Annotated in this window: 199 protein-coding genes, 5 tRNA genes, 3 other RNA genes and 1 pseudogene (1 of these 208 cut by a window edge); 65 read left to right on the plus strand and 143 right to left on the minus strand. The window is 57.1% G+C overall.

Features of this window, described 5'->3' with window-relative positions; genetic code table 11:
* Positions 1-304 precede the first annotated feature (304 nt).
* The 4 genes from hemG to pepQ are packed head-to-tail and all read right to left on the minus strand — an operon-like array spanning position 305 to position 4,288.
* Complete coding sequence (gene hemG / locus AABB92_RS18470) at positions 305-838, minus strand: menaquinone-dependent protoporphyrinogen IX dehydrogenase (protein WP_031375005.1); 534 nt, start codon at positions 836-838, stop codon at positions 305-307.
* Between the two features lie 17 nt (positions 839-855).
* Entirely contained in the window at positions 856-2,307 is a 1,452-nt protein-coding gene (trkH, locus tag AABB92_RS18475) for a Trk system potassium transporter TrkH (RefSeq protein WP_031375006.1), read from the minus strand.
* A 32-nt stretch (positions 2,308-2,339) separates the two neighbouring features.
* A complete protein-coding gene (locus tag AABB92_RS18480; RefSeq protein WP_031375007.1) occupies positions 2,340-2,957 on the minus strand; it encodes an IMPACT family protein in 618 nt (205 codons plus the stop codon).
* The gene (gene pepQ, locus AABB92_RS18485; RefSeq protein WP_031375008.1) at positions 2,957-4,288 is read right to left on the minus strand and encodes a Xaa-Pro dipeptidase; all 1,332 of its coding nucleotides are present in this window, start codon (positions 4,286-4,288) and stop codon (positions 2,957-2,959) included. Before pepQ ends, AABB92_RS18480 begins: the two co-directional genes overlap by 1 nt.
* A 187-nt stretch (positions 4,289-4,475) precedes the next feature.
* Between pepQ and fadB the strand changes: the two genes are divergently transcribed.
* Both fadB and fadA read left to right on the plus strand, forming a co-directional pair.
* Positions 4,476-6,659 carry a fatty acid oxidation complex subunit alpha FadB gene (fadB, locus tag AABB92_RS18490; RefSeq protein ID WP_031375009.1) on the plus strand — a complete coding sequence of 728 codons (2,184 nt, stop codon included), beginning with the start codon at positions 4,476-4,478 and terminating at the stop codon, positions 6,657-6,659.
* Between the two features lie 10 nt (positions 6,660-6,669).
* On the plus strand, positions 6,670-7,833 hold the full coding sequence (fadA, locus tag AABB92_RS18495) for an acetyl-CoA C-acyltransferase FadA (RefSeq protein WP_031375010.1): 1,164 nt from the start codon (positions 6,670-6,672) through the stop codon (positions 7,831-7,833).
* Between the two features lie 72 nt (positions 7,834-7,905).
* Here fadA and fre read toward each other — a convergent pair whose 3' ends face one another.
* The 3 genes from fre to pepE form a co-directional block, all read right to left on the minus strand.
* Positions 7,906-8,607, minus strand: coding sequence for an NAD(P)H-flavin reductase (gene fre, locus AABB92_RS18500; RefSeq protein WP_031375011.1), 702 nt, complete (start codon positions 8,605-8,607; stop codon positions 7,906-7,908).
* Between the two features lie 41 nt (positions 8,608-8,648).
* The gene (gene ubiD / locus AABB92_RS18505; RefSeq protein ID WP_046289563.1) at positions 8,649-10,133 is read right to left on the minus strand and encodes a 4-hydroxy-3-polyprenylbenzoate decarboxylase; all 1,485 of its coding nucleotides are present in this window, start codon (positions 10,131-10,133) and stop codon (positions 8,649-8,651) included.
* A gap of 80 nt (positions 10,134-10,213) precedes the next feature.
* The gene (pepE, locus tag AABB92_RS18510) at positions 10,214-10,939 is read right to left on the minus strand and encodes a dipeptidase PepE (RefSeq protein WP_031375012.1); all 726 of its coding nucleotides are present in this window, start codon (positions 10,937-10,939) and stop codon (positions 10,214-10,216) included.
* 209 nt (positions 10,940-11,148) lie between these two features.
* Between pepE and rfaH the strand changes: the two genes are divergently transcribed.
* Positions 11,149-11,637, plus strand: a complete 489-nt coding sequence (gene rfaH, locus AABB92_RS18515) for a transcription/translation regulatory transformer protein RfaH (RefSeq protein ID WP_031375013.1) — start codon at positions 11,149-11,151, stop codon at positions 11,635-11,637.
* Here rfaH and tatD read toward each other — a convergent pair.
* The 10 genes from tatD to udp all read right to left on the minus strand — a co-directional run bounded on the left by tatD (position 11,634) and on the right by udp (position 21,124).
* The gene (gene tatD, locus AABB92_RS18520) at positions 11,634-12,416 is read right to left on the minus strand and encodes a 3'-5' ssDNA/RNA exonuclease TatD (RefSeq protein ID WP_031375014.1); all 783 of its coding nucleotides are present in this window, start codon (positions 12,414-12,416) and stop codon (positions 11,634-11,636) included. The two genes, rfaH and tatD, sit on opposite strands and share 4 nt — an antisense overlap.
* Positions 12,417-12,506: 90 nt before the next feature.
* Positions 12,507-13,265, minus strand: coding sequence for a Sec-independent protein translocase subunit TatC (tatC, locus tag AABB92_RS18525; RefSeq protein WP_031375015.1), 759 nt, complete (start codon positions 13,263-13,265; stop codon positions 12,507-12,509).
* Positions 13,265-13,957 (minus strand): Sec-independent protein translocase protein TatB, encoded by a 693-nt coding sequence (gene tatB, locus AABB92_RS18530; protein ID WP_046289562.1) that lies wholly within the window; start codon positions 13,955-13,957, stop codon positions 13,265-13,267. Before tatB ends, tatC begins: the two co-directional genes overlap by 1 nt.
* 3 nt (positions 13,958-13,960) lie before the next feature.
* Positions 13,961-14,215: a twin-arginine translocase TatA/TatE family subunit gene (gene tatA, locus AABB92_RS18535; RefSeq protein WP_031375016.1), complete on the minus strand. Its 255-nt coding sequence runs from the start codon at positions 14,213-14,215 to the stop codon at positions 13,961-13,963.
* Between the two features lie 111 nt (positions 14,216-14,326).
* On the minus strand, positions 14,327-15,964 hold the full coding sequence (gene ubiB, locus AABB92_RS18540) for a ubiquinone biosynthesis regulatory protein kinase UbiB (protein ID WP_031375017.1): 1,638 nt from the start codon (positions 15,962-15,964) through the stop codon (positions 14,327-14,329).
* Positions 15,961-16,566 carry a ubiquinone biosynthesis protein UbiJ gene (gene ubiJ, locus AABB92_RS18545; protein ID WP_031375018.1) on the minus strand — a complete coding sequence of 202 codons (606 nt, stop codon included), beginning with the start codon at positions 16,564-16,566 and terminating at the stop codon, positions 15,961-15,963. The genes ubiB and ubiJ overlap by 4 nt, the downstream gene beginning before the upstream one ends.
* Positions 16,567-16,577: 11 nt before the next feature.
* Positions 16,578-17,336, minus strand: coding sequence for a bifunctional demethylmenaquinone methyltransferase/2-methoxy-6-polyprenyl-1,4-benzoquinol methylase UbiE (gene ubiE / locus AABB92_RS18550; protein ID WP_031375019.1), 759 nt, complete (start codon positions 17,334-17,336; stop codon positions 16,578-16,580).
* Between the two features lie 75 nt (positions 17,337-17,411).
* Positions 17,412-18,911 carry a DNA recombination protein RmuC gene (gene rmuC / locus AABB92_RS18555; protein ID WP_031375020.1) on the minus strand — a complete coding sequence of 500 codons (1,500 nt, stop codon included), beginning with the start codon at positions 18,909-18,911 and terminating at the stop codon, positions 17,412-17,414.
* An 85-nt stretch (positions 18,912-18,996) separates the two neighbouring features.
* Positions 18,997-20,265: a tetratricopeptide repeat protein gene (locus tag AABB92_RS18560; RefSeq protein ID WP_031375021.1), complete on the minus strand. Its 1,269-nt coding sequence runs from the start codon at positions 20,263-20,265 to the stop codon at positions 18,997-18,999.
* A gap of 97 nt (positions 20,266-20,362) precedes the next feature.
* On the minus strand, positions 20,363-21,124 hold the full coding sequence (gene udp / locus AABB92_RS18565) for a uridine phosphorylase (RefSeq protein ID WP_031375022.1): 762 nt from the start codon (positions 21,122-21,124) through the stop codon (positions 20,363-20,365).
* Positions 21,125-21,426: 302 nt separating this feature from the next.
* Here udp and AABB92_RS18570 point away from each other — a divergent pair, with 302 nt between their 5' ends.
* Entirely contained in the window at positions 21,427-22,260 is an 834-nt protein-coding gene (locus AABB92_RS18570; RefSeq protein WP_031375023.1) for a dienelactone hydrolase family protein, read from the plus strand.
* A gap of 58 nt (positions 22,261-22,318) precedes the next feature.
* Here the strand turns inward: AABB92_RS18570 and metE are convergent, their stop codons facing one another.
* Positions 22,319-24,589, minus strand: coding sequence for a 5-methyltetrahydropteroyltriglutamate--homocysteine S-methyltransferase (gene metE, locus AABB92_RS18575; RefSeq protein ID WP_031375024.1), 2,271 nt, complete (start codon positions 24,587-24,589; stop codon positions 22,319-22,321).
* Between the two features lie 138 nt (positions 24,590-24,727).
* On the opposite strand from metE, the gene metR reads away from it, so the two are divergent.
* Together metR and AABB92_RS18585 are read left to right on the plus strand one after the other, a co-directional pair.
* Positions 24,728-25,654, plus strand: a complete 927-nt coding sequence (gene metR, locus AABB92_RS18580; RefSeq protein WP_031375025.1) for an HTH-type transcriptional regulator MetR — start codon at positions 24,728-24,730, stop codon at positions 25,652-25,654.
* Positions 25,655-25,737: 83 nt separating this feature from the next.
* Complete coding sequence (locus AABB92_RS18585) at positions 25,738-26,217, plus strand: YehS family protein (RefSeq protein WP_031375026.1); 480 nt, start codon at positions 25,738-25,740, stop codon at positions 26,215-26,217.
* A gap of 182 nt (positions 26,218-26,399) precedes the next feature.
* Here AABB92_RS18585 and AABB92_RS18590 read toward each other — a convergent pair whose 3' ends face one another.
* Complete coding sequence (locus AABB92_RS18590) at positions 26,400-27,263, minus strand: carboxylate/amino acid/amine transporter (RefSeq protein WP_031375027.1); 864 nt, start codon at positions 27,261-27,263, stop codon at positions 26,400-26,402.
* A gap of 376 nt (positions 27,264-27,639) precedes the next feature.
* Between AABB92_RS18590 and glpT the strand changes: the two genes are divergently transcribed.
* Positions 27,640-28,980 carry a glycerol-3-phosphate transporter gene (gene glpT / locus AABB92_RS18595; RefSeq protein WP_031375028.1) on the plus strand — a complete coding sequence of 447 codons (1,341 nt, stop codon included), beginning with the start codon at positions 27,640-27,642 and terminating at the stop codon, positions 28,978-28,980.
* A 48-nt stretch (positions 28,981-29,028) separates the two neighbouring features.
* On the opposite strand, the gene yigL is transcribed toward glpT, so the two are convergent.
* Positions 29,029-29,829 (minus strand): sugar/pyridoxal phosphate phosphatase YigL, encoded by an 801-nt coding sequence (gene yigL / locus AABB92_RS18600; protein ID WP_031375029.1) that lies wholly within the window; start codon positions 29,827-29,829, stop codon positions 29,029-29,031.
* Positions 29,830-29,881: 52 nt separating this feature from the next.
* The gene (gene pldB, locus AABB92_RS18605; RefSeq protein ID WP_031375030.1) at positions 29,882-30,874 is read right to left on the minus strand and encodes a lysophospholipase L2; all 993 of its coding nucleotides are present in this window, start codon (positions 30,872-30,874) and stop codon (positions 29,882-29,884) included.
* Positions 30,875-30,987: 113 nt separating this feature from the next.
* On the opposite strand from pldB, the gene rhtB reads away from it, so the two are divergent.
* The gene (gene rhtB, locus AABB92_RS18610; RefSeq protein ID WP_031375031.1) at positions 30,988-31,611 is read left to right on the plus strand and encodes a homoserine/homoserine lactone efflux protein; all 624 of its coding nucleotides are present in this window, start codon (positions 30,988-30,990) and stop codon (positions 31,609-31,611) included.
* A gap of 90 nt (positions 31,612-31,701) precedes the next feature.
* On the opposite strand, the gene rhtC is transcribed toward rhtB, so the two are convergent.
* The 3 genes from rhtC to pldA are packed head-to-tail and all read right to left on the minus strand — an operon-like array spanning position 31,702 to position 35,070.
* On the minus strand, positions 31,702-32,325 hold the full coding sequence (gene rhtC / locus AABB92_RS18615) for a threonine export protein RhtC (RefSeq protein WP_031375032.1): 624 nt from the start codon (positions 32,323-32,325) through the stop codon (positions 31,702-31,704).
* A gap of 12 nt (positions 32,326-32,337) precedes the next feature.
* Positions 32,338-34,167, minus strand: coding sequence for an ATP-dependent DNA helicase RecQ (recQ, locus tag AABB92_RS18620; protein WP_031375033.1), 1,830 nt, complete (start codon positions 34,165-34,167; stop codon positions 32,338-32,340).
* A 24-nt stretch (positions 34,168-34,191) separates the two neighbouring features.
* Positions 34,192-35,070 carry a phospholipase A gene (gene pldA, locus AABB92_RS18625; RefSeq protein WP_031375034.1) on the minus strand — a complete coding sequence of 293 codons (879 nt, stop codon included), beginning with the start codon at positions 35,068-35,070 and terminating at the stop codon, positions 34,192-34,194.
* 194 nt (positions 35,071-35,264) lie between these two features.
* Between pldA and AABB92_RS18630 the strand changes: the two genes are divergently transcribed.
* Positions 35,265-35,735, plus strand: coding sequence for a thioesterase family protein (locus AABB92_RS18630; protein ID WP_031375035.1), 471 nt, complete (start codon positions 35,265-35,267; stop codon positions 35,733-35,735).
* A 23-nt stretch (positions 35,736-35,758) separates the two neighbouring features.
* Positions 35,759-36,658, plus strand: coding sequence for an EamA family transporter RarD (gene rarD / locus AABB92_RS18635; protein WP_031375036.1), 900 nt, complete (start codon positions 35,759-35,761; stop codon positions 36,656-36,658).
* On the opposite strand, the gene AABB92_RS18640 is transcribed toward rarD, so the two are convergent.
* From AABB92_RS18640 to AABB92_RS18680, 10 genes are all read right to left on the minus strand, one after another.
* On the minus strand, positions 36,629-37,681 hold the full coding sequence (locus tag AABB92_RS18640; protein ID WP_046289561.1) for an AbrB family transcriptional regulator: 1,053 nt from the start codon (positions 37,679-37,681) through the stop codon (positions 36,629-36,631). The two genes, rarD and AABB92_RS18640, sit on opposite strands and share 30 nt — an antisense overlap.
* A gap of 97 nt (positions 37,682-37,778) precedes the next feature.
* Entirely contained in the window at positions 37,779-38,732 is a 954-nt protein-coding gene (gene corA, locus AABB92_RS18645; RefSeq protein ID WP_031375037.1) for a magnesium/cobalt transporter CorA, read from the minus strand.
* Between the two features lie 178 nt (positions 38,733-38,910).
* Positions 38,911-38,967: a YsgD/CorL family protein gene (gene ysgD / locus AABB92_RS23490; RefSeq protein ID WP_353846917.1), complete on the minus strand. Its 57-nt coding sequence runs from the start codon at positions 38,965-38,967 to the stop codon at positions 38,911-38,913.
* 67 nt (positions 38,968-39,034) lie between these two features.
* Complete coding sequence (gene uvrD / locus AABB92_RS18650) at positions 39,035-41,197, minus strand: DNA helicase II (RefSeq protein WP_031375038.1); 2,163 nt, start codon at positions 41,195-41,197, stop codon at positions 39,035-39,037.
* Positions 41,198-41,354: 157 nt separating this feature from the next.
* Positions 41,355-42,071, minus strand: a complete 717-nt coding sequence (gene yigB, locus AABB92_RS18655; protein WP_031375039.1) for a 5-amino-6-(5-phospho-D-ribitylamino)uracil phosphatase YigB — start codon at positions 42,069-42,071, stop codon at positions 41,355-41,357.
* Positions 42,068-42,973 (minus strand): tyrosine recombinase XerC, encoded by a 906-nt coding sequence (gene xerC / locus AABB92_RS18660; protein ID WP_046289560.1) that lies wholly within the window; start codon positions 42,971-42,973, stop codon positions 42,068-42,070. Before xerC ends, yigB begins: the two co-directional genes overlap by 4 nt.
* Positions 42,970-43,674: a DUF484 domain-containing protein gene (locus AABB92_RS18665; protein WP_031375040.1), complete on the minus strand. Its 705-nt coding sequence runs from the start codon at positions 43,672-43,674 to the stop codon at positions 42,970-42,972. Before AABB92_RS18665 ends, xerC begins: the two co-directional genes overlap by 4 nt.
* Positions 43,671-44,495: a diaminopimelate epimerase gene (gene dapF / locus AABB92_RS18670; protein WP_031375041.1), complete on the minus strand. Its 825-nt coding sequence runs from the start codon at positions 44,493-44,495 to the stop codon at positions 43,671-43,673. The genes AABB92_RS18665 and dapF overlap by 4 nt, the downstream gene beginning before the upstream one ends.
* A 28-nt stretch (positions 44,496-44,523) precedes the next feature.
* Positions 44,524-44,724 (minus strand): LPS translocon maturation chaperone LptM, encoded by a 201-nt coding sequence (lptM, locus tag AABB92_RS18675; RefSeq protein ID WP_031375042.1) that lies wholly within the window; start codon positions 44,722-44,724, stop codon positions 44,524-44,526.
* 146 nt (positions 44,725-44,870) lie between these two features.
* Positions 44,871-47,429 (minus strand): class I adenylate cyclase, encoded by a 2,559-nt coding sequence (locus AABB92_RS18680; RefSeq protein ID WP_031375043.1) that lies wholly within the window; start codon positions 47,427-47,429, stop codon positions 44,871-44,873.
* Positions 47,430-47,742: 313 nt separating this feature from the next.
* Here AABB92_RS18680 and hemC point away from each other — a divergent pair, with 313 nt between their 5' ends.
* Genes hemC through hemY form a run of 4 tightly spaced genes read left to right on the plus strand, consistent with a single transcriptional unit; the run spans position 47,743 to position 51,767 of the window.
* A complete protein-coding gene (gene hemC / locus AABB92_RS18685) occupies positions 47,743-48,684 on the plus strand; it encodes a hydroxymethylbilane synthase (RefSeq protein ID WP_046289559.1) in 942 nt (313 codons plus the stop codon).
* Entirely contained in the window at positions 48,681-49,409 is a 729-nt protein-coding gene (gene hemD, locus AABB92_RS18690) for a uroporphyrinogen-III synthase (RefSeq protein WP_031375045.1), read from the plus strand. The genes hemC and hemD overlap by 4 nt, the downstream gene beginning before the upstream one ends.
* A 25-nt stretch (positions 49,410-49,434) precedes the next feature.
* On the plus strand, positions 49,435-50,568 hold the full coding sequence (gene hemX / locus AABB92_RS18695; RefSeq protein WP_031375046.1) for a uroporphyrinogen-III C-methyltransferase: 1,134 nt from the start codon (positions 49,435-49,437) through the stop codon (positions 50,566-50,568).
* Positions 50,569-50,570: 2 nt separating this feature from the next.
* Complete coding sequence (hemY, locus tag AABB92_RS18700) at positions 50,571-51,767, plus strand: protoheme IX biogenesis protein HemY (protein WP_031375047.1); 1,197 nt, start codon at positions 50,571-50,573, stop codon at positions 51,765-51,767.
* Between the two features lie 570 nt (positions 51,768-52,337).
* Here the strand turns inward: hemY and AABB92_RS18705 are convergent.
* The 20 genes from AABB92_RS18705 to trxA form a co-directional block, all read right to left on the minus strand.
* Positions 52,338-52,466, minus strand: a non-coding RNA gene (locus tag AABB92_RS18705) — RtT sRNA.
* Between the two features lie 32 nt (positions 52,467-52,498).
* A non-coding RNA gene (locus AABB92_RS18710) (RtT sRNA) lies at positions 52,499-52,627 on the minus strand.
* 32 nt (positions 52,628-52,659) lie between these two features.
* A tRNA-Pro gene (locus tag AABB92_RS18715) sits at positions 52,660-52,736 on the minus strand.
* 20 nt (positions 52,737-52,756) lie between these two features.
* Positions 52,757-52,843, minus strand: a tRNA-Leu gene (locus AABB92_RS18720).
* A 16-nt stretch (positions 52,844-52,859) separates the two neighbouring features.
* Positions 52,860-52,935, minus strand: a tRNA-His gene (locus AABB92_RS18725).
* Positions 52,936-53,037: 102 nt separating this feature from the next.
* Positions 53,038-53,114: transfer RNA gene (locus tag AABB92_RS18730), tRNA-Arg, on the minus strand.
* A gap of 158 nt (positions 53,115-53,272) precedes the next feature.
* Positions 53,273-54,013, minus strand: a complete 741-nt coding sequence (gene wecG, locus AABB92_RS18735) for a lipopolysaccharide N-acetylmannosaminouronosyltransferase (protein ID WP_031375048.1) — start codon at positions 54,011-54,013, stop codon at positions 53,273-53,275.
* A 25-nt stretch (positions 54,014-54,038) separates the two neighbouring features.
* Entirely contained in the window at positions 54,039-55,382 is a 1,344-nt protein-coding gene (wzyE, locus tag AABB92_RS18740) for an ECA oligosaccharide polymerase (protein WP_031375049.1), read from the minus strand.
* Positions 55,379-56,446 (minus strand): TDP-N-acetylfucosamine:lipid II N-acetylfucosaminyltransferase, encoded by a 1,068-nt coding sequence (wecF, locus tag AABB92_RS18745; RefSeq protein WP_031375050.1) that lies wholly within the window; start codon positions 56,444-56,446, stop codon positions 55,379-55,381. Before wecF ends, wzyE begins: the two co-directional genes overlap by 4 nt.
* Entirely contained in the window at positions 56,443-57,693 is a 1,251-nt protein-coding gene (gene wzxE, locus AABB92_RS18750) for a lipid III flippase WzxE (protein WP_031375051.1), read from the minus strand. Before wzxE ends, wecF begins: the two co-directional genes overlap by 4 nt.
* The gene (rffA, locus tag AABB92_RS18755; RefSeq protein ID WP_031375052.1) at positions 57,693-58,823 is read right to left on the minus strand and encodes a dTDP-4-amino-4,6-dideoxygalactose transaminase; all 1,131 of its coding nucleotides are present in this window, start codon (positions 58,821-58,823) and stop codon (positions 57,693-57,695) included. Before rffA ends, wzxE begins: the two co-directional genes overlap by 1 nt.
* Positions 58,810-59,517 (minus strand): dTDP-4-amino-4,6-dideoxy-D-galactose acyltransferase, encoded by a 708-nt coding sequence (gene rffC, locus AABB92_RS18760; RefSeq protein ID WP_031375053.1) that lies wholly within the window; start codon positions 59,515-59,517, stop codon positions 58,810-58,812. The genes rffA and rffC overlap by 14 nt, the downstream gene beginning before the upstream one ends.
* Positions 59,495-60,376, minus strand: coding sequence for a glucose-1-phosphate thymidylyltransferase RfbA (rfbA, locus tag AABB92_RS18765; protein ID WP_031375054.1), 882 nt, complete (start codon positions 60,374-60,376; stop codon positions 59,495-59,497). Before rfbA ends, rffC begins: the two co-directional genes overlap by 23 nt.
* Before the next feature lie 18 nt (positions 60,377-60,394).
* Positions 60,395-61,465 (minus strand): dTDP-glucose 4,6-dehydratase, encoded by a 1,071-nt coding sequence (gene rffG / locus AABB92_RS18770; protein WP_031375055.1) that lies wholly within the window; start codon positions 61,463-61,465, stop codon positions 60,395-60,397.
* Positions 61,462-62,721, minus strand: a complete 1,260-nt coding sequence (gene wecC / locus AABB92_RS18775) for a UDP-N-acetyl-D-mannosamine dehydrogenase (protein ID WP_031375056.1) — start codon at positions 62,719-62,721, stop codon at positions 61,462-61,464. Before wecC ends, rffG begins: the two co-directional genes overlap by 4 nt.
* Complete coding sequence (gene wecB / locus AABB92_RS18780) at positions 62,718-63,848, minus strand: non-hydrolyzing UDP-N-acetylglucosamine 2-epimerase (RefSeq protein ID WP_031375057.1); 1,131 nt, start codon at positions 63,846-63,848, stop codon at positions 62,718-62,720. Before wecB ends, wecC begins: the two co-directional genes overlap by 4 nt.
* Positions 63,849-63,858: 10 nt before the next feature.
* The gene (gene wzzE, locus AABB92_RS18785; protein ID WP_031375058.1) at positions 63,859-64,908 is read right to left on the minus strand and encodes an ECA polysaccharide chain length modulation protein; all 1,050 of its coding nucleotides are present in this window, start codon (positions 64,906-64,908) and stop codon (positions 63,859-63,861) included.
* A 24-nt stretch (positions 64,909-64,932) separates the two neighbouring features.
* Entirely contained in the window at positions 64,933-66,021 is a 1,089-nt protein-coding gene (gene wecA / locus AABB92_RS18790; protein WP_031375059.1) for a UDP-N-acetylglucosamine--undecaprenyl-phosphate N-acetylglucosaminephosphotransferase, read from the minus strand.
* A 280-nt stretch (positions 66,022-66,301) separates the two neighbouring features.
* A complete protein-coding gene (gene rho / locus AABB92_RS18795) occupies positions 66,302-67,561 on the minus strand; it encodes a transcription termination factor Rho (RefSeq protein ID WP_031375060.1) in 1,260 nt (419 codons plus the stop codon).
* Between the two features lie 351 nt (positions 67,562-67,912).
* Positions 67,913-68,245, minus strand: coding sequence for a thioredoxin TrxA (gene trxA / locus AABB92_RS18800; RefSeq protein WP_003851963.1), 333 nt, complete (start codon positions 68,243-68,245; stop codon positions 67,913-67,915).
* Positions 68,246-68,362: 117 nt separating this feature from the next.
* On the opposite strand from trxA, the gene rhlB reads away from it, so the two are divergent.
* Together rhlB and gppA are read left to right on the plus strand one after the other, a co-directional pair.
* Entirely contained in the window at positions 68,363-69,655 is a 1,293-nt protein-coding gene (gene rhlB, locus AABB92_RS18805) for an ATP-dependent RNA helicase RhlB (RefSeq protein ID WP_031375061.1), read from the plus strand.
* Positions 69,656-69,662: 7 nt separating this feature from the next.
* The gene (gene gppA, locus AABB92_RS18810; RefSeq protein WP_031375062.1) at positions 69,663-71,147 is read left to right on the plus strand and encodes a guanosine-5'-triphosphate,3'-diphosphate diphosphatase; all 1,485 of its coding nucleotides are present in this window, start codon (positions 69,663-69,665) and stop codon (positions 71,145-71,147) included.
* Positions 71,148-71,194: 47 nt separating this feature from the next.
* Here gppA and rep read toward each other — a convergent pair whose 3' ends face one another.
* Positions 71,195-73,216, minus strand: a complete 2,022-nt coding sequence (rep, locus tag AABB92_RS18815) for a DNA helicase Rep (protein WP_031375063.1) — start codon at positions 73,214-73,216, stop codon at positions 71,195-71,197.
* Positions 73,217-73,291: 75 nt separating this feature from the next.
* Here rep and ppiC point away from each other — a divergent pair, with 75 nt between their 5' ends.
* Positions 73,292-73,573 carry a peptidylprolyl isomerase PpiC gene (gene ppiC, locus AABB92_RS18820; RefSeq protein WP_031375064.1) on the plus strand — a complete coding sequence of 94 codons (282 nt, stop codon included), beginning with the start codon at positions 73,292-73,294 and terminating at the stop codon, positions 73,571-73,573.
* On the opposite strand, the gene AABB92_RS18825 is transcribed toward ppiC, so the two are convergent.
* Together AABB92_RS18825 and pdeH are read right to left on the minus strand one after the other, a co-directional pair.
* Entirely contained in the window at positions 73,574-75,634 is a 2,061-nt protein-coding gene (locus tag AABB92_RS18825; RefSeq protein ID WP_031375065.1) for an AsmA family protein, read from the minus strand.
* A gap of 63 nt (positions 75,635-75,697) precedes the next feature.
* Entirely contained in the window at positions 75,698-76,471 is a 774-nt protein-coding gene (pdeH, locus tag AABB92_RS18830; protein ID WP_031375066.1) for a cyclic-guanylate-specific phosphodiesterase, read from the minus strand.
* A 283-nt stretch (positions 76,472-76,754) separates the two neighbouring features.
* Between pdeH and kdgK the strand changes: the two genes are divergently transcribed.
* Together kdgK and AABB92_RS18840 are read left to right on the plus strand one after the other, a co-directional pair.
* Entirely contained in the window at positions 76,755-77,687 is a 933-nt protein-coding gene (gene kdgK, locus AABB92_RS18835) for a 2-dehydro-3-deoxygluconokinase (protein WP_031375067.1), read from the plus strand.
* 381 nt (positions 77,688-78,068) lie between these two features.
* Positions 78,069-78,941, plus strand: a complete 873-nt coding sequence (locus AABB92_RS18840) for an alpha/beta hydrolase (RefSeq protein WP_031375068.1) — start codon at positions 78,069-78,071, stop codon at positions 78,939-78,941.
* 4 nt (positions 78,942-78,945) lie between these two features.
* On the opposite strand, the gene AABB92_RS18845 is transcribed toward AABB92_RS18840, so the two are convergent.
* The 20 genes and pseudogenes from AABB92_RS18845 to AABB92_RS18940 form a co-directional block, all read right to left on the minus strand.
* Positions 78,946-80,442: a M16 family metallopeptidase gene (locus tag AABB92_RS18845; protein WP_031375069.1), complete on the minus strand. Its 1,497-nt coding sequence runs from the start codon at positions 80,440-80,442 to the stop codon at positions 78,946-78,948.
* A 246-nt stretch (positions 80,443-80,688) separates the two neighbouring features.
* The gene (locus AABB92_RS18850) at positions 80,689-81,978 is read right to left on the minus strand and encodes a dicarboxylate/amino acid:cation symporter (protein WP_031375070.1); all 1,290 of its coding nucleotides are present in this window, start codon (positions 81,976-81,978) and stop codon (positions 80,689-80,691) included.
* 225 nt (positions 81,979-82,203) lie between these two features.
* Positions 82,204-84,210, minus strand: coding sequence for a biofilm formation regulator HmsP (gene hmsP / locus AABB92_RS18855; protein WP_031375071.1), 2,007 nt, complete (start codon positions 84,208-84,210; stop codon positions 82,204-82,206).
* A 173-nt stretch (positions 84,211-84,383) separates the two neighbouring features.
* A complete protein-coding gene (locus AABB92_RS18860; protein WP_046289557.1) occupies positions 84,384-85,391 on the minus strand; it encodes a family 8 glycosyl hydrolase in 1,008 nt (335 codons plus the stop codon).
* 9 nt (positions 85,392-85,400) lie between these two features.
* A complete protein-coding gene (gene bcsD, locus AABB92_RS18865) occupies positions 85,401-85,844 on the minus strand; it encodes a cellulose biosynthesis protein BcsD (RefSeq protein ID WP_031375073.1) in 444 nt (147 codons plus the stop codon).
* The gene (locus AABB92_RS18870) at positions 85,844-89,647 is read right to left on the minus strand and encodes a cellulose biosynthesis protein BcsC (protein ID WP_031375074.1); all 3,804 of its coding nucleotides are present in this window, start codon (positions 89,645-89,647) and stop codon (positions 85,844-85,846) included. Before AABB92_RS18870 ends, bcsD begins: the two co-directional genes overlap by 1 nt.
* 11 nt (positions 89,648-89,658) lie before the next feature.
* Positions 89,659-92,265, minus strand: coding sequence for a cellulose biosynthesis cyclic di-GMP-binding regulatory protein BcsB (gene bcsB / locus AABB92_RS18875; protein WP_046289556.1), 2,607 nt, complete (start codon positions 92,263-92,265; stop codon positions 89,659-89,661).
* Positions 92,262-94,374 (minus strand): annotated as a pseudogene (gene bcsA, locus AABB92_RS18880) (UDP-forming cellulose synthase catalytic subunit). The gene bcsB and the pseudogene bcsA overlap by 4 nt, the downstream one beginning before the upstream one ends.
* 53 nt (positions 94,375-94,427) lie before the next feature.
* On the minus strand, positions 94,428-95,231 hold the full coding sequence (gene bcsQ / locus AABB92_RS18885) for a cellulose biosynthesis protein BcsQ (RefSeq protein ID WP_031377812.1): 804 nt from the start codon (positions 95,229-95,231) through the stop codon (positions 94,428-94,430).
* Positions 95,222-95,812 carry a cellulose biosynthesis protein BcsO gene (bcsO, locus tag AABB92_RS18890; protein ID WP_031377813.1) on the minus strand — a complete coding sequence of 197 codons (591 nt, stop codon included), beginning with the start codon at positions 95,810-95,812 and terminating at the stop codon, positions 95,222-95,224. The genes bcsQ and bcsO overlap by 10 nt, the downstream gene beginning before the upstream one ends.
* A gap of 504 nt (positions 95,813-96,316) precedes the next feature.
* Positions 96,317-97,339: a dipeptide ABC transporter ATP-binding subunit DppF gene (gene dppF, locus AABB92_RS18895; protein ID WP_031377814.1), complete on the minus strand. Its 1,023-nt coding sequence runs from the start codon at positions 97,337-97,339 to the stop codon at positions 96,317-96,319.
* Positions 97,329-98,315 (minus strand): dipeptide ABC transporter ATP-binding protein, encoded by a 987-nt coding sequence (dppD, locus tag AABB92_RS18900; RefSeq protein WP_031377815.1) that lies wholly within the window; start codon positions 98,313-98,315, stop codon positions 97,329-97,331. Before dppD ends, dppF begins: the two co-directional genes overlap by 11 nt.
* 12 nt (positions 98,316-98,327) lie before the next feature.
* Positions 98,328-99,230, minus strand: coding sequence for a dipeptide ABC transporter permease DppC (gene dppC, locus AABB92_RS18905; RefSeq protein ID WP_031377816.1), 903 nt, complete (start codon positions 99,228-99,230; stop codon positions 98,328-98,330).
* 9 nt (positions 99,231-99,239) lie between these two features.
* Complete coding sequence (gene dppB / locus AABB92_RS18910) at positions 99,240-100,259, minus strand: dipeptide ABC transporter permease DppB (protein ID WP_031377817.1); 1,020 nt, start codon at positions 100,257-100,259, stop codon at positions 99,240-99,242.
* 171 nt (positions 100,260-100,430) lie between these two features.
* Positions 100,431-102,041: a dipeptide ABC transporter periplasmic-binding protein DppA gene (dppA, locus tag AABB92_RS18915; RefSeq protein WP_031377818.1), complete on the minus strand. Its 1,611-nt coding sequence runs from the start codon at positions 102,039-102,041 to the stop codon at positions 100,431-100,433.
* A gap of 1,315 nt (positions 102,042-103,356) precedes the next feature.
* A non-coding RNA gene (locus AABB92_RS18920) (RtT sRNA) lies at positions 103,357-103,485 on the minus strand.
* A gap of 34 nt (positions 103,486-103,519) precedes the next feature.
* A tRNA-Pro gene (locus AABB92_RS18925) sits at positions 103,520-103,596 on the minus strand.
* Positions 103,597-103,722: 126 nt separating this feature from the next.
* Positions 103,723-105,414 carry a kdo(2)-lipid A phosphoethanolamine 7''-transferase gene (gene eptB / locus AABB92_RS18930; RefSeq protein WP_031375562.1) on the minus strand — a complete coding sequence of 564 codons (1,692 nt, stop codon included), beginning with the start codon at positions 105,412-105,414 and terminating at the stop codon, positions 103,723-103,725.
* 326 nt (positions 105,415-105,740) lie between these two features.
* A complete protein-coding gene (locus AABB92_RS18935) occupies positions 105,741-106,169 on the minus strand; it encodes an organic hydroperoxide resistance protein (protein ID WP_031375563.1) in 429 nt (142 codons plus the stop codon).
* A 95-nt stretch (positions 106,170-106,264) separates the two neighbouring features.
* On the minus strand, positions 106,265-106,729 hold the full coding sequence (locus tag AABB92_RS18940) for a MarR family winged helix-turn-helix transcriptional regulator (protein ID WP_031375564.1): 465 nt from the start codon (positions 106,727-106,729) through the stop codon (positions 106,265-106,267).
* A 63-nt stretch (positions 106,730-106,792) separates the two neighbouring features.
* Between AABB92_RS18940 and AABB92_RS18945 the strand changes: the two genes are divergently transcribed.
* A complete protein-coding gene (locus AABB92_RS18945; protein WP_031375565.1) occupies positions 106,793-107,386 on the plus strand; it encodes an HD domain-containing protein in 594 nt (197 codons plus the stop codon).
* Positions 107,387-107,427: 41 nt separating this feature from the next.
* On the opposite strand, the gene AABB92_RS18950 is transcribed toward AABB92_RS18945, so the two are convergent.
* Positions 107,428-107,721: an HTH-type transcriptional regulator gene (locus AABB92_RS18950; protein ID WP_031375566.1), complete on the minus strand. Its 294-nt coding sequence runs from the start codon at positions 107,719-107,721 to the stop codon at positions 107,428-107,430.
* A 728-nt stretch (positions 107,722-108,449) separates the two neighbouring features.
* On the opposite strand from AABB92_RS18950, the gene AABB92_RS18955 reads away from it, so the two are divergent.
* The 6 genes from AABB92_RS18955 (at position 108,450) to AABB92_RS18980 (ending at position 115,711) form a co-directional block, all read left to right on the plus strand.
* Positions 108,450-110,048, plus strand: coding sequence for a gamma-glutamyltransferase family protein (locus AABB92_RS18955; protein ID WP_031375567.1), 1,599 nt, complete (start codon positions 108,450-108,452; stop codon positions 110,046-110,048).
* Between the two features lie 248 nt (positions 110,049-110,296).
* The gene (locus tag AABB92_RS18960; RefSeq protein ID WP_031375568.1) at positions 110,297-111,013 is read left to right on the plus strand and encodes a DUF3053 domain-containing protein; all 717 of its coding nucleotides are present in this window, start codon (positions 110,297-110,299) and stop codon (positions 111,011-111,013) included.
* Between the two features lie 442 nt (positions 111,014-111,455).
* Entirely contained in the window at positions 111,456-113,390 is a 1,935-nt protein-coding gene (locus tag AABB92_RS18965) for a PTS mannitol transporter subunit IICBA (RefSeq protein ID WP_031375569.1), read from the plus strand.
* 95 nt (positions 113,391-113,485) lie between these two features.
* The gene (gene mtlD, locus AABB92_RS18970; protein WP_031375570.1) at positions 113,486-114,634 is read left to right on the plus strand and encodes a mannitol-1-phosphate 5-dehydrogenase; all 1,149 of its coding nucleotides are present in this window, start codon (positions 113,486-113,488) and stop codon (positions 114,632-114,634) included.
* A 64-nt stretch (positions 114,635-114,698) separates the two neighbouring features.
* Positions 114,699-115,244 carry a mannitol operon repressor MtlR gene (gene mtlR, locus AABB92_RS18975; RefSeq protein WP_176035878.1) on the plus strand — a complete coding sequence of 182 codons (546 nt, stop codon included), beginning with the start codon at positions 114,699-114,701 and terminating at the stop codon, positions 115,242-115,244.
* 104 nt (positions 115,245-115,348) lie between these two features.
* Complete coding sequence (locus AABB92_RS18980; protein ID WP_031375572.1) at positions 115,349-115,711, plus strand: YibL family ribosome-associated protein; 363 nt, start codon at positions 115,349-115,351, stop codon at positions 115,709-115,711.
* A gap of 8 nt (positions 115,712-115,719) precedes the next feature.
* Here the strand turns inward: AABB92_RS18980 and AABB92_RS18985 are convergent, their stop codons facing one another.
* The 3 genes from AABB92_RS18985 to AABB92_RS18995 form a co-directional block, all read right to left on the minus strand.
* Complete coding sequence (locus AABB92_RS18985; protein WP_046289490.1) at positions 115,720-116,682, minus strand: VirK/YbjX family protein; 963 nt, start codon at positions 116,680-116,682, stop codon at positions 115,720-115,722.
* A gap of 212 nt (positions 116,683-116,894) precedes the next feature.
* Positions 116,895-117,512: a superoxide dismutase [Mn] gene (sodA, locus tag AABB92_RS18990; protein ID WP_031375573.1), complete on the minus strand. Its 618-nt coding sequence runs from the start codon at positions 117,510-117,512 to the stop codon at positions 116,895-116,897.
* A 257-nt stretch (positions 117,513-117,769) separates the two neighbouring features.
* The gene (locus AABB92_RS18995) at positions 117,770-119,110 is read right to left on the minus strand and encodes an aspartate aminotransferase family protein (RefSeq protein WP_031375574.1); all 1,341 of its coding nucleotides are present in this window, start codon (positions 119,108-119,110) and stop codon (positions 117,770-117,772) included.
* Positions 119,111-119,287: 177 nt separating this feature from the next.
* Between AABB92_RS18995 and AABB92_RS19000 the strand changes: the two genes are divergently transcribed.
* Positions 119,288-120,064, plus strand: coding sequence for a DeoR/GlpR family DNA-binding transcription regulator (locus AABB92_RS19000; RefSeq protein ID WP_046289491.1), 777 nt, complete (start codon positions 119,288-119,290; stop codon positions 120,062-120,064).
* Here the strand turns inward: AABB92_RS19000 and fdhD are convergent.
* A complete protein-coding gene (fdhD, locus tag AABB92_RS19005; protein WP_425343573.1) occupies positions 120,061-120,885 on the minus strand; it encodes a formate dehydrogenase accessory sulfurtransferase FdhD in 825 nt (274 codons plus the stop codon). The genes AABB92_RS19000 and fdhD overlap by 4 nt on opposite strands.
* A 404-nt stretch (positions 120,886-121,289) precedes the next feature.
* Between fdhD and fdnG the strand changes: the two genes are divergently transcribed.
* Genes fdnG through AABB92_RS19030 form a run of 5 tightly spaced genes read left to right on the plus strand, consistent with a single transcriptional unit; the run spans position 121,290 to position 127,452 of the window.
* A complete protein-coding gene (gene fdnG, locus AABB92_RS19010) occupies positions 121,290-124,340 on the plus strand; it encodes a formate dehydrogenase-N subunit alpha (protein WP_072051037.1) in 3,051 nt (1,016 codons plus the stop codon).
* Between the two features lie 12 nt (positions 124,341-124,352).
* Positions 124,353-125,258: a formate dehydrogenase subunit beta gene (fdxH, locus tag AABB92_RS19015; protein WP_031375576.1), complete on the plus strand. Its 906-nt coding sequence runs from the start codon at positions 124,353-124,355 to the stop codon at positions 125,256-125,258.
* Positions 125,255-125,896 (plus strand): formate dehydrogenase cytochrome b556 subunit, encoded by a 642-nt coding sequence (gene fdoI / locus AABB92_RS19020; RefSeq protein WP_031375577.1) that lies wholly within the window; start codon positions 125,255-125,257, stop codon positions 125,894-125,896. Before fdxH ends, fdoI begins: the two co-directional genes overlap by 4 nt.
* Entirely contained in the window at positions 125,896-126,822 is a 927-nt protein-coding gene (fdhE, locus tag AABB92_RS19025; protein WP_031375578.1) for a formate dehydrogenase accessory protein FdhE, read from the plus strand. Before fdoI ends, fdhE begins: the two co-directional genes overlap by 1 nt.
* A gap of 18 nt (positions 126,823-126,840) precedes the next feature.
* Entirely contained in the window at positions 126,841-127,452 is a 612-nt protein-coding gene (locus AABB92_RS19030; protein ID WP_031375579.1) for a glutathione S-transferase, read from the plus strand.
* A gap of 76 nt (positions 127,453-127,528) precedes the next feature.
* Here AABB92_RS19030 and glyS read toward each other — a convergent pair whose 3' ends face one another.
* The gene (gene glyS / locus AABB92_RS19035) at positions 127,529-129,598 is read right to left on the minus strand and encodes a glycine--tRNA ligase subunit beta (RefSeq protein WP_031375580.1); all 2,070 of its coding nucleotides are present in this window, start codon (positions 129,596-129,598) and stop codon (positions 127,529-127,531) included.
* A 9-nt stretch (positions 129,599-129,607) separates the two neighbouring features.
* Positions 129,608-130,519: a glycine--tRNA ligase subunit alpha gene (glyQ, locus tag AABB92_RS19040; protein ID WP_031375581.1), complete on the minus strand. Its 912-nt coding sequence runs from the start codon at positions 130,517-130,519 to the stop codon at positions 129,608-129,610.
* Between the two features lie 220 nt (positions 130,520-130,739).
* Here glyQ and AABB92_RS19045 point away from each other — a divergent pair, with 220 nt between their 5' ends.
* Positions 130,740-131,735, plus strand: a complete 996-nt coding sequence (locus AABB92_RS19045) for an acyltransferase (protein WP_031375582.1) — start codon at positions 130,740-130,742, stop codon at positions 131,733-131,735.
* On the opposite strand, the gene AABB92_RS19050 is transcribed toward AABB92_RS19045, so the two are convergent.
* Positions 131,720-132,652 carry a GlxA family transcriptional regulator gene (locus AABB92_RS19050; protein ID WP_031375583.1) on the minus strand — a complete coding sequence of 311 codons (933 nt, stop codon included), beginning with the start codon at positions 132,650-132,652 and terminating at the stop codon, positions 131,720-131,722. The two genes, AABB92_RS19045 and AABB92_RS19050, sit on opposite strands and share 16 nt — an antisense overlap.
* 13 nt (positions 132,653-132,665) lie before the next feature.
* A complete protein-coding gene (gene yieH / locus AABB92_RS19055) occupies positions 132,666-133,325 on the minus strand; it encodes a 6-phosphogluconate phosphatase (protein WP_031375584.1) in 660 nt (219 codons plus the stop codon).
* Between the two features lie 151 nt (positions 133,326-133,476).
* Between yieH and AABB92_RS19060 the strand changes: the two genes are divergently transcribed.
* Positions 133,477-134,790: an NCS2 family permease gene (locus tag AABB92_RS19060; RefSeq protein ID WP_031375585.1), complete on the plus strand. Its 1,314-nt coding sequence runs from the start codon at positions 133,477-133,479 to the stop codon at positions 134,788-134,790.
* A gap of 49 nt (positions 134,791-134,839) precedes the next feature.
* Here the strand turns inward: AABB92_RS19060 and AABB92_RS19065 are convergent, their stop codons facing one another.
* Positions 134,840-135,616: a hydroxypyruvate isomerase family protein gene (locus AABB92_RS19065; protein WP_031375586.1), complete on the minus strand. Its 777-nt coding sequence runs from the start codon at positions 135,614-135,616 to the stop codon at positions 134,840-134,842.
* A 51-nt stretch (positions 135,617-135,667) separates the two neighbouring features.
* Positions 135,668-136,987, minus strand: coding sequence for an MFS transporter (locus AABB92_RS19070; protein ID WP_046289492.1), 1,320 nt, complete (start codon positions 136,985-136,987; stop codon positions 135,668-135,670).
* A gap of 335 nt (positions 136,988-137,322) precedes the next feature.
* Here AABB92_RS19070 and AABB92_RS19075 point away from each other — a divergent pair, with 335 nt between their 5' ends.
* The gene (locus AABB92_RS19075; RefSeq protein WP_031375186.1) at positions 137,323-138,234 is read left to right on the plus strand and encodes a sugar phosphate isomerase/epimerase family protein; all 912 of its coding nucleotides are present in this window, start codon (positions 137,323-137,325) and stop codon (positions 138,232-138,234) included.
* Positions 138,235-138,277: 43 nt separating this feature from the next.
* Here AABB92_RS19075 and AABB92_RS19080 read toward each other — a convergent pair whose 3' ends face one another.
* The 8 genes from AABB92_RS19080 to rpmH all read right to left on the minus strand — a co-directional run bounded on the left by AABB92_RS19080 (position 138,278) and on the right by rpmH (position 145,122).
* The gene (locus tag AABB92_RS19080) at positions 138,278-139,138 is read right to left on the minus strand and encodes a sugar phosphate isomerase/epimerase family protein (RefSeq protein WP_031375185.1); all 861 of its coding nucleotides are present in this window, start codon (positions 139,136-139,138) and stop codon (positions 138,278-138,280) included.
* Between the two features lie 319 nt (positions 139,139-139,457).
* Entirely contained in the window at positions 139,458-140,207 is a 750-nt protein-coding gene (locus AABB92_RS19085; RefSeq protein WP_031375184.1) for a 4'-phosphopantetheinyl transferase family protein, read from the minus strand.
* Between the two features lie 189 nt (positions 140,208-140,396).
* Positions 140,397-140,987 carry a malonic semialdehyde reductase gene (locus AABB92_RS19090; protein WP_031375183.1) on the minus strand — a complete coding sequence of 197 codons (591 nt, stop codon included), beginning with the start codon at positions 140,985-140,987 and terminating at the stop codon, positions 140,397-140,399.
* 294 nt (positions 140,988-141,281) lie between these two features.
* On the minus strand, positions 141,282-142,646 hold the full coding sequence (gene mnmE, locus AABB92_RS19095; RefSeq protein WP_046289493.1) for a tRNA uridine-5-carboxymethylaminomethyl(34) synthesis GTPase MnmE: 1,365 nt from the start codon (positions 142,644-142,646) through the stop codon (positions 141,282-141,284).
* A gap of 91 nt (positions 142,647-142,737) precedes the next feature.
* The gene (gene yidC / locus AABB92_RS19100; RefSeq protein ID WP_031375182.1) at positions 142,738-144,384 is read right to left on the minus strand and encodes a membrane protein insertase YidC; all 1,647 of its coding nucleotides are present in this window, start codon (positions 144,382-144,384) and stop codon (positions 142,738-142,740) included.
* A 2-nt stretch (positions 144,385-144,386) separates the two neighbouring features.
* Positions 144,387-144,644, minus strand: coding sequence for a membrane protein insertion efficiency factor YidD (gene yidD, locus AABB92_RS19105; RefSeq protein WP_072051038.1), 258 nt, complete (start codon positions 144,642-144,644; stop codon positions 144,387-144,389).
* Positions 144,608-144,967: a ribonuclease P protein component gene (gene rnpA, locus AABB92_RS19110; protein ID WP_008926396.1), complete on the minus strand. Its 360-nt coding sequence runs from the start codon at positions 144,965-144,967 to the stop codon at positions 144,608-144,610. The genes yidD and rnpA overlap by 37 nt, the downstream gene beginning before the upstream one ends.
* Positions 144,968-144,981: 14 nt before the next feature.
* Positions 144,982-145,122 carry a 50S ribosomal protein L34 gene (gene rpmH, locus AABB92_RS19115; protein WP_003849659.1) on the minus strand — a complete coding sequence of 47 codons (141 nt, stop codon included), beginning with the start codon at positions 145,120-145,122 and terminating at the stop codon, positions 144,982-144,984.
* A gap of 596 nt (positions 145,123-145,718) precedes the next feature.
* Here rpmH and dnaA point away from each other — a divergent pair.
* The 12 genes from dnaA (at position 145,719) to AABB92_RS19175 (ending at position 159,745) form a co-directional block, all read left to right on the plus strand.
* A complete protein-coding gene (dnaA, locus tag AABB92_RS19120; RefSeq protein ID WP_031375181.1) occupies positions 145,719-147,131 on the plus strand; it encodes a chromosomal replication initiator protein DnaA in 1,413 nt (470 codons plus the stop codon).
* A gap of 4 nt (positions 147,132-147,135) precedes the next feature.
* A complete protein-coding gene (dnaN, locus tag AABB92_RS19125; RefSeq protein ID WP_031375180.1) occupies positions 147,136-148,236 on the plus strand; it encodes a DNA polymerase III subunit beta in 1,101 nt (366 codons plus the stop codon).
* A 215-nt stretch (positions 148,237-148,451) separates the two neighbouring features.
* The gene (recF, locus tag AABB92_RS19130) at positions 148,452-149,537 is read left to right on the plus strand and encodes a DNA replication/repair protein RecF (RefSeq protein ID WP_046289494.1); all 1,086 of its coding nucleotides are present in this window, start codon (positions 148,452-148,454) and stop codon (positions 149,535-149,537) included.
* Between the two features lie 18 nt (positions 149,538-149,555).
* Positions 149,556-151,964, plus strand: a complete 2,409-nt coding sequence (gene gyrB / locus AABB92_RS19135; protein ID WP_031375178.1) for a DNA topoisomerase (ATP-hydrolyzing) subunit B — start codon at positions 149,556-149,558, stop codon at positions 151,962-151,964.
* 198 nt (positions 151,965-152,162) lie between these two features.
* Positions 152,163-152,642, plus strand: coding sequence for a NanQ anomerase/TabA/YiaL family protein (locus tag AABB92_RS19140; protein ID WP_031375177.1), 480 nt, complete (start codon positions 152,163-152,165; stop codon positions 152,640-152,642).
* Positions 152,643-152,742: 100 nt separating this feature from the next.
* Positions 152,743-153,552, plus strand: coding sequence for a sugar-phosphatase (gene yidA / locus AABB92_RS19145; RefSeq protein ID WP_046289495.1), 810 nt, complete (start codon positions 152,743-152,745; stop codon positions 153,550-153,552).
* Positions 153,553-153,682: 130 nt separating this feature from the next.
* Positions 153,683-154,381: a FadR/GntR family transcriptional regulator gene (locus AABB92_RS19150; protein WP_031375176.1), complete on the plus strand. Its 699-nt coding sequence runs from the start codon at positions 153,683-153,685 to the stop codon at positions 154,379-154,381.
* Entirely contained in the window at positions 154,378-155,253 is an 876-nt protein-coding gene (locus tag AABB92_RS19155) for a 2-dehydro-3-deoxygalactonokinase (RefSeq protein ID WP_031375175.1), read from the plus strand. Before AABB92_RS19150 ends, AABB92_RS19155 begins: the two co-directional genes overlap by 4 nt.
* Positions 155,237-155,854 (plus strand): 2-dehydro-3-deoxy-6-phosphogalactonate aldolase, encoded by a 618-nt coding sequence (locus tag AABB92_RS19160; protein ID WP_031375174.1) that lies wholly within the window; start codon positions 155,237-155,239, stop codon positions 155,852-155,854. Before AABB92_RS19155 ends, AABB92_RS19160 begins: the two co-directional genes overlap by 17 nt.
* Positions 155,851-156,999 carry a galactonate dehydratase gene (gene dgoD, locus AABB92_RS19165; RefSeq protein ID WP_031375173.1) on the plus strand — a complete coding sequence of 383 codons (1,149 nt, stop codon included), beginning with the start codon at positions 155,851-155,853 and terminating at the stop codon, positions 156,997-156,999. Before AABB92_RS19160 ends, dgoD begins: the two co-directional genes overlap by 4 nt.
* 113 nt (positions 157,000-157,112) lie before the next feature.
* Positions 157,113-158,435, plus strand: coding sequence for an MFS transporter (locus AABB92_RS19170; protein WP_046289496.1), 1,323 nt, complete (start codon positions 157,113-157,115; stop codon positions 158,433-158,435).
* 47 nt (positions 158,436-158,482) lie between these two features.
* Positions 158,483-159,745 carry a YidR family protein gene (locus tag AABB92_RS19175; RefSeq protein ID WP_046289497.1) on the plus strand — a complete coding sequence of 421 codons (1,263 nt, stop codon included), beginning with the start codon at positions 158,483-158,485 and terminating at the stop codon, positions 159,743-159,745.
* Here the strand turns inward: AABB92_RS19175 and AABB92_RS19180 are convergent.
* Positions 159,717-160,088 (minus strand): YceK/YidQ family lipoprotein, encoded by a 372-nt coding sequence (locus AABB92_RS19180; RefSeq protein WP_031378056.1) that lies wholly within the window; start codon positions 160,086-160,088, stop codon positions 159,717-159,719. The two genes, AABB92_RS19175 and AABB92_RS19180, sit on opposite strands and share 29 nt — an antisense overlap.
* Before the next feature lie 290 nt (positions 160,089-160,378).
* Here AABB92_RS19180 and ibpA point away from each other — a divergent pair, with 290 nt between their 5' ends.
* A complete protein-coding gene (gene ibpA, locus AABB92_RS19185; RefSeq protein WP_046289498.1) occupies positions 160,379-160,795 on the plus strand; it encodes a small heat shock chaperone IbpA in 417 nt (138 codons plus the stop codon).
* A gap of 229 nt (positions 160,796-161,024) precedes the next feature.
* Here the strand turns inward: ibpA and AABB92_RS19190 are convergent, their stop codons facing one another.
* From AABB92_RS19190 to AABB92_RS19215, 6 genes are read right to left on the minus strand one after another with little or no spacing between them, the layout of a single operon-like run.
* Entirely contained in the window at positions 161,025-161,936 is a 912-nt protein-coding gene (locus AABB92_RS19190) for an EamA family transporter (RefSeq protein WP_031376130.1), read from the minus strand.
* Positions 161,937-161,956: 20 nt separating this feature from the next.
* Positions 161,957-162,457 (minus strand): YbaK/EbsC family protein, encoded by a 501-nt coding sequence (locus AABB92_RS19195; RefSeq protein WP_031376131.1) that lies wholly within the window; start codon positions 162,455-162,457, stop codon positions 161,957-161,959.
* A 30-nt stretch (positions 162,458-162,487) separates the two neighbouring features.
* The gene (locus tag AABB92_RS19200; RefSeq protein WP_031376132.1) at positions 162,488-163,288 is read right to left on the minus strand and encodes a 2OG-Fe(II)-dependent halogenase WelO5 family protein; all 801 of its coding nucleotides are present in this window, start codon (positions 163,286-163,288) and stop codon (positions 162,488-162,490) included.
* A 5-nt stretch (positions 163,289-163,293) separates the two neighbouring features.
* Complete coding sequence (locus AABB92_RS19205) at positions 163,294-164,001, minus strand: class II glutamine amidotransferase (RefSeq protein ID WP_031376133.1); 708 nt, start codon at positions 163,999-164,001, stop codon at positions 163,294-163,296.
* Positions 163,989-165,263, minus strand: a complete 1,275-nt coding sequence (locus tag AABB92_RS19210) for an ATP-grasp domain-containing protein (protein ID WP_031376134.1) — start codon at positions 165,261-165,263, stop codon at positions 163,989-163,991. The genes AABB92_RS19205 and AABB92_RS19210 overlap by 13 nt, the downstream gene beginning before the upstream one ends.
* Before the next feature lie 17 nt (positions 165,264-165,280).
* Positions 165,281-166,747, minus strand: a complete 1,467-nt coding sequence (locus AABB92_RS19215) for a hypothetical protein (RefSeq protein WP_031376135.1) — start codon at positions 166,745-166,747, stop codon at positions 165,281-165,283.
* A gap of 227 nt (positions 166,748-166,974) precedes the next feature.
* Between AABB92_RS19215 and AABB92_RS19220 the strand changes: the two genes are divergently transcribed.
* Positions 166,975-168,426: an aminotransferase-like domain-containing protein gene (locus tag AABB92_RS19220; RefSeq protein ID WP_031376136.1), complete on the plus strand. Its 1,452-nt coding sequence runs from the start codon at positions 166,975-166,977 to the stop codon at positions 168,424-168,426.
* On the opposite strand, the gene AABB92_RS19225 is transcribed toward AABB92_RS19220, so the two are convergent.
* The 9 genes from AABB92_RS19225 to AABB92_RS19265 all read right to left on the minus strand — a co-directional run bounded on the left by AABB92_RS19225 (position 168,423) and on the right by AABB92_RS19265 (position 177,543).
* A complete protein-coding gene (locus AABB92_RS19225) occupies positions 168,423-169,673 on the minus strand; it encodes a valine--pyruvate transaminase (RefSeq protein ID WP_031376137.1) in 1,251 nt (416 codons plus the stop codon). The genes AABB92_RS19220 and AABB92_RS19225 overlap by 4 nt on opposite strands.
* Before the next feature lie 81 nt (positions 169,674-169,754).
* A complete protein-coding gene (gene ghrB / locus AABB92_RS19230; protein ID WP_031376138.1) occupies positions 169,755-170,729 on the minus strand; it encodes a glyoxylate/hydroxypyruvate reductase GhrB in 975 nt (324 codons plus the stop codon).
* 83 nt (positions 170,730-170,812) lie between these two features.
* Positions 170,813-172,096 (minus strand): MFS transporter, encoded by a 1,284-nt coding sequence (locus tag AABB92_RS19235; protein WP_031376139.1) that lies wholly within the window; start codon positions 172,094-172,096, stop codon positions 170,813-170,815.
* A 33-nt stretch (positions 172,097-172,129) separates the two neighbouring features.
* A complete protein-coding gene (locus AABB92_RS19240; RefSeq protein WP_031376140.1) occupies positions 172,130-173,083 on the minus strand; it encodes a sugar kinase in 954 nt (317 codons plus the stop codon).
* 9 nt (positions 173,084-173,092) lie between these two features.
* Entirely contained in the window at positions 173,093-173,839 is a 747-nt protein-coding gene (locus AABB92_RS19245; RefSeq protein ID WP_031376141.1) for a hypothetical protein, read from the minus strand.
* 138 nt (positions 173,840-173,977) lie between these two features.
* Positions 173,978-175,003 carry a LacI family DNA-binding transcriptional regulator gene (locus AABB92_RS19250; RefSeq protein ID WP_031376142.1) on the minus strand — a complete coding sequence of 342 codons (1,026 nt, stop codon included), beginning with the start codon at positions 175,001-175,003 and terminating at the stop codon, positions 173,978-173,980.
* A gap of 71 nt (positions 175,004-175,074) precedes the next feature.
* The gene (locus AABB92_RS19255; protein WP_031376143.1) at positions 175,075-176,055 is read right to left on the minus strand and encodes a LacI family DNA-binding transcriptional regulator; all 981 of its coding nucleotides are present in this window, start codon (positions 176,053-176,055) and stop codon (positions 175,075-175,077) included.
* A 148-nt stretch (positions 176,056-176,203) separates the two neighbouring features.
* Positions 176,204-176,866 (minus strand): OmpA family lipoprotein, encoded by a 663-nt coding sequence (locus AABB92_RS19260; RefSeq protein WP_031376144.1) that lies wholly within the window; start codon positions 176,864-176,866, stop codon positions 176,204-176,206.
* Positions 176,867-176,982: 116 nt separating this feature from the next.
* Entirely contained in the window at positions 176,983-177,543 is a 561-nt protein-coding gene (locus AABB92_RS19265) for a DNA-3-methyladenine glycosylase I (protein ID WP_031376145.1), read from the minus strand.
* Positions 177,544-177,725: 182 nt separating this feature from the next.
* On the opposite strand from AABB92_RS19265, the gene AABB92_RS19270 reads away from it, so the two are divergent.
* The 6 genes from AABB92_RS19270 to AABB92_RS19295 all read left to right on the plus strand — a co-directional run bounded on the left by AABB92_RS19270 (position 177,726) and on the right by AABB92_RS19295 (position 183,528).
* On the plus strand, positions 177,726-178,427 hold the full coding sequence (locus AABB92_RS19270) for an autotransporter (protein WP_031376146.1): 702 nt from the start codon (positions 177,726-177,728) through the stop codon (positions 178,425-178,427).
* Positions 178,428-178,502: 75 nt separating this feature from the next.
* Positions 178,503-179,180, plus strand: a complete 678-nt coding sequence (locus AABB92_RS19275) for a hypothetical protein (RefSeq protein WP_031376147.1) — start codon at positions 178,503-178,505, stop codon at positions 179,178-179,180.
* A gap of 107 nt (positions 179,181-179,287) precedes the next feature.
* On the plus strand, positions 179,288-179,824 hold the full coding sequence (dnaT, locus tag AABB92_RS19280) for a primosomal protein DnaT (protein ID WP_031376148.1): 537 nt from the start codon (positions 179,288-179,290) through the stop codon (positions 179,822-179,824).
* Positions 179,824-180,564 (plus strand): replicative helicase loader DnaC, encoded by a 741-nt coding sequence (gene dnaC / locus AABB92_RS19285; RefSeq protein WP_031376149.1) that lies wholly within the window; start codon positions 179,824-179,826, stop codon positions 180,562-180,564. The genes dnaT and dnaC overlap by 1 nt, the downstream gene beginning before the upstream one ends.
* 190 nt (positions 180,565-180,754) lie before the next feature.
* Complete coding sequence (locus AABB92_RS19290) at positions 180,755-182,266, plus strand: sodium:solute symporter family protein (protein WP_031376150.1); 1,512 nt, start codon at positions 180,755-180,757, stop codon at positions 182,264-182,266.
* Positions 182,267-182,394: 128 nt separating this feature from the next.
* A complete protein-coding gene (locus tag AABB92_RS19295; RefSeq protein ID WP_031376151.1) occupies positions 182,395-183,528 on the plus strand; it encodes an ROK family protein in 1,134 nt (377 codons plus the stop codon).
* 31 nt (positions 183,529-183,559) lie between these two features.
* On the opposite strand, the gene AABB92_RS19300 is transcribed toward AABB92_RS19295, so the two are convergent.
* The 5 genes from AABB92_RS19300 to xylF all read right to left on the minus strand — a co-directional run bounded on the left by AABB92_RS19300 (position 183,560) and on the right by xylF (position 190,554).
* Positions 183,560-185,011 (minus strand): sugar porter family MFS transporter, encoded by a 1,452-nt coding sequence (locus AABB92_RS19300; protein WP_031376152.1) that lies wholly within the window; start codon positions 185,009-185,011, stop codon positions 183,560-183,562.
* 553 nt (positions 185,012-185,564) lie between these two features.
* Positions 185,565-186,743, minus strand: a complete 1,179-nt coding sequence (xylR, locus tag AABB92_RS19305; RefSeq protein ID WP_031376153.1) for a D-xylose utilization transcriptional activator XylR — start codon at positions 186,741-186,743, stop codon at positions 185,565-185,567.
* 92 nt (positions 186,744-186,835) lie between these two features.
* Positions 186,836-188,020: a xylose ABC transporter permease XylH gene (gene xylH / locus AABB92_RS19310; protein ID WP_031376154.1), complete on the minus strand. Its 1,185-nt coding sequence runs from the start codon at positions 188,018-188,020 to the stop codon at positions 186,836-186,838.
* Positions 188,013-189,533, minus strand: a complete 1,521-nt coding sequence (locus tag AABB92_RS19315; RefSeq protein ID WP_046289499.1) for a xylose ABC transporter ATP-binding protein — start codon at positions 189,531-189,533, stop codon at positions 188,013-188,015. The genes xylH and AABB92_RS19315 overlap by 8 nt, the downstream gene beginning before the upstream one ends.
* Positions 189,534-189,561: 28 nt before the next feature.
* Positions 189,562-190,554, minus strand: coding sequence for a D-xylose ABC transporter substrate-binding protein (gene xylF / locus AABB92_RS19320; RefSeq protein WP_031376155.1), 993 nt, complete (start codon positions 190,552-190,554; stop codon positions 189,562-189,564).
* Between the two features lie 346 nt (positions 190,555-190,900).
* On the opposite strand from xylF, the gene xylA reads away from it, so the two are divergent.
* Both xylA and xylB read left to right on the plus strand, forming a co-directional pair.
* Positions 190,901-192,223, plus strand: a complete 1,323-nt coding sequence (gene xylA, locus AABB92_RS19325; RefSeq protein ID WP_031376156.1) for a xylose isomerase — start codon at positions 190,901-190,903, stop codon at positions 192,221-192,223.
* Between the two features lie 17 nt (positions 192,224-192,240).
* Entirely contained in the window at positions 192,241-193,683 is a 1,443-nt protein-coding gene (gene xylB, locus AABB92_RS19330; protein WP_031376157.1) for a xylulokinase, read from the plus strand.
* Positions 193,684-193,809: 126 nt separating this feature from the next.
* Here xylB and AABB92_RS19335 read toward each other — a convergent pair whose 3' ends face one another.
* The 24 genes from AABB92_RS19335 to ravA form a co-directional block, all read right to left on the minus strand.
* Complete coding sequence (locus AABB92_RS19335) at positions 193,810-195,048, minus strand: MFS transporter (protein WP_031376158.1); 1,239 nt, start codon at positions 195,046-195,048, stop codon at positions 193,810-193,812.
* 107 nt (positions 195,049-195,155) lie between these two features.
* The gene (phoU, locus tag AABB92_RS19340) at positions 195,156-195,890 is read right to left on the minus strand and encodes a phosphate signaling complex protein PhoU (protein ID WP_031376159.1); all 735 of its coding nucleotides are present in this window, start codon (positions 195,888-195,890) and stop codon (positions 195,156-195,158) included.
* A gap of 17 nt (positions 195,891-195,907) precedes the next feature.
* Positions 195,908-196,681, minus strand: coding sequence for a phosphate ABC transporter ATP-binding protein PstB (gene pstB, locus AABB92_RS19345; protein WP_031376160.1), 774 nt, complete (start codon positions 196,679-196,681; stop codon positions 195,908-195,910).
* A gap of 44 nt (positions 196,682-196,725) precedes the next feature.
* The gene (pstA, locus tag AABB92_RS19350; protein ID WP_031376161.1) at positions 196,726-197,616 is read right to left on the minus strand and encodes a phosphate ABC transporter permease PstA; all 891 of its coding nucleotides are present in this window, start codon (positions 197,614-197,616) and stop codon (positions 196,726-196,728) included.
* Complete coding sequence (gene pstC, locus AABB92_RS19355; RefSeq protein ID WP_031376162.1) at positions 197,613-198,575, minus strand: phosphate ABC transporter permease PstC; 963 nt, start codon at positions 198,573-198,575, stop codon at positions 197,613-197,615. The genes pstA and pstC overlap by 4 nt, the downstream gene beginning before the upstream one ends.
* A gap of 87 nt (positions 198,576-198,662) precedes the next feature.
* The gene (gene pstS, locus AABB92_RS19360) at positions 198,663-199,706 is read right to left on the minus strand and encodes a phosphate ABC transporter substrate-binding protein PstS (protein WP_031376163.1); all 1,044 of its coding nucleotides are present in this window, start codon (positions 199,704-199,706) and stop codon (positions 198,663-198,665) included.
* A 165-nt stretch (positions 199,707-199,871) separates the two neighbouring features.
* Positions 199,872-201,701, minus strand: a complete 1,830-nt coding sequence (gene glmS, locus AABB92_RS19365) for a glutamine--fructose-6-phosphate transaminase (isomerizing) (protein WP_031376164.1) — start codon at positions 201,699-201,701, stop codon at positions 199,872-199,874.
* Between the two features lie 146 nt (positions 201,702-201,847).
* Complete coding sequence (glmU, locus tag AABB92_RS19370) at positions 201,848-203,218, minus strand: bifunctional UDP-N-acetylglucosamine diphosphorylase/glucosamine-1-phosphate N-acetyltransferase GlmU (protein WP_046289501.1); 1,371 nt, start codon at positions 203,216-203,218, stop codon at positions 201,848-201,850.
* A gap of 160 nt (positions 203,219-203,378) precedes the next feature.
* Positions 203,379-203,798 (minus strand): F0F1 ATP synthase subunit epsilon, encoded by a 420-nt coding sequence (locus tag AABB92_RS19375; protein ID WP_031376165.1) that lies wholly within the window; start codon positions 203,796-203,798, stop codon positions 203,379-203,381.
* A 24-nt stretch (positions 203,799-203,822) separates the two neighbouring features.
* Positions 203,823-205,220 carry a F0F1 ATP synthase subunit beta gene (gene atpD / locus AABB92_RS19380; RefSeq protein ID WP_010258870.1) on the minus strand — a complete coding sequence of 466 codons (1,398 nt, stop codon included), beginning with the start codon at positions 205,218-205,220 and terminating at the stop codon, positions 203,823-203,825.
* Between the two features lie 30 nt (positions 205,221-205,250).
* On the minus strand, positions 205,251-206,117 hold the full coding sequence (gene atpG / locus AABB92_RS19385; protein WP_031376166.1) for a F0F1 ATP synthase subunit gamma: 867 nt from the start codon (positions 206,115-206,117) through the stop codon (positions 205,251-205,253).
* Between the two features lie 52 nt (positions 206,118-206,169).
* Positions 206,170-207,711, minus strand: a complete 1,542-nt coding sequence (gene atpA / locus AABB92_RS19390; RefSeq protein WP_031376167.1) for a F0F1 ATP synthase subunit alpha — start codon at positions 207,709-207,711, stop codon at positions 206,170-206,172.
* A 14-nt stretch (positions 207,712-207,725) separates the two neighbouring features.
* Positions 207,726-208,259, minus strand: a complete 534-nt coding sequence (gene atpH, locus AABB92_RS19395; RefSeq protein ID WP_031376168.1) for a F0F1 ATP synthase subunit delta — start codon at positions 208,257-208,259, stop codon at positions 207,726-207,728.
* A gap of 14 nt (positions 208,260-208,273) precedes the next feature.
* Positions 208,274-208,744 (minus strand): F0F1 ATP synthase subunit B, encoded by a 471-nt coding sequence (gene atpF / locus AABB92_RS19400; RefSeq protein WP_031376169.1) that lies wholly within the window; start codon positions 208,742-208,744, stop codon positions 208,274-208,276.
* A 105-nt stretch (positions 208,745-208,849) separates the two neighbouring features.
* Positions 208,850-209,089 (minus strand): F0F1 ATP synthase subunit C, encoded by a 240-nt coding sequence (gene atpE, locus AABB92_RS19405; protein ID WP_003849523.1) that lies wholly within the window; start codon positions 209,087-209,089, stop codon positions 208,850-208,852.
* A gap of 104 nt (positions 209,090-209,193) precedes the next feature.
* Positions 209,194-210,012, minus strand: a complete 819-nt coding sequence (gene atpB, locus AABB92_RS19410; RefSeq protein WP_031376170.1) for a F0F1 ATP synthase subunit A — start codon at positions 210,010-210,012, stop codon at positions 209,194-209,196.
* Positions 210,013-210,020: 8 nt separating this feature from the next.
* Entirely contained in the window at positions 210,021-210,401 is a 381-nt protein-coding gene (gene atpI / locus AABB92_RS19415; protein WP_031376171.1) for a F0F1 ATP synthase subunit I, read from the minus strand.
* A 713-nt stretch (positions 210,402-211,114) separates the two neighbouring features.
* Positions 211,115-211,732 (minus strand): 16S rRNA (guanine(527)-N(7))-methyltransferase RsmG, encoded by a 618-nt coding sequence (rsmG, locus tag AABB92_RS19420; RefSeq protein WP_031376172.1) that lies wholly within the window; start codon positions 211,730-211,732, stop codon positions 211,115-211,117.
* Positions 211,733-211,779: 47 nt separating this feature from the next.
* Positions 211,780-213,669: a tRNA uridine-5-carboxymethylaminomethyl(34) synthesis enzyme MnmG gene (gene mnmG / locus AABB92_RS19425; RefSeq protein ID WP_031376173.1), complete on the minus strand. Its 1,890-nt coding sequence runs from the start codon at positions 213,667-213,669 to the stop codon at positions 211,780-211,782.
* A gap of 432 nt (positions 213,670-214,101) precedes the next feature.
* The gene (mioC, locus tag AABB92_RS19430) at positions 214,102-214,542 is read right to left on the minus strand and encodes an FMN-binding protein MioC (protein WP_031376174.1); all 441 of its coding nucleotides are present in this window, start codon (positions 214,540-214,542) and stop codon (positions 214,102-214,104) included.
* Positions 214,543-214,696: 154 nt separating this feature from the next.
* Positions 214,697-215,158: a transcriptional regulator AsnC gene (gene asnC / locus AABB92_RS19435; RefSeq protein WP_003849496.1), complete on the minus strand. Its 462-nt coding sequence runs from the start codon at positions 215,156-215,158 to the stop codon at positions 214,697-214,699.
* Positions 215,159-215,260: 102 nt separating this feature from the next.
* On the minus strand, positions 215,261-217,399 hold the full coding sequence (gene ovoA, locus AABB92_RS19440; protein WP_046289502.1) for a 5-histidylcysteine sulfoxide synthase: 2,139 nt from the start codon (positions 217,397-217,399) through the stop codon (positions 215,261-215,263).
* 73 nt (positions 217,400-217,472) lie between these two features.
* The gene (viaA, locus tag AABB92_RS19445; RefSeq protein WP_031376175.1) at positions 217,473-218,933 is read right to left on the minus strand and encodes an ATPase RavA stimulator ViaA; all 1,461 of its coding nucleotides are present in this window, start codon (positions 218,931-218,933) and stop codon (positions 217,473-217,475) included.
* Complete coding sequence (gene ravA, locus AABB92_RS19450; protein WP_031376176.1) at positions 218,930-220,426, minus strand: ATPase RavA; 1,497 nt, start codon at positions 220,424-220,426, stop codon at positions 218,930-218,932. The genes viaA and ravA overlap by 4 nt, the downstream gene beginning before the upstream one ends.
* 292 nt (positions 220,427-220,718) lie before the next feature.
* On the opposite strand from ravA, the gene kup reads away from it, so the two are divergent.
* Positions 220,719-222,587 carry a low affinity potassium transporter Kup gene (kup, locus tag AABB92_RS19455; RefSeq protein WP_046289503.1) on the plus strand — a complete coding sequence of 623 codons (1,869 nt, stop codon included), beginning with the start codon at positions 220,719-220,721 and terminating at the stop codon, positions 222,585-222,587.
* A gap of 33 nt (positions 222,588-222,620) precedes the next feature.
* Here the strand turns inward: kup and qseC are convergent, their stop codons facing one another.
* Entirely contained in the window at positions 222,621-223,961 is a 1,341-nt protein-coding gene (gene qseC / locus AABB92_RS19460; protein ID WP_031376177.1) for a quorum sensing histidine kinase QseC, read from the minus strand.
* Complete coding sequence (qseB, locus tag AABB92_RS19465) at positions 223,949-224,620, minus strand: quorum sensing response regulator transcription factor QseB (RefSeq protein ID WP_031376178.1); 672 nt, start codon at positions 224,618-224,620, stop codon at positions 223,949-223,951. The genes qseC and qseB overlap by 13 nt, the downstream gene beginning before the upstream one ends.
* A 162-nt stretch (positions 224,621-224,782) precedes the next feature.
* Here qseB and AABB92_RS19470 point away from each other — a divergent pair, with 162 nt between their 5' ends.
* From AABB92_RS19470 to rbsR, 7 genes are all read left to right on the plus strand, one after another.
* Positions 224,783-225,184, plus strand: coding sequence for a YgiW/YdeI family stress tolerance OB fold protein (locus tag AABB92_RS19470; RefSeq protein ID WP_031376179.1), 402 nt, complete (start codon positions 224,783-224,785; stop codon positions 225,182-225,184).
* A gap of 182 nt (positions 225,185-225,366) precedes the next feature.
* Positions 225,367-225,786, plus strand: coding sequence for a D-ribose pyranase (rbsD, locus tag AABB92_RS19475; protein WP_046289504.1), 420 nt, complete (start codon positions 225,367-225,369; stop codon positions 225,784-225,786).
* Between the two features lie 7 nt (positions 225,787-225,793).
* Positions 225,794-227,302 (plus strand): ribose ABC transporter ATP-binding protein RbsA, encoded by a 1,509-nt coding sequence (rbsA, locus tag AABB92_RS19480; RefSeq protein ID WP_046289505.1) that lies wholly within the window; start codon positions 225,794-225,796, stop codon positions 227,300-227,302.
* On the plus strand, positions 227,299-228,270 hold the full coding sequence (gene rbsC, locus AABB92_RS19485) for a ribose ABC transporter permease (protein ID WP_031376180.1): 972 nt from the start codon (positions 227,299-227,301) through the stop codon (positions 228,268-228,270). Before rbsA ends, rbsC begins: the two co-directional genes overlap by 4 nt.
* Before the next feature lie 26 nt (positions 228,271-228,296).
* Complete coding sequence (gene rbsB, locus AABB92_RS19490; protein ID WP_031376181.1) at positions 228,297-229,172, plus strand: ribose ABC transporter substrate-binding protein RbsB; 876 nt, start codon at positions 228,297-228,299, stop codon at positions 229,170-229,172.
* A 62-nt stretch (positions 229,173-229,234) separates the two neighbouring features.
* The gene (gene rbsK, locus AABB92_RS19495) at positions 229,235-230,164 is read left to right on the plus strand and encodes a ribokinase (RefSeq protein WP_031376182.1); all 930 of its coding nucleotides are present in this window, start codon (positions 229,235-229,237) and stop codon (positions 230,162-230,164) included.
* A 13-nt stretch (positions 230,165-230,177) separates the two neighbouring features.
* Positions 230,178-230,686 carry the 5' portion of a ribose operon transcriptional repressor RbsR gene (gene rbsR, locus AABB92_RS19500; protein WP_031376183.1) on the plus strand. Its footprint extends 475 nt past the window's final position, so 509 of the gene's 984 nt are visible here — the first part of the coding sequence; its start codon is at positions 230,178-230,180; its stop codon lies off the right edge, out of view.

Raw genomic sequence — 230,686 nt, forward strand, 5'->3', positions numbered from 1 at the left:
ACGCTGATATCAATCCTGCGAGTGCCCACACAGATTGTCTGATAAATTGTTAAAGAGCAGTGCGAGCAGCGGGTTAACCGTCTGTCGCGAGGTGGCGTATATTACGCTTTCCTCCCTCAGAGTCAACCTCTTTTCAGAAGTTTTTCTCCGGCGGCGCAGTCTCCTGTGCCTCTCAACCCGGCGGCCGGTAAGCCGTTGTTCCGTGTCGATGGAGGCGCATTATAGGGAGTTCGCGCGGGCTGACAAGCGTTTATTGCAAAAAGATTACCGTTCGAAGTAATTTTCATCAAATCGCGTTATTTCGCTACGATTTGCCTGGTAACTGTGCAAAATCATTGGCAAAACGGCTGACCTGTTGCCAATCGGTGTACTCCACTTCTTTAGTAGAATCGGTCTCGCCACCGGTCATTCGCATAATCAGCTGAATCATGATGCGATCAAACCAGCGATAACGCGGGTAATAGAGCGCACCAGCAAACACCGCACAGCAATCTGGCCGCCACGGCGACTGTGATAAGAACTTCTGGGTATAGGCATTGGTTTCCGGGGAGCGCTTCTCGGGTTTACGCGCCGTCAGGTTCACCGAGAAGAAACCACTGGTACGCTGCTGCAATTGGTGCAAATGCTGCTTAACAAATGCATCGACCACCGGCTGGAAATGGCCGTAACGAATCGAGGCGCCAATCAGCACCCGATCATACTGTGCCCAGTCAGGCGAAGTGGCATGCTGGATATTCATCACATCACAGTTTTGCTGCTGACCGATCTGCTCAGCTATATAAGAGGCGATTTTTTGCGTTTGTCCGTCACGGGTCGAGTAGAGAATCAGCGCTTTCATTTCAGCATCCTTATTAATTACTCACGCCAGAACGTCGGCGTGAACAGCACCAGCAAGGTAAAGACCTCGAGACGCCCGAATAGCATGGTGGAGATCAATATCCACTTCGCCACATCATTCATTGAGGTGAAGTTATCCGCGACCACCCCCAGACCGGGTCCGAGGTTGTTCAGCGTGGCGGCGACGGCAGCAAAGGCCGAGAAGTCATCTACCCCGGTGGCGATGATTGCCAGCATGCTGATCAGGAACACCAGCGCATAGGCCGAGAAGAATCCCCAGACCGCTTCGAGGATACGCTCCGGCAGCGCCCGGTTGCCCAGCTTGATAGTGTAAACCGCATTCGGGTGGACCAGCCGTTTAAGCTCCCGGTTACCCTGCTTGCACAACAGCAGGATGCGGATCACCTTCAGGCCACCGCCGGTTGAACCGGCGCAGCCACCAATAAAGGCGGAGCACAGCAGCAGAACCGGCAGGAACAGCGGCCAGCGCGCGATGCTGTCGGTAGTAAAACCGGCAGTAGTCGCCATGGAGACGACCTGGAAGAACGCCTGGTTCAGGGTCTGCCAGCCACCGGCGTAGACATTGTGGAACCAGAGCACCAGCGTGCAGATCAACACCAGCGTCAGCTGGACGCCGATAAACATCCGTAACTCCGGGTCACGCCAGTAGACGCGCAGATTACGGCCACTCAGCATGGCAAAGTGCAGACCGTAGTTACAGCCGGAGATCAGCAGAAACACCGCCACGATGGTATTGATGGTGCCGCTATTAAAATAGCCGATACTGGCATCATGGGTGGAAAATCCGCCGATGGCGATGGTCGAGAAGCTGTGGCCAATCGCATCAAAGGCCGGCATCCCCGCCAGCCACAAGGCCAGCGCACAGGCCACCGTCAGCAGCACATAGATCAACCACAGAGTCTTGGCTGTTTCAGCAATGCGCGGCCGCATTTTGTTATCTTTCAGCGGGCCAGGCATCTCAGCGCGATAGAGCTGCATCCCCCCCACGCCCAGTATCGGTAATATCGCCACCGCTAAGACGATGATCCCCATACCGCCGAGCCATTGCAGCATTTGCCGATAGAATAGAATCGCCTTTGGCAGTGAATCCAGTCCGACCAGGGTAGTGGCACCGGTGGTCGTCAGGCCAGAGAACGATTCGAAGAACGCGTCGGTAACCGACAGGTGCGGCTGTTCGGCAAAGATAAACGGCATTGCCCCCACGCTGCCCAGCACCGTCCAGAACAGCACCACAATCAAAAACCCTTCGCGTGGCTTGAGCTCTGTCTTCTGTTTGCGGTTTGGCCACCACAGCAGCGAGCCGATCACCAGCGCCATCATAAACGTCTGGCTAAAGGCCCGACCGGCACCGTCGCGATAAATTAATGCGACCAGGCCGGGCAAAATCATCGTCACTGAAAAGAGGATCACCAGCAGACCGACTATGCGGGTAATGGCGCGAAAGTGCATTCAGCCGTTCCTTTAAATAAAAGAGAAGAACATCAAGGTATGAGCGGGATAAGCGCTAACGCGCCCCGACTAAAGTCTGACAGATTTTGCTGGAATCCGTCGATTTGTCCATAAGGCACGGCCAGCGTCAGTGCAATGCGGTCCTGATACTGGCTGTCGGTGACCTTGCCTTCAAAGCGCTGCACCAGCCGTTCGATATCGCTGAGCTGCGCGTAGTCGCATTGCAAAGTGAACAGTTTCATCGGCACTTTACGCTGGCGCGCCAGTTGCTTAAGCCCCTGCTGCACCCCGCCGCCATACGCTTTCACTAAGCCGCCCGTGCCCAGCATGATGCCACCGTAATAGCGCACCACAACCGCGGTGATTTCACCGATACCGGCGCCCATCAGCTGCGCCAGCATCGGTTTACCGGCGGTGCCGGACGGCTCACCATCGTCAGAGAAACCCAGCTGTTGTGAATCATCTGGCGCGCCAGCCACCCAGGCCCAGCAGTGGTGACGCGCAGCAGGATGTTCATGCCTGACCTGTTGAACAAACGCCCGTGCCGCTTCCGTGCCGTCGGTGTGAGCCAACAGCGTGATAAAGCGGCTCTTTTTGATGGTCTCCTCGCTGACGCTTAACGCCACCGCGGGAATATCAAAGGCGTCCATCAGGCCAGGTGCAGATCGCGGGTCATATTTTCAACGCGATGCGCATGGATCACCACGTTATCCTCAATGCGAATACCGCCGTAAGGCCTGAGCGCATCAATGGCCTGCCAGTTAAAATGCTGGCTGAACCGGCCTTCACGCAGTGGCGTCAGCAGCGAGTCAATAATATAGAAGCCAGGCTCGATGGTTAATACCATGCCGGGTTGCAGCACGCGAGTGCAGCGCAGATAAGGATACTGCGCTGGCGCCGCAAGATGGGTGCCCTGCTCATCCTGCATAAACCCGGCGACGTCATGTACCTGCAGGCCGAGCGGATGCCCTAATCCATGCGGCATGAACGGACCGGTCAGATCTTCCGCCACCAGCGCCTCTTCACTGATGCCCTGCACCAGCTCGAACTTCAGCAGCAATCTGGCGATACGCTGATGCATCTGCAGATGATAATCGGTGTAACGCACGCCTGGCTTCAGGGTCGCGATCAGCGCCAGCTCTTCTGCATTCATCGCCTCGACCATCCGGGCATACAGCGAGCTGCTCTGCGCCGCGTAGCTGCGGGTTAAATCAGCGGCATAGCCAAGATATTCGGCACCCGCGTCAATTAAAAAGCTGTGGCGCTTTGCCGGTGGCTGATGATCCAGACGGGTGTAATGCAGCACCGCCGCGTGTTCATTCAGCGCAATGATGTTGCCGTAAGGTACGTCGGTATCGCGATGACCGGTGGCTGTCAGATAAGCCTGATTGATGTCGAACTCACTTAACCCGGCAGAAAAAGCCTCTTTGGCGGCGCGATGTCCGGCCACGGCCAGCTTCTGCGCCTGGCGCATACAGGCCAGCTCATACTCGGTTTTGATGCTGCGATGGTAATGCAGGAAATCGATCACCGCTTTGGGATTGATATTGCCAGAACTGATACCGAGCTGCGCTGCCCGCGCATTTACCGGGCCAATATAGGCGACATTCTCACGTTGAGCCGGCAACAGCTGCGCAATCTCATCCGCATTTTTCAGGCCGATGACCTCAATCTCAGCGGTCCAGAAGCTGTCCGGCAGCGGCTCAACGTTATGCCAGTAGTCAACCGGAGAGTAAAACCACAACTTTGGTTTACTGACCCCATCAACCCACAGCCAGCAGTTCGGCACCTGCGTTACCGGCACCCAGGCTTTAAACTGTGGATTCACCTTGAACGGATAGGTGTGGTCATCCAGAAACACCGTCAACAACTCACCGGAATGGATCAGCATCGCATCCAGTTTATTGTGTGCCAGCACCTGCTGCGCCCGTTGCTGCAACGTGGCGATATGCGCGTGATACAAGGTCTTCAGGGAATCCATTGACGTCTCTCCAGTGTCGCGAAATGGCCGCAGTTTAGCATACCCCTTAAGCGGATGCCGTGTTGAGAGCGGCTGTGATCTTGTTAGCAAATAAGCAAAGACCCGTTTGCAAAAAATTAACATCACTCCCACACTCTCGATCATCTGGTATGACCAGATCACTTTTCCGCGGTTTCAGGAGACGCACATGCTCTACCAAGGCGCTAACCTTTCTCTTCACTGGCTGGACGATGGCATCGCCGAGCTGGTTTTTGATGCCCCTGGCTCGGTCAATAAGCTTGATACGCAAACCGTCGCCAGCCTGGGCGAAGCCATTGCAGTGCTGGAGCAGCAGTCTGACCTGCGCGGCGTGCTGCTCAGCTCGGCTAAACCGGCCTTCATTGTCGGTGCTGACATCACCGAATTCCTCTCACTGTTTGATGCACCGACCGAAAAACTGAGTCAGTGGCTGAGCTACGCCAACAGCATTTTTAACCGGCTGGAAGATTTACCGGTACCGACGCTGGCCGCCATCGATGGCTATGCGCTGGGTGGTGGATGTGAATGCGTACTGGCAACCGACCTGCGCGTTGCCACTGCCGATGCCCGCATTGGCCTGCCGGAAACGAAACTCGGGATCATGCCAGGCTTCGGCGGCAGCGTCCGTCTGCCGCGTCTGTTAGGAGCCGATAGCGCAATGGAGATCATTGCCGCTGGTAAAGACGTCGACGGAAACGCGGCACTTAAACTCGGTCTGGTCGATGCGGTGGTGGAACGCGATAAACTGCGCGAGGCGGGCATCACCATGCTTAAAGCTGTGGCGCTCGATGGTAGCTGGCGTGCGCGCCGGGCACCGAAACTGGCACCGCTGAAACTGAGCCCGATTGAAGCGGCGATGAGCTTCACCCTTGCCAAAAGTATGGTGATGCAGACCGCAGGCAAACATTACCCAGCGCCACTGATGGCGGTGAAAACCATTGAAGCGGCTGCCGGTCTTGGCCGTGAAGATGCGCTGAAACTGGAAAATGCCGCTTTTGTTCCGCTGGCGCAGTCTGACGAAGCGCGGGCGCTGGTCGGCATCTTCCTCAACGATCAATACGTTAAAGGGCTGGCTAAAAAACGCGGCAGCGAAAGCGGCGCGCCAACGCAGGCGGCCGTACTGGGTGCCGGTATTATGGGTGGCGGCATCAGCTACCAGTCAGCCTGGAAAGGCGTGCCGGTCAAAATGAAAGACATCAATCCACAGGCCCTGACGCTCGGGATGAACGAAGCCAGCAAGTTGCTTAATAAGCTGCTGGAGCGCGGCAAAATTGACGGCAATAAGCTGGCCAGCGTGATTGCGACCATTCAGCCAACGCTGGATTACGCCGGTTTTGAACACGCCGACGTGGTGGTCGAAGCGGTGGTCGAGAATCCCCTGATTAAAGCTAAAGTGCTGGCCGAAACCGAGCAGCACCTGCGGGACGACGCCATCCTGGCCTCCAATACCTCCACCATTCCCATCAGTCAGCTGGCACAGGCGCTGCAACGTCCGGAAAATTTCTGCGGCATGCACTTCTTCAATCCGGTGCCGCGTATGCCGCTGGTAGAAGTGGTGCGTGGCGAGAAAACCAGTGAAGCGACCCTGAGCAAAGTAGTGGCCTGGGCCAGCAAAATGGGTAAAACCCCGATTGTGGTCAATGATTGCCCCGGCTTCTTCGTCAACCGGGTGCTGTTCCCCTACTTCGCCGCCTTCAGCCTGCTGCTGCGCGACGGTGCTGACTTCCGTCAGATTGATAAAGTAATGGAAAAACAGTTTGGCTGGCCAATGGGACCATCGTGGTTGCTGGATGTAGTCGGCATCGATACCGCGCATCATGCGCAAAGCGTAATGGCGGAAGGTTTTCCACAACGCATGAAACACGATTATCGCGATGCGATCGATCTGCTGTTTGAGGCCGGTCGTTTTGGTCAGAAAAATGGCAAAGGCTTCTGGCGCTGGGAAACCGACAAAAAGGGCAAACAGAAAAAAGTGGCAGACAGCGAGGTCGATACGCTGTTGCAACAGGTTTGCCAGCCTAAGCGTGTCTTCAGCGACGAAGAGATCCTTAATCGCATGATGCTGCCAATGCTGAATGAAGTGGTGCGCTGCTTGGAGGAGAAAATCATCGCCTCGCCGGCCGAAGCAGATATGGCGCTGGTATACGGTCTCGGCTTCCCGCCTTTCCGCGGCGGCGCCTTCCGCTACCTCGATACCCTGGGCAACAGCAATGTGGTCGATCAGGCCCGGCGCTACAGCGCACTCGGTGGCCTGTATGAATTGCCTGAACTGCTGGTGCAAAAAGCGCATCAGCATCAAAGCTGGTATCCCGCCGCCAAACCAATTGACGAAGCCGCGCTGAAAAGCGCCTGAGGGCAAAAATATGGAAAATGTGGTGATTATCGATGCGGTACGTACGCCGATGGGTCGTTCAAAAGGCGGTGCTTTTCGTCATGTACGTGCCGAGGATCTTTCCGCCCACCTGATGCGTGAGCTGCTGAGCCGCAACCCGGCGGTCAATCCTGCCACGCTGGATGACATTGTCTGGGGCTGCGTGCAGCAGACGCTGGAACAGGGGTTTAACATTGCGCGTAACGCCGCCCTGCTGGCTGAAATACCGCACTCGGTACCGGCAACTACCGTCAACCGCCTGTGCGGCTCATCGATGCAGGCACTGCATGATGCCGCCCGTGCCATTATGGTCGGCGATGCGCACAGCTGCCTGATTGGCGGAGTGGAACATATGGGACACGTGCCGATGAATCACGGCGTCGACTTTCATCCGGGCCTCGGCCGCACCGTGGCCAAAGCGGCGGGGATAATGGGCCTGACCGCTGAAATGCTGGCACGTATGCATCATATCAGCCGCGAGCAGCAGGATGCGTTTGCCCTGCGTTCGCACCAGCGCGCCTGGCAGGCAACTCAGCGCGGTGATTTCAAAGCGGAGATCGTCGCCACTGCCGGTCACGACAGCGACGGCATTCTCAAACGCTACGATTACGATGAGGTCATCCGTGAAGAGACCAGCGCCGAAGGTCTGGCGGCACTGCGGCCGGCGTTTGATCCGGTCAATGGCACGGTAACGGCGGGCACCTCGTCAGCGCTGTCTGATGGCGCGGCCGCGATGCTGGTGATGAGCGAATCCCGCGCCCGTGAACTGGGGCTGACCCCGCGTGCCCGCATCAGAAGTATGGCGGTGGTCGGCTGCGATCCGTCAATCATGGGCTACGGCCCGGTGCCGGCCAGCAGGCTGGCGCTGAAACGTGCCGGTCTGAGCGTCAATGATATTGACGTGTTTGAACTCAATGAGGCGTTTGCAGCACAAACCCTGCCATGCATAAAGGATTTGGGTTTGCTGGATCGGCTGGATGAAAAGGTCAATCTGAATGGTGGTGCGATTGCGCTGGGTCACCCGCTGGGCTGTTCCGGGGCACGTATCAGTACCACATTGCTTAACATCATGGCGCGACGCGATGCGCAGTTTGGTCTGGCGACCATGTGCATCGGTTTAGGTCAGGGCATCGCCACCGTATTCGAGCGTCTGTAATACGTTGGGTCACTTCTTTGTCCGATTTACCCGCCCGTGATGGGCGGGTTTTTTCTTTTGGCTTGTCGTCGATCAGATGAAGGCGAAAGCATCACCATACATCTGCGATTCCAGCGCACCGCGTTCGGCGCAGAAGCGATCGCGTGCGATCTTGGCCATCTCGAAACGGCCAGCAATATAGATCTCATGCTCGCTCAGCGTGCTGAAATCCTGCATTACCGCGGTTAATACCGTACCCGAACGTCCCTGCCAGCCCGCTTCCGGCTGCTCGACCACCGGGATCACCTTCAGGTTGGGGTGTTTCACCGCCAGCGCATCCAGCTCATCCAGATCGTACAGATGCTTCAGCTCACGTCCGCCCCAGTAAATGGCGATATCACGATCCGGCTGCTGCGCTAACGCGGTCAGCAGAATGGAACGGGCATAGGAGAAGCCGGTACCGCCAGCGATCAGGATCAACGGTTTGCTGCTCTCTTCGCGCAGCCAGGCATCACCGTGCGGCATGTCGACGGTGATCTGGCGATCGTCACGAATACGATCCATCACCGCCATGGCGTACAGGTTGAGATCGGACGCACCGATGTGCAGCTCAATGATATCCTTTTCCATTGGCGTTGAGGCCAGTGAAAACGGGCGCTTATCACGCTCATCCATCACCACCATCAGATACTGTCCCGCGCGAAAACTGAAATCCGCTTCCGGAATCAGGCGAACGCGATACACCGTGTCGGTAATCGCTTCAACTGAAGTTACTTTACAGCTTAACGTTGTCATGCGTTCCCTCTGTCGGGTCGTCTTTATGGTTGTGCTCGCCATCAACGCTGTGGCGGCTGATCAAAAATACCTAACTCATCCCAGATAGCATCAATGCGCGCGGTAATCGCAGGATCTTTCACGATAGGTGTGCCCCATTCGCGCTGCGTTTCGCCCGGCCATTTGTTGGTCGCATCCATCCCCATCTTCGACCCCAGCCCGGAAACCGGTGAGGCGAAATCGAGATAGTCGATCGGCGTATTTTCCACTAATACCGTGTCACGCGCCGGATCCATGCGGGTGGTAATCGCCCAGATCACATCATTCCAGTCACGCGCATTAACATCATCGTCACACACAATAACAAATTTGGTGTACATGAACTGCCGCAGAAATGACCAGACGCCAAACATTACCCGTTTGGCATGCCCGGCATACTGCTTTTTGATGGTTACCACCGCCAGCCGGTAGGAACATCCTTCCGGCGGCAGATAGAAATCGACAATTTCCGGGAACTGCTTGATCAGAATCGGCACCAGCACTTCATTCAACGCCACACCCAGTACGGCGGGCTCATCCGGCGGACGGCCGGTATAGGTCGAGTGATAAATTGCCTGATGCCGCTGGGTAATGTGCGTCACGGTAAAAACCGGGAAGCTATCTACTTCATTGTAGTAGCCGGTGTGGTCGCCGTAAGGCCCTTCAGGTGCCATGTCGCCTGCCTCGATGTAACCCTCCAGCACGATCTCCGCGCTGGCTGGCACTTCCAGATCGTTCGACAGGCATTTCACCACTTCGGTTTTATTGCCGCGCAGCAGACCAGCAAACGCATATTCTGACAGCGTATCCGGCACCGGCGTTACCGCACCGAGAATAGTCGCAGGGTCAGCACCGAGCGCCACCGAGACCGGAAAACGCTCGCCCGGATGCGCTTTGCTCCACTCCTGAAAATCGAGCGCGCCGCCACGGTGCGACAGCCAGCGCATAATCAGCCGGTTTTTGCCGATCACCTGTTGGCGGTAAATGCCGAGATTCTGTCGCTCTTTATGCGGACCGCGGGTGACGGTCAGACCCCAGGTAATCAGCGGCGCGGCATCGCCCGGCCAGCATTTCATCACCGGAATGCGCGACAGATCGACCTCATCACCGCTGAACACCACTTCCTGGCAGGGCGCATTGCGCAGGCGTTTAGTCGGCATGTTGAGCACCTGCTTAAACTGCGGCATCTTATCGAACAGATCGCGAAAGCCTTTTGGTGGCTCCGGCTCTTTCAGAAATGCCAGCAGTTTGCCTACTTCCCGCAGTGCACTCACCTCTTCCTGACCCATCCCCATGGCGACGCGCTTTGGCGTGCCAAACAGGTTACACAGCACTGGCATGTCATACCCTTTCGGGTTTTCAAACAGCAGCGCGGGCCCGCCGGCACGCAGCGTGCGGTCGGCGATTTCGGTCATTTCCAGGACGGGATCAATCGATTGCTTAATTCTTTTTAACTCACCGCGCTGTTCGAGCAGCGCGAGAAAGTCGCGTAAATCGTGATATTTCATGCGGCTTTAGCTTTCCGGCCAGAGTGAATCGGCCATTATAGGGCTGATTATGCGGTTGTGTTGAGGTTTATGCGGCAACCTTAATCACAGCGAAAAGGCACCAGCGGCTGAAGCGCGCGGGTATCGTGATAAGCCTGAATCGGCTCGCCGTGGCGGAACACCTTAAAGTCTTCGTTGCGCACACTGTGATAGCGTAGCCGATCGTCATGCAGATGCAGAAAGCTGCCTTCACGCAGCGCAATCACCGACTCGGACGGATTGACGGCACAGAATTCAGCCAGCCGCTCGTCACGTGTTTCGCCCATATGACCGCTGACGCTGGCATCCAGGTAGTGAGGATTGATCTGCACCGGGAACAGCCCCAGCGCAGGCAGCACCACGCTACTACGCACCGGCATATCATTGGTGGTGCGAATCGACGGCGTCGCCACATTACAACCAGCACTCCAGCCGACATACGGCACCTGCCGTTCACGCACCGCGCGCTGTATCGCCACGATTAAGCCCTGCTCATGCAGCATCTGGTTCAGCAACCAGGTATTACCGCCGCTGACTAAAATCAGCTCCGCCTGGGCGATTGCCTCAGCCGGTGAGGAAAAAGCGTCAACGGTGCGCACCGCAATGCCCAGTGACGCACTGAGATCGGCGGCGCGCTGCGCATGATCGCCCCGGATAATGGCGTAAGGAATCAGCACCGCTGAACGGATAGCACGTCTGGCAATCATGGCGTGTAACTGCGGCTGAGCATAACCCAGTAACGGCGCATCATCCGCCAGCTTGCCGTTGCTTAACAAAAAGAGTTCCATCAGATGATCCTTTTCGCCGGTATGATGGCCACCGAGTCTGATACAGAGCAGGGTGAAACGTCAATTTCCAATCGCCTTTTCTGTCACTATCCGGCATCTTAAGAAAAGTCTCAGTTTATTTTCTGCGCGCTGCGCTTTTCCCCTGCCCGATGCGCTATAACTCTGGCAGCAGGTTTGCTATTCTTAGCGTCCATTCGATGGGAGCGGTTATGGAATCCTGGTATTTACTCTATTGCAAACGTGGTCAGCTATTGCGCGCGAAGGAGCATCTGGAGCGGCAAGAAGTGAATTGCCTCAGCCCGATGATCGCTCTGGAAAAGATCGTGCGCGGTAAACGCACCACGGTGAGTGAGCCGCTGTTTCCTAACTATCTGTTCATCGAATTCGATCCGGAAGCGATTCATACCACCACCATCAGCAGCACGCGCGGCGTCAGCCACTTTGTGCGCTTTGGCACTACGCCCGCTACGGTGCCGCCTGCGGTGATTGAAGCGCTGGAAACCGATGTCCCGCAAATTCTGCTCGATCCTGAAACGCCACAAATCGGCGATGAAGTTGTCATCACCGAAGGGACGTTTGAAGGGCTACGCGCCATCTTTGCCGAGCCGGATGGCGAAACCCGTTCGATTCTGTTGCTCAACCTGCTGAATAAACAGGTGATGCGCAGCGTGGATAACAAACAGTTCCGTAAGATCTAAACCAGACGGAACAGCGTCCGCGCATTGTTATCAACGCAGGCCGCCAGCGCCTCGCTGCTCTCGCCACGCCATATCGCCACCTGTTGCACAATATGCGGTAAGAAGCAGGGTTCGTTACGACGTGAAGTCGGACGCGGTCGCATATCGCGCGGCAATAAATAGGGCGAGTCGGTTTCCAGCAGCAACTTATCGGCCGGGATCAGCGGCAGCATTTCACGCAGTTCAAGCCCGCGACGTTCATCACACACCCAGCCAGTAATTCCTATCGATAATCCTAGCGCCAGGCACGCTTCCAGTTCATCGCGCGTGCCGGTAAAGCAGTGAATTACCGCACCCGGCAGTTTTGGCAGCCAGGGCGCCACGATGGCTGCAAAGCGCGCATGGGCTTCGCGGCAGTGCAGAAACACCGGCATATTCAGTTCGGCTGCCAGCGCCAGCTGTGCTTCAAACGCATACTCCTGCTGCTCATGGGCTGACAGGTTGCGGTTAAAATCGAGCCCGCATTCGCCGATAGCCACCACTTCCGGTTTCTCCGCCAGCCGACGCAGCGTGCTGGCGATCTCCGTTGACCATTCGCTGGCGTGGTGCGGATGCACGCCCGCGGTAGACCAGCAAAAGCCCGGCTGATTCTCAGCCAGTTTCTGCGCCTGCTGGCTCTCCAGCGCATTGGTGCCGGTAATCAGCATGCCGGTGACGCCCGCTTCACGCGCGCGTTTTACCACCTTTGGCCGGTCGGAGGCGAATTGCGTGCTGGTCAGGTTTACACCGATATCAAACATAATTTTTCCCACAGTTTTACTAAACAAAAACCGCCCCGGAGGGCGGTTCGGATTGATCTCTGCCCGCCAGAGCGGGACCTGAAGATCGCGTCAGGATTCGGTGTTATGTTCCTCATCCTGTGCCCGGCGGCCTTTGCCCACATAGTATCGGGAAAAGAATACGCCGACTTCAAACAGGCAGTACATCGGAATAGCGAGCAAAGTTTGGGAAAAAACGTCCGGCGGCGTCAGTAACATGCCGACCACGAAGGCCCCGACCAGAATATAGGGACGTTTCTTTTTCAGATCGTCCGGGCTGGTGATACCAGTCCAGCACAACAGTACAATCGCTACCGGCACTTCAAACGCCACGCCAAACGCCATAAACAACGTCATGACAAAATCGAGGTATTTGGTAATGTCGGTCGCCATGGTGACGCCAATCGGCGCGGTTTTGGTAAAGAAACCAAACGCCAGCGGGAAGACGACAAAGTAGGCAAATGCCACACCGATATAGAACAGAAAGGTGCTGGAAAACAGCAGCGGCATTACCAGTCTGCGTTCATGGCGATAGAGCGCAGGCGCAATGAACGCCCAGACCTGATAGAGGATCACCGGCACCGCCAGAAATACCGACACAATAATCGTCAGTTTAATCGGGGTGAAAAACGGCGAAGCCACATCGGTGGCGATCATGCTGGAGCCGATTGGCATCTGACTGATGAGCGGTGCCGCCACCAGTTGATAGATATCATTGGCAAAATAAACCAGCGCCAGGAATATCACTAAAACGGCGATGATGCAGTTCAGCAGTCGCTTACGCAGCTCAATCAGATGACTGATGAGCGGTTGGGTATCTTCAACGGCCATTATCGTTCATCACTTGCAGAAGAGGGGGAAGCGGAAGTGCGCGTAGTGGCGGCGTCAGGTTTGCTGGCTGATGCCGTGTCAGCACGGGCTGGTGCCTGAACTGGCGCGCTGGCTACAGTCGCTGCCGGCTGCCCGGCTGATGCCGTTTCCACAGACGGTGCCTGAGCGGGCGCGCTGGCTACAGCCGCTGCTGGCTGCCCGGCTGATGCCGTTTCCACAGACGGTGTCTGAACTGGCGCGCTGGCCTGATGATCAGCCGCCGCAGGCGTGCCTGACGGCGACGCAGTACCGGCCGCTGCCGGATGCACTTCCGGCTGGTCCGCCAGAGGCGGCGCCGATCGGTGCTGTGGCGAGTGAATAGTGTTGGCTTCGTCTTCCTCTTTTTCAATGTCGATGCTCTGGCTGACCGAGCGCTTCATTGAATCCGCAGTCTTACGCAGCTCTTCCATTGACTCTTTCAGCTCCGGCGACAGTGTCCCGCGGCCCGCTTCTTCCACCTTTTTCAGGCTGTCCTGCAACTCCTGCAGTTTCAGCTCCTGCGCCAGTTCGTTTTGCACATTGGCTGCCAGCGAACGAATCGCCCTGATCCAGCCGACCACGGTTTTCACCGCAACCGGTAAACGTTGTGGGCCGAGTACAATCAGCCCGATAACGAACACCAATACCAGTTCACTAAAACCAATGTCGAACACGGTTTACACCTGCTTGTCGTTCTTAACTTCTTCTTTAGTAGCCGAAGTTTGCTGTTTGTCCGCCAGCGTTTTGGCGCTGAAGTCAGCGTCCTGCTCTTTCGGTTGATCCTTTTTGTCGTCCTCATCGCCCATGGCTTTTTTGAAGCCACGAATCGAGGAACCCAAATCCGAACCCAGATTACGTAATTTATTGGTACCGAACAGAAGTACAACAATCACGGCAATAATTAACAATTGCCAAATACTGATACCGCCCATGAGATAGCCTCTAATATTCTGTGAAAAACGATGGGGTAATGCACCACAGAGCGCCCTTATCAACCCGGGCCTGAGCCAGCGACATTACCGTGTTTTTGGCTGAAGTGACAATCAGTTTGTCTTACGCCAGCCGATTAACCATGAGACGATGCCCGCTGCCATTAATACCGCCGGAAACAGGTCCCAGTCCGGTCGCGAAAGCAGCACTGCCGTGCCGCTGAGCAGCAGGGTTGCGCCAACGCCAAACAGATAGCGTGCCTGGTGATGCCGGGTACGCTGCGCATTGAGATCGCCCACTAATTTGTCAACGCTATGCCGCAAAAGTTTATGCTGGCGCATGCTGTCATAAAACAGTTCCGGCAGTTCCGGTAACTTCTCGGCCCAGAACGGTGCTTTCTCTTTAACCGCGCGAATGATGGCGGGCAGACCGACCTGATCCTTGATCCACTCTTCGAGGAACGGCTTGGCGGTCTTCCACAGGTCAAGCTGCGGATAGAGCTGACGACCAATACCTTCCACATACAGCAGAGTCTTTTGCAGCAGCACCAGCTGCGGCTGGACTTCCATATTAAACCGACGCGCGGTATTGAACAGATTCAGCAGCACGTGACCGAAGGAAATTTCAGCCAGCGGCTTTTCAAAAATCGGCTCACAGACGGTGCGAATCGCAAATTCAAAATCTTCGACGTTGGTATCGGGCGGCACCCAGCCAGAGTCAACGTGCAGCTCCGCCACCTTGCGGTAGTCGCGGTTAAAAAAGGCGATAAAGTTTTCAGCCAGATAGCGCTTATCTTCTTTGTTGAGCGACCCGACAATACCGCAGTCGATGCCGATGTATTGCGGATCTTCCGGATGCTCATAGCTGACAAAAATATTGCCGGGATGCATATCAGCATGGAAGAAACTGTCGCGGAATACCTGGGTGAAGAACACCTGCACACCACGCTCTGCCAGCAGCTTCATGTTGACCCCGTGTCGCTCCAGCGTGGCGACGTCCGAAATCGGAATGCCGTAAATACGTTCCATCACCATCATGGTTTCGCTGCAGTAGTCGGAATAGACTTCCGGTACATAAAGCATCCGGCTGTCTTCAAAATTGCGGCGTAACTGAATGGCGTTCGCGGCTTCGCGTAACAGGTTCAGCTCATCAAGCAGGGTTTTTTCGTAGTCGCGCACCACTTCAACCGGACGCAGACGACGGCCATCAGGCAGTAAACGCGGCACCCAGCGCGCCAGGCGATAGATCAGCTTCATGTCAGCTTTGATCACCGGCAAAATATCCGGACGAATGACTTTGATCACCACTTTCTTGCCGGTCGACTTCAGCGTTGCCGTGTGAACCTGGGCAATCGACGCTGATGCCAGCGGCTTAATGTCAAAATCATCAAACCAGGTTTCGATCGGTGCGCCCATTGAGGCTTCGATCTGCGCTTTCGCTTTAACGCCATCAAACGGTGCAACCCGGTCCTGCAGAATGGCCAGCTGATCGGCGATCATCGGCGGGAACAGGTCACGGCGGGTCGACAGCATCTGACCAAACTTAATCCATACCGGCCCCAGCTGCTCCATCGCCATGCGCATGCGGGCGCCGGTCGGTTCATTCTGATGCAGATTGGGTAACCAGAAAATACAGCGACGCCACAGGCGAAGCGGAAGGGTAAGGCGCGTGTTGGGAATCAGTTCATCAAGGCCGTAAGTCAAAAATACCTTCATGATCAAATATAAGCGGCGGATCTCTCCAAAACTCATTTTGCCTCCAGCTGCGCCAGACGCGCATTAAGCGCCTCAAGCGAACGTTCCATCGCGTCGACCTCCTCGGAAAACCAGGCTAATTCGAGCGAGCCTGGCGCGACACGCCACTCTTCGGTCAGTGCCTGACCGAGGTAATCCTGCCGACGCCCGACTTCGCCTTTTATCCGGCGAAAGACCCGTTGTGCGCCCTGACTGATGCCCTGTGCCGCAATATCGCCGACCCACGGCGCCAGGTATTCCGCCGGATCCAGCTCGGCCAGATCCATCAGCGCGGAAAACTGCTGCACTACCTGCAAATCACCTTCTACCTGCAACTCACCGCTGCGAATCAGCGGCGTCAGCTGCTGGCGATCGCGCAACTTCGGCAAGGTTTTCAGTGAAGTAATCACCGTGCAGTCGCTGGTATCCTGCCAGTCAGCCACCACATCCAGCTGCTGCTCACTGAATACCAGCACCAGCGGATGGGAAAACTCGCTCAGACGCAGCGTCAGGACCTTACCGGTCAGACGCTGCCGTGCCGCCTTCAGGCCGCGATCGCGATACAACATGCGGTTCAGCGCTGTTTCCAGGCCCGCGGTAATCAAGGGCGTTAGGTTCATCACCATCTCACTCAGAACTTAAATCCACGGTGTAAGGCCACAATGCCGCCGGTCATATTGGAGTAAGTGGTATTTTCAAAACCGACGTCGTTCATCATCGCTTTCAGCGTTTCCTGATCGGGATGCATGCGGATCGATTCGGCCAGATAGCGATAGCTCTCGGCGTCCTGCGCCACCAGTTGCCCGATACGCGGCAGAATATGGAACGAGTAAGCGTCATAGGCTTTGCTCAGCGGATCAATCACCGGTTTGGAGAACTCCAGTACCAGTAACCGTCCGCCCGGCTTCAGCACACGGAACATAGAGGCCAGCGCCTTCTCTTTTTCCGTTACGTTGCGTAAGCCGAAGGAGATGGTGATGCAATCGAAGTAGTTATCCGGGAACGGCAGAGCTTCTGCGTTGGCCTGCACGTAGCTCACGTTGCCGACCACGCCGAGATTGCGCAGCTTTTCACGGCCCATCTTCAGCATCGAACTGTTGATATCGGCCAGCACTACCTGACCCGTTTCGCCCACCAGGCGAGAAAATTTAGCCGTCAGATCGCCGGTTCCGCCGGCCAGATCTAACACGCGTTGACCGCGACGTACGCCGCTGCTGTCAATGGTAAAACGCTTCCAGACACGATGGACGCCAAAGGACATCAAATCGTTCATCAGGTCATATTTTGCCGCTACGGAGTGAAACACATCCGCAACTTTGTCGGCTTTTTCGCTTTTGGCGACCGTCTGAAAGCCAAAATGGGTGGTTTCCTGCTGTGATTCATCTGCCATCGGTTTTACCTGCTCCACAAACAATACTTCCCGAAGTGTATCAGAGTCACGGAAGTCAGGCACGCTGCGCCCATACTATTCGTGGAGGCGTCTCACACACATGGCTCTGTCATCCGCATCATCATCGTCGTCCTGCTCTTCATCAGCCGGATTTTCCGGCATCGCCCGCTCCACCAGCTGAGGATTAATCGACCGTTTCACTTCAACCCCCAGCGCACGGAAACCTTCCGTCTGCGCAATCAGGTTGCCGCGTCCTTCGGCCAGTTTTTTCATCGCCTCGCGGTAGCTGATTTGCGCCTTATCCAGGCTGTGACCAATACCACTCATGTCATCAACGAACAGCCGCATTTTGTCATACAGCCGGGTGGCGCGGTCAGCAATACGCTGCGCATTGCGGCTTTGGTGCTCGTAACGCCACAGGTTATTGATGGTACGCAGCGCTACCAGCAGCGTGGTGGGACTGACCAGCATGATATTCTGCTGCAGCGCCTCGCCAATCAGCTCTGGCTGGCGATCGATCGCCAGCAAAAACGCCGGTTCGACCGGAATAAACATCAACACATAATCAAGCGAGCGTAAACCGGGCAATTGTTGATAATCTTTACGTCCCAGCAGACGAATATGGCTGCGCATCGCGCTGACATGTTCCTGAATCGCCTGTTCACGCTCAACCTCATCTTCCGCATTGAAGTAACGCTCATAGGCGACCAGCGTCATTTTGGCGTCCACCACCACATCTTTGCCCTGCGGCAGACGCACAATGACATCCGGCTGCATCCTGCCCTGCTGCTCCGACTGAATGCTGACCTGGGTTTCATACTCATAGCCTTCACGCAGCCCGGACGCTTCCAGCACCCGGCTGAGCACCACTTCGCCCCAGTTGCCCTGGATTTTATTGTCGCCTTTCAGCGCTTTGGTAAGGTTGAGCGCTTCCTGCGCCATTTGCGCATTAAGCTGCTGTAACTGACGGATTTCGTGGGTCAGGGTGTGCCGCTCACGCGCTTCCGCGCCAAAGCTCTCATGCACCTGACGACGGAAACCATCCAGCTGTTCACGCAACGGGCCGATCAGGCTGTCGAGGCTCTGGCGATTCTGTTCATCGACGCGGCGGCCGCTATTTTCGAAAATACGGTTGGCGAGGTTTTCAAACTGGGCGCTGAGGCGTTGCTCGCTGTTGGTCAGCAGACGCTGCTTCTCTTCGGCGGCGAAGCGGGTCTCTTCAAGACGGATGGTTACCTCACGCAGCTCCGCTTCCTGGGCGCTGTTGACCTCCAGCTGGTTGCGCAGTTCCCGGTTAAGCTGTTCGCTCTCATTGCGCCAGTAATCGAGCTGTTGCAGACGTTCATTGGCACCACTCAGCGCACCATGAAGCTGGCGCAGTTCCTGCTCACGCTGCTGCGCCTGCTGCTGAAGCTGTTCAATCTGCTGCTGCTGGCGCTGTTGTGCCTCTTCCAGCAGACGGCGCTCGGTTAAGAAACTGGCGGCCTGATGCCCGACACGTAACTGTGCCAGCATCCAGCCAATTCCTGCGCCGGCGAGTGCCAGACAGATGCTGATAATGATGTGCTGATCCATGATTTCCCCGCGACTCAAGCTGCTGAGGGAAAAGGTAGAGTCGCACTGTATGAATGTCCAGATATATTTACCTGCACTCAATCACTTACCGCACGGTCACCGTCAGCTTTCCGGCCTGCCAGTCTTCAATCAGGAAGAACGGCATCGGCAGCAGCCATTGGCCATTTTTCACCTGGGCCGGATATTGCCAGCTTTTGCCGTCCGCGCTGATGTCCACCGCCTGCCGGGTGCCGTCGGCGGCGGCGGACTGTCCGGTCAGGCTGGCAAAGCCCACGTTGCTGCCAACGTGAAATCGGGGCATCTGCCAGCGTACCGGCGGATGCGCTGGCCACGGCTGAGCCTGATGGAAATGAAACAACTCATCATGATTGAGAATGCTTTCACGCACCGTTGGCCACAGCGCCGTCTTGAGGAAGTACTGATCGGTAAAGCGTTCGCTGCCACGGTACTGCGCAATAAACTCGCGCATCGTTTGTTCAACCTGCTGGAAAACGCCATGGCAGCCGCCCCACATGCCGGCCAGCAGTAACTCGGTGTGGGAAAAATAGTCACGCATGTGGTGGAACCAGTACGGCGATGCCAGCCAGGCGTTGACCGCCGCCGCTTCGCGCTCGGAAAGCAGCGAGTCGGCATCACGCACAATAAAGCGTTTAACGCTGGGATCGTCCATCACCAGAAAGCGCCACAGCGTCGGGAACAGCGTTTTTTCCTGCGACATATCAACCCGCTCAACGTGGGGCTGATCGAGCCGTTGCCAGACATGCTGCGGCACGCTGTCATCCAGATAGATGCGGCAGATCCAGCCGGGAAAGAGCTGCGGTGCCACCTCAACGTTTTTAATCAGGGTTTCACAGTAGCGCGGCTGGTCGCCATACAGGCTGAACGCGATCACGTTCTGCCGCGGCTGGCTGAGATCGATTGGCTCAGGCTGCGCAGCGGGAAAGGCGACCCGCGGCCCCTGACGAAAGCGGGCGTCTGACTGCATCAGCGATTCCAGGCCGTAACGCGCCACCTCATCCTGCTTATCCAGCCAGCCACACACTTCGGTCAGGCCATCCAGCCAGGTTTCTGACGCGGTGGCGCGCACGGCCGGCGGCGACTGGTAAATTTTCTGGTAGGTTTTGTACGCTTTGTGATGCTGACCGAGACGCATCAGGCAGAGCGCATAGTCACTCAGTACCTGCATCTGGTGAGGCTGATAACGCAACACCTCTTCGCAAGAGCGGACGGCCTGCGCATAATCGCCCTGCTGCATGGCGGCGCGGAACCGGGCAGCACTGCTCTCCAGACGGGCATTGAGCGCGGCGGAATTCGGGTTAACGACGGGACGACGAACGGGAATAGTTTTGCGCATCGGGCACTCTCAGAGTCCGTTGAAAGGCTGCGCCGGGGTTATCCGGCAGCAGGCAGGCCTCATAGCGGCCCGTTAACCTGCTGCCTGGCTGTGAGGGTTATAACAAGCGGCGTGCCGCTTCAACCACAATTTTTACCGCATCGCTTTCGGTCTGTTTCATCGTCACCGCATCCGGGATCTCTTTCTGGGTACGGTTAACGATCACACCAGCCACCATGCCGGCGCGCAGGCCCTGGCTGGCACACATGGTTAACAGTGTAGCGGATTCCATCTCATAGTTGAGTACGCCCATCTCCTGCCACTCTTTCATCGATCCCTGGAAGCGATTCACCACCCGACCAGAGAAGGTATCGTAGCGTTCCTGTCCCGGATAGAAGGTATCAGAAGAGGCAGTAATGCCGATATGGGTCTTCGCGCCACAGGCTTCTGCCGCAGCCACCAGCGCCGTGGTACAGGCAAAATCGGCCACTGCCGGAAACTCCATCGGTGCGAAATGCAGGCTGGCACCGTCGAGCCGCACGGAACCGGTAGTCACCAGCACATCGCCAACGTTGATGTGCGGCTGGATAGCGCCGGTGGTGCCAACGCGCAGAAAAGTGCGTACGCCAAGCTGTGCCAGTTCCTCAACCGCAATGGAGGTAGAAGGACCGCCGATACCGGTTGAACAGACCACCACCGGCTTACCGTCGAGTTTTGCCAGCCAGCTGGTGAATTCACGGTGTGAGGCCAGATGCGTGGCATCCTCCATCAGTCCGGCAATTTTCTTCACGCGCTCCGGATCGCCGGGCACAATCGCCAGGGTAGCGCCCTGCAGATCGGCTTTAGTCAGGCCAAGATGGAAAACGTCAGACTGTGTCATTTCAGACTCCTGTTAAGGGAAGGTAGCGCGTCACTCTACGTCAGCACGCCCGATAAATATGTGACAACATTCACTTAAGAAAATGAAAGTTACATTTTTCACTAAAAACAATGTGATGATTATCACAATATCACATCGGGTTCGCCGTCATTGCGATCGGCGGGGCTGTGTCGGGGTCATCGCAGTGTTAAAGAGTTGGGTGATATTGTCCGCTGCTGACTCTGTTACCCGACGTCTGGCTCGCACCGTTTCCGGCCAGGCTATAGTTACGTGATTGCGCAATTGCTCGCACGGAGAGAATAATGAAAACCAGTGATAATATGACACAAAAAGCCGCGGCAGGGACCTTTGCGCCTGCCGTTCAGCCGACCGCTTCCACCACCATTATTACCGACAGCCCGGCGATTCAGTCGGGTGAGACCTCAGTGCCAAGCCAGGGCGAAAATATGCCCGCGTTTTTTGCCCGACCAAAATCCGCAGAGGGTCCGCTGCCAGTGGTGCTGGTGGTACAGGAAATTTTCGGGGTGCATGAGCACATCCGTGATATCTGCCGCCGGCTGGCGCTGGAAGGCTATCTGGCCATCGCCCCGGAACTCTACTTCCGTGAAGGCGATCCCAACGATTACCAGGATATTCCGACGCTATTCAGCGAGCTGGTGAGTAAGGTGCCCGACAGCCAGGTGCTGTCCGACCTTGATCATGCCGCCAACTGGGCAGCGCGTAACGGCGGTGATATCCGGCGGATGGGCATTACCGGTTTCTGCTGGGGCGGCCGCATTAGCTGGCTCTATGCGGCGCACAATCCACAGCTGCGTGCCGCCGTCGCCTGGTATGGACGGCTGACCGGCGATCGGACCATGAAGCAGCAAAAGCACCCTATTGATGTCGCCGTCGATCTCAGCGCCCCGGTATTAGGCTTATACGGCGGTCAGGATGACGGAATTCCGCTGGAGAGCGTTGAGCAGATGCGTCAGGCGCTGCACGCCGCCAATGCCACCGCGGAAATCATCGTCTATCCCGAAGCCGGACATGCGTTTAATGCTGACTACCGTCCGAGCTATCATGCCGAATCGGCCAGCGATGGCTGGGCGCGGATGCTGGCCTGGTTCAGGCAGTATGGCGTAGCTTCACAGTAAGCGAAAAAAGGGGCGCCTGCGCGCCCCGATTATTTCTCATTCCCTGCCGGACGCCCGTTTACGCCGTTTTAGCCCGCAGGTTTTTTGCCGCAGTGACCATGTTAGCCAGCGCCTGCCGCGTTTCGGTCCAGCCACGCGTTTTCAGCCCGCAGTCCGGATTTACCCACAGCCGTTGCGGCGGAATACGCTTCGCCGCTTTCAGCAACAGCGCTTCAATCCATTCGACGTCCGGTACATTAGGCGAGTGAATGTCGTAGACGCCTGGGCCAATCTCATTCGGATAGTCAAAGTGTTCAAACGACGCCAGCAACTCCATGTCAGAGCGCGAGGTTTCGATGGTAATCACATCGGCATCCAGCGCAGCGATGGAATCCATGATGTCGTTAAACTCGCAGTAACACATATGGGTGTGGATCTGGGTGTCATCCTGCGCCACAGCGGCATTCAGGCGGAAAGCATCGACCGCCCAGTTCAGATAGGCAGCCCAGTCGGACTGATGCAGCGGCAGCCCTTCGCGCAGCGCGGGTTCATCAATCTGGATAATGCCAATACCGGCTTTTTCCAGATCGGCCACTTCATCACGCAGCGCCAGCGCAATCTGTTTTGCGATGGTTTCACGTGACACATCTTCACGCGGGAATGACCAGCAGAGAATGGTCACCGGACCGGTCAGCATCCCTTTCACCGGTTTGTCCGTTAGCGACTGGGCATACTTCGCCCACTCAACGGTGATCGCTTCCGGCCGGCTGATGTCGCCGATAATCACCGGTGGTTTCACGCAGCGTGAGCCATAGCTCTGTACCCAGCCGTTCTGGGTGAAGACGAATCCATCCAGATGCTCGCCGAAATATTCAACCATGTCGTTACGTTCCGCTTCGCCGTGCACCAGCACATCCAGCCCCAGCCGCTCCTGCTCAGTAATCGCCTGTTTGATATGTTCAGCGATGCCGGTACGGTAATGATTGCTGTCGAGGCGACCCTGTTTGAAATCGAGGCGCAGACCGCGAATTTCCGGGGTTTGTGGGAAAGAGCCAATCGTGGTGGTCGGCCAGGCGGGCAGATTAAAGCGCTGACGCTGTGCCTTAGCCCGCTCGCTGTAGCGGCTGTGTCGTTCGCTGTCCTGCGGCGTGATAGCCAGCAGGCGCTGAGCGACCGCGGCGTTATGTACGCGGCTGGAGTGAGCACGGGCGCGAACCGGCGCGCTCCAGGCCGCCAGTGACGCGGCATCGTTGTGGTTGAGCGCCTCGGTCAGCAGCGAAAGTTCGGTGCATTTCTGCAGCGCGAAGGCGAACCAGCTTTTCACTTCCTCATCCAGCCGGGTCTCAACGCTCAGATCGATAGGGCTGTGCAGCAGCGAGCAGGAGGAGCCGATCCACAGCTGCGCGCGCTGAGCGACCAGCGGCTGCAGGCGCTCAAACCAGCGGCTCAGATCGGCGCGCCAGACGTTACGCCCGTTGATCACCCCCAGCGACAGCAGCCAGCTGGCGGGCAATTGCTGATTCAGTTGCTGAATATCATCCCGGCCATGCACCAGATCGACATGCAGCCCCTGCACCGGCAGCTGGCGAATCACCTCAATGTTCTGACCGATACTGTCGAAATAGGTGGTGAGCAGCAGTTTACTTTGTCCCTGCAACGCATCGTAGGCGGGCTTAAACGCCTCACGCCACGCCTGCGGCAGCTCCAGCGCCAGCGCAGGTTCATCAATCTGCACCCATTCGATATCGCGTTTTGCCAGCTCGGCCAGCACCTGCTGGTAAACCGGCAGGATCGCTTTCAGCAGCGACAGACGATCAAACGCTTCCCCTTTGACCTTACCCAGCCACAGATAAGTCACCGGCCCCAGCAGCACCGGCTTGATGTTGTGGCCCAGTGCCAGCGCCTCGTCGACTTCATCCAGCAACTGAGTCCAGGCCAGCCGGAAGGTCTGGCCCGGCGTAAATTCTGGCACTATGTAGTGATAGTTGGTGTTAAACCACTTGGTCATTTCCGCCGCCGCCGCAGGTTCGCCGGTCGGCGCGCGGCCTCGGCCCAGACGGAACAGCGTATCCAGATCAACCGAACCCTCTTTATTCTGATGACGTGCCGGCACGTTGCCCAGCATCAGGCTGGTGGTCAGCACATGATCGTACCAGGCAAAGTCACCCACCGGCAGCAGATCGACCCCGGCCTCTTTTTGTTGTTGCCAGTGACGTGCACGCAACTCACGGCCCACCGCCAGTAATTCCTGCTGGCTGCAGTCACCGGCCCAGTAGCTCTCCTGGGCTTTTTTCAGTTCACGGCGCAGGCCGACACGCGGAAAACCAAGGGTATGGTTAAGGATTGTCATTCGCTGTTCTCCAGATAATCTTTCACTTTGGCTGACAGCCAAAGATGTTTAGCCGTCCAGATGTTTACACCGCTATAATCTGCGGGTACTGTATGTTCCTCAAGCGCAATATGTTCACTTTCGATGTGAAGGACTCTCATGATCGAACTCAAGCACCTGCGGACGCTTCAGGCTCTGCGTAATACGGGTTCGCTGGCGGCGGCGGCATCCCAGCTTCATCAGACGCAATCGGCGTTGTCCCACCAGTTCAGCGATCTGGAACAGCGGCTGGGATTCCGCCTGTTCGTGCGTAAAAGTCAGCCGCTGCGCTTCACGCCACAGGGCGACATCCTGCTGCAGTTGGCCGAACAGGTGCTGCCGCAGATCCAGCAAGCGTTGCAGGCCTGTCATGAGCCGCAGCAGACCACTCTCAGGGTGGCGATTGAGTGCCACAGCTGCATCCAGTGGCTGACGCCGGCACTGGATAATTTCCGTCAGAGCTGGCCGCAGGTGGTGATGGATTTCAAATCAGGCGTCACCTTTGATCCTCAGCCTGCGCTGCAGCAGGGCGAGCTGGATGTGGTGCTGACCTCCGACATCCTGGCGCGCTCCGGGCTGTTCTATTCGCCGATGTTTGATTTTGAAGTGCGACTGGTGCTGGCACCGGATCATCCGCTGGCGCAGGTTGAACATATTGCCCCTGAGGATCTGGCCGACGAGGTGCTGATGATCTATCCGGTGCAGCGTCAGCGCCTTGATATCTGGCGTCACTTTCTGCAACCGGCCGGCGTCAGCCCGGCGCTGAAAAACGTAGATAACACCCTGCTGATGATCCAGATGGTCTCGGCCCGCATGGGAATTGCCGCGCTGCCGCACTGGGTGGTAGAGAGTTTTGAGAAGCAGGGACTGGTGGTAACCAAAACGCTGGGTGACGGGCTGTGGAGCCGTCTTTATGCCGCGGTGCGCGATGGCGAGCAGCGTCAGCCGGTGCTGGAAGCCTTTATCCGCTTTGCCCGCCAGCATGCCTGTGAACATCTGCCTTTTGTCCGCGATGCGCTACAGCCCGGTGCGATATTGCAGCGTTAAGTCGGAGGGTACAAACCTGCGCGGAGGTGGGCAAAATCCCCTATAATGCGCAGCCTGTCGACTGACCATGAGAAGATCTCACCATGACTAACAACGATATTCTGCGCAGCGTGCGCTACATGCTCGATCTGAGCGATGCCAAAATGGTGGAAATTTTTGCGCTGGCGCAGTGTGAAGTCCCACAGACGGATATTCAGGCGTGGCTGAAAAAAGATGAAGATGCGGCGTTCCGTCCCTGCCCCGATGTGCTGATGGGCTACTTCCTCAACGGCCTGATTTTTTACCGTCGCGGAAAAAGCGAAGAGATGCCCGCCCCGTCCATTGAGCGCAAGATGAATAACAACATCTTTATGAAGAAGTTGCGCATCGCCTTTGATCTGAAAACCACCGATATTCCTGAGGTACTGAAACGCGTGAACTTTACCGTTTCGCAGGCTGAGATTGGTGCGATTTTCCGCAAGCCTGACCATAAGAACTATCGCGAATGCGGTGATCAGATTCTGCGCAACTTCCTGAAGGGGCTGGCGATGATTCAGCGTCCTAAGAGTGAAAAACCTGCTTAACTTCTGTTGCCGATCGCGTCGGGTACCTGCGTGGTCAGAAGTGGCGCACCTGATCGCAAAGAAAGCCTGCATCCATGCAGCACGGCCTCGCCATCCCTGGCCCGGACGATCCACAGGGATGTGAGATTCCTTCGCGATCGGACGCGCCAGCCCGGGAGGCCGCACCCATGCAACAGCCCTGTTTATGATCGGTCACCGCGCCCCACCACCCAGCGCTTATGCACCCACAGCGAGGCGAGGATCACCAGCGCTCCGGCAATGAAGCTCGGCCAGTGCGGTTTCTCCTGCCAGATAGCCAGATTAACCAGCAGACCGGCAGGCACGTGCATGTTGTTCATGATGCCAAGCGTGCCGGCATCAACCTGGGTCGCGCCATAGTTCCACATAAAGTAGCCCAGCCCTGAAGCGGCCACGCCCAGCCACACCAGAATGCCCCACTGCAGTGAGGTGGTGGGTAATTTCTGCGGATTGCCCCAGGCAAACCAGGCGATTACCGCGATCACCACCGCCCCCAGATAGAACCAGGAGAAGGCGGTGTGCTGCGGCATCGGACGGGTTTCCTGCAGGCGCTTATAGCCCACCATACCGGCAGCAAAGCAGATGTTTGCCAGCTGCACCAGCAACAGGCCGGTCCAGAAGTTATCGCTGACTTTGTCGTAGCGAATGATGGCCGCACCCGCTACCGCCAGCAAGGCGCTGAAGATATAGCCGACCCGCAGCGGACGGCGGCTGATCAGATCATAAATCAGGGTGACATAGAGCGGCGTCATCACGGTAAACAGCAGGAACTCTGACACGCTGAGATAGAGGTAGGCTTCGAAACTCAGCAGGTACATCACCCCTAATTGCAACATCCCCACCAGCATATAGAGCAGCAGCGTTGAGGGACGATAGCCGCGCCAGCGCAGGAACGGCAAAAAGACTAGCGCGGCCAGCGCCAGTCGCATCAGCACGGAAAACCAGCTGTCCACCTGACCGGCAAGATATTCGCCAATCAGGCTAAACGAAAAAGCCCACAGAATGGTGGTAATAATCAATAAGAACACAGTAACGGCCCCGAAATTAACAGAGCGACAGTGTAAACAATGTGCTGTCAGGCGGCTGCACTATCTGGTTTACATCTGGTTATTTACCAGGCAAACAAATACAACCGGCAAGAGCTTTGTTACGGCTGGTTAGCATCACCTTCTCTTTTCACGCCTGCCTGCGGCGCAAAATGCGCGAAATAAACCATCTGATGATCACTTTCGCTCTTAAGTGTAATAAAACTGTAACAAATGTGTCACACATCACAGTAACGCCGCGTCACTAATTTTATTCTTTGCGCGAAATGGAACATCACGCCGCCATTTTCCCTTTGTTTTTTTTTGACCCAACCACTGGGAATGTAAAAACCATAAAGTGCCCTGGAGGGCCTCACTGATGCTGAGTATTTTTAAACCTGCACCACGTCAGCCGCAGGTGGCAGCGGATCGCGTTGATCCGCTCTACCGTCGCCTGCGCTGGCAAATTTTCATCGGGATCTTTTTCGGCTACGCCGCCTACTACCTGGTCAGAAAAAACTTTGCGCTCGCCATGCCGTATCTGGTGGAGCAAGGCTTTTCACGTGGCGACCTCGGTTTCGCCCTGTCAGGCATTTCCATCGCCTACGGCTTCTCCAAATTCATCATGGGCTCGGTGTCCGATCGCTCAAATCCGCGCGTCTTTTTACCGGCCGGGCTGATCCTGGCTGCTGCGGTGATGCTGTTTATGGGATTTGTGCCGTGGGCCACTTCCAGCATCATGGTGATGTTCGTCCTGCTGTTTATCTGTGGCTGGTTCCAGGGAATGGGCTGGCCACCGTGCGGACGGACCATGGTGCACTGGTGGTCACAGAAGGAGCGCGGCAGCATTGTCTCAGTGTGGAACTGCGCCCATAACGTTGGCGGCGGCCTGCCGCCACTGCTGTTTCTGCTCGGTATGGCGTGGTTCAACGACTGGAAAGCGGCGCTCTACATGCCCGCTTTTGGTGCCATCCTGGTGGCGTTCATCGCCTTTGCCCTGATGCGCGACACGCCGCAGTCCTGTGGTCTGCCGCCGATTGAAGAGTACAAAAACGACTATCCGCCGGATTACGATGCCAGCCATGAAGAAGAGCTGACGGCTAAGCAGATCTTCATGAAATATGTACTGCCCAATAAACTGCTGTGGTACATCGCCCTGGCAAACGTGTTTGTCTACCTGCTGCGCTACGGCATTCTGGACTGGTCACCGACCTACCTGAAAGAGGTGAAGCACTTCACGCTGGATAAGTCCTCCTGGGCCTACTTCCTGTATGAGTATGCCGGCATTCCGGGAACGCTGTTGTGTGGCTGGATGTCGGACAAAGTGTTCCGGGGTAATCGGGGTGCGACCGGGGTGTTCTTTATGACGCTGGTCACCATCGCCACCGTGATTTACTGGCTGAACCCGGCGGGCAACCCCGGCGTTGATATGGCCTGTATGATCGTGATTGGCTTCCTGATTTACGGGCCGGTGATGCTGATTGGTCTGCACGCGCTGGAACTGGCACCGAAGAAGGCCGCCGGCACCGCTGCGGGCTTTACCGGTCTGTTTGGTTATCTGGGCGGTTCCGTCGCGGCCAGCGCCATTGTCGGCTACACCGTCGACTACTTTGGCTGGGACGGCGGCTTCCTGGTGATGATTGCTGGCTGTGTACTGGCGGTGATCCTGTTGTTACTCACCATGGTTAGCGAGCATAAACACAAGCAAAAACTGGCCTGACGGCAATAAAAAAGGGCCGGTTAATCGGCCCTTTTTTGCGCTGTTCTGTCAGGAAAGATAGAGGTCACGCAGCGTCTGCGGCACCGCATCGTCGGCGTTGGACCCGATCACTTCCAGTTCAGGCAACCGGTCTTTCAACCGCTGGTGCGCGTTGTGCATGATGAATCCTTTACCCGCCATGCTCAGCATCTCGACATCATTCATGCCGTCGCCAAAGGCGATGCAATTATGCAGCGTATGACCCAGTTGCTTCGCCACGGCTTCGAGCGCATGCCCCTTCGATACGCCGCCCGCCATCACTTCGAGGCAGGTAGGCAGTGAAAAACTGACGTTGACCCGATCGCCCCAGCGCGCTTCAATCGCCTGCTCCATCGGAATCAGATGCTCGGGATCTTCGCAGGTAAAAAAGACCTTACTGATGTTATCCGTCGGCAACAGACCCGGTTCATAAACCTGATAGTTGAATACCGATTCACGGAAATAGTCCTGCTCAGCGGGACGTGAACGGCTGACAAACCACTCATCATCACGGTAAACGTGGGTCAGAATATCGCTGTGATGATACTGCAGGCCAAACAGGTCGTTAGCGATATCCTCATCCAGATTATGGCTGAACACCAGCTCGCCCTGGGCGTTATGTACCCGCGCGCCGTTTGAGGTGATCATATACGCCGGGATAGCCAAGCTGTCACGCATCTGTCCGACATCGATATGATGGCGACCGGTGGCGAAAACAAAGTGGATATCCTTTGCCACCAGTTGTTGCAGCGTTTCACGTGCAAAAGGCGTCAGGCGATGTTCGGGAGAAAGCAGCGTGCCATCCAGATCGGATGCAACGATGTGGTACATGAAAACCTCGGGTATCTGATTCTGCTGACCGTGGCCAGCCGGATAATGAACGTCAGTGATGCGATGAAAAAAAGTCGATCACTGCATTAAGCGCTTCGGCGCGCATGTCATCTTTTTCGAACAGGATCTCATGACGCGCACCGTTGATCACCCGCGGTTTGTTGCCTTCGCACGGATGACCCGCCGCCGCCATGGCAGCACAAAAAAGATCCTGCGAACGATTATCCACCACCTGATCGTCGCTGGCCTGCAGCAGCAGCAGCGGGGTGGTGATTTTATCGGCCTGACTGATAATGTTGCGGCCGGCATGAATGCCTTCGCGCACCCAATGATAAGTCGGGCCACCGACGCGAATCGCCGGATCGTCGGCATAAAAACGCAGGCTGCGCCGATAACGCTCAGCACTGTGCGTCAGCCGGTTAATGCCAAACGGATGCGCCCGCCAGCGCCCGGTACCCAGCGCGTAACCGTCGCGCAGCGCCGGGCGTTTCTCGGCCCAGTCGAGGATCCGGTGCGCCAGAAATGAGGGCAACGGCAGCGCGATACCAAACATCGGTGCCACCAGCGCAACCGCATGAAAAGCCTGCGGCTGTCGCGCCAGAAACAGCGTTAAAATGGCCCCGCCCATGGAGTGGGCCAGCGCATAACGCTGCTGATAGTGGCCGCTGACAATTTCTTTCAGGTAGAGCGTCTCCAGATCGTCGACGTAATGCGCGAATTCTGCCACGTGGCCGCGGTGTGAATCTTCCAGCAGACGATCGGAGCGGCCCTGACCACGATGATCGAGGATCACCACGTCAAAACCGCAATGGAACAGATCGTACGCCAGCTCAGGATATTTTATATAGCTCTCGATGCGGCCGGGCACAATCAGCACCACACGCTTATGTTGTGGTGAGGTGAAGCGTACGTAACGCAGAGTGAGATTACCGACGCCGGTAAATTCACGCTCCTCACGCCGGTGCCAGAAATCGAGCAGTGGCCCGGTAGCGAAGGCAGCAAAGGCTTTTTCTCGTCGCAGCCAACTGGCTTTGTGTTGATTCATTCGCCCCCCCGATGACCGGAAAAAAGTGTCCTTAACGCTGTGTGTCGGCCATAGCGCCGCGCTTATTTCTGGCGTATTGTGTCACATTTCCGCCGCTAAAGAGAGCGCATCCCATGACCATTGAATGGTGGCTGACCTACCTGCTTACCACCACAATTCTTAGCCTGTCGCCCGGTTCGGGCGCTATTAATACCATGAGTACCGGCATCAGCCATGGTTATCGCGGCACGGTTGCCTCGATCTCCGGTTTGCAGGTCGGGCTGGCCGTGCATATTGTGCTGGTCGGGATCGGTCTGGGTGCGCTGTTCTCCCAGTCGCTGCTGGCGTTTGAAATTCTCAAATGGGCCGGCGCTGCCTATCTGGTGTGGCTTGGCATTCAGCAATGGCGATCGGCTGGCGGCATCGATCTTGATGCGGTTGCCAAAGCGATGCCGCGTCGTCGTCTGTTCAAACGCGCCGTTCTGGTTAACCTGACCAACCCGAAAAGTATCGTTTTCCTGGCCGCGCTGTTTCCGCAGTTCATCCAGCCGCATCAGCCGCTATTGATGCAGTACGTGGTGCTGGGCGTGACCACCGTGGTGGTCGATATTATCGTGATGATTGGCTACGCCACCTTAGCGACGCGCATTGCGGGCTGGATTAAAGGGCCAAAGCAGATGAAGCTGATGAACCGTATTTTTGGCGGGCTGTTTATGGCGGTGGGTGCGCTGCTGGCCAGCGCGCGGCGCATTGCCTGAGAGCTACCAGCCGGTGAAAAAGACGCAATCGCCCTGCCCTCTGGCGATTGTGGCGCGGCCTGGCGATGAACCGGCCGCGCGCGTTCCGCCTTAGCGGGAAATGATCAGATGAATACCAAAGCCGGCAAACAACACGCCAGCCATGCCATCGACCCACTTCGCCAGGCGCTGATACCTGTTACGCATCCACGGCATTGCGAAGATAGCGGCAACCAGCGCAAACCAGGCAAACGTCTCGCCGATAATCAGTAAGAACAGACCCCAGCGCTCGGCTGCACCGACGTCATCGCCGACAAACAGGGAAAATACGCTGCCGAAGTAGATGATCGCTTTAGGGTTGGACAGGTTGGTCAGCAGACCCTTGATGAAACTCATGCCACGTTTCGGCAGCTCAACCACCGGCTCATCCTGCTGCGGCTGTTTATGACGCTGACGCGCTGAACACATCAGCTGCCAGCCCATCCACAGCAGATAAAGACCGCCGCCCACCATAATGATCTGATGCAGCCAGGCCATTTTCTCCAGAATCAGATGCAGCCCCATCAGCGCCACCCCGGCCCAGACCACGATGCCGAGTGTAATGCCCAGCACGCCCATCATCGCCTCTTTGCGTGAACGGCTGGCGGCGGTTTGCGAAACGAAAAAGAAATCGGGGCCGGGGCTCATCAGTGCGACCAGATGAACCAGTGCCACGGTGGCGAATAACATCAGCATTATTAGTATCCTTTACTCTTCATCATCAAGATGCTCTTTGATCATCACCAGGAAAGGTTTGCCAAAGCGCTCCAGTTTGCGGTGACCGACGCCATTGACGCTGAGCATCTCTGACGCGCTGACCGGCATCTGTTCTGCCATCTCAATCAGCGTGGCGTCATTGAACACCACGTAAGGCGGAATATTCTCTTCATCAGCGATCGCTTTACGCAGCTTGCGCAACTTGGCAAACAGTTTGCGATCGTAGTTGCCGCCATAAAATTTCGCCGAACTGTTGCTCTTCGGCTTCGCGGTAATCAGGCGCGGCACTGCCAGCATCAGCGGCACTTCGCCGCGCAGCACCGGCCGTGCCGCTTCGGTCAGCTGCAGCGCTGAATGCATCGCGATGTTTTGCGTCACCAGACCGAGGTGAATCAGCTGACGTAACACGCTGACCCAATGCTCATGGCTCTGGTCTTTGCCCAGCCCATAAATCGGCAGTTTGTCGTGACCGTGCTCGCGGATCCGCTGGTTATTGGCGCCGCGCAGCACTTCGACAATATAGCCCATACCGAAACGCTGGCCGACGCGATAGATACCGGACAGCGCTTTCTGCGCCTCGACCAGTCCGTCGTAACGCTTGGGCGGATCGAGACAGATATCGCAGTTGCCGCACGGCTGCTGTCGCCCCTCACCAAAATAGTTGAGCAGCACCAGACGGCGACAGGTCTGCGCTTCAGCAAAGGCGCCCATCGCGTTGAGCTTATGACGCTCAATGTCCTGCAACGGGCCTGGCGCTTTCTCTTCGAGACATTTTCGCAGCCACGCCATATCCGCCGGATCGTAGAGCATCATCGCCTCGGCAGGCAGGCCATCACGCCCCGCTCGCCCGGTTTCCTGATAGTAGGATTCGATGTTGCGCGGGATATCGAAATGCACCACGAAGCGGACGTTGGGCTTATTGATGCCCATCCCGAACGCCACCGTGGCAACCACGATTTGCAGATCGTCACGCTGGAATGCTTCCTGAACCCGGGCGCGCTGCTCGCTGTCAATGCCGGCATGGTAGGCCCCGACGCTCAGTCCCCGACTTTGCAGGCGCGCGGCGGTATCTTCGACCTTCGCCCGGCTATTGCAGTAGATAATGCCGCACTTACCGCGCTGATCCTGCACGTAACGCAGCAGCTGCTCGGTAGGTTTAAATTTTTCGACCAGCGTGTAGCGAATATTGGGACGGTCAAAGCTGCTGATCTGGATCAGCGGATCCTGCATATGCAGCAGGTTAACGATATCGTTACGGGTGGTTTCGTCGGCGGTGGCGGTCAGCGCCATCACCGGCAAATCCGGAAAACGCTGACGCATCTGCCCCAGCGCGCCATATTCCGGACGGAAATCGTGACCCCATTGAGAAATACAGTGCGCTTCGTCGACCGCCAGCATGGCCGGCTGCCAGTACGCCAGATTCTCCAGGAAATTATCCATCATCAGGCGTTCTGGCGCGATATAAAGCAGCTTAACCCGACCGGTACGGCAATCTGCCATCACCGCCTGCTGTTGCTCACGCGTCATGGTCGAATTGAGATACGCCGCCGCAACACCGTTGGCCAGCAGTTGATCGACCTGATCTTTCATCAGCGAGATCAGCGGCGAGACCACCAGCGTCAGCCCCTCGCGCACCAGCGCCGGGATCTGATAGCACAGTGATTTACCGCCGCCGGTCGGCATCACGACCAGACAATCACGCCCGCTCAGCGCCTGGTTGATGATCGTCTGTTGACCGGGACGAAACTGCTGGTAGCCGAAGGTATCCTGCAATACCTGCTGCGCCAGCGCTTCCTGATTTAGGACTGCCGAGGTTGCCACTCTATTCCTGTCTTACGTAATTGATTAGAACAAGTCGTTAAGCGTTACGCCTACACCCAGACGGGTCTGACGATGGTCGTAATCGATCAGCGATTCGCCATAGCCGCTAAACACCTGGGTATAGAAGCGAACATGCTCCGAGATCGGATAGCTCCAGGCCATGGTCGCGCCGCCATAACCGCTGTTCCAGTTATAGTTGCCTTCGACGCTAAAGATGCTGTCGCCGAGCTTATAGCCAACTTTGGCGCGGTAGTAACCCATATATTTGGTGATATCGGGATTATCATCGCTGCTTTCGCCTTCCGGAATCCGGTACCAGGGTTTGATTTCCGCCAGGAAATTCCCGTTCTCCGCCATCAGGCGGGTATAGACGCGGTTCCAGCTACGTGAGGTCGGGTCGCTTCGGCCATTGGATTCATGGTTCAGGCCCACTTCCACGTCACGCAGCGTCCAGCCAGCAAAAGAATAATCGGTTGCCCAGCCGAGGAAAATCTGAGGCTCATAGTTGGTTTCGCGGAATGGTGATGACTCACCGCGATTCGACAACTGCCACCAGGAACGCTGCGTATATGAGGCAGCCAGCACCGAGTTATCGCCCAGGATACCGCGCCACAGCGGGAATGCCAGACTGAGCTGGAATTTTACCTCATCCTTACGGGCGTTTTCTGCCCAGTTGTAGGAGGAGATCGCCTCTTTATTGAGATCGCTGGTGTAAGTGTAGAGAAGATAGTTGTTCTCGTAAGGATAGAGGACGAACGGATTATCATGCTTCTCCAGCAGGTTAGCGATGATGCTGCCACGAACCTGCGGCGCGTCATGCACTTCTTTAACCTGAGCTTCGTCCGCCTGCGCCAGTGCAGGAAGTAATAACATAGCCGCCAGCAAGGCGCGATGCTTACGCATAAAATTCTCCGGTGAGCGCTGCGTAGTAAAAATTTCTGAAAGGGTGTCGTAAAAAGCAGGCCATTCTACACGCAAATGGCAGTGAAGATGAGAGCTGATTTCTTAAACTGGAAACCCCCTCGCGAGCGGCATAGAATACACATCTCATTAACATTACGCGCCCCTCTGGCCCGAATTTTTCAGGACACTTCATCATGTCATCACTTGTGCTGACGCAGCAGGATGCCCGCCGTCTGGTTGGCGAGATTTTCGTCTACCACATGCCGTTTAATCAGGCGCTAGGTCTGGAGCTGACGCGGCTGGATGCCGACTATGCCGAAATCAGTTTCGCCAATCAAACCATGCTGGTCGGCAACACTGCCCAGCAGATTCTGCACGGCGGCGTGATCGCTTCCGTGCTGGACGTCGCGGCGGGCATGGTGTGCGTCAGCAATGCCCTGACGCGCCAGGAGAGCATCAGCGAAGAGGAGCTGCGTCAGCGCCTCTCCCGCATGGGCACCATCGATATGCGCGTTGACTATTTGCGTCCGGGACGCGGCGAACGCTTTACCGCCACCAGCAGTCTGCTGCGCGCCGGTAACAAAGTCGCGGTGGCCCGCGTCGAATTGCACAACCAGCAGGGTGATTATATCGCTACCGCAACCGCCACTTATCTGATCGGCTAATTTCGCCTTACAACAGGACAGACATGGATACGCAACAAACTCGCCAGGGCGTTGGCTTTGCACTGGGCGCTTACTTTATCTGGGGCATCGCCCCGGCTTATTTCAAGCTGGTAAAAAATGTTCCGGCAACCGAAATCATGACGCACCGGGTAATCTGGTCAGCCCTGTTTATGCTGATCCTGATCTCCCTGACGCGCAGCTGGCCAGGCGTTCACAGCGTCCTGCGCCAGCCGAAAAAAGTGCTGCTGCTGGCGCTTACCGCGCTCACTATTGGCGGCAACTGGCTGCTGTTTATCTGGGCGGTGAATAACCAGCATATGCTGGAGGCCAGTCTCGGCTACTTTATTAACCCGCTGATCAACGTAGTATTTGGCATGCTGTTTTTGCGCGAGCGTTTTCGCCGCTTACAGTGGCTGGCAGTGGTGCTGGCTACCTTCGGTGTGCTGGTACAGCTCTGGCAGTTCGGTTCGCTGCCGATTATCGCGCTGGGTCTGGCGCTGAGCTTTGCTTTTTATGGGCTGTTACGCAAAAAGATTCAGGTGGATGCGCAGAGCGGAATGCTGATTGAAACCCTGTGGCTGTTTCCGCTGGCGGCCATCTACCTGTTTGCTTTTGCCGACAGCGCCACCAGCCATCTATCGGCCAACCCGCTGAGCCTGAACCTGAAGCTGGTGGCGGCAGGTATTGTCACCACCATTCCGCTGATGCTGTTCGCTGCCGCCTGTAGCCGCCTGCGTCTCTCTACCGTCGGCTTCTTTCAGTATCTTGGCCCGACGCTGATGTTCGTGCTGGCGGTGGTGTTCTACGGCGAAACCATCACGCCAGACAAAATGGTGACTTTTGGCTTTATCTGGCTGGCACTGCTGGTGTTTGTCTGTGATGCGGTGGCATTTTCATTCCGTGGCCGGCCGCGCATAGCGTGAGATAAAGCGCGCCATTGCCGGACCGGTCAGCAGGATGGTAAACAGCCGCAGCGTCTGTAATGCCATCACAAAGGCCATATTGACCTGGGTTCCGGCAGCAATAATCGCCACCGTGTCCAGTCCGCCTGGGCTGGTGGCGAGATAAGCCGTCATCAGATCGATGTGCAGTACGCGCGTCAGCATCCACGCCAGTCCGCCACACAGCAGCATCAATCCAAAGATCGACGCCAGCATCTGCGGCAGCGTGCGCAGAGCCAGCAAAAATACCGGCCGGGTGAAGCGCAGGCCGACGCTCCAGCCAATCAGCGCGTAAGCCAGTGCCAGCAGCCATTCCGGCACCTGCAAAATTGCCATCCCGCTGGTGTTCAACGCCGCACCCGCCAGGGCAGGCAGCAATAAGGCACCGGAAGGAATGCGCAACCGGGTCCCGAGCCATGCTCCAGTCAGCATCACCGCCAGCGTTACCGCAAAACCACGATTCAGCGGCGGGAACCACAGCAGCGAAACGCTATGGGCCGCATCGCCCAGTCCGATCCGGGCCACCAGCGCCGCCGCAGTGGCGACAAACAGCACCCGCAGATATTGCATGAATGCCACCAGCCGCACGTCAGCACCGAAATCGCCAGCCATTGCGACCATTGCCGATGCACCGCCCGGTGACGATCCCCATGCGCCGGTCGGGCCGGGCAGATGACTGAAGCGGACCAGCAGAAAGCCTGACAGGCCGCTGGCCGCCAGCGTCAGCAGCAGCACCGCCAGCACCACCGGCCAGTCCTGAATCAGCGGAGTCAGAATAGAGGGCGAAAGGCTCTGCGCAATCATGCAGCCCAGTACCGCCTGCGCCAGCAGAAACAGCCGTTTATCAATGCGCATTGTCGCGCCTGACAGCCCCATCACCACACCGACAATCATCGGTCCCAGCAACAGCGCGGCGGGCAGATGAAAAAATTGCAGCACGCCGCCCAACAGCACCGAGCTGAATAACAGCAGTGTCCACTGCGCGCGCAACGAGAGTGCATCCATAAGAAGTTAATTATTTGTAAAAAGAGGGGGTAAGATTACGCAGAAATTCAGACGGGGACCAGCAAAACGGGCCGTCTCAGACGACCCGTTGCCTGCTTTATAACCAGTTCTTACGTTTAAAGTAGAGATAAGGCGCCAGTCCGGCCAGAATCATCAGGCCAATCGCGGCGGGATAACCAAAGCTCCACTTCAGCTCTGGCATAAACTCAAAGTTCATTCCGTAGCTTGAGGCGACCAGCGTCGGCGGCAGGAACACCACCGAAACCACCGAGAAGATCTTGATAATGCGGTTCTGCTCGATGTTGATGAAGCCCATCGCCGCCTGCATCAGGAAGTTCACCTTCTGGAACAGCGATTCGTTATGCGGCAGCAGCGACTCGATATCGCGCAGGATTTCACGCGCCTGCTCCAGCTGATTGCCCGGCAAACGCGCTTTACGCACCAGGAAGTTGAGCGCGCGCTGGGTATCCATCAGGCACAAACGCACCTTCCAGCCGATATCTTCCAGTTCGGCTAAACGCGACAGCGCCAGATCGTACTCTTCGCCCTGCTGACCTTCCATGATCACCCGGCTCAGTTTTTCCAGGGCGCTATAGATGTTCTCAATCTCATCCGCCAGCTGTTCGATTTTGGTTTCAAACAGGTCGAGCAGCAGCTCAAACGCATTGCCGTCGATCAGCGTCTGATTACGGGCGCGCATGCGATAGAGCCGAAAGGCCGGCAGTTCGCGTTCACGCAGCGTATAGAGACGGCCTTCACGGATGGTGAACGCCACGGTGGAGTTACCGGCGTGATCTTCAGCATCTTCATAGAAGAAGAAGGAGTGAATATGCAGGCCATCTTCATCTTCGAAGAAGCGCGCCGAGGCCTCAATATCCTCCAGCTCTGGCCGGGTTGCCAGGCTCTGACCGAGTTCGGATTGCACCCGGTCACGCTCGCCCTCTTCCGGTTCGATCAGATCGACCCAGACGGAGGTGGTCAGTTTGTCGTTTTCGTCTTCCAGCTCCAGACGCGTCAGGCGGCTGTGATCCAGTTTAAATGCGCTCAGCATAGCAATACTCCCCATTGCAGACTAAATGGGACAAGGCAGTCCGCCGTTCACCAAGCGGAACGGGCAACCTGAACACGGAAACACAGTTTCAAGGGTAAATCAGTGCTGACTCGTGCGACGGGATTAGAAAAGGGAGGTCGCTGATAACCGCTAAGGCTACCCGCGTAGAGAGGTAGCCTTAGATGTTATTCCTGTTATCCAGGTTAGTGAGCCAGCATCGACTGGGCGTGTCCAAGGCATTGTCCTCTCATGATAATAGTGGGCGCATGTTACGCTGAGACGAAAATGTCGTCAACCGCAGGCTACAGGGTTTCCAGTTTGGCGTAAGCCGCCACTAACCACTTGATTCCCTGCCCCTGGAAAGCCACCTGCAGGCGGCTATGCTCACCGCTGCCTTCCAGATTAATGATGGTGCCTTCACCAAATTTCGCGTGATGCACCCGCTGGCCCAGCGCGAAACCGCTGTCGTTTTTGCTTATCGGCGCACCCATCCGCTGATGATTCACCGGACGGCTGACGCTGGCGCGTAAGCGCACTTCTTCAATGCACTCTTCCGGCAGCTCGCCGATAAAACGTGACGGACGGTGATACACTTCTTTACCATACAGTCGGCGGGTTTCGGCGTAGGTTAGCGTCAGCTTGATCATCGCGCGGGTCACACCAACGTAAGCCAGTCGACGTTCCTCTTCCAGCCTGCCGCCTTCGTCCAGCGACATCTGGCTCGGGAACATCCCCTCTTCCATGCCGACGATAAACACCTGGCTGAACTCCAGCCCTTTCGCCGAGTGCAGCGTCATCAGCTGCACCGCATCCTGCCATTTGTCGGCCTGGCCTTCGCCTGCCTCCAGCGCCGCGTGCGATAAAAAGGCCTGCAGCGGCATTAAGTCTTCATCTTCATCCTGATAGCTGAACTGGCGTGTGGCGGTTACCAGTTCCTCAAGGTTTTCGATTCGCGCCTGACCTTTTTCACCTTTCTCCTGCTCATACATCAGCCACAGACCGGAGTCTTTGATCACCCGGTCAGTCTGGACGTGCAGCGGCAGCTCTGCGGTTTCCGTCGCCAGCGAATCGACCAGTTCACAGAAACGTTGCAGCGCCGACGCGGCCCGGCCAGCCAGCGCGCGGGTTTGCAGCAGTTCGCGCGTTGCCTGCCACAGCGTCATCTGTCGTTCACGCGCGGTCTGGCGCACCACGTCGAGCGTACGATCGCCCACGCCACGCGTCGGGGTGTTAACCACGCGCTCAAATGCTGCGTCATCATTGCGGTTGGCCATCAGGCGCAGATAGGAGAGCGCATCTTTGATCTCCTGACGTTCGAAGAAGCGCATACCGCCATAAATACGGTACGGCATACTGCTTTGCAGCAGCGCCTCTTCCAGCACGCGTGACTGGGCGTTGCTGCGATAGAGAATGGCGCAATCATTCAGCGCGTTGCCGTTTTCCATCCACGTCTTGATGCGGTTTACCACGAAGCGCGCTTCATCCAGCTCATTGAAGGCGCAATAGATGGAGATGGGTTCGCCGTCGCTGCCGTCGGTCCACAGCTCTTTACCCAGACGGCCGTTGTTGTTGGCGATCAGGGCGTTGGCGGACTTCAGAATGTTGTTGGTTGAGCGATAGTTTTGCTCAAGGCGGATGGTTTCCGCGCCGGGGAAATCCTGCAGGAAGCGCTGGATGTTCTCGACCTGCGCCCCACGCCAGCCATAGATAGACTGATCGTCATCGCCGACGATGATCACCCGGCTGCTGTCCCCCGCCAGCATGCGGATCCACGCATACTGAATGTTGTTGGTATCCTGGAATTCGTCCACCAGCACGTTGGTGAAGCGTTCGCGGTAGTGATTCAGAATGTGTGGCTTATTGAGCCACAGCTCATGGGCGCGCAGCAGCAGTTCAGCAAAGTCGACTAAACCGGCACGGTCACAGGCTTCCTGGTAGGCCTGATAGATACGCAGCCAGGTCTGCTCAACCGGATTGCCATAACTTTCAATGTGCTTTGGCCGCAGACCTTCATCTTTTTTGCCGTTGATGTACCACATGCCCTGGCGAGCCGGCCACTGCTTCTCATCCAGATTCATCGATTTGATCAGGCGTTTTAGCAGCCGCAGCTGATCTTCACTGTCGAGGATCTGAAAGTCCTGTGGCAGATTGGCATCCAGATGGTGGGCACGCAGCAAGCGGTGCGCCAGGCCGTGGAAGGTACCGATCCACATGCCGCCCTGGCTGGTGCCGATCAGCTGCTCGATACGGTGACGCATCTCGGCCGCCGCTTTGTTGGTAAAGGTCACCGCCATAATCGAGTAAGGCGAACAGTTTTCGACCGACAGCAGCCAGGCGATGCGATGGACCAGCACCCGCGTTTTTCCACTGCCCGCGCCTGCCAGCACCAGCAGGTTACTGCGCGGTGCCGCTACGGCCTCGCGCTGTTTGTCATTCAAACCGTCGAGCAGTTCAGAAACGTCCATAAGCCCCGTTTACCAAAGAAAAAAGGTCGTCACCCGGTCTGTTACGCCTGACGCCAGGCGACGGCTGCCGGTGTCCGGCCTGCGGCGGGAACAAACCCGGCTGCCGCCACGGCCGCAGCGCGAAAGTAAGGGAGACGACTGGATAAATTTACAGCCATTATAGCAGTGAGGTGAGTGATGCCAACTGCGAAATTTCGACATGCGGCAACAGGCGCGCATCGGCGATCTGCATCAGGTTGCCCTGACGCAGGTTAATCCAGCAGGCCTGCATACCGCAACGCAACGAGCCAGCCACATCGGTGGTGAGGTCGTCGCCGACGTGCAGAATGTGCTGAGGGGCGATGTTAAGCCGCTGTGCCGCCAGCTGATACATATCCTGCCACGGCTTCGCACGTCCATCCGGCCCCGCCCGCAGCGTGAACCGGAAGTAATCGGCAATGCCCATTTTTTCCGGGCAGGCATTGCCGTTGGTGACCGCCACCAGCGGGACTTTCTCCGCCAGGATTTTCAGCGTCTGATGGGTCTCATCCGGCATCTCAACCTGACTACGCCATTGATGAAACACCGCCATGACCTGCTCCGCTCCGGCCGTCGCATCAGCCGCAGACAAGCCGATATTGAGCATCGCCAGCTCAACCGAACGCCGCCGCCACTCCGACACATCGTGGTAGATCTCCGGTTCACGCAGCAGCAACTCATCGCGCAGCGCCTGATAAGCCTGCGGCGTAAAATCGCGCAGCGCCGGATGAAAAGCCTGTAACGCCGCGTGGGACTCAGCGGTGGTCCGGCGGATCACCGGATGGTTATCATACAGCGTGTCATCAAGGTCGAAGGTAATCGCTTTGATGGCAGCCAGCGGACGATAAAACTTCATTCGTTCTTTCCTCGTTTGGCCCGGGGATGCGCAGCATCATAGACCGAAGCCAGATGCTGAAAGTCGAGATGGGTATAAATCTGGGTGGTCGAGAGATTGGCATGGCCCAGCAGCTCCTGCACCGCGCGCAAATCACCGCTCGATTCCAGCAGGTGAGTCGCAAAGGAGTGCCGCAGTTTATGCGGATGAATATGGCTGGTCACGCCCTGCTTAATGCCCCATTCGGCGAAACGCTTTTGCACGTTGCGCGCCGATATCCGGTTGCCGCGCGTAGAGAGAAACAGCGCGTCATCCTGGCCGCCAAAGCTGGTGCGCAGCGGCAGCCACTGCTGGATCCAGCTGACCGCGGTACGGCCAATCGGCACACGACGCTCTTTGCTGCCTTTACCCACAACCCACACTTCGCCGGAATCGAGATCGACATGACGGCAATCCAGATTCACCAGTTCAGAGAGACGCAGACCACCGCCGTACATCACTTCCAGCATGGTGCGGTCGCGCACCGCCAGCGGATCGCTGGGATCGATCTCCAGCAGCTGGTTTACGTCATCGACATCAATATTTTTCGGCAGATGGCGCGCCTTACGCGGCGTCATCACCCCTTTCGCCGGGTTCGCGCTGAGCAAACCCTGGCTGACCTGCCAGTCGAGAAAGCTGCGCAGCGCGGAGAGGCGTAATGCAAGACTGCTGGCGGCCAGACCGGCGCGACGACTGCGTGCCGCCATGCTGCGCACCTGCGCCGGTTCAAGCTGCGTCCAGGCGCTGAGCTTCATCTCATCGGCAATCGCGACCAGCGCCGCCAGCTGGCGGGCATAGCTGCTCTGGGTCAGCGGACTGAGCTGGCGCTCCACCTTGAGGTAGCGCAGAAATCCGTCGACGGCCTCCTGCAGCGCGCTGCTCATGCGCGTTCGATCCAGCGAGTCAGCAAATCAGGCATCATCTGCGACAGGTGCTGCAGCAGCAAGGTACCCATGCCAGATTGATAATGCTGGCTGTCGCGGCTGCTGAAGATCAGCACGCCCAGATCGCCGGCTTCGCCCATCAGCGACATCGCGACCGAACCGATCGCTTTCGCCTGCGGTAGCAGCAGCAGTAATTCCGGGCCATTGATATTGCCCAGATAGTGATGCTGATTACCGAAGCGCTGGATGCGCAGCGGCTCAAAGGCCTGACGCGACAGGCTAAGCTGGAAGAAATCCGAAGGCGCGCCGAGCTGCCATTTATCGCTGAAGAGCCGCACGTTGGCCCCGGCCAGGCCGAGTTCACGCGCCCAGCGGTGCAGACGGTTCAGCATCTCCTGCAGCGAATCCGCTGCCGCCAGATGGCTTTGCAGCGCCAGCAAGCGATCAAACAATTCGTGATTGGCGGTTGCCTGTTCCATCAGCAGGGTAATCTCTTCTTCCAGCTGCTGGATATGGTTACGCTGCCGCGCCATGTGCCACTCAACCAGTGACACGCTGCCGCGTACCGGATGCGGCACCGCCATCTGTTCAATCTGGCGGGCGTTGCGGATGAAGAAATCGGGATTTTGCCGCAGATAATCACTGACGGCCTGATCGTCCAGCAGGACCGTACTGTCCGCCTGCTCTTCGATATTTTTCATAGATGAATAAACCCATCGTAGACATGTGTGGCGGGACCGGTCATGTAGAGTGGCTGACCCGCCCCCTTCCAGGCGATATGCAGCGTTCCGCCGGGCAAATCAACGCGCACTTTCGGCGCCAGAATACCCTGCTGAATGCCGCACGCAACGGCAGCACAGGCTCCGCTGCCGCACGCCTGCGTTTCCCCTGCGCCGCGTTCATACACGCGCAGACGAATGTGTTCCGGATTGATGATTTCCATAAAGCCGACGTTAACGCGATCCGGGAAGCGCTCATGGCTTTCCAGAATCGGCCCCAGCAGTTCAACCTGCGCGGTTTTCACGCTTTCGACCTGAATAACGCAGTGGGGATTGCCCATGGAAACTGCCCCCAGCATCACCGTCTGCTCGGCCACGCGCAGCAGATAGAGATTCTCGGCTTTATTGGCGCGAAACGGCACCTGCTGCGGCTCAAAGTTGGGCTCGCCCATGTTGACGCGCACCTGATCGTCCGGCGTCACGCTCAACACCATACGGCCATTCTGGGTACTGACGCGAATATCACTTTTGTTGGTCAGCCCTTTCAGCTGAACGAAGCGGGCAAAGCAGCGCGCGCCGTTGCCGCACTGCGCGACTTCGCTGCCATCGGCATTGAAAATGCGATAGTGGAAATCGAGATCGGGATCGTAAGGCGGTTCAACAATCAGCAATTGATCAAAACCGATCCCCAAATGACGATCGGCCAGCCGGCGGATCAACTCCGGCGAGAAAAAGACGTTTTGTGTCACCGCATCGACCACCATAAAGTCGTTGCCGAGACCGTGCATTTTGGAGAACTGCATTTTTAGCTCCGCCGGATAAGCCATTATATTAGTTCGCTTGCGCGCTCGAATCGCCGGTCACCAGACCGTTGACATCCGCTTTAGAGGCGTCTGCTTTCTGGCGTTCAGTCGGGGCTTGTTGCTTCTTCGGCTGGTCCTTCGGCGGGAAGTAAAGCGGCCCTTTCAGACCACAACCGGCAAGGCTGGTCACGGCCAGCGCCATCGCCAACAGGCTTATCACTTTCTTCATTCTTTATGCTCTTCATGTCCTTTACCTGGATGCTTATCATCGCAGTTGAAGTTGGAAAAGCAACAGGAAATCCCCGCAAATAGCGTGAGCAGAGTGTCAGGCCGGAAAGATGACGGCCACCTGAGCAGGCAGGCGGCCGATCGGGTTCAATGCACCTGATAGCGCGGTTGATAGTCGCCGTTGTCGTTATCAGGCGGCGAGGCGCACAGCTGCGTCAGCGTCTGGCTGCGGAACGGAATCACCTGGAAACGTTCACCGGTATTCACGATCTGATAGAACTGCGGCAGGTTGAAGTTGATAAAACTTGAGCCGTAGGTAAAGCGATCGTGCGACGAGGAGTAGAAACGGCTGACGTCTCGCACCAGCTCCTCTTTGCTGCCTTCGCAGTGATGGTAAACCTCAACCCGGTTAGTCTCATCAAGAATGTAGATGTTGAAACCGCGCTCATCGGTGGTGTTTTCAAAGAAGAACTGGATGATGCCTTCGCTGGCATAGCCGTTAACCACCGGCGGCAGCGGCGTCTGGTTGGTTTCCACCTTGATCGACAGGCCGTGCAGCTTGTTATTGGAAATCGCGCCGTAAAATTCGACGGCGTTTTCCAGCTTCTGTACCGAAACGCTCATGCGTTCAAAGAACAGACCCCAGGTCTGGCCGGCCATACGCAGCGCTTTGAAGCGACCCGGCTCCTGTCGCGTACTGGAAAGCCGTAGCTCAATGCATTCCGACACCAGTTGCTGCACGCGGGTCCGAATCAGCCCGCGCAGATGCTGGCTGTAGCAGAACACTTCCACCGTATCCGGCGGCGCGGCATCCTGATGCATCTTGCCAAGAATGGTTTTCAGCCCTTCGATCATCGCCTGTTCGCCGCTGAAGTGCAGCGTACGCACTTCATTCCACGAGTTACGATAGAGCAGGTCGATACTGCCAATCAGGCACTGCTGCTGCTGGCCGAAGCTGAACACGTCCAGCTTACGGAAGTCGAAGTGCACCACCTGATTACGGAACGCCGAGGTTGGATCGTGCTCGAGGTTGACGATAATCGCGAGGTGACGAATTTCACACGGGCTGTAGAGCGCTTTTGGCGTCGGGGCTGGCAGGCGAAGCGGGAAATGACTGGAGACGTCATTGACCAGCTCCTGCAGACGCGCCAGATCGCAGATCTCATTGCCTTTAATGTGCAGCCGGGTTTTGCGGGTCAGCAGACCGTTAAACCACGCCCACGCCACCAGCTTATTCAGATAGCGGTTATATTCCAGCGGCTGATGGCTGATGATCGAATCCATGTCCGGTGCCTGATTATACAGGTACCAGCCAGCGCGGTTGGCCCGGCCAGGCGGCACATGAATAAAGGTCAGGTTCGGCTCAGAAAGATCGGGCGAAATCTGCGGGTTGACCAGGGTAACCTTGCCTGGCAGTGCTTCAAACGCGGCGTACAGTTTACGGGTCAACACGCCGATGTCCTGCGGACTCGCGCTGACGCTTAAATTGTTGCGGCGGGCAAACCGGATCAGGTTGCGATAACTCTGCATCATCGCATCCAGCAGTTCATTGTGCGCTTCACGCACCCGCTCGATTTTCCACTCTGCGCGGTTATCCAGGATGGCTATTTTCTCGTCATCCCAGCCCCACTCTTTCACCAGCTGCGACAGAATTTCACGCCGCCATCCGGTGCGATGCTGATGTTCTTCGGTGCTGAGTTTCTCGCACACTTTGAGGTAGAAACAGCGGCGCACCAGATCGAGACGTGGCTGATCGTCCACGCTGGTCAGATAATGCGTAACGCGTTCCAGCATCATGCAATAGGGATCAAGCCCGAAGCAGATGATTTCGCCGTCGTGCAGGCGCTGTTTGATGTCCATCGCCAGCAGTTGTGTATTCGGGTATTCCCAGCTGTAGGCTTCCAGCAGCAGGGTTTTCAGCACCGCTTTATACGGCGAGTCGATACTTTTATACAGCTGCCACAGGCTGGCACCGAAGTACTCTTCCGCCGACAGCGTGCCAAGGCCGCCCAGATCGAGCCATTCGTTTGGCGTCAACACACCCTTGGCATAGAGCGACATCACATAGTCGTCATAATGGTGCTCTTCTTCACCGGGCACCATGTTCCACAGGATACGTTTACCCGCCATGCGCACCGCCGTGCGGTAAAACTCGTCCAGCAGCAGAATATGTTGGGTCGAACCGCAATCTTCACCGCCCAGATTACCGCTTTCGTTATGCCGGAAACGGTTCTCATCGATCAGGAAGAAGCTCACTTCCACGCCCATTGAGACGCACCATTTCTGCAGCATGGTACATTTACGCTGCAGATTGAGGCGCTCTTCATTGTCCAGCCAGGATTGATGACAGACCCAGATGTCGAGATCCGACACGCTGTTCTGACCGACCGACGAGGTGCTGCCCATCGAATAGATCGCGGTGATCGGCATTTCGCCTTTTGGCGCATCGGCAAGGCGCAGATCGCTGTCGCCGGTCAAATCGGCCAGTAGCTGACGCTGATTTTCATCAGGCGTGAAGAAGCTGATGCCATGTGGAACGTTACCTTCAAGGTAACCCGGCATCTGCGGATGTTGATAATGTAATAAGGTTGGCAGCAGACTGTAGACGCGCTGAAAAGCGGGTCCCATGGCAGCCAGTGCACGATCGACGCGCAGCTGGTTGATTGCATCCAGTCTCTGTTTCAGTGTCTCAATGTAGAGGTACAAGACGTTTCGCCTGATTGTCCCAGTGTTTAAGCACCCTGTTTCCACCATCTGCCGCTTATAAAGTGAAAAAGTGGGCAGATTATTGCTGGAAACGTGATCAATCTAACACTCGGCAGATTGACCGTAAAGAAAGTTGCGCTACTTAACAGTTTAGCACGTTCTTACTGGCTTCCCGCCTTTTCAGCATCGGTATCAAATGAGCCTTGATAAATCGGGCCTAATCCGTGAGCAGGCCGTTTTCAATCCGTTGAAACTGACAGCATTCCCTCATAGATGATAGGATATTCAGTGAACGATCAAAATGGTTAACAGCATGTTAGACAAAATTTTCAGAATTGCTACAAGACAAAGCCCGCTGGCATTATGGCAGGCACATTATGTACAGCAACGCTTGATGAGCGCCCATCCTGGCCTGCAGGTTGAGCTGGTGCCGATGGTCACCAAAGGTGACATTATCCTTGATACGCCGCTGGCTAAAGTGGGCGGCAAGGGGCTGTTTGTCAAAGAGCTCGAACAGGCGATGCTGGATGGCCGGGCCGACATGGCGGTGCACTCAATGAAAGATGTGCCGGTCGATTTCCCTGCCGGTCTGGGTCTGGTCACCATTTGCGAGCGCGATGATCCGCGCGATGCGTTCGTTTCTCATCACTATGACTCCATTGATGCCCTGCCGCATGGCGCGGTCGTTGGCACTTCCAGCCTGCGCCGTCAGTGTCAGATCAGCGCCCGTCGTCCGGATCTGGTGATCCGCTCGCTGCGTGGCAACGTCGGTACCCGACTGGGTAAACTCGATGCTGGCGACTATGACGCCATTATTCTGGCCGTCGCCGGACTGAAGCGCCTCGGACTGCAGGATCGGATCCGTCAGGCGCTGCCGGCAGATGTTTCCCTGCCCGCGGTCGGTCAGGGCGCGGTCGGCATTGAGTGCCGTCTCAACGACAGCCACTTAATCAGCCTGTTGCAGGCGTTAAACCACGATGATACCGCCGTCTGCGTCAAAGCAGAACGCGCCATGAATACCCGCTTAGAAGGCGGTTGTCAGGTGCCCATCGGCAGCTTTGCGGTGCTGGAAGGCGATGAGCTCTGGCTACGTGGCATGGTCGGCGCGCCGGATGGCAGCGTGATGGTCAGCGGCGAGCGCCGCGGGCCGCGCGATCAGGCAGAACAGATGGGCATTTCACTTGCCGATGAGCTGCTTAACGGCGGCGCGCGTGAAATCCTGCGTGAAGTTTACCAGGGGCAGCCGCCGGCATGACCATTCTGGTGACGCGTCCGGAACCCGCAGCAGCAGAGCTGGTATCACGCCTGCATGCGCTGGGTAAGCAAGCATGGAGCCTGCCGCTGATTGAATTCGCGCCGGGCGTCGACCTGCCTCATCTGCCGCAAAAGTTAGCCGATCTGCAACCTGGCGATCTGGTTTTTATCCTGTCGCAGCAGGTTATCCACTACGCTCAACACGCTGTCACAGCGTGGCCCGCCGGGCTGGACTATTATGCAATTGGTCGATCCACTGCGCTGGCGTTCCATACCGTCAGTGGTCAGCAGGTGACCTGGCCGCATGCACATGAAACCAGTGAAGAGTTAATTCAGTTAAATACGCTGCAGCAGGTTGCCCATAAGCGTGCGCTGATTTTGCGCGGTAACCCCGGCCGGGAGCTACTGGCGGAGACCTTAACGCAACGCGGCGCAGAGGTGTCGTTTGCCGCCTGCTACCAGCGCTGTCAGAAACACTATAACGGTGCGACAGAAGGCCGGCGATGGCGCGATCGCGGCGTCTCGGTGCTGGTGGTGACCAGTGGAGAAATGTTACAACAGCTTTTTTCGCTGTTCCCCGCGATCGATCGCGAGGAATGGTTGCTCAACTGCCGACTGATTGTCGTCAGTGAACGTTTGGCTACCCTGGCCGCAGGATTGGGTTGGCAGGATATTCAGGTAGCCGATGGTGCCGATAACGATGCGCTATTGCGCGCGTTACGCTGAACTTTAACAATGGGATGTGCCACATATGACGGAACAAAAAGACTCCTCCGCCATGGTTGAAGAAACCACCCCAGCAGTCGACCGCTCTGCTGCCAGCAACGCCACACCACCCCGTAAAGCAAAAAACGGTGGCATGGTGCTGGGTGCGGTTGCGATCGTCATTGCGCTGGCGATTGGTGCAGGTTTATACCTTAATGGGAAACATCAGGCTGATTTACAGGCACAAACCAACCAGCGTCTGAGCGAACAGCTTAGCGCGCTTCAGCAGCAGGCCAGCAACGACAAACAGCAGCTAACGCAGCAGCTGAGTAGCACCGAAACCGCGCTGCAGAAGGCGGAAGCCCAACAGGGCGCCTCTGCCAAAGAGCTGGAAACGCTGCGTGAGAAAGTGGCTGTGATTTCAGGCAACGACGTGCGCAGCTGGTTGCTGGCGCAGGCGGATTACCTGGTGAAACTGGCGGGTCGCAAACTGTGGAGCGATCAGGATGTCACCACCGCCGCCGCGTTGCTGAAAAGCGCCGATGCCAGCCTGGCTGACATGAACGACCCGAGCGTGATGAATGTCCGTCGCGCGTTAACCCAGGATATCAGCACCCTCTCATCGGTCAGCCAGGTCGACTATGATGGCGTGATCCTGAAGCTGAATCAGCTGTCGAACAATGTCGACAATCTGCGTCTGGCCGATAACGACAGCGATGATGCGCCGATGGACAGCGACGGTGGTGAGCTGTCAGGTTCAGTGCGCGAATGGCGACAGAATCTGGTGAAAAGCTGGCACAACTTTATGGATGACTTTATTACCATCCGTCGCCGTGATAACACCGCACAACCGCTGCTGGCACCTAATCAGGATGTTTATCTGCGTGAGAACATTCGTTCCCGTCTGCTGATTGCCGCTCAGGCGGTTCCGCGTCATCAGGATGAGATCTACAAACAGTCGATCGACACCGTCTCCGCCTGGGTTCGCGCCTGGTACGATACCAATGATGCCGCCACCAAAGCGTTTCTCGCCCAGCTGGATGAGCTGAGCCAGCAGAGCATCAATATGGATCTGCCGGACAACCTCGAAAGCCAGCCGTTACTTGAGCAGCTGATGCAAACCCGCGTGCGGAACCTGTTAGCGCAACCCTCTGCCGCTGCTAATCAGCAGGGAGGCTAAGCATGCTTAAGGTATTTATCCTCTTTATCCTGCTGATTGCTGGCGTGGTGCTGGGACCGATGATCGCGGGTCATCAGGGCTACGTGCTGATTCAGACCGATAACTGGAATATCGAGACCAGCGTGACCGGGCTGGTGATTATCCTGATCATCAGCCTGCTGGTGATTCTGGCCGTGGAATGGCTGCTGCGTCGCGTGCTGCATACCGGTGCCCGTACCCGCGGCTGGTTTACCGGTCGTAAACGTCGTCGCGCCCAGCGTCATACCCAGTCCGCGCTGATGAAGCTGGCGGAAGGCGACCATCGTCAGGTTGAAAAACTGCTGTCTAAAGATGCCGATCATGCCGATGTGCCGGTCGCCAACTACCTGCTGGCGGCGGAAGCAGCTCAACAGCGTGGCGATGAAGTCCGCGCCAATCAGCATCTGGAGCGGGCGGCTGAACTGTCAGACAGCAACACCATTCCGGTGGAAATTGCCCGTGCGCGTATTCAGCTGGCGCGTAATGAAGATCACGCCGCGCGTCACAGCATCGATCGTTTACTGGAAGTTGCGCCGCGCCATCCTGAAGTGCTGCGCCTGGCCGAGCAGGCTTATATCCGTACCGGCGCCTGGAGCGCCCTGCTGGATATTCTGCCAGCGATGCAGAAAGCACAGGTTGGCGATGACGATCACCGCGCTGCCCTGCAGCAACAGGCCTGGCTGGGCCTGATGAGTCAGGCGATGGCCGATCAGGGTAGCGACGGACTGAAGCGCTGGTGGGGCAATCTGAGCCGCAAAACCCGTCAGGAAACCACGCTGCAGGTCGCGATGGCTGACCACCTGATTGAGTGTGACGATCACGATACCGCGCAGTCAATCGTCCTGGAGGGGCTGAAACGCCACTATGACGATCGGCTGGTGCTGCTGATGCCACGCATCAAGAGCGGGAATCCGGAAGCGCTGGAGAAAGCGTTACGCCAGCAGATTAAACAGCATGGTGCTACGCCGCTGCTGCACAGTACGCTGGGTCAGCTATTGATGCGTCATGGTGAATGGCAACAGGCGGCCGAAGCGCTGCAGCAGGCGCTGGCACAGCGTCCTGATGCGTTCGACTATGCCTGGCTGGCGGATGTATACGATCGCCTGCGTCGCCCGGAAGAAGCGGCAAAGATGCGTCGTGAAGGCTTATTGCTGACGCTGAAGAACAATCCCGGCGCCTGATTGGCCGGAGAGAAAGATAAAAGCCGGGCTTGCCCGGCTTTTTTGTGCCCGACATTTACCGCCAGCCGGCAGTAAACCGCAGATAAAAAAACACCTGCCATAGGCAGGTGCAAGATCAGGTCGGTAAGACAACCGGGAGGTACCTGACTCAACGTGGTGTCTGTTAACCCTGTAAGACTTTCGCGATACAGGCAGGCAGACAACAGGTACCTAAAAATTGGCTCTGCATCATTCCCAGGTTTATGTTGCATCAGCAAACATAAGAGGTGGAATGAGCATCTACAGGTTTATTATTGCATAATTCATGCCAGCTTAGATTTTATTTTCAAAGTCTTTTTAAATCAGCTACTTAATAAAAATACGGAATAAGGTGACGTAAACAGCCTGCCGCGAGTGTCGGTATTCAGCGACACCGGTCCGCTTCGCTGTCTCTCTCTGGAGACAGCCACGAGAAACTGTCGGACATCCTTATAAAATCAACAGGTTAACTGTCGCAGAATAGCGACGCGGCCGGTCTTTCGCTAACCGACAGACGAAAAAAAACCTGTCTTTTCAGACAGGTTTCTAAAATGGTCGGCGAGAGAGGATTACCTGGCTCTGCGAGCCTGCCCTGCGGGCCGTTGCTGAAGCAACGTTGTCTCGCTGCGCTCGGCTCAAACCTCCTTCGGAGGTCCTCATCCTCTTTTGCTACAGACGAAAAAAAACCTGTCTTTTCAGACAGGTTTCTAAAATGGTCGGCGAGAGAGGATTACCCGGCTCTGCGAGCCTGCCCTGCGGGACGTTGCTGAAGCAACGTTGTCTCGCTGCGCTCGGCTCAAACCTCCTTCGGAGGTTCTCATCCTCTTTTGCTACAGACGAAAAAAAACCTGTCTTTTCAGACAGGTTTCTAAAATGGTCGGCGAGAGAGGATTCGAACCTCCGACCCACTGGTCCCAAACCAGTTGCGCTACCAAGCTGCGCTACTCGCCGATTTTTTTAACTGTTTTGCCTGGTGCGAAGAGAGGGACTTGAACCCTCACGTCCGTTAAGACACTAACACCTGAAGCTAGCGCGTCTACCAATTCCGCCACCTTCGCGTATCCCAGCAAAATCTGGGGTGGCTAATGGGACTCGAACCCACGACAACTGGAATCACAATCCAGGGCTCTACCAACTGAGCTATAGCCACCACTGTACCGAATGTTACAAGTTTAAAACCTGCAGCATCTAAATCTTTACTGCCAACTAACGCGGTAAATCAAACCACCGAAGCTCATGCGCACAAACGATATGGCGCGCCCGACAGGATTCGAACCTGAGACCTCTGCCTCCGGAGGGCAGCGCTCTATCCAGCTGAGCTACGGGCGCGTAGCGCCGTTGCGGATGTGCATACTAGAGATAAGCGCCCATCGTGTCTAGTGCTTTTTCAATAAAAAAACGCGTTTGATTACGCTTTGTGCATTTCGTCGACAAATAGTGCACTTCTCCCCACCTTCCGGGTAAAAATGCGGCATTAATCAGCAATATCAGAGATCGCCACGCCAGTGGTAGCGCAAATATTTCAGCAGTTTTAATTGCCTGCGCCAGCGGCCTGGCTGCCTGATCAACCGATAAAGCCATTCCAGTCCGAGTCGCTGCCAGATTTTAGGTGCGCGCTTCACATGACCGGTGAAAACATCATAGGTGCCACCGACACCCATATAGAGCGCATCAGGCCAGTGGGCGCGGCACGCCAGCATTAACAGCTCCTGGCGAGGTGAACCCAGTGCAACCGTCACCAGCTTCGCACCGCTGGCGGCCACGCGGGCAAACAGCGCATCCTGATCGGCTGGCGCAAAATAACCATCCTGCGCCCCGACAATGTTTACATTCCACTGACGACGCAGCTTGTCGCAGGTTTCATCCAGCACCGCCTGACGCCCACCGATCAGGAACACCGGGGTGCCCTCACGTCCGGCCCGCTCCATCAGGGCTTCCCATAAGTCTGCGCCAGCAATGCGCTGTACCGACGCCTGCGGGTATTTTTTACGGATTGAACGGACGATACTGATGCCGTCCGGATAGGCGAACTCGGCCTGCGTTAACAGGTTACGTAATCCCTCATCCCGTTCGGCAGTCAGAATCTTTTCTGCATTGATGGCGACTAAGATGCCGCTCCGCACGCCCTGCGGCGGCATTAAAAAATCCACCGCCGACGGCATGCTGTCGAAGCCATACAGCGCGACGCCGCGAATCCGGTACTGCGGCGAGTCAGGTAACTTTGTCATATCTTCCGTCAATCCCAGAGGTTAATCAGGAGGGGCTATGCAGCACCCGCTCGCTGCAGTCGCGAATTAAACCGGCGCGATCCAATAACCAAAATAGTAATTTAGCCACGCCCAGACAGGCGGCAAAAATAATAGCGAAAAACACCACGCGTGAGCCAAACGCATCCAGACCTTCACGCGCCAGCACGATCATGTTGAACACCGCGCCAAAACAGAAACTTTGCAGAATAGCCCCGCTGTAGCGATTGGTTTCCTGGCAGCCTCGCGCATAGAGTGCATCGAAGACTTTGATAATCATCCCCACCGCCACCGCACCGATCGGGATTGCCCAGACGCCGCCCATCACCACCAGCGAACCGATCAGCGTTGGCGAGATCGCCAGTCCCGAATGGTTATTCAGCACTTCCCAGGTGAAGTAGTTAGCGCTGTTCAGCACCGCCAGCGGACGATCCGGCCACAACCAGCTGGGAATAAACACATAAAAGTCACGCCAGAGCGGCGCCAGTCCCTGAAATTCAATGCGGGCATAGTTATCCAGCAGTAACGCCAGGTTCTCCCACGGCGAGAAGGTATCACGCGTCAGGTAGAGAAAGGTATAAAAGGCTTCATCGCCCATCACGTCGAGGTTATAACGCCGCAGCGCCAGCCAGAACATGCCGGCAATCGCCATGACGCCCGCAGTTGCCAGCATCCACAGCGTAATCCAGCCGCGGGTAATGCCGATAAACAGAAACAGGGCAAACGCGATAATGATATTGGCACGGGTACCGCCGACCAGCGCGTAGGTCAGCAGACCAAAAGCGACGGTTACTACCAGAAACAGCAGCCAGTTGCGTCGTGTCGGACGCAAAAAATAGGGGATCAACATCGCCGGAATAAAGAAATAGAAGAAGCGCTTAAGCGCCACGCCAGAGACTTCACTGGAGAAAATCTGGTTATAGGCGGTCAGACGGAACAGCAGAAAACCGTTATGGATGAAAAACACCGTCACGGTGCCCAGCGCCACCAGCGCCAGGATCACGCAGGTCAGGTGGGTTTCGACCCGGTTCATCTGCAGCCAGGGTTTGGCCGGCGGGGCGTTCGCGGGCCGCAGTCGGACCTTATAGCTGACGTAATAGATGGCATAAAATCCGGTGGCCGACAGCAGCGCCTGCAGCAGAGACGCTACCGGCACCACTTCAACATTAAAACGGAACACCAGCACGCTGGTCAGCGGAAAGCCGAAGTAAAAAGTCAGTAAGAACAGCAGCGTGAAGAACAGATGGAAGTTAAAACGCACGCGCTTAAACTCCCGCCAGGTCAGGGTCAGAATAAAACCCAGCGACAGCAGGTAGACCGCCAGCAGACCGCTAAACTGCACAAGGCTCATGACAACTCCCCTTCGCTGAGGCGTAATGCTGAACGCCATCCGGCCAGATAGCCGGGCGCGAAAAAGGCGATCGCCTGTTTGTCGCAACCCGCCAGCTGACGACGCGCCTCGGTAATCACTGCAGGCGAGAGCGCATCTTCGCTAAACAGCACCGGTAACTGCTGCTCCGCCACATCACGCCAGAACGGGTTTTTACGGCTCAGGACAAAAGGTACGTTGGCCTGGATTAACAGACACAAGGTCCCGATCCCTTGCTGACGTTCAAACATAAAATACCCGACGTGGCAGCGCGCCAGCAGCGCTAAATAGTCATCAAACGCCATTTGTTCACTAATCAGGTTCACCTGCCCCTGCGGATACAGCGCCTCAGCCGCGGCCCGCACCTGACTGATATAGGCCTGATTATTCGGCGGATATCCCAGCGGCACCTCGATACGCACCTGGTCGCCAAACTGCGCGCGGATCGCCTTGAGTCCGTCGATATGCCGGTTACTCGGATCGCCTGAATTTCCCAGCAGCAGGGTAAACCTCGAATCGGGCGCAGAGTGGACCGCGGCCTCCGGCATGCGGGTCGGGAAATAGAGTAACGAACCGGGTACCCGGTGATGGCGTTGCTGGTAATGATGCAGATCGCCGCGGGTGGCAAAAACGTGCGCTACCCGCCCCTGCGCCAGCCGGCGTAGAAAATAGAACAGGCGAAACTTCAGGCTGCGAGAATCTTCATACAGGTCAGCGCCCCACACGTGCCAGAACAGCTGGGAACGATGCAGCTTGCCGCTGAGTAACGCCAGCCAGAGCCAGGGATTGAACTGGCCGTGGCAGAAAAAGCGTTGCTGACGCTGCCTGGCGCGCTGCAATACCGCCTGCGCCAGCGCTTTTTTACTGGCAAAGCACTCAATCTGTAAGGCGCTGAACGGCGAAAAGCTCTCAGGCTGTTGCGTCACCACCATAAAATGGCGTGGCGTGGCCGTGGGCTGTTCAACGCTCAGTATGTCGTTGAAGAAACGCAGCACCGTGAGGTTGTGGTGGGGAATATCCGATCCCAAAACGTGAATTAAAGTCATTTTTTCCGGCAATAAACCATAAAAGCGCCACAACACAGGGCAAAGTAAGCCATATAGGTAAACATGTAGGCCTGCGCCGCACCCGTCGCGCCCTGTAACGGGATTAGCCAGCGTGAGAACAGCGTCAGCAATACAAACTGGCTAATCTCAGTCAGAACATAAAAGCGCAGCGAGGCCTTGGCGATCACCAGATATCCGAAAACATAGGCTCCCACTTTAAAAACATCACCGCACAGTTGCCAGACAAACAGATCGCGCATGCCACGGAACGCGTCGGAAAACAGCAGGCTGATGGCAACATCCCGCAGGATCCAGACCGCGAAACTGGCCACCGCTACCGCCGGCAGCACAAAGCGCAGAGCCCGGCCAATTTCCTGGGCAATATCGCGTTTGTTATCCAGTCGCGCCAGCGTCGGCAGCAGCCAGACGCTGAAGGTGGCGGTGATAAATTGCAGATAGGCATCGGAGATGCTGGTTACGCCCTGCCACAGTCCGACCTGCGCCCAGCCCTGCTGCTGCGCCAGCAGGTTACGCATCATTACCCAGGCTACCGGCAGCGTCACGGTGGTAATTAACGCCATCAGGGTATATTTAGCCAGATTACGCGCCAGCTCGGGCTGCCATTGCGGACGCAGCCAGCTGAGCGGCAAGGGTACGCGGCGTTTCAGCAACACCACTGCCGGCACCAGCAACAGTGCCGGCACCAGCGCCAGACCGATCAGTGCGCCCTGATAACCACCAAACCACCAGCACAACAGATAACCGGCGACGCCAATCAGGCTGCCGAGAATCAGCGCCAGCGCATTGCCGCGCGCATCACGATACCCTTTCAGCAGCGCCAGACTAAAGTTCGCCCAGGCGATACCGAGCTGAAGAAACGCCACCACGCGGATCACGTTCTGATAGCGATCGTGACCAAACAGCGCGCTGCTGATCGGGCCTGCCGCCAGCAGGAACAGCAGCGCCAGCACGCCGGAAAAGCCCAGCACCAGGGTTGAGGCGGTACCGACCAGCGCCCGTAACCGTTCGGGCTGCTGCTGATACTGCGCCACATAGCTGGTCACGCCGTTGAAAATTCCGGCCCCCGCCAGCACGCCCAGCACGGTAATCAGCTGACGAAAGTTACCCGCCTGACCGACGCCCTCCGGCCCGAAGCTGACCGCCAGCAGTTTGACCACCAGCAGTCCGGCAACGATTTTTACCAGCGTGGACGATGCGGTCCATACTGAAGCTCTGGCCAGTGACATCAGGAAAAGAAGCTCAGCAGCGAGCTGATAACCGTGCTCTGGTTGTTATCCGACAGGTTATAGAACAATGGCAGGCGCAGCAGGCGTTCACTCTCAACGGTGGTGAAGCGGTCGTCGCCGAAAAACTGCGAGAAACGCTGGCCAGCCGGCGAACTGTGTAGCGGAATGTAGTGGAATACTGTCAGTATCTCGGCTTCTTTCATCCAGTTAATCAACGCCTGACGGTCGTCCTGATCGCGCAGTTTGATGTAAAACATATGCGCGTTGTGCTCACAGTTAGCGGGGATCGCCGGCAGCGCGATTCGCCCCTGCTCCGCCAGCGGCTGTAACGCATCATGATAACGCTGCCAGATGCGCAACCGCTGCTGGTTGATGCGTTCAGCCGCTTCCAGCTGCGCCCAGAGATAGGCTGCCTGCAAATCGGCCATCAGGTAGCTTGATCCCATATCGCGCCAGGTATATTTATCCACCTGACCGCGGAAAAACTGGCTGCGGTTAGTGCCTTTTTCGCGAATGATTTCGGCGCGTTCAACCAGGCTGGCATCGTTAATTAACGTCGCCCCGCCTTCACCACCAGCGGTGTAGTTCTTGGTTTCATGGAAGCTGAAACAACCGATGTGACCTATAGTGCCCAGCGCACGGCCTTTGTAGCGTGACATCACGCCCTGCGCCGCATCTTCAATGACAAACAGCTTATGCTTCGCCGCCAGCGCCATTATGGTGTCCATTTCACAGGCGACGCCGGCGTAGTGCACCGGCACGATAGCGCGGGTTCTTTCGGTGATGGCGGCTTCAATCAGCGTCTCGTCGATATTCATGGTGTCGGGACGCACATCGACAAACACGATGCGGGCGCCGCGCAGCACAAAGGCGTTGGCGGTAGAGACGAAGGTGTAGCTCGGCATGATCACTTCATCGCCCGGCTGCAGATCGATCAACAGCGCGGCCATCTCCAGCGACGCGGTGCAGGAGGGGGTCAGCAGCACTTTTTTACTGCCAAAGCGCTGCTCCATCCACTGCTGGCAGCGACGGGTAAAACCGCCGTCTCCGCACAGCTTGCCGCTGTTCATCGCCGACTGCATGTACTCAATTTCGGTGCCCACAACCGGGGGTGCATTAAATGGAATCATGACCTTTCCTGTAGAACCAGTAGGCGGTGCTGTCGATGCGGGCACCGCTGCGTAAATAGAGGCGCATCGCCGTGAGATTGCTGAGCTGAGTGGCGACCCGAAGCTGCACCAGTCGCCGCACCCGCGCCCAGTCCGCTGCCGCCAGCATCAGCCGTTGGCCCAGTCCCTGGCCCTGCGCGTCAGGCAGCACCGCCAGCAAACCGATACGAGCGTCGCCGTCCACTTCACGCAACGAGACGAAGCCCTGTAGCTGGCCTGCCGCATCCGCAGCCACCAGGCATTGATGATCAAAGGTGCCACGCACCGCGTTTTCAATCCACTGGGCGTAGAAACGCCCGCTGGCATCGGGCGCATACCACGGCGCACGAAAGCGACTCTGACTGAACAGCTGTGAGGCCGCCTCGCGCAGGGCCGGAATTTGCGCCTCGCGTGCAATGCGAATGCCGACCTGTCGTTCGGTCTGGTTAATCGGCAGCGTCAGATCCGCTTCGCCTTCCACCAGCTGGAACCGGTGCTGCTGCAGCGTATCAATCAGCGCGGTCTGGCTGGCGGGCACTTTGACCTGCAGCAGCGCGCAGGGATGTTGCAGCGCTGCATCCAGGGCGGTGTCACCGTTAAGATCCAGCCGCACGGTCTCAACACCGAAGAACTGACTCTCCCAGCGAAGGGGATTAATATTGACGTGGACGGGCATGTAACAGATCCAGCAGATATTGGCCGTAGCCGGTTTTGGTCAGCGCTTCGCCTGCCGCACGTAGCTGGTCATCACTCAGCCAGCTGTTACGCCAGGCGATCTCTTCCAGACAGGCAATCTTGAAGCCCTGACGTTTTTCAACCGTCTGCACAAACATGCTCGCTTCCACCAGGCTGTCATGGGTACCGGTATCCAGCCATGCGAATCCGCGTCCCAGCAGTTCGACAGTCAGCTCACCGCGCTCAAGATACATCTGATTAATGGCGGTGATTTCCAGTTCACCGCGTGGCGAAGGCTTAACCTGTCTGGCGAAGTCGACCACCTGATTATCATAGAAATAGAGGCCGGTTACCGCCCAGCGAGACTTCGGCTGCTTTGGCTTCTCTTCAATAGAAATCGCTTTAAAGTCATCATCAAACTCCACCACACCGAAGCGTTCGGGATCCATCACCTGATAACCGAACACGGTCGCGCCACGGTTCTGCTCTACCACTTTTCGTAGCTTCGGACTGAATCCCTGGCCGAAGTAGAGATTGTCGCCCAGAACCAGGCAGCAATTATCGTCGCCAATGAAAGATTCACCGATGATAAACGCCTGCGCCAGACCGTCCGGACGGGGCTGGACCGCATAACTGAGCCGCAGACCAAATTCCGCTCCGTCGCCCAGCAGACGCTCAAATTGCGCCCGATCTTCCGGCGTGGTAATCAGCAGAATATCGCGGATACCCGCCAGCATCAGAACTGACAGCGGGTAGTAGATCATTGGTTTGTCATAGACCGGCAGCAGTTGTTTAGAAACTGCACGGGTGATGGGATGTAGCCGCGTTCCCGATCCTCCGGCTAAAATGATGCCTTTCATCGCTGCTCCTTTCGCTGATTATTGCGATAAGCCGAGGCGCTCACCACGGTAGCGCCCGTCGAGAATGGCCTGCCACCAGCCGGGATTCGCCAGATACCAGGCAACCGTTTTACGCATGCCGCTTTCAAACGTTTCCTGCGGCAGCCAGCCCAGTTCTCGCGCGATTTTGCTGGCATCAATGGCGTACCGCTGGTCATGGCCGGGACGGTCGGTTACGTAGGTGATCAGGTCACGATAATGGGCCAGCCCCTGCGGTTTTTGATCTGCAGCCAGCTCTTCCAGCAGGCTGCATACGGTTTCCACCACCTCAATATTGCGCCGCTCATTATGGCCGCCAATATTGTACGTCTCGCCAGGCTTGCCATGACTGACTACCTGGTACAGCGCGCGGGCATGATCTTCGACATAGAGCCAGTCACGGATCTGTTGTCCGTTGCCGTACACCGGCAACGCTTTGCCCGCCAGGGCGTTGATGATGGTCAGTGGGATCAGTTTTTCCGGGAAGTGGCACGGACCGTAATTGTTTGAACAGTTGGTGACCAGCGTAGGTAAACCGTAGGTTCGCAGCCAGGCCCGGACTAAATGGTCGCTGCTGGCTTTACTGGCAGAGTAAGGGCTGCTCGGCGCGTAAGGGGTAGTTTCGGTAAAGTATTCCTGACTGCTATGCAGATCGCCGAACACCTCATCGGTGGAGATGTGGTGAAAGATAAAGGCGGCTTTGCGCGCGACATCCAGCGCCTGCCAGTAAAAACGCGCCGCTTCCAGCAGCTGGTAAGTCCCGACAATGTTGGTTTCGATAAAGGCCATCGGTCCGTCAATAGAGCGATCTACATGACTTTCCGCAGCAAGATGCATCACGCAGTCGGGTTGATGACGGGCGAAAATCTGATCGAGCGCCGGCCGGTCGCAAATATCAGCCTGCTCAAAGATAAAGCGTGGCGAATCGGCGACGCTGCTCAGCGAAGCAAGATTGCCGGCATAGCTGAGTTTGTCGACCACCACCACCTGGTGGTCCGTTTCGGCAATCAGAAAACGAACCAGCGCCGATCCGATAAAGCCAGCACCGCCAGTGATCAGAAAACGTTTCATCGCCAGACGCCTTTGGTATCGACCACCCACTGCTGGCGCACCCCGGCGGCATCCACTGCGCGGAAGACGCGATGATCCACCAGCATCACCAGGATATCGGCCTGCGCCAGCGCCTGCTCACTGGAGACCAGCGTGGCTTTATCCCTGAGGGCCGCAGGAATCTGGTCGATGTGCGGTTCAACCACCCAGGTGCTGCCGCTGTGCCAGTCAGCAATCAGTCGGGCGACACCCATCGCCGGGCTTTCGCGCAGATCATCAATGTCCGGCTTGAAGGCCAGTCCAAAGCAGGCAATGGTCAACTCAGTAGCACGCTTACCGGTCTGCGTCAGGCTGTCCGCTACTGCCGTTTTGACCTGATCCAGTACCCATTGCGGCTTAGCGTCATTAACCTCACGCGCCGTGCGGATCAGGCGCGCCAGCTCAGGATTCTGCGCCACGATGAACCACGGATCGACAGCGATGCAGTGACCGCCGACGCCCGGTCCGGGCTGCAGGATGTTGACGCGCGGATGGCGATTCGCCAGCGCAATCAGTTCCCAGACGTTAATCCCCTGATCGGCGCAAATCAGCGACAGCTCATTCGCAAAGGCGATATTAACGTCACGGAAGCTGTTTTCGGTCAGCTTACACATCTCAGCGGTGCGGGCGTTGGTTTCCACGCATTCACCTTTTAAAAACAGCCGATAGAGTTCACTGGCGCGGGCCGAGCAGGCTGGCGTCATGCCGCCAATTACCCGATCGTTATTAATCAGTTCCACCATCACCTTGCCTGGCAGCACCCGCTCCGGACAGTAGGCGATATAAATATCGGGCGTTTCACTGTGCTGCGGGAAACGCAAATCGGGACGCGCTGCGGCCAGCCAGTCAGCCATCTGCTCGGTGGTGCCAACCGGCGAGGTTGATTCAAGAATCACTAAATCGCCCGGCTTCAGCACCGGTGCGATCGACTCCGCTGCAGCCTGCACGAAGCGCAGATCGGGCTGATGCTCTGCCTGAAAAGGCGTCGGCACGGCGATAAGAAACGCATCGGCGGCTTCCGGCTGGGTTGTCGCCCGCAGATCGCCGCGCGTGACGGCGGCATGCACCACCTGGTCTAAATCGGGTTCCACGATATGAATCGCACCGCGATTGATGGTTTCAACCGCCCGGGCGTTGATATCCACACCCACTACTTTTTTTCCCTTTGAGGCAAAAACGGCTGCCGTTGGCAGCCCAATGTATCCCAGTCCAATCACGGAAATGGTTTCAAAACTCATAAGTCGGCTCGGTTATCTTTTAAGGCTTGCAAAATACGGCCACAGGCTTTGCCATCGCCATACGGGTTATGGGCATGGCTCATCGCCTGCCAGGCATTGTCATCCGTCAGCAAGGTGCTGACCTCCGCGACGATTCTGTCGATATCCGTCCCTACCAGTTTAACCGTACCCGCATCGACCGCTTCGGGCCGTTCTGTGGTATCGCGCATTACCAGCACCGGTTTGCCCAGCGACGGCGCTTCCTCCTGAATGCCACCCGAATCGGTGAGAATCAGCCAGGCACGGTTCATCAGCCAGACAAAAGGCAGATACTCCTGGGGCTCGATCAGAATGATATTTTCAACGCCGCTGAGTATGCGGTTAACCGGCTCGCTGACGTTGGGATTAAGGTGCACCGGATAGACGATTTGCGCCTCCGGATGCTGACGCGCAATCTGCGCCAGCGCGCTACAGATCCGCTCGAAACCGTCACCGAAGCTTTCACGCCGATGGCCGGTCACCAACACCAGTTTCTTGCTGGCGTCGAGAAACGGATAGCGCGCCGCCAGCTGGGCATTCAGATTGCAGTCATCCAGCACCCGATCGCGCACCCACAGCAGCGCATCAATCACCGTATTGCCGGTCACCACGATGCGCGCATCCGGCAGATTTTCCTGCAACAGGTTCTGGCGCGAGCGCGAGGTGGGGGTGAAATGGAGACGGGCGAGATGACCGGTGAGTTTGCGGTTCCCCTCTTCCGGCCACGGTGACGCGAGATCACCGGTGCGCAGTCCGGCTTCAACATGGCCGACCGGGATTTGCTGATAAAACGCCGCCAGGCTGGCCGCTAAGGTGGTGGTGGTGTCGCCATGAACCAGCACGATGTCTGGTCTGAAGTCGAGCAACACGGTTTTCATGCCCTCTAAAATGCGGCAGGTGATCTCGGTCAGCCCCTGCTCAGGACGCATAATATTAAGGTCATAGTCCGGCTGCAGCTGAAACAGGCGCAGCACCTGATCGAGCATTTCACGATGCTGTGCCGTGACGCACAGACGCGATTCAAACGCCGGATCCTGCGCCAGGGCCTGCACCAGGGGCGCCATCTTAATCGCTTCGGGACGGGTACCAAATACTGTCAGAACTTTCACACTGTTTCTCTCAATGACGCTGGTCTGACATCAGACGCGGACGACGTGCCAGCGCCACACCAGCCCCAACCAATGCCCCTACGGCACCCCACATAATCATCATGAACAGGCGGCGTGGACTATCACGCGACACCGGTTCTTCGGGGGTACGCAGGTAGCGGTAAGTCTGGAATTTACTGTTCAGCGTCGGGCCGGCGACCAGCGTGGTCAGCATGGCTCTGTTCTGATCATAGCTTATATCGAAGTTCGGGCCGGTAGCGCGCAGGGTCTCGAGCTGCCCTTGTAAAACTGGCTTGCCCAGCAGAAACAGGTCGCTGTCCGCCAGGTTTTCGCCAGCTTCGCGCGCCTGCTTTTCATTAATACCCTGCTGGCTGGCAATCTTCAGTGCCTGCTCCAGCCGGTGTTGCTGACGCTGAAACACCGCGTTGGCCACATCTTCCTGCCGCTTAACCTGCGCCTGAAGCTGTGCCGTGCGCGCCTGCCAGGCCCCTTTGAATTCTTCGTTCAGATGACGGGCTGCACGCTCGCTGGCGTAGGCAATGTACTGACGCAGCAGATTATTCGCATCGCCGGCGGTTTCCGCTTTAAGCCGCACGTTATCCGGCAGGTTGTGCGCCGCATCAGCAGGCGTAAACAGAATATTGCTGATCATATCGTCAAGCAGCGCAGCGTCGTTGTGCGCATTACCGGTTTTTCGGCTTTTGTAATAATCAGTTTGTTGCCAGAACTCGCGGCGTGTATCCCATGAGGCAAGCTGCATGGTGAATTCCTGATAGACCTCATCCATCACCGTGGGTGACGGGGCGGCCAGGGTCAGGGCATTGTTGCGCACATCCAGATTGGCGAGGAACTGCTGCTGCGCATAGTAAGATCCGAGCATGTTCACCGTCGGGCGATCGGTGACCGCCGTGGTGCTCCAGACCTGTTTCATCAGCAGCGTCGCCAGCCAGGCGACCAGCGCAAACAGCAACGCCAGCCCGACAATCCAGCGCTTGCCACGCCATAAACGGCAACATAAGCCGCGAATATCCAGTTCGTTGTCCACAATGTCAGCAGGCATGGCAGCGTTATCCTTTATCAGCGCTTAGCGGGGTAAGTTTTTTTTGGCGTCGCGGTAATGGCTCAGACGGCGTTTGATCCGCCGGACACGTCGCGCCACGCGCCACGCATGCTTCAGGCAGTAGCCGTAAACCATAAAGGCCACCAGGAACAGCAGCAGCATCACCCATTCGGGGATGAACGCCAGGTATTCGCCTAAAACGCCGATACCGGCGAGGATCGCGGCAGCAACGGTAATCAGGACAAAGGCCTGACGCGAGCTAAAACCGGCGCGCATGATCAGATGATGGATATGCTGGCGGTCGGCAGAGAACGGGCTCATGCCTTTGCGCAGACGGCGATACATAATCGCCACCATGTCCATTAATGGAATGGCAATCAGCCACAGCGCGGTCACCGGCGTAATCGGATGGCTCAGGCCCTGCGTGGTTTCCAGCAGAATCCAGATGATGGTGAAGCCGATCATCGTGCTGCCCGCATCGCCCATAAAGACTTTGAAGCGACGTCCGAGGAAGCCGAGGTTAAGCAGAATGTAGGGCAGCGTGGCGGCGATCATCGCAAAGCACCACATGGCGAGGCTGGTCTGGCCATCAAAGTAGAGGATGATGCCCATCGCCGCGAAGGTCACTGAGGAGAGTCCGCCCAGCAGGCCGTCAATCCCGTCGACCATATTAAAGGCGTTAATCGCCGCCCAGACGGCAAACAGCGTCAGCACGTAGCCAAACGGCCCGACGATCAGTTCAAACGGGCCGACAATAAAGCCGAGGCTGAGCAGATAAAGTTTGGCACCGACCATCATCACAACGGCGACGAGCGCCTGTACCACGGCACGGATTTTCACGCTGATATCGAAACGATCGTCCAGCGCGCCAACCAGCACCAGTACCCCGGCACACCCCAGATAGAGCAGCGCATGCGGCAGATAATAATTGGTTATTGCGAAGGTGAAGCAGATACCTGCGAACACAGAAATGCCGCCCACCAACGGAATCGCGCCATGATGGCGTTTACGTGAGTTAGGCTTATCAACTAAACCAATTTTTTTAGCTGCTTTTCGAGCAAAAAAGAGGAAAGCCAGGGAAAAGAGAAAAATTAAACCAAGCTCAGTACTCATAGTGAGTAAATTCACGTTAAACGCTCTCAGCTAACATCCCGGGCAACAATACGCGAAAAAGTGCGTTTATCGCTGCGTCGGATTCCGAATTCTGCATAAAGAGATGCACGAACGGTCATTAATTCGTCACCACTACCACAGTCATTATAAATGCTCCTGTCAGTGTTCAATCCTATAGCTCACAAATGAAAAACGCCACGTTGAGACGTGGCGTAAGGTCGATTTTCTGCGCATTTAAGCTAAAAAAGCCGAATCTGTGGTTCGGCTTTACAGTATCGGATTAGGAACGCTTCATCATATCGAAGAATTCGTCGTTGGTTTTGGTCATCGCCAACTTGTTGATGAGGAACTCCATCGCGTCGATCTCGCCCATTGGGTGAATAATCTTACGCAGGATCCACATCTTCTGCAGCTCTTCCTGAGAAGTGAGCAGCTCTTCTTTACGGGTACCAGAACGATTGTAATCAATCGCCGGGAAGACGCGTTTTTCTGCGATTTTACGTGAGAGATGCAGTTCCATGTTACCGGTACCTTTAAACTCTTCGTAAATCACCTCATCCATCTTCGAACCGGTGTCTACCAGCGCGGTCGCGATGATGGTCAGGCTGCCGCCCTCTTCCACGTTACGTGCCGCACCGAAGAAACGCTTCGGACGGTGCAGGGCGTTGGCATCAACACCACCGGTCAGGACTTTACCTGATGCCGGAACCACGGTGTTGTAAGCACGCGCCAGACGGGTGATGGAGTCGAGCAGGATGATCACGTCTTTTTTGTGTTCAACCAGACGCTTGGCCTTTTCGATCACCATTTCAGCGACCTGAACGTGGCGCGAAGCGGGCTCATCGAAGGTAGAAGCGATAACTTCACCTTTGACCAGACGCTGCATCTCGGTGACTTCTTCCGGACGTTCGTCGATCAGCAGCACCATCAGGGTGCAATCCGGGTAGTTATACGCCAGGCTCTGCGCAATGTTCTGCAGCAGCATGGTTTTACCGGCTTTCGGCGGTGCTACGATCAGACCACGCTGACCACGACCGATCGGTGAAGCCAGATCCAGTACGCGCGCCGTCAAATCTTCCGTTGAGCCATTACCCCGCTCCATACGCAGACGTTTATTCGCGTGCAGCGGCGTGAGGTTTTCGAACAGAATCTTATTACGCGCGTTTTCCGGCTTGTCGTAGTTAACTTCATTAACTTTCAGCAGCGCAAAATAACGTTCACCCTCTTTTGGGGGACGAATTTTGCCAGAGATGGTGTCACCTGTGCGGAGGTTGAAGCGGCGGATTTGGCTAGGGGAAACGTAGATATCATCAGGACCGGCGAGGTAGGAGCTGTCTCCGGAACGGAGGAATCCAAATCCATCCTGCAGTATCTCCAGCACGCCATCACCGAAGATGTCTTCGCCGCTTTTCGCGTGCTGCTTCAGGATGGAGAAGATGATGTCCTGCTTGCGCATGCGAGCCTGATTTTCCAGCCCCATATTTTCGCCGAGAGTAATCAGCTCAGCAACCGGCGTATTCTTTAATTCGGTAAGATTCATAGTGATGGGTTCTTAAACTCGGGGTAATACTCGAAATGTTTGTCGTGAATGGTATGGCAATTAATCCATGCCGTTAATGGCTCTTTTCGACTCTTCTCGACGATCATCGTCTGGGTTGGCGACCTGGAAGCGAGGAGACGGTCGATTGCGATGCCAGAGTTGGAGCTAACCGTCAGATTGCTAAACCGTTCTATCTTTATAAGGTACAGTGCGACAGGGTTTAACAAGGGAAAACTTTAGATGCTAACTACAAGGTAAGTTCGTAATGCAGTATTGGTAACTTAGCACGCCTAAAAGCGAACGTCCAGCAGCAGGAGATAAATTCACCACTGCCGAACGTTCAGCCCTGAATTACGCCAGGTTGGCGTTCAGGAACTCTTTCAGCTGGCCTTTAGACAGCGCGCCCACTTTGGTCGCGGCGACTTCACCATTTTTAAACAGCAGCAGCGTCGGGATACCACGAATGCCGTATTTCGGTGCCGTGCCTGGGTTATCATCAATATTCAGCTTAGCGATGGTCAGTTTGCCATCATACTCTTCTGCAACTTCATCAAGGATTGGGGCGATCATTTTGCAAGGACCACACCATTCAGCCCAGAAATCTACCAGTGTAACGCCGTCGGCCTTCAGCACGTCGGTGTCGAAACTGTCATCAGTCAGATGAACGATTTTATCGCTGCTCATGTTTTACTCCACAAGATTATGCCTGGCGAATTGGCGTAATATAAACCAATGTAGGTTGACTTTATTTCATCGGATACGCTTTCGTAAAGCGATAGTAAGCTGATATTCTACCACACTATGAGCAAAACACACTTAACTGAACAGAAGTTTTCCGACTTCGCCCTGCACCCAAAAGTGGTTGAAGCCCTTGATAGTAAAGGCTTTCAATACTGCACGCCGATTCAGGCGTTAGCTCTGCCCTTTACGCTTTCCGGGCGTGATGTTGCAGGCCAGGCGCAAACCGGTACCGGCAAAACGATGGCGTTTCTGACGTCAACGTTTCATCATCTTCTCTCTCATCCTGCGGCTGAAGGTCGTCAGGTTAACCAGCCGCGGGCATTAATTCTCGCGCCAACGCGTGAACTTGCGGTGCAAATTCATGCCGATGCAGAACCGCTTACCGCCTCAACGGGCCTGAAGCTGGGTCTCGCTTACGGCGGTGATGGCTACGATAAACAGCTGAAAGTGCTGGAGCAAGGCGTCGACATTCTGGTCGGGACGACCGGCCGTCTGATTGATTACGCGAAGCAAAACCACGTTAACCTCGGTGCCATTCAGGTGATGGTGCTGGACGAAGCCGACCGCATGTTCGATCTCGGCTTTATTAAAGACATTCGCTGGTTGTTCCGCCGGATGCCTGCGGCAACCCAGCGACTCAGCATGCTGTTCTCCGCCACCCTCTCTTATCGGGTGCGTGAACTGGCGTTTGAGCATATGAACAGTGCTGAATATGTCGAAGTGGAACCGGAACAGAAAACCGGCCACCGCATTCAGGAAGAGCTTTTCTATCCGTCTAACGAAGAGAAAATGCGCCTGCTGCAAACCCTGCTGGAAGAAGAATGGCCGGATCGTGCCATTGTGTTCGCCAACACCAAGCACCGTTGCGAAGATATCTGGGGCCATCTGGCTGCGGATGGTCACCGTGTCGGCCTGCTGACCGGCGATGTCGCTCAGAAGAAGCGCCTGCGCATTCTTGACGACTTCACCAAAGGGGATGTGGATATTCTGGTTGCGACTGACGTTGCCGCCCGTGGTCTGCATATTCCTGCCGTTACCCACGTGTTTAACTACGATCTGCCGGACGATTGCGAAGATTACGTTCACCGTATCGGTCGTACGGGTCGCGCAGGTGCCAGCGGACATTCTATCAGCCTGGCCTGTGAAGAGTACGCACTGAACCTGCCTGCGATTGAAGAGTACATTGGTCACAGCATTCCGGTCAGCAAGTACAACAGTGATGCATTACTGACCGATCTGCCGCCGCCTAAACGCCTGGCGCGTAGCCGCACCGGTAACGGTCCGCGTCGCGGAGGAAATAACGCCAATCGTCGCGGTGCACCACGCAACAACAACCGTAAACGTTCGGGTTAAGCTCACCATGCTAAGCGCATCGTCACTTTATGCTGCGATTGATTTAGGTTCTAACAGCTTTCATATGTTGGTGGTGCGCGAGGTGTCTGGCAGTATTCAGACCATCGCGAAAATTAAGCGCAAGGTACGCCTTGCGGCCGGTCTGGATAAAAGCAACCATTTGTCAGCTGAGGCGATGTCGCGCGGCTGGCAATGCCTCAAACTGTTCTCTGAACAACTGCAGGACATCCCTCTCGATCAGATCCGCGTGGTGGCGACCGCCACGCTGCGTCTGGCAGCGAATGCGCAGGAATTTCTCGATACGGCGCAACAGATTCTCGGCTGTACCATCAACGTGATCAGCGGTGAAGAAGAGGCGCGCCTGATTTATCAGGGCGTGGCGCACACCACCGGCGGTTCCGATCAGCGTCTGGTGGTCGATATCGGCGGCGGCAGCACTGAACTGGCGACCGGTGATGGCTCGCACGCCACGGTGTTGTTCAGCCTGTCGATGGGTTGCGTCACCTGGCTGGAACGCTTTTTCAGCGATCGGCATCTGGCGAAGGAAAACTTTGACCAGGCTGAACAGGCGGCACGTGAAATGATCCACCCGATTGCCGCGCAACTGCGTCAACAGGGCTGGCAAGCCTGCGTCGGCGCCTCGGGCACAGTACAGGCGCTGCAGGAGATCATGGTGGCGCAGGGCATGGATGAGCGCATCACCCTGAATAAACTGCAGCAGCTGAAGCAACGTGCCATTCAGTGCGGCAAGCTGGAAGAGCTGGAAATTGAAGGGCTGACGCTGGAACGGGCGCTGGTGTTTCCCAGCGGCCTGTCGATTCTGATCGCCATCTTCCAGGAACTGAGTATTGATAGCATGACGCTGGCGGGCGGCGCGCTGCGTGAAGGACTGGTCTACGGCATGCTGCATCTGCCGATCGATCGCGATATCCGCACCCGCACGCTACAGAACGTGCAGCGTCGTTTTAGCATTGATGTTGAGCAAGCCGATCGGGTCCGTCAGCTGGCAGAAAGCTTTTTCCGTCAGGTCTGTACGTTGTGGAAACTGGATCAGCGCTGTCGTGAGCTGCTGCTCAGCGCCTGCGCTATTCATGAAATTGGCCTGAGCGTCGACTTCCGTCATGCGCCGCAGCACGCGGCTTACCTGGTTCGTCACCTCGATCTGCCCGGCTTTACTCCGGCGCAGAAAAAGTTGCTGGCCTGTCTGCTGCAAAACCAGAGCGGCAGTATCGACCTGGCGCTGCTGACGCAGCAAAATGCCTTACCGCCGCGGCTGGCGGAACGGATGTGTCGTCTGCTGCGTCTGGCAATCATCTTCTCCAGTCGCCGGCGCGACGATACCCTGCCCGCAGTCCGGCTGCAGGCCGACGATGATGCGCTGCATCTGACCTTGCCGGCCGGCTGGCTGGAGGCGCATCCGCTGCGCACCGAGCTGCTGGAGCAGGAGAGCCATTATCAGTCCTATGTGCACTGGTTATTGACCCTGTCGTAATCGACGGGCGTGAAGTCAGCGTGAGGCGAACCGCCGTCGCCTCGAGTTTAGGCTTTCTTCGCCTTATCCAGCATCGCTCTCAGGCCCGCCACGCGGCTCTGCCCGGTTTTCATCCGCTCTTCAGCACTGACCACTTTGCGCTCCGTTTCCCACTGCAGATCGTCCTGCGGCAGCTCCAGCAGAAAACGACTCGGTTCCGGCCGCACTAACTCGCCATATTGCCGACGTTCGCGACATAAGGTAAAGGTCAGCTCCTTCTGTGCCCGCGTTATGCCGACGTAGGCGAGACGACGCTCCTCTTCGATGTTGTTCTCATCAATGCTGCTCTGATGCGGCAACAGTCCCTCCTCCATTCCCACCAGAAACACATAAGGAAACTCCAGTCCTTTAGAGGCGTGTAGCGTCATCAGCTGCACCTGATCAAGCTCTTCGTCGCTTTCCCCACGCTCCATCATGTCACGCAGGGTAAAGCGCGTTACCACCTGCGCCAGAGTCATCGGCTCATCCAGATCGCTGCCTTCCAGCATCTCCGTCATCCACTGAAACAGCGTATTGACGTTCTTCATCCGCATTTCTGCCGCTTTCGGACTGCCCGAGGTTTCAAACAGCCAGCTTTCGTAATCGATGCCGCGAATCAGGTCGCGCACGGCATTGACCGGCTCGCGTTCGGTCAGCTGGATAATCTCATGCAGCCAGTGGGTGAAGCGTTGCAGATGTTCCAGCCCGCGCCCGCCCAGCGTCTGCCCCAGCCCGACATCAAAGCTGGCATTAAACAGACTCTTATTGCGCAGGTTGGCCCATTCGCCCAGTTTTTGCAGCGTCGCCGGGCCAATCTCGCGGCGCGGCGTATTCACGATGCGCAAAAAGGCGCTGTCATCGTCGGGATTGGTCAGAACGCGCAGATAAGCCAGCAGGTCCTTGATTTCCGGGCGGGAAAAGAACGAGGTGCCGCCAGAGATGCGATAAGGAATACGGTTCTGCATCAGAAACTTTTCAAACACCCGTGACTGATGGTTGCCGCGGTAGAGAATCGCGTAGTCTTTGTACTGCGTCTTGTTGATAAAGTGATGGGCAATCAGTTCACCCGTGACCCGCTCCGCTTCGTGCTCTTCACTGTTGGCAGTCACCACTTTCAACTCGCTGCCCTGGCCCAGTTCTGAGAATAAGCGCTTCTCGAACACGTGTGGATTATTGGCGATCAGGATATTCGCGGCTTTCAGGATGCGCTGGGAGGAGCGGTAATTCTGCTCCAGTTTCACCACTTCCAGCGCGGGGAAATCCTCTTTCAGCAGCACCAGATTTTGGGGTCGCGCCCCGCGCCACGAGTAGATCGACTGATCGTCATCGCCCACCACGGTAAAGCGCGCCCGCGCGCCAACCAGCAGCTTAACCAGCTCATACTGGCTGGTGTTGGTGTCCTGATACTCATCCACCAGCAGATAGCGGATGCGCTGTTGCCAGCGTTCACGCACCTCCTGATTACGCTGCAACAGCAGCGTCGGCAGCAGGATCAGATCGTCAAAATCCAGCACGTTACAGGCTTTAAGATGCTGGTCATAAAGCGCATAGCAGTGCGCGAAGATTTTATCGCGCTCCGATTGTGCCAGTGCAGCCGCCCGGGGAGGATCGACCAGATCGTTTTTCCAGTTTGAAACGGTAGAGATCAGCTGTTGCAGCAGGGTCTTATCCTCTTCCAGCCACTCTTTGGTCAGCTCTTTCAGCAGGCCAAGCTGATCCTGGTCGTCAAACAGCGAAAAGTTGGACTTCATGCCCAGCGCCGCGGTTTCACGCTTGATAATCTCCAGCCCCAGCGTATGGAAGGTCGAGATCATCAGGCCGCGCGCCTCTTTGCGACCCAGCGTCTGCGCTACGCGCTCTTTCATCTCTCGCGACGCTTTATTGGTGAAGGTGACCGCCGCGATATGGCGTGCCTGGTAGCCGCACTCGCGAATCAGATGGGCGATTTTATTGGTGATTACGCGGGTTTTGCCCGATCCCGCGCCCGCCAGCACCAGACAGGGACCGGTAACAAATTCGACGGCGCGTTGTTGGCTGGGGTTTAAACGCATAGGAAAAATCGCTCAGTTGAATCAAAAGAAAGGGGTTTATACTGGGCGGCAATTATACACAACCGAGATAGCAACATGGCGAAAACCGCGGCAGCTTTACACATCCTGGTGAAAGAGGAAGCGCTGGCAAAAGAGATTCTGGCGAAACTGGCTAAGGGTGGCAATTTTCAGCAGCTGGCAAAGAAGCACTCAACCTGTCCTTCCGGCCGCAATGGCGGTGATTTGGGGGAATTTCGTCAGGGGCAGATGGTGCCAGCCTTTGATAAAGCGGTCTTTACCTGCCCGCTGTTAACACCTTACGGGCCGGTAAAGACCGGCTTTGGTTATCACATTATCAAAGTGCTCTATCGCAGCTGATTACTTCTGCTGCTTCATCTGCTGCAATACGGTGCTGCACTGGTTATCGTCGTTATCACTCGGCGAAATCAGTGCCAGCAATGCCGCAGCCGGGCCGACAACGGTGCCCAGCGCCACCGCTGCTGCGCCACGGGCCAGCAGCGGACCGGCTTTCACGCCGGCATCCGGATTTTTAAAGGTGCCGCGCACATAGAGCGGTGAACGCAGCGTGATGATACGCACCCCTTTACTCTCCGGATTGACCGAAAGATCCATCCGCTCAGTGGCAAAATTGGCGTTACCGGTGACGTTAATCACCGCATTTTCGGTATCAAACACAAACAGGTTTGGCGTCGCCAGACCGTTTTGCAGTTTGATATCGGTAGCGGCGCAGTTAATCCGTACCTGATCGTCGCCAAATAGCTTGCCCACCACGTAGTTGCCGACGTTCAGTCCGGCAATCTCCATCAGGCTACGGCTGATCACGCCGTCGTTCATCAGCAGCTTCAGCTGACCGTTACTGGTCGCCAGCAGTTCGGCTACCGAGTTACCGGTGCCGGTGAAGCTGGCATCGCCGTTTAGCTGGCCGAGACTGTTTTGCATCGCCTGAACATTCGGGAACAGCTGACGCAGGCGCAGTTTACGCGCATGAATGTCAGCCCGGCCGCGCATCGGCGTGCGATCGCCTTCCAGCCGGATAGTGCTGTTGAGGGTGCCGCCCGCCATACCAAAACGCAGGGGATCAAGCAGCAGATCGCCATCCTTCAGCTGCAGATGGGTATAAAGATCGCTCAGCGGCAGCGAATTGCTGTGTTCAATGCGTTTCCCGCTGAACTTAACGTCGGCATCCATCACGTCCCAGTTTTTAGTGTCGAACCGATCGTGTGGCAATACCCGATCGGCTGGCTGGCTCGATTTCTCACCCCGCCGCGATTTTGCCTGTGCGGTTTTGTCGCTGCCTTTACCGGAATCGACCCCAATCAGCGGCCCCAGATCGGCCATCCGCAGTTGGTCTGAGGTCAGCTCACCGCTCAGCCGGGGGCGCGGTTTGCCCTGGCTGTAGGTCAGCGAACCATGAATATCGCTGTCGCCAATATGGCCGTTAAATTTCTGATAGTGGTAGATCGCGCCCTTATCGTCGCTGAATTTCGCGATCAGGTGGCCATCGGTTTCGTACGGCGGCGTGTCAGGCAACAGCACGCCGGTCAGCCCATACAGATTCGCCAGCGTGTCGCCAGAGAAGCGCAGACGCACATCCAGCCCGCCGAGATTCATTGGGTCTTTCACCCCGCCGGTCACCTGCACTCGCGTGGTGCCGTTGCGGATATCAGCCTGCACCGGGAACGGCGTCGTCTGGCTGCGCAGCGACAGCATTCCGCCAATCTTGCCTTCACCGTTCAGTTTCTCGTCGTTATAGGTTCCGCGCGCCTGCCAGCCGAAGACAAAGTCGCCTGCGCCCTGCTGCTTATCGTCACCGCCAGCGATCTGACCATACGGCACCGGTTTACCCAACGGATTAACCTGTACCGTTACATCGGCGTGGTTAATCGCGTCGCGATAGCGAATCTGGCCCTGATCAAACAGGATGTTATCGAGGCGGAATGACCAGGCCGAAGGTGCCGCCTGCTGATCGTTGCTGTCGCTGCTGGCGAGATTGAAGGTCCAGTTATTTTTCTTATCCGCGGTCTGAACCAGCCGCGCATCGGGCCGCTGCAATTTAATCCACGGGATGAACAGCTCTTTATGCAGTAACGCCAGCGGAGCCAGCGTGGCATCGATCCGCTGCAGATGCACCATGGTCAGGTCAGGAATATCGGGCGGATTGCCCAGCATGATATCTTCCGCATGCACCTGCGGCCATGGCACCCAGCGCCGCCAGCCTTGCTCTTGCGGATTGCGCGCCCAGTCGACGCCCAGATCGCCGCGTATCGCAAACGGACGATTGAGTTCGGTCGTGACTTTCTTATTGATGGTGGGTTTCAGTCGGTTCCAGTCAAAGGTGGCGATCACCACGATGATGATCACGATTAACAACAACAGAATTCCTGCAACCCAACTGACTATTTTCCCGGTACGCGACATTGCGCTTTCTCCTTGCACTTTCACGGTCTCCGTTAAAGATAGTCGAGACCGTGGGCAACGGGATCAGGGAAGCTGGATAGTGAGATGATTCAACTCAGAAAATGGGAGCGGACGCGAAAAGAAATAGCCCTGCGCGGCAATAGCGGGCGAACTTCTGACCTGCTGCCACTCATCGTCGGTTTCTACTCCTTCGACGATCACCCCGTTACAGTAGCGGTTGATCAGCGCCAGCAGCATCGAAAACAGGCTGCGTCCTTCATCGGAATTGCGCAGCAGGATAAACAGCTCGCGCGACAGTTTGATGTAGTCATATCTCAGTTCGGTCAGCGCCGAAAAATTGGCCATGCCAGAGCCAAAGTCATCCAGCCACAGCGGCCCGAGCTCCGGCATCTGAGCGATCATCTCTTCCTGTGGCAGGACATGGTGTTCTGTCAGTTCAAAGCGAACCCAGGGCAGGCGAACAATCAAGCTGCGGATCGCCGGATGATGCTGAATAGATAACAGCGACGGCCCATCAATGTTGACCGAGGCGACCACCGCATTCTGCTCAAAGAAAGCAGCCCACTGCGTTAATAGTTCGAGTTGTTCCTGTACCACATGCAGTCGCTGCGCAATCTCAAGCCCGGCAAAATAGGCTTCCGGCGACAGGGTTTCTTCCGGTGCAGACGGATGGCTAATGGCCGTCAGCAACTCGATTGCCAGCAACCGCCCCGTCACCTGATAAATCGGCTGGAAGCGATAAAATCGTTGGCATTGGTGCCAGAAATGCGGCGTTTCCGGTTGGGAGTTGAGGTCAGTTGAAAAAGGTAGCCATTGACTAATACTCTCCATCACCATGATGTTTTCCTGGTTGGTAATGAGCGCTCAAAATTGGCGACTCAGCGGCGATTATCGACCATGCCTGTGATCGCTTGATGAAATGTCCGGCCACATCAAAGCGGGGAGTTTAACAACCTTTAGCGGGACACTATCGCCAAAACAAGCCGAAAATAGCCCTCTTTATCAGCGCGATCGCCGCTATTCGTCACCTTAAGTTAAATTAAAACACCGTTTTAAAAGCATTGACGTCTGCCATACCAGACGCGAGACTAAGGCGATATTTCACTACAGGTCTAAAACCATGACGCAGAAAAAAATTGCCATTATTGGTGAATGCATGATTGAGCTGTCCGAAAAGGGTGAGAACATTAAACGCGGCTTTGGCGGCGATACGCTGAATACTGCGGTCTACCTCGCTCGCCAGGTGAATCAGGATCAGCTTCGGGTCGATTACGTTACTGCACTCGGCGTCGACTCCTTCAGCGATCAGATGATCGCCGCCTGGCAGCAGGAGAAGGTCAATACCGATCTGATCCAGCGCCTCGACAACAAGATGCCCGGCCTGTATGTGATTGAAACCGATGCTGAAGGCGAGCGCACCTTCTGGTACTGGCGCAGCGATGCCGCAGCCCGTTACTGGCTCGACAGCCCTCAGTCAGAGGCGATCTGTCAGCAGCTGGCGCACTACGACTATCTCTACCTGAGCGGCATCAGCCTGGCGATTCTGGCCCCGGCCAGCCGCGATAAGCTGATGCAGTTGCTGGACCGCTGTCGGGCCAATGGCGGTAAGGTGATTTTTGATAATAACTATCGTCCGCGCTTATGGGCGGATCAGGCCAGTGCGCAGGCGGCTTACCGCGCCATGCTTAACCGCACCGATATCGCTTTTCTGACGCTGGATGATGAGCATCTGCTGTGGGGCGAACAGCCGCTGGAGGCGGTGATTGCCCGCACTCGCCAGGCGGGAGCCAGTGAAATTGTGATTAAACGCGGCGCAGAATCGTGCCTGGTCGCCGTGGGTGATGCCCCCCTGACGGATGTCCCGGCGGTGCGTCTGGCGAAGGAGAAGGTGATTGATACCACGGCCGCCGGCGACTCGTTCAGTGCCGGTTATCTGGCCCGCCGCCTGACCGGCGCTTCAGCCGAAGCCGCTGCGCAGCGGGGCCATCTCACCGCCAGCACCGTGATTCAGCATCGTGGCGCAATTATTCCCGCTGAGGCGATGCCCGACTAAACGGCTCCGGCGAGGGCGTATCAGTACCGCCCGTAGCCTGCCCGACCCATTATTGCCCCTTAACAGCCCGCAGCGAAATATCCGGTAAATTCCGGCTAACAAAGCGGGCTATACCGGACATTTACCTTAAGCGGATAAATCGTCATTAATCGCCTATCCTGCCGCCTTAACGCCTCCAGAACGACTTATAAATTCTTGTTTAAAATTAGCCGCTTACTGAAAAAAAATCGCCACCAGGCATAGTCCGAATCTGGTCATTTTTACCGTTTTCGGATGGACGTCCGGCTGAAAAAAGACCATCTTTTAATCAACAACAGCAGGACGCTGTGCTCTCCGGCCGCGAACAAAACAATTAAAACATCCCTCGCATCAGGACATGTTATGCACACAGAAATTATTAATATCTGGCCGCACGGTGATGCGCCAGGCGCCAGCGATTCGCGCGCGCAGCCGCAAATTATCGATATGGCCAAACAGTATGAGCCTTACGATCGCGCCGCCACCGGCGTACGTTGCCCGGAAATGGCGATCTGGCATCCGGTGGAGTCGAACGGTATTACCCTGCTGGTCGCGCCGGGCGGTGGCTATCATCGCGTGATGATCGATCGTGAAGGGAGCGCGCTCGCCACTTTCTTTACCTCGATGGGCTACACCCTGGCGGTAATGACCTATAGGCTGCCTTATGATGGACATCATGAGGGGCCGGATGCGCCGCTGGCCGATGCGCAGCGGGCAGTACGGGTGTTGCGTGAACGTGCGCAGCGCGGCCTGAACGGCAAATACATCGTGATGATGGGCTTTTCAGCCGGCGGACACGTCGCCGCCAGCCTGGGTACCCGCTTTGCCGAAAAGCTCTATCCGGTACAGGATGGCGCAGAAAACTTCTCGCCGCGTCCCGATGCGATGGTGCTGGTCTATCCAGTGATCAGCATGCGTGACGGCATTGCCCATGAAGGTTCACGTACCCGATTGCTCGGCGCATGGCCCGATCAAAAAACGATTGAGGCCTATTCACTGGAAACCCGGGTTCACCCGCTGGTGCCGCCAACCCTGCTGATTCACGCCGCCGACGACGAATCGGTGTCGGTGAACCACAGCATGGCGTTTTTCGGCGCATTACGGGAGCACAACGTCCCGGCAGAGGTGCATTTCTATCAGAAGGGTGGCCACGGATTCGGTATCCGTGGCGTGGCAGATTTGCCCCTTGCCAGCTGGCCGATGCTGGTGACCGAGTGGCTCAGGGCAAAAACCTGAGGGATTACGCGGCGGGCGGCTGAATGTCGCTGACGCTGTTATCCGGCTGGCTGGCATCGTTGCCGGCCGCCGGTGCCGCAGGCGGCGCCATCACCTTCTCCCAGCTGCTCTGCAGGCTTTTCACGTTGGTTTCGGCTTCCCCTTCCGGCTGAATCAGCACCATCATCAGTTCCTGGCTAAGCTGCTGACGCAGTTCCTGATTCAGCTGCTCGCGGGTCAGACCGGCGAGAAACGCCTGCCGCAGTTTCTGATACTGTTCCGGGGCGATATCCACCACCGAGTTCTGCTGTGAACGCAGACGCTGGCTCATCAGCACATCGGTATCGGTGCGGGCGTAGGTGGTGAACAGCTTGTTCAGCTCCAGCAGTTTCTGCGCCATCAGCGCATCAAACTCCTCCTGCGGTAAGCCTTTATCACGCACCGTCGCCAGTTCGCGCGCCACCAGCGTCATGTTCTGCGCCAGCGATTCATTGCGCGCATCCAGGTTGATGGAGCATTGCGCACGCTGATAGAGCACACGACAGTCAAAACCAACCTGTACGCCCTGCGCTTTGCTGTCGCTTAGCGCACGCTGGACGTGCCAGAACAGCGCTTCACGCGCCAGATCGCCTTGCCAGTAACGTTGCAGGTTCTGGGAATCACGGATCGGTTGCCACGGCGTATCCCACACCAGCGACAGACGATCCTGAGTCATTTTGCCGTTGACCAGATTCACCGGCTCATGCGGCAGCGGTGATAAAGTCGGCAGCGGCGCAGGCGTTTCACGTTTGCCGGTTAACGGCGAAAACGCTTTATTGATCTGCTCGGAGAGGCTACGGCTATCAACATTACCCACCACATACAGCGTCATCGCGTCAGGCGTATACCACTGACGGTAAAAATCATTCAGCTGGGTTAAATCGACCGGCGCGCGCGGTTGTGCCGCGGGATCGTGCGCCAGCAGGGCCGAGCCTTTCAGCCGATAACGCCACCAGACATCCTGGGTATCTTTCGGCCAGGTCGCAACCGGATCGGACGCGGTCAGCGCGGTATTCACCACCTGCTCGGTAATCGCCATATTGCCGGCGGTGGCCGCCAGCCAGCTCAGCGCTTCTTTCAGCAGTTCAGGGCGATTGTTCGGCAGGCTGAGGTTGTATTGGGTGAAATCATAAGAGGCGATGACAGGTGGCAGCGGGTGCTGGGGATCCATGGCCTGTTGCCACAAAGCGCGCTGCTGGTTGGTGTCGAGCGCGGTGTTATGCACCATCGCCAGACGTGGCAGCAAATGGCTGAAGCCCGCCTGTTGCGCACTTTCGACCAGCGAGCCAGTATTCACCACCATGCGCAGTTCGATGCGGTCACTGGGACGTTGCGGTGTGGCCAGTAACTGCCAGTTAAATCCGTTATCCAGCTTGCCTTCCTGCCAGGCCGGATCCGGTTGCAGCGTTTCTGCCTGGAGACCATAGCTGGTCGCTGCCAGCACTAATCCACCAACCAAAAGCCGAATTCTGGTGCCCTGCATGTGAACCCCTACTCAAATAATTCAAATATCGTTATCGCTGGCACGTTTTGCCGCTGTTATTAGCGAATCGGCTGGCGCCGAATCGCGCTGTTATCCAATAACAGAGTGTTTGACCACAGGAAGCTCAGGATGTCGCGCAACGAAGTGAAAAACGTCAAAAAAAACAAGTAGGGTTTATTATCCAAATGCCCGCTGTCAGGGCAAGTGACAGCGGGCATTTGTCGGGATTTAAGTGCAAATCAATGATTAAAGTGTGGGATCAGCTGCTTTTTTCGCCTTATTCCCACCGGCCAGCGTCTCTTTAAGCTGTTTTTGATCCAGCTGGTCGACCCACTTCGCCACCACCACGGTCGCCACGCCGTTACCCACCAGGTTGGTGAGCGCACGGGCTTCGGACATAAAGCGGTCGATACCCAGGATCAGCGCCAGACCGGCTACCGGCAGATGGCCGACCGCTGAAAGTGTCGCCGCCAGTACGATGAATCCGCTACCGGTCACCCCGGCGGCCCCTTTCGACGAGAGCAACAGCACCACCAGCAGCGTGATCTGATGGAAGATGTCCATGTGCGCGTTAGTGGCCTGGGCGATAAACACCGCCGCCATGGTCAGGTAGATCGACGTGCCATCCAGGTTGAAGGAGTAGCCGGTCGGTATCACCAGGCCCACCACCGATTTCTTGCAGCCCAGTCGCTCCATCTTATCCAGCATACGCGGCAGCGCCGACTCCGAAGAGGAGGTCCCCAGCACGATTAACAGCTCTTCTTTGATGTAAGCAATAAATTTGAAGATGCTGAAACCGGCAAACAGCCGCGCAATCAGTCCCAGCACCACCACCACGAACAGGATACAGGTGATATAGAAGCAGATAATCAGCTGGCCGAGCTGCACCAGCGAGCCAACGCCATACTTACCGATGGTGAACGCCATCGCGCCGAATGCGCCGATCGGAGCCAGACGCATGATCATGTTGATAATCCCGAAGATCACGTTCGAGAAGCTCTCAATCACGTTGAAAATCAACGTGCCGGTATTACCGAGGCGATGCAGCGCGAAACCAAACAGAATGGCGAACAGCAGTACCTGCAGAATGTTGCCGCTGGCGAAGGCGCCGATGACGCTGTTAGGGATCACATCCAGCAGGAACGCAACGACTCCCTGCTGCTCCGCCTGCTGCGCGTAAACCGCCACCGCTTTGGCATCCAGCGTGGCCGGGTCGACGTTCATTCCGGCTCCCGGCTGCACCACATTGACCACCACCAGACCGATGATCAGCGCAATAGTACTGACAATTTCAAAATAGAGCAGCGCCACCGCGCCGGTGCGGCCAACCGCCTTCATGCTCTCCATACCGGCAATGCCGGTCACCACGGTACAGAAAATAACCGGGGCGATAATCATCTTGATCAACTTAACGAAGCCATCTCCCAACGGCTTCATCTGGGTCCCTAATTCCGGATAAAAATGGCCTATCAAAACGCCGATGCCAATCGCCATCAGCACCTGGAAATAAAGGCTTTTAAAAAGTGAGGTTTTCATAAACAGGTGTCCACTAACGCCGTGAGGTGATGTTGTCGGATTCGTTATTGTGACTGACGGGCAACACGGGCGGCGCCTGACAGTAACCCGAAAATAACACTCTGTTTACGTGATTAATACAGGCTTACAAAGCAGGGGGAAATGATACAGACGTAATTCTGAACTGAAACGCTTCAGCATAGGGTTTTGTAACTAAAATTCTCGCAAAATCAATGAATCAGGTAATTATTCCGGCAGTGAGCGGTTTTCAATCCATGCCTGATTGAAGCGCGCCAGCGGCAAGGCTTCAGCATAAAGATACCCTTGCCCGATATGGATGCCGCGCGCCAGCAGCCAGTCGCGCTGCTCGGCGGTTTCGACGCCTTCAGCAATCACATCCAGATGGATGATCTCGGCTATTGCCGCCACGATGCGCACCATGGTGTCATCATCCGGCAGCGCCGCGACGAAGCTGCGATCCATCTTCAGCTTATTGACCGGCAACGCTTTGAGCTGATGCAGAGAGTTCAGGTTGGAGTAGCCCATGCCGAAGTCATCCAGCGCGACCGCCACACCGGTCTGCTGCAAGGTCCGCAGCAGCGAGATGGCCTGGCCGGTATCCCCGATATGGGCTGTTTCTGTCACTTCCAGCACGAAGGTGCCTGGCGCAATCTGATGGCGCTTCAGCAGCGCCTGCAGATGGCTCACCATCGCGCTATCACGCAGCTGGACCGCAGAGATATTCACGCTCAGCGGCAGCATAATGCCCTGTCGCTGCCAGCCGGCCAGAATGCGGCACGCCTCTTCAAACACCCAGCGGCCAATCGCGCTAATTACCCCAATCTCTTCAGCGCTGGCGATAAACTCCTCGGTCAGACCGAAACTGCCGTCCGGCTGACGCATTCGCAGTAGCGCTTCCGCCCCAGCCAGTTCGCCGGTGCGCATATCAATCTGTGGTTGCAGGTAGAGGGCAAACTGATCGTCATGCAGCCCCTGCAAAATGTCGTGCTCCTGGGTCAGGCGTTTTTGCGCCCGCTCGGTTAAGGCCGCATCGAAGAACAGAATCTGGTTCTTACCCTGATGGCGTGCCGACATCATGGCGGAAGTGGCGCGATCCAGCAGCTCATTGGCACTCAGCGGCCGATCGTCGCGCAGCGCCAGGCCGATGCTGGCGTTCGGTCGCAGCTGCAGCTGATGCAGATTAACCGGCTGGTTGAGGCGAATCATCAGATTACGCGCCAGCCGCAGCGCGCGGAATGGATTACTGGCGCGCTTCATCAACAGCACGAAGTCGCTGGGACCGGTTTGCGCCAGCAGGGTGTGGTCATCCAGGGTACTGCGGATTTTCTCGACCAGCGTCAGCATCAGGGTGTCGCGCTGCTCATCACTCAACACGCCATTGGCTTCCTGCAGGGTTTCAATGCGGATCACCATCAGGCCGAGTGGCTGGTCAGGATTGCACATGTACTGCTCGACCAGCGCCAGGAACAGCGCCCGGTTGGGCAGATCGGTGACGTCAAAATGGGTGGTCAGCCGGCTCATCTCATCATGCACTGACTCGAGCACCTGCTGATTACGATTGTAACTGCGGATCAGCATGCCGATCTCATCGTCACGGTGGCTCGGCGGCAGCGTCAGTTTGTGGGTCAGAATCGACTGCGGCGGCAGCTCCTGCAGTTCACGCGAGATATTACGCAGCGGATGGACCACCAGCCGGTTAATGCACCAGCTGATCGCCACCGACAGAATCAGCGCCAGCAGCAGATAGGTGGTGATCATGGTCGACAGCGTACTGAGGATAAACTGGTAGACCCGCGTCGAGTTGGCCTGCAGCACCAGATAGGCCAGCGGTTTAGGCAGCCCGGTGTTTTCAACCGAGTAGAGCGGCAGGGTAATCTGCACCGGCAACTCAAACAGGCGTGCCACCAGACGCGGCACCGGCTTCTCGTTTTCGAAGTCAGCATGCAGCGCCTGGAACGCGTTGGGCAGCACCACGTCGGCACGCGATAAAATCCCGGCGGGTTTCAGCGAGTGGAGAATGCGTTCGGCCTGCGGAATGTCCGCTCTCAGCACCGCTTCTGACAGCGGCTGCCGGACGGTATGCGCGATATTTTCCATCTGCTGGGCGTAGTCAATCCTGCGCTGCTGCACAAAATGAAACAGTTGGATGACGATAAAGATACTGATGGTGATAACCGCAACCAGCGAAACCGTCGCCATCTGCTTTATCGTAAGTGACCGGCTTACCCGCAAAAATTCTCTCCCGACTATAAAAAAGCTCAGATATCAGACAGGAAAATGTCCGGCAAGTATATCCCAACGTTGGTTTTTTTTGTTGGCAATAGCGCCACAGCGGAGAGATTCGGATTCTCTACCCGATAAGGGCGATTTTTTCCGCACTTATCGGGCAGGCAATAGCAGTCGCGTTACCGTTTTTCCTGAAACGCCATCCAGGTCAGCAGTTGCAGGCTGGCCGAAAAATAGTTCTGATCCGCTGCCAGCCGGTCGCTCAGATAGCCGGTCTCATTCAGCGTCAGGTCGCGCACCGCCAGCAGACCGCCTTCAAGATGGTAGGGCGCGGGAGTATTGGCCAGGACATCAAACCAGGCCGGCGTCATCATCCGGCTATAGCCCTGCCAGACCTGCTGGAACGGCACCAGCGCCAGGCTGTGCGGATCGTACCACCAGATATTGAGCGGCACGCGAATCGCATCGTAGCTGAAGCGGCTGGAATAGCCGATGGCCGGGGCAACCGAACCGTCGGCATTCAGCGCCACCCAATCCAGCGGCAGACCACTGTTACCGAAATGCAGCTTAGCGAGCAAATCAAGACCGCTCTCAATCAGCTGATTCCACACCTGCAGATGGCTGTGTTCACCGAACTCCCGCCACGCCTGAAACAGGAAGTAAGAGGGGTTCAGCACCACGTAGCTGCTTTTATTGAAGCCCTGTGCGCCAGGCAACAGCACGGTATGCCCACCAAAGGTCACCACATCCAGCTTAATAATCGCCCGCTGAATACGATCAGACGCCTGCTGATAACTCTCCACCTGCCATTTCTGCGCGGCGCGCTGTAACGCCCAGGCCAGCAGCACATCGCCATCAGCGGCGTTATTTTTATCCGCAACCGGGTTTGCCGTGCCTGGCGTATAGCGCCAGTAAAACAGATCGGTCTGTGGATTCCCTAACTGGCTGCGCGTCCACTGCCATAGCCGATCAAAGGTGACGCGATCGTCATTCGCCACCGCCAGCAGCATGCCGTAGCCCTGCCCTTCGGTATGGCTGACATTGTTATTCGCGGTGTCGATGACCCGCCCTTCTGACGTGACAAAGCGACTTTTAAAACTGTCCCAGCCGCTGGCTGCGGCTTGCGCGCTGCCGAGTAACAGCCAGATACAGCAGATCCATCCCAGCCACTGTGGCTTAACGTTCATTCACCCGTCCTATTGATATCGATAATACAGCGTACTGCCATCATTCAGTTCAGGCGTTACCGGCACCGCACTGCTGCCGCCCTGGGCCTGCAGCCAGCCCGAGAACAGCCCCGCCGCGACTGCGCCAAACGCCGCCTGCCAGTCAGCAGCCGTATGGATATTATCACCTGCCGGTAAGGCGTGATGGCTGATCAACAGCGCCTTCTCTTCTGGCTGCAGCTGCACAAATCCCCAGTTAAAACGCGCCAGTTGCAGATTCATTTCCCGCTCCAGATCCTGCACCGTGCGTGCTTCAGACAACGGATAGCGGGTCGCCAGCGATTCGCCCATGTTGTAGAGGAACGCTTCAGCCTGCTGCTGGCCGCCGTTGGCGACCATGCCCTCAATCAGTACGCTGACCAGATCAAACCAGCCGGGTGGATGCGGATGCGACACGCCAGAATGTTCATTCATTATTTATCTCCAAACAGATAACGGACATAAAGCTGCGCGCTGCTTTCGTTGTAATCACCAAAGGTGTCGTAACCCAGCTGACCGCCAATCGTCACCTCTTTATTGAGTTTGTAATCGGCCCCCGCGTGCAGGTTATAACCGATACCGTTTTTACTGCCGCCCGAGTAGTACGCGCTTTTCACGCTACCGTCGGCAGCCAGCGCTTCCAGCTGTGACTGCAGGCTGGCGTCGTCCGGGAAGTAAGCACTCTTGTCCTGACTGTAGGACTGATAGCCGACCGAGCCGCCCAGCTTCACCTTCAGATCGTCATACTGACGTGAGAAGTCGACCGGGAATGACACGGAAGCGTAGTTTTGCGGACTGAAGTAGCCGCCCTGGCCATAACTGAAATAGCTGAGGTTTTTCGAGAAGTCCATCCACGACAGGCTCATCCCCAGTTTCAGCTCCCGGTCGTCGGCATGGTAAGGACGCACATAAGCGCCGGCGGTCGCCTGCAGATTGTTGTTACTGGCGACATTCTCGCCGAGGTAGCTGTAAGCGCCCGCGCCCGCGTAGAAACCGGCATCGCCATTGTCATAACTCAGTAAGGCATTGCCGCCGTTTTTGGTGACGCGACCCCACCGCTTGCCGCTGGTCTTGTCCTCTGCGCCAACATATGACAGCAGACTGTCGGTGATGGCGCGACGTTCGCCAGTCAGGATCAGCGTCAGGAAGTCGGTAAGCTTCGGCGACCACTGCACCCCACCCACCAGCGTACTGAGATCCTGACCCAGCGGCGTACTGCCAAGATCGACTTTGTAACTGTCGCCCTTCAGCGCCAGATTCAGCTCCACGCCCGAGGCGGTTTGTGAATCGGTTGTGGCGTTCGGCACGTCATTCAGGGTTGCCCCGCCTGCGGCGACCACCTGGCCCTGGGTTAAGGCGTTGGTGCCAAAACGTCGCCATGCATCGCCCGCGGCGCTGCCGGCCGTCAGCGACACCGGCGTCATGGTGAAGTCAAAGCGCGACTCACCAAACGGTACGGTAGAGAAGGTCAGCGGCGCTTTGGCTTCGGTCAGCTTGCTCAGTCCCGATTCGCCATCACGACCGCGCACCTGCACCATTCCCTGACTCCAGCTGGCCGTTTTTTCCTGCAGCGAATCCATCATGGTGTCAATCTGACGCAGGGTCTGCGATGAGGCAGATACCGTCGCATCGCCTTCTGGCTGCTCAGAGCGGACAGACGTGGTGGCAGGCGCAACCTGCCATGGCAGCACGGTGCCGTAGCGGGAAGCTGAACGCCCGACCGGCGACGTGTTGCGATTGATGAACGGATTATCCGCCAGCGCCAGCCCGCCCACGGTCGGCATACTGCCCGGCTGCGCGCCCTGCAGGCCAATCAGCTGTCCGCGTGCCGAACGCAGATAGCGCATCGCTTCGCTATGCTCGCCATTCGCTTCCGCCACCCGCGCCAGCAGCAGCAGGCGATCCGGCGTCTGGGTGGCGGTGTTCAGGCCGCGCGTCAGCGTGTTGGCGCGCTGCACATTGTTCTGCGCCAGCGCGACGTTAATCGCCCCGACGCGCGCATCCTGAGTCGGCGTGTCCTGCGTCATCAGGTAGTCATATACCACGCCCGCATCCCGGTTCATCTTACCGTCCTGATAGAGACGCGCCATGGCGAACATCAAATCGCGATTCTGTGGATCCTGCTGTAACGCACCGATCAACTTATCGTAGGCCGCTGCGTACTGCCGCTGCTGCCGCAGGCGGTCAACTTCATTAATCAGATACCCGTTACGTATCGCCGCCAGCTGCGTCGGCGTGCTGCGCGCCTGCAGTTCCGGGCTGCTGAGGAAGCGCTGCGCTTCGGCGCTCAGCCCGGCCTGGTTCAGGACCGCCATCTGCGCTGCGTAATCACCGGCATTACCCTGTACACCGCGCTGCATATTGGTGCGCACCACCGAAACGGCGGTGGTGAGATCGCCAGCCTGCGCCAGCTTCTGCGCCAGATTACCGGCATCAGCCGGGTTGGCGGGCGGATTCACCGCTAACGCTTTCAGGGTGTTAGCGGCGGCGGCATTGGCACCCTGAGACAGATACTGGTCAGCGGTGCTCATCTGCAGATTAAAATTGACCCGCTGCGCCAGAGCGCGCATCTCTCGCGTTTGGGCTGACGGCGGAATGCGCGATAGCAGCACGCTGGCCTGCTGCCAGCCACCGCTTTCGCTGGCGTTGAGTGCGCCAGCATAAAGTTCACTGTTGCTGGCACCGCTGCGCATCACCGGCTGCATTACATTAGCGGCCTGTAAAGGTTCACCCTGCTGTCGGTAGAGACGGGCCAGATCAAGCCGCAGCCAGCCATCGGCTGGATAACGCTGGACTCCCTGCTGCAACGTCGCGATGGCCGCTGCGTTGTTGCCGGCGGCCAGCTGACGCTTCGCCTGCTGACGCAGCGTATCGGCACCGTTTGCCTGCGGCGTCACGCTCTGACGAACGCTGGCTGGCAGCGAGCCCAGCAGGGTATTGGCTTCAGCACTGCGATTCTGCTGACGCAGCACGTAGAACAGCCCCTCTTTGGCGCTGCGGTTATTGGCATCGCTCTGCAGAACAGATCGGTAGGTCTGCTCCGCCTGATCGAGCTGGTTACTGCGCCGCTGCACGTCAGCGCGGAACAGGCGGGCAGCAATGCCTTTCTCGCCTTCGGCCTGCGCCAGCGGTTCGCTTAATGCCAGCGCCTGTGCACTGTTGCCGCTTTTCAGCGCCTGCTGCGCATTGGCCAGCTGCGCATAAAAACGGGCATCGTCGGCCTGCTGCTGACGGGCCGATCCCTGATCGCCTCCCAGCTGCGCGGCGCGTTGCAGATAGTCTGCGGCTTCCTGATAACGACCGGCGCGCTGAGCGACATAGCCCATACCCGCCAGCGCATCGGCGTCCTGCGGATTGGCGCTCAGCACTTTTTCGAAGCTGGTCTGCGCACCGCCCACATCACCGCTGTTGAGCGCACTGAAACCGGCGCCTTTCTCAGCGCCCCCGACGTTTTTACGGTAATAGTCGATTACAGCGGCATCCTGTGGATGACGCTGTTGCCAGGTCTGATACAACGCGGCATCGGTGGGCTGCGGACCGAGCCACAGCAGCGCCTGCCGCAGCGAGCGGTCGGCCTCCTGATTCCCACTCGCCAGCGCGGACAGCACCTCAATCCCTTCGCGACGGGTCGACTCCTGATACGTCAGCGCTTTACCCAGCGCCAGCTGTGCGCCGGTATCCTGCGGGTGCTGCGCGGCAAACTGCCGCAACGCCTCTACCGCCTGTGGCAGCAGAGTACGGTCACCGGCCATCGTCAGATAATATTCAGCAGCAACGCTGGCTGGCGGCTCATTGCCGCTAAAGGTATTACGCCAGGTCTGCAGAGCGGCAGCAATGTTGCCGCTGCGCGCCTGCTGACGCGCCAGTGACAGCTGCGCCTGCGGAATCGTCTGTAGCTGACGGGCATTGTCCAGCTCGCTCAGGTGCGGATCGTTGGGTGATAGTTTGCTCAGACGCTGGCGATACTGCGCTGCGGCGGCATTATCACCGCCCTGCTGCGCATAAAGCGCCAGTAAATAGAGCGCCTGCGGGTTGTTGGGCTCCACCATCAACACCTTCTGCAGCGAGGATATCGCCAGATCGTCATGCGCTTTCTGATGCCAGTAAGCCGCCTGATCGAACAGCGCCTGCAACGCCGGATTGGCGCTTTCAGCCGCCAGCAGCGACGGTGAAAACGCCAGCAGGCCGCCCAGCAATAACGCATGATGAACACCGGCACTTATCAGATTTTTTTTCATTCTTGTTATCCTTACTTCTTGCCGGAATGACTATCCTGCTTCGGATTCAGACGCCGCCACGCATGACGCTTCAGCATCACCCAGACCGCACTGCCCACCAGCGCAGAAAGCAGCAACGCCGCCAGCGCAAGGAATACCGAATGCTGATTGGCGTACCACACCACCATCATGTACCAGGGCATTTCCCCGACCGGGAACTGCGCGCCAACACGGAAACTGCGAATGCCATTTTCATCGGTGATGATTGCGGTATCGCCACGAATCGCGGCATTGATACGTGCCGAACTGAGATCGTTGTGGAGCCGCAACAGCTGATCGTCACTGGTCGCCACCGTGACCACCACCAGCCGATCGCGATTCCACGGCGAGCGATAGCTCAGGAAGCCGCGCCACGCTTCGTTAGAAGAGAAGTACCGATCGGCATCCAGCTGTTGACGACTCCAGTCACCGCTCAGCCAGCCGCGCAGTTTCTCCAGCGTATCGGACTCTTTCACACCGAAGGTGCTGCTGCTGGCGTCATAAGGTGAAGAGGCCAGTAACGCCCGATTGAAATCGCTGTTGCCGGTGGTGCTGACCGCCAGCAGATCGTTCTGCTGCAGCCGTGCCAGATTAGTGCCGCCCTGCGGCAGACCAAACAGCACCTGATTCTGCGTCAGAGCTACACCGGTAGCGTTACCGGCACGCGCCGCCAGATCCAGCAGCGTCGACAGTTCGGCATTGCTGGGTTTTTCCGGCAGCAGCAGCGTAGTCTGGCCAAAATCCGCCAGGCGAGAGAACGGGAACGAGGCACCGACAAAATAAGAGAGGTTCGGCAGCATGCTGAAGTGGCGGGTGTGGCTGAGATCGATCCACGAATCCTCTTCAATCCGGCTCTTGATGTTGTTATTCAGCAGCACGCCACAGGGCGCATCCGCCCGCGGTTTGATGTTGAAGTAGAGCGCCAGCTGGTTATCGCCATAAATCAGATAGGGTTCGAGGTTGAGCTGATATTGTTCCTGTCGCGCATCGCCCCCTAAACGGTGCCAGACATTTTCCAGCAGTCCGACCTTATTCACGGTCAGGTTGCGCAGGAAGGTCCCGTTCAGCATCACGTTAAGAAACGAATTCTCTTCATCGATCCAGCTTTCAGACGGGAAGCGATAGTGCAGATTGACCGGCACGGTATCGCCATCCCACAGGAACAGATCGGGCGCGGCACGGAAGTTAACGCGCAGCGCATCGTGCCAGATACCGCTGCTGGTCAGGCTCTGGTCTTTACGCAGCAGCTCACTGAGACGCACCGGGCGATCGGTATTGATCCAGCGCGGCGCATCATAGGGTTTGCGATTGCCGAGCGTTTGCGGTTTTACCAGCAGCTGGCTGTCGTCAGTGGTCAGCGGCTGCGTGGTCAGACGGTTTGCCGCCTGACGCAGCTCGGCATCGTCATTACCGCTCACCAGCAGCAATTTATACACCGGGTTATTCGGGTTATCGACTACCTGCAGCATCGGCCCGTTGCTGGCTGGAAAGGTCAGCGTACCGATGCGATCGCCGGGGTGACCAAACAGAATGCCGTTGTGCTCCGGCAATTCACCCCGCATCACCGGGAAGCGAATACCGCGATAATCGCTCTGAATGCCGAGCCAGGACGCCACCAGCGTCGCCGCGCTCACGGCATCCGGTGCGACATTACTGGCGAATCCGAAGGTGACAGTGGCGGCGGTCATACGTTGTGGATCGAGGAACGGCCGCGGGAAGTTGCGCAGGCTGGTGCCGATGTTCAGCTGCTGGCCCTCAAGGCTCAGCGTGGTTGTCGGCATGATGGTGACCTGATACTGCTCGGCGCTTGCACGCTCGCACAGTAACTTGTCGGCATCATTAATTTTGAAGCTGAGGTTATTGCTGGAGACCACCATCGCCGCCGGAATATCCAGCTGATAATCGCTGGTATCACTGTCGCTGGCGCCGAGCGGCAGCGTGCCGAGCGGCTGGCCGTTCAGCATCAGCTGCAGCGAAGTGTTGCGCGCCGCCAGCGCCTGCGAGACGCGCAGCGTCAGGTTGAGACGCGCATTAGTCACCACCTCATCCGAGGGCAGCGTAAAAGTAATGCCAGACTGCAACTGGCCGCCGGTCAGCGTGATGCCGCGCGCCTGGCCCATCTGCGCCACAGAAATAGTGCTGCTGATCGGCTGGTTAATGGCGGCGCTGATGACCGGCTGTGGTTCCACTACCGGGGGGGCGGCCACCGGCGTTACGGCCTGACCTGGCGCGTAGGGCAGCGCACTGGCGGCCGCTTCCAGCGCCGGATCGCCATTGTTCAGCCCTTGCGGCAGTGGCACGGTGGAGAGCGCACCGCTGTCCTGCGTCACCGCGTCCCCAGTCGGCGCGGACGCGGCAGAGGTAGCCGCCGGCGCACTCTGTGCCGGTGCTGACTCAGGCTGGACGCCCGATGACGCCTCGCCAGCCGCAGGCTGGGCTGATGGCGTCGCTTGCGCAGTGGGCTGCACGGTCGGTGCCGCGCTGTTGACCGGCGCGGGGTTGCTGGTGTCATCAGCAGATGGCGTTTCGGCCCAGGCTGGCGTCAGCCACAGCGCCGCGGTCAGTGAACTGACCAGCAGCGTTTGGGTCAGGGTTTTCATACTGCGCCATCCTCTTTCGCCGCCGCGGCAACCGGGTCGACATTTTTACGTTTATCGTGGCGTCCTTTCCAGGTCAGCCAGAACAGCTCAAAGACGGTACGGATAATGGTTCCCAGCGAGATCAGCGGGTTATCCTGCTTATACTCCGGCTGAATCCAGGCATCGGCGCGTGCCAGCACCACCCGCACCAGCTCACGGCGGCGCGCCAGAGGCATCGCCTCAAAACGCAGACGGATGGTTTCCGCATCGCCAGAAATCTTACTGACCGGAATGGTGATCGCGCCCGATTTAAGCAGCAGATCGATCTCTTCAATCTCATCGAATTCATGACGGTTATCTGGCGCATCCAGCTGCGCGCCGCCCATAGAGAGATCGCTGGTCAGGGTGCGTGACGAGATACCGCTGGCGTAGTGAATGATCGCCGGAATCTGCACCTCAATACGGATGGTTTTACGCACCTGTTTGGTTTCGCGCGCCACGGCAATCGCCGCCATCAGAATGATCAGGCTGAAGATGGCCCAGCCGACGTTCAGCGCAATAACGTAAGGATCGACGCCAAAGTAATCGTGCATCACCGCTCGCACCACGCCCGCCACAATGCCGATACCCAGCAGCAGCGCCACAATGACGTGCGGACGCACGATATGGAAATCGAAGAAGCCCTGATCCAGCACCCCGCCTTTATCGGTCACGTTGAATTTGCCGTGCTTCGGCGACAGCAGCGTCAGGATGGTCGGGATCACCAGGTGGAAACACATCACCGTCTCATAAATCTCACCCCAGAAGGTGTAGCGGAAACGGCCATTCATCCGCGAGTTGACGTACAGCGACATCACCAGATGCGGCAGCACGTACGCAAAGATCAGCGACGCGGAGGAGTGAATAATATTCAGATTAAACAGCAGGTAAGCCAGCGGCGCGGTGAGAAAGGCTACGCGCGGCAGACCAAACTGGAAGTGCAGCATGGCGTTGAGATAACACAGGCGCTGCTGCCACTTCAGGCCGCGACCCAACAGCGGATTATCCACCCGGAAAATCTGCGTCATACCGCGCGCCCAGCGGGTACGCTGAATGATGTGCAGACCGAGACGCTCGGTCGCCAGACCGGCCGCCAGCGGAATGGACAGAAACGCCGATCCCCAGCCAAGGCGCTGCATTTTCAGCGCGGTATGCGCATCTTCGGTCACGGTTTCTACCGCAAAACCGCCAATCTGCTCCAGCGCTGAACGGCGGATCACCGCACAGGAGCCGCAGAAGAAAGTGGCATTCCAGTTGTCATTGCCCTGCTGTACCGGGCCGTAAAACAGTGAACCTTCATTGGGAATGCTGCGCGCGGCGCGCAGGTTACGCTCAAACGGATCGGGTGAGTAGAAGTAGTGTGGCGTTTGCAGCAGCGCCAGCTTCGGATCTTTCAGGAACGGGCCTACCGTCGCCTGCAGGAAGGTACGCGTCGCGACGTGGTCGCAGTCAAAAATGCAAATCAGCTCACCTTTGGTGATCTTCATTGCATGATTGAGGTTGCCGGCTTTCGCGTGATTGTTATCGTCACGGGTGATGTAGCCTACGCCCACATCGGCGGCGAAGCGGGCGAACTCACTGCGCTTGCCGTCATCCAGCAAATAGACTTTCAGTTTGTCACGCGGATAGTCGATACACTGCGCAGCCAGCACGGTATCGCGCACCACATCGAGGCTCTCATTATAAGAAGGCACGTAAATATCAACCGTCGGCCACAGATCGGTATCATCCGGTAACGGTTCGATGGTGCGCTTTAATGGCCAGGTGGTTTGCAGAAAGCCGAGAATTAAGATCAGCCAGACATAAAGTTCAGCCAGATATAAGCCAATCCCTAAAATCGCTTCGACTTCGGAATTAAAATGCAGGGTTTCTGTCGTGCGCCACCAGATATAACGGGTGGACATCAACGCCGACAGAATCACCATCATCACGGTTATTTTGCGGCTTTTGCTGAAACCCAATAAAAAACATCAAACCGATGCTGATCAGGCCAAAAATATACTGTTTCTGGCTGTCCATTGGCGTAATGATGATCACCGCGGCAACGGGCGCAAGCACCAGCAGCAGCAGGTAAAACCCGATTTTACTCATGATTCACCCTGAGAAGAGCTGTGTAAATTCAATCACCTGTTCACATCAGGTGATTAATATTGGTTAGTACGGATGGGAGCCTGAACTTCGCCGTTGCCGACGGTGATATTCAGAATGCTGCTGACACGTTTGGCAATCAGTTCAATATCAAAGGCCGCCGCAGACGCGGGACTAAAATCATACACAGACTGCTGGGAAGCATTTGCTTCACCCACACTTTCGTCGCGGTGAACCACGCCGAGTAAATTATCGCCCAGCCGCTGTTGCATAAATGCCGTCACGTCACGGTTAATATTGCGGCGGTTGTCGCACTGGTTCAGGACGAAATAGTGACCCTGTTTATTGTTGAGAGGTTTACCGGTCATCCGGTTCTCCTCAATCTGCGGTAATAAAGAGACCGAGGCGGTATCCGCTAACATCACCACTAAATGCATATCGGCCAGCGCCGTCATTGCTTTAAGGGCCGGACCCGGACCCGGCGGAAAATCAGCCACAATGACCAGGCCGGGATAATTAAGCACCGTGTCGAGTCCGCGCTGAATAAAGTGCGGATCTTTCATCAGCTGTTCTTCAAAGCGCTCACGCTGGGGCTCGGTCACGTCGCCATAGGGCAGCACGAAGATATTGCCGCCGGTGGTCAGAATCGACTGACTCCAGTCCGCCTGCTCTTCCGAACGGGCCACAAATCCGCGCCCGTCATGAAGCGGAACGCCAAAATGCAGACGCAGAGCATTCTGCACATCAAAATCAATTGCCAGAACTTTGCTACCGGAACGCGCCAGACTCCAGGCCAGGTTCGCCGCCAACGTGGTTTTCCCTACTCCCCCTTTCGGCGAGCACACACAAACTAACGGCATAGCGCAATCTTCTCCAGTAACGGTTTCAATAAGGTCTCTTTTGGCAGGTTAACCGGTTCGCTGTCGCGTGAGCGGAACAATGCACCAAAACGTCCCGGTTCGGCGCGGTTCGCCGACGCAGGCGGGGTGAGGTCCGTCGGTGGGTTTGCCACCGCAGCGGGCTGAACAGCAGCAGGACGCTGCGTTGCCACCGGCTCTGCCGGTTTTAGCGAAGGCGGCGGGAACAGCGATGAAGATCCAGCTTCAGCGGTCAGTTTCGCTGCGGCAGCACTGCCCGCCAGACTGTCCAGTATCGAGCCGCGAGCTGCCGCTGCCGGTTGTGCACTGAGCGTCGGCTGGCGCGGCTGAGAGGCCGGAGCCGGCGCGTTGAATTCATCGCCGCGCAGCGGCTGAGGTTGGGGCAAATCGATACGCTGACCGCCGCCAAGGGCATTCTGCTGGGCATCGCTCGCCAGCTGACGAATCAATGACCATTTACTGTGTTCCGCCGCTTCCTGCGTCTGGCCAGACATATCTTTAAAGGCGATGTCGAGCGTTTGCGTCTTCTCTTTAAAACGCTGCAAATCGTCGTAATTCTTCATTGACTATGGCCTGCAACAAGGGGGGAATTTTCCTGGAATATAGCACATCCGCTTAAACTCAGTGAGAAAAATCTGATTACAAAAACAGCGAATTCAATAAAATAGTTTAATCAGAAAGATTCGATAAGCGCCGAAAAAGGGTGACAGCGACTGCTTTTTCCCTGAAATTAATAAGTAGTTGTTAAGTTAAATTGATTAGCAGGGTTTCAACATTCAGCGACTGAGGTGTACTCATGGAACGGCTGGCCCAGCCAGCCGGGATAAGATGAGATTAATCCCTGGCACTGACTAAATTTGCCCGATGGCTTTGCGCGCATCTGCCTGGATTTAATCCCCGGCAGAGATTGAGGATATTTACCGGTTTTTTGCTGCAAATATCCGCGGCTGAACCCATTGATTAATCAGGATAATGAAAAAAGACAGCAGAGGAGGGTAAGCGACACCCGGATGTGGGCTGAGCGGGACGCGTCAGTAAAAAAGGCCCCCGCAGGAGCCTTCTTATCTTTAACCGACTTTTTCTGCCGCGCCGACCGGCTGATTTTCATCCTGGTCGACGGCGAAGCAGGCGATCTGCTGACCACCGTAGCTTTTCAGCTTCGGTTGCAGCTGAACGCAGGTGCCAAAGCGCCGACGGCAGCGTGCGTTGAAGGCGCAACCCGGTGGCGGACTGAGCGGACTCGGCAGCTCGCCGGTCAGCTTAATCCGCTCACGGCGGTCGTCCGGATTCAGACGCGGCGTGGCCGACAGCAGAGCCTGGGTATACGGATGGCGCGGATTAGCAAAAATCGCCTCTTTGCTGCCCTTCTCAACGCAGCGTCCGAGGTACATCACCATCACTTCATCCGCAATGTGCTCTACCACCGACAAATCGTGCGAGATAAAGACGTAGGAAAGTCCCATATCCTGCTGCAGATCCATCATCAGGTTCAGCACCTGGGCGCGCACCGAGACGTCGAGCGCCGAAACCGGCTCATCGGCAATCAGCACGTCCGGCTCGAGCATCAGGCCGCGGGCAATCGCAATACGCTGGCGCTGTCCCCCGGAGAACATGTGGGGATAGCGGTCGTAATGCTCGGTCTTCAGGCCCACTTTGGCCATCATCTCCAGCGTTTTCTCGCGGCGCTCGGCTTTGGTCAGCGTGGTATTGATGACCAGCGGCTCTTCCAGAATCTGACTCACTTTCTTACGCGGATTCAGAGAGCCGTAGGGGTTCTGAAAGACGATCTGGATTTTCTGACGACGCAGTTTCTGCGCCTGCGGATCGTGCTTCAGCAGATCCTGTCCATGCCAGTAAAGCTGGCCTTCGGTCGGGGTTTCAATCATCGTCAGCAGGCGGCCAAGGGTGGATTTTCCACATCCTGACTCGCCGACTACCGCCAGCGTTTTGCCGCGCTCCAGATTAAACGACACGCCATCCAGCGCTTTCACCAGACGTTCCTGACCAAACAACCCTTTCTTCACCGGGTAGTGCTTTTTCAGATCGATCGCCTGTAACAAATACTCATGCTTGGTTGTTTCATGACTCATAAGTCGGTCTCCCGGCATCGTCCAGCGGATAGTGACACTTGGACTGGCGGCCTGGAATGGTGCGCAGTTCCGGTTCTTCCTTACGACAATGGTCAGTGGCATAAGGACAGCGTGGGTTGAGCAGGCAGCCAACCGGGCGATCGTATTTGCCCGGTACCACGCCCGGCAGCGAGGCCAGACGGGCTTTATCGGCAGCGAACTCCGGCAGGGCACGCAGCAGCGCCTGGGTGTAAGGATGACGCGGTGCCTTAAAGATATCGGTCGCTTTGCCGCTCTCCACCACCTGACCGGCATACATCACAATAATGTGGTGCGCCGCTTCGGCCACCAGCGCCAGATCGTGGGTAATCAGGATCAGCGCCATGTTCTCCTGCTGCTGTAACTCCAGCAGCAGTTCGATGATCTGCGCCTGGATAGTCACGTCGAGCGCGGTGGTTGGCTCATCGGCAATCAGCAGCTTCGGACGGCAGGCTATCGCCATGGCGATCATGACACGCTGGCTCATCCCGCCCGACAGCTGGTGCGGATAAACATCCAGTCGCGACGCCGGATCGGGAATGCCCACCTGATTCAGCAGGTCGATTGCCCGCTGACGCCGGGTACGTTTGTTGCCGCCCTGATGCACTTTGATCGCTTCCATGATCTGGAAACCCACGGTGTAACAAGGGTTGAGGCTGGTCATCGGGTCCTGGAAAATCATCGCCACTTCCGCGCCCACCAGCTGGCGGCGCTCTCTTTCGGAGATGCGTTTCAGGTCGCGCTGGTTAAACTCCAGCTTTTCCGCCATCACTTTGCCAGGGAAATCGATCAGCCCCATGATCGCCAGCGAGCTGACCGACTTACCGGAGCCTGACTCGCCGACAATGCCGACTACCTGGCCCTGCTCCACCTGATAACTGATGCGGTCAACCGCCCGGAACGGTGCCTTTTCGTCGCCGAAATGCACCGACAGTTTGTCTACATTTAATAACGCCATCTCGGTGCCTCTTTACTGCTTGAGTTTCGGGTCGAGTGCATCACGCAAACCATCGCCCATCAGGTTAAATGCCAGCACGGTAAGCAGAATGACTAATCCAGGGAACGTCACCACCCACCAGGCACTTTGCGCATACTGCAATACGTCGGAGAGCATGGTGCCCCACTCCGGCGTTGGCGGTTGCGCACCCATACCGAGAAAGCCCAACGCCGCCATATCGAGAATGGCGTTGGAGAAACCTAACGACGCCTGCACGATCAACGGTGCAAGACAGTTAGGCAGAATATTAACGAACATCTGACGCAGCATACCGGCCCCGGCGACGCTGGAGGCGGTCACGTAGTCGCGGTTCACCTCCACCAGTACCGCGGCACGGGTCAGACGAATGTAGTGCGGCAGCGCGACAAACGTCAGGGCGATAGAGGCGTTAACGATTGAGGGACCGAAAATAGCCACCAGCACCAGCGCCAGCAGCAGGCTCGGCAGCGCCAGCATGATATCGACCAGGCGCATAATGGTGGCATCCACCACGCCGCCGAGGTAACCGGCCAGCAGACCGAAGATCACCCCGAAAATCAGCGACAGCACTACCACCAGGCAGCCGACCAGCAGCGACAGACGCGCGCCGTACATCAGACGCGACAGCACATCACGGCCAACATCATCGGTACCGAGGATGTAGCTCCAGTTTCCGCCTTCCTGCCAGACCGGCGGATGCAGCAGCGCATCACGGAACTGTTCCGCCGGCGCATGGGGCGCCAGCAGATCGGCGAACACCGCCACCAGCAACATAATGATGATGTACGCCAGGCCCACCACGGCGCCTTTGTTGCGTTTAAAATAGTGCCAGAATTCCTGAAACGGGGTCATCGGCTTGGGTGCAGCGGTTACGCTGGCGGGATCAACAACAGACATGATGCCCCCTTATTTCTTATGACGTATGCGCGGGTTAACCACGCCATACAGCAGATCAACCAGCAGGTTGACCAGGATAATCAGTACCGCCGTCAGCAGCACACCGCCCTGCACTACCGGATAATCGCGACGTTGCAGCGCTTCGATCAGCCAGCGGCCCAGACCCGGCCACGAGAAGATGGTTTCGGTCAGGATCGCGCCGGCCAGTAAGGTTCCGACCTGCAGACCGATGACGGTCACCACCGGCAGCATGGCGTTACGCAGCGCATGCACCACGATAACCCGCATCCGCGTCAGTCCTTTAGCGCGCGCCGTACGGATGTAATCTTCACCCAGTACTTCCAGCATCGCCGAGCGCGTCATACGTACAATCACCGCTAGCGGAATGGTGCCGAGCACGATAGCGGGCAAAATCATGTGCATCACCGCATCGTGGAAATCACCCGCCTCACCCCAGAAAAAGGTGTCGATCAGCATGAAGCCGGTCAGTGGCATGGTGTCATCGAGGAATACGGTGTCGCCGACGCGGCCGGAAACCGGCGTCAGATTGAACTGTACCGAAACCAGCATGATCAGCATGATGCCCCACCAGAAGATCGGCATCGAGTAGCCGGTCAGGGAGATGCCGACCGCGGTGTGATCGAAGATCGAGCCACGTTTAACCGCCGCCATCACCCCAACCGGGATGCCGATCGCGACCGCAAACAGCATCGCGCAGACGCCCAGTTCCAGCGTGGCTTTAAAGCGCGGCACAAATTCATCCCATACCGGGATGCGGCTCTTGAGTGAAATGCCCAGATCGCCATGTAATACGCCGTTAATGTAGTTCAGGTACTGTTTCCACAGCGGCTGATCCAGGCCTAACAGCGCCATTAACTGCGCGTGGCGTTCAGGGGAAATACCGCGTTCGCCCGCCATGATCAGCACCGGATCGCCGGGGATCATGTGAACAAATGCGAAAGTGAGTAATGTAATACCGATAAACGTTGGGATGACAAGGCCCAAACGTCGGAGTATGAACTGCAGCATAATCCGGGTTCTCTCTTGTCCGCGCGACCGTCGCCGCGAGGGTAGTTATTGCTTACATCTGACGATCGGGTAGGCCCGACCGCGACGCAGCCAGGCTGCGCCTCTACCGTTTCCAGTAAAACAGGGAGATAAAGCCGGAGCGACGGGTGGCCGCCCCGGAAAAGGCAACAATTATTCCTGAATGTCTACCTGGGCAAAGTAGTGTCCGCCAAGCGGATCGACTTTGTAGCCGGAGACTTTCTTGCTGACCGGTTCGTAGACCGTTGAGTGCGCGATCATCAGCGCCGGTGCCTGGTCATGCATCACAACCTGTGCCTGCTTGTAGTACTCGATGCGCTTGGCCTGATCGGCGGTGGCGCGTGCTGGCTGAATCTGATCCTCAAAGGATTTATCGCACCAGCGCGAGTAGTTAGAGCCATCTTTGGCCGCTGAACAGCTGAACAGGGTGGCGAGGAAGTTATCCGGATCCCCATTATCACCGGTCCAGCCCATCATTACGGTCTGATGTTCGCCGGCTTTGGCACGCTTCAGATATTCGCCCCACTCATAGGTCACAATCTTGGCTTTCACGCCAATCTTCGCCCAGTCGGACTGAATCATCTCCGCCATACGGCGCGCGTTCGGGTTGTAAGGACGCTGTACCGGCATCGCCCACAGGTCGATGGAGAAGCCGTCAGCCATACCTGCTTCTTTCAGCAGCGCTTTGGCTTTTTCAGGATCGTAGGCGTAGTCCTTCACGGCGTCGTTGTAGCCCCACATGGTCGGTGGGATCAGGTTTTTAGCCGTCTGGCCTGCACCCTGATAAACGGCATCAATGATCGCCTGCTTGTTCACCGCCATGGTCAGGGCCTGACGTACTTTCAGGTTATCCAGCGGTTTTTTCTCAACGTTGTACGACAGATAGCCGACGTTCAGGCCAGCCTGCTCATACAGGTTGATGTTTTTGTCCTGCTTCATGCGCGCAATGTCAGCCGGGTTTGGATACGGCATTACCTGACATTCGCCCTTCTGCAGTTTGGCGTAACGCACGGAAGCATCCGGCGTAATGGAGAAGACTAACCGATCGATTTTCGGTTTAGTGCCCCAGTAGTCCGGGTTGGCTTTATACAGAATGCGCGAATCTTTCTGGTACTGCAGCAGCTGGAACGGGCCGGTACCGACCGGATTCAGGTCGACCTTTTGCGGTGAGCCGGCTTTCAGCATGTTGTCCGCGTACTCTTTCGACAGAATAGAGGCGAAGTCCATGCCGAGATCCGCCAGGAACGGCGCTTCAGGACGGGTCAGCACAAAGCGCACGGTATGATCGTCCACTTTTTCAATTTTGCTGATCAGCTTCGGCATATCCATGCCTTCGAAATATTCGTAGCTGCCGCCGGAGACGCCATGGTAGGCGTTGTTTTTATCCAGCTGGCGTTCAAAGGTGAACACCACATCATCCGCGTTAAATTCACGCGTCGGTTTGAAATCTTTGGTGGTCTGCCACTTCACGCCTTTGCGCAGGTGGAAGGTGTAGGTTTTGCCGTCTTCGCTGACATCCCACTTCTCGGCCAGTGCTGCGTGTAATTCAGTGGTGCCGATGGTGAACTCAACCAGACGGTTATAAATCTGGCGTGAGCTGGCGTCATAAGTGGTACCCGAGGTGAACAGCTGCGGGTTAAAGCCTTCCGGAGAACCTTCTGAACAGTAAACCAGGGTTTTTGCCTGAACACCGGCGGCGACAGTCATAGCAATCAGGCTCAGACCGACCTTCAGCATCCCGGATTTAGCCAGGGAGTTGATCATGCTTTTGCTCCATTGTGATGTGATGTTGTGTGCATTGCCCGACCTCTGGTTTTTTTATGCGGTTCAGGCGTACCACCGAACGGGTGGCTAAAGCGCGTCAGGTTTTTTATGTTTTTCCTGATGCCGTGGAAGCGGTCAGAAAATTCCGTAACTGCGCTTTATTGACGCATCAATTTGTCAACAGTTGCAAAGAACGTCAATACAACGGTTAGTTATTTACACAGAGTGTGAGGGATAGCAAGCAACGGTAAAAAAAACCCTTTTCGGCTAAAAGCCATACAAAGCACAGTGCCGCTGGCGTAACGTCCGGACTTTCTGCTGGATAGCCAGTTTGTCGCTAGTGATTCTCACCGCTAAAAAACTTAAAACTTTTACCGGCAAATGTTGAATAACTGAACGATTCACCGTGCGTTATGACGTTCAGCCAGCGGAATATGCTGGTATTGAGGCATAAGAAATCAGCAACTTGCCGCTTTCGGTCATAAGAAGAACGTGTCACGAATTATCCCTGCGTCGCAGATGTGCCAAGGGCTGCCGATGGGAAAAGCGGATTAATCCCGGCTGAAAATCAGATTGCGTTACGGATGCCTGTTATTGGAACTTTCTGGAAGATCGACAAACAGAACAGTCAGCAATGGGAAGCGGGAATAGCGTAAAGGAGAAGAAAGGCCCAGTTCACTGTAAGCCTATGCCTGCAGAGTAAACATGCTCAGATTCACCCTGATTGGGGTTTGTCAGCAGGCTGAAGCGAAGGGAGCATATGCCTGTAGCAAAGCATAGCGGGCCAGGGATGGTCCGCGCTGAGCCTGCCAGGGATGGCGTCTTTTTGCGTCTTTGCGGAAGGCGTATGCTCCCTGAAGCCTTACTGGCGTTGAAACCGGGACTGCTCAAGGAACACGGTCAGATCGGAAAGACGCTAAAGCCAACCCCTGGCCGCCTGCTACTGCTTCGGACGTAAAGCGAAGGGAGCATACGCCTGTAGCAAAGCATAGCGGGCCAGGGATGGCGTCTTTTTGCGTCTTTGCGGAAGGCGTATGCTCCCTGAAGCCTGCCTGGCGTTGAAACCGGGACTGCTCAGGGAACACGGTCAGATCGGAAAGACGCTAAAGCCAATCCCTGGCCGCTCGGCCCGCGCCGTCCATGGCGCGGGACGCTTTCCTCTTCTGCCCGTGTTCCCGGCGCCTTGAGCTTATTCGTTGCGGCCAGATTCACTCTGACTGGGCCAATCAGCAGGCTCAAACCTCCTTCGGAGGTCCTCATCCTCTTTTGCTACAGACGAAAAAAAACCTGTCTTTTCAGACAGGTTTCTTAAATATGGTCGGCGAGAGAGGATTACCTGGCTCTGCGAGCCTGCCCTGCGGGCCGTTGCTGAAGCAACGTTGTCTCGCTGCGCTCGGCTCAAACCTCCTTCGGAGGTCCTCATCCTCTTTTGCTACAGACGAAAAAAAACCTGTCTTTTCAGACAGGTTTCTTAAATATGGTCGGCGAGAGAGGATTCGAACCTCCGACCCACTGGTCCCAAACCAGTTGCGCTACCAAGCTGCGCTACTCGCCGATGGGGGCGCATGTTACTGCGACCCCCGATCAGCGTCAACCGCTTTTTGCGCTTTTGCCGCCAATCGCCTGGAAAGCGCGCGGTTGCTGATCATCCCGCACCCGATTCACCGATTCGGCGTTGTTATTACAGCGGTTTCGCCGGGCTGGTCGCCGGAGCCTGACACCAGTTGTTGGCCGGATTAATCCCGCCATCTGGCGAGGTGTAACCCAGGCAACCAAGAATGGTATCAAACAATTCTACGTGGCGATGGGTTTTGCCGACGCGCTGCTGCGCCTGTAAGCGCTCAAAGTTGCTGCGGTTCTGGCTGTCGGCCAGATACTTATCTGACGCCCACACCATCATCGGAACGCGGAACTGCTCCGGCGGTGCCATCTCACGTGGGGTGCCGTGCAGGTGCATATTTTCGCTGATCGACTCACCGTGGTCAGCGGCATAGAAGACAATCGCCTTCTTATCACGCAGCTGATCCAGCACGCTGTCGAGCATGCTATCGACATACAGCACCGAGTTGTCATAGGCATTAATCAACTGTGCTTTGCTACAGGTTTCATCCACCCCCATACATTCCGGCTGGTACTTCGCGAAACTGCGCGGATAACGTTGAGAATAGAGATAGTGCGAACCCTTGGTGTGCAGCACGACCAGATGCTTGCCTTTCGGGAAGCGATCCAGCGACGCCTTCATCTCAGGCACCAGCAGCATGTCATCGACCGCTTTACCCTGGTTACGCTTCTCTGAACCAATCTGCTCACGGAAAGCAAAGTTATTGGCGTTGATGTTGTCGTAGAACCAGACCTCACTCTGCATCGCAAACAGCTCAGAGGTAAAGCCCAGCTCTTTCATCACCGCAAACACGTTTTGCTCTTTCAGCGTACGGCCAGGGTTATCCATGGTGCCGCCTTCGCGCACGAACATGCAGCGCAGCGACAGCTTGGTAGCGGTATCACAGGACTCACCGCGGAACGCGACCAGGTTTTTCTCTTTCGAGAGCTTCGGCGTGGTATCACGATCGTAGCCGAGCATGCCCATGTGATCCCAGCGGGTGGTTTCCCCAATCACGAACACCACATAGGTGTCGTCCAGCCCGGCAGGTGCGACGTAGGTAAACTTCTTCGCCGGATCGAGCAGTTCCTCGCTATTCAGCGACTCATCTATGCGGGTCCAGGCAAACAGCCCCACCGCCGCCAGCCAGTTCGAAGGTAGATAAGAGTGCGCCACCACACCGCCGTAGCTCGGCAGATCGATGTTGGTGATCTCTTCATTATTCTTCTGCAGCTTGTCGAAAAACCGAATTGGCAGCCAGACCAGCGCCACACAGATCAGCATAATCAGAGTGGGTTTCAGGCGTTGTCCTGGCGTACGCAGCTGTTCATTCAGCGTCATACTCAGTTTATTACGCCAGATCATTAACAGCGGCAGCGCGCTGATCAGCACCATCCACAGGATGAAATGGTAGCCAATCACCTCTTTGGAGAGATCGGTATCGGTGGTCATCACCGATGCCACAATGCCGTAGCCAATCACGACGTTAAAAAATGCCATGTAATAGGCGGCAGCAACAGAAATCAGCACGATAAGCGTGGCGAGCACGCGATAAAACCACTTTCCACCCAGCGACAGCAGCCGCATCAGGAAGAAAGTCAGCAGCACAATTGCCACCACTTCGGTCACGGCAGTCAGCCAGTTGGTCACCGTCGATTTCGTCAGGAAACCGTCAAAACGGCGATAAAAAATCGGTAAATTCAATAATATACCGAGATAGAGCGCGAGCAGTAGCGACAACTTTTGCTGCGTTAAGGTTTTAATATAATTCATGAAAAATGGAGTTTCCCCGGAATGATGCGCTTTACCAAATCTTTAATGTGACTACCGAAACGCGGCAGAGTTCGCTGAATAAGCGGACCGGACCAGATGAAGGAGAATTCTGAACGGATTTACAGGCTATAACGCGAGGTGGCCCAGTAAAACATGGCGACACCTGATAGACCAGAAAATAATCTTTGTCGAGCCGATTAGCACATTTTTTGTACAAACGGTATTGCCGGTCGGATCCCGACTGAGGCAAACAAGGCAGAAGTGCGGGATAAGGCGTGGCGGGCGGACAGGAGAGAGCGGGCCAGCATAGCTGGCCCGCGATACGCTTAGCGAATGATGTTCAGCGTCACGTCGATATTATTGCGGGTCGCGTTTGAGTAAGGACAAACGATATGTGCGGCATCAACCAGCTTCTGCGCTTCGGCTTCATCCATTTCTGGCAGATGAATGTTCAGGGTAGCTTCGATACCAAAGCCATTCGGGATCGGACCGATACCGACTTCACCTTCAATCCACGCCTCTTTCGGCATCGCGATTTTGTCACGGCCGGCGACGAATTTCATTGCGCCCAGGAAGCAGGCTGAGTAACCCGCAGCGAACAGTTGCTCAGGGTTAGTCACTTCACCACCAGCACCGCCCATCTCTTTTGGTACGCCCAGCTTCACGTCCAGCACACCGTCAGAGGAGGTTGCACGGCCATCACGACCACCGGTTGCTTTGGCTTTTGCACGGTAAACCACTTGTTCTAAAGACATGACATTTCTCCGTTACGCTATTTAATCGCTCACTACTTGTAACGCGGTAATGAGGCGGTGAGGTTCAACGGGCGCGGTACGCCCGTCAGTAAGATTTATCGTGATCGGTTCAGATTATCGCGTAAACCGTCCAGCTGCACTTTCAGCGCCAGCAACGCATCATCGTCACAGGCGGTCGCGCATTTGACCGCTTCCGGAATAGATTCCGCCTTACTGCGCAACGCCCGGCCAGCCTCGGTCAGAGTCACTGCAACCTGGCGCTCATCCTGCCGGGTGCGCTGACGCATAATCAGTCCGGCACTTTCCAGGCGCTTCAGCAGCGGCGTTAGGGTGGCTGAATCCAGGAAAAGCTGCTCGCCAATCTCTGAAACCGTAAGATCGTCCTTTTGCCACAGCACCAGCATCACCAGATATTGCGGGTAGGTAATGTCGAGTTGGGACAGCAACTGACGATAGACCTTATTCATCGCCAGATTAGCGGAATAAAGTGCAAAGCAGAGTTGCTGATCGACCAACAGTGGCATCGTTTTCACTTTTTTGTCATCTTGATCACTGTTCATAGTGGTAAATATAGATAGCGCGCTAGATAATTGCAAGCAAACTTTTTGAACAGGGGAAAACGCATGCAGAATTCACTGGAAGAACACGCGCGACGCTACGCAACGCAGGCCCATGCCGATGCTGGTCAGCGTCGCAAATATACCGATGAACCCTATATTGTTCACCCGGCGGCGGTGGCGGAACTCGTCCGCAGCGTCAGCGATGACGACGCCCTGCTGGCGGCGGCGTGGCTTCATGATACGGTTGAAGATACGCCGACCACGCTGGCCGATATCGACACGCTGTTTGGTGCCCGCGTCGCCAGTCTGGTCGAGATGCTGACCGACAGCGCACCGGCATCCGCAAAGAACCGGGCAGCGCGTAAGCTGGCGCACTTCCGACATACCGCCAGCGCCAGTCCGGAGGCGCAAACCATCAAGCTGGCGGACATCATCGACAATACCCGGGCGATCGTGCGCTTCGATCCCCACTTCGCCCGCATCTATCTGGTGGAAAAACGGGTGCAGATTGATCTGCTGAAGCAGGGTGATGCGCAGCTATGGCAGCAGGCCTCAACCATTATCGAATCAGGCATTGCCCAGCTGGGACAGCCACCCTACAACGTGCCGGACAGCTGGTTTGAGAAGCAGGCGGCCAGATACCGCGAGCCAGGCTAAAAAAAAACCCGCCATGGCGGGTTCCTTTGGATTTTTCTTCATTATTCCAGCAGTTGCCGACCCAGATAGGGATTGGCATGCAACAGCTTCATTAATTTCTGTGCTGTCGCGGAAGGACGGGTACGTCGGGCTTCCCAACTTTTTACTGAAGAAACGCTTACGCCCATCACTTTTGCAAATTCATCAACCTGCATGCCGGTCATTTCGCGCAGACGCTGTGGCTCTGGCACGGCAGGTTGGCGTTGAATAGAGATCTCAGCGGGACGGTTGTCACGTGTCAAAACAATCTGCTCAAGGCTGCTGAGCAATTCAAACATTGGGTCTTTTAATTCCATAGAGAACTCCTTAAAAACTCACTATGAAGCACGTGAAAGTAGAGAGGTACGAGTCTGAAGTCAGACTCTGAAACCGGGCCTGGTCAGGCTGTATCCCGCAAGGGTTTGTTTTTGTTATGAGAGAAACCACTACGGGACACAGCCTGCTGTGCACTGCTTGTAAACATGTCAGGTCAATGCAACAAATGCCGGGAAGCTAAGTATGGATAGAGACCTGACGATTTGCCGCGCAATTTATAATTATTTTTTTATCTTTTCTTAGCCGGAAAAGTTCCAGCGCCACTAAATAGTTGAGGCTACTATCTTTTGTACCTCAGCAAGCGGCAAAAAAATCAAATTATGTTTGGTAGTAATGTGGATGCCGTCATGCTTTCTGTCGGCATATTGTCGATTCTGTGAGGAAATACACTTCCACCTGAACGAGTGCAAAATATACGCCAATGGCTCACTTCTTAAACATTTATATTCACTGTGTTAATCAAATTAAGAATAGTCCTGGGGCGATATGCCGCGCGGCCGCGGCGTGGCTCACATCCGTGGGCTAACAATTCTTTTACTCTGCCGTAACCTTTTCCGCGGCTGGCGCAGCCGTCACCACGCGGGTGCCTTATGCAGGTGCGTGCGAACGATCGCTGCGAGATCGCTGCGCTGTCGTGGTGCGCCGCCGGGCGACAACATCACCGGAGAGATTCTGCGAATGACAGAAGAGTTAATCAAAAGGAACAGTGATGAGTGAAGTTGATTTTAATGTGAGTTATGCCTCCCATCGGGTGCCGATGATGGGGCGCAATGCCGTCGCTACATCACAGCCACTGGCGGCCCAGGCTGGGATTCGAATGCTGCAACAGGGCGGTAATGCGGTGGATGCCGCCATCGCCACGGCTATCGCGCTGACCGTGGTCGAGCCGACCGGCAACGGCATCGGCAGCGACGCCTTCGCCATTGTCTGGGATGGCCAGGAACTGCACGGCCTGAACGCCTCAGGGCGTGCGCCAGCCGCCTGGAACCTGCAACGCTTTGCCGGACATCAGGTGATGCCGGAGATCGGCTGGGAGTCGATCACGGTGCCCGGTGCCGTTTCGGCGTGGGTGGCGCTGGCCCAACGCTTCGGCACGCTGCCGCTCACCACCTTAGCCCAGCCGGCGATTGACTATGCGCGCCACGGTTTTCCGGTTTCGCCGCTGATTGGCCAGCTGTGGCAGCGCGGCTACGACAAGCTGCGGCATCAGCCTGGCTTCAGCGACTGTTTTGCCCCGCAGGGTCGTCCACCACGCATCGGCGAACTGTTCCGTAACCCGGCGCAGGCCAGCACTTTGCAGCAGATTGCCGCGAGCCAGGGGGAAAGCTTTTATCGCGGTGAACTGGCGCAGAAAATGGTGGCCTTTGCCCGCGAGCACGGTGCCGCCCTGACGCTGGACGATCTCAGCAAGCATCGCGCTGACTGGGTGAAATTACTGTCACGTCCGTTTGCCGGCGGATCGGTGCAGGAGCTGCCGCCTAACGGTCAGGGCATCGCCACCTTAATCGCCCTCGGTATCCTCGAAGAGTGGGACATTGGCCGCTATGCGCCCGACTCACCGCAGTGGCTGCATCTGTCAATTGAGGCGATGAAACTGGCGCTGGTCGATCTGACGCGCTACGTCAGTGATGAAGATCACCTTGAGTTCCCGGCGGACCGGCTGCTGAGCACTGACTATATCCGCCAGCGGGCCGGGTTAATCGATCCGGCACAGGCGGGTGATTACGCGTTTGGTGCTCCGCAGCAAAGTGGCACGGTCTATCTCTCCACCGCCGATGCCAGCGGCATGATGGTGTCATTTATTCAGTCTAACTACATGGGTTTTGGATCGGGCGTGGTAGTGCCGGATACCGGTATCAGCCTGCAGAACCGCGGCGCGGGCTTTTCACTCGATCCGCATCATCCCAACGTGGTGGCGGGCGGCAAGCGGCCGTTCCATACCATTATTCCCGCCTTCGCGCTGGATGGTCAGGGTCAGCCACTGATGTCGTTTGGTGTGATGGGCGGCCCGATGCAGGCGCAGGGGCACCTGCAACTGGCGCTGCGGATTATGCTGCATCGGCAAAATCCGCAGGCCGCGATCGATGCGCCGCGCTGGCGAGTGGAACAGGGCCGTGAAGTGGTGTTTGAATCGACTCTCGACCGCAATACCCTCAGCACCCTGCGCCGTATGGGCCACCAGGTGGTGCTGGAAGATCCGCTGAGTAACTATAATTTTGGCGGCGCACAGGCGATTGTCCGCGATCCGCAGGGCTTCTATATTGCCGCCACCGAAAGCCGTAAAGATGGTCAGGCCGTGGTGTTTTAAGGCCGCCTGAGCGCGGCTGCCAAGCGTTATGCTGCCCGTGGTCTGCGGTTGCGGATGACCGGCGGACAGCAGCCGGCATGACCGGCACAGCGTCATCGACCGTGTTGCGCATCCTGCCCGGCAGCAGACAACCGCGATCGGCTGCATATCACTGATGGTTTCGCATTGTGCCACGACGCGGGTTTGTTCTATTCTTTAGGCCATTCTTACCTGGACATCAGCCAGTTTCACCGACAGGAGTTGAACGTATGGCTTTAGGACTCACACGCCTCTGGGCGCGCAGCGCGTTTTTAGTCGCTGGCGCGCTGATCGTGCTGCAACTCACCGCATGCGGTGATAAAGAAGGCGAGCAGCGCAAAGCATTTATCGATTTTCTGCAGAATACCGTAATGCGCAGTGGCGAGCACCTGCCGAGCCTGAGCGAAAACCAAAAACAGAGCTTTGGCAATTTTGCTGGTGATTACGCCATCCTGTATGGCTTCTCGCAGCAGGCGAATAAGGCGGTCGATCAGGGTATGCGTCCGGTGGTCGATGAGCTTTCTGCCATTCGCGTGCCGCAGGATTACCTTAATCGTCGCGACTCGCTGCGCCAGGCAAACAGCGCGCTGGTGATTGTCACTCAACAGATCGAAAGCGCCAAAATGCAGGCGGACAGCAGCAAAGCGGCCCTGAAGCAGTCTGATGATCTGAAAAAAGTTTACGATACCGCCTACAACAAAGTGGTCACCGTGCCGGCGAATCAGCTTATCCCACTGTTGCCACAGCTGCAGGCGCTGAGCCAGGCCGCGGTACAGACCGGTGATTTCCTGCAAACCCAGGGCACCCGCGTCAGTTTTAACGATGGCGGCGTACAGTTCCCGACCCAGGAGCAGGCTTCGCAATATAACGCGCTGATGAGTACCTTATCAGCCAATGCCCAGGCGCTGACCCAGGCACAAAGTGCCGTTCAGGGTGGTTTACAGTAACCTCATTTAGCGGCAGGCGTCGATCGCCTGCCCTTTTCCCACTCCGTTTTGTCTCCCCTCTCCCCCTGCTTTCTGCTGGCCTGACTAAAGTGTGATCGGGCGCATTTTTGACCAAAAATAGTTTGTGATCGAAGTCACAGAGTCATAACAAACTGCCACCTGTAAAATGTGACAATGGTCACAGATAAGCCGGTTTTGCGGTTAAAATTCCGCCACCTTAAGACTCTTCTGAGTTATTTTTGTGATCATAGTCACTAAAAATACCCCCGCCACCACCCGCATTACGTGATCTGAATCACACTTATTTCGGCCGCTACGCAGCGTCATATTCGCGTGGTAGAGTCCGGCTGCATACAGTAATACCACCGGCTGATTGCCGGGGTGGCTAAACAAAAACAAGCGCGCTCTCCTATTGCAGCGCGTCTCAATAAGGGGTGGGTTTATGTCCTCATCAGTGAAGGTCAAAGTACAGAGCTTTGGTCGCTTTCTGAGTAATATGGTGATGCCAAATATCGGGGCGTTTATCGCCTGGGGTATCATCACTGCACTGTTTATTCCAACTGGCTGGATCCCTAACGAAACGTTAGCCAAACTGGTTGGCCCGATGATCACCTATCTGCTGCCGCTGTTGATCGGCTTTACCGGTGGACGTCTGGTCGGCGGCGATCGCGGTGGCGTGGTCGGTGCAATCACCACCATGGGGGTGATTGTTGGTGCCGATATGCCGATGTTCCTCGGCTCAATGATTGCTGGTCCGTTGGGCGGCTGGGCGATCAAGTCGTTTGACCGGGTCGTCGACGGCAAAATCAAAAGCGGCTTCGAGATGCTGGTTAACAACTTCTCTGCCGGCATTATCGGTATGCTGCTGGCGCTGCTGGCGTTCCTGGCTATCGGTCCGCTGGTTGAAGGGTTGTCGCACATCCTCGCGGCGGGCGTGAACCTGATGGTGCAGAACAACCTGCTGCCATTAACCTCCATCTTCGTCGAACCGGCGAAAATCCTGTTTCTGAACAACGCCATTAACCACGGCATCTTCTCGCCGCTCGGTATCCAGCAGGCGAGCGAAGCGGGCAAGTCGATTTTCTTCCTGATTGAAGCCAACCCAGGTCCCGGTATGGGCGTGTTGATGGCGTACATGTTCTTTGGTCGTGGCAGTGCCAAACAGTCTGCGGGCGGTGCGGCTATTATCCACTTCCTCGGCGGCATCCATGAAATCTACTTCCCGTATGTGCTGATGGCGCCGCGTCTGCTGCTGGCGGTGATCCTCGGCGGGATGACGGGCGTCTTCACCCTGACGCTGCTGAATGGCGGCCTGGTCTCCCCTGCTTCGCCAGGTTCTATCCTCGCCGTGTTGGCGATGACGCCAAAAGGCGCTTACTTCGCTAATATCGCGGCGATCATCGCGGCGTTCGCGGTCTCCTTCGTGGTCTCTGCCATCCTGCTGAAAACCAGCAAAGTGAAAGAAGATGACGATATCGAAGCCGCAACAAAACGCATGCAGGATATGAAGGCGCAGTCTAAAGGCCAGACCACGGCGGGCGCACCGGTTGCCAGCGATGCAATGAGCGTTGAGCTGCACCACGTGCGTAAAATCATTGTGGCCTGTGATGCCGGTATGGGTTCCAGCGCCATGGGCGCAGGTGTGCTGCGTAAGAAAGTGCAGGATGCCGGCTTAAGCAACGTGTCGGTAACCAACACGGCGATTAACGCCCTGCCGGGTGATGTCGATCTGGTGATTACCCACCGTGACCTGACCGAACGCGCGATTCGCCAGGCGCCCCATGCTCAGCATATCTCGCTGAACAACTTCCTCGATAGCGCGCTCTACAGCACCCTGACCGACCGTCTGGTGGCGGCTAACCGCAGCGAAGTCCACCGTGAAACGGTGCAGACTGCGCTGTCAGACAGCTACGACGAAGGCAACGCGCACCTGTTCAGACTGGGTGCGGACAACGTGTTCCTCGGCCTGAGCGCCAGCAACAAAGAGCAGGCGATTCGTTTTGCCGGTGAACAGCTGGTGAAAGGCGGCTACGTTGAGCCAGAGTATATTGACGCGATGCTGGCACGTGAAAAACTGACGCCAACCTACCTCGGTGAGTCGATTGCCGTGCCGCACGGAACGGTTGAAGCCAAAGACCGGGTGCTGAAAACCGGCGTGGTGTTCTGCCAGTATCCGGCAGGCGTGCAGTTCGGTGATGATGCGGAAGATGTGGCGCGGCTGGTTATCGGTATTGCTGCCCGCAATAACGAGCACATCCAGGTGATCACCAGCCTGACCAATGCGCTGGATGATGACAGCGTGATTGAAAAGCTGGCCAATACCACCCGGGTGCAGGACGTGCTGGATCTGCTGTCAGGCAAACCGGCCACCGCGTAATTTAAACGGATTATTTTCCCTGGGGCGGTCAGGCCCGTCCCGATTCCTGGGGCGGGCGTGCCCGCCCCTTCGTCATTTGATATGGGTCAAAAATTATGAAAGCGTTACATTTCGGAGCAGGAAACATTGGTCGCGGCTTCATCGGTAAATTACTGGCGGATGCAGGTATCGAACTGGTTTTTGCTGATGTGAATCAGGTGGTGCTGGATGCACTCAACGCGCGTCATGAGTATCCCGTTCATGTGGTTGGCGAACAGGCCAAAGTGGAAAGAGTAAAAGGCGTTAGCGCAGTAAACAGCACCAGCGATGAGATCATCACGCTGGTGTCAGAGGTTGATCTGGTGACCACGGCGGTTGGCCCGCAGATTCTGGAACGCATCGCCACCAGCGTTGCCAACGGTCTGGCCAGACGCAGCGACAACGGTAATCTCCGTCCGTTAAACATTATCGCCTGTGAAAACATGGTGCGCGGCACCAGCCAGCTGAAACAGCATGTGCTGAAAGCACTGCCGCAGCAGTATCACGCCTGGCTGGAACAGCATGTCGGTTTTGTTGATTCTGCGGTCGATCGCATCGTCCCCCCTTCCGAGGCAGGCAGCACCGATCCGCTGGAAGTGACGGTCGAAACCTTCAGCGAATGGATTGTCGATAAAACCCAGTTCAAAGGCGACCTGCCGGCCATTCCAGGCATGGAGCTGACCGATAATCTGATGGCCTTCGTCGAGCGTAAACTGTTCACTCTGAATACCGGTCATGCCATCACCGCTTATCTTGGCCAGCTGGCGGGTCACCAGACCATCCGCGACGCGATCCTTGATGAAAAAGTACGGGCGATTGTTAAAGGCGCGATGGAAGAGAGCGGCGCAGTGCTGATTAAGCGTTACGATTTTGACGCCGATAAGCACGCGGCTTATATCCAGAAAATCCTCGGCCGGTTTGAAAATCCTTACCTGAAAGATGATGTTGAGCGGGTCGGCCGCCAGCCGTTACGTAAACTGAGCGCGGGCGATCGCCTGATCAAGCCGACGCTGGGTACGCTGGAGTATGGCTTGCCGCACGATTGTCTGGTACAGGGTATTGCGGCCGCGATGCACTATCGCAGCGATCAGGACCCACAGGCTCAGGAGCTGGCTGCGCTGCTGGCAGAGAAAGGCCCACAGGCCACGCTGGCTGAGATTTCCGGACTGGACGCCAACAGCGAAGTGGTGGCTTCTGTGGTGAGCGCCTGGCACGCTATGGCATAATGCGCGCGTGTTAGTGACGCAAGCCGGGCGCAGTTCGCCTGCGCCCAACGGCGGTATTGAACCTATGCAGGCAATAATGGAACAGAAGCAAGCTTTTGAAAACCGGGTGCTTGAGCGCCTGAACGCCGGTCGCTCGGTGAGAAGCTTTCTGATCGCCGCCGTTGAGCTATTGGCTGAAGCGGTCAATTTGCTGGTGTTGCAGGTGTTCCGCAAAGACGATTACGCCGTCAAATATGCCGTTGAACCGCTGCTGCTGGGCAATGGTCCGCTGGGTGAACTGTCGGTGCGCCTCAAGCTGATTTACGGACTTGGCGTCATCAGCCGGCACGAATATGAAGATTGTGAACTGCTGCTGGCGCTGCGCGAGGAACTGAATAACGACACCGGCGATTACCGCTTTACCGATGATGAGATTCTCGGGCCGTTTGGCGAGTTACACTGCGTGACCGCCTGGCCACCTGCGCCGGTGTTTCACACGGAGGATGCGGAGCTGCGCAGCATGCAACAGCAGCGCTATCTGCAGATGGTGCGTTCCACCATGGTGCTGTCGCTCACCGAGCTGATCTCCCGCATCAGCCTGAAGCAGGCTTTCAAAAAGTCCGCCAATTAAATCTATCAGGTGCCAGACCGGCACCTGATATCGCTGTAACCTCACCGGGAATATGCGCCCGATTTGGTGTATCCTTTGCCTGTTTTCCTCAACGAGTTGTTGTCATGAAAGAGCAAGAAAAGAACGAAATCAAACGTCTCAGCGATCAGCTGGACGCCCTTAACCGCAAAGAGCCACAGTTACTTGAATCGGGTGATGTTGAGAAACTGGGCGCACTGCTGAAAGAAAAAGAGACGCTGGTCACTGAGATTGAGCGCCTGCGTAATCAGCGCGTCGAGAAGCTGAGTGCCGAAGCGCAGAAGCTGCAAAAGATGGGCTTCAGCCGCGAAATCACTAAGAAAGAGCAGGCGAACCTGGGCGCGCTGAAAAAAAGCGTGCGCGGCCTGGTTGTGGTGCATCCAATGACCGCGCTGGGACGTGAAATGGGTCTGCAAGCGATGACCGGCTTCGCTAAAACGGCCTTCTGATCGGGCGATCAGGCGGCAGCCTGATCGATCCTGTGCTCGCCGGCGGCAGCATCAACCTGCTCCGCCAGCGCATCCAGCAGTTGGTAACGACGGCGATACTCTGCACGCTTCTTGCTGGCAATCTCTTCCAGGGTTTTACGTGGCAGGCTTAACGGCAGCGTAAACATCCCATCCCGGCGTGCCTCTCCGTTCAGCGACAGCCAGAATTCGCTGTAGCTGGCAAAGAATTTATCCCCTTTACTGTGACGATAGCGCAGGCTACGGAAAACATGGGTTTCATCGCCGACCGCCAGGATATTTTCCACCCCACACTGCCGTGCCACAATAAACACCACTTCCATTAACAGACGTTTCGGAAATAGACCGTGTGCCGCTTTGGTCGCCTCGCGAATAACGTCATTGCTGATATGTTTACGCGGCCCCTGCAGTCCGCCAATTAATAAGGTGCGCTTTTTATTCTCGTTAATAATCGAGAAGGAGAGCGAGGCAATAATTTCGCTGTTATAACGCAGCACCAGCGTCACTTCGCCTTCGCGGTCGAAATAACCCGAACTGCAGGAGAGTAAAAACGTCTCGTCATTTTTACCGTTCAGCGACGCCAGTAAATTATCACCGGCGCTTTGCAGCAGTTGGCGTAACGCCGGATTCGGCAGATTATTCATCAGGGTATAGTGATCCAGAATCGCCTGTGCACGCGCCGCAATGCTGATGCCGGCCCGCAGATAAGGCCGGTGCAGCTTGGCGGGCAGCAGCCCCTGGGTACTCATCAGCAGCCCGATTTGCGGTAAATGCGACAGCTGATGTAAATAACGCAACGTTGTCAGTGGCGATATTAAGCTCCTTAACACAAATTTCAGCCGAAAACGCTTGCTCAGCCAGAGCTTATTTGGGATATATTTTCCGCTTATTAACTGAAAAAACAGCGAAGCAGATGAATCAGTGCGGGTCTGGTGAGTAGTTATAATTGACATAGTTAGCGACACACAGTTAGCAGGAATGTCGCTGAGGATAAAACAACCATTATCAACGGCAGGTTAATGTGGCATAAGGTTAAAAAGCGCCCTGCTTTAAACCTGTGGTTTGTTTATTTTTGGTTTAATTAAGCCTGGCCGGAATTAAGGCGAAAAAAAACCGGCGGAGCCTGTCCACCGGTTTATTATCATCACGTTAACGCAAAGATGACTTACTGAGCAGCAGCAAAGCGCGCTGCCGCTTCGTCCCAGTTAACCACGTTCCAGAACGCTTTGATGTAGTCAGGACGCTTGTTCTGATACTTCAGGTAGTAAGCGTGTTCCCATACATCCAGACCGAGGATTGGGTAGCCAGAAACGCCGGCGATCGCTTCGCCCATCAGCGGGTTATCCTGGTTAGCCGTAGAAACGACCGCCAGTTTGTCGCCTTTTTTAACCAGCCACGCCCAGCCAGAACCGAAACGGGTCGCTGCGGCTTTCTCAAACTCTTCCTGGAATTTTTCCACGCTGCCGAAATCTTTTTCGATAGCGGCTTTCAGGTCGCCCTGCAGGGTGGTACCAATTTTCAGGCCTTTCCAGAACAGGCTGTGGTTAGCGTGACCGCCAGCGTTGTTGCGCAGTGGGCCTTTTTTATCTGCTGGCAGCTGATCCAGTTTGGTGATCAGCTCGTCGACCGGCAGATTGGCAAATTCAGTGCCTTCCAGCGCCGCGTTCGCGTTGTTGACATAGGTCTGGTGATGTTTAGTGTGATGGATTTCCATCGTCTGCTTGTCGAAATGCGGTTCCAGTGCGTCGTATGCGTAAGGCAGGGATGGCAGTGAATAACTCATGTTCTTCCTCTCCATTTAGTATTTGAGCAGCACGACGAATTCGGGACGTGCCGCGTAAGCAGTCGAATCATTATAGTTAAATTCATGTAGCGTAAAAGGGTAATCAATGCCCTATTAACCATAAGGATTTGAGCAATCCGGCAAAAGCAACCCGTTGTTTTTACAGACTGCCGCCTGATGTGACGCTTTTCAGACGGCTTTGGCCTTGCTTCTGCGCGACGTGGCGGCAGCCTCAGCGCCGCTCTGCTGGCCTGGACTCAGCGACCCAGTTCGCGCAGCGCGCTGTCGAGCGCGCCGACCAGCCAGTCGATGTCGCCCTGCTGGAACGCCAATGGCGGACGCAGTTTCAGCACATTCCCATAAGGGCCAGCGACCGATGTCAGCACCCGATGCTCACGCAGTTTCTCAATCAGGTCCAGCGCCAGCGCTTTGTCAGGCGTTTTGCTGTCACGATCGGTGACTAGCTCAAAGCCAATAAACAGCCCGGCACCGCGCACATCACCGATGCAGTCGTAGCGATCCATCAGGCTGCGCAGTTCGGCCAGCAGTTTCGCCCCGACTACGCGGCTATGCTCCTGCAAGCCCTCTTCGGTGATCACGTTCAGCACCGCCTGCGCCGCCGCCATTGCCACCGGATTACCGCCAAAAGTATTGAAGTAAGGAATCGAGTCGCTGAAGGCTGCCAGCACCTCACTTTTGGCCAGCAGGCCCGATACCGGAATGCCATTGCCCATCGGTTTACCGGTGGTAATGATATCCGGCACTACATCGTGACGACCAAAGCCCCAGAAGGCATCACCGGTGCGGCCAAAGCCAGGCTGCACTTCATCGGCGATGAAAATGCCGCCATTGGCATGCACCACGTCCACGGCGCGTTTCAGGAAGCCGCGCGGATCCGGCAGCACCCCGTCGGAGGAGAAAATGGAATCCGCCAGAAAACCGGCAAATTTAATGCCGTGCGCAGCCATATCATCAATCTGCTGCTGAATCTGATCGGCAAACCATTCGCCCAGATCGGGCGCATCAACCCGATACGCATCAGGCGGCATCACCAGCCGGGTGGTCGCCGCCAGCGGCTGTCCACTGCCGAGCGCCGGCGAAGCACCGGAGGTCAGCTCACTGGTGCCGTGATACGCCTCTTTACTGACGATAATGCCGCTGCCGCCGCTAAAGGCGCGCGCCACGCGAATCGCCAGATCGTTAGCCTCAGAGCCGGTACACATGTACATGGCGCGATCGATCGCCGCGGGCGTGGTGGCCAGCAACGCTTCGCTGTAATCGAGGATATTTTCATGCAGATAACGGGTGTGGGTGTTCAGCATTTTCATCTGCTGCGTCACCGCCTCAATCACCGCCGGATGGCAATGGCCGATGCTCGCCACGTTGTTATAGACGTCAAGATACTTGTCGCCGGCCGCGTCCCACAGATATTGCCCCTCACCACGCACCAGATGCACCGGCTTGCGATAGAACAGGCGATAGGATTCGCCGAGCACTTTGCTGCGTTTTTCGGTCATTTTACGGGTGTCGCTATCCAGCGCATCCGCATGTTCGGCCCGAAAACTGTTGGTATCCATAATAGTGGAACGCGTGGCCATGATAACTCCCGTTGCGAGGTGAAGTGGTTGAGGCTGATAACCCATCATGCCTGCCTGCGCTAAAAATGCAACCAAATACACAAATACAACCAAATACACATGACGGCATCCGGGCGCTCAGGTAAGCTTAGTCACTGATTCAGCCGACTTTCGCACTGCGCCTATAAGGAACCGACCATGCTGCAGGAAACGCGTCTTCAGCGCATTCGTGCCCTGCTGACCACCTTAAATCAGGTCAGCACCGATCGCATCATCAGGGAACTGGGGGTGTCACGCGAAACCGCGCGCCGCGACATTATTGAGCTGGAAGCACTGGGGCAGGCACGCCGCGTCCACGGTGGTCTGGTAGCCATTGAGACGCCGCCGGAGCCGCCGCTGACGGTACGCCGTGCCGCGCACGCCAGAGAAAAACGCGCCATCGCCCGGGCAGCCGCGCAGTTATTGCAGCCGGGACAGACGCTGTTTATTGATGCAGGCAGCACCACCACCCTGTTAGCCGGGGAGCTGCGCGCACTCTCCGGTCTGACCATCCTCACCAACAGTTTGCAGGCTGCGCTGGCACTCAGCGCCGGCGAGGAGCATGACGTGCTGGGTAACGAGATTATTTTACTGGGCGGAACACTGTCAGCCGGCGCGCAGCAGACGCGCGGCGAAATTACCGTCGGAGAGATCGTCCGTTATCGCGCCGATGTTGCGCTGCTGTCGCCGGTCGGCATTGACGCCAGTCGCGGTGCCACCAGTTTTCATCCGCACGAAGCGGCGATTGCCCGGGCGATGGTGCAGCAGTCCGCCACCACCGTTTTACTGGCAGACCACAGCAAGCTGGGCGTGGTCAGCCGCACGGTGTACGCTGCGCCGCAGGTGATTACCACGCTGATTACCGATGGCGGCGGTGAGATTTCTTCTGCGCTGGCCGCCTTACAGCAGGCGCTGCCGCAGGTAATAGTGGTTTAAATCAGGCGCTGCGGATGGCTGTAAACGGTCGCGCGTCCCGGCTTGCTGAAGCCGACCAGCGTCAGGTTGCATCGCTCAGCAACCTCAACCGCCAGCCGCGTCGCCGCCGAAACCGCAAACAGAATCTCGACGCCGCACATCGCCGATTTCTGCACCATTTCATAGCTGGCGCGACTGGATACCAGTACCGCGCCATCGCCCCAGTCTGACTGGCTGCGGTAGCCCAGCAGCTTATCCAGCGCCACGTGACGGCCGACATCTTCACAGCCGCCCGCCAGCTGGCCATCCGGCTGGATCCACGCAGCGGCGTGGGTACAACCGGTTTTCTGCCCGACCGGCTGGTAATCTTTCAGCTGGCCCAACGCCCGATCCAGCTGTGCGAGAGCAAAGGTCTGGGTAAACGGTAAGGGCGACAGCGGTTTGCCGATCTGATCCAACTGTTCAACGCCACAGACGCCGCAGCCGGTGCGACCGGCCATCGCACGACGCTGCGCTTTCAGCGCCATAAAGCGGCGGCTGGAGAGTTCAATCTGCACTTCAATACCGTTACAACCCGGCACCACATCCATCCCGAAAATATCTTCCGGCGCGTCGATAATCCCCTCCGACAGCGAGAAACCCAGCGCAAACGCCTCCAGGTCTTTTGGCGTCGTCATCATCACCACGTGAGAAATGCCGTTATAGACCAGCGCCACCGGGACCTCTTCCGCCAGCCAGTCAGGCTGCGCCACCGCAAGATCTGCGCGCTGCCACACCTGGGCCTCGCTGATGCCGGGCTGAATTGTTAAATCTTCGTCGGAAGCGTGCGGAATAACGTTCAAAGAGTACGACCTGTTGTTAACAAATAATGAAAGAGGACTGACCGCGCTGTCGTTCAAAAACAGCCCGGCAGCAGCTAATTTTGCCCTCTGGCATAGGACAGCGCAAATAAACCACGGGGCAATTGATGCGATTCCGCTGACGCAGATTGCGCCTGCCGCGCCCGCTGGCGGCAGAATGAGAATGATTCGTCCTCATGCTTTAAACGCGGCCAGCCTCCGGCCGCGATTGTTGTTGCCCCCTACTCATAAAGAGGGAGTAACGGGACTTTTTTGTCAGAGAAATTTTAACACTATGTAAAAAATGGATTACTAATGACTAACCTGTTGACCCGGGTCAATTTGCATACAGGGAGGGCTGCTATTTTGCATTGATTCGCAATGGAGTTAATAAAGAAGAATAATCAATGCAAGTAAGCAGACGGAGTTTTTTCAAAATCTGTGCCGGCGGTCTGGCTGGCACCAGCGCAGCACTATTAGGGTTTGCCCCGGTAAACGCCCTCGCCAGCGTCAGAGAATATAAGCTGATCCGCGCCAGAGAAACGCGCAATAACTGCACCTACTGCTCGGTCGGCTGCGGCATGCTGATCTACAGCCTGGGTGACGGTGCGAAAAATGCCAGCGCCTCGATTTACCATATCGAAGGCGATCCCGATCATCCGGTCAGTCGCGGCTCACTCTGTCCAAAAGGGGCCGGCGTACTCGACTTTATCCACAGTGAGCAGCGGCTGAAATACCCGGAATACCGCGCGCCAGGCAGCGATAAATGGCAGCGCATCAGCTGGCAGGAGGCGTTTGAGCGCATCGCCCGGCTGATGAAGCAGGATCGCGACGCCCATTTCCAGACCAGCAACGCCGACGGACTCACGGTTAACCGCTGGCCAACCACCGCGATGCTCTGTTCATCCGCCGCCAGCAACGAGACCGGCCTGCTCGACCAAAAATTTGCGCGTGCGCTCGGCATCGTGGCGCTGGAGAATCAGGCGCGGCTCTGTCACGGCCCCACCGTTGCCGCACTGGCACCGAGCTTCGGGCGCGGCGCAATGACCAATCACTGGAACGACATCAAAAACGCCAATGTGGTGCTGATCATGGGCGGCAATCCGGCCGAGGCGCATCCGGTCGGGTTTAAATGGGTGATTGAAGCCAAAATTCACAACCAGGCCCAGGTGATTGTGGTCGACCCACGTTTTAACCGCTCTGCCGCGGTCGCCGATCTCTACGCCCCGCTACGCGCCGGCAGCGACGTGGTGTTCCTGATGGGGGTGATTAACTATCTGCTGCAGCATGACCACATTCAGCACCAGTATGTGCGCGCCTTTACCAACGCCGCGCTGATTGTTGATGAGGGCTACCGCTTCAGCGACGGCCTGTTCAGCGGCTACGATGCCGCATCGCGCCACTACGATCGTCAGAGCTGGCGCTATGCGCTCGATGAAAACGGCCATGCGCAACGCGATGAGAGCTTCAGCCATCCGCGCTGCGTGCTCAACCTGCTCAGGGAGCACGCCAGCCGTTATACGCCGGAAATGGTGGCGCGCCTGTGCGGCACACCGCAGGAGAGCTTCCTCAGCATATGCCAGCAACTGGCCGCCACCTGCGTGCCCGATCGCACCACCACCATCCTGTATGCGCTCGGCTGGACCCATCACACCAACGGTTCGCAGATTATCCGCACCGCCGCCATGATCCAGCTGCTGCTCGGCAATATTGGTATGCCCGGTGGCGGCATCAATGCGCTGCGCGGCCACTCCAACGTGCAGGGCTTTACCGATCTTGGCCTGCTGGCACAAAGCCTGCCGGGCTATCTGCCGCTGCCGTCAGAGAAAATGCCCACCCTGGCGAGCTATCTGCAGCAGGCGACGCCTGCGGCCCCGCTGCCGGGCCAGGTTAATTACTGGCAGAACAGTGACAAATTTTTCGTCAGCATGATGAAGAGTTTTTATGGCGATAACGCCACCGCGGAGAATCAATGGGGTTACCACTGGCTGCCGAAGTGGGACAAAAGCTACGACTGCATGGCGCAGGCGGAGATGATGGAGCAGGGCGAACTGAACGGCTGCCTGATTCAGGGCTTCAACCTGCTGGCCGCCTTCCCGGATAAAAATAAAGCCTGTCGCGCCCTGTCACGTCTGAAATATATGGTGGTGATCGACCCGCTCAGTACCGAAACCGCCAGCTTCTGGCAGCATCATGATGAGTTTAATGACGTCGATCCGGCCAATATTCAGACCGAGGTGTTCCGTCTGCCCTCCTCCTGTTTCGCTGAGGAAGCAGGTTCGGTAGCGAACTCCTCGCGCTGGCTGCAGTGGCACTGGGCCGCCGCCGAGCCGCCGGCTGAAGCACTGCACGACGGCAAAATTCTCGGCAATCTGTTTTTGCGTCTGCGCGATCTTTATCGCCAGGAAGGCGGCACCGCCCCCGAGCCGCTGATGGCGATGCGCTGGGATTACCACGATCCCGCTAACCCGTCGCCGGAAGAGGTGGCGCAGGAGAGTAATGGCCGGGCGCTGGCTGACATTTATGATGACAGCGGCACGCTGCTGCTGAAAAAAGGCCAACAGCTTAACGGCTTTTCGGAGCTGCGTAATGATGGCACCACCGCCAGTGCCTGTTGGATCTACGCGGGCAGCTGGACTTCACAGGGCAATCAGATGGCGCGGCGCAATAACGCCGATCCTTCCGGCCTGGGAGCCATCTCCGGCTGGGCCTGGGCGTGGCCCGCTAACCGGCGCATCCTCTACAACCGCGCCTCTGCTGATGCCGATGGCAAAGCCTGGGACCCGCAGCGCCGCCTGATCGAGTGGGATGGCGCACGCTGGCACGGCATTGATGTACCGGACTATCCGCTGACCCTGTCGCCGCAGCAGCAGGCCGGGCCGTTTATCATGCAGCCCGATGGTCTCGGTCATCTGTTTGCGCTCGACAAACTGGCTGATGGCCCGTTCCCGGAACACTACGAGCCGATGGAAAGCCCGCTGGCTGACAATCCGCTGCATCCGCAGCAGCGTCACAGTCCGGTGGTGCGGTTGTTCCGCAACGATGCGGCCAGCCTGGGCGAAGCCGCTGACTATCCCTGCGTGGCGACCACCTACTCGATTACCGAACTGTTCCGCCACTGGACCAAACACGCCCTGCTGAACGCCATTGCGCAGCCGGAGCAGTTTGTCGAGATCGGCACCGAACTGGCCGCAGAGAAAGGAATACGCGCCGGGGACAGCGTCAGGGTGACGTCACGTCGCGGCTATATCAAAGCCAAAGCGGTGGTGACGCGCCGTCTGCCACGTCTGATGATCGACGGCAAGCCGGTCGATACCGTGGGCATTCCCTGTCACTGGGGCTTCGAAGGCACGACGCGCAAAGGCTTTCTCGCCAATACGCTGACCCCTTCAGTTGGCGATGCCAACTCACAGACCCCGGAATACAAGGGATTTTTAGTGAACGTGGAAAAAGCGTAACGGTGGATGACGATGGCTTACCAATCACAAGATATTATTCGTCGCTCAGCGACCAACGGATTCACCCCGCCACCGCAGGCGCGCGATCATCAGCGCCAGGTCGCAAAATTAATCGACGTCACCACCTGCATCGGCTGTAAAGGCTGTCAGGTGGCCTGCTCAGAGTGGAACGACATCCGCGCCGAGGTCGGGCATAACGTGGGAATTTATGACAACCCCACCGACTTAAGCGCCAAAGCCTGGACGGTGATGCGCTTCTCCGAAGTGGAAGAGAACGGCAAGCTGGCGTGGCTGATTCGCAAAGATGGCTGCATGCACTGCGCCGATCCCGGCTGCCTGAAAGCCTGTCCATCGGCGGGTGCCATTATTCAGTACGCCAACGGCATCGTCGACTTCCAGTCAGAGCAGTGTATTGGCTGCGGCTACTGTATCGCCGGTTGCCCGTTCAACGTGCCCCGACTGAATAAAGAGGATAACCGCGTCTACAAATGCACCCTGTGCGTGGATCGCGTCAGCGTCGGCCAGGAGCCGGCATGCGTTAAAACCTGCCCGACCGGTGCCATTCATTTCGGCAGCAAAAGCGACATGCTGACGCTGGCCGCCGAACGCGTGGCTGAACTTAAGGCGCGCGGTTACGCCCAGGCCGGGGTGTATAACCCGGCAGGCGTTGGTGGCACCCACGTGATGTATGTCCTGCATGACGCCAGTCAGCCGCAGCGCTATCACGGTTTACCGGCCGATCCGCATATCAGCCCGACCGTTACCTTCTGGAAAGGTATCTGGAAACCGGTGGCCGCCGTCGGTTTTGCCGCCACCTTCGCCGCCTCGCTGTTCCACTATGTCGGCGTGGGCCCGAACCGGGTCGCCGAACACCACAATGATGACGACGACGATCGCGCGGAGGAGCGCAAATTATGAAAACTTCCGATCGCCTGGTGCGTTATCGCCCGGCAGAACGCATTAATCACTGGATTGTCGCCTTATGCTTTGTGCTGGCTTCGCTGAGCGGGTTAGGCTTTTTCTTTCCCTCCTTCAACTGGCTGATGCTGATATTCGGCACGCCACAGCTGGCGCGTATTCTGCATCCGTTTGTGGGGGTGGTGATGTTTGCCGCCTTTATGCTGATGTTTTTGCGCTACTGGCGACATAATCTGGTCAATCGCGACGATCTCTACTGGGCCAGAAATATTCACCGTATTGCCCTGAATGAAGAGGTCGGTGATACCGGTAAATATAACTTTGGTCAGAAGTGTGTGTTCTGGGCTGCTATCATCTGCTTAGTACTGCTGCTGGTCAGTGGCATTGTGATCTGGCGACCTTACTTCGCCGGTGCATTCACTATTCCGCTGATTAGACTGGCACTGGTGGTGCATTCGGTTTCCGCCACGGCGCTGATCCTGATGATCATGGTGCATGTTTATGCCGCGCTGTGGATCAAAGGCACCCTGACGGCGATGGTAGAGGGTTGGGTCAGTTCCGACTGGGCCAGACAGCATCATCCGCGCTGGTACCGTGAGCAGCGTAATCAGCCTCTTAAACAGGAAAAACGCCCCTGATGAGTATTCGCATTATCCCGCAAGATCAGCTGGAGAAGAGCGAAAAAACGACGGCGGAGATGATTCCGCCGTTACTTTTTCCACGGCTGAAAAACCTGTACAGCCGCCGTGCTGCGCGACTGCGCGACCTGGCGGCTAAAAATCCACTGGGTGACTATCTGCGTTTTGCCGCAGTGATTGCCGAAGCGCAGGAAATTGTACTGTATGACCATCCGCTGCATATGGATCTGCAAGCGCGGCTGGTCCAGAGTGCCAGTGAAGGCAAGCCGCCGCTGAATATCCATACGCTGCCGCGCGATACCCACTGGCACCGATTGCTGCACTCACTGATCGCTGAACTGAAGCCAGAAATGAGTGGCCAGGCGCTGGCGGTGCTGGAAAACCTGGAGAAAGCCTCGGCGACCGAGCTGGAGACGCTGGCCAGCGCGCTGTTCGCCGGCGAATATGCACAGGTCAGCAGCGACAAGGCACCGTTTATCTGGGCGGCGCTGGCCCTTTACTGGGCGCAGATGGCCGCGATGATCCCGGGCAAAGCGCGCGCCGAAATGGGCGACCAGCGTCAGTTTTGTCCGGTCTGCGCCAGTATGCCGGTCGCCAGTGTGGTGCATATGGGTAGCCATGATGGCGCACGTTATCTGCATTGCAACCTGTGCGAGAGCGAGTGGTACGTGGTGCGCAGTAAATGTACCCAGTGCGAACAGACCCGCGATCTGCACTACTGGTCGCTCGACAGTGAGCACGCGGCGGTGAAAGCGGAGAGTTGCGGCGACTGCGGCACCTATCTGAAGATGCTGTATCAGGAAAAGAACCCGGCTATCGAACCGGTCGCCGACGATCTGGCGTCGCTGGTGCTGGATGCCCGGATGGAGCAGGAAGGCTTTGCCCGCAGCAGCCTTAACCCCTTTATGTTTCCTGGCGAATCGTAGCTAACCTGGAGAAACCCGATGAAACTGATTGGCAGCTATACCAGCCCGTTTGTGCGTAAGATTTCGGTCATCATGCTGGAAAAAGGCATTATCTTTGAGTTCGTTAACGCATCGCCCTACAGCGATGACAGTCACGTTCCGCACTACAATCCGCTGGGAAAAGTCCCGGCACTGGTGGCTGACGATCAGCAGATCTGGTTCGATTCCAGCATCATTGCAGAGTTTCTGGAGCTGCGCGGCGATGCGCCCGCCCTGCTGCCTGCCGATCCTCATCAGTCGCTGCACATCCGCCAGCTGGAGAAACTGGCGGATGGTGTCAGCGACGCCGCGCTGGTAATTGTGCGTGAGCAGATGCGGCCAGGCAATCAGCAGTCGGAAGAGGTGTTGCTGCGTAACCGGGAAAAAATCCAGCGCAGCCTCGATATGCTGGAGACCCTTGCCGCCGAGGGCAAATGGCTCAATAACGGCCAGCTCAACCTGGCCGATATCGCCACCGGCTGCATGATCGGTTACCTCAATTTCCGGCGGGTGGTACCAAACTGGTGCGTGGAGCGGCCAGCACTGGTGAAACTGGCGGAGACGCTGTTTCAGCGCGAGAGTTTTGCGCGGACAACGCCGCCTGCGACGTAACAGGCCGGCGCGGTGCGCCGCCACGGCCATAAAAAAAGGGACGATAGCTCGTCCCTTTTCCGCACAACAAATAGCATTACTGCAGCAGCGAGATATCCGCCACCTGCAGGAACAGCTCACGCAGTTTTGACAGCAGCGTCAGGCGGTTAACCCGCACCGCCTGATCGTCGGCGTTAACCATCACTTTATCGAAGAAGTTATCAACGGCTTCACGCAGCTGCGCCAGTTCGATCAGCGCATCCTGGTAGCGTCCTTCCGCAAAGTACGGCTGCAGCTTGCTGCTCAGCGCGGTGACAAACGTCGCCAGCTGGATCTCTTCATTCTCTTTCAGCAGTGACGCCTGCACGCTGTCATTCAGCGTTTCGGTCGATTTTGCCAGAATGTTAGAGACGCGCTTGTTGGCAGCGGCCAGCGCAGCGGCTTCATTCAGCGTACGGAAGTGCGATACCGCTTTCATGCGGGCATCGAAGTCAGCCGGACGGGTCGGACGACGCGCCAGCACCGCCTGCAGCGTATCAATGCTGTGGCCTTCTTCCTGATACCAGGCGCGGAAGCGACCCAGCATAAAGTCGATCACATCATCCACTACGCTGGCGTTGCTCAGCTTGCTGCCATACAGACGCACGGCTTCTTCAGTCAGGGTTTGCAGATCAAGCGGCAGATTCTTCTCGACGATGATGCGCAACACACCGAGTGCGGCACGACGCAGAGCAAACGGATCTTTGTCGCCTTTTGGATGCTGACCAATGCCAAAAATGCCGGCCAGCGTATCCATTTTGTCGGCGATCGCCAGCGCACAGGCGACCGGACTGGACGGCAAATCGTCACCGGCAAAGCGCGGCTGATACTGCTCATTCAGCGCGACGGCCACATCTTCAGCTTCGCCATCGTGACGCGCATAGTGCATCCCCATCACGCCCTGCGTGTCGGTGAACTCGAACACCATATTGGTCATCAGGTCACACTTCGACAGCAGGCCCGCGCGGGTCGCATGGTTGACATCGGCGCCAATCTGACCGGCAATCCAGCCGGCCAGCGCCTGGATGCGATCGGTTTTGTCACGCAGCGTGCCCAGTTCTTTCTGGAACAGCACTGTTTCCAGGCGCGGCAGATGATCTTCCAGACGCTTTTTGCGGTCGGTATTGAAGAAGAACTCCGCATCGGCCAGACGCGGACGTACCACTTTCTCGTTACCCGAGATAATCTGGCGCGGATCGCTGGATTCGATATTGGTGACGAAAATGAAGTTCGGCAGCAGGTTGCCGTTATCGTCATATACCGGGAAATATTTCTGATCGCCTTTCATGGTGTAGACCAGCGCTTCAGCCGGCACCTTGAGGAATTTCTCTTCAAAGGTGGCGGTCAGCACCACTGGCCACTCCACCAGCGAGGTCACTTCTTCCAGCAGGCTATCACTGAGATCGGCATTACCGCCCAGACGACGGGCAGCGGCTTCGGCATCGGCCTTGATCATCGCTTTACGGGTCTGGTAGTCGGCGATCACCTTGCCGCGTTTCTCCAGCACGTCCGGATACTGATCGGCGTTGTCGAGAGTAATGTCATGCTCGCCCATGAAGCGATGGCCGCGAATGGTGCGCGCAGAGTCCACGCCCAGAATGGTAGCGGGAATCAGCTCATCGCCCAGCAGCAGCGTCACGGTGTGAACCGGACGGACGAACTGCACGTCGCTGTCGCCCCAGCGCATCAGTTTCGGCACCGGCAGTTTGCTCAGCGCGGTGGCGATCATCGCCGGCAGCAGAGCCTGAGCCGCTTCGCCCTTAACCTGAGCGCGATAGACCAGCCACTCGCCTTTATCGGTGCTCAGACGTTCAGCCTGATCAACGGTGATGCCGTTACCGCGTGCCCAGCCTTCTGCGGCTTTGGTGGCGTTACCGTCGGCGTCAAACGCTGCGCTGACCGCCGGGCCGCGCTTTTCCACTTCCCGATCGGGTTGTGAGGCGCTCAGGTTCGCCACTTTCAGCGCCAGACGGCGCGGTGCGGCAAACCAGTTGACGTCGCCGTGGTTCAGATTGGCGGCATCAAGTTCCGCAGTGACCTGCGCGGCAAAGGCTTCAGCCAGGCTGCGCAGGGCTTTTGGTGGCAGCTCTTCGGTGCCGATCTCCACCAGGAAGGTTTTCTCAGTCATGGCTGCCTCTTACTTTTTGTTATTGCACATCGGGAAGCCCAGTGCCTCGCGAGAGGCGTAGTAAGCTTCAGCCACGGCTTTCGTCAGGGTGCGGATACGCAGAATATAGCGCTGACGCTCGGTGACCGAGATCGCCTTACGCGCATCCAGCAGGTTGAAGCTGTGTGCGGCTTTCAGAATGCGTTCATAGGCGGGCAACGGCAGCGGTTTTTCCAGCGCCAGCAGGTGCTGCGCCTCTTTCTCGTACTGCTCGAAGCAGGTAAAGAGGAAATCCACGTCGGCGTATTCGAAGTTATAGGTGGATTGCTCCACTTCGTTCTGATGGAACACGTCGCCGTAGGTGGTTTTACCCAGCGGACCGTCGCTCCACACCAGATCGTAGACGCTGTCGACGCCCTGGATATACATCGCCAGACGTTCGAGACCGTAGGTGATTTCACCGGTCACCGGTTTACACTCCAGGCCGCCCACCTGCTGGAAGTAAGTGAACTGCGTCACTTCCATGCCGTTGAGCCACACTTCCCAGCCCAGTCCCCAGGCACCCAGCGTTGGGTTTTCCCAGTTATCTTCCACGAAGCGAATGTCATGCACCGTCGGGTCCATACCCAGCTCTTTCAGCGACCCGAGATACAGCTCCTGAATGTTGTCCGGTGACGGTTTGATGATCACCTGAAACTGGTAATAGTGCTGTAAGCGGTTCGGATTTTCACCGTAGCGACCATCGGTCGGACGGCGTGACGGCTGCACGTAAGCTGCGGCGATCGGCTCCGGGCCGAGTGCGCGCAGGCAGGTCATTGGGTGCGAAGTGCCAGCGCCTACTTCCATGTCCAGCGGTTGAACAATGGTGCAGCCCTGACGTGCCCAGTAATCCTGCAAGGTCAGGATCAGGCCCTGAAAGGTCTTGGTATCAAACTTTTGCATGTTGAATTTGCACGCGATTGGCTAGATGAAAAAAGAGTGCGACAGTATACCCTTTGACCGCGCGATGTGCAGCCGGAAATCCTGTACGGTTGCGGCGCGGTTTGGTTGTTGCGTCCTTTTGCCGCCATACAGAGGGCTCCGAATCCTGCCGGCAAAGGTTGTTGCCACCGCCGCGCCTGGCTACCCTTCTCCGCACGGACGTTATGCGCAAGAGGACGCCATGCCGCAGAAGATTTACTGGATCGATAATTTACGCGCGGTTGCCTGCCTGATGGTGATCGTGATCCACACCACGACCTGGTATATCACCGGGCCGATGGCGGTCACCGGCACGTCGTGGGACGTCGCCAATCTGCTGAACTCCGCCTCGCGGGTCTGCGTGCCGCTGTTTTTCATGATCTCCGGCTACCTGTTTTTCGGCGAACGCAGCGCCCAGCCGCGTCATATGATCCGGCTGGTGCTGTGTCTGCTGTTCTACAGCGCGGTATCACTGGCGTATATCACCTGGCTGACGCCGATCAGTGAAGGCCGATCGATCCTGAAAATGCTGCAAAAACCGGTGTTTTATCACCTGTGGTTTTTCTTCGCGCTGATCGGTATCTATCTGATGTCGCCGCTGATTCAGGTGAAGTCGGTACAGGCGCGCTATGTGGCGCTGCTGGTGCTGGTGCTGGCGGTGCTGGCCAATCCGAACACCGTCAGTCAGTCGCTGGGGCCGTTTCACTTCCTGCCGGTCAATCTCTATGTCAGCGGTGACAGCATCTACTACCTGCTGTATGCGCTGTTAGGACGGGCTATCGGCACCATGGAGACAGAAAAACGCGGGCTGACACCCGCTGCCAGCGGGGTGTTTATCGCCTGTGTGATTGGCATTGCGCTCGGGACAAAGCAGGCGTTACGGGACAATGGCGCGTTTAACGACACCTGGTATCTCTACTGCGGACCGCTGGTCTTTATCGCAGCAATCAGCTTACTGCTGGTGTTTAAAAATGCCCTTAACCAGCGCGCGCTGCCGGGTTTATCGCTGATTGCGCGCTACTCTCTGCCGATCTACGGTTTTCACGCGCTGTTTATCCACTATCTGCGTACCCATCACTACGACGATATGTCGCGTCCGTGGTTCGATCTGCCGTGGGTATTCGGGGTGACGCTGGGCGGCAGCCTGCTGCTGGCGATGGTGCTTAAACGCGTTGATAAACGTCACTTCGTCAGCTGATCGGCGTCACGCTGACAGGCGCGACGCAGCTGGCGCGCCGAGGAGAACCCGGCCGCCAGCGCCGCTTTCTCGGCTGATTTGCCCTGCTGCTGATGCTGGCGCGCAATGCTGACCCGCAGCTGTTCATGGTATTCGCGCACGCTGATGCCCAGATGCTGACGGAACAGCCGCGCCAGATGCCGACTGCTGACGTGCGCCCGTGCTGCCAGCTCGGTCAGCGACCAGCTGTACTCGGGATGGGCAATCATCGCATCCTGCGCCCGATGAACCGCCGGGTGCAGATGGTTACGATAACGCAGCCAGGGTGAAAGCTGCGGATCGTCACCGGCGCGGCGGAACCACACCACCATTTCACGTGCCACCGCCAGCGCGGTCGGCGTATCACACAGCTGATTAATCAGATGCAGCGCCAGATCGATGCCCGCCGTAATGCCGGCGCTGGTCCAGATATTGTCATGCCCGACAAACACCCGATTTTCCTGCACCAGTGCCTGCGGCGCAGCCGCTTTCAGCCGATCGATGACCTCATGATGGGTAGTGCAGCGAATGCCATCCAGCAACCCCGCCTGCGCGGCCAGCAGCGCACCGGAACAGACGCAGACCAGCATCAGGGCCTGTGAATGCAGTGCTGCCTGCTGCTGCTTCAGCCACTGGCGCGCCTGTTGCGCTTCGGGCGTGGCGTAACAGATCCGCGAGTCATAAACACCAGGCACCACCAGCAGGCTGTCGGCAGGCAAACCTGCTGGTAACGGCTCAATCCCGCCGATGGTCATCCCGGTGGAGCAGATCACCTGCGGTTGCGGTCCAATGTAGCGCAGCACAAAGCGATCGCCCGCCAGCTTAAGCGCCTCCGCCGGGCCAGTCAGATCGAGCGCCATCACTCCAGGCAGGGTTAAAAACCAGACGGTCTGTTTCATCGGCTGGCCTGGATTACACCACATCCCAGCCGCGGGCGCGCCACAGCGCGGGCAGGTCCGCCATGTTGTCGAATCGCGTGACCAGCGGATGATCCAGTTCCGGATTATGCGCATCGGCGCAGTAGTAGAACACCGGAATACCGGCGGCAATGCCGGCCCGCGCGCCCGCTTCAGAATCATCCACCAGAATGCAGCGCTCAATCGCGACCTGCATCTGCTCGGCAGCGTGGTACATCAGTTCCGGATCGGGCTTCCAGTGCAGAATGTCATAACCGCTGTAGAGGTGGTCAGCAAACAGCGGCAGCATGCCGGTTAAGCCCAGCGAGTGCTGCATCTTCTTCACCGTTCCGTTCGATACCACGCACATCGGCACTTTTATCTGTTCAACCAGCGCCTTGGCACCGTCGATCGGCTGCAGGTGCTGATCAAACAACTGCGCCACCTCGGCGCGGTAGGCGGTTTCCACCTCTTCCATCGGCAACGATTGCTGATGCGCCTCACCGACGTCGCGGATGATGTCGTACAATTTGACGCCTTTATACTGCTCAAACATCTGCTGCAGCGACAGGTCGATGCCATAGCGGGCGAAAGTATTGACGTAGGCCTGGGTGCAGAGCAGTTCGCTGTCCACCAGCGTGCCATCGCAATCGAAAAAGACGCATTCTACTGACATCAGACTCTATCCTTTGATTTTGTGGGAGTCCCTCACTCTACCGTACTGAGCGCAGATTGCGAGAGTGGCAATCGGTTGCGAAAAATCATTGTATTGGCCTGGCAAAATCGCCAGGATACGCGCCGATGAATTTTTCTTCTGGATGGATGGCATGAGCAAGCAAGGCCTTTTGCAGCGCATCTTCAAGCTGCAGGAACATGGCACCACGGTGCGCACCGAAGTGATCGCGGGTATGACCACCTTTCTTACGATGGTCTACATCGTCTTTGTGAACCCGCAGATCCTCGGCGTGGCCGGTATGGATACCCAGGCGGTGTTTGTCACCACCTGCCTGATTGCCGCCTTCGGCAGTATTCTGATGGGACTGTTTGCCAATCTGCCAGTCGCACTGGCCCCGGCAATGGGACTGAATGCCTTTTTCGCCTTTGTGGTGGTCGGCGCAATGGGTTATTCGTGGCAGGTCGGTATGGGGGCGATCTTCTGGGGCGCCGTCGGTCTGCTGATCCTGACGCTGCTGCGGGTGCGCTACTGGATGATTGCCAACATCCCGCTCAGCCTGCGCGTCGGCATCACCGCCGGGATTGGCCTGTTTATCGCTATGATGGGGCTGAAAAATGCCGGCATCATCGTGCCGAATCCCGATACGCTGGTGGCGGTAGGGAATCTGACTTCGCACAGCGTGCTGCTGGGCGCGCTGGGTTTCTTTATCATCGCTATTCTGGCGTCACGTAATATCCATGCCGCAGTATTGATTTCGATGGTAGTGACCACGGCGATTGGCTGGATGCTGGGCGACGTGAAGTTCGTTGGCCTGTTTTCTGCCCCGCCAGCCATCAGTTCGGTGGTCGGTCAGGTCGATATCAAAGGCGCCTTTAACATCGGCATGGCGGGCGTGATTTTCTCCTTTATGCTGGTCAATCTGTTCGACTCGTCGGGCACGCTGATCGGCGTAACTGACAAAGCCGGACTGACCGATGAAACCGGCACCTTCCCGCGCATGCAGCAGGCGCTGTATGTTGACAGCATCAGCTCGGTCAGTGGCGCGCTGGCGGGCACCTCCTCGGTCACCGCCTACATTGAAAGTAGCTCGGGCGTGGCGATCGGTGGCCGCACCGGACTGATGGCGGTGGTAACCGGCCTGCTGTTTTTGCTGGTGATGTTCCTGTCACCGCTGGCGGCGATGGTGCCAGGCTACGCCGCTGCCGGGGCGCTGATTTATGTCGGCGTACTGATGACCGCCAGCCTGTCGCGCGTACGCTGGGATGATTTGACCGAATCGGTGCCCGCCTTTGTCACCGCCGCGATGATGCCGTTCAGCTTCTCAATCACCGAAGGGATTGCGCTGGGCTTTATCGCTTACTGCGTGATGAAGCTCGGCACCGGCCGCTGGCGTGAAATCAGCCCTTGCGTGGTGATTGTCGCGCTGATGTTCGTGCTGAAGATTGTGTTTATCGACGCTCACTAAACGCTGCGATAACCGCATCAGGCCGCTCCCGTCAGGGTAGCGGCCTTTTTTATTTCAACACCCCGAGCTGACGCAGGTGGGCAAAGCTGGCATCCGTTGCGCCCTGTGGATGAAACTCAAGGCTGACCCAGCCGGGATAGTTGAGATTATCCAGCAGGGTAAACAGCCGCTCGAAATCGACCTCGCCGCTGCCGGGCTGGTGACGGCCAGGCACGTCCGCAATCTGGATATGTGCAATACGGTCAATAAAGGCGGGCAGCACCTGATAGGGATCTTCACCGGCACGCAGTGAATGCCAGAGATCGTACTGCACCGCCAGGTTGTCGCTGTCGATCTGGTCAAACAGCCGCACTGCCTGCTCCACCCCGGAGATCACCGCGCCGGGTACGTCGCCGTGATTGATCGGCTCCAGCACCAGCTGAATGTCGTGCGCCTTGAGCGCGCTGGCGGCCAGAGCAAAGTTTTCACGCAGGGTTGGCAGCGGATCGCCCTGACCGGCGGCCGGTCCTGACGGACAGTTAATGCGCGGCGGTTTCAGCTGCTGACCATAGCTCACCGCCTGATCGATAGCCCGGCGGAACTCGTCACGCCGCGCCGGTTGCGCCGCGAATCCGCGGTCACCTGCATCCCAGTCACCCAGCGGCATGTTAAACAGCACCAGCTGCTGCTGGTTGCGATCCAGCGCCTGCTGGATATCGGCGCTCTCCAGGCCATAGGGGAAGAAAAATTCAACCGCCTCAAATCCGGCCTCAGCGGCGCGGTCGAAGCGTTCATAAAACGGATATTCGGTATAGAGCATGGTCAGATTAGCGGCGAAACGAAGCATATTCTCTCCTGTTAAGATGTCGCCCGGCAGCCTCGCGCCAGGCGAGTGCGGTTAGCTGACTTGAGTGCTGCCGGCCGGCAGCGGCGCGGTCGGCGGCGCAAAACGGATAAACAGCGTGCCAATTACGTAAAGCGCGGCGCACAGGGTAAAGAAGGTCAGTACGCCGCCGTATCCGCCGGTGAGTTGCAGGATCAGACCGGCGAGAATCGGCACCAGAATGCCGCCCACGCTGCCGGCCATATTCATAAAGCCGCCGACCAGCCCAGCGCGCGCCGGATGGGCGATCAGCGCCGGGATACTCCAGTAGATACTGCCGCCGCCGGTCAGGAAGAAGGAGGCAACCGACAGCATCGCCACGGCGGTAATCGGATTCGCCACGTCCGGCAACGCAAAGAAGATCAGCAGCGTAACGCCGCCCGACAGCGCAATCAGGCTTTTCACCACCGTGCCGTGCTGATAGCCGCGCTTCACCAGCGCATCGACGGCGAATCCGGCCCCCAGTGATCCGGCAGCACCCAGCATAAAAATCACAAAGGTGGCATTACCGATGGAGCGCAAATCGAAGCCGCGTGCCTGCGCCAGATAGCTGGGTCCCCATGTCATCAGGCCAAAGTAGATCATCGCCCAGGTGGCCCGGCCAAACATCAGGCCACACAGCGACCGCCAGTCAACGCCCGGCCCGGCGGGCGGCGGCGCATCCGGCGCCACACCGTCGTCACGGCCCTGCCGTATCAGCGCCATTTCGGCGGCGTTAACCCGAGGGTCCTCTTCCGGGCGATCGCGCAGCTTGTACCACGCCAGTAGCGCCAGCGACATGCTGAACAGACCGGCGAGGATAAACGCCAGCCGCCACGAGTCGAGCATGTCGATCAGGTAGGCGATGATCAGTCCGCCAAACGCCACACCCAGCGGGCTGCCGCAATCCATGATGGCCGCGCCGCGTCCACGTTCCGATTTGGGCATCCAGCTGGCATTCATTTTGCCGCCAGAGGGCGAAATCGGCGTTTCCGCCACGCCCAGCGCGATGCGGGCAAAGATTAGCGACAGTCCACCGGTTGCCAGCGCCAGTCCAATCTGGCTGAGGCCCCACAGTATGCTGGAGAAGGTCAGCACCTTACGCGGGCCAAAGCGATCCAGCGCCCAGCCGCCTGGCACCTGTAACAGCGCATAGGACCAGAAAAAACTGCTGAGAATCAGCCCCTGCATGGCAGGCGACAGATGGAACTCATCCTTGATGAAGGGAATACCGATTGAGAGCGTGATACGGTCCATCAGGTTGACCGCCAGCAGGAAAAACAGCACGGCGAAAATGCGCCAGCGAACCCGGGTAGGCTGGGACGCGGCATCGGAATCAGGGTGTAACGCTTGCATAACTTTCTCCCGCTTGTCAGTGGCGATGCCGGGTAAATCCCGGACACTGAACATATGTTCATTAACATATCTTATGTTTAGACATTAAAGCGGATCCTGTGAGAAAAGATTTGCGGCAGCTCACACTTCAGTAAATGCAGCGAAAATGGGCTATAGCAACGCAATAAATTGAATAATGGCTGCCAATGATTAATAACAGTGACTAATTAACGGTGCCTGGAAAGTTGGCTCGATGTCTGAAGTGTGAAGTTAGGCGCATTTTTAACAGCATCACTGCACTTCCCTCTATGAACATATGTTTTACTTAGTAACTTATGAATGAATCAGGAGGCAGGATGAAACAGACCATGCTGGTGCCTTCAGCTCATATTGCTGAGCTGTTCTTTCCGGATATGCAGGATGAAAGCAGAGTCGTCGACATTGCTGATCACCTCAGTCAGCAGCCATTTTATCGTTTCATTGAAACCGGCATGGTGCTGCAACCGGCGCAGGCCCGGCGACTGCGGGATATCAGCGAAACGAAACAGGTGAAGCTGACACAGTGGATGACCTTTGTGCTGAATCAGCAGGGGCTGAACCTCAGCAGTCCTGACCGGATTCAGCGTAAACGCAGCATGAAACGGGCCTGTGAACTGGTGCATCGCGCCGCCGAATGTGGCGCAACGCGGATTGCCTTTGTCAGCGGCAGCGATCCCGGCGCGGCACAGCGTGAAGCGGCAAAAAGCGCGCTCGGCGAGACGCTGGAACAGATCGGCGAGGTGATGAGTCAATACCCGCAGATGATCATGCAGCTGGAGCCGCTGGACCGCTTCGCCCATAAATGCCAGCTCATCGGCCCCACCGACGAAACCCTGCGCTGGATGCAGCAGCTGCGTCGGACCTGCCCACGGCTCTATCTCGCCTGGGACAGCGCGCATGTGGCGCTCAATCAGGAAGATCCTGTCGAGGCTCTGCGTCTGTGGGGAGCGCTGGTGTCACAGCTGCATCTGGCTAACGCCATCCTTGATCCGCACGATCCGGGCTATGGCGATCACCATATGCGTTTTGGCGCGCCCGGTTTCCTGACGCCCGCTGTGGCGACGGCTATCGTGGCAGCAGCCCGGCAGCTGCCGAACGATCCGCGATTAGATGAACGCAGTATTGCGGTGGAGATGCGCACCACGCCCGATGACGATCGCTGGCAAATCGAGCAGGCGTGCCGGGAATTTCTGCAGCAGGCACTCGCCGGGACCGGAGAGATGGCATGACACTGCCGGTATGTCGCGTGCGTACCGGCTGAGGGCCCATCCGTTAGTCGTCTGCAGCCAGCCGGTAGCCCAGCATTTTTTCCAGCGCCAGCCGCGAACGAATTAACACCTCAAGGCTGATGGCCGGATCAACCGGCTGGTCAGCCCGCTGCGGCCAGCTATCGGGCTGGCGATGCATCCGCAGGGGGATCTCCAGGCTGGCCGGAATCTCATTTTCCGCCAGCGCCTGAAGCAGCGGCGCATAATTCAGTTCACCCTCTCCAATCGGCGGGAAATGATATTCCCCGTTCAGCCGCATCACATCTTTAATGTGGCAATGCCGGGCACCGGGCAGCATCGTCAGCGCCTCGGCGATAGGATCCTGCTGTGGGCAGAGCGATACCATGTTGCCGGGATCGAGGTTAAATGCCACCGCCGGATGGCTGACCGCTTCCAGCAGCGCGAAGCCATCCTCAGCCACGGCAAAGGCGTCATAATCCGGATCGCCCCCATTCTCGATACACAAAATGCAGCCTGCCTCTTCGGCAATCGGCGCCATCTGCCGTAGGTTTTCAATTAACGCAGCGCGATTATCGCGTCGGGCAGTGCAGGCATTGAGATAACGGGCCCCAATCAGCCGGGCGAAGGCCACCCGCAGTCGGAATTGTTCCACTGCATCCGGCGCGGCCAGGTTAATGGTGCAGCCAAGCGCGTGCATCTTCAGGCCCGTCTGCTGTTTAAGATCGTTGATGCGGGCGGCATTCTCCTGACCAAACAGGGCCGGATCGAGTTGGCCCACATAACCCTGATTGTAAGCCAGCTCAATGTAAGCGAACCCGGCCGCACGCACGGTCTGGAAGGCAACTTCCGGTGGATGCCCATCGAACATGGCGCTGTTCACGCCCAGCTTCATTTTTTCCATCATCGTCTCCTTAAGACGTTAGCTATGACGCCAGCTTCAGCGCTTTTCATCCAAACTTTACAAACGTTCAATGCCGATTCTTATGTTCAAAGATATAGAGCAAAGCATGCCAGGTTGAAGTGATGACGGTCACAAAAAAAAGCGTAACCCGTATCGGCAGACAGAGTTGCGGGCAGGGTCACATCGGGGTAAAGGTGATGAGTCTCAACAGGATTCGGAGCAGACAGTCAGCCGAAGCCTGCGCAGCTGGTCAGAATGAACAAATGACTTATCTATGCGCTTATGAACGGAAGCTTAAGCGCTCGCGAACCGCAGCATTCCGTCAGATTTCAGGATGCACGCTGCGTTCATTGGGCAGGCTGGTCAGCCGCAGGGTGCGGGGACCAATATTCGGTTTACTCATTTCCACTTCACGTAAGGCGATCCACTGATGGTGGTTATCCATCTCCCACAGATGCAGGCGCTGGGTCGCGGGCGAGAGCGCGCAGGACCAGACCAGCATTGGTTCAGCATCGCATACCACCTGGATATCGGGATAGAGCGATGAACGCAGACGGCCTGCGCCCGGCAGCAGCCGCAGCGAATCGAGCCCCGCTTCGCGCTCGCCGGTCAGCTTGAGCAGGCTCTGGCGCAGCGTCCAGATTTGCGTTACCGCTTCGACAAAATCCTGCTGGGCATTAATCCAGGCGATCTCCCCGGAGGTTAATCCCTGCATTAACTGTTCCTGAGTCTGGCGACTGCGGGCCCGCACGATTTCCATGTCCAGGCCGGCGCGGCCGCCCTCTTCAGCCAGCAGCACGCCGACCGTATTGCCGGCATAAGCGATGCTGAAATCAGGCAGATCGGGGTCAGCAAAAGCGGGGCGTCCGTGGCAATCGGTGGTCAGGCGCGGCAGCGTGTTAATGCCATAAACCCGCAGCATCAGCTGGGCCAGCAGCGTACGCGCGGCAAGAAAACGCCCACGGCGCTTATCAGCAAACTGCTGTGCCGTTTCAATAATATGCTGGGGAATGCGCATATCTTGTGCAGAGAAGTCGGGGTTACCCGTCCAGCGTACAAAATGACCAGCCATCTGTCGCTCCGTGAAAATGGTCAGATAATCATCAGCTGCATTGTAAGAATTTTCTTAACTTAATGCATCCGGCACAACACAGAATGAACCAAATTAGGAATAGGATGAGCGATCTGGCTAGATTCGCGGCGGTGAAAACTCAGTCGGGTCAGAATAAGCGTCGCGACGGACATCGCGACGCCAGCGGCATCAGGCGAACCGGCACGCCTGTTCAAAACTGAGGCGCGGCAGACGCGGGTGCAGTTTTGACGCCTCGCCATAGCCGAGGTTAATCAGCAGGTTAACCTGATACTGACTATCAGCAAAGAACGCCTCATTCACCTTCGCCGGATCAAAACCGGACATCGGGCCGGCATCCAGTCCCAGCGAGCGGGCCGCCAGGATCAGGTACCCGGCCTGCAGGCTGCTGTTACGAAAAGCGGTCTCTTTCGCCGCTTCCGGGCTGCCGGTAAACCAGCTGCGGGCATCGGCATGCGGGAACAGCGCAGGCAGCTGCTCGTAAAATTCGCGGTCCCAGGCGACGATCACCGTGACGGGCGCACTCATGGTTTTTTCGAGGTTGCCGGAAGAGAGCGCCGGTTTCAGCTTCTCTTTACCTTCCGCCGACGTCACGAAAACAAAGCGGGCGGGCGAGCAGTTAGCCGAGGTCGGGCCCAGCGCCGTTAAGCTATACAGCTGTTCCAGCAGGGCGTTGTCGACCGGCTTCGCCTGCCAGTAACTGTGGGTGCGGGCGTCGGTAAACAGCGTGTTCAGTGCGGCAGTGTCAAGCGGTGTACTCATGCAACTCTCCTGTTTCAGGCAAAAAATTTCGCCCAAGGGTGACCACGAATAGGGGTTCGCTGCCGGCGTGATGCCGCGACGGCGGCAGATAATAGCGTTTATCAGACGGGACAAATCACGGCCATCCGCCGTCGATCATCAGGTCGGCGCTCTGACCGTTATACGGCAATGCCGGGCCGCCGCAAAATAACATATCAGCAAGAATCACCGCAGGTGCGCAGCAAAGTGAAAGCGTGAAAGCGGGGAAAGGCGCCGGTCCGATAAGGACGCACTATCGGACCGGCAAAAGCGAGGTTATTTACCGATACAGAAGCTGGAGAAGATGCGGCCCAGCAGATCATCCGAGGTGAACTCGCCGGTAATCTCGCTCAGCGCCTGCTGAGCCAGGCGAAGTTCTTCTGCCAGCAGCTCACCAGCCCAGGCACCCAGCAGCTGCGCTTTGCCCTGCAGCAGGTGCGTCGCTGCTAACTCCAGCGCCTGCAGATGACGACGGCGCGCCAGGAAGCCGCCTTCCATATTGCCGGCGAACCCCATGCTCTGCTTCAGGTGATCGCGCAGTTCATCAACCCCGGTGCTGGTGCGTGCCGACAGCCGAATCACTGCGTGGCCATTTATCTCTGTCAGGCCTGGCTGTTCACCGGTGACGTCGGCTTTATTGCGCACCACGGTAATCGGTAACTCAGGCGGCAGGCGTGAAACAAAGTCGGGCCAGATGGCCGCGGCTTCGGTCGCGTCGGTGGTAGTGCCATCGACCATAAACAGCACCCGGTCAGCCTGCTCAATCTCCTGCCAGGCGCGCTCAATACCGATGCGCTCGACTTCATCGCTGGCCTCACGCAAACCGGCGGTATCGATGATATGCAGTGGCATACCATCAATATGAATATGTTCACGCAATACGTCGCGCGTGGTGCCGGCAATGTCGGTGACAATCGCCGCGTCACGACCCGCCAGCGCATTCAGCAGGCTCGATTTGCCCGCGTTAGGCCGACCCGCAATCACCACCTTCATCCCTTCACGCAGCAGGCTGCCCTGGCGCGCCTCAGCCCGTACGCCATCGAGATCGGCGATCACCGCATTCAGCTGCGCTTCGATTTTGCCGTCAGAGAGGAAGTCGATCTCCTCATCCGGGAAGTCAATAGCTGCTTCAACGTAGATGCGCAGATGAGTCAGGGCTTCCACCAGTTGATTGACGCGGGTGGAGAATACCCCCTGCAGCGAATTGACCGCAGAACGGGCCGCCTGCTCTGAGCTGGCATCGATCAGATCGGCTATCGCCTCGGCCTGCGCCAGGTCGAGCTTATCGTTGAGAAACGCGCGCTCTGAAAACTCACCCGGCTGGGCGATGCGTACGCCGGGCAGCGCCACGATGCGTTTCAGCAACAGATCGAGGATCACCGGACCGCCGTGGCCCTGCAGCTCCAGTACATCTTCACCGGTAAACGAGTTAGGCCCCGGAAACCACAGCGCAATGCCCTGATCCAGTACGCTGCCGTCAGCATCGGTAAACGGCAGATAGTCGGCATAACGCGGCTTAGGCAGTTTGCCCAGCAGCTGCTGCGCCACCTCGGCTGCACGGGCACCGGAGATGCGCAAAATACCTACGCCGCCGCGTCCGGGCGGCGTAGCCTGGGCAACAATGGTATCGCTGTGGCTCATAAATTCTCTCTCGCTACAAAAAACAAAGGCGGTCGCTTTGACCGCCTGAGGATAGACCGTTTAGGGCGGGATCGCTCCCGCTTTACATCGCTTAGGCTTTCTTCTTGTCGCGGCTATGCAGACCACGTTTTTCCAGGCCGCGATAAATCAGCTGCTGCTGGAGAATGGTAACCAGGTTGCTGACGATGTAGTACAGCACCAGACCTGACGGGAACCACAGGAAGAACACGGTGAAAATCACCGGCATGTAGGTCATGATCTTCTGCTGCATCGGATCGGTCACGGTGGTCGGTGACATCTTCTGAATGAAGAACATGGTAATGCCCATCAGAATCGGCAGGATGTAGTACGGGTCCTGCGCGGACAGGTCATGGATCCACAGCACAAACGGCGCGTGACGCAGTTCAACAGAACCTGACAGCATGTAATACAGTGCCAGGAAGATCGGCATCTGGATTACCAGCGGCAGACAGCCACCCAGCGGATTGACCTTCTCTGCTTTATACAGCGCCATCATTTCCTGGCTCTGCTTCTGCTTGTCATCACCCAGACGTTCACGCATCGCCTGAATCTTCGGCTGCAGCATGCGCATCTTCGCCATCGAGGTGTACTGCGCTTTGGTGAGCGGGTACATGATGCCACGCACGATAAAGGTGATCACGATAATGGAGAAGCCCCAGTTACCGATGAAGCTGTGGATAAATTTCAGCAGCTTGAACAGCGGCTGAGAGATAAACCACAACCAGCCGTAATCGACGGTCAGATCAAGGTGCGGCGCAATGGCTGCCATCTTGTCCTGAATTTCCGGACCGACCCACAGGGTTGCACCGAGGTTCTGCTGTGCGCCTGCGGCAATGGTCACCGGCGCAGATTTGTAGCCAATCGCCGCCACGCCATTACCCAGGTTGCTGGTGTAAAGGGTGTTGGTGCCATCGGTACGCGGAACCCATGCGGTGGCAAAGTACTGCTGCAGCATCGCCACCCAGCCGTTGCTGGTGGTGGTGTTCAGGTTCTCGTTATCCGCGATATTGTCGAATTTGTACTTCTCATATTTCGAATCGCTGGTGGAGTACGCCGCGCCACGGAAGGTATGCAGTGCAAAGTTGTTGCTGCCGGTATCACGGTGCTTCGGCAGATCAATGGTCTGCTTCAGCTGGCCAAACAGCGACACTTCCAGCGGCTGCTGAGTGGTGTTGTTGACATGATAATCGACGTTAACCGCATATTCGCCACGCTTGAAGACGAAGGTTTTGGTGTAAACCACGCCGTTTTCAGCGGTATAGGTCATCGGCACACGCAGCTCGGACTGGCCTTCCGCCATTTCGAAGTGATCCTGCGTGGTGGTGAACAAAGGACGCGCGCCGTTGTTCGGGTTGTCCGGGCCATTACGACCGGTCAAACCACTCTGTGCCTGATAAAGGAACGATGGCGTCGTTTCAAGCAGCTGGAACGGCTGGTCGGAACCCAGTTTGTCCGGGAAAGTCAGCAGCTGTGCTTGTTCAACATCACCGCCGCGGGTGTTGATATTTAATGACAGGACATCAGTCTTAACGGTGATCGTCTGGCCCTGACCGCTGGCCGGTACACCCTGACTGGCGGCATCACCCGCTACGCTGTTAGTGTTTTGTGTGGTCTGCGTCTGCTGTGGCTGCGGAGCGTGGTCCGTCTGCCAGGCTTGCCAGATCATAAAAGACACGAACAGAAAAGCGATGAGAAAGAGATTGCGTTGCGAATCCATCGTTAATGTTCTCTGGTATCAAAGGTTTTTGGCGGCACAGGATCGTCACCACCCGGGTTCAAAGGGTGGCATTTTAATACGCGTTTTAACGTCAACCAACTGCCTTTTATCACGCCAAACCTGCGTAACGCCTCAATTCCGTATTGAGAGCAGGTCGGATGAAACCGACAGTGTGGGCCCAGTAATGGACTGATGCCGCGTTGATAGACGCGTATCAGGACGATCAGGAGCCGCGCGCCAGGCGACAGTGACGACGCCATAATTTCTCCAACGCTTCCGCCAGCATACGGTTATCCAGATCGGCAACCCCTTTCTTCGCCACCACCACGAAGTCCATCGACGGCAGTTCATGTTGACGCAGACGAAAGCTTTCGCGGGTCAATCGCTTGATCCGGTTACGTTCGTGGGCACGTTTCACATGTTTTTTAGCGACGGTGAGACCGATGCGGGGATGCCCCAGCGCGTTAAGGCGGCCGAGAATAGTAATTTGCGGCGTGCCAGCCCGTTGTGGCTGCTGGAAGACGAAAGTGAAATGAGTGGGAGTTAACAAGCGTAACTCCCTGGGAAATGCGAGCTTACCCATCAGGGCTAGCTTTATTACTTAGAAACGGTCAGACGAGAACGGCCTTTAGCACGACGACGTGCCAGAACCTGACGACCATTTTTTGTAGCCATACGAGCACGGAAACCGTGTGAACGGTTGCGCTTCAGTACGGACGGTTGAAAAGTGCGTTTCATGGCGGTTTCTACCTAAACTTGAAAATTTTCACTGGGTGACGCGTTTCGGGCCAATAAATCGACCGACGCCTCAATGTGTCTTTAATAAAGAGGCGGGATTGTAATAATTGTACAGTCCCGAGTCAATTTACTTCGCGTGTCGCAGTACCTGGAAACACGGATACAGCCCGCTGAGTCCGGGCATTGGGCTTAACGCGACAACGCCGGGTGACGAATTATACGGGCTCCCGGTTAAAGCGCAAGGATCGCGCCGGATCTTATTGCGATCAAATTGGCGGATCGTGGGGATAAAACGAGAAGTCACCCGAAAATCTGACGCATTCAGCCAGATTCCTGCTGGTTTTTCCCGCAACTGGCGTAAACTTCTCTGCGCGCCTTTCGCCTGTGGATAAAAAGGATCAAAACTGTGTAGAAAGGGAAGATCTCTGTCTCGCTTTGCGCTATGATCCGCCCTTCCGCTGACGATCCTCCGGTGATTGCAGGACGGAAAACCGCTGATAGCGGTCGCAGGCGCTTTCTTACGTCTGTGTCAAAAATGAACGTTTCTTAGAGTAACGCCTACTATTCTTATCGAATTTGTACGAGTGGAGTCCGCCGTGTCACTTACGCTTTGGCAACAGTGTCTTGCCCGTTTGCAGGATGAGCTTCCTGCCACCGAATTCAGCATGTGGATTCGTCCACTACAGGCTGAGTTAAACGACAATACGCTTGCCTTGTATGCTCCAAATCGCTTCGTACTCGACTGGGTTCGGGACAAATACCTCAATAGCATTAACGCATTACTGAATGAATTCTGCGGTCCGAACGTACCGTTATTGCGTTTTGAAGTGGGTACACGCCCGGTTCAGCAAACTGCCGCCGTCAGCCAGCCGGTGATGGCCAGCGTCAGCGCGCCTGCTATCCCGGTACAGAGCCATATCCGTCCGGCCCCGACGCAGATCATGCGTCCAAGCTGGGATAACGTGCCGGCACCCGCTGATGTGACCTACCGTTCGAATGTGAATAACCGCCATAACTTCGATAACTTCGTCGAAGGTAAATCTAACCAGCTGGCGCGCGCGGCGGCACGCCAGGTGGCAGATAATCCGGGCGGCGCGTACAACCCGCTGTTCCTGTATGGCGGCACCGGCCTGGGGAAAACCCACCTGCTGCACGCGGTAGGCAACGGCATTATTGCGCGTAAACCCAATGCTAAAGTGGTTTACATGCACTCAGAGCGCTTCGTCCAGGACATGGTTAAGGCGTTGCAGAACAATGCGATCGAAGAATTTAAGCGCTACTACCGTTCGGTCGATGCGCTGCTGATCGATGATATTCAGTTCTTCGCCAATAAAGAGCGTTCGCAGGAAGAGTTCTTCCACACCTTTAATGCCTTATTAGAAGGCAATCAGCAGATCATCCTGACCTCAGATCGTTATCCAAAAGAGATCAACGGGGTGGAAGATCGTCTGAAGTCGCGTTTTGGCTGGGGGTTAACGGTGGCGATCGAGCCGCCTGAACTGGAAACGCGCGTGGCGATCCTGATGAAAAAAGCCGACGAGAATGACATTCGTCTGCCGGGTGAAGTGGCGTTCTTTATTGCCAAGCGTTTACGCTCTAACGTTCGTGAGCTGGAAGGCGCACTGAATCGCGTGATCGCCAACGCCAACTTTACCGGCCGGGCGATCACCATCGACTTCGTGCGCGAAGCGTTGCGCGATCTGCTGGCGCTGCAGGAAAAGCTGGTCACCATTGATAATATTCAGAAGACCGTGGCTGAGTACTACAAAATTAAGGTCGCGGATCTGCTTTCCAAGCGCCGTTCGCGTTCGGTAGCGCGTCCGCGCCAGATGGCGATGGCGATGGCAAAAGAGCTGACTAACCATAGCTTGCCAGAAATTGGCGATGCCTTTGGCGGTCGCGACCACACGACGGTGCTTCACGCCTGCCGCAAGATTGAGCAGCTGCGTGAAGAGAGCCACGATATCAAAGAAGATTTCTCTAATCTCATCAGAACATTATCTTCCTGACGCTATGAAATTTATTGTTGAACGTGAGCAGTTACTGAAGCCGCTGCAACAGGTGAGCGGCCCGCTAGGGGGTCGTCCGACGCTGCCGATTCTTGGAAACCTGCTGTTGCAGGTAACAGAAGGTACGCTGTTGCTGACCGGTACCGATTTAGAAATGGAGATGGTGGCGCGCGTTGCCCTGACGCAGGCCCATGAGCCTGGCGCAACCACCGTGCCGGCGCGGAAATTCCTCGATATCTGTCGCGGATTGCCGGAAGGCGCGGAGATCACGCTGTCACTGGAAGGCGATCGCATGTTAGTGCGTTCAGGCCGCAGCCGCTTCTCGCTGTCGACCCTGCCCGCCAGCGATTTCCCGAATCTGGATGACTGGCAGAGCGAGGTTGAATTCACCCTGCCGCAGGCGACGCTGAAACGACTGATCGAAGCGACTCAGTTCTCAATGGCGCATCAGGATGTTCGCTACTACCTCAACGGGATGATGTTTGAAACCGAAGGGGAAGAGCTGCGCACCGTGGCTACCGACGGTCACCGTCTGGCGGTCTGTTCAATGCCGATCGGTCAGGCGCTGCCGAGTCACTCGGTGATTGTGCCGCGTAAAGGGGTAATTGAGCTGCTGCGACTGCTGGATGGCGGCGATACGCCGCTGCAGGTGCAAATCGGCGGCAGCAATATCCGCGCGCACGTCGGCGACTTTATCTTTACGTCGAAGCTGGTTGATGGTCGTTTCCCTGACTATCGCCGCGTATTGCCGAAGAATCCCGATAAAGCGCTGGAAGCCGGCTGCGATCTGTTAAAGCAGGCATTTGCCCGCGCAGCGATTCTGTCGAATGAGAAGTTCCGCGGCGTTCGCCTCTATATCACCGAAAATCAGCTGAAAATCACCGCCAATAACCCTGAACAGGAAGAAGCGGAAGAGATGCTGGATGTCAGCTACAACGGCACCGAACTGGAGATCGGCTTTAACGTCAGTTACGTGCTGGATGTGCTGAACGCGCTGAAGTGTGAAAATGTCCGTCTGCTGCTGACCGACTCGGTGTCGAGCGTACAGATTGAAGATGTGGCGAGTCCGGCAGCAGCCTACGTCGTGATGCCCATGCGCTTGTAGAATATATAGGCCTGGCTTACTTGCTACGTTGTGCCCCGGCAGTGCTCGCCATCCTCACGTACTTCAGTACGCTCCGGTGGCTGTGCGCTGGCGGGGCGCAACGTAGCTGCGACGCCGACGGCCTGGTGACTGAGGTATCGGGCAAACCAGCTTTGCCGTTGACGCACTGGATCGCCAGGCCCAAAATTTTATTGCCCTTCACGCTGGATTGATTCATGGCTTTAACCCGCCTCCTTATCAAAGATTTTCGTAATATTGAGCAGGCTGACCTGCAGCTGGCACCCGGCTTTAATTTCCTGGTCGGCGCTAATGGCAGCGGTAAAACCAGCGTATTAGAGGCGATTTACACCCTGGGCCACGGTCGGGCGTTTCGCAGCCTGCAGGCGGGCCGCGTGATCCGTCACGACGAAGCAGCCTTTGTGCTGCATGGCCGGCTGGAAGGTAAAGAGCGGGAGATTTCTGTCGGGCTGACCAAAAACCGCGCCGGTGACAGTAAAGTACGCATTGACGGCAGCGACGGCCACAAAGTGGCTGAACTGGCGCAGCTGTTACCGATGCAGTTAATCACGCCGGAAGGGTTTACTTTGCTCAATGGCGGCCCCAAATACCGTAGAGCTTACGTCGACTGGGGCTGCTTTCATAATACGCCCGGTTTTTTCAACGCCTGGAGCAACCTGCGCCGCCTGTTAAAACAGCGCAACGCCGCCCTGCGCCAGGTCTCACGTTACAGTCAGATTCGTCCCTGGGACCAGGAACTGGTGCCGCTGGCTGAACAGATAAGCCAGTGGCGCGCCGAATACAGCGCGGCGATTTCGGCGGAGATTACTGCCACCTGCCGCCAGTTCCTGCCCGAGTTTGAGCTGCGCTTTTCATTTCAGCGCGGCTGGGACAAAGAGAGCGATTACGGCGAACTGCTGGAACGCAACTTTGAGCGCGATCGCGCCCTGACCTACACCGCCAGCGGGCCGCATAAAGCCGATTTTCGTATTCGGGCTGAAGGGACGCCGGTGGAAGATTTACTCTCACGCGGGCAGCTAAAACTGCTGATGTGTGCATTGCGTCTGGCGCAGGGCGAGTTCCTGACAAGCCAGAGCGGACGCCGTTGTGTTTACCTGATCGATGACTTTGCTTCTGAGCTGGATGACAGCCGCCGACGCCTGCTGGCAGAGCGGTTAAAAGCCACCCAGGCGCAGGTGTTTGTCAGCGCTATTTCTGCCGAGCATGTAATCGACATGACCGACGAAAAGGGCAAGATGTTCCGCGTGGAACAGGGTAAAATAGCGGTTCAACCTGAAGATTAAAATGAGCGAGAAACGTTGATGTCGAATTCTTATGACTCCTCAAGTATCAAAGTCCTGAAGGGGCTTGATGCGGTACGCAAACGCCCGGGCATGTATATCGGCGATACCGATGACGGTACCGGTCTGCATCACATGGTATTCGAGGTCGTGGATAACGCAATCGACGAAGCGCTCGCTGGTCACTGTAGTGACATCGTGGTCACCATTCATGCGGATAACTCCGTTTCGGTGCAGGATGATGGGCGCGGCATTCCAACCGGCATTCACGAAGAAGAAGGCATTTCCGCCGCTGAAGTGATCATGACGGTGCTGCATGCGGGCGGTAAGTTCGACGATAACTCCTATAAAGTCTCCGGCGGTCTGCATGGCGTCGGTGTCTCGGTGGTTAACGCCCTGTCACAGAAGCTGGAGCTGACCATTCGTCGCGAAGGCAAAGTACACCAGCAGGTCTACGTCCATGGCGTGCCGCAGGCACCGCTGTCGGTGACCGGCGAGACCGATTTGACCGGTACCCGTGTGCGCTTCTGGCCAAGCCACGAAACCTTTACCAACGTGCGCGATTTTGAGTATGACATCCTGGCGAAACGCCTGCGTGAACTGTCGTTCCTCAACTCCGGCGTGTCGATTCGTCTGGAAGATAAGCGTGACGGCAAGTCTGATCACTTCCATTACGAAGGCGGCATCCGGGCATTCGTTGAATACCTCAACAAAAACAAAACCCCGATTCACCCAACCGTGTTCTATTTCTCTACCGAGAAAGATGGCATCGGTGTGGAAGTGGCGCTGCAGTGGAACGATGGCTTCCAGGAAAACATCTACTGCTTCACCAACAACATCCCACAGCGTGACGGCGGTACCCACCTTGCGGGCTTCCGTGCGGCGATGACCCGTACCCTGAATGCCTACATGGATAAAGAGGGTTACAGCAAGAAAGCCAAAGTCAGCGCCACCGGTGACGATGCGCGTGAAGGTCTGATCGCAGTGGTTTCGGTGAAAGTGCCGGACCCAAAATTCTCATCCCAGACCAAAGACAAACTGGTTTCGTCTGAAGTGAAGTCAGCGGTTGAACAGCAGATGAACGAACTGCTGGCGGAATACCTGCTGGAAAATCCGGGTGACGCAAAAATCGTGGTCGGCAAAATCATCGACGCAGCGCGCGCCCGTGAAGCCGCACGTCGTGCCCGTGAAATGACCCGTCGTAAAGGCGCGCTGGACCTGGCGGGTCTGCCAGGCAAACTGGCGGATTGCCAGGAGCGCGACCCGGCGCTGTCTGAAATCTACCTGGTGGAGGGTGACTCCGCTGGCGGTTCGGCCAAACAGGGCCGTAACCGTAAGAATCAGGCGATTCTGCCGCTAAAAGGTAAGATCCTTAACGTTGAGAAAGCGCGCTTCGACAAAATGCTCGCCTCGCAGGAAGTGGCCACGCTGATTACCGCGCTCGGTTGCGGCATTGGTCGCGACGAGTACAACCCGGACAAGCTGCGCTATCACAGCATCATCATCATGACCGATGCCGATGTCGATGGTTCGCACATCCGTACGCTGCTGCTGACTTTCTTCTACCGTCAGATGCCGGAAATCATCGAGCGCGGCCACGTTTATATCGCGCAGCCGCCGCTGTATAAAGTGAAGAAAGGCAAGCAGGAGCAGTACATCAAAGATGACGACGCGATGGATCAATACCAGATCGCTATCGCGCTTGATGGTGCCACGCTGCACACTAATGCCAGCGCCCCGGCCCTGGCTGGTGAGCCGCTGGAGACGCTGGTCTCTGACTTCAACAGCACCCAGAAGATGATCAAGCGTATGGAGCGCCGTTATCCGGTTGCCCTGCTGCGCGCGCTGATTTATCACGACACGCTGAGCGATCTGAGCAATGAAGCAGAAGTGACCCGCTGGCTGAACAGCCTGGTGAGCTATCTCACTGAGCGCGAAGCGCACGGTAGTACCTATCTGGCGCAGGTGCGTGAAAACCGCGAGCTGAACCTGTTCGAACCGGTGCTGCGCGTCCGTACCCACGGTGTGGATACTGATTATCCGCTGGAAGCCGATTTCATCCAGGGACCTGAGTACCGCAAAATCTGTGGCCTCGGCGACAAGCTGCGTGGCCTGCTGGAAGAGGATGCTTACATTGAACGTGGCGAGCGTCGTCAACCGGTAGCCAGCTTCGAGCAGGCGATTGAGTGGCTGGTGAAAGAGTCGCGTCGCGGCCTCTCGGTACAGCGCTACAAAGGTCTGGGCGAGATGAACCCGGAACAGCTGTGGGAAACCACCATGGACCCGGATAGCCGTCGTATGCTGCGCGTTACCATTAAAGATGCGATTGGCGCTGACCAGCTATTTACTACCCTGATGGGCGATGCGGTTGAACCGCGCCGTGCCTTCATCGAAGAGAATGCGCTGAAAGCCGCCAATATCGATATCTAATCGGCTGCTGACGTCACAGGCCATCACGCAAGTGATGGCCTTTTTTTTGCCCTGCACAGTCCGATACTCGCAGACGAGGGCACCGCGTTGCCTGCAGGCTGCGATCGCGATCACTTTTTAGCGGCGGGCCCTCCCTTACTCTTGCCTCTCTTCGCGCCTCTGCGGGCGCACTATGCTTTTCAGACAGGGAGTTACACCATGATTATTTGCGATCGTCTCGACTGGGCCACAGAACGTCACGCCTTTCATCCGGTCATTGACCAGGCGATAAGCTGGATTGCTGAGACAGATTTTAGCCAGCTTGAAAGCGGGAAATACCCGATCCTCGCGGACGACAAAATGTTCTGTCTGGTGCAGGAGATGATGACCGAGCCGGCCAGCGCCCGGCGGGCAGAATCCCACGTCAGCTACATCGACATCCAGTACCTGCTGGCTGGCGTAGAGAATATCGGCGTGGCTCGCGCGCACCCGGAGCATGTGGTGACCGAAGATTTTATCCAGCAGCGTGACGTGATTTTTTATCAGCAGACGATAAACGAGTCGATGATCACCCTGATGCCCGGCATGTTTGCGCTGTTCTTCCCGCATGACGTTCATCGTCCCTGCTGCGCGCCCGCCGAACCGGCCCTGATTCGAAAAGCCGTGATTAAAATCCATCGCGATCTGTTTACCGGCTGAGGTCCGGCCGTCAGTCATTTGTCATCGCTTGCCGCTAAACTGGTCAATGTGAGCTGAATCGCGCTAGCATTGAACAAAACCCAGACGCAACGAGGACCCTATGGCTATTAAATTGATCGCTATCGATATGGATGGCACCCTGCTTAATCCGCAACATGAAATCACGCCGGGCGTGAAATCCGCTCTGGATCGCGCCCGCCAGCAGGGGGTCTCGATTGTGCTGACCACCGGCCGGCCGTTTGTCGGTATCCAGCGCTACCTGATGGAGCTGGATATGCAGACGCCCGGTCAGTACGCAATCAGCAACAACGGTGCGCTGGTCCATCAGGCCGAAGATGGCGAATGCGTAGCGGAAGTGACGCTGACCTTTGACGACTACCTCTACATTGAGCAGCTGGCGCGTGAGTTGGGCGTGCATTTCCAGGCGTTCGACAAGTCCCACCTCTATACGCCAAATAAAGACATCAGTGAATACACCATTCATGAAGCCAGCCTGACCGGGATTCCGGTACGCTACCGCGCCGTTGAAGAGATGGATCGCGCCACCCGCTTTCCGAAACTGATGATGATCGACCGGCCTGCCCTGCTGGATGCGGCCATTGCTCGTCTGCCCGAACAGGCGCGCCAGACTTACACCATTCTGAAGAGTGCGCCTTACTACCTCGAAATTCTCGATCGTCGGGTTAACAAGGGGCAGGGCGTCAGAATGCTGGCTGAGAAGCTTGGGCTGAAGCAGGAAGAAGTAATGGCGATTGGCGATCAGGAAAATGATCTGGCGATGATTGAGTATGCCGGCACCGGAGTAGCGATGGGTAATGCCATTGATTCGGTTAAGGAAATCGCCCAGTTCGTGACTAAAACCAATATGGAAGATGGCGTAGCACACGCGATTGAAGAGCTGGTGCTGTAATCGTCTGTTTTCTTGCTGGCAGGCTGCAGCGCAACAGATTGTCTGTTTTGTGATCAGGATTGTAGTACAACCTTGATAGGTGGTACTACAATTTTTGCTCAGGCATCAGCCGGGCAAAGGAACACAGACAGTGGAAAAGCAGGACGTCAGCAAAACCGATCGGATTCTTTTAACGCTGGGCGAAGAGATTGTCTCCGGCCAGTTTGTGGCGGGTCAGCCGTTGCCCGCCGAGGCGGACCTGTGCGAACGGTTCGCCACCTCCCGTAATATCATCCGCGAAGTTTATCGCTCGCTAACCGCGAAACGACTGATTGAAATTAAGCGTTATCGCGGCGCTTTCGTCACCCCGCATCAGCACTGGAACTTCCTCGACAGTGACGTCCTGCAATGGTCGTTAAAGCACAATCACGATCCACAACTCATCGCCGCGATGAACGATGTGCGGGTGCTGGTCGAGCCGCAGCTGGCGCGCTGGTCAGCCGAACGCGCCACCTCGCAGGATCTAGCCGCTATCGAGCTGGCGCTCAACGATATGATCACCCGGCACAACGATCGTGACGCCTTTAACGAAGCCGATATGCGCTACCACGAGGCGCTGCTGGCTTCGGTTCACAATCCGATTCTGCAACAGCTCAGTATCGCCCTGGTTCAGCTGCAGAAAGCGGTTTTTGCCCGCACCTACCGCGCCGATCGCGACAATATGCCGCAAACCCTGCGTGAACATCAGAACCTGTTCGATGCCATTCGCCATCAGGATGGTGACGCCGCAGAAGCGGCGGCACGCGCCATGATTGCCAGCTCAACCCAACGTCTGAAGGAGATCGTGTGAGCCACTATATCGCTCTCGACTGGGGCTCGACCAACCTGCGCGCCTGGTACTACCGCGACGGCGACGCTGTTGAGAGCCGACGTTCAGAAGCGGGCGTCACCCGCTTAAACGGCCGCAGCCACCAGCAGGTGTTCGATGAGATAACCCACGGCTGGCCGGTGAATGCGGTGCCGGTGGTGATGGCGGGCATGGTGGGTAGCAACGCCGGCTGGAAGGCCGCGCCCTATCTTCCCTGCCCGCTGACGCTGGACTCCCTCGCGACGCAGCTGACCGCAGCCGGTGAAAATCGCTGGATCGTGCCGGGATTAAGCGTCAGCCGCCGTGACAATCACAACGTGATGCGCGGTGAAGAGACCCAGCTGCTGGGGGCGCAAACCCTGGCACCGGCGGAACTGATCGTGATGCCCGGTACCCATTCCAAGTGGGTGAAATGCGAAGCGCGCCGGGTGATCGATTTCCGCACCGTGATGACCGGCGAACTGCATCATCTGCTGCTGAACCACGCCCTGATCGGGACCGGTTTACCTCAACAGCAGCCGGATGCGGCGGCCTTTCAGCGCGGGCTGGAAACCGGCATCAACGATCCGTCCCTGCTGGCGCGCCTGTTTGAAGTGCGGGCGCAGCATCTGCTGGGTGCGCTGGCCCCCGGGTCGGTCAGCGATTTCCTCTCCGGTTTGTTGATCGGACATGAAGTCGCCAGTCAGGCGGCGCAGTCGGCGCTGAGCGGTCCGGTGACGCTGATTGCCAGTGAAGCACTGGCCCAGCGTTATCAGGCGGCTTTTGCCCTGCTCAATATCCCGCTGCAATGGCTGGCAGGCGATAGTGCCTTCCAGCAAGGAATAAGGAGAATTGTCGATGACCTTACCCTTTAAGCTGCCGCTGATCGCCATCCTGCGCGGCATCCGGCCGGACGAAGCCGGGGCGCACGTTAGCGCCCTGATTGAGTGCGGTTTTGACAGTATTGAAGTGCCGCTCAACTCGCCCGACTGGCAGCAGACCCTGCCGCAGCTGGTACGTCAGTTTGGTGATCGGGCCATGATTGGTGCCGGAACGGTGCTGAACGTCGCGCAGGTCAACGCCGTTGCGGCAGCAGGTGCCCGCCTGCTGGTGACGCCGAATACCGATGCAGAGGTGATTGCCGGGGCAGTCCGGCAGCAGATCTGGACGGCCATCGGCTGCGCCACCGCCAGTGAAGCCTTTACCGCGCTAAACGCAGGGGCCCATGCGCTGAAAATTTTCCCGGCATCGGCTTTTGGGCCCGCCTATATCAAGGCGATCAAAGCCGTATTGCCGCCGGAGGTGCCGCTGTTCGCAGTAGGTGGAGTGACGCCAGAAAACCTGGCGGACTATCTGGCGGCGGGCTGCGTCGGTGCCGGACTGGGCAGTGACCTGTACCGCGCCGGTCAGCCGCTGTCGCGCACCGTGGAAAAAGCTGAGGCTTTTATTGCTGCTTATAAGGATGCCGTACGATGAAAATCACAAAACTCACCACTTACCGCCTGCCGCCACGCTGGATGTTCCTGAAAATTGAAACCGATGAAGGCGTCTGCGGCTGGGGCGAGCCGGTAATCGAAGGCCGGGCGCGCAGCGTCGAAGCGGCGGTGCATGAACTGGGCGACGCACTCATCGGTCAGGACCCGGCGCGCATTAACGACTTGTGGCAGGTGATGTACCGGGGCGGTTTCTATCGCGGCGGTCCGATCCTGATGAGCGCTATTGCCGGTATCGATCAGGCGTTATGGGATATCAAAGGCAAAACGCTCGGCGTCCCGGTCTGGCAACTGCTTGGCGGTCTGGTACGCGACCGGATGAAAGCCTACAGCTGGGTTGGCGGCGATCGTCCCGCCGATGTGATTGCCGGGATTCAAACGCTGCGCGCCATCGGCATCGATACCTTCAAGCTCAACGGCTGCGCCGAAATGAGCCTGATCGATAACAGCCGCGCGGTGGATGAGGCGGTCAATACCGTGGCGCAAATCCGCGAAGTCTTTGGCAATCAGATTGAATTCGGCCTCGATTTTCATGGCCGGGTCAGCGCGCCGATGGCGAAAATATTGATCAAAGAACTGGAGCCCTATCGGCCGCTGTTTATTGAAGAGCCGGTGCTGGCCGAGCAGGCAGAATACTATCCGCGCCTCGCCGCGCAAACCCACATTCCGATTGCCGCAGGCGAGCGCATGTACTCCCGCTTCGAGTTTAAGCGGGTGCTGGCAGCGGGCGGTCTGGCAATCGTGCAGCCCGATCTCTCCCATGCTGGCGGCATCACGGAATGCGTCAGGATTGCCGCGATGGCAGAGGCTTACGATGTCGGACTGGCACCGCACTGCCCGCTCGGACCGCTGGCTCTGGCCGCCTGTCTGCAGGTCGATTTTGTCTCGCATAACGCCATATTCCAGGAACAGAGCATGGGCATTCACTATAATCAGGGAGCGGAACTGCTTGATTATGTTGTCAATAAAGCTGATTTCGCCATGCACAATGGCAGCTTTTCGCCGCTGAACCGGCCGGGTCTCGGGGTTGAGATCGATGAAGCGCTGGTGATTGAACGCAGCCGTGATGCCCCAGACTGGCGCAACCCATTGTGGCGGCACGCTGACGGCGCCGTTGCCGAATGGTAATGTTCGCCGCTTTTCAGTAGCAGCCACCCGCTTCACCCCATAATAAGAAACACTCGCCAGGTCCCGCGCGATGCGGGATCCGGGTCCGCTATACCCTACGTGAGGATCTCCCGATGAGTGAACATCTGCATCTCAGTACCGTGAAAAAAATGAACCGGCGCATTATGCCGTTCATCATGCTACTCTACCTGATTGCCTATATCGATCGCGCCAATATCTCCGTCGCCGCGCTACAGATGAATGCCGATCTGGCGATGACCGCCGAGATGTACGGCATCGCCGCCGGCATTTTTTATGTCACCTACATCATCTTCGAAGTGCCGAGTAACGTCCTGCTGACGCGGGTCGGTGCGCGGCGCTGGATCGCCCGCATCATGGTGAGCTGGGGCATCATTGCCGCCGGCATGAGCCTGGTCCAGACGCCCACCCAGCTTTATGTGATGCGCTTTCTGCTCGGGGCGGCAGAGGCCGGGTTTACGCCCGGCATTATCTTCTACCTCTCCTGCTGGTATCCGCGTAGCGATCGCGCCCGCGCCATGTCGATGTTCTATATCGGTGCGGCGCTGGCATCGGTGATTGGCCTGCCGCTCTCCGGCAGTCTGCTGAACATGCACGGCATGTTAGGTGTCGAGGGCTGGCGCTGGCTGTTCCTGCTGGAAGGCATTCCCGCTTTCTTCCTCGGCATCGTCACCTGGTTTTATCTTGATGATGCACCGGCCAAAGCGCGCTGGCTCTCCGGCGAGCAGCGTAGCTGGCTGCAGCAGACCATTGAACGTGACGAGAAGCATTCCGCCATTCACCATCATAACTGGCGGGTGGCGCTGAAAAGCGGTCGCGTCTGGGCGCTCAGCCTGCTGTGGCTGTTGCAGGCGTTTGGCACCATCGGCGTGACGCTGTTTCTGCCGCTGATTGTCAAGGCCGTGGCGGAGGACCGCAGTAACCTGATGGTCAGCCTGCTGTCGGCGGTGCCGTTCCTGTTTGCCTGCCTGTTTATGTATTTCAATGGCCGTCATTCGGACAAAACCGGTGAGCGGGCCCGTCATCTGGGATTGCCGTTGATCGCCGCGGGCCTGCTGCTGCTGGGCGCGATGGCAGTCTCGCAACAGTGGCTGGCCTACGGTCTGCTGGTGCTGATGGTGGGCCTCAACTGGGCGATTACGCCGGTCTTCTGGGCCGTCACCACCGAGACCATCTCCGGCGTCGCCGGGGCCGCGTCGATTGCGCTGATCAACGCCGTGGCGAACATTGCCGGCCTCGGTTTTCCGCCGATCATGGGCCGCATCAAAGATGCCACCCACAGCTACAATGATGGTTTGCTGATTGTGGCGGGCGCGCTGGTGCTGGGCGGCTTACTCGGCCTGCTGCTGGGACGAAAAAAAACCGTCGAGGGTGACGGGCGGGTGCTCAGTGAGGCGAAATCGAAGCTGCATCTTTAGCCCGTTTGGCGTAGCGTGTGGGGCAACATTTTTATCAGGTTGCCTCCATGCGCGAAAAACAGATCACCTTTGCTGCCCGCCAGCATCAGCTTACCAATATCAATGTCTGGACCGCCGATAGCCAGTGGCTGGCGTTTGACCTGCGTCCCTCCGGCGCGTCGTTTACCAGCCAGACCATTGAGCGCGTCAATGTGACCACCGGCGAGGTTGAGGTGCTGTATCAGGCGCACCACGGCGCCCATGTCGGGGTAGTTACCGTCAGCCCCGATCTGCCGCCGCGCTATGTCTGTATTCACGGCCCGGAGCATCCCGACGCAAGCTGGCAGTATGACTTTCACCATCGGCGTGGCGTCATTATTCAGAACGGCAATGCGATGAATCTCGATGCCTGCGACATTACCCCGCCCTTTACGCCCGGCGCGCTGCGGGGCGGCTCGCACGTACATGTGTTCAGTGCCGACGGGTCACGCCTCAGCTTCACCTACAACGATCATGTGATGCATGAATGGGATAGCCGCCAGGACCTGCGTAACGTGGGCATCGCCGTACCGCTGCGGGCAGTGACGCCGCAGAAGCAGCATCCCCGTGAATATGACGGCAGTTATTTTTGTCTGCTGGTCAGCCGTACCCATGCGCAGCCCCTACCCGGCAGCGACCAGATTAATCGCGCTTATGAAGAGTGCTGGGTCGGCGATCGCGGCTATCAGAAACCGGACGGCAGCTGGCAGCGCTGGGCCATCGCCTTTATTGGCGATACGCTGAATGCGCAGAGTGAAAAACGGCCTGAGGTGTTTATTGTCGATCTGCCCGAGGCGCTGGAGGATTATGCCCGCGCGGGCGAGGCGCCGCTGGAGGGCAGCGAGCGGCAGTTACCTGCACCGCCTGCTGGCGTGCAGCAGCGTCGCCTGACGGTAAGTCGCGGTCTGGCACTGCAACCGCGCCACTGGCTGCGCGCCGCGCCGGACGGCAGCCAGATCGCCTTTCTGATGGCGGACCCGCAGCAGGTGGTTCAGCTGTGGACCGTATCGCCCAACGGCGGCGAGCCACGCCAGATCACCCGGCTGAGCCACAGCATCCAGTCGGCGTTTAGCTGGCACCCCAGAGGTGAGGCGATCGCCTTTATCTGCGACAACAGCGTGATGCGGTGTGAGCTGACAAGCGGAGCATGTCAGCGGCTGACTGACCGGACAGAGCAGCCACCATCAGGTGACGCGGTGGTCTGGTCGCCTGATGGAAGCCAGATTGCTTATATGCGTGAGGTGAACGGCTGGCGGCAGCTGTTTACGGTTGCGGCGACGGCGGCTGCATAGTCGGCATCGGCTGTGCCTGCGCCAGATTTTCCTGGGTATGCGCCAGCTTCTCGCTTTGCAGTACCCGCTCGCGCGGAGAGTCGATCGATTTGTCACTGTCGTTGCGATAATAATCCCACGGCAGTAACAGCGTATCCAGCGCAGCGGAGAAAGGCAGATCGATCAGCGCCAGCGGTTTTAGTGCCCAGCTGGTGTCGTCATCGACCAGCAGATCGGCGCTGGCGCGGGTGCCAGGATAGTAGCCCTGACTGGCACCGGTGTGTGACATGACGCTGGAGCAGCCGCTTGCCGCAACGGCACAGCAGACTACACCCGCCAGCGGTAACGTTTTCATCAATTTCATTATTATCATCCCTTCAGTCCTGACAGAAGCCTGACTGAGTTGGTTTGCCAGACAACGCCATCACTCTGGGGTGAAGTCCGTTCTGGTCCGGCAAAGGTAGTCCTGAGTGTATGTCATTTTCTCAAACAGGCGAAAAAAATTGCATTTTCCCCCTTGAAAGCTGACGTCCGGCACCCATTTTTAGATTACGGACGCACTCACCGTTGCCGCAAGGGACAGTGAGGTGCCGTACAAAAACCTGTCCCGTAGTGGAAGGTTGCCAAAACTTGCTGAAACTCAGGAGTCTTAATATGCGTAATTTTGATCTCTCTCCACTTTATCGTTCTGCCATCGGCTTTGACCGCCTGTTTAACCTGCTCGAAGCGAATCAAAATCAGAGCAACGGCGGCTATCCTCCGTACAACGTCGAGCTGGTCGATGAAAACCACTATCGCATTACCATCGCCGTAGCCGGTTTTTCTCAGAGCGAACTGGAGATCACCGCCCACGATAATGTGCTGATCGTGCGGGGTGCCCACCCGGAAGAGCAGACCGAACGTAAATACCTGTATCAGGGTATCGCCGAACGCAACTTCGAGCGTAAATTCCAGCTGGCCGACCACATTGTGGTACGTGATGCCCGTCTGGAAAATGGTCTGTTAAGCATCGATCTTGAACGCCTGGTGCCGGAAGAAGCGAAACCACGCCGTATTGAGATTCTGAAATAATCATAACAAACGCCGCTAACGCGGCGTTTTTCGTTTTTGATATCAGTACCTGCTCAGGGAGCAAAAAGGCTGCTCCGCTCCATGGTTTCAGACGGCTGATTGAATTAACGCGATGGGAGCATACGCCTGTAGCAAAGCATAGCGGACCAGAAATGGTGTTTTTGCGTCTTTGCGAAACGCAGCCATCACGCTCTTAAACGCCGCGCCAGCGGCGTTTTTCTGTTTGCCTTTACGGCTGCGTTCGCATCGCTAAACGCTGACCCACTACCCCGCCAAATACGTTTACCAGCAGCCCCAGAATAATGATGGTAGCGCCCAGCATCTGCTGTCCCGACAGATGCTCATCCAGCACCAGCGCGGCGGTGATAATCCCGACTACCGGCACCAGCAGCGACAGCGGCGCAACGCGCCAGGTTTCGTAGCGGCTCAGCAGGTTGCCCCAAATCGCATAGCCTATGATGGTGGCGATAAACGCCAGATAAATTAACGCCAGTATGGTCTGTAACCCGATATGCAGCAGGCTATTGAGGATGGCGGCCTGGCCGTCAAACAGCAACGAGCAGGCAAAGAAAGGCACCACCGGCACCAGCGCACTCCAGACCACCAGTGACATGATCGGCACCTTGCGGTTACGCATAATGATCTTATTGGTGATGTTACCCAGCCCCCACGACAGCGCGGCCGCCAGCGTCAGCATCATTGTCGTCAGCGTGATACCGGCCGTGGTCTGGCCCTCCATGCCCGCCGTGGCCAGCATAAACATCCCCAGCGTGGCGATAATAATTCCGACAATGTGATTCCAGCGCAGCTTCTCCGACAGCAGCAGCGCGCCCAGCAGCAGCGTGAAGAACGCCTGCGCCTGCAGCACCAGCGACGCCAGTCCGGCGGGCATGCCCAGCTTGATCGCCAGAAACAGAAACGCGAACTGACCAAAACTGATGGTCATCCCGTAGACCACCAGCCAGCGCAGCGGAATCGGCGGACGGCGCACAAAGAAGATGGCGGGAAACGCCACCAGGCTGAAGCGCAGCCCGGCCAGCAAGAAGGGCGGCATGCCCTGCAGCCCTAACTTGATCACCACAAAATTGACGCCCCATGCCACCACCACGCACAGCGCTAACAGCATATCTTTTACCGACATCGGATACTCCTTGTGCCGCTTCAGGCAGTGATCGCCACCGGCGTCGCGATATCCACACAGCAGTCGTCACCCACAATGCGAAAATAGTCCTCTACCGCCAGCGCAATCGACTTATCCAGCGCACCCGCGTTAAACCATAACGTCCCGACCTGTTGCAGCCGCGTATCGACCCGCAACGCCAGCCGGTCATCAAAACTAAACGGTGGCACCGCACCCATTACGCAGTCGGTCAGCGCCTGGGCCATCTCCGGTGCGGCAAAGGCGGACTTCTTACCGCCGATGGCGCGCGCCGCGCTTTTGAAATTGATGCGGCAATCGCCCGGCACAATCGCCAGCAGATAACGCGCATCGGCGCCCTCTGGCATGCTGACCTCAAGCACCATCGCTTTGGCCGCCTGATTGAGCGCGTTACCGCGTATCTCACTGATCAGATCGGTCTGACCCACCGCCTGATGCTCTGCCACCCGATAGTTCGCCTGATGCTGATCCAGCAGCGCGATGATTTTTTCAAACGTCGTCATTCCCCTCTCCTTAATCTGGCGCAACCTGGATTAACTCCAGGCGATAGCGTGCTTCATTTTTTTATCGGTCAGGCCGAAAAAGAAGCCCATGGTGATGCGGGTATCGCCTTCGACCCGGTCAATTTCGTGATAGAAGGCGGGATTAAACAGGTAGATATCGCCGCTGCGCGGTGAAAACTCGCAGGTTTCACTGCCCGCCACTACGCCGCTGTGGTAACCCAGTTCACCGGCGGTTTTGAACTGTTCATCTTCCGGCGACCATTTTTTGTTGTAGATGCGTAGCGCGCCGCCCGCGTTGCACTCCTGCAGGCAGACCACGCAGCTGAGCTGATGCAGGATCTGGGTTACCGCCAGACCGCTGTCGGCGGCATCGCGCACGATGTTGTCGTTATGCAGGGGATTCGCCACGCCGTCGGCATGAAAACGTACAATCGAACCGGCATACTCGCCCCGGCCCGGCTCCTGCGCGGTACGCAGGCTCTCCAGCCTTAGCGCATGTTGTACCCAGTAGTAGATCTGTTCACGCAACGTACCAAGCGACGGCGGCAGCGACGGCTGAATGTCGCGCAGCTCAGTAAAGTAGTTATCCGGCGCCGCCGTATGCCGGGCCAGATAGGGGCCGAGCGTAGTGAGTGCACCGTTGGGGTAGTGGGATACTCGGATCTTTTCCCGGCAGCGCTGAAGATCGGTCACCACCGCCTGACGGACGTCCGGCGTGAGGAAATTGCGCAGCACCAGCAACGGCACGCGTGCCGTCACGATGTCATCCAGCCAGGTCGACTCCACAAACATGTTGGGATTAATCACGCGGAACTGATTGAAAATAGCCATGTTTCTCACTCCCTAAACGGTATTTCATAGAGTTCATGATTGTTCATTCGCCGCCAGTTGCCGGCGCTGCCTGGTATTGCCACCGGTTCAGACGCGATCAGGGTACAATCGTCCTGTTGCCGAAAATGCATCGTAAAGTAGTCGGGATACGGCGTGTCGTGCGGATGCCACTGCCACGCCCAGGCCTTGTCGCGGGTGACAAAAATCGCATTACCTGCGCTGCCGCCTGGCGCAACCTGGGCCATTTTTTCCCGCAGATAGTCACGGGTGAAATCAGCCGGGGTGATCTGATCGACCAGATAGTGCAGATACTCTTCCGAATCGAAGCGCGATTCAGTCAGGCCGAGCTGACGATAGATGGTGGGCAGAAAACCGTTGTGCATCATGTACCAGCGATGTCCCGCGCTGTTGCGCCACAGCGGATGCGAAAACTCCAGCCCGTGATTTTTACTCAGGGTGGCGTGGCGCACGTGTACCGCCAGAAAGCGGCTGCGCAGCCGATCAACATCAATGCCCGGCAGCGCGTCGGCAAACGCGCCGGTGCCATGCAGGGTGCGGATCTCGCCGTTCTCCAGCCACAGACAGCCCCAGCCGTTAGGATGCTGTTTGATCGGCCCGTCGTGGTCGGCGCTTTCGCCACAGCTCATGGCGCGCGCGGCCTCCAGAATGGCGGCGCTGTCGAACCGGCCATGCGCCAGAATCATTCTGCACATACTGTGTTTCTCCCTGCCGCCGCGGGCTGCGCGGCGATCACCTGATGAAAGGCCGCCAGAATCGGTTCACGCGCCGCCGCGCTCAGGCAAAAAGTCGCCAGAATCCCGGCATGGCGGGTCAGATCGGCATACAAAGACGATCGCGGTGAAACCTGCAGCGTCGGCAGCCGCAGCGTCGGCATCAGCTGACCCTGCTGATGCTGATCGATCCAGCGCTCGGCCGCCTGCAGCTGTGCCGGTTGCCGCAACCGTAGCTGGCCTACCGCGCGCGGCGCGGTGAAGGCAAATGCCGGCAGCACCGCGCCCGCCTCCAGGCCAAAAGTCACGTCTGCCCAGTCGATGCCGGTGGCTTCCTGCACCAGCGTTGTCACGCCCATGCCTGACAGGCGAAAGCCCATCTCCAGAAAATGCGGAATGCCGTTCACCAGGATGAAATCGATATGAAAGGCGCCCTGACGATAGCCAAAGGTTTCGCAGCAAAACGTCATCAGGCTGGTGAATGAAGGAGGCAGCGCGGCCGCCGCCAGCGCCACATGTCCCGACTCGTAAAAGCTGACGCAGCCCTCAGCGTCACGATGCTGCTCAATCACTTTCTGGCAGCAGGTCAGCGCCTGCGGATGTCCCTGATGCACCACGCCCTGCAACGAAAACTCCTCACCCGCTAATCCGCTCTCGACAATGAAACCGCTGAAGCCGCGGCCGCCGTAATTCATCGTCTGTACCAGCTTGTTCACCACCTGGCACAGCTGATCGGCCCGTTCAATCAGCCAGATCCCCAGCCCGCCGCCGCCATCCACCGGTTTCACCACGCAGGGATAGAGCAGCGCCTCTTTCGCATCCAGAATGCTGAGCGGCGAGGCGAAGAAGCGGAACTCCGGCTGTGGAAAGGCGGGCCAGGCTTTTTTCAGCGCCATGCGCTGGGCATATTTATCCAGCGGGATAAACGCGGCAGGCGCATCGGGTCCGGCCAGCATTTCCCGTACCCGTCCGGCGCTGGCGTTGTAGGCTTCAAAACCGGCCAGCACCACCTGTGGATGCGACAGCAAACCGGCGTGCAGATAAGCCTGGATCACCTCCCACGGGTTTTCTGGTCGATCAAGGCGAACGATCAGATCAAAGGGCAGCGTCAGGCTCAGCGACTGGTAATCAACAAAGTCGCCCATCTCAGCCAGCACGGTAAAGTAGCCGTCGCGCTTCGCCACCGCACAGTAGGGATTGTGTCCGTCACGGGTCGCGCCAATCTGCAGAAAAATCTTTTTCATCGCCTCGCCTTACCGGACTAACGCCCGGAAATGACTTCAGTCACGGTGTCGTTCAGCTCACCGTGGTTAACCTGAATCACCGCTTTATGGGGATCAAAACGCAGCACGCGCGACAGCGGATCGGCGCTTTTGCCGTCCAGCAGCGAACTGACCGGGTTGCTCTGCCAGCAGTGACGCATCTGCGTCAGCGTCATGCCGGAAAGCTGAGTTAACAGCTGCGCCAGCGCGTTATCTTCACTGCGCTGGTCAAGGAGATCGCGGATCGCCGCCTCATCCAGCGCAATCTGCTGCCGGGTCAGCCAGTGGTTAAGCTGTTGCCCGTGGGCGAGGAACGGCGAGTAAATCATGCAGATCAGCTGATCTTCACTGAGATCGAACGCCTCGACAGCGAACGTCGCCGCCCGCTGGCGCTGACGCTGGATCGCCGCGTCATCCTGATACCGCGCCGCCATTTCGTCGATCAGCTGCGGCGGGAAATCCTTCTTCACCATTAAGCCGAGTGCAAAGCGCACATATTCACGGATCCCTTCGGCGTAGTTGCGCTGCAGCAGGGTTTCCGCCCGCAGCCCGCGCAGATGGGCCATTAAGGTCGGATTGCCGCAGTCTGACTCAGAGAAGCTGAACATCAGCTCATCGAAACGGAAGCGCATAAACTCGCTGAGCAGCGCCCAGTGCGCGCCCGCTTCATAGGCGGTGTCCTGATAGATATTGAAAAACAGCGGATCGCGCGCTAACTGATGGGTAATGCGGTGCGCAGGCGTCAGCTGATCGGCACCGTTGATATCGGTGAAATAGCGTTCGGCGACGCCATCCAGCGTCTGCAGGAAACCGCTAAAGCCGCGGCTTTTATCCGCCACCGGCGCGTCGAACAGCCGCGACAGATGGCGCGCCCAGGCAACATAGGCTGCCTGCTCCTGCGGCGAGTCGCCGGTGATGATCACATCCACGCCACCGTCGTAATCCGCCGCCAGACCAAATGAGTTGACCATGCTGAGGTTGCAGGCGTTACAGAAGGTCGAGCGCGCATCGGCGCGAAACCGGTGGCCATTCATCAGCACATCGTTGCGATTCTGCTGCCGCACCGCCTCCGGCATCGGCAGATGCCGGGCGAAAGGACGAATCTGTAACCCATCCACCACCAGACATTCAGCCAGCGGATCGTCATGCATCGCCAGCGATTGATAAACCCGGTTGATGTTCTCCATCACGCTGTCGTTCATCGCCGCATGACGATTGGTGCTGACGCGCAGGCGAAAGGTGGCACCGCGCTGCTGCCAGATGATGCCCTGGATATAGCGGACATAGGCCACCATGTAGCTGCTGTCTTTCCCGCCGCCATAGGCGAGCAGAACACGGTTATTTTCCAGCTGCTGCCGATCGGGTAACGCCGCCAGCAGACGGTCAGAACAGCGCTGTGCAGAGTCGATGATGGCCGGCGAAAGGTAGCCCTGAATCTCCTTCATCATGGTGGACAGATTATTCATTTTTCACTTTTTCCTTACGCGAATAGAATCACTCAACCGCCAGAACGCCTGATGTCGCAACCGGCGGCCTGCGCGGATGACGATGACGATCGGCACACCTCTCAGACGCGCAATCGCCAGGGCGACAGGTCCGTTTAGCGTCATGAATAATTAAGAGATGCAGGCTAAAGTACTTTGAATGTACTCTGTTGAATATGCACAGATCAGCGCGATATGGGGTGGTACAGATGGCCGATGTTGTCGGAGAACAGGAGAGTCAGAGCAGTCGTTACCGCCAGATAGCCGAACAGATCAAGCAGGCGATTCATGCCGGTACGCTGGCGCCCGACAGTCGTCTGCCGTCGGTGCGTACCCTGGCGACGCAGTATAACGTCAGCCTCACTACCGCTCTGAAAACATTACGTACGCTGGAGGATGAGCGCTACGCCGTCGCCCGGCCGAAGTCGGGCTTTTTTGTGGCGCCGCAACGGCATCGCCCGCGACAGCTGCCCGCCGTCAGCGAACAGCCACGTGCCATCGCCCCGCTCGACGAACAGACTGAGCTGCATCTGGCGATGCTCGGTTCGGACTGCCGGGTGCGTCTCGATCTGGCGAACGGCGACAGCGCGCTCTATCCGGTGAAGAAGCTCGGCTTGCTGATGCGCCAGATGGGCTACAGCAAGCCTGCCCTGCTGGGCAACACGGTGAAAGGCACCGGCTATGCGCCGTTAAAAGTCGAAATTGCCCGCCGGGCGGTCGATTACGGCTGCAATATCAGCACCGACGATATCCTGATCACCAACGGCTGTATCGAAGCTATCTCTCTGTCGCTGCGCGCCACCACCCAGCCTGGCGACGTGGTGGCGGTCGAGTCGCCCTGCTACTTCGTGCTGCTGCAAATGCTGCACAACCTCAATCTGCGGGTGATCGAGGTTGAGGCCGGGCCGGAAGGCTATGTGAATGTGGCGAAGCTCACCGGGCTGTTTCAGCGCAAGGCGGTGCGGGTATTTCTGACTCTGTGCAACATCAATAATCCGCTGGGGAAAAGCATTCCTAACGAGCAGAAAGCCTATATTGCACGGCAGGCAGATGAAAACGATGTGGTGATCATTGAGGACGATATTTTTGGCGATACCGCCTTTGGTGAGCGCCGCCCTTTCCCGATGCGCGCCTTCAGCCCGAATGCCATTCTGTGCAGTGGCTTCTCCAAAACGGTGGCCCCCGGCATCCGCATCGGCTGGGTCCACAGCGTCAACTACATGCGCAAAATCGCCTCGCTGAAATATACCTCGACCATGGGCACCTCGGTGTTGTCGCAGGCGGCGGTCGCTGAGCTGCTGCGCAGCGGGGGTTATGACGCGCATCTGCGCAAACTGCGGCGCGAGCTGGCGCGGCAAATCAGCGCCATGCGTCAGTCGGTACTGCGGGAATTTCCGCCGGGAACCCGGGTTTCAGATCCGGAAGGCGGCTATGTGTTATGGGTGGAGATGCCTGCGCAGGCGCTGAACGTGCGCTCACTGTTTCTGAAAGCGCGGAATGCAGGCATTGGCATTGCGCCCGGCCATATTTTTGCCACCGATCAGCGCTATGACCACTGTTTCCGGCTCAATGCCGGTTTCGGCTGGAATGACGAGGTTGAACAGGCGATACGACAGCTGGCGCAGTGGTGCCAGCTGTCATTAACCGGGCCGCAGGATTAGGCGTCGCGCCAGGCGGTCTCAATCTCTTCGGCCAGAATCTGCACCGCCCGCTCGATGTTCTCCGCATCCGGCACGTAGTTCATACGCATGCATTGATGGGTGTGCGGCCATTCATGTTCCAGTCCCGGAAAGAAAAAGTGGCCCGGCACCATCAGTACGCCGCGCGCTTTGAGCCGCTGATAGAGCGTCTCGGTGCTGATCGGCAGATCGCGGAACCACAGCCAGAGGAAAATGGCCCCTTCCGGTTTGTGGATCAGGCAGCGCTCTTCCGACAGATAGCGACGCAGGATAGCGATGGTCTGCTGCACCTTGTGCTGATAAAACGGCTTTATCACCTCTTCTGACAGGCGCAACAGATCGCCACGGCGGATCATCTCACCGGCAATCGCCGGGCCAATGCTGCCGGGCGCCAGGCTGATGATGCCGTTCATGTTGCTCAGCGCCCCAATCGTTTTCTCATCGGCGATAATAATGCCGCAGCGTGCGCCCGGCAGGCCAAGCTTCGACAGACTCATGCAGAGAATAATGTTGGGATTCCACAGCGGGCGGACCTCGCTGAAGATAATGCCGGGAAACGGCACGCCGTAGGCGTTGTCGATCAACAGCGGGACGTCGTGCTGCTGCGCCAGCGCATCCAGCTGCAGCAGCTCATCGTCGGTGATCACGTTGCCGGTCGGATTGGTCGGACGCGACACGCAGATCAGCCCGATATCCTCTTTCATTGGCAGATGTTCGAAATCGACGTGATATTTGAACTGGCCGGCCGGCAGCAGTTCAATGTTCGGTTTGGCCGAGACAAACATGCCCTCTTCCAGCCCGGCATCGGCATAGCCGAGATACTCCGGTGCCAGCGGGAACAGCACGCGCTTTTTGCTGCCGTCGGCCCGGCGGCCGGCAAACAGGTTAAACAGATAGAAGAAGGCGCTCTGGCTGCCGTTGGTCAGCGCAATATTCTGCGCGCCAATCGGCCAGCCCAGCTGGTCACGCAGCAGTTCTGCCAGCGCCTCCAGCAGTGTCGCTTTGCCACGCGGGCCATCGTAATTGCAGAGTGCCTCGCTGAGCTTGCCTTCCTCGTGCATCTGCTGCAGCAGTTGCTGAAAGTAGTCGTTCATGGCCGGGATTTGCGCCGGATTGCCGCCACCCAGCATGATGGTGCCGGGCGTACGCAAGCCTGCGCCCATATCTTCCATCAGCCGTGAGATGCCGGAATGTTGGGTAAATTTGTCGCCGAACTGAGAAAAGGACATAGCGGTTAAAAATTTGTGATAACGAATCGGGGGTCCACCATAACGCCCGCCACCGGCGGGCGCAATGGGAAGGCGCAGGGATTACTTCAGCGCCTGCGGGTTAACACAGTTTTTATCGACCTTACCGCTGAGCGCAGCGATCAGATTATCCACGGCATCCAGCATCATGCCGTAGCGGGTTTCGTGAGTCGCGGAACCGATGTGCGGCAGCGTCACCACGTTGGGCAGCGACAGCAGCGGAGAATCGGCCGGCAGCGGCTCTTTCTCGAACACATCCAGCCCGGCGGCGTGCAGTTTTCCCGCCTGCAGAGCAGCGATCAGCGCGTTTTCATCCACCACCGGCCCGCGACCGGCATTGATCAGCACCGCTTCCGGCTTCATCAGAGCGATTTGCTCTGCCCCGATCAGATGATGGGTCTGTTCAGTCAGCGGCAGGCTGATGCAGACAAAGTCGCTCTGCTTCAGCAGCGTCTCCAGTTCGCAGCGCTCTGCGCCAAACCGCGTCTGCGCTTCCTGATGCTCGCGGCGGGCGTTGTAGAGGATTTTCATGCCAAAGCCAAAGTGGGCGCGCTGGGCCAGCGCCATGCCGATGCGGCCCATACCGAGGATACCCAGCGTTTTATGGTGCACGTCGATGCCAAAACGCTCCGGACCGATGCTCTTCTGCCAGTTGCCCGCTTTTACCCAGGCGTCCAGTTCCGGCACCCGACGCGCGGTGCTCAGCACCAGCGCCATGATGGTATCGGCGACGGTTTCCGTCAGCACGGTCGGGGTGTGCATCAGTACCACGTGACGCTGATTCAGCGCCTCGACGTCAAAATTGTCATAACCGACCGAGACGCTGGAGCAGGCGCGCAGTTTTGGCATTTTCGCCAGCAGTTCGCCATTCACTTTACCGCCTGATCCCAGCAGGCCTTCGGCCTGGGCCAGCGCCGCAGCGTGTTGCTGCTGGCTGGCAGGTGACAGATCGCTGATTTCAGTCACTTCGGCATGCGCCGCCAGGCGCGCGCGCAAATCGTCGGGCAGTTTTTTATACAGAATCACAGCGGGTTTCATTCGGTGGCTCCCGGTCATTAAATAAGTGACGGGCGGCGCTCAGGCCGCCCGGAAAATGAGGGCTAACGTCTGGGCTTACGCTTTCAGGCGTGTTTCGCCCCGTGCAGCGGCGGCGTCGTCTTGTTCTGCGCCGGTTTAACAATCAGCGTCAGCCACACCGACACCAGCAGCGCCGATCCCATAAAGATGTAAGACGCGGACGGGCTGCCGGTCGCACCATTAAGATAGCCGACAATCCACGATCCGATAAACGAGCCGAGCGCGCCCATACTGTTGATCAGCGCCATCGCCCCGCCGGAAACATTGCGTGGCAGCATCTCAGGAATAATGGCGAAGAACGGGCCGTAAGGGGCGTACATCGCTGCACCGGCAATCACTAACAGGGTGTAGGAGAGCCAGAAGTTGCCCGATCCCACCAGATAAGAACCGAGGAACGCCAGCGCGCCGATCAGCAGCAGTGGCCAGACAAACAGCTTACGGTTTTGCGTCTTATCAGAGGCCCACGAGACCACCACCATCGCAATGGTTGCCGCCAGATACGGCACCGCTGACAGCCAGCCAGCTTCAACCATTCCCATCTGGGTACCGTTACGCAGAATCGATGGCAGCCACAGCACGAAGCCGTAAACGCCAATGCTCCAGGCAAAATATTGCAGGCAAAGAATAATCACATTGCGATTACGGAACGCTTCACTGTAGTTACGCACCGCTTTGATATTGTCCTGCTCTTTTTGCAGTTCCGCCTGCAGTGCGGCTTTCTCTGCATCACTCATCCAGCGCGCCTGTGCCGGTTTGTCCTGCACCATAAACCACCAGGCGATGGCCCAGACAACGGCCGGAATCCCTTCGAAAATGAACATTTCACGCCAGCCGAAGGATTCGATCAGATAACCTGACACCACCGACATCCACAGCACCGTCACCGGGTTACCGAGGATCAGGAAGGTGTTAGCGCGTGACCGTTCAGATTTGGTGAACCAGTTACTGATGTAGATCAGCATGGCTGGCATCACCGCAGCTTCAACTACCCCGAGGATAAAGCGGATCGCCGCCAGCATCGGAATATTGCTGACGATGCCGGTCAGCGAGGCGCAGCCGCCCCACAGAATCAGGCACCAGAAAATCAGTTTCTTGACGCTGCGGCGTTCGGCGTAGATCGCCCCAGGGATCTGGAAGAAGAAGTAGCCGAGGAAGAACAGGGCACCCAGCAGAGAGGACATACCTTTGGTAATGCCGAGATCGTCGTTTATCCCCGCCGCCGAAGCAAAGCTAAAATTAGCACGGTCAAGATAGGCCAGGCTGTAGGTGATAAACACGATGGGCATGATGAACCACCAGCGTTTTGGCGCGATTGTCTGCGTTTTCATCGAGAACTCCTGTGTCAATATGTGAGGCGCGGGCTACGCGTCGCCGAGTTGCTGACGCGTCGGCAGACCTTCGCTGTCGCCAATCACCTGAATCGCCATCGAACCAATTTTGTTGCCGCGCTGAATCGCCTGCGGCAGGCTCAGACCTTCCAGCAGCGCACTGATCACGCCAACGGCAAATCCGTCGCCAGCGCCCACGGTGTCCACCACGTTATCGACTTTGATCGCGGCAACCTGACCTTTTTCGCCGCTGGCGGTTTTATACCAGGCACCGTCACAGCCGGTTTTAATCACCACCGCTTTCACCCCTTTATCGAGGTAGAAGTCGGCAATCGCTTCCGGTTGACGATAACCGGTCAGAATCAGTCCCTCTTTCTCGCCAGGCAGCACCCAGTCGGCGTACTCTGCCAGCAGATTAAGCTGAGTACGCATCTCCTCTTCGCTGCGCCACAGCACCGGCCGCAGGTTAGGGTCGAACGAAATGGTTTTGCCGCGCGCACGCATCTCTTTTGCCGCATGTTTCAGCAGCGCCAGCGAACTGTCGGAGAGCGCAGCCGCCACGCCGCTCAGATGCAGATGGCGTGCCGAGCCAAAGTAGTCCGCGTCGAAATCGTCTACCGACAGATGGCTGGCGGCCGAGCCTTTACGGAAATACTCCACCAGCGGATCGGAGCCATCATCCACTTTGGATTTAAGCTGGAAACCGGTCGGATAACGGTTATCTACCGTCACCTGGCGATGATCAATCCCCTCTTTCTCCAGCTGCTGGCAGATAAAGCGGCCAAAGGCGTCATCCCCGACGCGGCTGACCCAGCCTGTTTTAAGGCCGAGACGCGCCAGGCCGGTCGCCACATTCAGTTCCGCACCTGCCGCGCGTTTAACAAAGGTTTCTGCGGCGGCCAGGTCGCCGGTTTCACGGGCGATAAACATCGCCATCGCTTCCCCGATAGTGACAACATCAAGCGTACCGTTGTGATGCGTAGTCATCTTCACTCCTTAAACGTTGCGCAGCAGCGACACATAATGGCGCGTGACCGCAGTCAGGTCCTCGCCTTCCAGCGGAAACTCAATCCCACGCGGAGCCGTAGCGGGCAGCTGTTGCAGCAGGGCGCGCCAGCCGTCATCGGCTTCATCCAGCGCGATTGCCCGGTAGCTGTCGTGATGCGGGATCGCTGCTTTCACGTGGATATAACCGACCTGCGCCGCCAGCTGTTGCGCGGCCCGGGCGGCATCTTCGCCGGTCCAGCACCAGTTACCCATATCAAACGTCATGCTGATCGGCAGTCCGGCTGCGCGGACCACAGCGAAAAACTGCACGCTGGCGGCGAGCTTGCCGTGCTCGGTCTGATCGTTTTCCACCGTCAGCGACAGTGGCTGGTCAGCCAGCAGTGACGACAACGACGCCGGAAGCGTGCCGGTGAAGTGACCCAGCGCCAGCTTGAGACGCTGTGCGTTTAACTGGCGTGCTTCTTCAAAGTAGTGAGTTATGCGCGGATTTACGTCACCGTCGTCACAAAACAGCGTATCCGGCACCGAATAACTGGCGTGCAGCTGATGCTGCGCCACCGCGGCGGCCAGGGCAGGCAGATCGGCCAGCGTGGCCTGATCACACAGTTCACGACGGATTTCAACGCCGTCAGCACCCGCCTGCTGAATGATCGGCAGCAGTGCCGTCTGACCGCCGAGCGCGGCGATCTGCGAATGGCCGTAAGCGGCGGTGACCACGATAATGTCTGGCTTCATGTTGTGCTCCATCGAGGCTTTCGCCTTAAGTTCTTTAAAAACCCTAGATGGAACCGGTTCCAAAGCAAAGCAGCAAACCATGAATTTATGATCGTGCTCACGAAGCGAGCACGCAGGGGATGAGTAAAAGTCTGAAAATTAGCGCAGAGGCTGGCTGGAACCGCGAACAATCAGTTCGCCAGAGAAGACCTGTTCGGCGACCGGCAGATCGCTGCTTTCGATGCGCGCAATCACTCGTTGCAGCGCGCTGTAACCGATCTGCCAGGTGGGCTGTTTCAGCGTGGTGATCCCGACGCCCGCCAGCGCGGCCCACTCCAGTTCATCGAAGCCAAGCAGGCCGATATCGCTGCCCCAGTGCAGATTGATCCGCTGCAGCGATCGCGCCACCTGCAACGTCAGCGCGCCGTTGGCCACCATTACCGCGCTGCGTTTGCCTGCGTGACGTTGATGAAAGGCGCGCAGCGCCTGATCAAGCGCGGCGGGCTGATGCAGCGCCAGCTCCGCATTCTCATGCTGCACCTGCGGATAAGCCATCAGTACCTGGCGGAAAGCCTGCAAACGCTCACGTCGGGTGTTGACGCTGCCCAGCGGCTCACTCAGAAACAGCAGCGCGTCGTAACCGTTATCGACCAGATGACGCGTCGCGGTCTCCGCCGCTTCGGCATTATTCAGCCCGACCACGTCGCAGGGAAAATCCGGAATTTTTCGGTCAATCAGCACCATTGGCAGCAAAGATTGTTGCAGATGGCTCAGCACCTCTTCGCGCATTCCCACCGCATTCACCACAATGCCTTCCACCTGATAGCTGCTCAGCAGTTGCAGATAGTGCTGTTCCAGGTCCACTTCGTTGTTGGTGTTACACATCAGCAAGGTGAAGCCCTGCTCGCGGCAGGCGGCTTCAATGCCACTCATCACGTCAACTGAATAGGGATTGGTGATGTCGGCGATGATCAGCCCTATCAGGCGGGTGCGGCCGCGCTTCAGGCCGCGCGCCATCTGGCTTGGCCGATAGCTGAGATCGGCAATAGCCTGCTCAATCCGGGCTTTGAGATCGGCTGAAAGAAGATGCAGCTCACCATTGAGGTAGCGTGAAACGCTGGTTTTTCCGGTTCGTGCCGCGTGAGCAACATCGCTAATGGTGGCGCGAGGCGGCCTGATTTTCATGAAATATCCTGCAAAAGTAGAAACCAGGCAGAGACTAGCACAGCCGCGTCCAGTCGCAAAAAACCCCGACGCTACGGCGGTAATTGCAGCCACGGCTGCCACAACGTCTGTAATTGCTGCGGCGACGTGCCTTTCAGCAGCTGTAATACCATCTCTGCCAGCTGCTCGCCGACCTGATGCTGCGCCGCCTGTCGTATGGTGATAATGGGATGATCGAGAATCGCATCGCGCGGCAGTCCATCCCAGCCGATCAGCGAAATAGCGTGGTTGCCCGTCGCCCGGCCAGCCTGTTGCAGCGCCACCATCGCCCCTTCTGCCAGCGGGCCGCAGTCGGTGATAATCGCATCGGGCGGGTTTTCCTCTGCCAGCCAGGCACAGGTCTGCTGGTAGCCGGCGCGGCGCGAAGCGGGCATCGCGGCCTGCGCATAAGGCGCAAGGGTGCCCAGCGCATCCAGATAGCCCTGGCGACGATCGCGAATCCGGGTGCTGTTTTCGTTGCTGCCGAGCCAGGCAATTTTCTCTCTGCCCTGTGACAGGCAATAGGCGACCGCCAGTTGCGAACCGGCTGCGTGGTCGACATCAAACCAGGCGTAATCCTGTGGCAGATCGCTGCGGCCCAGCGCCAGAAAACGAAAATCGGTCTGTAGCAGATACGCCAGTCGCCGGTCCTGCGGGGTGATATGGGTGACGATGATGGCATCGACCGCGCGGCTGCGCAGCAGACGGGTTAACAGCGGCTGGCTGTGCGGCTTATCCGCCAGCAGCAGCAGGTCGATTTCATGGTGAGCAAGCCGTTGATCCAGCGCCAGCAGCATCTCACTGAAGTGACCGTCGCTCAGCGGCGGCGCGCTGACCGGATAAACCAGACCTACCGCGTTAGCACGCCCGGTTTTCAGACGGCGGGCAGCAGCATTGGGCCGGTAACCGCGACGCTGCGCTTCTTCTTCAATCCGTTTACGGGTTTCCTGCGCGACATCTTCGTAACCATTGAGCGCGCGGCTGACCGTGGTGACAGAAAGTCCTAATGCCGCTGCAATCGCTTTAAGTGACATAAGAGATGACTCGCTGATCAAATTTTGATCAGGCTAACATAAAGCCTGAAGTGGCTCTATCAGCAGATGCGTTACTGGAACCTTTAACGCTGATATTTACAGAAAATGTCAGCGGGATGAATGCGCCCCCGAGCGGGGGCGACACCCATTAACCGAGCGGGCTAAGGGTAATTTCAACCCGACGGTTTTGCGCTTTTCCGGCTTCGGTACTGTTGCTGGCGACCGGATTATCCGGGCCTGCGCCCTGAGTCCGCAGACGATTGCTGGCGACGCCCTGCACAATCAGCGCGCTGGCGACACTGTCGGCGCGCTGCTGTGACAGACGCATATTCAGCGCGCGCGTTCCGGTGCTGTCGGTATAACCCACCACGTTTACCGCTGTTTTTGGATACTCTTTTAGCACCATCGAAACGCCCGTCAGGGTATTCGCCCCCGCTGGCTTCAGGTTACTGCTGTTGGAGTCGAACGTCACGTTATTCGGCATGTTGAGGACGATGTTATCGCCTTCACGGGTCACGCTGACGCCGGTACCGCGCATCTTGTCGCGCAGCTTCGCTTCCTGCACGTCCATGTAGTAACCGACACCGCCACCCAGCGCTGCACCGCCGGCTGCGCCAATCAACGCGCCTTTACCGCGATCTTTCTTCGATGAGGAGAGCACGCCCACGCCGGCACCCACTAAAGCACCCAGACCGGCACCCACGCCTGACTTACCCGCCTGCGATTCGCCGGTGTAAGGATTGGTGGTACAGCCAGACAGGACCAGGCTTCCGCTTAATAACAAGGTAATCGCGACTAATTTCTTCTGCATTTTTGTTCCCTTACGTTCGACACACAGGGGAAAACTGTCCCCATAAGCGGCACGATTATGCCGCGTAAAAGTGAGGAAAGGGGTGAGGGAAAGTCTTAATTTTTCAGCAATCGCGCTTAAAGATTGTCAGGATGGCAAAAACAGCTGGTCTGATGATCGTTTATCAGCCCGCAGGCCTGCATAAACGAATAACAGATTGTCGGGCCGATGAATTTAAAACCACGCTGCTTAAGCGCCTTAGAGAGCGCAATGGCGTGCGCTGAGGTGGTGGGTGCCAGCTTATAGTCGGGATGATGATGGACAATTTGCGCATTATCGACAAATTGCCAGACGAAGCGGGCAAAATCTTCCCCTTGGGCTTCCATCGCCAGAAACGCGCGCGCATTCGCGATGATCGCGGCGATTTTGCCTGAATGGCGAATAATGCCGCTGTTATGCATCAGCGCCTCAACCGCCTGCTGATCCATTAAGGCAATCGCCTGTGGATCAAAATGGTGAAACGCCGCACGGTAATTCTGTCGCTTTTTCAATACCGTGATCCAGGATAATCCCGCTTGCTGCCCTTCCAGGCAGAGCATCTCAAACAGCGCGCGCTTGTCGGTTTGCGCCACGCCCCATTCGGTATCGTGGTATGCCAGATAGAGGGGATCCTGGGTCACCCAGCCACATCGTTGCATTATCTGATTCCTTATCGCGGAAATATTTTATCGGGCCGCTTGATCTTAGAAACAATCGGTTAATAGTTAAACAACTAACGGCTATACGACGATGGGTTATATAACGACGGGTAAAACAAGATCGCAAACCGGTGGTTAATCCAGCTTCCCCGGGAATAACTTCAGCCCCGACTGGAGATCGTATGTTGCAGAAAAGTGGGTGGAGAGACCAGCGCTATCGGATACGCGGCTGGTGTGGCGCAGGACTGTTACTGTTGACGCAACCGACCTTTGCCTGGGGCGGCGACTTTGCTGCGCCCGCGATCGTCACACCGCCGCCCGACTACAACACCATTCTGGCAGAGAAGATCTCCCGCACCTCGCTCGACTTCAGTGACGAAAATCGCGCTCTGTTCGAGGCTGCGCTCAATTCTCCGGCAGCCCTGCCGGTAGAGTTGCACAGTGAAACCGGCATCGTCGGCAGCACGCCGCTGGGTAAACGCTATCGCGCCGGGGTCGATCTGCCGGTTGGCGAATCCTTCACTACCGGTCCCGTGGCGCAATATGCGGTCGATCCGCCGCAGATGAACTGTCTGCAGTGCGATTACAGCGATCAGCAGAGCCGTGAACAGATTGCCAGCGTCGGCTGGCGTGTCGATATGCAGCAGGGATGGATTACGCCGTGGGCCCAGCTGAGCTACAGCCATCCACTGGCGGAATCGCCACAAAACGATCGGCACGATGCGGCGATCGGGACCCGTCAGGAGAGCGGAATCGATCTCAGCGTCGGCGCGCAGCTGCCGCTGAACAGTAATCTGGCGGCTTTCGCTTCGTTTTCACAAAACAGTGCGCTGAATGGTGATGAGCCGTTGCTGTATAGCCTCGGCATCAGCGCCAGCTTCTGAGCGGGGCATAAAAAGAGAAAGGGCGTTGAGCGTTTAAAATATAATGAGTCCGCTAATCATTATACTGGTAACACTATGCGCAACGATTTGACAATTATTGGCCGTGAAATAACGGTCTTCATACTGGCAGCACTCTTTCTCGCTCTGATGATATTGCCCATCTATATTGATGTGGCCTGGATGAATGATGCGCTGCACGAAACCTCTTTTACTGAAACCACCCAGGAAATCATGCTGGCGGTGATCGCCGCCCTGTTCTTTATTGCCGCTCAGCGCCGTCCGGCGCAGCGTGGTGCGCTGACCTTAGTGGCGGGCTTCTATAGCTGCATGCTGATCCGCGAACTCGACTTTGTGTTTGATACCATCCAGCACGGCAGCTGGATCTGGTTCGCGCTGGCGGTGACTGCCGGATGCCTTGCGGTCGCGCTGCGGACGCCGAAAAAAACCCTGCACGCGCTGGCCAGACTGCTGCAGCACCGTAGCTGGCCGGTGATGGCCTCCGGCTTTCTGGTGGTGCTGGTCTTTTCCCGCCTGTTTGGCATTCATTCGCTGTGGCAGCACCTGATGCTGGGCGATTATAACCGTGTGGTTAAAAACATGGCGGAAGAGGGAACCGAACTGCTGGGTTACGGCCTGTGCTGGCTGGCCTCGGTGCGCTATTTATGGCAAACCCGCCCGGTTGCCGTTGCCGTCAGTGCGACCCAACCTGCCTCTGCCCGTCATGCAACCTCCCCGGTGACCTCTCACTCATAATGGTCGCGCTTTTTGAGCGATCCGCAACGTTAAAAAAGGTACAATAAATACTTCTGCGTCGGCGGCACGGCCCCGGCGCAAGGTGTTCGTTAACCTCAGGTCTTTTCATGTCAGTCAAAATCTTAACTTCAACGCTCATTGGCCTGGATGCCTTCCGTCAGGACCCGCTGACCGCGCTGCAACAGGCGGAAAACGGTACGCTGGCGGTATTAGAGGATTACGCGCCGGTGATGTACGCCATCACCCCGGCGCGTCTGGCGCAGTTACTGGCGCTGGAAGCCGCTGCCCGACAGCCAAATGATGTGGCGCTGGATGACAGCCTGTATGACGATGCGCCTGCGGCAATCTCTGCGCCGGTTGGTAAGTTCGCGATGTATGCTGGCTGGCAGCCAGACGCAGATTTTACCCGCCAGGCCGCCATCTGGGGCGTGGCGCTCAGCGAACCGGTTACTGCCAGCGAGCTGGCTGCTTTCGTCGCCTACTGGCAGGCAGAGGGCCGGCTGTTTCACCATGTTCAGTGGCAACAAAAGCTGGCGCGAAGCATCCAGATGAACCGTGCCGCCAACGGCGGGCAACCGAAGCGCGATATCACTCAAATCAGCAGTACTGACTACGATATTCCCGATGGTTTCCGAGGTGAATAATGAAAACGCCAAACGATCTCTTTAGTCGCCTGAAAAGAATGATGCCCGCAGGTACCCGACCAAAGTTCACTAATGGTGAAGAACTTTTGGCCTGGAACCAGGAACAAGGCCGTTTGCGCTCTGAAGCCATCGTGCGTGAGAATCGCGCAATGAAAATGCAGCGCATTATGGGCCGATCCGGTATTCGCGAACTGCATATTAACTGTTCTTTCGACAACTACCGTGTCGAAAATGAAGGCCAGCGTAAGGCACTGGAACAAGCGCGACAGTATGCGGCCGAATTCGAGGGTAGCATCGCCAGCTTTGTCTTTTCGGGCCGCCCCGGCACCGGTAAAAATCATCTGGCAGCCGCAATTGGCAACGACCTGATCCTGCGCGGTAAAAGCGTGCTGATTGTGACGGTCGCCGATCTGATGTCGAGTATGAAGGGCACCTTCAGCGGCAGCAGCGGCATTACTGAAGAGCGACTGCTTCAGGATCTCAGCAGCGTTGACCTGCTGGTGATTGATGAGATCGGCATGCAGAGCGAATCCCGCTACGAAAAAGTGATCATCAACCAGATTGTCGATCGCCGCTCCTCGTCGAAGCGCCCAACCGGCATGTTAACCAACCTTAATCCCAATGAGATGAACACCCTGCTTGGCGAACGCGTCATGGACCGGATGCGCCTCGGCAACAGCCTGTGGGTGCGCTTCGACTGGGAAAGTTATCGCAGCCGGGTGCGTGGCGACGAATATTAATACCCTGCCCGCTGCGGCGGGCAGCCTGCTGTATTGCCCGCCGGACTACCCACACGGCTGAGCGTCACCTCTGCGCTTAGCCTGCGTAACGCCGCCGGATCGATTCGTTTTCAGTCACCCTGCTGTTGTTCTGCCTTCCGCGCTGCGCCGCCGGATTGCCGGCCAGACGAGTGACCCGGTGGAGTCAGCCATGAGCCTGCTCGATTACGCTGTAATAGCGCTCTACGCGCTGATGATTGTGCTGATCACGCTGTGGGCGATGCGCAGGGTCGGCAATACCCGTGACTTCTTTACTGCCGGTGGCCGGATGCCCTGGTGGCTCTCCGGCGTTTCCCATCATATGTCTGGCTACAGCGCCGCGGTTTTTGTTGCCTACGGCGCGGTGGCTTACAACATGGGCATTACGATCTGGTTCTGGTGGGCGCTGCCTATTTCGCTGGCGGTATTGATCGGCTCCTCGCTGTTTGCCCCGCGCTGGGCCAGGCTGCGTCGTTACATGCAGATTGAATCCCCCACCGAGTATCTGCTGACCCGCTATAACCTGCCGACCCAGATGGTGCTGGCGTGCAGCGGCGTGCTGCTGAAAACGGTAGATGTCGGGGCCAAATGGGCTGCCATCGCGGTGATTATTAACGTCTTCACCGGTCTCGACCCGCTGTTCGGCATCTGCATTGCAGGCGGATTAAGTCTGTTTTACAGCGTGATCGGCGGACTGTGGGCCGATGCCTGCAACGATTTTGGTCAGTTCATCGTGCAGTTTGTCGCCGCCATTGTGATGCTGGTGGCGGTTGGACTTCAGCTCGGCGGCATCGGCGCGCTGTTGACTATCTGGGATCGGCTACCGGCCAGCCACCTTCAGATTGTGCAAGGTCCTTACACCACTGGCTTTATCTTTGCCTACCTGCTGATCTACACCCTGAGCTACAACGGCGGAACCTGGAACCTGGCGCAGCGGTTTATTGCCGCACCGGACGGACGCGAAGCGCGCAAGGCGGCACTGCTCTCTGCCGCCCTCTACCTGATCTGGCCGCTGGTGCTGTTCTGGCCGATGTGGGCTGCACCGCTGCTGTTTCCCAATCTGGCCGACCCGTCACGCGCCTGGTCGCTGATGGCGATGCAGTTACTGCCTGACGGGCTGATCGGGCTGATGCTGGTTGCGATGTTCACCCATACCCTCTCAATGACCTCGTCTGACGCCAACGCCATTACGGCGGTGGTGACCCGCGATATTCTGCCCGCCATCTGGCCGCGTGCCTTTCCTCGCGGCCAGAGTTCGCTACGGGTGGCACGCTGCACCACCTTCCTGTTTATTATCACCACCCTGGTGATTGCCCTGAATGCCAGCCGGTTCGGCGGCGTATTGTCGCTACTGGTTATCTGGTTTGGCGGGCTGGTCGGGCCGATATCGATCCCGATGCTGCTGGGTTTGCTGCCCGCTTTCCGTCGATCTGGCAGCACCGCAGCGCTGGTCAGTTGGGCGGCAGGCGTCGGGACCTTCTTCTTCGTGCGGTTTGTGATTGACGATGCCAGCCTGGCGACTCAGGTGGCGGCACCGGTATTGTCCTCGCTGTTGCTGTTTACCCTGCTCGGCTGGCTGCGTCGCTCGCCCGTCAGCCCACAGGTCGATGTGCTGCTGAGCGCGCTTAATCAGGATCGTTCGGCATCGCCGAAAGCGGTCTGGCGGCATAAAACCCTGAGTTAAGCCGCTCAGACGCCGACCGATCGGCCGGATCTCGCCTGGTTGTGTGAAATAGCACGCAAAAGTGTGGGATGACGAATACGTACGGGCTGATACACTGAATTCTTTCTCCTCTGGTGGGTGAATTCGCCATGAAAGCGAACGGAAAAGGTCCCGCGTTACTGCGACTTAACAACCAAAAGCGGGTCATGACGCAGTTGCGAAAACTGCGCATCACCTCGCGCCAGGATCTGGCCCAGACCTTATCGCTCAGCAAAAATACCGTCTCACTGATCATTGATGATTTGCTGGAGCAGGAGTTAATTGAGGAGCTGGGACCGGTCAGCGTGGCAGCGGCAGGACGCCCTAAAATCGAGATTACCCTGCGCCCGGAGAAGCTGAAGAGCGCAGGCGTAATGGTGGAACGCAATGTGATTCACTGGCGGGTCTGCGACTACTTTTCTCAGGTACTGGCCGAACAGACGCTGCGTACCGACACTGAAAACCCAACCCGGCTGCTGGCTGAGCTGGCGATGCTGTGTCGTGAGCTGGCCGAGCGCTACCCCGATTTGCTGGGGATAGGCCTCGGCTTTCCCGGCATCGTTGATCCCCGGCGCGGCTGGATGCATCTCTCATCACACCTCGACTGGCAGGAAGTGGATCTGCTGACCGCGCTGCGGAAGCAGGTACGGCTACCGATCCGCATCATGAACAACGTAAAGGCCGCTGCGCTGCTGGCAGTACAGCAGCGCGGGCTCTCCGTCGACAGCGGCCACTTTTATCTGCGCATCTCAGAGGGGATTGGTGGGGCGCAGGTGCAGCACGGCGAAGTTTTTACCGGACACAGCTGGACTGCCGGTGAGGCGGGCCACCTGACCGTTCAGCCTGACGGCCCGCGCTGCAGCTGCGGCCGACGGGGCTGCCTTGAGGCGTTAATCAGCCAGCCGGCAGTGCAACAGCAGCTGGCGCAGCGCCAGCCCGGCCTGAGCTGGCAGAACCGCGACAGCGCACCGCGAATAGTGGATGAGGTGATGGCGCAGGCTGGTAGCTATCTGGGTGCGGCGCTGAGTCAGATCATGCTGCTGCTCAATCCGGCGACCATCATGATCGATTGTCCGTGGAGCGCCAGCCCGGCCTTTTGCAAGGCGGTGCGCGATACCACCCAGGCCAGCGCCCTCGCCTTTACCGCCGCCCATACCCAGCTGCTTTTCCTTGAAAACCGCATCGATCCGGCCAATGGGCTGGCGCTGGCGGTGATTGAGCAGACCGAACAGCGGGTCGGTTAACCCGCCAGATAAGGCAGCGAGTGCTGCCTTTTTATGATCGGACGTCACTTACCGGCACGCTAACCGTCTCGTCCGCTTCGCGTGGGTCGATATTAAACTTCTCCAGTACGCGTGCGTGGATTTTCTCCAGCGGCATTCCGGCCGTTTCCGGCAGGTAGCGGAAGGTGAAGAAGTACATGCCGAGCGAAAACAGCGCGAACAGCAGCAGCGGGAAGCCGCCGTGGAACATCTCCAGCAGCACGGTGTTGCTGTTGAGAATCGGAAAGGTGGTGCTGATAATAAAGTTCGCCACCGACATGGCACAGATTGAGATGCCGACGCAGATTGATCGGATTTCCGTGGGAAACAGCTCGCCCAGCACGGTCCAGACAATCTGTCCCCAGGTCATACCAAAGAACACCATATAGGCAAACAATCCCACCACCGCCAGCAGACCCGGCAGGCGGTAATAGAACGCGATAAAGGTATAGGCGAGGAAAATGGCAGAGGTGATCGCCCCCAGCAGCAATAGCTTACGCCGTCCGACCTTATCGATCAGCGCCATCCCCATCAGCACGCCGACAAACTGGCAGACTGACAGCCAGAAAGTCTGTAGTAGCGCCGAATCGGTGCTGCCGGAGACATTTTTCAGCAGCGTCGGGCCGAAATACTGAATCACGTTGATGCCGCTGATCTGATTACCGACTGCCAGACCAATACCAATGATCAACAGCGGCAGCGTGGTTTTATTCAGACGGAAGCGGGCTTTATGGCGGCTGGCGGCTTCATCAGAAAACGAGTGCTTAATCTCATTGAATACGCTCTCGGCGTGCGCCGGGTTAGAGATTTTGCTCAGGGTATCCAGCGCTTCTTTATCTTTGCCTTTCAGCACGTTCCAGCGTGGTGATTCCGGGATAAAGGCAATGAAAAAGATGAACAGCGCACAGGGCACCAGCGCGGTAGCCAGAATGTAACGCCAGCCGATATCCACCATCGCCTCGGGCAACATCGATTTGTTGATGAAATAGTTAGTCAGCAGCACCACCGATTGACCACCAACGCAGCAGACAGCGTAGAGCGCGCTGGTCCGGCCGCGAAATTTCGACGGCGACAGCTCCGCCAGATAAATCGGCGAGATCACTGACGCCAGACCAATCGCCAGGCCGCCCAGGATACGGAACGCGACAAAGGTGAAAAAGTTATGGGCGATTGCGGTGCCAACCACCGAGGCGGTAAACAGCAGCGCAGTAATCGCGAGCGATTTTTTGCGGCCGAATTTATCACTGAGCTTTGGCGCAATAAAACAGCCGACCAGGCTGCCCAGCAGGATGTTTGATACCGCCCAGCCGGTTTCTGCCGGGGTGAGCTGAAAATAGTCACTGAGCGGTTCGATGGCGCCGGAGATAATCGACGAGTCATAGCCCATCAGCAGACCGCCAAAGGCGGCGACGGTGCAACAGAGCATGACATATTTCATGTTGTAGCGTTTTTGCCGGGTTTCCATTTTTCAGGCTCCTGTTCTCTACTGCCTGAACCGAAACGGTTCAGAAAGAGGGGGCATAGTTGTCAGAGGTTTACGGGCTTCAGCGATCAAGCACCAGTGAAATATATTTTCTAAATCAGATAATTTGGATTAATTCTTTCGGAAATGTGAGCGGGGTTCGAAAATTTTGTGGAGGCGCTGAGGTAAAACCATCATAAAAAGGGTTATTAATCAGGATAATAAACAGCAATATGCTGCCTGAGCCCGTTTTTTCTCAACGGCAGCGGGCTGGCCGAGCGACATTTTTTCCGCTGACAGCAGCCTGAAAGCCTGGGGGAGGCGTAAAAACGCCTACAGGATGAGAGGGGAAAAGTTGCTTATTAATCCGATGATTTATAAGGTTATAATGAGTATTCCATGCCATTCACCCTGTCGGCGGCTGGCCTGACTTTGGTCCGATGAGTCGGTTTTGTCCGGCGGATGAAATATAATTTCCATCCCGCCGCTTTTATGAACGATAGGATTTAGAGGCGAGCGGTCGGCCAGTATCACCTGGACCGGCCTGGCCGCACGGCTACAACACGTTTTCACCATAAAGCTGGCGATACTCTTTCGGCGTGGTGTCGTACCCTTTCCTGAAGACCGAATAGAAATACTGCAGGGACGGATAACCGCACATCTGCGAGATTTCATTGATATTGAGTGACGACGATGCCAGCAGTTCGCGGGCTTTTTCCAGCTTTTCACGGTGGATCATCGCATGAATGGTGTCGCCGGTTTCATCGCGAAACCGTTTTTCCAGATTGGATCGTGACAGGCCGATGGCATCCAGCACCTGCTCCACCTTAATGCCCTTACAGGCGTTAAAGCGGATGTAATGCATCGCCTGAATGACGGCAGGATCGCGCAGCGAACGGAAGTCGGTAGAGCGACGGGCGATCACTTTGACCGGCGGCACCAGGATGCGCTGAAGCGGTAGCGGCTGCTTATCCAGCAGGCGGTGCAGCAGTTTGGCCGCCTGGTAACCCATTTGCCGCGAGCCCTGCGCCACCGATGAGAGCGCGACGCGCGACAGATAGCGCGTCAGCTCTTCGTTATCAATGCCGATAACCGCCAGCTTTTCCGGCACCGGAATTTTCAGATGCTCACAGGCCTGCAGCAGATGGCGCGCCCGTGAGTCGGTGACGGCGATAATGCCGGTTTGCGGTGGCAGCGTCTGCAGCCAGTCGGCGAGCCGGTTCTGAGCGTGCTGCCAGTTTTCCGGCGCGGTCTCCATGCCCTGATAGACCACCCCCTGATAGCGCTCCCGCATCACCAGCTGACGAAATGCCTGTTCCCGTTCCTGCGCCCAGCGCTTGCCGCTTGAAGCCGGCAAACCGTAAAAGGCAAAGCGGTTGATGCCTTTCTCTTTGAGATGCATAAACGCCCGCTCCACCAGCGCGGCATTATCGGTGGCGATGTAATGCACCGGCGGATAATCCTCCTGTCGGTGATATGAGCCGCCAACGCCGACGATCGGCACCGGCACATTCGACAGCAGGGTTTCGATTGAGCGATCGTCGTAATCGGCGATCACGCCGTCGCCCAGCCACTCCCGAATATTGTCGATGCGGCAGCGGAAGTCCTCCTCAATGAAAATGTCCCAGTCGGTTTGCGACGCCTGTAGATATTCCCCGACGCCCTCAACAACCTGACGGTCATACACCTTGTTAGCGTTAAACAACAAGGTAATGCGATAACGTTTATCATGCATGGTGGCGATTCCCTTAAATGCTCAGCGCATTGCATAGCACGGCTGACAGGGGCATAAAAATGGTTTGCGCCACAATGTGATCCTCCACGCGATTACACCCGACGCCGCGTGGCGGTATCCATCCACACCGCCAGCAGCAGAATGGCACCCTTGACGATGTACTGCCAGAAGGTCGGCACGTCCATCATGCTCATGCCGTTATCCAGCGAAGCCATGATAAATGCCCCCATCACCGCACCGGCTACCGAGCCGACCCCACCGGCCAGGCTGGTACCGCCAATCACACAGGCGGCGATGGCGTCGAGTTCCGCAATGTTGCCAGCCGAAGGCGAACCGGCACCCAGCCGCGAACTGAGGATCAGACCCGCAATGGCCACCATCACGCCGTTAATCGCAAACACCGCCAGTTTGGTACGCGCCACGTTAATCCCTGACAGTCGCGCCGCATCGATATTGCCGCCGATTGCGTAAATGCGTCGGCCAAAAGCGGTCCGGGTCGCCATAAACATCCCGGCCAGCAACAGCAGGGCGAGCAGTAATACCGGGGTCGGTACGCCGCGATAATCGTTCAGCAACCAGATCGCGCCCAGCACCAGTATCGCGGTAATCGCCTGACGTGCCACGGTGCCGCTGGCCGGGCTTTGGGCCAGTCCAATCTGCTGACGGCGCAGGCGTAAACGCCATTGCCACAGCATAAACAGCGCCAGACCGGCGAAACCAAAGCCGAAACCGACGCCGCCCGGCAGGTAGCTCTGGCCGATCTGCGACATGCCCGGCGTGATTGGCGCAACCGTGGTGCCATCGGTGATCCCCACCAGGATGCCACGAAAGGCCAGCATCCCCGCCAGCGTGACGATGAATGACGGCACTTTGCGATAGGCGACCCACCAGCCGTTCCAGGTCCCCAGCAGCAGTCCCATCACCAGGGTAACCACAATGGTCAGCGGCAGCGGCCAGCCCAGCCAGACGTCAAAAATCGCTGCGGCGCCGCCCAGTAATCCCATCATTGAGCCGACTGACAGATCGATCTCCGCCGAGATAATCACAAACACCATCCCCACCGCCAGAATGCCGGTAATCGCGGTCTGTCGCAGCAGGTTGGAAACGTTACGCGGGCTGAGCCACGCGCCATCGGTGGTCCAGGTAAAGAACAGGGCAATCAGCACAATCGCTCCCAGCATCACCAGCACCTGGAGATTGGGCAGCGGGAATTTGCCGGGCGACGGCTTGCCCGGGGTTCCTGACAGGCCACTTTGGGTACTTTCACTCTTAAGCATAATGTTCACTCCGCAGGGCGGCTTCCATCACCTGCTCCTGAGTCAGGTTATCGTTGATCAAATCAGCTTTAATTTGCCCTTCATGCATCACCAGTATCCGATCGCTCAGGCCCAGTACTTCCGGCAGCTCGGACGAAATCACAATCACTGCGATCCCCTGCTGCACCAGCGCATTGATCAGCAGGTAGATCTCCTGACGTGCACCAACATCAATGCCGCGCGTCGGCTCATCCAGAATCAGAATTTGCGGGTTAAGCAGCAGGCACTTCGCCAGAATCGCTTTCTGCTGATTGCCGCCGCTCAGCCGGCCAATCGGTAATTCAGAGGAGGAAGTCTTCACCCGCAGACGGGTAATCGCCGCGTTGATCGCCTGCTGTTCCTGCGCTTCATCGAGGGTGGAAAGCCGGTGGCTGAACTGATCCAGCGCCGAGAGGGTGATATTTTTTCCCACCGCCATCAGCGGCACGATGCCATCTTTTTTACGGTCTTCCGGCACCATGGCGATGCCGTGTGCAATGGCGGCGCGGCAATCGGTGATCCTGACCGGCTTGCCGTTGATCCAGATATCGCCCTGCCAGCGTCCCGGCCAGACCCCGAACAGGCACTGCACGGTTTCGGTTCTGCCCGCCCCGACCAGCCCGGCGATGCCGAGAATTTCCCCGCGCTTCAGGCTGAAGGAGACGTTGTTGACGCGGCGAATATGCCGGTTAACCGGATGCCAGGCCGTGAGGTTCTCTACTTTCAGCACCGTATCGCCAATCTGATGCGGCGCATGGGGATAGAGCGCGGTCAGCTCGCGTCCGACCATCATGGTGATGATGTCATCTTCACTCAGGCCGGTTGCCGTGCGGGTGGCGATATGCTGACCGTCGCGAATGACGCAGATGGTATCGGAGATCGCTTTGACCTCGTTCAGCTTGTGGGAGATGTAGATGCAGGCGATGCCGTGTTCACGCAGGTTACGGATAATGCCGAGCAGCACCTCCGTCTCCTGTTCGGTCAGTGAGGAGGTCGGCTCATCCAGGATCAGTAACCGGACCTGCTTGTTAAGCGCGCGCGCGATCTCCACCAGCTGCTGCTGACCGAGGCCCAAATCGCCGACCCGCGCGGCGGGAGAGACGTTCAGCCCGACCCGGGCCAGCAGTTGCTGGCAGCGCAGCGTCATGGTTTCATCATCAACCATGCCGAAACGCCCCAGCTCGGCACCGAGGAAAATGTTCTCCATCACCGTCAGTTGCCGCACCAGTGCCAGCTCCTGATGGATGATCACAATCCCTTTGCGCTCGGTATCACGAATGGTCTGCGCCTCTATTTTGTCGCCGGCAAAGTAAATCTGGCCGTCAAAATCACCGTGCGGATAGAGCCCGCAGAGGATTTTCATCAGGGTCGATTTACCTGAGCCATTTTCGCCACACAGCGACATCACTTCGCCCGCATCCAGCTGCAGGCTGACATCATTCAGCGCTTTCACCGCGCCGAAACGCTTGGTGATATTGTTCATTTCCAGCAGCATCGACTGTTCTCCCTCACGCCAGGCGCGGTCAGAGTTCGCTCTGTTTGTGGAAACCGTCTTTCACCACGGTGCTTTCGATATTGTCTTTGTTGACCTGAATCGGGGTCAGCAGCCGCGATGGAACCTCTTTAAGTCCGTTGTTCAGCGTGCTGTTGCTGGCCGGCTTTTTGCCATCGCCCAGTTCGACTGCGATTTTTGCTGCTTCGGTGGCGAGTTCGGTGATCGGCTTGTATACCGTCATGGTCTGGGTGCCGGCTTTAATCCGTTTGATGGCCGCCAGGTCAGCATCCTGGCCGGAGATCGCCACTTTGCCGGCCAGTCCCTGGGCGCTCAGCGCCTGAATCGCCCCGCCGGCGGTAGCATCATTAGACGCCACAACCGCATCGATATGGTTACCGTTGGCGGTCAGCGCGTTTTCCATAATTTTCAGAGCGTTTTCCGGCAGCCAGGCATCGACCCACTGATCGCCGACAATTTTAATGCTGCCATTATCGATAAAGCGTTTTAATACTTTCATCTGGCCGGCGCGGAACAGGCGGGCATTATTATCTACCGGGGAACCGCCCATTAAAAAGTAGTTGCCCTTAGGCACCTGTTTCACAATGCTTTCGGCCTGCAACTCACCCACTTTTTCATTATCAAACGAGATATAAAAATCAATGTCAGCGTTATTTATCATCCGGTCGTAGGCCAGTACTTTAATCCCTTCACGTTTTGCTTCGGCGACCACGTTACTCAGCACCTGGCCGTTATAGGGAATAATCACCAGCACATCGACGCCGCGGTTGATCATATTTTCAATCTGCGACATCTGGGTCTCTTCATTGCCGTTTGCCGACTGGACAAACACCTGCGCACCCAGCGATTCCGCCTGCTTCACGAAAATATCGCGGTCTTTTTGCCAGCGTTCCAGACGTAAATCATCAATTGCCATGCCGATCTTCACTTCTTTGGCCACGCTGGTCTGGCTGAACAGAGCCAGCGCAGCGCAGACGGCTAACAGCGCATGTTTCATCTTCATTGCGTTTATCCTGTAGGTTGAGGCTATTGTCGTTGCAGGCCCATGAACCAGGCGGATGAATTGTTGCCCTGATTTTCCCGTTACATCAATTACTGATTTTTATCCGGCCATTACGTTTTTTGGTTTATTTCTTTTTTTATGAGCGCGATCGATATTTCATCTTTTTCGGACTGAGCAAGAGACCCGGCAATAACCGCGCTGAGATCAGCTTTATTTTGCGAGCCAGCGCACAAATAATAATTATCTGATACGCAGTGTGAAATATCGTAATTGAGCCGCGCCGACAGCCAATATCAAATATCGCTTCAATGCAGACCATTCGGGTCCCGATGCTAAGGAGCAAACCATGCACGCTTATTTCGATCAGATCGATCGCGTCCGTTACGAAGGAACCAAATCGACTCAGCCTCTCGCGTTTCGTCATTACAATCCTGACGAAGTGATCCTCGGCAAGACCATGGCGGAACATCTGCGCTTTGCGGCCTGCTACTGGCATACCTTCTGCTGGAACGGAGCGGATATGTTTGGCGTCGGCGCGTTTGATCGCCCATGGCAAAAAAATGGTGATGCGCTGCAGCTGGCGAAGCAAAAAGCGGACGTCGCCTTTGAGTTCTTTCACAAGCTGAACGTGCCTTATTACTGCTTTCATGATGTGGATGTTTCGCCGGAAGGCGATTCGCTGCGCAGCTATCAGGACAATTTTGCCATCATGACCGATAAGCTGCTGGAGAAGCAGCAGGAGACCGGGGTGAAGCTGCTGTGGGGCACGGCGAACTGCTTTACCCATCCACGCTACGGCGCGGGCGCGGCGACCAATCCCGATCCGGCGGTCTTCGCCTGGGCCGCGACTCAGGTGTGCAGCGCCATGCAGGCCACCAAAACCCTTGGCGGTGAAAACTATGTGCTGTGGGGCGGCCGCGAAGGGTATGAAACTCTGCTGAATACCGATCTGCGCCAGGAGCGCGAGCAGATTGGCCGCTTTATGCAGATGGTGGTTGAGCACAAACACAAAATCGGTTTCCAGGGCACACTGCTGATTGAGCCGAAGCCGCAGGAACCGACCAAGCATCAGTACGACTACGACGTCGCCACGGTGTATGGCTTCCTCAAACAGTTCGGTCTGGAGAAAGAGATCAAAGTGAACGTCGAGGCCAATCACGCCACGCTGGCCGGTCACTCTTTCCACCACGAAATAGCTACCGCCATTGCGCTGGGCATTTTCGGCTCGGTCGATGCCAACCGCGGCGACGCGCAGTGTGGCTGGGACACCGATCAGTTCCCGGTCAGCGTGGAGGAGAATGCGCTGGTGATGTATGAGATCCTCAAGGCGGGCGGCTTTACCACCGGCGGCTTAAACTTTGATGCCAAAGTGCGTCGCCAGAGCACCGACAAATACGATCTGTTCTACGGCCATATCGGCGCGATGGATACCATGGCGCTGGCGCTGAAAGTCGCGGCCCGGATGATCGACGACGGCGAGCTGGATAAGCGCGTGGCACAGCGTTACAGCGGCTGGAATGGTGAGTTCGGCCAGCAAATTTTGAAAGGCGAGTTTTCACTGGCCACGCTGGCGGCGCATGCTCAGCAACAGCAGCTGAATCCGCAACATCAGAGCGGACGCCAGGAGCAGCTGGAAAACCTGGTGAATCACTATCTGTTTGATTTTTAAAGGCTCAGGAGCAGAACATGTTTATCGGGATCGATTTAGGCACCTCTGGCGTCAAAGTGGTGCTGGTGGATGCCGCCGGCCAGGTGCAGGCGACAGAAACAGCGCCGCTGCAGGTTTCACGTCCACAGCCGCTGTGGAGCGAACAGGATCCCGAAAGCTGGTGGCAGGCGCTGGACCACGCTATGCAGGCGCTGAGCGGGCAGCACGATCTGCGCGTCGTTGAGGCGATCGGGCTGAGCGGCCAGATGCATGGCGCGACCCTGCTGGACAGCGCCGGCCGCGTTCTGCGTCCGGCGATACTGTGGAATGATGGGCGTAGTGAGGCGCAGTGCCGTGAACTGGAACAGAAGGTGCCGGACGCCCGGGCGATCACCGGCAACCTGATGATGCCCGGTTTCACGGCGCCCAAGCTGCTGTGGGTGCAGCAACACCAACCGGCCATTTTCAGTCAGATCGCGAAGGTGCTGTTGCCAAAAGATTACCTGCGCTGGCGGATGAGCGGTGACTTCGCCACCGACCTGTCAGATGCGGCAGGCACGCTGTGGCTGGATGTGGCGCGGCGAGACTGGAGTGATGAGATGCTGCGCGCCTGCGATCTCAGTCGTGAGCAGATGCCACAACTGTATGAGGGCAATGCCATAACCGGCACGCTGGATACTGCCCTGGCGGCGCGCTGGAAAATGAATCCGGTGCCGCTGGCGGCGGGCGGTGGCGATAATGCGGCGGGCGCGGTCGGCGTTGGCATGACTGAGCCGGGTCAGGGCATGCTCTCACTGGGCACCTCCGGCGTCTACTTTGTGGTCAGCGAGGGCTATCTGAGTAATCCTCAGCGCGCCGTTCACAGTTTCTGTCATGCCTTACCGCAGCGCTGGCATCTGATGTCGGTGATGCTCAGCGCCGCTTCCTGCCTCGACTGGGCGGCTGAACTGACCGGCTGTCACGATGTACCGGCACTGCTGGATGAGGCGGCGCGGGCGCGCGATGACGTGCCGCCGCTGTGGTTTTTACCCTATCTCTCCGGCGAACGCACGCCGCACAACAATCCCAACGCCAGAGGCGCTTTCTTTGGCTTTACCCACCAGCATGGTCGTCCGGAACTGGCGCGGGCGGTGCTGGAAGGCGTGGGATTTGCGCTGGCGCAGGGGATGGATGTGCTGCATGAATGCGGCGTGCAGCCAAAAAGTATTATGTTGATCGGGGGCGGCGCACGCAGTGCGATGTGGCGGCAGATGCTGGCGGACATCAGCGGTCAGACGCTCGATTACTGCCACGGTGGTGAGGTCGGACCGGCACTCGGCGCGGCCAGGCTGGCGCAGCTGGCACTGGATGGTCAGGCTGCGGCACCGACGCTTACCCTGGTGCAACGCCACCGGCCGGACAGCGCGCGCAGGGCGCATTACCAGCCGCTGCGGCAGACGTTTGCCGCGCTGTATCAGCAACTGCTGCCGTTAATGCACTAAACCGCGACAAACCCCGACGCGCTGACCGGTAACCGCCGTGTCGGTGCGTTTCGCTTATCCGTTTACCGGCCGGTAGCATCACAGCCGGGATGGGTGTTCACATCCCGGCAGATCCGTGCCCTGCTTTCAGCCAATCGCGCCCAGCGTGTCATCCTGACTGTGCTTTTTCGGCAGCAGGAACAGGGTGGCCACAATATCCAGCAGATAGATCAGCGCCAGCAGCGTAATCGCCGCCGCAAAGGAGAACTGGCTCGCCAGCAGGCCAATCACCACCGGGCCGAAGCCGCCGACGCCCCGCCCAAGGTTAAACAGGACGTTTTGCGCCGTGGCCCGCACCTGTGGCGGGAAGGTATCGGAGATCAGCGCGCCGTAGCCACCAATCATCCCATTAACGAACATCCCCATGATCGCCCCGGTAACCAGCATGATGCCGGGATCGCGTAACTGAGCATAAATCACCACCATCACTACCGCGCCAAACTGATAGAGCAGGAAAATCTTCCAGCGCGCAAAGCGATCGGCCAGCACACCAAACAGCCAGATACCGAAGGTCATACCGACCACCGTTACCGCCGTCCACAGACCCGATTTGGTCAGGCTGAAGCCGAAGCTGGAGGAGAGGTAGCTCGGCATCCAGATCATCAGGCCGTAGTAGCCAAAATTCTGTACCGAACAGAGGATGAAAATGCCGAGGCTGGCTTTTGCAGTCGCGCGATCGCGGACCAGCAGCTTGAGGCGCGCCGGAAAAGAGAGCGAGGGAACGTTTTTGACCTGTCGGCGATAGGCCTCCGGTTCGCCCATGCTGCGACGGATCACAAACGAGACCAGCGCGGGTAATAAACCGACCAGAAACATGCCGCGCCAGCCGATCACGCTCAGCAGCGGCGGCGTAATAAAGGCCGCCAGCAGCACACCGAGCTGCCAGCCGATACCGACCCACGCCGAGGCGCGGTTGCGCTTCTCTGCCGGCCAGGCTTCGGCAATCAGCGCCATACCGATGCCGAACTCTCCGCCCAGCCCGACGCCCGCCAGGGTACGCCAGGCCAGCAGATCCCAGTAGCCCTGCGCCACGGCGCACAGGCCGGTAAACACCGAGAATACCAGGATAGTGATGGTCAGCATACGAATACGACCAAAGCGATCGCTGAGATGGCCAAACACAATACCGCCGATGACCGCGCCGATCAGCGTCCAGGTGACCAGCGATCCCGCCTGCGATGGATTGAGCGCCAGCGAGACGCTGATCGCCGGCAGCATAAAGCCAAGGATCAGCAGATCAAATCCATCCATCGCATAACCGCTGACGGCGGCCAGCATCGCTTTACCGGGCGTGACGCCGGGTTTAGCCTGGGGAGAAGGAGACATTATTCAGCACCTCAGAAGGAAAAGTGCCGCAAGTATAAAGAGTGTTGCCGGGGGGACCAATCGAAAACGCCGAACCGTACGCCAGCGCGGCGTACGGTTGCGGTCACTCAGGAGGGCTTATTGCTGCCATCATCGCCTGACAGCAGTTCGTCGAGCCGGTCACCGCCAACGTGGCGGAAATCCTGACCTTTGACAAAATAGAAGATGATTTCACAGATGTTCTGGCAGCGATCCCCGATGCGCTCAATCGCCCGGGCGCAGAACAACGCCGTCAGTACGCTGGGAATGGTACGCGGATCTTCCATCATGTAGGTCATCAGCTGACGCACAATGCCCTCGTACTCTTTATCCACCTTTTTATCTTCACGGTAGATAGCGATCGCTTCGTTGAGGTCCATGCGCGCAAAGGCGTCCAGCACATCATGCAGCATCTGTACGGTATGACGACCCAGCGACTCGAGACTCACCAGCAGCGGCAGATGTTGCTGGCCGAACTTCTCCAGCGCGGTGCGGCTGATCTTCTCCGCTACGTCACCAATCCGTTCCAGCTCAGAAATGGTTTTGATGATCGCCATCACCAGCCGCAAATCGATAGCGGTTGGTTGACGTTTGGCGATGATGCGCACGCAGGCCTCATCAATCTCCACTTCCATCATGTTGACCTTTTGGTCGCCGTCGATCACCCGCTGCGCCAGTTCACCATCGAGGTTATGCATCGCGGTGATGGCGTCGGTCAGCTGCTGCTCGACCATGCCACCCATGATCATCACCTGGGTGCGAATGTGCTCCAGCTCGGCATTGAACTGACCGGAGATATGTTTGTTCAGATTCAGATTATCCATGGCGATCTCCTGTCAAATCAGCCGTAGCGGCCGGTAATGTAGTCTTCAGTTTGCTTCTGTGCCGGCTTGGTGAACAGCGTGTCGGTATCGCTGAATTCAATCAGTTCGCCCAGATACATAAATGCGGTGTGGTCGGAGCAGCGTGCGGCCTGCTGCATGTTGTGCGTCACGATCACCACGGTGTAGTCCTGCTTCAGCTCGGTAATCAGCTCTTCAATACGCCCGGTTGAAATCGGGTCGAGCGCCGAACAGGGTTCATCCAGCAACAGCACTTCCGGGCGAATCGCGATACCGCGGGCGATGCACAGACGCTGCTGCTGACCACCGGAGAGACTGTAACCGCTCTGATGCAGCTTGTCTTTGGTTTCGTTCCACAGCGCGGCTTTAGTCAGCGCCCACTGGACCCGTTCGTCCATATCGGCACGTGACAGCTTCTCAAACAGGCGAACACCGAAGGCGATATTGTCATAAATCGACATCGGAAACGGCGTCGGCTTCTGAAACACCATGCCGACCCGGGCGCGCAGCAGCGCGATATCCTGTTGCGCCGCCAGAATGTTGTCGCCGTCCAGCAGGATATCGCCTTCAGCCCGCTGATCCGGGTAGAGCGAGTACATTTTATTGAAGGTCCGCAGCAGGGTCGATTTACCACAGCCGGATGGCCCGATAAATGCGGTGACCTGATTTTTGGCGATATCCAGATTGATATTCTTTAACGCGTGAAACTTACCGTAATAGAAGTTCAGATTACGGACCTGAATTTTATCGGCTGATGCAGTCGCGATACTCATTGCTCGTCTCTCTTATACGGCGCCGCGCAGGGCAGCGCCGGAAGTTAACCGTGTTTACCTTTGGCAAAAATCACCCGCGCTACGATATTCAGCAGCAGCACGCACAAGGTAATAATCAGTACGCCAGCCCAGGCCAGGCTCTGCCATTCGGCGAACGGGCTCATGGCGAACTTAAAGATGGTGACCGGCAGATTCGCCAGCGGCTGCATCATGTCGGTGCTCCAGAACTGGTTCGACAGCGCGGTAAACAGCAGCGGCGCGGTCTCACCAGCGATGCGGGCAATCGCCAGCAATACCCCGGTGATAATGCCGGAGACCGACGCCTTCAGGGTGATGGCGGAGATCATCTTCCACTTCGGCGTGCCCAGCGCATAAGCCGCTTCACGCATGCTGTCCGGCACCAGCCGCAGCATGTTCTCGGTGGTACGAATTACGATCGGCACCTGGAGCAGCGCCAGCGCAATCACCCCGGCCCAGCCGGAGAAGTGCTGCATCTGCGACACCACAATGGTGTAGACAAACAGCCCGACCACAATCGACGGCGCTGACAGCAGAATGTCGTTAATAAAGCGGATCACTTCCGACAGAAACGACTTGCGGCCATATTCCGCCAGGTAGATGCCGGCCATGATGCCCAGCGGCGTGCCGAAGAAGGTCGACCAGAAAATCAGTAATCCGCTGCCCGCTAAGGCGTTCGCCAGGCCGCCGCCGGCAGTATTCGGTGGCGGCGTTGATTCGGTGAACAGCGACCACGACAGGCCATCAAGGCCGCGTGATACGGTGGTGAACAGGATCCACACCAGCCAGAACAGACCAAATGCCATGGTCAGCAGCGACAGCGTCAGCGCTATCTTGTTTTTGGTGCTGCGCCAGGACTGCATCTTACGACGGGATGCGTCGAGTTCGGCGCGCGCCTGAACTTCAATGGTGGTCATGATCGCGCTCCTTCACTTTTCGCCAGCCGCATAATCATCAGTTTTGAAATCGCCAGCACGATAAAGGTAATCACAAACAGAATCAGACCCAGCTCCATCAGCGCCGCCACATGCACGCCGGATTCCGCTTCAGCGAACTCATTGGCGAGGGCGGAGGTGATGCTGTTGCCCGGCATAAACAGCGACGGGCTATCGAGCTGGTAGGTGTTGCCGATAATAAAGGTCACCGCCATGGTTTCACCCAGTGCGCGGCCCAGTCCCAGCATCACGCCCCCTATCACACCGTTTTTGGTGAAGGGCAGCACGATACGCCAGATCACTTCCCAGGTGGTGCAGCCGATGCCGTAGGCCGACTCTTTCATCATCACCGGCGTCTGCTCAAACACATCGCGCATCACGGAGGCGATGTAGGGGATGATCATGATCGCCAGAATCACGCCAGCGGCCAGAATACCGATACCGAATGCCGGACCGGAGAACAGCTCACCGACAATCGGAATGCCTGACATCACGTCGTTGACCGGCGTCTGGAAATATTCAGCAAACAGCGGCGCAAACACGAACAGGCCCCACATGCCATAGACAATGCTGGGGATCGCGGCCAGCAGCTCAATGGCGGTACCCAGCGGGCGACGCAGCCAGCCTGGCGCGAGTTCGGTCAGGAACAGCGCAATACCAAAACTGACCGGCACGGCAATAATCAGCGCGATGATAGAGGTGACGAGGGTGCCGTAAATCGGTACCAGCGCACCAAATTGTTCGTTGGGGGCATCCCAGGTTTTGGTCCACAAAAAGGAGAAACCAAACTTCTGAATGCTTGGCCACGAGGAGATGATCAGGGAGACGATAATGCCGCCCATCAGCAACAGGACGATCAGCGCGGCAAGCTTGACCAGCGCACCAAATATTCTGTCACCTTGCTTGCCTGGGGCTTTGAATGCCGGCTTGGTTGCAGCCATAGAAGTCTCAGTCTTCAGGAGTTATCAGGGCGGCAGTACGCCGCCCGTTGGGTCTGACCGAACCGGAATCCGGCCAGGGTCGGTCAATTACTGATAAAGCGCCTTACCAGAACTGTCTTTGATATTGGCTTTCCATGCAGCGCGAATCTGCTCGGTCACGCTCTCTGGCAGGGCGGCATAATCCAGCGCGGTAGCGGTTTTGCTGCCGTTTTTGTATGCCCAGTCAAAGAACTTCAGCACTTCGCTGCCTTTGGCCGCATTAGCCTGATCTTTGTAAACCAGGATAAAGGTGGTGGAAGAGATAGGCCAGGCATCCGCGCCTTTCTGGAAGGTCAGGTCCTGAGCAAAAGATTTGCTCCAGTCTGCGCCTTTCGCCGCGTTGCTGAAGCTGGTTTCGCCTGGGGCGACCGGCTTGCCATCGGCGTCCATCAGTTTGGTGTAGGTCAGGTTGTTCTGTTTGGCGTAGGCGTATTCCACATAGCCGATTGAACCCGGCAGACGCTGTACAAACGCAGCCACGCCGTCGTTGCCTTTGCCACCCAGACCGACCGGCCAGTTTACGGTGTTGCCTTTACCGATTTTGCTGTTCCAGTCCGGGTTCACTTTCGCCAGGTAGCTGGTGAAGACAAACGAAGTACCGGAACCATCAGCGCGGCGTACCACGTTGATATTAGTCTCTGGCAGTTTCACGCCCGGGTTCAGTTTAGCTATCGCCGGATCGTTCCACTTTTTGATGGTGCCGAGGTAGATGTCGCCGACGGTTTTACCGTCCAGCGTCAGTTCACCTGATTTGATGCCCGGCAGGTTAACCGCCAGCACCACGCCGCCGATTACCGTCGGGAACTGGAACAGGCCATTTTTCTGCAGATCTTCATCTTTCATTGGCGCATCGGACGCACCGAAATCGACGGTTTTGGCGATGATTTGTTTCACGCCACCAGATGAACCGATGCCCTGGTAGTTAACTTTGCTACCGGTGGCTTGCTGATACTCTGCTGCCCACTTGGCATAAACCGGCGCCGGGAACGTCCCGCCTGCGCCCGTCAAATCGGTGGCCGCAAAAGCAGATACCGCGCTGACTGCAAAGGTGGCGGCGAGGATTCGGGCTACGGTGCTACGCATCAGTGTCATGTTCCCTCCAGGGGAGAAAATTCAGGCTCGGGGCCGTTTTAGTAAGAGTCAGTGATTGCTGCAGGAGGGAAAATAGGACAGTTTGATGACAGTGAAATGTACGAAATATGACAGTTATATGACAGCGGGCAAAAATGAAGCGGGCCCGCGACCGGGCCCACTTTGTTATTCTACGGTAACCGATTTCGCCAGGTTACGCGGCTGATCGACGTCAGTGCCTTTGATCAGCGCGACGTGATACGACAGTAGCTGCAACGGCACGGTATAGAAGATTGGCGCAATCACCTCTTCAACGTGGGGCAGCGGGATAATCTTCATCCCGTCACTGTCGCTGAAGCCCGCATCCTGATCGGCAAACACATACAGCAGACCGCCGCGTGCCCGCACCTCTTCGATGTTGGATTTGAGCTTCTCCAGCAGTTCGTTGTTGGGTGCCACCACGATCACCGGCATATCGGCATCAATCAGCGCCAGCGGGCCGTGCTTCAGCTCGCCCGCCGCATAGGCTTCGGCGTGAATGTAGGAGATCTCCTTCAGCTTCAGCGCCCCTTCCATGGCGATCGGATACTGATCGCCGCGGCCGAGGAACAGCGCATGATGCTTATCTGAGAAGCCCTCTGCCAGATTTTCAATCAGCTTATCCTGCGCCAGCATCTGTTCGATCCGGCTGGGCAGCGCCTGCAGCGCATGGACAATCTCATGCTCGGTTTCCGCCGCCATGCCTTTCAGCCGGCCCAGCTTCGCCACCAGCATCAGTAACACTGCCAGCTGCGTAGTAAAGGCTTTGGTCGAGGCAACACCGATTTCGGTGCCCGCTTTGGTCATCAGCGCCAGATCAGATTCCCGCACCAGCGACGAACCGGCCACGTTACACACCGCCAGGGAACCGAGATAGCCCAGCTCTTTGGAGAGACGCAGCGCTGCCAGGGTGTCGGCCGTTTCGCCCGATTGCGATAAGGTGATCAGCAGGCTGTTTTTCCGCACCGCCGACTTGCGGTAGCGAAACTCAGAGGCGATCTCGACATCACACGGAATATTGGCCAGCGACTCAAACCAGTAGCGTGACACCATGCCGGAGTTATACGAGGTACCGCAGGCGATAATCTGGATATGCTCCACCTGCGCCAGCAGCGCTTCTGCACCTGCGCCCAGCTCGCTGAGATCGACCTGGCCGTGACTGAAACGGCCGCTCAGGGTGCTTTTCAGCGCCATCGGCTGCTCGTAGATCTCTTTCTGCATGTAATGGCGGTAGATGCCTTTGTCACCGGCATCATACTGCAGGGTCGATTCGATCTCTGCGCGCGTCACCGGTTTACCAGTACGATCAACGATGGTCACATCGCGACGGCTGATTTCCGCGATATCACCCTCTTCCAGATAGATGAACCGACGCGTCACCGGCAGCAGCGCCAGCTGATCGGAGGCAATAAAGTTCTCGCCCACGCCACGGCCAATCACCAGCGGGCTGCCGGAGCGTGCCGCCACCAGCAGCGACGGATCGCGGCTGTCCATGATCACCATGCCATAGGCGCCGCGCAGTTGCGGGATGACGCGTAGCACCACTTCACGCAGCGTTCCGCCCTGCTTCTGCTCCCAGTGAACCAGATGCGCCACCACTTCGGTGTCGGTTTCAGAGGCAAACACGTAACCACGCTCGATCATCGCAGCGCGCAGCGGCTCATGGTTTTCAATGATGCCGTTGTGCACGATAACGATGTGCTCAGAAACGTGCGGATGCGCATTGGCTTCCGACGGTTCGCCGTGCGTTGCCCAACGCGTATGGGCAATACCGGTGCCGCCAATCAGCGGCTGCTGTTCGGCTGCATCGGCCAGCTTCTGCACTTTCCCTAAACGTCGCAGGCGCGTAACGTGCCCCTGACGATCGACCACGGCCAGACCGGCCGAATCATATCCGCGATACTCAAGACGACGCAGGCCTTCCAGCAGAATTTCTGCGATATCGCGTTGTGCTACTGCACCAACAATTCCACACATAATGATGTTTTCCTGACTACATGGCTGTTCGCCACTTTCGTTGTCATGCGACCTGATATCCGGCTTTGCCGGTTCCCCGAGCCTTGTAGAGAGTGGGGATTATAGTTTTGGCACTGCATCGGCCCGCATGAAGCGGGCCGTTAAAATTATTTTTTCTTCTGTGGGCGCTGCCAGTCCGCTTTGTGATTCTGCTCTTTACGGTTGTAGACCAGTCCCGCTTCGGTGACATCTTTCATGATGGTGGTGCCCGCCGCAATGGTAGCACCTGCCGCCACGCTGACCGGCGCCACCAGCTGGGTGTCCGAGCCGACAAACACGTTATCACCGATCACGGTTTTTGATTTATTCGCGCCATCATAGTTGCAGGTAATGGTGCCGGCCCCGATGTTGACGTTAGCGCCGATCTCCGCGTCGCCCAGATAGGAGAGGTGACCCGCTTTCGAACCTTCGCCCAGACGGGCTTTTTTCATCTCAACGAAGTTGCCGACATGGGCGGCATGTGCCAGCTCACTGCCGGGACGCAGTCGGGCGAAAGGTCCGACGGTACAGGCGCTGGCCAGATTCGCATCCTCGATCACCGAATAAGGGCTGATTTCACAATCGTCGCCAATCACGCTGTTTTTGATGATGCAGCCCGCGCCGATTTTTACCCGATCGCCCAGCGCCACCTGACCTTCAATGATGACGTTGGTGTCGATTTCCACATCCCGGCCGTGGGTCAGGGTACCGCGCAGGTCAAAGCGGGCCGGATCGCGCAGCATCACGCCCGCCAGCAGCAGGCGCTCAGCCTGTTCAGTCTGATAAGTGCGTTCCAGCGTTGCCAGCTGCAGACGATTATTCACACCATCGGTCTCACTGATGCGCGTCGGATGAACCGCCTCAATCACCCGGCCTTCCTGATGCGCCAGCGCGATGATATCGGTGATGTAGTATTCACCCTGCGCGTTATTGTTGGTGAGCTGCGCCAGCCAGCGTTTCAGATCGCCGCCGTTGGCGATCAGGATACCGGTGTTGATTTCAGTGATTTGCAGCTGCTCTGGCGTGGCATCTTTCTGCTCGACGATGCCGACAATGGTGCCGTTCTCGCGCACGATGCGGCCATAGCCGGTCGGATTCTCCAGCACCACGGTGAGCAGGCCGATGCCGCCCTGCGGTTTGGCCTCACGCAGGCGCTGTAACGTCGCTTCAGCGATCAGCGGTACGTCGCCGTAGAGCATCAGAATGTCTTCATCGTCAGCGAAGCAGGGCGCGGCCTGCTGCATGGCGTGGCCGGTGCCGAGTTGTTCGGCCTGCAGCACCCAGTTGAGGGCGCTGTCGGTGAGGGTGGCTTTAAGACGATCGCCGCCGTGACCATAAACCAGATGCACCTGCTGCGCGCCCAGCCCTTTGGCCGCGTCAATCACATGCTGCACCATCGGCTTGCCTGCCAGCGTATGCAGAACTTTTGGCATATCGGAATACATACGGGTGCCCTTGCCAGCGGCAAGGATCACCACACTCATCGCACTGTTAGACATAACTATCCTGAGTGAATTTTTACGGGTGAAAGTAAAACGGTTTGAGGGTGAGATTACTACATTTTTCTCAGGCCGAAATTAGGCGGGAGGGCGCAGATGACCCGGCAGGCAAAAAAAATGCCAGCCCGGAGGCTGGCATTTCGTGACGCATAAAGCTGGATTACATCGCTTTTTTGGTCAGTTCGATCACGCGCAGTTTAGCAATGGCTTTCGCCAGCTCGGCAGAGGCCTGAGCATAGTCCACGTCACCGTGGCTGCTGTTCATGTGCTCTTCTGCTTTGCGTTTCGCTTCCAGGGCGCGGGCTTCGTCCAGATCGGTACCGCGAATAGCGGTATCGGCCAGAACGGTGCTGCTGCCCGGCTGCACTTCCAGCACGCCGCCAGAGAGGTAGATAAACTCCTCTTCGCCGTGCTGTTTCACGATACGGATCATTCCAGGCTTAATGGCAGTCAGCAGCGGCGCATGGCCAGGGAAAATCCCTAACTCACCTTCGCTACCTGACACCTGAATTTTCTGTACCAGACCAGAGAACAACTGACTCTCTGCGCTGACCACATCCAGGTGATAAGTCATAGCCATAATATTCCTCCCGGGAAACCGTTATTACAGTTTCTTCGCTTTTTCCACGGCTTCTTCGATGGCACCAACCATGTAGAAGGCCTGCTCTGGCAGGTGATCAAACTCACCTTCCATGATGCCTTTAAAGCCACGGATAGTGTCTTTCAGCGTAACGTACTTGCCCGGAGAACCGGTGAAGACTTCCGCAACGAAGAACGGCTGAGACAGGAAACGCTGAATCTTACGCGCACGTGCCACCAGCAGTTTATCTTCTTCAGACAGCTCGTCCATACCGAGGATGGCGATGATGTCTTTCAGCTCCTGGTAACGCTGCAGCAGTGACTGAACGCCACGCGCTACGTCGTAGTGCTCCTGACCCACAACCAGTGGATCCAGCTGACGGCTGGTGGAATCCAGCGGGTCAACGGCCGGGTAGATACCCAGAGAGGCGATCTGACGGCTCAGCGTTACCGTTGAGTCTAAGTGCGCAAAGGTGGTTGCTGGTGACGGGTCAGTCAGGTCATCCGCAGGGACGTAAACGGCCTGTACGGAAGTGATTGAACCGGTCTTGGTGGAGGTAATACGCTCCTGCAACACACCCATCTCTTCGGCCAGCGTTGGCTGGTAACCTACCGCAGATGGCATACGACCCAGCAGTGCAGAAACTTCGGTACCGGCCAGGGTATAACGGTAGATGTTATCGATGAACAGCAGAACGTCGCGGCCTTCATCACGGAATTTTTCCGCCATGGTCAGACCGGTCAGTGCCACGCGCAGACGGTTACCCGGCGGCTCGTTCATCTGGCCATACACCAGGGCAACTTTGTCGATAACGTTGGAGTCGGTCATTTCGTGGTAGAAGTCGTTACCCTCACGAGTACGCTCACCCACACCGGCAAACACTGAGTAACCTGAGTGTTCAGCCGCGATGTTACGGATCAGTTCCATCATGTTGACGGTTTTACCTACACCCGCACCACCGAACAGACCCACTTTACCGCCCTTGGCGAACGGACACATCAGGTCGATAACCTTGATGCCGGTTTCCAGCAGTTCCTGCGAGTTAGACTGATCTTCATAAGAAGGTGCCGCGCGGTGAATAGAGGCGATCTCTACTGCGCTGCCATCTTCTTCTTTCAGCTCGCCTTTCATGTCGATTGGCTCGCCGAGAACGTTCATGATACGGCCCAGGGTCGCTTTACCGACCGGAACCTGAATCGGTTTCTGCAGGTCGTTGACGCTCAGACCACGCTTCAGGCCGTCAGACGTACCCATTGCAATGGTACGGACCACGCCGCCGCCCAGCTGCTGCTGAACTTCCAGCACCAGACGCGCATCACCATTCATAACCTCGAGGGCACTGTACACTTGCGGTACCGCGTCCTGAGGGAATTCGACGTCAACAACGGCGCCGATAATCTGGACAATCTTTCCAGTTGCCATCTTGAATCCTCTACCTAATTCCAAACCTGGTTAAACCGCGGAGGCCCCCGAGACGATCTCGGTAAGTTCCTGGGTGATGCTGGCCTGACGAGCTTTGTTGTACACCAACTGCAGCTCTTTGATCAGATTTCCGCCGTTATCGGTTGCGGCTTTCATCGCCACCATACGTGCGGCCTGCTCACTGGCCAGATTTTCCACCACACCCTGATAAACCTGCGATTCGACGTAACGACGCAGCAGGGTATCCAGCAGCGCTTTCGGATCGGGTTCGTACAGGTAATCCCAGGTCTTCGCCTTCATCTCTTCTTCACCTTCCGCTGGCGGTAACGGCAGCAGTTGGGTAATGGTCGGAGTCTGAGACATGGTGTTATTGAACTTGTTACTGACGATCATCAGTTTGTCGATGCGGCCTTCATCATAAGCCTGCAACATCACTTTTACCGGGCCAATCAGGTCAGACAGGGTAGGTTTATCGCCCATGCCGCTGACTTGCGCCACGATGTTGCCACCAACAGAACTGAAGAATGACGCCCCTTTAGAACCGATAATCGACAGATCGCTCTGCACGCCTTTATCGGACCAGGACTTCATATCTGCCAGTACTTTCTTGAACAGGTTAATGTTCAAACCACCACAAAGCCCGCGGTCAGTTGAAACGACCAGGTAGCCGACGCGCTTAACGTCGCGCTCTTGCAGGTAAGGGTGCTTGTATTCCAGATTACCCAACGCAAGGTGACCAATCACTTTGCGCATGGTGTCTGCATACGGACGGCTGGCCGCCATGCGTTCCTGCGTTTTACGCATCTTGGAGGCGGCGACCATTTCCATCGCTTTGGTGATCTTCTGCGTGTTTTTCACGCTTCCGATCTTGCTTCGTATCTCTTTTGCGCCGGCCATTAGCTTCTCCTCAAAGCCTTGCGGCCTGCCTTTTCAGACAAGCCGCCAGACATTACCAGGACTGGGTTGCTTTAAACGTATCGATCAGGCCTTTCAGCTTGGCTTCGATATCGTTGTTGTAGTTACCCGACTGGTTGATTTCAGCCATCAGCTCGGCGTGATCGCGATCGGCGAAGGCCAGCAGTGCAGCTTCGAAGCTGCCAATTTTTGCCAGCTCAACGTCGTTCAGATAGCCACGCTCGGCCGCGAACAGAACCAGACCCTGCTGCGCGACTGACATCGGCGCATACTGTTTCTGCTTCAGCAGCTCGGTGACTTTCTGACCGTGGCTCAGCTGTTTACGGGTTGCATCGTCCAGATCAGAGGCGAACTGCGAGAACGCCGCCAGTTCACGATACTGTGCCAGCGCGGTACGGATACCACCGGACAGTTTCTTGATGATCTTGGTCTGTGCAGCACCACCAACACGCGATACCGAAATACCTGGGTTAACCGCCGGACGAATACCGGAGTTGAACAGGTTCGATTCCAGGAAGATCTGACCATCAGTAATCGAGATTACGTTGGTCGGAACGAACGCAGAAACGTCGCCCGCCTGGGTTTCGATGATCGGCAGTGCAGTCAGTGAACCGGTTTTACCTGTCACGGCACCGTTAGTGAAACGCTCAACATAATCAGCGCTTACGCGTGATGCACGTTCCAGCAGACGGGAGTGGAGATAGAACACGTCACCAGGGAATGCTTCACGACCTGGTGGACGGCGCAGCAGCAGAGAGATCTGACGGTAAGCAATTGCCTGCTTAGAGAGATCATCATAAACGATCAGCGCATCTTCACCGCGGTCACGGAAGTATTCACCCATCGCACAGCCTGCGTACGGAGAGAGATACTGCAGGGCAGCAGATTCAGAAGCAGAGGCCACCACAACAATGGTGTTCTGCAGCGCGCCATGCTCTTCCAGCTTGCGAACCACGTTAGAGATGGTTGAGGCTTTCTGACCAATCGCAACGTAGACACACTTGATGCCCGAGTTGCGCTGGTTGATGATCGCATCGATCGCCATCGCGGTTTTACCGGTCTGACGGTCACCGATGATCAGCTCACGCTGGCCACGGCCGATTGGAATCATCGCATCGACCGACTTATAACCGGTCTGAACCGGCTGGTCGACTGACTGACGGTCGATAACGCCTGGTGCAATCACTTCAACCGGTGAGAAACCGTCGTTGTCGATTGCGCCTTTACCGTCGATTGGTGCACCCAGGGTGTTCACCACACGGCCCAGCAGACCACGGCCTACCGGTACTTCCAGAATACGGCCAGTACACTTCACCTTCATGCCTTCGGCGAGGTCAGCGTAAGGACCCATTACCACTGCACCTACTGAGTCACGCTCGAGGTTCAGGGCAATCGCGTAACGGTTGCCCGGCAGGGCAATCATCTCACCCTGCATCACATCGGCCAGGCCGTGTACGCGGATGATACCGTCACTTACAGAAACAATCGTACCTTCGTTGTGAGCTTCACTCACGACATTGAACTGAGCAATGCGCTGCTTGATCAGTTCGCTGATTTCGGTGGAATTCAGTTGCATATGCTCCAGTCCCCTTAAGACTGCAAGACGTCAGCCAGACGGTCAAGACGGCCGCGTACGCTGCCATCAATAACCAGATCACCCGAACGGATGATCACGCCTGCCATCACAGACTTATCAATTTTGCAATTCAGCTTAACTTTGCGTGACAGACGTTTTTCCATCGCGGCGCTGATTTTATTCAGCTGGTCGTCACTCAGCGTACTGGCGGAGATAACATCAACTTCTGCGGTGGCTTCATAAGCGTCACGCAGGTCGATGAATTGGGCCAGTACTGCCGGAAGCGCTGTCAAACGTCCGTTTTCCGCCATCACCTTAATCAGGTTCTGCGCGGGTTCATCCAGTTGATCACCACAGACTGCGTTAAACGACGCTGCCAACGCTTCGGGTGCTAACGCACCTGAAAGAAGATCAGCCATCTGTTCATTGCGAGCCACTTCTGCGGCAAACGCCAGCATCTGTTGCCAGCGTTCAATACTTTGATGCTCAACAGCAAAGTCAAAAGCTGCTTTGGCGTAGGGGCGAGCTACAGTAATCAGATCAGACATCAGCCCCTCCCTCCTTACAGTTCAGCGACCAGTTTATCAACGATGTCGCTGTTAGCAGCTTCATCCACGGAACGTTCGATGATCTTCTCGGCACCGGCCATAGCCAGCAACGCGACTTGCTTACGCAGTTCTTCACGAGCACGTTTGCGTTCGGCGTCAATCTCAGCCTGCGCTTGTGCCACGATGCGAGCACGTTCGTTATCAGCTTCGGTTTTGGCTTCGTCCAGAATCTGCGCGCGACGCTTGTTCGCTTGCTCGATAATGACCTGAGCGTCTTCTTTAGCTTTTTTCAGCTGGTCGGTCGCATTAGCCTGCGCGAGATCCAAATCTTTCTTCGCGCGTTCAGCAGAAGCAAGGCCTTCAGCAATTTCTTTCTGGCGCTTTTCGATGGCAGCCATAATCGGCGGCCATACGTACTTCATGCAGAACGCGACAAACAGGATGAACGCGATGGCCTGGCCGAGGATTGTTGCATTAATGTTCACAGCACAATGCCTCTAATTGAGTATTTAACTTTTCTGCCGTTATCAACGATAAGCGGCAGAATCCGTTCACCCTTGCACACTGTGCGCTGAGTGAACACAGGAGCTTTAGGCGACAGCAAACATCACGTAGAGACCCAGACCAACAGCGATCATCGGGATTGCATCCACCAGACCCATTACAACAAAGAACTGCGTGCGCAGCAGAGGAATCAGGTCAGGCTGACGAGCAGCGCCTTCCAGGAATTTTCCTCCGAGGATGCCGATACCGATCGCAGCACCGATTGCCGCCAGGCCCATCATCACAGCGGCAGCCATGTACAGCAGATCCATATTCAGGTTTTCCATGACAGTCTCCAGTTTGTTTCAGTTAAATGCTCCCTTCATCTTCCGGGCCGCGGCCTGATGGCCGACACCCGGAATAGAGAGGGAAAGTAGTGTTGAGAAAAAAATCAATGTTCTTCAGATGCCATCGACAGATAGACAATCGTGAGGACCATGAAAATGAAAGCCTGTAGCGAAATGATCAGGATGTGGAAAATGGCCCACGGCACATTCAGCACCCACTGCGACCACCACGGCAACAGACCGGCAATAAGGATAAAGATCAGCTCACCCGCATACATGTTGCCGAACAGTCGTAAACCGAGAGAAACCGGTTTAGACAGCAGGCTCACACCTTCCAGAATCAGGTTGATCGGGATGAAGATCGGGTGGTTAAAAGGCTGCAGCGTCAGCTCTTTCGTGAAGCCGCCAATGCCTTTCATTTTGATGCTGTAGAACAGAATCAAAATAAAGACGCCCAACGCCATAGAGAGCGTGATGTTCACGTCTGCAGACGGCACGACGCGCAGCGCCGGCAGGCCCAACCAATGCTCGCCGATATACGGCAGCAGATCGATTGGCAGCAGATCCATGAAGTTCATCAGGAAGACCCAGACAAAAATTGTCAGCGCCAGCGGGGCGATAAGTTTGCTCTTACCGTGATACATGTCGCGCACGTTGTCATCAACGAAGCCGACAACCAGTTCGATAGCCGCTTGTAATTTCCCTGGCACACCGCTGGTAGCTGTTTTAGCTACTTTACGGAACAACACCAGGAAGATGAATCCCAGCACCAGAGAGAAAAACATGGAATCGATATTTAATACCCAGAACGTCGCGGGAGCGTCGTGCGGATTCACTAACTCGAAAGTACGCAGGTCCAGCTGAAGGTTATTCAGATGGTGTCCTATGTATTCTTGCGGAGTAGAGATTTCTCCTGCAGCCATGATGCCTCTTACCCTTTGTTGTTAATTACCGCCGGTGCCAGCATTTGTACCACCAGCACCGATAACCAGGTTATTCCGACCGGCCAGAAAACCGCCCCGAATAGACCCAACGCCACAATGAGCAAAATGATGGTCGCGAACACTTTGGCTATTTCACCCAAAGCGAAGCTCCACGCGACTCGCCCCGAAGCCGGGGTTTGCCCCTGCAGGCGCCAGGCTAAAAACAAAAACAACACGTTCGGCAGCCAGGCTGCCGCTCCGCCAGCTACAGCAGAGACGCCCCAGGTGACATCTTTCAGGGCAAAGAGTGCGCCGATGATGACGATTGTCACCAGCTGAATCATCAGCACTGTCCGGGCGAATTTTACACTGTAAAGAGACACTGACATGACGCTGATACTCTCCTGCCCCATTCGGGGTATGTCGCGTGTCGTATAAGACTGCCTTTACGCATTTGAGTCAAGCAGCAAAAGCCGTGCAAATTATACGGGCCGCACCTGCGATTTCAATCGGTAAGTAGCGAAAAGGTGAACAATTATTTAAATTTCTTTCCGGAGGGCTATTTTTCCAAACATCCCCCGGTAAGGATTCGCCTTTCCCCGGCTGAAAATTGGCTGGCGAGTTGCTTTTAAAGCGTGCTTTAGATCACATAATAAGCATTCGCGCCGCCAGGACTTTTCTCAGAACGCTAATTACATGCCGTTCATATCCGCGCTAAAGCCATAAAAATCAGCAAGTTGAAAATATATTACCCGCCAAAAAAGTCTATTTTTACTGAAAACACGCTATTGACATCGAACTGTGCATGAGAATCGTGAAATTCATATTACGCACGCCAGGTAATTACCCTGATATATTTTCTGGCGTGACTATTTTTATTCCGTTAGTCCGCTATACAAGTGATCTTTGTGCTAACTAAATGTGAATTAAACGTTAAATGTAACAGAGCTTTTCGGATAATTTCCGTCGGCGTTTTTAACCTTCCGCCGTCAGAGGCTTAATGAAAATCCTTTATTATTAACGCATCAAATGCACTTTTTTTCACCAGTCAGCGGGATAAGACAAATCGCTGAAGCGGGTTAAATCCTTATCTATTTCAGGCCTATTGCTGACGGAGGATAACAAGGTGCCGGTCGCCTTCCAGCTGAGGAACCTGCAGCTTAATCACCTCATCACAGCGATAGCCGGCCGGTAAGCTGGCGATTTCATCATCCGGACGGACACCTTTAAGGGCAAAAAAGCGCCCTTCTGCCCCGGGCAGATGATGACACCAGTTAACCATGTCAGTCAGTGAGGCGAATGCCCGGCTGATCACGCCATCAAACGGTGGCTCTGCCGGGAAGTCTTCAACCCGGCTCTGCACCGGCGTAATGTTAGTAAGTCCTAACTCATGCTGTACCTGCCGCAGGAAACGCACCCGCTTACCGAGGCTGTCGAGCAGCGTAAAGTGCGCATCAGGCATCACAATCGCCAGCGGAATGCCTGGCAGGCCCGGTCCGGTACCGACATCAATAAAGCGCGAACCGATCAGGTGTGGTGCCACCACAATGCTGTCGAGTATATGGCGAATCAGCATCTGCTGCGGATCGCGCACTGACGTCAGGTTGTAGGCTTTATTCCACTTGTCCAGCAGGCCGACATAGGCAACCAGCTGCTGTTTTTGTTGATCGGAGAGGGTAATCTTGGCTGCCTGTAGCAGCGAGGTGAGTGTGTTGATCACAGCGTAAGTCCAGTCAGCGGGGGCGAGTCGCCTCGCCCCGTTTCAGGTCAGGCGCTTTTGCGCAGCAGACCCTGTTTTTTCAGATAAATAAGCAGAATAGAGATAGCCGCCGGCGTGATGCCGGAAATGCGCGTCGCCTGGCCAATCGAGGTTGGCTTGTGGTCATTCAGCTTCGCGATCACCTCATTTGACAGGCCGTTGACCTGGCGATAATCCAGATCCACCGGCAACAGGGTATTCTCGTTGCGCTGCTGACGATCGATCTCTTCCTGCTGACGCGCAATGTATCCTTCATATTTGACCTGAATCTCAACCTGCTCTGCCGCTTGCTCATCGGCCAGCGCCGGGCCAAAGGTATCCAGCGTCATCAGGGTGAGATAGGTCATTTCCGGCCGACGCAGCAAATCTTCACCACTGGCTTCTTTGGTCAGCGGCGCGCTGAGGACGGTGTTCACCTCGGCAACGCGCTCAGATTTAGGGTGAACCCAGATATCGCGCAGACGCTGACGCTCCTGCTCAATCGCTTCCAGCTTCTGGTTGAAACGCGCCCAGCGGGCATCATCGACCAGGCCCAGCTCGCGGCCAGTTTCGGTCAGACGCAGATCGGCATTATCCTCACGCAGCATCAGACGATACTCGGCGCGGGAGGTAAACATGCGGTACGGCTCTTTGGTACCGAGGGTGCAGAGGTCGTCAACCAGTACGCCGAGGTAAGCCTGATCGCGACGCGGTGCCCAGCCCTCTTTGTCGGCAGACTGACGCGCGGCGTTGAGGCCGGCCAGCATCCCCTGCGCGGCTGCTTCTTCGTAGCCGGTGGTGCCGTTGATCTGTCCGGCAAAGAACAGACCGTTAATGAATTTGCTCTCCAGCGTCGGTTTCAGATCGCGTGGATCAAAAAAGTCATACTCGATGGCATAGCCCGGACGTACGATCTTCGCATTTTCCATGCCCTGCATCGATCGCACGATCTGGATCTGTACGTCAAACGGCAGGCTGGTTGAGATGCCGTTCGGGTAAATTTCGTTACTGGTCAGCCCTTCCGGTTCAAGGAAGATCTGATGCGCGTTACGATCGGCAAAACGCATCACCTTGTCTTCGATCGACGGGCAGTAACGCGGGCCGATCCCTTCGATGATCCCGGCATACATCGGGCTGCGATCGAGGTTATTGCGGATCACTTCATGGGTTTTTTCGTTGGTATGGGTGATCCAGCACGGCACCTGCTGCGGATGCTGAGCGGCATTGCCCATGAACGAAAACACCGGCATCGGGTTATCGCCATGCTGCGGCGCCAGTACGCTGAAGTCGATGCTGCGCGCATCAATGCGCGGCGGTGTACCGGTTTTCAGGCGATTAACCCGCAGTGGCAGGGCACGCAGACGTTTTGCTAGCGGAATGGAAGGTGGATCGCCTGCGCGACCGCCGCTGTAGTTATCCAGTCCGATATGAATTTTACCGTCGAGGAAAGTCCCGACCGTCAGTACCACGGTCTTCGCCCGGAATTTCAGCCCCATCTGGGTAACGGCACCGACTACCCGATCGTTTTCCACAATCAGATCGTCGACCGCCTGCTGGAAGATCATCAGGTTGGGCTGATTCTCCAGCGCGGTGCGAATCGCCTGCCGATAGAGCACGCGATCGGCCTGAGCACGGGTTGCCCTGACTGCCGGGCCTTTGCTGGCGTTTAGTATCCTAAACTGGATACCGGCCTGATCGATTGCGTGGGCCATCAGACCCCCCATGGCGTCCACTTCCTTCACCAGATGTCCTTTGCCAATGCCACCGATCGCCGGGTTACAGGACATTTGTCCAAGCGTATCAATGTTATGGGTGAGTAACAGGGTTTGCTGACCCATTCGGGCTGCCGCCATTGCGGCTTCGGTGCCCGCATGACCACCACCAATTACGATGACGTCAAAAGGATCCTGATAAAACATGAAGTGGTACCTCGGTTGATAAACGTGCCGGATCGTCGTCCTGGGGCGTGGATTCTACTCAAATTCCGTCTGGGGTGAAAGCCGCGGGATCGTCCGGTTTTAAAAGAAAGGATCTTAGATCTGTATATGATCTTTCTGTTAGATCTCTTATTAGGATCGCCGGTTTCTGTGGATATGTGCCAGAACACCCGTCAAAACAGGGGATTACCCAGGATCACTAGCTGTTAATGATCGGTGATCCTGATCCGTATAAGCTGGGATCTAAATGGCGACTTATACACAGCTCAAAAAGCATACTACGGTTATTCTTTGGATAACTACCGGTTATACGCAGTAAAAGAGGGTAGTTATCCACAAAATAAACGTCTGCAAAAGGACAAAATCAGCATCTTCCACTGGGGATCGTCACTATTTCACGATCCCCGACCAGTCTCAGATCGCGTTTTTCCACGTCATGACCCAGGCCTCAGCCGGATCTTCCGGGATCTCATGCTCCAGTACGTCGATTTCCAGTCGATCACCGATCCGCTGTGCGCCCTGGGCGATCAACAGCGTCTCGATCTGACGAATCGCCCCGCAAAACAGGTCATATTCATGATTGCCGAGACCGACGGCACCAAACCGGACCTGAGAGAGATCGGGCTGGCTTTCACTGATAGCCTCGAACCACGGTTGCAGATTGTCGGGAATTTCACCTGCGCCATGGGTTGAGCAGACCACCAGCCAGATGCCTTCCTGCGGCACCTCATCCAGCGCCGGGCCGTGCAGCATCTGCGTTGAGAAGCCTGCGTCCTGTAATTTTTCTTCCAGATGCTCAGCAACATACTCGGCGCTGCCCAAGGTACTGCCACTGATTAAAGTAATATCGGCCATCTTGCTCTCCTGGACATTAAGGCGGGCATTGTACGCTGTGATCAAGCGGTGATCCACCTGTGGAAAACAGGGTTAATAGATCAGGAGAGGTGAACGCAGCCGTTGTCAGCCGCTGCATTCGTCCGGGATAAGGTTGTGCACAGGAGAAGTGCGATCAGGGTTTGATGGTCCGCATGATCGGGTTTTGCAGAGAGATCAGGGTTTCTGTTGATTGAATTTCATCAATGGTCTGGATCTTGTTGATCAGCACCTGTTGCAGGGCATCAATCGAGCGGCACATCACCTTAATAAAGATGCTGTAGTGGCCGGTGGTGTACCAGGCCTCCACCACTTCATCCAGCGCGTCCAGCTTGCTCAGCGCCGCCGGATAATCGCGGGCACTCTTCAGGATGATGCCGATAAAACAGCAGACATCAAATCCCAGCTGGCGCGGATCAATGTCGACGCGGGTGCCCAGTATAATGCCGGCCTGCTTCATCTTCTCTACCCGCACATGGATGGTGCCGGGGCTGACGTTAAACTGTTTTGCCAGTTCGGCGTAAGCGGTACGCGCGTTATCCAGCAGGGCATTCAGAATGCCGCGATCCAGATTATCAAGCTGCAGATGTTCGGCCATGGCCATCCTCGTTGGGCTGCTTTGAATTGAACAAGGGAGAATGTGCAGCAAAAGCGCGGTTCAGGCAACAACCGGCAGCGACGGGCGCCGCTGCCAGGTAACTTAGCGTTTACGCCAGACGGTAACCTGCGCCAGCGTGTGCTGGAACTTGCGCGCCGTTTCACGGATCACAAACGGCATCTCCTGCGGCGTATCCAGCAGTTCAAAGTCGGCCGCCAGCAGCCGTTGCAGCGCCTGTAGCGTCGTCAGCGCCTCACCATTTTCACGTACGCCGCCCAGCCAGTTCTCTTTAGGCGTATACGCTTCCAGCCAGGTGTAAGGCGAGGAGAGCAGCAGAATGCCGCCCGGACGTAGCATCGGCGTGACATCCTGCAGGAAGCGCGCGGGCTGGCGCAGGCGATCGATCAGATTGGAAGCCAGCACCAGATCGTAGCGGGCCGGTTGCGGTTTGAGGTTACAGGCGTCGCCCTGCACAAACTGAATGCGCTGCGCCAGATCGCCATCCAGCCCGAAATCTTTCAGACGCACCTGGCGATACTCCACCAGATCGCCCTCCTGCGGCACGACATAGCGGAAATCTTCGCCGCTGGTCAGTTGCAGCGCCACGTCAATAAAGCGCGCCGAGTAATCCATGCCGGTAACGCGTTCAAAATGGCGGGCCAGCTCAAAGCTGGCGCGTCCGGTGGCGCAGCCAATATCCAGCGCTTCAGCGTGTGACGTGGTGTAATTCAGCGCCAGTTTTACCAGGCTTTCGGCGTAATTATCGACCCCGAAATAGCGCGGACCATACTGGAAATCGAGATACTGCGACACCATGGCGTCGGTTTCGTACGGATTCAGCGTCATGCTTTCCTGATGGCGGGAGACCACGTAGCGGAAACCGGCGTGCTGGAAGAAATGTCGGCGGAACGCATAACGCGCCGATTTGAGCGCTTCGTTGCCGGTCGAGATCCAGCTGCCGCCTTTAATCAGCGAATGCTTGCCATCAAAGGTCGGGGTGGAAAAGTCGTCGTACAGCGGATGGACTTTGAAGCCTTCAAAGCCGTTAGTCGGCGTGGTGGTCCACTGCCAGACGTTACCGACTATATCGAAGAACTCGCCCTGGGCGAACTGATCGACCGGGCTGGAAGAGGCCCAGTATGCCAGATTGATATTGCCAGGTGCCCGCTCCCACTGCGGCTGATCGCCGGTGACCTGTTCACGCAGCTGATACCACTCCGCTTCGCACGGCAGCTGGATAGCCATTCCGCTCTGGTCGGCTTTCCAGCGACAGAAGGCGGCCGCTTCCAGCTGGTTCACTTCCGCTGGCCAGTCCCACGGCATCGCCACTTCTTCACACATCAGACGCAGCTTAAGCTGATCGGGCATCGCTGGCGTGCCGACCCAGAACGTTGGCATCTCCGCCTGGGCAAACTGGCACCAGCCCCAGCCTTCATCATCCCACCAGCGGGCGTCCTGATAGCCGCCTGCGCTGACAAACTCAAAAAACTCGGCGTTACTGACCAGCATCTTGCTGGCTTTGAACGGCTGCAGCGTGATCTGCTGGCTGCCATATTCGTTATCCCAGCCGTAGGTATCGTCGGTTTTGCCCAGCGTAACGCGACCGCCCGGCATCGGCAGCAGACTGTTGGCCGGCACATCCTGGCGCTGATGGCGCGCCAGCGGACAGACTGGCCAGGCCGGCTGCGGCGTCACCCAGTCAACCGGCAGTTGCCGGATCAGCACGCTGGACGTTTCCAGGTGAATACGCTCATGCTCGATCCCCATCAGGATCACCCAGGCTGGGCTGTCCCACTGGATCGGTAAGCTCAGCGGCATCGTCTGGATCAGGTCGCTGACCACTGCTTTGACCCGACCACGATAGTCACGTACCGCGTCGATAGTGGGCCACTCATAGTGGCTGTCGTTGAGATCGTCCCAGCTCATCTCATCGACGCCAATCGCCATCATCGCTTCAATACGATCGTCGAGGCGCGCCTCAATGTAGCGTCCGGCCATCAGCTTATTAATGTAGAAGGTGGCGGTATGACCAAAATAGAAGATCAGCGGATGACGCAGCGGAATGGCTTTGGTAAACCAGGCCTGCGAATCAGTCAGGCAGGTAAACAGACTTTCGTACTGCTCCCAGGTCTGGAGGAAGTAAGTCAGCAGTTCGGCACGTTTTTGTTCAATATTCTGGCCGGAGAGCAGTAAGGTTCGCGTCGGCGCAGGCAGATCGCGATGGGGTTGGACGGTCGTCACAAGGTGCTCCAGATTGCTGTGTGAAAAAATGGCAGTGATTCACTATAGCAAAGAAGCATTTCTGCCTGATGACTTAACGCCGCCAGTGGCGCAGCAGGCGGCTTTTCATACCGGTATCGAAGCGCCAGATATGGTCGAAGATGCGCATAATGCCGGGCTTGCCGTGGCTCGACATCGCCACGGCGTGAAAACGTTGCTGATTGTGTCGCTGGCGCTGTTTGATGGCGCTGATCACCTCTTCCGGCAGTCGCTGGGCGATAAAATCGGAGACGATCACCGCGTCCGCCTCCTGCCAGACCGGTCCTTCCATGCGCTTAACCACGGCCGTGAGACAGGCGGCAAGATCGGTGCCGCCACGAAAACGCTGGCTGAGGAAGCGAATAGCCTGCTCAAGTCCATCATCACCGGTCAGCTCATAGCCAATCACCTCATGGGCGAACAGCATAATGTAGCAGCGACGACGATCGGCCAGCGCCACCTTCAGCAGTGCCAGGCAGAACGCTTTGGCGCAGCGCTCGTTGAACCCGCCCATCGAACCGGAGGTATCGACGCAGACAATAAACGGTCCGCGCGGCTGCTCTTCATGATGCTGGTGGCTGACCGGTCGCTGGGTCACTTTTTCATGCCAGGCGTCGCCCTGCAGCTTGTAGGTCAGCAAGCGTTTCTCTACCAGCCGGCGGTAAAATTCCAGCTCCAGCTCGCTGATGCTCAGCGCAGCCAGCTCCGGTGGCAGCAGGCGCAGCACATCATCGCTCTGATGAATGCCGCTGACCTCTTCCGGTACCGCCGCTGGCTCGTGAACCAGCTGATGAAATGCCTCCATCGGCGCATCCTGTGACGGCACCGATTTCGCTTCCCGGCTGCGGCCGAGCTGTTGTGCCAGCTTCAGCAGTTCCGGCTGCTGCGCCAGAAAATCACCGTACTGCAGCATCAGCTGGTAGTCGCCTGGCTGCAGTGAAGTTTTGCTCATGTCCCACAGCCGGCCTGCCGCCGCTTCGTCATCGTCGCTCAGCATCGGTGCCAGCTGACCACTCAGCGCCATACGCTGCAGCAGTTCCGCCATCAGACGTTCGCGCTGCTGCTCCAGCAACTGCTGATTCAGCGTAAGGGTTTGCAGCGTCAGGCTGAGCCGCCAGCGCTGTAAAAACAGCGTATGCTGCGCACTGCTGAGATGATGGATGTCGGTGTGTTGCAGTAGCCGGCGGGCTTCATCAATAAACGGTGAAGGCAGGCGTTCCAGCGTTTGTAGCGTGTCATCGAGCTGCTGGCTGAACTGACGATCGCTGAGCAGCTGCACCCGCTGGAACAGCTGAAACTCCTCCGCCAGCACAGCAGGTACCGGGGTGGCCTTCAGCTCAGCGTTGATCTCCGCTTTCCAGCGCGGCACATCGCGCAGCAGGGCTTTTTTCAGACCGGGGAATTTTTCAAAAAACAGTGCCAGTTGCGGCGACGCCAGCAGAGCGATGATCAACTCTTCAATCAGTTCCGTTTCGCCAATTGAGAGCAACGTGCTGAGCGTCTCCAGTGAGATCATTTACGCGCCTGTTTCAGCTGTTCCGCCACATCCTGCAGGCTGGTCTCAACCCGCGCCAGCCAGTCATCGCTGATAAACAGACAGCGCTGATGCTGGCTGAACAGGTGACGCTGGCTGCGTAACTCACTTTCCAGCGTATCCAGCGCCTCGATAATTTCACCGGGTAGCTGATCGCTATTGCTGGCGCCAGGCAGTGTCAGCCGTGAGGATTGCAGGCTGACGTCACGTATCGCCAGGCAGTGCTGCGCATCGACCTGCAAATCCAGCGTCTGCGCGAAGCCGATGCCGTTGAGCTTGCCGCGTATCTCGCCGCCTTTTTGCAGCCACTGATGCAGTGCGTCGCGGGCGATCACCAGATGCGTGACCTGCATATCGTGCAGCGTCAGTGGATGTTGCAGCATCAGCGTCAGCTGCTCGTCGGTAAGATTTTCCGGCAAATCGTAATAGGGTTTGCGGCTGAACATACCGCTGTGCTTCTCCAGCGTGATCGCCTGCGCCATGCTCTGTTGCTGCTGCAAGGCCATCCGGCGCGCTTTGATCTGTTGCAGCCTGAGCAGCATCGGCTGCTGTTGCCAGGCATGCTGGGTCATTAACAGGTCAATTTCACGTTCCAGCAGCTGCATTGAGGCGACATCGTGCCACAGGCAATCTTTCAGCAGGATCAGGTCGATTGGCGCGATGGCGTTGCGGCCGCTGTAAAAGGCGCTGGCCTGCAGCAGGTGAATGGCTTTTTTCCAGCGCCGGTCAGAAATGTAAGGGGCCGCTGGCTGGCTCTCCAGCTGCTGACGCAGTTGATAAATCAGTTCAAACACCGCATCGGGTAAACTGACCTGGCTGATGCCAAGCTGCCACTGGGCATACTCTTCATCGCTGATGCGCAGCGATTCGGCCACCGGATTGGCATTTTCATCCTGCTGATGCGTCAGCATGCTGCGGAAGTTCTGCTTTTCATGCACGTTGTCCAGCCATAAGCGGATCAGCATCCGGTCATACAGCGCTTCCAGACCGCTGTCGGCTTCCGGCAGTTCGTTGGAGGCGGTGACCAGCAGCCGCATCGGAATTTTTTCTTCGCTGTCGCCGTTGCGGAAGCGGCGTTCGTTAATCGCAGTCAGCAAGGTGTTCAGAATGGCCGGACCGGCTTTCCAGATCTCATCGAGAAAGACAATCTCCGCGTCGGGCAGATAGCCTTTGGTCAGGCGCTGATAGCGACCTTCATCTTTTAGCGCCTGGATCGACAGCGGGCCAAACACCTCTTCAGGCGTGGAGAAACGGGTCATCAGGTATTCAAAGGCGCGGGCGTGCTGAAAGGCATATTTGAGGCGGCGGGCAATCAGACTCTTCGCAATGCCAGGCGGACCGAGCAGGAACACGCTTTCACCGCTGAGCGCGGCCAGCAGACAAAGGCGAATAGCATGATGCCGTTCATACAGGCCTTTTTCTAACGCGTTGCTGAGGCGAGAAATTCTTTCTGCCAAAAGATGGGGTTGAGCCATAATCACATCAATGTCCTTACGATCGTCGGGCCGCCGCGCTTAAGCAAGCGCCTTACTCTATAGATAATGATGCGTGAAAGCGTTGATAGCTGTCAGCTTTTTTGTTTCAGAAGATTCGGTTAACGGGAAAGCGGCCATAAGCCGCGGTTTCTGAGGTAAAAACCGCCGCATTCCGCCGGTGGTCAGGTTAACCGGGTATAGGAATTTTCGGCAATACGTGCATACTGTGCGCTTTTTGATGGCTTGAGCGAGGGGTTTTTGCGCCTCTTAGACTCCAACAAAAGATAACTCTATGAGCTCGGATAATAAGCAGTCACTTGGTGGGCTAACGCTGGCCGCAATTGGTGTTGTCTATGGGGATATCGGCACCAGTCCGCTGTATACCTTGCGTGAATGTCTCTCCGGCCAGTTCGGCTTCGGCGTGGAACGCGGCGCGGTATTTGGCTTTCTGTCACTGATTTTCTGGCTACTGGTGCTGGTGGTTTCACTGAAATACATCAGCTACGTCATGCGGGCCGACAACGCGGGTGAAGGGGGAATTCTGACCCTGATGTCGCTGGCGGGCCGTCATACCGGTGCCCGCGCCACTGCGGTGCTGGTAATCATGGGCCTGATTGGCGGCAGCTTCTTCTATGGCGAAGTGGTGATCACGCCAGCGATTTCAGTGATGTCGGCGATAGAAGGACTGGAAATTGCCGCTCCGTCGCTTGATCCCTTTATCGTGCCGCTGTCGATTGCGGTGCTGACGCTGCTGTTCGCGATTCAGAAACACGGAACCGGCATGGTCGGCAAGCTGTTTGCGCCGGTAATGCTGCTGTGGTTCCTGGTGCTGGCGATCCTCGGCGTTAACGGCATCATGAAGAACCCTGAAGTTCTGCAGGCGCTTAATCCCACCTATGCGGTTAACTTCTTCCTGCAATATAAGTCGATCTCCTTCTTTGCACTGGGCGCCGTCGTACTGGCGATTACCGGCGTAGAAGCGCTGTATGCTGATATGGGCCACTTCGGTAAAATCCCGATCCGGCTGGCGTGGTTCTCCGTGGTGCTGCCGTCACTGGTGCTCAACTATTTTGGCCAGGGCGCGCTGCTGCTCAGCGATCCCAAAGCGATTAAGAACCCCTTTTTCCTGCTGGCGCCGGACTGGGCGCTGATCCCGATGCTGATTCTGGCGACTCTGGCGACGGTAATCGCCTCGCAGGCGGTAATCTCCGGCGTCTTCTCGCTGACGCGCCAGGCGGTCCGTCTCGGGTATCTGCCCGGCATGCGGATCATTCATACCTCGGAGCGTGAATCGGGCCAGATCTATATCCCGATGATCAACTGGGTGCTCTATTTCGCGGTGCTGATTGTGATTATCAGCTTTGAACACTCCAGCAATCTGGCGGCGGCCTATGGCATTGCGGTGACCGGTACTATGGTGCTGACCTCAATTCTCTCCTGCACCGTGGCGATTAAAAACTGGCACTGGCACAAGCTGGCGGTTGGCGTAATCCTGCTGCTGATGCTGTTTATCGACGTGCCGCTGTTTACCGCCAACCTGGTCAAAATTTTCTCGGGTGGCTGGTTGCCGCTCTGCCTCGGCCTGGTGATGTTTATCATTATGACGACGTGGAAAAGTGAACGTTTCCGCCTGCTGCGCCGGATGCATGAGCACGGCAACTCACTGGAGGCGATGATTGCGTCACTGGAGAAATCGCCGCCGGTGCGGGTGCCGGGCACCGCGGTCTATATGTCGCGCGCACTGAACGTGATCCCCTTTGCCATGCTGCATAACCTCAAGCACAACAAAGTGCTGCACGAACGGGTAGTGCTGTTGACGCTGCGTACTGAGGATGCGCCTTACGTGCACAATGTGCGGCGGGTGACGATTGAGCAGCTTTCGCCGACGTTCTGGCGCGTGGTGGCCAGCTATGGCTGGCGCGAAACGCCGAACGTGGAGGAGATTTTCCACCGTTGTGGGCTGGAAGGGCTGAACTGCCGGATGATGGAAACCTCTTTCTTTATGTCGCATGAGTCGCTGATTATCGGCAAACGGCCGTGGTATCTGCGGTTGCGTGGCAAGCTGTTCATGGCGCTACAGCGCAATGCGTTACGCGCCCCTGACCAGTTTGAGATCCCACCAAACCGGGTGATCGAGCTGGGCACCCAGGTCGAGATCTAACCTGTGAAACCCGCCTTATCGGCGGGTTTTTTATTACCAGCGCAGCGTGACGCACAATCCGCTGCCGGGGCGCTGGCTGAACGCCAGCTGCATCGCGTGCAGCTGAGCGATGTTCCGCACGATCGATAATCCCAGCCCGCTGCCACTCTTCTCCTGACCGGGCGGTCGCCAGAAACGCTCGCCTAACCGTTGCCGATCGGCATCGCTCAGGCCCTCTCCGTTATCCTCGACGGACAGGCTGTTGGCCGCGAGCCGCACATCCACTTCACTGCCGGCAGGGGTATAGCGAATCGCGTTATCCAGCAGGTTGCGTACCAGCAACGAGAGCAACAGCGGATGGCCCTGTATCACCGGTTCGGCTTCTGCGTGCAGACGTAAGGTTACGCTGGCTTTATCCGCCAGCGGCAGTTGCGCCGCCAGCGTCTCCTGCAGCGTCTGTTTTAACGATACCGGTTCAAAGGCGCTGCGGGCATCATCCGCTTCCACCCGCGACAGGGTAAGCAGCTGATCCACCAGCCGGGTAGCGCGCGCAATGCCGCTATCCAGCTGTTTCAGCGCATGGGTTCGCATCGTTTCATCGTCGACGGCCAGCTGAATCACTTCGCTTTGTACCTGCAATGCGGCCAGCGGGCTGCGCAGCTCATGCGCGGCATCAGAGGTAAAACGCCGTTCACGTTGCATCATTGCGCTGATGCGACTGAACAGGCCGTTCAGCGCGAGGATCAGCGGCTGCACCTCTTTCGGCACCCGTTCGGCCTGCAAAGGGGTGCCGTCATCCGGTGCACGCTGAGCCAGTTGCTTCGCCAGCTGCTTTAACGGACGTAATTCCGACCAGACCAGGCTGATGAGCAGCAGCAGCATAAAAGGCAGCGCGATCAGCCAGGGTAATACGCTGGCCTGCATCAAATCTCCGGCCATCTCATCGCGATATTCCCTCTCCTGACCGACCACCACGCGAAACTGTTTGTCTGGTGTGGTCAGCCAGACAAAACGCCAGCGGTCATCATCATTGGTGAGCTGGCCATCATGAAAACCCTGGTAGTCCGCTTCAAACGGCAGGTATCTGCCATTATCACCATCGTTGAGCACCTGCCGGCCATCATGGGTGAAGACAGCAAACGCCAGCGCGTCATCATCCTGATCGCCACGGTGGTGCCGCAGCAGCTGTCGGGTTTTTGGCAGGGACGGTGTATCTAGCGAGGCGTAATCGAGGGTCAGCAGGCGCTTGGCCAGCAGCATCTGTTGGGTATCGAACAGCTCATTAATGGTGTCACGCGTCTGATGCCATGCACTGAGGCTGGCGCTGGCCCAGCAGATGCCCAGCAGCAGCACAAAACCGATGCCAAGCCGCAGAAACAGACTTACCGATCGCATTCTGTCGCTCCCAGGGTATAACCCACGCCGTGCAGAGTGCGGATAAACTGGCTGCCGAGTTTCTTACGCAGGTGATGAATATGCACTTCCACCGCATTGCTGGAGACGTCGGCGTCCCAGCTATACAGTTTTTCCTCCAGCTGGCTGCGGGTTAGCACCCGGCCAGGGTTGCGCATAAACAGCTCCAGCAGCGCCAGTTCCCGACTTTTCAGCTCAATCGCCTGGCCGTCGCAGGTAACGCTGTGGCTGTCGGGCTTCAGGACCACGTTGCCATGACGCAGCTCTGGCTGTAGCTGACCATGCCGGCGACGGATCAGCGCCTGTAAGCGAGCAGCTACTTCGGTCAGAGCGAACGGTTTGCAGAGATAATCATCCGCGCCCATCTGCAGCCCTTCAACTCGCTGATCGAGCGCATCACGCGCCGTCAGGATCAGCACCGGTACATCCTGCCCTTGCTGACGCCACTGTCGCAGGATATCCAGTCCGTCCCGTTCGGGCAGTGACAGATCGAGGATCACCGCATCCCACGGCGCGGCGTTTAACGCCTGAAATCCGGCCTCGCCGGAGGTAAACCAGTCGACGCTAAATCCCAGCTTACCCAGTCCCGCTTTAATCCCGTCGCCAATTAAGCGATCGTCTTCTATCAGTAAAATACGCATCATTTCTCCCTGCGGTGATAGCGCTTTATACGAAGCAGACTGCCGCTTGTACAGCGCATTTCGGCGAAAATGGCTTATTTTTGCTTCTTAAGAAGCTGTTAAGAACCTTATGGTCAACTAGGCTCAACAAAACGAAACACATCATGGAAAAGAGGTGACAAAATGAAAAAGCACGCTGCAATTTTAGCTGTCGTTATGCTGGCTTCTGCCCCGGTTTTTGCTGCTCAGCAAGGCGGCTTTGTCGACCCCAATGCCCCGGCGGCGCAGGTTCAGACCCGACAGGGTGGTTTCAGCGCTGACCACACCAGTGTGGTGACGGTGAAGCAGGCGGAAGAGATGAAGGATGACAGCTGGATTACCGTACGCGGTAAGCTGGAAAAACAGATCGGCGATGAAGATTATCTGTTCCGCGATCAGACCGGTACGATGAAAGTCGAAATCGACCATAAGCACTGGAACGGCCAGACTATCTCGCCAAAAGATACCGTTGAGCTGACCGGTGAGCTGGATAAAGATTTCAACAGCATCGAAATGGACGTTAAACAGGTTAAGAAACTGCCTTAATCGTCCACTACGGGACCGCATCAGCGGTCCTTTTTTCTGCCCTGCTGCCCGCCTTAATTCAAATTTCCCGCCGCGTAAGCGAAACGTTTCGATAGCGATCACAAATTTCAGCTTCGCCGATTGAGTTGCTGGCGGCTTTTCATACACTCCTGTCAGCGAAACGTTTCGCTGTGGAGTGAAAAATGAAAAAAGGTCGCTTGTTAAACGCTGAACTCTCTCATGTGATTGCCCGCCTGGGACACACAGATACGCTGACGATTGCCGATGCCGGTTTGCCGATCCCGGCAGGACCGCAACGCATCGATTTAGCCCTGATACCGGGTACGCCCGATTTTATCGCGGTGGTAAAGGCCGTCACGCTTGAGATGCAGGTAGAAAGCGCCCTGATCGCGGAGGAGATTAAGCAGCACAATCCGCAGCTCCATAGCGCACTGCTCGCCGTGCTCGAAGCCTTGCAACAGCACCAGGGAAATACCATCACCATCCGCTACACCAGCCATGATCAATTCAAACAACAAACGCAGCGCAGTCAGGCGGTCATTCGCAGCGGAGAGTGTTCTCCGTTTGCGAATGTCATCCTCAGCGCCGGTGTGACCTTCTGAGGCCGCTATGCAACCTTTACTGCAGCTCAACGGCATTGAAAAATCGTTCCCTGGGGTAAAAGCCCTGAAGGGTGCCTCACTGAATGTCCGGGCAGGACGCGTCATGGCGCTGGTGGGTGAAAACGGCGCCGGCAAATCTACCATGATGAAAGTGCTGACCGGGATATATCAGTTCGACGCCGGTTCGCTGCACTGGCTCGGCAAAGAGACCCGTTTCAATGGCCCTAAAGCGTCACAGGAAGCGGGCATCGGCATTATTCATCAGGAACTGAACCTGATCCCCCAGTTAACCGTGGCGGAGAATATTTTTCTCGGTCGCGAATTTGTTAACCGCTTTGGCCGCATCCAGTGGGCGCGCATGTATGCCGAAGCGGATGCGTTACTTAAGCGGCTTAATCTGCGCTTCAACAGCCACAAGCTGGTCGGCGATCTGTCGATTGGCGATCAGCAAATGGTCGAAATTGCCAAAGTGCTGAGCTTTGAGTCGCAGGTGATCATCATGGATGAGCCGACCGATGCGCTGACGGATACCGAAACGCTGTCGCTGTTCCGGGTGATCAACGAACTGAAAGCGCAGGGCTGCGGCATCGTCTATATCTCACATCGTATGAAAGAGATCTTTGAGATCTGCGATGACGTCACGGTGTTCCGTGACGGCCAGTTTATTGCCGAGCGTCCGGTCAGCGAACTGACCGAAGAGAGCCTGATCGAAATGATGGTCGGTCGCAAACTGGAAGATCAGTATCCTCATCTGGATCAGGCGCCAGGCGAGGTGCGGCTGAAAGTCGATAACGTCAGCGGTCCCGGCGTGCATAACGTCAGCTTCAGCCTGCGCAAAGGTGAAATTCTGGGCATCTCCGGACTGATGGGCGCGGGCCGTACCGAACTGATGAAAGTGCTGTATGGCGCGTTGCCGCGTTATCAGGGCAGCCTGTGGCTCAGCGGTCGGGAAGTGGTGACGCGTTCGCCGCAGGATGGGCTGGCTAACGGCATCGTCTATATCTCGGAAGATCGTAAGCGTGACGGCCTGGTGCTGGGCATGTCGGTCAAAGAGAACATGTCGCTGACCGCGCTGCGCTATTTCAGTCACGGCGGCGGCACGCTGAAGCATGCGGCTGAGCAGCTGGCGGTGGGTGACTTTATCCGGCTGTTCAACGTGAAAACCCCCTCTATGGCGCAGCCGATCGGGCTGCTTTCCGGCGGCAATCAGCAGAAAGTGGCGATTGCCCGCGGCCTGATGACCCGTCCCAACGTGCTGATTCTTGATGAGCCAACCCGTGGCGTCGATGTTGGCGCGAAAAAAGAGATCTACCAGCTGATTAACCAGTTCAAAGCCGAAGGGCTGAGCATCATCCTGGTCTCTTCTGAAATGCCGGAAGTATTAGGAATGAGTGACCGCATCCTGGTGATGCATGAAGGCCGTTTAAGCGGCGAATTTACCCGTGAAGAAGCCACTCAGGAGAGCCTGATGGCCGCCGCCGTAGGCAAGCAACACAGCGAGGATTTAGTGGTATGACGACCCAATCTTTACCTGCCAGCCGTCGCTGGTTTAGCAAAAGCTGGTTACTGGAACAAAAGTCGCTGATTGCGCTGATGGTGTTAATTGCCGTGGTGGCGAGTCAGAGCCCGAACTTCTTTACCGTAGCCAACCTGTTCAACATTCTGCAGCAGACCTCGGTGAACGCCATTATGGCGGTTGGCATGACGCTGGTGATTCTGACCTCAGGTATCGATCTCTCGGTGGGCTCGCTGCTGGCGCTGACCGGGGCGGTAGGCGCGTCGCTGGTCGGCATGGAAGTGAATGCGCTGGTGGCCGTGGCGGCGTCTCTGGCGCTCGGTGCAGCGATTGGTGCGCTGACCGGCACCATTGTGGCGCGCGGTAAGGTGCAGGCATTTATCGCCACGCTGGTGATGATGCTGCTGTTGCGCGGCGTCACCATGGTCTACACCGACGGCAGCCCAATCAGTACCGGTTTTAATGCCAACGCCGATCTGCTGGGCTGGTTTGGTATTGGTCGTCCGCTGGGTATTCCTGCCCCGGTATGGCTGATGGCGCTGGTATTTATCGCCGCCTGGTACATGCTGCACCACACCCGTCTCGGCCGCTACATCTATGCGCTGGGCGGCAACGAAGCCGCGACCCGCCTCTCCGGTATCAATGTTAATCGCGTCAAGGTCATCGTCTATTCACTGAGTGGCATGCTGGCTGCGCTGGCGGGCACCATTGAGGTGGCGCGTCTCTCCTCGGCGCAGCCAACGGCTGGTACCGGCTATGAGCTGGATGCGATTGCCGCTGTGGTGCTGGGTGGTACCAGCCTGGCGGGCGGTAAAGGACGTATTGTCGGCACGTTGATTGGTGCCCTGATCCTCGGCTTCCTTAATAACGGCCTGAACCTGATGGGCGTCTCTTCGTACTACCAGATGATCGTTAAAGCGGTGGTAATCCTGCTGGCGGTGCTGGTGGATAATAAAAGCAGTAAATAACTCTGACCTTTACACAGGATGAAATGATGAAAAAGTTAACCGCACTGGCCATGATCCTTGGCGCTACGCTCAGTACCAGCGCCATGGCAAAAGAGACCATCGCGCTGGTGGTATCGACTCTCAATAACCCGTTTTTTGTTTCGCTGAAAGAGGGCGCACAAAAAGAAGCCGACAAACTGGGCTACAACCTGGTGGTGCTGGATTCGCAGAATAACCCGGCAAAAGAGCTGGCGAACGTACAGGATCTGACGGTACGCGGTACCAAACTGCTGCTGATCAACCCAACCGATTCTGACGCGGTCGGCAACGCAGTGAAGATGGCTAACCAGGCCAACATCCCGGTTATCACCCTGGACCGCGTGGCCGCGCAGGGCACGGTGGTCAGCCACGTCGCCTCTGATAACCGTTTTGGTGGGAAAATGGCCGGTGATTTCATCGCCAAAAAAGTCGGCGAAAGCGCCAAAATTATTGAGCTGCAGGGCATTGCCGGCACCTCAGCCGCCCGTGAACGTGGCGAGGGATTCAAACAGGCTGCTGATGCCCACAAATTCCAGATCCTTGCCAGCCAGCCGGCTGACTTTGACCGGACTAAAGGCCTGAACGTGATGCAGAACCTGCTGCAGGCCCATCCGGACGTGCAGGCTGTGTTTGCGCAGAATGATGAAATGGCGCTGGGTGCACTGCGTGCGCTGCAGACTGCCGGTAAAACCGATGTGATCGTGGTGGGGTTTGACGGCACCGCTGATGGCGTGAAAGCGGTAGAAGGTGGCAAACTGTCTGCGACCGTGGCACAGATGCCAGACAAAATTGGCATGATCGGCGTTGATACCGCTGATAAAGTGCTGAAGGGTGAAAAAGTGAAGGCGATCAATCCGGTCGACCTGAAGCTGGTCACTCAATAACTCAAAGAAAAGCAGGGCACTGCGCCACCCTCCCGGTGGCGCACTTATTCCGGACTCCCCTAATGAGCAAAAACGCAAAACTGGCCGTTCTTGGCAGCATCAACGCTGACCACATCCTTAATCTGGCGCACTTTCCTCGTCCCGGTGAAACGGTGATCGGGCAGGATTACCAGATTGCGTTTGGCGGTAAAGGTGCCAATCAGGCCGTGGCCGCAGGGCGTGCTGGCGCGGATATCGCTTTTATCGCCTGTGTGGGCGCGGATGACATTGGCGAACGTATTCGTCAGCAACTGGCCTGCGACAATATTGATACTGCTCCGGTAGAAGTGGTGGCGGGCGAGTCGACCGGGGTGGCGATGATTTTCGTCAACCGTGAAGGCGAGAACAATATCGGCATCTATTCCGGCGCTAACGCCGCCTTAACGCCCGACTGTGTGGCGCGCCATCAGCAGGTGATCGCCGAGGCTGACGCGCTGCTGATGCAGCTGGAGTCACCGCTGGAAAGTGTACTGGCAGCGGCGCGTTTCGCCAGAGAACAGCAGACTCAGGTGATCCTCAACCCGGCACCGGCTACGCCGCTCTCCGATGAGCTGCTGGCGTTGATCGATATCATTACCCCGAATGAAACCGAGGCGGAAATTCTGACCGGGATTGCCGTTCATAACGATCAGGACGCTGCCCGGGCTGCGGCGGCACTGCATGCCAAAGGCATCGATACCGTACTGATTACGCTGGGCCGGCGCGGTGTCTGGTTGAGTGAGCAGGGCCAGGGTCAGCGTATTCCGGGCTTTAGCGTTAAGGCGATTGATACCATCGCTGCGGGCGATACCTTTAATGGTGCCTTTATTACCGCGCGACTGGAGCAGAAACCGATGCAGGATGCGGTGCGCTTTGCGCATGCCGCTGCGGCTATCGCCGTAACCCGATCCGGCGCGCAGCCCTCCGTGCCGTGGCGCGCGGAGATCGATGACTTTTTGCAGCAGCAGGATTAAGCGCTTGGCCACCATGAAAGATGTCGCTCGCCTGGCGGGCGTCTCTACCTCCACCGTTTCGCACGTCATCAACAACAATCGCTTTGTCAGCGAGGGCGTGCGGGAGAAAGTCGAACAGGCGATCCGCAGTCTGAACTACGCCCCCTCGGCGCTGGCGCGCAGCCTGAAGATCAACCAGACCCACACTATCGGCATGCTGCTGACCACCAGTAGCAACCCGTTTTATGCAGAAGTGGTGCGCGGCGTTGAGGACAGTTGCTATCAGCGTGGCTACAGCCTGATCCTGTGTAATACCGCCGGTGATGAGGAGCGGATGAATCGCAGTCTCGAAACGCTGATGCAAAAGCGCGTCGATGGATTGCTGATGATGTGTACCGAAAGTCATCTGCCGTCGGCGGACATTCTCAACCGTTATCCCTCTATTCCGACCGTGATGATGGACTGGGCACCGTTTGAAGGTCGCGGCGACATCATCCAGGACAATGCGCTGCTGGGCGGTGAGCTGGCAACTCAGCACCTGAT

The organism is Pantoea brenneri, from assembly GCF_038594305.1.
GTDB classification, from domain to species: Bacteria; Pseudomonadota; Gammaproteobacteria; order Enterobacterales; family Enterobacteriaceae; genus Pantoea; species Pantoea brenneri.

Bases quoted from the DNA above. Each gene is read 5' to 3' on its own strand.
- hemG (WP_031375005.1), bottom strand. From the start codon at position 838: ATGAAAGCGCTGATTCTCTACTCGACCCGTGACGGACAAACGCAAAAA.
- trkH (WP_031375006.1), bottom strand. From the start codon at position 2,307: ATGCACTTTCGCGCCATTACCCGCATAGTCGGTCTGCTGGTGATCCTC.
- AABB92_RS18480 (WP_031375007.1), bottom strand. From the start codon at position 2,957: ATGGACGCCTTTGATATTCCCGCGGTGGCGTTAAGCGTCAGCGAGGAG.
- pepQ (WP_031375008.1), bottom strand. From the start codon at position 4,288: ATGGATTCCCTGAAGACCTTGTATCACGCGCATATCGCCACGTTGCAG.
- fadB (WP_031375009.1), top strand. From the start codon at position 4,476: ATGCTCTACCAAGGCGCTAACCTTTCTCTTCACTGGCTGGACGATGGC.
- fadA (WP_031375010.1), top strand. From the start codon at position 6,670: ATGGAAAATGTGGTGATTATCGATGCGGTACGTACGCCGATGGGTCGT.
- fre (WP_031375011.1), bottom strand. From the start codon at position 8,607: ATGACAACGTTAAGCTGTAAAGTAACTTCAGTTGAAGCGATTACCGAC.
- ubiD (WP_046289563.1), bottom strand. From the start codon at position 10,133: ATGAAATATCACGATTTACGCGACTTTCTCGCGCTGCTCGAACAGCGC.
- pepE (WP_031375012.1), bottom strand. From the start codon at position 10,939: ATGGAACTCTTTTTGTTAAGCAACGGCAAGCTGGCGGATGATGCGCCG.
- rfaH (WP_031375013.1), top strand. From the start codon at position 11,149: ATGGAATCCTGGTATTTACTCTATTGCAAACGTGGTCAGCTATTGCGC.
- tatD (WP_031375014.1), bottom strand. From the start codon at position 12,416: ATGTTTGATATCGGTGTAAACCTGACCAGCACGCAATTCGCCTCCGAC.
- tatC (WP_031375015.1), bottom strand. From the start codon at position 13,265: ATGGCCGTTGAAGATACCCAACCGCTCATCAGTCATCTGATTGAGCTG.
- tatA (WP_031375016.1), bottom strand. From the start codon at position 14,215: ATGGGCGGTATCAGTATTTGGCAATTGTTAATTATTGCCGTGATTGTT.
- ubiB (WP_031375017.1), bottom strand. From the start codon at position 15,964: ATGAGTTTTGGAGAGATCCGCCGCTTATATTTGATCATGAAGGTATTT.
- ubiJ (WP_031375018.1), bottom strand. From the start codon at position 16,566: ATGAACCTAACGCCCTTGATTACCGCGGGCCTGGAAACAGCGCTGAAC.
- ubiE (WP_031375019.1), bottom strand. From the start codon at position 17,336: ATGGCAGATGAATCACAGCAGGAAACCACCCATTTTGGCTTTCAGACG.
- rmuC (WP_031375020.1), bottom strand. From the start codon at position 18,911: ATGGATCAGCACATCATTATCAGCATCTGTCTGGCACTCGCCGGCGCA.
- AABB92_RS18560 (WP_031375021.1), bottom strand. From the start codon at position 20,265: ATGCGCAAAACTATTCCCGTTCGTCGTCCCGTCGTTAACCCGAATTCC.
- udp (WP_031375022.1), bottom strand. From the start codon at position 21,124: ATGACACAGTCTGACGTTTTCCATCTTGGCCTGACTAAAGCCGATCTG.
- AABB92_RS18570 (WP_031375023.1), top strand. From the start codon at position 21,427: ATGAAAACCAGTGATAATATGACACAAAAAGCCGCGGCAGGGACCTTT.
- metE (WP_031375024.1), bottom strand. From the start codon at position 24,589: ATGACAATCCTTAACCATACCCTTGGTTTTCCGCGTGTCGGCCTGCGC.
- metR (WP_031375025.1), top strand. From the start codon at position 24,728: ATGATCGAACTCAAGCACCTGCGGACGCTTCAGGCTCTGCGTAATACG.
- AABB92_RS18585 (WP_031375026.1), top strand. From the start codon at position 25,738: ATGACTAACAACGATATTCTGCGCAGCGTGCGCTACATGCTCGATCTG.
- glpT (WP_031375028.1), top strand. From the start codon at position 27,640: ATGCTGAGTATTTTTAAACCTGCACCACGTCAGCCGCAGGTGGCAGCG.
- yigL (WP_031375029.1), bottom strand. From the start codon at position 29,829: ATGTACCACATCGTTGCATCCGATCTGGATGGCACGCTGCTTTCTCCC.
- pldB (WP_031375030.1), bottom strand. From the start codon at position 30,874: ATGAATCAACACAAAGCCAGTTGGCTGCGACGAGAAAAAGCCTTTGCT.
- rhtB (WP_031375031.1), top strand. From the start codon at position 30,988: ATGACCATTGAATGGTGGCTGACCTACCTGCTTACCACCACAATTCTT.
- rhtC (WP_031375032.1), bottom strand. From the start codon at position 32,325: ATGCTGATGTTATTCGCCACCGTGGCACTGGTTCATCTGGTCGCACTG.
- pldA (WP_031375034.1), bottom strand. From the start codon at position 35,070: ATGCGTAAGCATCGCGCCTTGCTGGCGGCTATGTTATTACTTCCTGCA.
- AABB92_RS18630 (WP_031375035.1), top strand. From the start codon at position 35,265: ATGTCATCACTTGTGCTGACGCAGCAGGATGCCCGCCGTCTGGTTGGC.
- rarD (WP_031375036.1), top strand. From the start codon at position 35,759: ATGGATACGCAACAAACTCGCCAGGGCGTTGGCTTTGCACTGGGCGCT.
- AABB92_RS18640 (WP_046289561.1), bottom strand. From the start codon at position 37,681: ATGGATGCACTCTCGTTGCGCGCGCAGTGGACACTGCTGTTATTCAGC.
- corA (WP_031375037.1), bottom strand. From the start codon at position 38,732: ATGCTGAGCGCATTTAAACTGGATCACAGCCGCCTGACGCGTCTGGAG.
- uvrD (WP_031375038.1), bottom strand. From the start codon at position 41,197: ATGGACGTTTCTGAACTGCTCGACGGTTTGAATGACAAACAGCGCGAG.
- yigB (WP_031375039.1), bottom strand. From the start codon at position 42,071: ATGAAGTTTTATCGTCCGCTGGCTGCCATCAAAGCGATTACCTTCGAC.
- xerC (WP_046289560.1), bottom strand. From the start codon at position 42,973: ATGAGCAGCGCGCTGCAGGAGGCCGTCGACGGATTTCTGCGCTACCTC.
- AABB92_RS18665 (WP_031375040.1), bottom strand. From the start codon at position 43,674: ATGAAAAATATCGAAGAGCAGGCGGACAGTACGGTCCTGCTGGACGAT.
- dapF (WP_031375041.1), bottom strand. From the start codon at position 44,495: ATGCAGTTCTCCAAAATGCACGGTCTCGGCAACGACTTTATGGTGGTC.
- lptM (WP_031375042.1), bottom strand. From the start codon at position 44,724: ATGAAGAAAGTGATAAGCCTGTTGGCGATGGCGCTGGCCGTGACCAGC.
- hemC (WP_046289559.1), top strand. From the start codon at position 47,743: ATGTTAGACAAAATTTTCAGAATTGCTACAAGACAAAGCCCGCTGGCA.
- hemD (WP_031375045.1), top strand. From the start codon at position 48,681: ATGACCATTCTGGTGACGCGTCCGGAACCCGCAGCAGCAGAGCTGGTA.
- hemX (WP_031375046.1), top strand. From the start codon at position 49,435: ATGACGGAACAAAAAGACTCCTCCGCCATGGTTGAAGAAACCACCCCA.
- hemY (WP_031375047.1), top strand. From the start codon at position 50,571: ATGCTTAAGGTATTTATCCTCTTTATCCTGCTGATTGCTGGCGTGGTG.
- wecG (WP_031375048.1), bottom strand. From the start codon at position 54,013: ATGACAAAGTTACCTGACTCGCCGCAGTACCGGATTCGCGGCGTCGCG.
- wzyE (WP_031375049.1), bottom strand. From the start codon at position 55,382: ATGAGCCTTGTGCAGTTTAGCGGTCTGCTGGCGGTCTACCTGCTGTCG.
- wecF (WP_031375050.1), bottom strand. From the start codon at position 56,446: ATGACTTTAATTCACGTTTTGGGATCGGATATTCCCCACCACAACCTC.
- wzxE (WP_031375051.1), bottom strand. From the start codon at position 57,693: ATGTCACTGGCCAGAGCTTCAGTATGGACCGCATCGTCCACGCTGGTA.
- rffA (WP_031375052.1), bottom strand. From the start codon at position 58,823: ATGATTCCATTTAATGCACCCCCGGTTGTGGGCACCGAAATTGAGTAC.
- rffC (WP_031375053.1), bottom strand. From the start codon at position 59,517: ATGCCCGTCCACGTCAATATTAATCCCCTTCGCTGGGAGAGTCAGTTC.
- rfbA (WP_031375054.1), bottom strand. From the start codon at position 60,376: ATGAAAGGCATCATTTTAGCCGGAGGATCGGGAACGCGGCTACATCCC.
- rffG (WP_031375055.1), bottom strand. From the start codon at position 61,465: ATGAAACGTTTTCTGATCACTGGCGGTGCTGGCTTTATCGGATCGGCG.
- wecC (WP_031375056.1), bottom strand. From the start codon at position 62,721: ATGAGTTTTGAAACCATTTCCGTGATTGGACTGGGATACATTGGGCTG.
- wzzE (WP_031375058.1), bottom strand. From the start codon at position 64,908: ATGCCTGCTGACATTGTGGACAACGAACTGGATATTCGCGGCTTATGT.
- wecA (WP_031375059.1), bottom strand. From the start codon at position 66,021: ATGAGTACTGAGCTTGGTTTAATTTTTCTCTTTTCCCTGGCTTTCCTC.
- rho (WP_031375060.1), bottom strand. From the start codon at position 67,561: ATGAATCTTACCGAATTAAAGAATACGCCGGTTGCTGAGCTGATTACT.
- trxA (WP_003851963.1), bottom strand. From the start codon at position 68,245: ATGAGCAGCGATAAAATCGTTCATCTGACTGATGACAGTTTCGACACC.
- rhlB (WP_031375061.1), top strand. From the start codon at position 68,363: ATGAGCAAAACACACTTAACTGAACAGAAGTTTTCCGACTTCGCCCTG.
- gppA (WP_031375062.1), top strand. From the start codon at position 69,663: ATGCTAAGCGCATCGTCACTTTATGCTGCGATTGATTTAGGTTCTAAC.
- rep (WP_031375063.1), bottom strand. From the start codon at position 73,216: ATGCGTTTAAACCCCAGCCAACAACGCGCCGTCGAATTTGTTACCGGT.
- ppiC (WP_031375064.1), top strand. From the start codon at position 73,292: ATGGCGAAAACCGCGGCAGCTTTACACATCCTGGTGAAAGAGGAAGCG.
- AABB92_RS18825 (WP_031375065.1), bottom strand. From the start codon at position 75,634: ATGTCGCGTACCGGGAAAATAGTCAGTTGGGTTGCAGGAATTCTGTTG.
- pdeH (WP_031375066.1), bottom strand. From the start codon at position 76,471: ATGGTGATGGAGAGTATTAGTCAATGGCTACCTTTTTCAACTGACCTC.
- kdgK (WP_031375067.1), top strand. From the start codon at position 76,755: ATGACGCAGAAAAAAATTGCCATTATTGGTGAATGCATGATTGAGCTG.
- AABB92_RS18840 (WP_031375068.1), top strand. From the start codon at position 78,069: ATGCACACAGAAATTATTAATATCTGGCCGCACGGTGATGCGCCAGGC.
- AABB92_RS18845 (WP_031375069.1), bottom strand. From the start codon at position 80,442: ATGCAGGGCACCAGAATTCGGCTTTTGGTTGGTGGATTAGTGCTGGCA.
- AABB92_RS18850 (WP_031375070.1), bottom strand. From the start codon at position 81,978: ATGAAAACCTCACTTTTTAAAAGCCTTTATTTCCAGGTGCTGATGGCG.
- AABB92_RS18860 (WP_046289557.1), bottom strand. From the start codon at position 85,391: ATGAACGTTAAGCCACAGTGGCTGGGATGGATCTGCTGTATCTGGCTG.
- bcsD (WP_031375073.1), bottom strand. From the start codon at position 85,844: ATGAATGAACATTCTGGCGTGTCGCATCCGCATCCACCCGGCTGGTTT.
- AABB92_RS18870 (WP_031375074.1), bottom strand. From the start codon at position 89,647: ATGAAAAAAAATCTGATAAGTGCCGGTGTTCATCATGCGTTATTGCTG.
- bcsB (WP_046289556.1), bottom strand. From the start codon at position 92,265: ATGAAAACCCTGACCCAAACGCTGCTGGTCAGTTCACTGACCGCGGCG.
- bcsQ (WP_031377812.1), bottom strand. From the start codon at position 95,231: ATGCCGTTAGTTTGTGTGTGCTCGCCGAAAGGGGGAGTAGGGAAAACC.
- bcsO (WP_031377813.1), bottom strand. From the start codon at position 95,812: ATGAAGAATTACGACGATTTGCAGCGTTTTAAAGAGAAGACGCAAACG.
- dppF (WP_031377814.1), bottom strand. From the start codon at position 97,339: ATGAGTCATGAAACAACCAAGCATGAGTATTTGTTACAGGCGATCGAT.
- dppD (WP_031377815.1), bottom strand. From the start codon at position 98,315: ATGGCGTTATTAAATGTAGACAAACTGTCGGTGCATTTCGGCGACGAA.
- dppC (WP_031377816.1), bottom strand. From the start codon at position 99,230: ATGTCTGTTGTTGATCCCGCCAGCGTAACCGCTGCACCCAAGCCGATG.
- dppB (WP_031377817.1), bottom strand. From the start codon at position 100,259: ATGCTGCAGTTCATACTCCGACGTTTGGGCCTTGTCATCCCAACGTTT.
- dppA (WP_031377818.1), bottom strand. From the start codon at position 102,041: ATGATCAACTCCCTGGCTAAATCCGGGATGCTGAAGGTCGGTCTGAGC.
- eptB (WP_031375562.1), bottom strand. From the start codon at position 105,414: ATGAATTATATTAAAACCTTAACGCAGCAAAAGTTGTCGCTACTGCTC.
- AABB92_RS18935 (WP_031375563.1), bottom strand. From the start codon at position 106,169: ATGTCTTTAGAACAAGTGGTTTACCGTGCAAAAGCCAAAGCAACCGGT.
- AABB92_RS18940 (WP_031375564.1), bottom strand. From the start codon at position 106,729: ATGAACAGTGATCAAGATGACAAAAAAGTGAAAACGATGCCACTGTTG.
- AABB92_RS18945 (WP_031375565.1), top strand. From the start codon at position 106,793: ATGCAGAATTCACTGGAAGAACACGCGCGACGCTACGCAACGCAGGCC.
- AABB92_RS18950 (WP_031375566.1), bottom strand. From the start codon at position 107,721: ATGGAATTAAAAGACCCAATGTTTGAATTGCTCAGCAGCCTTGAGCAG.
- AABB92_RS18955 (WP_031375567.1), top strand. From the start codon at position 108,450: ATGAGTGAAGTTGATTTTAATGTGAGTTATGCCTCCCATCGGGTGCCG.
- AABB92_RS18960 (WP_031375568.1), top strand. From the start codon at position 110,297: ATGGCTTTAGGACTCACACGCCTCTGGGCGCGCAGCGCGTTTTTAGTC.
- AABB92_RS18965 (WP_031375569.1), top strand. From the start codon at position 111,456: ATGTCCTCATCAGTGAAGGTCAAAGTACAGAGCTTTGGTCGCTTTCTG.
- mtlD (WP_031375570.1), top strand. From the start codon at position 113,486: ATGAAAGCGTTACATTTCGGAGCAGGAAACATTGGTCGCGGCTTCATC.
- mtlR (WP_176035878.1), top strand. From the start codon at position 114,699: ATGCAGGCAATAATGGAACAGAAGCAAGCTTTTGAAAACCGGGTGCTT.
- AABB92_RS18980 (WP_031375572.1), top strand. From the start codon at position 115,349: ATGAAAGAGCAAGAAAAGAACGAAATCAAACGTCTCAGCGATCAGCTG.
- AABB92_RS18985 (WP_046289490.1), bottom strand. From the start codon at position 116,682: ATGTCAATTATAACTACTCACCAGACCCGCACTGATTCATCTGCTTCG.
- sodA (WP_031375573.1), bottom strand. From the start codon at position 117,512: ATGAGTTATTCACTGCCATCCCTGCCTTACGCATACGACGCACTGGAA.
- AABB92_RS18995 (WP_031375574.1), bottom strand. From the start codon at position 119,110: ATGGCCACGCGTTCCACTATTATGGATACCAACAGTTTTCGGGCCGAA.
- AABB92_RS19000 (WP_046289491.1), top strand. From the start codon at position 119,288: ATGCTGCAGGAAACGCGTCTTCAGCGCATTCGTGCCCTGCTGACCACC.
- fdnG (WP_072051037.1), top strand. From the start codon at position 121,290: ATGCAAGTAAGCAGACGGAGTTTTTTCAAAATCTGTGCCGGCGGTCTG.
- fdxH (WP_031375576.1), top strand. From the start codon at position 124,353: ATGGCTTACCAATCACAAGATATTATTCGTCGCTCAGCGACCAACGGA.
- fdoI (WP_031375577.1), top strand. From the start codon at position 125,255: ATGAAAACTTCCGATCGCCTGGTGCGTTATCGCCCGGCAGAACGCATT.
- fdhE (WP_031375578.1), top strand. From the start codon at position 125,896: ATGAGTATTCGCATTATCCCGCAAGATCAGCTGGAGAAGAGCGAAAAA.
- AABB92_RS19030 (WP_031375579.1), top strand. From the start codon at position 126,841: ATGAAACTGATTGGCAGCTATACCAGCCCGTTTGTGCGTAAGATTTCG.
- glyS (WP_031375580.1), bottom strand. From the start codon at position 129,598: ATGACTGAGAAAACCTTCCTGGTGGAGATCGGCACCGAAGAGCTGCCA.
- glyQ (WP_031375581.1), bottom strand. From the start codon at position 130,519: ATGCAAAAGTTTGATACCAAGACCTTTCAGGGCCTGATCCTGACCTTG.
- AABB92_RS19045 (WP_031375582.1), top strand. From the start codon at position 130,740: ATGCCGCAGAAGATTTACTGGATCGATAATTTACGCGCGGTTGCCTGC.
- AABB92_RS19050 (WP_031375583.1), bottom strand. From the start codon at position 132,652: ATGAAACAGACCGTCTGGTTTTTAACCCTGCCTGGAGTGATGGCGCTC.
- yieH (WP_031375584.1), bottom strand. From the start codon at position 133,325: ATGTCAGTAGAATGCGTCTTTTTCGATTGCGATGGCACGCTGGTGGAC.
- AABB92_RS19060 (WP_031375585.1), top strand. From the start codon at position 133,477: ATGAGCAAGCAAGGCCTTTTGCAGCGCATCTTCAAGCTGCAGGAACAT.
- AABB92_RS19065 (WP_031375586.1), bottom strand. From the start codon at position 135,616: ATGCTTCGTTTCGCCGCTAATCTGACCATGCTCTATACCGAATATCCG.
- AABB92_RS19070 (WP_046289492.1), bottom strand. From the start codon at position 136,987: ATGCAAGCGTTACACCCTGATTCCGATGCCGCGTCCCAGCCTACCCGG.
- AABB92_RS19075 (WP_031375186.1), top strand. From the start codon at position 137,323: ATGAAACAGACCATGCTGGTGCCTTCAGCTCATATTGCTGAGCTGTTC.
- AABB92_RS19080 (WP_031375185.1), bottom strand. From the start codon at position 139,138: ATGATGGAAAAAATGAAGCTGGGCGTGAACAGCGCCATGTTCGATGGG.
- AABB92_RS19085 (WP_031375184.1), bottom strand. From the start codon at position 140,207: ATGGCTGGTCATTTTGTACGCTGGACGGGTAACCCCGACTTCTCTGCA.
- AABB92_RS19090 (WP_031375183.1), bottom strand. From the start codon at position 140,987: ATGAGTACACCGCTTGACACTGCCGCACTGAACACGCTGTTTACCGAC.
- mnmE (WP_046289493.1), bottom strand. From the start codon at position 142,646: ATGAGCCACAGCGATACCATTGTTGCCCAGGCTACGCCGCCCGGACGC.
- yidC (WP_031375182.1), bottom strand. From the start codon at position 144,384: ATGGATTCGCAACGCAATCTCTTTCTCATCGCTTTTCTGTTCGTGTCT.
- yidD (WP_072051038.1), bottom strand. From the start codon at position 144,644: ATGGCGTCGTCACTGTCGCCTGGCGCGCGGCTCCTGATCGTCCTGATA.
- rnpA (WP_008926396.1), bottom strand. From the start codon at position 144,967: ATGGGTAAGCTCGCATTTCCCAGGGAGTTACGCTTGTTAACTCCCACT.
- rpmH (WP_003849659.1), bottom strand. From the start codon at position 145,122: ATGAAACGCACTTTTCAACCGTCCGTACTGAAGCGCAACCGTTCACAC.
- dnaN (WP_031375180.1), top strand. From the start codon at position 147,136: ATGAAATTTATTGTTGAACGTGAGCAGTTACTGAAGCCGCTGCAACAG.
- recF (WP_046289494.1), top strand. From the start codon at position 148,452: ATGGCTTTAACCCGCCTCCTTATCAAAGATTTTCGTAATATTGAGCAG.
- gyrB (WP_031375178.1), top strand. From the start codon at position 149,556: ATGTCGAATTCTTATGACTCCTCAAGTATCAAAGTCCTGAAGGGGCTT.
- AABB92_RS19140 (WP_031375177.1), top strand. From the start codon at position 152,163: ATGATTATTTGCGATCGTCTCGACTGGGCCACAGAACGTCACGCCTTT.
- yidA (WP_046289495.1), top strand. From the start codon at position 152,743: ATGGCTATTAAATTGATCGCTATCGATATGGATGGCACCCTGCTTAAT.
- AABB92_RS19160 (WP_031375174.1), top strand. From the start codon at position 155,237: ATGACCTTACCCTTTAAGCTGCCGCTGATCGCCATCCTGCGCGGCATC.
- dgoD (WP_031375173.1), top strand. From the start codon at position 155,851: ATGAAAATCACAAAACTCACCACTTACCGCCTGCCGCCACGCTGGATG.
- AABB92_RS19170 (WP_046289496.1), top strand. From the start codon at position 157,113: ATGAGTGAACATCTGCATCTCAGTACCGTGAAAAAAATGAACCGGCGC.
- AABB92_RS19175 (WP_046289497.1), top strand. From the start codon at position 158,483: ATGCGCGAAAAACAGATCACCTTTGCTGCCCGCCAGCATCAGCTTACC.
- AABB92_RS19180 (WP_031378056.1), bottom strand. From the start codon at position 160,088: ATGAAATTGATGAAAACGTTACCGCTGGCGGGTGTAGTCTGCTGTGCC.
- ibpA (WP_046289498.1), top strand. From the start codon at position 160,379: ATGCGTAATTTTGATCTCTCTCCACTTTATCGTTCTGCCATCGGCTTT.
- AABB92_RS19190 (WP_031376130.1), bottom strand. From the start codon at position 161,936: ATGTCGGTAAAAGATATGCTGTTAGCGCTGTGCGTGGTGGTGGCATGG.
- AABB92_RS19195 (WP_031376131.1), bottom strand. From the start codon at position 162,457: ATGACGACGTTTGAAAAAATCATCGCGCTGCTGGATCAGCATCAGGCG.
- AABB92_RS19200 (WP_031376132.1), bottom strand. From the start codon at position 163,288: ATGGCTATTTTCAATCAGTTCCGCGTGATTAATCCCAACATGTTTGTG.
- AABB92_RS19205 (WP_031376133.1), bottom strand. From the start codon at position 164,001: ATGTGCAGAATGATTCTGGCGCATGGCCGGTTCGACAGCGCCGCCATT.
- AABB92_RS19210 (WP_031376134.1), bottom strand. From the start codon at position 165,263: ATGAAAAAGATTTTTCTGCAGATTGGCGCGACCCGTGACGGACACAAT.
- AABB92_RS19215 (WP_031376135.1), bottom strand. From the start codon at position 166,747: ATGAATAATCTGTCCACCATGATGAAGGAGATTCAGGGCTACCTTTCG.
- AABB92_RS19220 (WP_031376136.1), top strand. From the start codon at position 166,975: ATGGCCGATGTTGTCGGAGAACAGGAGAGTCAGAGCAGTCGTTACCGC.
- AABB92_RS19225 (WP_031376137.1), bottom strand. From the start codon at position 169,673: ATGTCCTTTTCTCAGTTCGGCGACAAATTTACCCAACATTCCGGCATC.
- ghrB (WP_031376138.1), bottom strand. From the start codon at position 170,729: ATGAAACCCGCTGTGATTCTGTATAAAAAACTGCCCGACGATTTGCGC.
- AABB92_RS19235 (WP_031376139.1), bottom strand. From the start codon at position 172,096: ATGAAAACGCAGACAATCGCGCCAAAACGCTGGTGGTTCATCATGCCC.
- AABB92_RS19240 (WP_031376140.1), bottom strand. From the start codon at position 173,083: ATGACTACGCATCACAACGGTACGCTTGATGTTGTCACTATCGGGGAA.
- AABB92_RS19245 (WP_031376141.1), bottom strand. From the start codon at position 173,839: ATGAAGCCAGACATTATCGTGGTCACCGCCGCTTACGGCCATTCGCAG.
- AABB92_RS19250 (WP_031376142.1), bottom strand. From the start codon at position 175,003: ATGAAAATCAGGCCGCCTCGCGCCACCATTAGCGATGTTGCTCACGCG.
- AABB92_RS19255 (WP_031376143.1), bottom strand. From the start codon at position 176,055: ATGTCACTTAAAGCGATTGCAGCGGCATTAGGACTTTCTGTCACCACG.
- AABB92_RS19260 (WP_031376144.1), bottom strand. From the start codon at position 176,866: ATGCAGAAGAAATTAGTCGCGATTACCTTGTTATTAAGCGGAAGCCTG.
- AABB92_RS19265 (WP_031376145.1), bottom strand. From the start codon at position 177,543: ATGCAACGATGTGGCTGGGTGACCCAGGATCCCCTCTATCTGGCATAC.
- AABB92_RS19270 (WP_031376146.1), top strand. From the start codon at position 177,726: ATGTTGCAGAAAAGTGGGTGGAGAGACCAGCGCTATCGGATACGCGGC.
- AABB92_RS19275 (WP_031376147.1), top strand. From the start codon at position 178,503: ATGCGCAACGATTTGACAATTATTGGCCGTGAAATAACGGTCTTCATA.
- dnaT (WP_031376148.1), top strand. From the start codon at position 179,288: ATGTCAGTCAAAATCTTAACTTCAACGCTCATTGGCCTGGATGCCTTC.
- dnaC (WP_031376149.1), top strand. From the start codon at position 179,824: ATGAAAACGCCAAACGATCTCTTTAGTCGCCTGAAAAGAATGATGCCC.
- AABB92_RS19290 (WP_031376150.1), top strand. From the start codon at position 180,755: ATGAGCCTGCTCGATTACGCTGTAATAGCGCTCTACGCGCTGATGATT.
- AABB92_RS19295 (WP_031376151.1), top strand. From the start codon at position 182,395: ATGAAAGCGAACGGAAAAGGTCCCGCGTTACTGCGACTTAACAACCAA.
- AABB92_RS19300 (WP_031376152.1), bottom strand. From the start codon at position 185,011: ATGGAAACCCGGCAAAAACGCTACAACATGAAATATGTCATGCTCTGT.
- xylR (WP_031376153.1), bottom strand. From the start codon at position 186,743: ATGCATGATAAACGTTATCGCATTACCTTGTTGTTTAACGCTAACAAG.
- xylH (WP_031376154.1), bottom strand. From the start codon at position 188,020: ATGCTTAAGAGTGAAAGTACCCAAAGTGGCCTGTCAGGAACCCCGGGC.
- AABB92_RS19315 (WP_046289499.1), bottom strand. From the start codon at position 189,533: ATGCTGCTGGAAATGAACAATATCACCAAGCGTTTCGGCGCGGTGAAA.
- xylF (WP_031376155.1), bottom strand. From the start codon at position 190,554: ATGAAGATGAAACATGCGCTGTTAGCCGTCTGCGCTGCGCTGGCTCTG.
- xylA (WP_031376156.1), top strand. From the start codon at position 190,901: ATGCACGCTTATTTCGATCAGATCGATCGCGTCCGTTACGAAGGAACC.
- xylB (WP_031376157.1), top strand. From the start codon at position 192,241: ATGTTTATCGGGATCGATTTAGGCACCTCTGGCGTCAAAGTGGTGCTG.
- AABB92_RS19335 (WP_031376158.1), bottom strand. From the start codon at position 195,048: ATGTCTCCTTCTCCCCAGGCTAAACCCGGCGTCACGCCCGGTAAAGCG.
- phoU (WP_031376159.1), bottom strand. From the start codon at position 195,890: ATGGATAATCTGAATCTGAACAAACATATCTCCGGTCAGTTCAATGCC.
- pstB (WP_031376160.1), bottom strand. From the start codon at position 196,681: ATGAGTATCGCGACTGCATCAGCCGATAAAATTCAGGTCCGTAATCTG.
- pstA (WP_031376161.1), bottom strand. From the start codon at position 197,616: ATGACCACCATTGAAGTTCAGGCGCGCGCCGAACTCGACGCATCCCGT.
- pstC (WP_031376162.1), bottom strand. From the start codon at position 198,575: ATGGCTGCAACCAAGCCGGCATTCAAAGCCCCAGGCAAGCAAGGTGAC.
- pstS (WP_031376163.1), bottom strand. From the start codon at position 199,706: ATGACACTGATGCGTAGCACCGTAGCCCGAATCCTCGCCGCCACCTTT.
- glmS (WP_031376164.1), bottom strand. From the start codon at position 201,701: ATGTGTGGAATTGTTGGTGCAGTAGCACAACGCGATATCGCAGAAATT.
- glmU (WP_046289501.1), bottom strand. From the start codon at position 203,218: ATGTCTAACAGTGCGATGAGTGTGGTGATCCTTGCCGCTGGCAAGGGC.
- AABB92_RS19375 (WP_031376165.1), bottom strand. From the start codon at position 203,798: ATGGCTATGACTTATCACCTGGATGTGGTCAGCGCAGAGAGTCAGTTG.
- atpD (WP_010258870.1), bottom strand. From the start codon at position 205,220: ATGGCAACTGGAAAGATTGTCCAGATTATCGGCGCCGTTGTTGACGTC.
- atpG (WP_031376166.1), bottom strand. From the start codon at position 206,117: ATGGCCGGCGCAAAAGAGATACGAAGCAAGATCGGAAGCGTGAAAAAC.
- atpA (WP_031376167.1), bottom strand. From the start codon at position 207,711: ATGCAACTGAATTCCACCGAAATCAGCGAACTGATCAAGCAGCGCATT.
- atpH (WP_031376168.1), bottom strand. From the start codon at position 208,259: ATGTCTGATCTGATTACTGTAGCTCGCCCCTACGCCAAAGCAGCTTTT.
- atpE (WP_003849523.1), bottom strand. From the start codon at position 209,089: ATGGAAAACCTGAATATGGATCTGCTGTACATGGCTGCCGCTGTGATG.
- atpB (WP_031376170.1), bottom strand. From the start codon at position 210,012: ATGGCTGCAGGAGAAATCTCTACTCCGCAAGAATACATAGGACACCAT.
- atpI (WP_031376171.1), bottom strand. From the start codon at position 210,401: ATGTCAGTGTCTCTTTACAGTGTAAAATTCGCCCGGACAGTGCTGATG.
- mnmG (WP_031376173.1), bottom strand. From the start codon at position 213,669: ATGTTTTATCAGGATCCTTTTGACGTCATCGTAATTGGTGGTGGTCAT.
- mioC (WP_031376174.1), bottom strand. From the start codon at position 214,542: ATGGCCGATATTACTTTAATCAGTGGCAGTACCTTGGGCAGCGCCGAG.
- asnC (WP_003849496.1), bottom strand. From the start codon at position 215,158: ATGGCCGAACATCTGCAGCTTGATAATCTGGATCGCGGCATTCTGAAT.
- viaA (WP_031376175.1), bottom strand. From the start codon at position 218,933: ATGATCTCACTGGAGACGCTCAGCACGTTGCTCTCAATTGGCGAAACG.
- ravA (WP_031376176.1), bottom strand. From the start codon at position 220,426: ATGGCTCAACCCCATCTTTTGGCAGAAAGAATTTCTCGCCTCAGCAAC.
- kup (WP_046289503.1), top strand. From the start codon at position 220,719: ATGAGCTCGGATAATAAGCAGTCACTTGGTGGGCTAACGCTGGCCGCA.
- qseC (WP_031376177.1), bottom strand. From the start codon at position 223,961: ATGCGATCGGTAAGTCTGTTTCTGCGGCTTGGCATCGGTTTTGTGCTG.
- qseB (WP_031376178.1), bottom strand. From the start codon at position 224,620: ATGCGTATTTTACTGATAGAAGACGATCGCTTAATTGGCGACGGGATT.
- AABB92_RS19470 (WP_031376179.1), top strand. From the start codon at position 224,783: ATGAAAAAGCACGCTGCAATTTTAGCTGTCGTTATGCTGGCTTCTGCC.
- rbsD (WP_046289504.1), top strand. From the start codon at position 225,367: ATGAAAAAAGGTCGCTTGTTAAACGCTGAACTCTCTCATGTGATTGCC.
- rbsA (WP_046289505.1), top strand. From the start codon at position 225,794: ATGCAACCTTTACTGCAGCTCAACGGCATTGAAAAATCGTTCCCTGGG.
- rbsC (WP_031376180.1), top strand. From the start codon at position 227,299: ATGACGACCCAATCTTTACCTGCCAGCCGTCGCTGGTTTAGCAAAAGC.
- rbsB (WP_031376181.1), top strand. From the start codon at position 228,297: ATGAAAAAGTTAACCGCACTGGCCATGATCCTTGGCGCTACGCTCAGT.
- rbsK (WP_031376182.1), top strand. From the start codon at position 229,235: ATGAGCAAAAACGCAAAACTGGCCGTTCTTGGCAGCATCAACGCTGAC.